The organism is Pseudomonas yamanorum (assembly GCF_900105735.1).
GTDB classification, from domain to species: Bacteria; Pseudomonadota; Gammaproteobacteria; order Pseudomonadales; family Pseudomonadaceae; genus Aquipseudomonas; species Aquipseudomonas yamanorum.
The window spans coordinates 4,603,847-4,834,532 of the sequence record NZ_LT629793.1 but is presented as its reverse complement, the minus strand read 5'-3'; the positions used below and the strand labels follow the sequence as shown (position 1 = coordinate 4,834,532).

The 230,686-nt window shown below is 60.7% G+C and carries 202 protein-coding genes and 4 pseudogenes (1 of these 206 only partly in view); 87 read left to right on the top strand and 119 right to left on the bottom strand.

All coding sequences use genetic code 11. The features are described from left to right. Positions 1 to 49: 49 nt before the first annotated feature. The 38 genes from recX to BLU46_RS22550 all read right to left on the bottom strand — a co-directional run bounded on the left by recX (position 50) and on the right by BLU46_RS22550 (position 26,495). Positions 50 to 517: a recombination regulator RecX gene (gene recX / locus BLU46_RS22725; RefSeq protein WP_063027502.1), complete on the bottom strand. Its 468-nt coding sequence runs from the start codon at positions 515 to 517 to the stop codon at positions 50 to 52. 8 nt (positions 518 to 525) lie between these two features. Next, on the bottom strand, positions 526 to 1,584 hold the full coding sequence (recA, locus tag BLU46_RS22720; RefSeq protein ID WP_003208645.1) for a recombinase RecA: 1,059 nt from the start codon (positions 1,582 to 1,584) through the stop codon (positions 526 to 528). An 83-nt stretch (positions 1,585 to 1,667) separates the two neighbouring features. After that, positions 1,668 to 2,168 (bottom strand): CinA family protein, encoded by a 501-nt coding sequence (locus BLU46_RS22715; protein ID WP_093210182.1) that lies wholly within the window; start codon positions 2,166 to 2,168, stop codon positions 1,668 to 1,670. Between the two features lie 71 nt (positions 2,169 to 2,239). Continuing rightward, positions 2,240 to 2,752, bottom strand: coding sequence for a lysis system i-spanin subunit Rz (locus tag BLU46_RS22710; protein ID WP_093205572.1), 513 nt, complete (start codon positions 2,750 to 2,752; stop codon positions 2,240 to 2,242). Further along, positions 2,740 to 3,297, bottom strand: a complete 558-nt coding sequence (locus BLU46_RS22705; RefSeq protein ID WP_093205568.1) for a glycoside hydrolase family 19 protein — start codon at positions 3,295 to 3,297, stop codon at positions 2,740 to 2,742. Before BLU46_RS22705 ends, BLU46_RS22710 begins: the two co-directional genes overlap by 13 nt. A 28-nt stretch (positions 3,298 to 3,325) precedes the next feature. Beyond that, a complete protein-coding gene (locus BLU46_RS32920) occupies positions 3,326 to 3,763 on the bottom strand; it encodes a phage tail assembly chaperone (RefSeq protein WP_157721310.1) in 438 nt (145 codons plus the stop codon). Beyond that, entirely contained in the window at positions 3,763 to 4,860 is a 1,098-nt protein-coding gene (locus BLU46_RS33255) for a hypothetical protein (RefSeq protein ID WP_231988829.1), read from the bottom strand. The genes BLU46_RS32920 and BLU46_RS33255 overlap by 1 nt, the downstream gene beginning before the upstream one ends. 11 nt (positions 4,861 to 4,871) lie before the next feature. Further along, a complete protein-coding gene (locus tag BLU46_RS22690; protein WP_017480161.1) occupies positions 4,872 to 5,471 on the bottom strand; it encodes a YmfQ family protein in 600 nt (199 codons plus the stop codon). Then, on the bottom strand, positions 5,459 to 6,499 hold the full coding sequence (locus tag BLU46_RS22685) for a baseplate J/gp47 family protein (RefSeq protein ID WP_093205564.1): 1,041 nt from the start codon (positions 6,497 to 6,499) through the stop codon (positions 5,459 to 5,461). The genes BLU46_RS22690 and BLU46_RS22685 overlap by 13 nt, the downstream gene beginning before the upstream one ends. Then, a complete protein-coding gene (locus tag BLU46_RS22680) occupies positions 6,489 to 6,887 on the bottom strand; it encodes a phage GP46 family protein (RefSeq protein WP_093205561.1) in 399 nt (132 codons plus the stop codon). The genes BLU46_RS22685 and BLU46_RS22680 overlap by 11 nt, the downstream gene beginning before the upstream one ends. Continuing rightward, a complete protein-coding gene (locus tag BLU46_RS22675) occupies positions 6,887 to 7,396 on the bottom strand; it encodes a phage baseplate assembly protein V (RefSeq protein WP_093205560.1) in 510 nt (169 codons plus the stop codon). The genes BLU46_RS22680 and BLU46_RS22675 overlap by 1 nt, the downstream gene beginning before the upstream one ends. Before the next feature lie 16 nt (positions 7,397 to 7,412). Beyond that, a complete protein-coding gene (locus tag BLU46_RS22670) occupies positions 7,413 to 8,450 on the bottom strand; it encodes a phage baseplate assembly protein (protein WP_093205559.1) in 1,038 nt (345 codons plus the stop codon). A gap of 3 nt (positions 8,451 to 8,453) precedes the next feature. Continuing rightward, a complete protein-coding gene (locus BLU46_RS22665) occupies positions 8,454 to 9,692 on the bottom strand; it encodes a DNA circularization protein (protein ID WP_093205558.1) in 1,239 nt (412 codons plus the stop codon). Next, positions 9,679 to 11,295 carry a phage tail tape measure protein gene (locus BLU46_RS22660; RefSeq protein WP_093205556.1) on the bottom strand — a complete coding sequence of 539 codons (1,617 nt, stop codon included), beginning with the start codon at positions 11,293 to 11,295 and terminating at the stop codon, positions 9,679 to 9,681. The genes BLU46_RS22665 and BLU46_RS22660 overlap by 14 nt, the downstream gene beginning before the upstream one ends. Next, positions 11,295 to 11,420, bottom strand: coding sequence for a hypothetical protein (locus tag BLU46_RS33375; protein ID WP_010170085.1), 126 nt, complete (start codon positions 11,418 to 11,420; stop codon positions 11,295 to 11,297). Before BLU46_RS33375 ends, BLU46_RS22660 begins: the two co-directional genes overlap by 1 nt. Before the next feature lie 5 nt (positions 11,421 to 11,425). Then, the gene (locus BLU46_RS22655) at positions 11,426 to 11,722 is read right to left on the bottom strand and encodes a phage tail assembly protein (RefSeq protein ID WP_017480155.1); all 297 of its coding nucleotides are present in this window, start codon (positions 11,720 to 11,722) and stop codon (positions 11,426 to 11,428) included. Then, a complete protein-coding gene (locus BLU46_RS22650; protein WP_010170089.1) occupies positions 11,719 to 12,066 on the bottom strand; it encodes a phage tail tube protein in 348 nt (115 codons plus the stop codon). The genes BLU46_RS22655 and BLU46_RS22650 overlap by 4 nt, the downstream gene beginning before the upstream one ends. Positions 12,067 to 12,130: 64 nt before the next feature. Continuing rightward, the gene (locus BLU46_RS22645) at positions 12,131 to 13,627 is read right to left on the bottom strand and encodes a phage tail sheath subtilisin-like domain-containing protein (RefSeq protein ID WP_093205553.1); all 1,497 of its coding nucleotides are present in this window, start codon (positions 13,625 to 13,627) and stop codon (positions 12,131 to 12,133) included. Continuing rightward, positions 13,627 to 13,809 (bottom strand): DUF2635 domain-containing protein, encoded by a 183-nt coding sequence (locus BLU46_RS22640; protein ID WP_017480153.1) that lies wholly within the window; start codon positions 13,807 to 13,809, stop codon positions 13,627 to 13,629. The genes BLU46_RS22645 and BLU46_RS22640 overlap by 1 nt, the downstream gene beginning before the upstream one ends. Next, positions 13,806 to 14,390: a phage tail terminator protein gene (locus BLU46_RS22635; RefSeq protein ID WP_093205551.1), complete on the bottom strand. Its 585-nt coding sequence runs from the start codon at positions 14,388 to 14,390 to the stop codon at positions 13,806 to 13,808. Before BLU46_RS22635 ends, BLU46_RS22640 begins: the two co-directional genes overlap by 4 nt. Before the next feature lie 59 nt (positions 14,391 to 14,449). Continuing rightward, a complete protein-coding gene (locus BLU46_RS22630) occupies positions 14,450 to 15,460 on the bottom strand; it encodes a contractile injection system protein, VgrG/Pvc8 family (RefSeq protein ID WP_093205549.1) in 1,011 nt (336 codons plus the stop codon). Between the two features lie 9 nt (positions 15,461 to 15,469). Further along, positions 15,470 to 15,682, bottom strand: a complete 213-nt coding sequence (locus BLU46_RS22625) for a tail protein X (RefSeq protein ID WP_093205547.1) — start codon at positions 15,680 to 15,682, stop codon at positions 15,470 to 15,472. Beyond that, on the bottom strand, positions 15,675 to 16,058 hold the full coding sequence (locus tag BLU46_RS22620; RefSeq protein WP_093205545.1) for a phage tail protein: 384 nt from the start codon (positions 16,056 to 16,058) through the stop codon (positions 15,675 to 15,677). The genes BLU46_RS22625 and BLU46_RS22620 overlap by 8 nt, the downstream gene beginning before the upstream one ends. Beyond that, on the bottom strand, positions 16,058 to 17,473 hold the full coding sequence (locus BLU46_RS22615) for a tail tape measure protein (protein WP_093205543.1): 1,416 nt from the start codon (positions 17,471 to 17,473) through the stop codon (positions 16,058 to 16,060). Before BLU46_RS22615 ends, BLU46_RS22620 begins: the two co-directional genes overlap by 1 nt. A gap of 128 nt (positions 17,474 to 17,601) precedes the next feature. Further along, positions 17,602 to 18,183 carry a phage tail assembly protein gene (locus tag BLU46_RS22610; RefSeq protein WP_093205541.1) on the bottom strand — a complete coding sequence of 194 codons (582 nt, stop codon included), beginning with the start codon at positions 18,181 to 18,183 and terminating at the stop codon, positions 17,602 to 17,604. Positions 18,184 to 18,234: 51 nt separating this feature from the next. Beyond that, complete coding sequence (locus BLU46_RS22605; protein ID WP_093205539.1) at positions 18,235 to 18,741, bottom strand: phage major tail tube protein; 507 nt, start codon at positions 18,739 to 18,741, stop codon at positions 18,235 to 18,237. Beyond that, positions 18,741 to 19,907 carry a phage tail sheath protein gene (locus tag BLU46_RS22600; protein WP_063027466.1) on the bottom strand — a complete coding sequence of 389 codons (1,167 nt, stop codon included), beginning with the start codon at positions 19,905 to 19,907 and terminating at the stop codon, positions 18,741 to 18,743. The genes BLU46_RS22605 and BLU46_RS22600 overlap by 1 nt, the downstream gene beginning before the upstream one ends. Positions 19,908 to 19,909: 2 nt before the next feature. Beyond that, positions 19,910 to 20,083 (bottom strand): hypothetical protein, encoded by a 174-nt coding sequence (locus tag BLU46_RS33070; RefSeq protein WP_172834548.1) that lies wholly within the window; start codon positions 20,081 to 20,083, stop codon positions 19,910 to 19,912. An 84-nt stretch (positions 20,084 to 20,167) separates the two neighbouring features. Continuing rightward, positions 20,168 to 20,425 carry a tail fiber assembly protein gene (locus BLU46_RS22595; RefSeq protein ID WP_093205536.1) on the bottom strand — a complete coding sequence of 86 codons (258 nt, stop codon included), beginning with the start codon at positions 20,423 to 20,425 and terminating at the stop codon, positions 20,168 to 20,170. A gap of 11 nt (positions 20,426 to 20,436) precedes the next feature. Beyond that, positions 20,437 to 21,057 carry a hypothetical protein gene (locus BLU46_RS22590; protein ID WP_093205533.1) on the bottom strand — a complete coding sequence of 207 codons (621 nt, stop codon included), beginning with the start codon at positions 21,055 to 21,057 and terminating at the stop codon, positions 20,437 to 20,439. Positions 21,058 to 21,084: 27 nt separating this feature from the next. Then, positions 21,085 to 21,618, bottom strand: a complete 534-nt coding sequence (locus BLU46_RS22585) for a hypothetical protein (RefSeq protein WP_093205530.1) — start codon at positions 21,616 to 21,618, stop codon at positions 21,085 to 21,087. Then, the gene (locus tag BLU46_RS22580; protein WP_063027460.1) at positions 21,615 to 22,343 is read right to left on the bottom strand and encodes a phage tail protein I; all 729 of its coding nucleotides are present in this window, start codon (positions 22,341 to 22,343) and stop codon (positions 21,615 to 21,617) included. Before BLU46_RS22580 ends, BLU46_RS22585 begins: the two co-directional genes overlap by 4 nt. Beyond that, positions 22,340 to 23,335: a baseplate J/gp47 family protein gene (locus BLU46_RS22575; RefSeq protein WP_093205527.1), complete on the bottom strand. Its 996-nt coding sequence runs from the start codon at positions 23,333 to 23,335 to the stop codon at positions 22,340 to 22,342. The genes BLU46_RS22580 and BLU46_RS22575 overlap by 4 nt, the downstream gene beginning before the upstream one ends. Further along, positions 23,332 to 23,664 carry a phage baseplate protein gene (locus BLU46_RS22570; RefSeq protein WP_010170122.1) on the bottom strand — a complete coding sequence of 111 codons (333 nt, stop codon included), beginning with the start codon at positions 23,662 to 23,664 and terminating at the stop codon, positions 23,332 to 23,334. The genes BLU46_RS22575 and BLU46_RS22570 overlap by 4 nt, the downstream gene beginning before the upstream one ends. 12 nt (positions 23,665 to 23,676) lie before the next feature. Then, positions 23,677 to 24,285, bottom strand: a complete 609-nt coding sequence (locus BLU46_RS22565; RefSeq protein ID WP_093205524.1) for a phage baseplate assembly protein V — start codon at positions 24,283 to 24,285, stop codon at positions 23,677 to 23,679. 3 nt (positions 24,286 to 24,288) lie between these two features. Beyond that, the gene (locus BLU46_RS22560; RefSeq protein ID WP_093205521.1) at positions 24,289 to 24,804 is read right to left on the bottom strand and encodes an ATP-binding protein; all 516 of its coding nucleotides are present in this window, start codon (positions 24,802 to 24,804) and stop codon (positions 24,289 to 24,291) included. Between the two features lie 22 nt (positions 24,805 to 24,826). Further along, positions 24,827 to 25,165, bottom strand: coding sequence for a phage holin family protein (locus BLU46_RS22555; protein ID WP_093205518.1), 339 nt, complete (start codon positions 25,163 to 25,165; stop codon positions 24,827 to 24,829). 595 nt (positions 25,166 to 25,760) lie between these two features. Further along, positions 25,761 to 26,495 (bottom strand): LexA family transcriptional regulator, encoded by a 735-nt coding sequence (locus tag BLU46_RS22550; protein WP_081253083.1) that lies wholly within the window; start codon positions 26,493 to 26,495, stop codon positions 25,761 to 25,763. A gap of 198 nt (positions 26,496 to 26,693) precedes the next feature. Between BLU46_RS22550 and mutS the strand changes: the two genes are divergently transcribed. After that, positions 26,694 to 29,285, top strand: coding sequence for a DNA mismatch repair protein MutS (mutS, locus tag BLU46_RS22545; protein ID WP_093205515.1), 2,592 nt, complete (start codon positions 26,694 to 26,696; stop codon positions 29,283 to 29,285). Positions 29,286 to 29,427: 142 nt separating this feature from the next. Further along, positions 29,428 to 29,751, top strand: coding sequence for a ferredoxin FdxA (gene fdxA / locus BLU46_RS22540; protein ID WP_003208688.1), 324 nt, complete (start codon positions 29,428 to 29,430; stop codon positions 29,749 to 29,751). Between the two features lie 496 nt (positions 29,752 to 30,247). Here fdxA and apbC read toward each other — a convergent pair whose 3' ends face one another. Continuing rightward, entirely contained in the window at positions 30,248 to 31,342 is a 1,095-nt protein-coding gene (apbC, locus tag BLU46_RS22535; protein ID WP_093205512.1) for an iron-sulfur cluster carrier protein ApbC, read from the bottom strand. A 172-nt stretch (positions 31,343 to 31,514) separates the two neighbouring features. Here apbC and metG point away from each other — a divergent pair, with 172 nt between their 5' ends. The 4 genes and pseudogenes from metG to BLU46_RS22515 all read left to right on the top strand — a co-directional run bounded on the left by metG (position 31,515) and on the right by BLU46_RS22515 (position 35,591). Beyond that, positions 31,515 to 33,566 (top strand): methionine--tRNA ligase, encoded by a 2,052-nt coding sequence (gene metG / locus BLU46_RS22530; RefSeq protein ID WP_017480131.1) that lies wholly within the window; start codon positions 31,515 to 31,517, stop codon positions 33,564 to 33,566. A gap of 121 nt (positions 33,567 to 33,687) precedes the next feature. Then, positions 33,688 to 34,509 (top strand): annotated as a pseudogene (rsxB, locus tag BLU46_RS22525) (electron transport complex subunit RsxB); the annotation flags it as partial. A gap of 150 nt (positions 34,510 to 34,659) precedes the next feature. Further along, a complete protein-coding gene (gene nth, locus BLU46_RS22520; protein ID WP_010170146.1) occupies positions 34,660 to 35,298 on the top strand; it encodes an endonuclease III in 639 nt (212 codons plus the stop codon). A gap of 107 nt (positions 35,299 to 35,405) precedes the next feature. Next, positions 35,406 to 35,591: a PA3496 family putative envelope integrity protein gene (locus BLU46_RS22515; protein WP_017480127.1), complete on the top strand. Its 186-nt coding sequence runs from the start codon at positions 35,406 to 35,408 to the stop codon at positions 35,589 to 35,591. 71 nt (positions 35,592 to 35,662) lie between these two features. On the opposite strand, the gene BLU46_RS22510 is transcribed toward BLU46_RS22515, so the two are convergent. The 3 genes from BLU46_RS22510 to BLU46_RS22500 all read right to left on the bottom strand — a co-directional run bounded on the left by BLU46_RS22510 (position 35,663) and on the right by BLU46_RS22500 (position 39,208). Then, positions 35,663 to 36,295, bottom strand: coding sequence for a response regulator transcription factor (locus BLU46_RS22510; protein ID WP_003208698.1), 633 nt, complete (start codon positions 36,293 to 36,295; stop codon positions 35,663 to 35,665). A 657-nt stretch (positions 36,296 to 36,952) separates the two neighbouring features. Continuing rightward, the gene (locus BLU46_RS22505) at positions 36,953 to 38,170 is read right to left on the bottom strand and encodes an argininosuccinate synthase (RefSeq protein WP_003208700.1); all 1,218 of its coding nucleotides are present in this window, start codon (positions 38,168 to 38,170) and stop codon (positions 36,953 to 36,955) included. Positions 38,171 to 38,299: 129 nt separating this feature from the next. Then, the gene (locus BLU46_RS22500; RefSeq protein ID WP_063027440.1) at positions 38,300 to 39,208 is read right to left on the bottom strand and encodes a flagellar protein MotY; all 909 of its coding nucleotides are present in this window, start codon (positions 39,206 to 39,208) and stop codon (positions 38,300 to 38,302) included. A 156-nt stretch (positions 39,209 to 39,364) separates the two neighbouring features. Here BLU46_RS22500 and pyrC point away from each other — a divergent pair, with 156 nt between their 5' ends. Both pyrC and rnt read left to right on the top strand, forming a co-directional pair. Continuing rightward, complete coding sequence (pyrC, locus tag BLU46_RS22495) at positions 39,365 to 40,411, top strand: dihydroorotase (protein ID WP_093205506.1); 1,047 nt, start codon at positions 39,365 to 39,367, stop codon at positions 40,409 to 40,411. After that, positions 40,408 to 41,085 (top strand): ribonuclease T, encoded by a 678-nt coding sequence (rnt, locus tag BLU46_RS22490; RefSeq protein WP_003208704.1) that lies wholly within the window; start codon positions 40,408 to 40,410, stop codon positions 41,083 to 41,085. The genes pyrC and rnt overlap by 4 nt, the downstream gene beginning before the upstream one ends. Positions 41,086 to 41,150: 65 nt before the next feature. On the opposite strand, the gene BLU46_RS22485 is transcribed toward rnt, so the two are convergent. After that, positions 41,151 to 41,753, bottom strand: a complete 603-nt coding sequence (locus BLU46_RS22485; RefSeq protein WP_093205502.1) for a peroxiredoxin — start codon at positions 41,751 to 41,753, stop codon at positions 41,151 to 41,153. A 244-nt stretch (positions 41,754 to 41,997) separates the two neighbouring features. On the opposite strand from BLU46_RS22485, the gene BLU46_RS22480 reads away from it, so the two are divergent. Continuing rightward, a complete protein-coding gene (locus BLU46_RS22480) occupies positions 41,998 to 42,216 on the top strand; it encodes a bacterioferritin-associated ferredoxin (RefSeq protein WP_003208706.1) in 219 nt (72 codons plus the stop codon). A gap of 200 nt (positions 42,217 to 42,416) precedes the next feature. Beyond that, positions 42,417 to 42,887, top strand: coding sequence for a bacterioferritin (gene bfr, locus BLU46_RS22475; RefSeq protein ID WP_017480123.1), 471 nt, complete (start codon positions 42,417 to 42,419; stop codon positions 42,885 to 42,887). Between the two features lie 77 nt (positions 42,888 to 42,964). On the opposite strand, the gene grxD is transcribed toward bfr, so the two are convergent. After that, positions 42,965 to 43,303: a Grx4 family monothiol glutaredoxin gene (grxD, locus tag BLU46_RS22470; protein ID WP_034118308.1), complete on the bottom strand. Its 339-nt coding sequence runs from the start codon at positions 43,301 to 43,303 to the stop codon at positions 42,965 to 42,967. A gap of 99 nt (positions 43,304 to 43,402) precedes the next feature. Beyond that, complete coding sequence (locus BLU46_RS22465; protein ID WP_093205499.1) at positions 43,403 to 45,499, bottom strand: molybdopterin oxidoreductase family protein; 2,097 nt, start codon at positions 45,497 to 45,499, stop codon at positions 43,403 to 43,405. A 444-nt stretch (positions 45,500 to 45,943) separates the two neighbouring features. Here BLU46_RS22465 and argF point away from each other — a divergent pair, with 444 nt between their 5' ends. Continuing rightward, positions 45,944 to 46,864, top strand: coding sequence for an ornithine carbamoyltransferase (gene argF / locus BLU46_RS22460; RefSeq protein WP_063027432.1), 921 nt, complete (start codon positions 45,944 to 45,946; stop codon positions 46,862 to 46,864). Then, positions 46,861 to 47,970 (top strand): ABC transporter ATP-binding protein, encoded by a 1,110-nt coding sequence (locus tag BLU46_RS22455; RefSeq protein ID WP_063027430.1) that lies wholly within the window; start codon positions 46,861 to 46,863, stop codon positions 47,968 to 47,970. Before argF ends, BLU46_RS22455 begins: the two co-directional genes overlap by 4 nt. Positions 47,971 to 47,980: 10 nt before the next feature. On the opposite strand, the gene ybaK is transcribed toward BLU46_RS22455, so the two are convergent. Continuing rightward, the gene (gene ybaK, locus BLU46_RS22450; RefSeq protein WP_063027428.1) at positions 47,981 to 48,451 is read right to left on the bottom strand and encodes a Cys-tRNA(Pro) deacylase; all 471 of its coding nucleotides are present in this window, start codon (positions 48,449 to 48,451) and stop codon (positions 47,981 to 47,983) included. A 360-nt stretch (positions 48,452 to 48,811) separates the two neighbouring features. On the opposite strand from ybaK, the gene BLU46_RS22445 reads away from it, so the two are divergent. The 4 genes from BLU46_RS22445 to glpD all read left to right on the top strand — a co-directional run bounded on the left by BLU46_RS22445 (position 48,812) and on the right by glpD (position 53,814). Beyond that, entirely contained in the window at positions 48,812 to 49,666 is an 855-nt protein-coding gene (locus BLU46_RS22445) for an MIP/aquaporin family protein (protein ID WP_063027426.1), read from the top strand. An 80-nt stretch (positions 49,667 to 49,746) separates the two neighbouring features. Then, positions 49,747 to 51,252 carry a glycerol kinase GlpK gene (glpK, locus tag BLU46_RS22440; RefSeq protein ID WP_063027424.1) on the top strand — a complete coding sequence of 502 codons (1,506 nt, stop codon included), beginning with the start codon at positions 49,747 to 49,749 and terminating at the stop codon, positions 51,250 to 51,252. A 94-nt stretch (positions 51,253 to 51,346) separates the two neighbouring features. Then, on the top strand, positions 51,347 to 52,102 hold the full coding sequence (locus BLU46_RS22435; protein WP_003208723.1) for a DeoR/GlpR family transcriptional regulator: 756 nt from the start codon (positions 51,347 to 51,349) through the stop codon (positions 52,100 to 52,102). Between the two features lie 173 nt (positions 52,103 to 52,275). Further along, on the top strand, positions 52,276 to 53,814 hold the full coding sequence (gene glpD / locus BLU46_RS22430) for a glycerol-3-phosphate dehydrogenase (protein WP_093205496.1): 1,539 nt from the start codon (positions 52,276 to 52,278) through the stop codon (positions 53,812 to 53,814). A 48-nt stretch (positions 53,815 to 53,862) separates the two neighbouring features. Here glpD and BLU46_RS22425 read toward each other — a convergent pair whose 3' ends face one another. Next, positions 53,863 to 54,585 (bottom strand): tetratricopeptide repeat protein, encoded by a 723-nt coding sequence (locus BLU46_RS22425; protein ID WP_093205493.1) that lies wholly within the window; start codon positions 54,583 to 54,585, stop codon positions 53,863 to 53,865. A gap of 125 nt (positions 54,586 to 54,710) precedes the next feature. Between BLU46_RS22425 and BLU46_RS22420 the strand changes: the two genes are divergently transcribed. The 8 genes from BLU46_RS22420 (at position 54,711) to BLU46_RS22385 (ending at position 64,295) form a co-directional block, all read left to right on the top strand. Continuing rightward, a complete protein-coding gene (locus BLU46_RS22420; protein ID WP_093205490.1) occupies positions 54,711 to 57,035 on the top strand; it encodes a TonB-dependent receptor in 2,325 nt (774 codons plus the stop codon). Positions 57,036 to 57,371: 336 nt separating this feature from the next. Then, positions 57,372 to 58,298: a glutamate/aspartate ABC transporter substrate-binding protein gene (locus tag BLU46_RS22415; protein ID WP_063027416.1), complete on the top strand. Its 927-nt coding sequence runs from the start codon at positions 57,372 to 57,374 to the stop codon at positions 58,296 to 58,298. A gap of 194 nt (positions 58,299 to 58,492) precedes the next feature. Next, complete coding sequence (locus BLU46_RS22410) at positions 58,493 to 59,239, top strand: amino acid ABC transporter permease (RefSeq protein ID WP_017480112.1); 747 nt, start codon at positions 58,493 to 58,495, stop codon at positions 59,237 to 59,239. Then, entirely contained in the window at positions 59,239 to 59,910 is a 672-nt protein-coding gene (locus BLU46_RS22405) for an ABC transporter permease subunit (RefSeq protein WP_043048812.1), read from the top strand. The genes BLU46_RS22410 and BLU46_RS22405 overlap by 1 nt, the downstream gene beginning before the upstream one ends. After that, positions 59,907 to 60,641, top strand: coding sequence for an amino acid ABC transporter ATP-binding protein (locus BLU46_RS22400; RefSeq protein WP_003208734.1), 735 nt, complete (start codon positions 59,907 to 59,909; stop codon positions 60,639 to 60,641). Before BLU46_RS22405 ends, BLU46_RS22400 begins: the two co-directional genes overlap by 4 nt. Positions 60,642 to 60,708: 67 nt before the next feature. Further along, on the top strand, positions 60,709 to 62,610 hold the full coding sequence (aauS, locus tag BLU46_RS22395) for a two-component sensor histidine kinase AauS (RefSeq protein WP_063027412.1): 1,902 nt from the start codon (positions 60,709 to 60,711) through the stop codon (positions 62,608 to 62,610). Next, a complete protein-coding gene (aauR, locus tag BLU46_RS22390) occupies positions 62,607 to 63,947 on the top strand; it encodes a two-component response regulator AauR (RefSeq protein WP_063027410.1) in 1,341 nt (446 codons plus the stop codon). Before aauS ends, aauR begins: the two co-directional genes overlap by 4 nt. Positions 63,948 to 63,965: 18 nt before the next feature. Beyond that, a complete protein-coding gene (locus BLU46_RS22385) occupies positions 63,966 to 64,295 on the top strand; it encodes a GlpM family protein (RefSeq protein WP_172834602.1) in 330 nt (109 codons plus the stop codon). An 880-nt stretch (positions 64,296 to 65,175) separates the two neighbouring features. Here BLU46_RS22385 and BLU46_RS22370 read toward each other — a convergent pair. Genes BLU46_RS22370 through BLU46_RS22345 form a run of 6 tightly spaced genes read right to left on the bottom strand, consistent with a single transcriptional unit; the run spans position 65,176 to position 72,436 of the window. Next, positions 65,176 to 66,573, bottom strand: coding sequence for a sigma-54-dependent transcriptional regulator (locus BLU46_RS22370; RefSeq protein WP_093205484.1), 1,398 nt, complete (start codon positions 66,571 to 66,573; stop codon positions 65,176 to 65,178). Beyond that, positions 66,563 to 68,341, bottom strand: a complete 1,779-nt coding sequence (locus BLU46_RS22365; protein ID WP_063027404.1) for a sensor histidine kinase — start codon at positions 68,339 to 68,341, stop codon at positions 66,563 to 66,565. The genes BLU46_RS22370 and BLU46_RS22365 overlap by 11 nt, the downstream gene beginning before the upstream one ends. Further along, positions 68,341 to 69,465 (bottom strand): GNAT family N-acetyltransferase, encoded by a 1,125-nt coding sequence (locus tag BLU46_RS22360; RefSeq protein ID WP_017480104.1) that lies wholly within the window; start codon positions 69,463 to 69,465, stop codon positions 68,341 to 68,343. The genes BLU46_RS22365 and BLU46_RS22360 overlap by 1 nt, the downstream gene beginning before the upstream one ends. Before the next feature lie 16 nt (positions 69,466 to 69,481). Further along, the gene (locus BLU46_RS22355) at positions 69,482 to 70,348 is read right to left on the bottom strand and encodes an alpha/beta hydrolase (RefSeq protein WP_063027402.1); all 867 of its coding nucleotides are present in this window, start codon (positions 70,346 to 70,348) and stop codon (positions 69,482 to 69,484) included. Next, on the bottom strand, positions 70,345 to 71,739 hold the full coding sequence (locus tag BLU46_RS22350; protein ID WP_003216473.1) for an aspartate aminotransferase family protein: 1,395 nt from the start codon (positions 71,737 to 71,739) through the stop codon (positions 70,345 to 70,347). Before BLU46_RS22350 ends, BLU46_RS22355 begins: the two co-directional genes overlap by 4 nt. Continuing rightward, a complete protein-coding gene (locus tag BLU46_RS22345) occupies positions 71,732 to 72,436 on the bottom strand; it encodes an MtnX-like HAD-IB family phosphatase (protein WP_026078301.1) in 705 nt (234 codons plus the stop codon). Before BLU46_RS22345 ends, BLU46_RS22350 begins: the two co-directional genes overlap by 8 nt. A 229-nt stretch (positions 72,437 to 72,665) precedes the next feature. Between BLU46_RS22345 and BLU46_RS22340 the strand changes: the two genes are divergently transcribed. Then, positions 72,666 to 73,436: a MipA/OmpV family protein gene (locus tag BLU46_RS22340; protein ID WP_063027400.1), complete on the top strand. Its 771-nt coding sequence runs from the start codon at positions 72,666 to 72,668 to the stop codon at positions 73,434 to 73,436. An 830-nt stretch (positions 73,437 to 74,266) separates the two neighbouring features. On the opposite strand, the gene BLU46_RS22325 is transcribed toward BLU46_RS22340, so the two are convergent. Both BLU46_RS22325 and BLU46_RS22320 read right to left on the bottom strand, forming a co-directional pair. Continuing rightward, the gene (locus tag BLU46_RS22325) at positions 74,267 to 74,923 is read right to left on the bottom strand and encodes a DsbA family oxidoreductase (protein ID WP_063027398.1); all 657 of its coding nucleotides are present in this window, start codon (positions 74,921 to 74,923) and stop codon (positions 74,267 to 74,269) included. A 62-nt stretch (positions 74,924 to 74,985) separates the two neighbouring features. Beyond that, the gene (locus tag BLU46_RS22320; RefSeq protein WP_063027396.1) at positions 74,986 to 76,005 is read right to left on the bottom strand and encodes an alpha/beta fold hydrolase; all 1,020 of its coding nucleotides are present in this window, start codon (positions 76,003 to 76,005) and stop codon (positions 74,986 to 74,988) included. A 203-nt stretch (positions 76,006 to 76,208) separates the two neighbouring features. Here BLU46_RS22320 and BLU46_RS22315 point away from each other — a divergent pair, with 203 nt between their 5' ends. After that, the gene (locus BLU46_RS22315; protein WP_093205481.1) at positions 76,209 to 81,785 is read left to right on the top strand and encodes a dermonecrotic toxin domain-containing protein; all 5,577 of its coding nucleotides are present in this window, start codon (positions 76,209 to 76,211) and stop codon (positions 81,783 to 81,785) included. Between the two features lie 97 nt (positions 81,786 to 81,882). Continuing rightward, entirely contained in the window at positions 81,883 to 82,800 is a 918-nt protein-coding gene (gene metR, locus BLU46_RS22310; protein WP_017480097.1) for a transcriptional regulator MetR, read from the top strand. 48 nt (positions 82,801 to 82,848) lie between these two features. Here metR and BLU46_RS22305 read toward each other — a convergent pair whose 3' ends face one another. Both BLU46_RS22305 and BLU46_RS22300 read right to left on the bottom strand, forming a co-directional pair. Continuing rightward, positions 82,849 to 83,259, bottom strand: a complete 411-nt coding sequence (locus tag BLU46_RS22305; protein WP_063027392.1) for an NUDIX hydrolase — start codon at positions 83,257 to 83,259, stop codon at positions 82,849 to 82,851. 48 nt (positions 83,260 to 83,307) lie between these two features. Further along, positions 83,308 to 84,654, bottom strand: a complete 1,347-nt coding sequence (locus BLU46_RS22300; RefSeq protein WP_063027390.1) for an HD domain-containing phosphohydrolase — start codon at positions 84,652 to 84,654, stop codon at positions 83,308 to 83,310. A 257-nt stretch (positions 84,655 to 84,911) separates the two neighbouring features. On the opposite strand from BLU46_RS22300, the gene BLU46_RS22295 reads away from it, so the two are divergent. The 4 genes from BLU46_RS22295 (at position 84,912) to BLU46_RS22280 (ending at position 91,008) form a co-directional block, all read left to right on the top strand. After that, the gene (locus BLU46_RS22295) at positions 84,912 to 86,786 is read left to right on the top strand and encodes a putative bifunctional diguanylate cyclase/phosphodiesterase (protein WP_063027388.1); all 1,875 of its coding nucleotides are present in this window, start codon (positions 84,912 to 84,914) and stop codon (positions 86,784 to 86,786) included. A gap of 66 nt (positions 86,787 to 86,852) precedes the next feature. Beyond that, positions 86,853 to 87,800 (top strand): cytochrome-c peroxidase, encoded by a 948-nt coding sequence (locus BLU46_RS22290; RefSeq protein WP_231988904.1) that lies wholly within the window; start codon positions 86,853 to 86,855, stop codon positions 87,798 to 87,800. After that, positions 87,797 to 89,599: a DAHL domain-containing protein gene (locus tag BLU46_RS22285; protein ID WP_093205475.1), complete on the top strand. Its 1,803-nt coding sequence runs from the start codon at positions 87,797 to 87,799 to the stop codon at positions 89,597 to 89,599. The genes BLU46_RS22290 and BLU46_RS22285 overlap by 4 nt, the downstream gene beginning before the upstream one ends. Positions 89,600 to 89,601: 2 nt before the next feature. After that, positions 89,602 to 91,008: an ATP-binding protein gene (locus BLU46_RS22280; RefSeq protein WP_093205472.1), complete on the top strand. Its 1,407-nt coding sequence runs from the start codon at positions 89,602 to 89,604 to the stop codon at positions 91,006 to 91,008. A 25-nt stretch (positions 91,009 to 91,033) separates the two neighbouring features. Here the strand turns inward: BLU46_RS22280 and BLU46_RS22275 are convergent, their stop codons facing one another. From BLU46_RS22275 to BLU46_RS22265, 3 genes are all read right to left on the bottom strand, one after another. Continuing rightward, positions 91,034 to 91,306, bottom strand: coding sequence for a type B 50S ribosomal protein L31 (locus BLU46_RS22275; protein ID WP_017480090.1), 273 nt, complete (start codon positions 91,304 to 91,306; stop codon positions 91,034 to 91,036). Between the two features lie 100 nt (positions 91,307 to 91,406). Beyond that, positions 91,407 to 92,732, bottom strand: a complete 1,326-nt coding sequence (locus BLU46_RS22270; protein ID WP_063027382.1) for an APC family permease — start codon at positions 92,730 to 92,732, stop codon at positions 91,407 to 91,409. Between the two features lie 248 nt (positions 92,733 to 92,980). Continuing rightward, a complete protein-coding gene (locus BLU46_RS22265) occupies positions 92,981 to 93,802 on the bottom strand; it encodes a carbon-nitrogen hydrolase family protein (RefSeq protein ID WP_093205470.1) in 822 nt (273 codons plus the stop codon). Between the two features lie 93 nt (positions 93,803 to 93,895). On the opposite strand from BLU46_RS22265, the gene BLU46_RS22260 reads away from it, so the two are divergent. The 5 genes from BLU46_RS22260 (at position 93,896) to BLU46_RS22240 (ending at position 98,253) form a co-directional block, all read left to right on the top strand. Further along, positions 93,896 to 94,660, top strand: coding sequence for a helix-turn-helix transcriptional regulator (locus BLU46_RS22260; RefSeq protein WP_093205468.1), 765 nt, complete (start codon positions 93,896 to 93,898; stop codon positions 94,658 to 94,660). Between the two features lie 39 nt (positions 94,661 to 94,699). Then, positions 94,700 to 96,319 (top strand): FMN-binding glutamate synthase family protein, encoded by a 1,620-nt coding sequence (locus BLU46_RS22255; RefSeq protein ID WP_063027376.1) that lies wholly within the window; start codon positions 94,700 to 94,702, stop codon positions 96,317 to 96,319. Positions 96,320 to 96,340: 21 nt separating this feature from the next. Beyond that, entirely contained in the window at positions 96,341 to 96,625 is a 285-nt protein-coding gene (locus BLU46_RS22250) for a putative quinol monooxygenase (RefSeq protein ID WP_063027374.1), read from the top strand. Between the two features lie 62 nt (positions 96,626 to 96,687). After that, entirely contained in the window at positions 96,688 to 96,984 is a 297-nt protein-coding gene (locus BLU46_RS22245; RefSeq protein ID WP_093205466.1) for a cupin domain-containing protein, read from the top strand. A 144-nt stretch (positions 96,985 to 97,128) separates the two neighbouring features. After that, positions 97,129 to 98,253: an OpgC family protein gene (locus tag BLU46_RS22240; RefSeq protein WP_093205463.1), complete on the top strand. Its 1,125-nt coding sequence runs from the start codon at positions 97,129 to 97,131 to the stop codon at positions 98,251 to 98,253. 45 nt (positions 98,254 to 98,298) lie between these two features. Here BLU46_RS22240 and BLU46_RS22235 read toward each other — a convergent pair whose 3' ends face one another. Then, positions 98,299 to 99,711 carry an amino acid permease gene (locus BLU46_RS22235; protein ID WP_063027368.1) on the bottom strand — a complete coding sequence of 471 codons (1,413 nt, stop codon included), beginning with the start codon at positions 99,709 to 99,711 and terminating at the stop codon, positions 98,299 to 98,301. A gap of 608 nt (positions 99,712 to 100,319) precedes the next feature. Between BLU46_RS22235 and BLU46_RS22225 the strand changes: the two genes are divergently transcribed. Together BLU46_RS22225 and BLU46_RS22220 are read left to right on the top strand one after the other, a co-directional pair. Beyond that, positions 100,320 to 103,412, top strand: coding sequence for a transglycosylase domain-containing protein (locus tag BLU46_RS22225; protein ID WP_093205459.1), 3,093 nt, complete (start codon positions 100,320 to 100,322; stop codon positions 103,410 to 103,412). 135 nt (positions 103,413 to 103,547) lie between these two features. After that, positions 103,548 to 108,653 (top strand): NEL-type E3 ubiquitin ligase domain-containing protein, encoded by a 5,106-nt coding sequence (locus BLU46_RS22220; RefSeq protein WP_093205457.1) that lies wholly within the window; start codon positions 103,548 to 103,550, stop codon positions 108,651 to 108,653. 13 nt (positions 108,654 to 108,666) lie between these two features. Here the strand turns inward: BLU46_RS22220 and BLU46_RS22215 are convergent, their stop codons facing one another. From BLU46_RS22215 to BLU46_RS22175, 9 genes are read right to left on the bottom strand one after another with little or no spacing between them, the layout of a single operon-like run. After that, positions 108,667 to 109,638, bottom strand: a complete 972-nt coding sequence (locus BLU46_RS22215; RefSeq protein ID WP_093210180.1) for a fimbrial protein — start codon at positions 109,636 to 109,638, stop codon at positions 108,667 to 108,669. A gap of 36 nt (positions 109,639 to 109,674) precedes the next feature. Beyond that, positions 109,675 to 110,208 (bottom strand): fimbrial protein, encoded by a 534-nt coding sequence (locus BLU46_RS22210; protein WP_093205455.1) that lies wholly within the window; start codon positions 110,206 to 110,208, stop codon positions 109,675 to 109,677. An 11-nt stretch (positions 110,209 to 110,219) separates the two neighbouring features. Further along, positions 110,220 to 110,699 carry a fimbrial protein gene (locus BLU46_RS22205; RefSeq protein ID WP_093205453.1) on the bottom strand — a complete coding sequence of 160 codons (480 nt, stop codon included), beginning with the start codon at positions 110,697 to 110,699 and terminating at the stop codon, positions 110,220 to 110,222. Between the two features lie 26 nt (positions 110,700 to 110,725). Continuing rightward, positions 110,726 to 111,223 (bottom strand): fimbrial protein, encoded by a 498-nt coding sequence (locus tag BLU46_RS22200; protein WP_063027358.1) that lies wholly within the window; start codon positions 111,221 to 111,223, stop codon positions 110,726 to 110,728. Positions 111,224 to 111,233: 10 nt separating this feature from the next. Further along, on the bottom strand, positions 111,234 to 111,815 hold the full coding sequence (locus tag BLU46_RS22195; RefSeq protein WP_093205451.1) for a fimbrial protein: 582 nt from the start codon (positions 111,813 to 111,815) through the stop codon (positions 111,234 to 111,236). Between the two features lie 21 nt (positions 111,816 to 111,836). Next, complete coding sequence (locus tag BLU46_RS22190; RefSeq protein WP_063027354.1) at positions 111,837 to 112,589, bottom strand: fimbria/pilus periplasmic chaperone; 753 nt, start codon at positions 112,587 to 112,589, stop codon at positions 111,837 to 111,839. After that, entirely contained in the window at positions 112,586 to 115,198 is a 2,613-nt protein-coding gene (locus BLU46_RS22185) for an outer membrane usher protein (protein ID WP_148666945.1), read from the bottom strand. Before BLU46_RS22185 ends, BLU46_RS22190 begins: the two co-directional genes overlap by 4 nt. A gap of 16 nt (positions 115,199 to 115,214) precedes the next feature. Beyond that, a complete protein-coding gene (locus BLU46_RS22180; protein WP_063027350.1) occupies positions 115,215 to 115,775 on the bottom strand; it encodes a fimbrial protein in 561 nt (186 codons plus the stop codon). Positions 115,776 to 115,826: 51 nt separating this feature from the next. Next, complete coding sequence (locus BLU46_RS22175; RefSeq protein ID WP_063027347.1) at positions 115,827 to 116,348, bottom strand: fimbrial protein; 522 nt, start codon at positions 116,346 to 116,348, stop codon at positions 115,827 to 115,829. A gap of 540 nt (positions 116,349 to 116,888) precedes the next feature. Between BLU46_RS22175 and BLU46_RS22170 the strand changes: the two genes are divergently transcribed. Then, positions 116,889 to 117,437, top strand: coding sequence for a PadR family transcriptional regulator (locus BLU46_RS22170; RefSeq protein WP_063027345.1), 549 nt, complete (start codon positions 116,889 to 116,891; stop codon positions 117,435 to 117,437). Next, a complete protein-coding gene (locus BLU46_RS22165; protein ID WP_063027343.1) occupies positions 117,434 to 118,201 on the top strand; it encodes a siderophore-interacting protein in 768 nt (255 codons plus the stop codon). The genes BLU46_RS22170 and BLU46_RS22165 overlap by 4 nt, the downstream gene beginning before the upstream one ends. Here BLU46_RS22165 and BLU46_RS22160 read toward each other — a convergent pair whose 3' ends face one another. Together BLU46_RS22160 and BLU46_RS22155 are read right to left on the bottom strand one after the other, a co-directional pair. After that, a complete protein-coding gene (locus BLU46_RS22160) occupies positions 118,202 to 118,828 on the bottom strand; it encodes a Pr6Pr family membrane protein (RefSeq protein WP_063027342.1) in 627 nt (208 codons plus the stop codon). 1 nt (position 118,829) lies between these two features. Next, positions 118,830 to 119,066, bottom strand: a complete 237-nt coding sequence (locus tag BLU46_RS22155) for a VF530 family protein (protein ID WP_003216406.1) — start codon at positions 119,064 to 119,066, stop codon at positions 118,830 to 118,832. Positions 119,067 to 119,443: 377 nt separating this feature from the next. Between BLU46_RS22155 and BLU46_RS22150 the strand changes: the two genes are divergently transcribed. After that, positions 119,444 to 121,462, top strand: a complete 2,019-nt coding sequence (locus BLU46_RS22150) for a TonB-dependent receptor (RefSeq protein ID WP_093205449.1) — start codon at positions 119,444 to 119,446, stop codon at positions 121,460 to 121,462. Positions 121,463 to 121,604: 142 nt separating this feature from the next. Here the strand turns inward: BLU46_RS22150 and BLU46_RS22145 are convergent, their stop codons facing one another. Continuing rightward, positions 121,605 to 123,629: a c-type cytochrome gene (locus BLU46_RS22145; RefSeq protein ID WP_093205447.1), complete on the bottom strand. Its 2,025-nt coding sequence runs from the start codon at positions 123,627 to 123,629 to the stop codon at positions 121,605 to 121,607. A gap of 223 nt (positions 123,630 to 123,852) precedes the next feature. Between BLU46_RS22145 and BLU46_RS22140 the strand changes: the two genes are divergently transcribed. The 4 genes from BLU46_RS22140 to BLU46_RS22125 all read left to right on the top strand — a co-directional run bounded on the left by BLU46_RS22140 (position 123,853) and on the right by BLU46_RS22125 (position 126,919). Beyond that, on the top strand, positions 123,853 to 125,055 hold the full coding sequence (locus BLU46_RS22140; protein ID WP_093205445.1) for a pyridoxal phosphate-dependent aminotransferase: 1,203 nt from the start codon (positions 123,853 to 123,855) through the stop codon (positions 125,053 to 125,055). Between the two features lie 39 nt (positions 125,056 to 125,094). Beyond that, positions 125,095 to 125,580 carry a GNAT family N-acetyltransferase gene (locus tag BLU46_RS22135; protein ID WP_093205443.1) on the top strand — a complete coding sequence of 162 codons (486 nt, stop codon included), beginning with the start codon at positions 125,095 to 125,097 and terminating at the stop codon, positions 125,578 to 125,580. Positions 125,581 to 125,649: 69 nt separating this feature from the next. After that, entirely contained in the window at positions 125,650 to 126,147 is a 498-nt protein-coding gene (locus BLU46_RS22130) for a hypothetical protein (protein WP_093205441.1), read from the top strand. A gap of 73 nt (positions 126,148 to 126,220) precedes the next feature. After that, on the top strand, positions 126,221 to 126,919 hold the full coding sequence (locus tag BLU46_RS22125) for a hypothetical protein (RefSeq protein ID WP_093205439.1): 699 nt from the start codon (positions 126,221 to 126,223) through the stop codon (positions 126,917 to 126,919). Between the two features lie 173 nt (positions 126,920 to 127,092). Here the strand turns inward: BLU46_RS22125 and BLU46_RS22120 are convergent, their stop codons facing one another. Genes BLU46_RS22120 through BLU46_RS22110 form a run of 3 tightly spaced genes read right to left on the bottom strand, consistent with a single transcriptional unit; the run spans position 127,093 to position 130,679 of the window. Beyond that, positions 127,093 to 128,535, bottom strand: coding sequence for a c-type cytochrome (locus BLU46_RS22120; protein ID WP_093205424.1), 1,443 nt, complete (start codon positions 128,533 to 128,535; stop codon positions 127,093 to 127,095). 3 nt (positions 128,536 to 128,538) lie between these two features. Continuing rightward, positions 128,539 to 130,128 (bottom strand): GMC family oxidoreductase, encoded by a 1,590-nt coding sequence (locus BLU46_RS22115; RefSeq protein WP_093205421.1) that lies wholly within the window; start codon positions 130,126 to 130,128, stop codon positions 128,539 to 128,541. A 14-nt stretch (positions 130,129 to 130,142) separates the two neighbouring features. Beyond that, on the bottom strand, positions 130,143 to 130,679 hold the full coding sequence (locus BLU46_RS22110; protein WP_172834547.1) for a sugar dehydrogenase complex small subunit: 537 nt from the start codon (positions 130,677 to 130,679) through the stop codon (positions 130,143 to 130,145). A 322-nt stretch (positions 130,680 to 131,001) separates the two neighbouring features. On the opposite strand from BLU46_RS22110, the pseudogene BLU46_RS22105 reads away from it, so the two are divergent. Further along, positions 131,002 to 131,307: pseudogene (locus tag BLU46_RS22105) on the top strand (VUT family protein); the annotation flags it as partial. 112 nt (positions 131,308 to 131,419) lie between these two features. Here the strand turns inward: BLU46_RS22105 and queC are convergent. The 8 genes from queC to hmpA all read right to left on the bottom strand — a co-directional run bounded on the left by queC (position 131,420) and on the right by hmpA (position 139,775). Then, a complete protein-coding gene (gene queC, locus BLU46_RS22100) occupies positions 131,420 to 132,112 on the bottom strand; it encodes a 7-cyano-7-deazaguanine synthase QueC (RefSeq protein WP_063027319.1) in 693 nt (230 codons plus the stop codon). Positions 132,113 to 132,214: 102 nt separating this feature from the next. Continuing rightward, positions 132,215 to 133,102 (bottom strand): heme o synthase, encoded by an 888-nt coding sequence (gene cyoE / locus BLU46_RS22095; RefSeq protein ID WP_017480052.1) that lies wholly within the window; start codon positions 133,100 to 133,102, stop codon positions 132,215 to 132,217. Between the two features lie 11 nt (positions 133,103 to 133,113). Further along, entirely contained in the window at positions 133,114 to 133,449 is a 336-nt protein-coding gene (gene cyoD, locus BLU46_RS22090) for a cytochrome o ubiquinol oxidase subunit IV (RefSeq protein ID WP_003216374.1), read from the bottom strand. Next, the gene (locus BLU46_RS22085) at positions 133,449 to 134,075 is read right to left on the bottom strand and encodes a cytochrome o ubiquinol oxidase subunit III (protein ID WP_008435616.1); all 627 of its coding nucleotides are present in this window, start codon (positions 134,073 to 134,075) and stop codon (positions 133,449 to 133,451) included. The genes cyoD and BLU46_RS22085 overlap by 1 nt, the downstream gene beginning before the upstream one ends. A 3-nt stretch (positions 134,076 to 134,078) precedes the next feature. Continuing rightward, entirely contained in the window at positions 134,079 to 136,097 is a 2,019-nt protein-coding gene (cyoB, locus tag BLU46_RS22080; protein WP_093205414.1) for a cytochrome o ubiquinol oxidase subunit I, read from the bottom strand. Between the two features lie 3 nt (positions 136,098 to 136,100). Then, positions 136,101 to 137,042 carry a ubiquinol oxidase subunit II gene (cyoA, locus tag BLU46_RS22075; protein ID WP_008435619.1) on the bottom strand — a complete coding sequence of 314 codons (942 nt, stop codon included), beginning with the start codon at positions 137,040 to 137,042 and terminating at the stop codon, positions 136,101 to 136,103. Positions 137,043 to 137,841: 799 nt separating this feature from the next. After that, the gene (locus BLU46_RS22065) at positions 137,842 to 138,348 is read right to left on the bottom strand and encodes a disulfide bond formation protein B (RefSeq protein ID WP_093205410.1); all 507 of its coding nucleotides are present in this window, start codon (positions 138,346 to 138,348) and stop codon (positions 137,842 to 137,844) included. A 245-nt stretch (positions 138,349 to 138,593) separates the two neighbouring features. Further along, the gene (hmpA, locus tag BLU46_RS22060; RefSeq protein ID WP_093205405.1) at positions 138,594 to 139,775 is read right to left on the bottom strand and encodes an NO-inducible flavohemoprotein; all 1,182 of its coding nucleotides are present in this window, start codon (positions 139,773 to 139,775) and stop codon (positions 138,594 to 138,596) included. A gap of 147 nt (positions 139,776 to 139,922) precedes the next feature. Here hmpA and norR point away from each other — a divergent pair, with 147 nt between their 5' ends. Further along, the gene (gene norR / locus BLU46_RS22055; RefSeq protein ID WP_093205400.1) at positions 139,923 to 141,467 is read left to right on the top strand and encodes a nitric oxide reductase transcriptional regulator NorR; all 1,545 of its coding nucleotides are present in this window, start codon (positions 139,923 to 139,925) and stop codon (positions 141,465 to 141,467) included. 138 nt (positions 141,468 to 141,605) lie between these two features. On the opposite strand, the gene BLU46_RS22050 is transcribed toward norR, so the two are convergent. Further along, positions 141,606 to 142,517: a DMT family transporter gene (locus tag BLU46_RS22050; protein ID WP_008435625.1), complete on the bottom strand. Its 912-nt coding sequence runs from the start codon at positions 142,515 to 142,517 to the stop codon at positions 141,606 to 141,608. 137 nt (positions 142,518 to 142,654) lie between these two features. Between BLU46_RS22050 and BLU46_RS22045 the strand changes: the two genes are divergently transcribed. Further along, positions 142,655 to 143,530, top strand: a complete 876-nt coding sequence (locus BLU46_RS22045) for a helix-turn-helix domain-containing protein (protein WP_063027310.1) — start codon at positions 142,655 to 142,657, stop codon at positions 143,528 to 143,530. Positions 143,531 to 143,665: 135 nt separating this feature from the next. Here the strand turns inward: BLU46_RS22045 and dacB are convergent, their stop codons facing one another. From dacB to BLU46_RS22005, 8 genes are all read right to left on the bottom strand, one after another. Beyond that, positions 143,666 to 145,126 (bottom strand): D-alanyl-D-alanine carboxypeptidase/D-alanyl-D-alanine endopeptidase, encoded by a 1,461-nt coding sequence (dacB, locus tag BLU46_RS22040; protein ID WP_093205395.1) that lies wholly within the window; start codon positions 145,124 to 145,126, stop codon positions 143,666 to 143,668. Positions 145,127 to 145,184: 58 nt separating this feature from the next. Next, entirely contained in the window at positions 145,185 to 146,219 is a 1,035-nt protein-coding gene (locus BLU46_RS22035) for a YncE family protein (protein ID WP_063027306.1), read from the bottom strand. Further along, positions 146,219 to 148,645: a TonB-dependent siderophore receptor gene (locus BLU46_RS22030; protein WP_093205391.1), complete on the bottom strand. Its 2,427-nt coding sequence runs from the start codon at positions 148,643 to 148,645 to the stop codon at positions 146,219 to 146,221. Before BLU46_RS22030 ends, BLU46_RS22035 begins: the two co-directional genes overlap by 1 nt. 109 nt (positions 148,646 to 148,754) lie before the next feature. Further along, on the bottom strand, positions 148,755 to 149,690 hold the full coding sequence (locus BLU46_RS22025; protein WP_063027302.1) for a glutathione S-transferase N-terminal domain-containing protein: 936 nt from the start codon (positions 149,688 to 149,690) through the stop codon (positions 148,755 to 148,757). A 75-nt stretch (positions 149,691 to 149,765) separates the two neighbouring features. Beyond that, the gene (locus BLU46_RS22020; protein ID WP_063027301.1) at positions 149,766 to 150,041 is read right to left on the bottom strand and encodes a GIY-YIG nuclease family protein; all 276 of its coding nucleotides are present in this window, start codon (positions 150,039 to 150,041) and stop codon (positions 149,766 to 149,768) included. A gap of 36 nt (positions 150,042 to 150,077) precedes the next feature. Then, entirely contained in the window at positions 150,078 to 150,548 is a 471-nt protein-coding gene (locus BLU46_RS22015; protein WP_010170354.1) for a nuclear transport factor 2 family protein, read from the bottom strand. 100 nt (positions 150,549 to 150,648) lie between these two features. After that, positions 150,649 to 151,284 carry a response regulator transcription factor gene (locus BLU46_RS22010; protein ID WP_093205387.1) on the bottom strand — a complete coding sequence of 212 codons (636 nt, stop codon included), beginning with the start codon at positions 151,282 to 151,284 and terminating at the stop codon, positions 150,649 to 150,651. 201 nt (positions 151,285 to 151,485) lie between these two features. After that, positions 151,486 to 152,307, bottom strand: coding sequence for a response regulator (locus tag BLU46_RS22005; RefSeq protein WP_093205383.1), 822 nt, complete (start codon positions 152,305 to 152,307; stop codon positions 151,486 to 151,488). Positions 152,308 to 152,724: 417 nt separating this feature from the next. Here BLU46_RS22005 and BLU46_RS22000 point away from each other — a divergent pair, with 417 nt between their 5' ends. The 8 genes from BLU46_RS22000 to BLU46_RS21965 all read left to right on the top strand — a co-directional run bounded on the left by BLU46_RS22000 (position 152,725) and on the right by BLU46_RS21965 (position 160,409). After that, a complete protein-coding gene (locus BLU46_RS22000; protein ID WP_093205379.1) occupies positions 152,725 to 153,342 on the top strand; it encodes a DUF1120 domain-containing protein in 618 nt (205 codons plus the stop codon). 42 nt (positions 153,343 to 153,384) lie between these two features. Continuing rightward, positions 153,385 to 154,002, top strand: coding sequence for a DUF1120 domain-containing protein (locus BLU46_RS21995; protein WP_063027297.1), 618 nt, complete (start codon positions 153,385 to 153,387; stop codon positions 154,000 to 154,002). A gap of 43 nt (positions 154,003 to 154,045) precedes the next feature. Then, entirely contained in the window at positions 154,046 to 154,675 is a 630-nt protein-coding gene (locus BLU46_RS21990; protein WP_093205375.1) for a DUF1120 domain-containing protein, read from the top strand. Between the two features lie 64 nt (positions 154,676 to 154,739). Next, entirely contained in the window at positions 154,740 to 155,366 is a 627-nt protein-coding gene (locus tag BLU46_RS21985) for a DUF1120 domain-containing protein (protein WP_231988828.1), read from the top strand. A gap of 28 nt (positions 155,367 to 155,394) precedes the next feature. Beyond that, a complete protein-coding gene (locus BLU46_RS21980; RefSeq protein ID WP_063027292.1) occupies positions 155,395 to 156,093 on the top strand; it encodes a fimbria/pilus chaperone family protein in 699 nt (232 codons plus the stop codon). A gap of 141 nt (positions 156,094 to 156,234) precedes the next feature. Beyond that, positions 156,235 to 158,604 (top strand): fimbria/pilus outer membrane usher protein, encoded by a 2,370-nt coding sequence (locus BLU46_RS21975; RefSeq protein ID WP_063027290.1) that lies wholly within the window; start codon positions 156,235 to 156,237, stop codon positions 158,602 to 158,604. An 11-nt stretch (positions 158,605 to 158,615) separates the two neighbouring features. After that, positions 158,616 to 159,743 carry a DUF1120 domain-containing protein gene (locus tag BLU46_RS21970; protein WP_063027288.1) on the top strand — a complete coding sequence of 376 codons (1,128 nt, stop codon included), beginning with the start codon at positions 158,616 to 158,618 and terminating at the stop codon, positions 159,741 to 159,743. Positions 159,744 to 159,758: 15 nt separating this feature from the next. Next, a complete protein-coding gene (locus BLU46_RS21965; protein WP_093205371.1) occupies positions 159,759 to 160,409 on the top strand; it encodes a DUF1120 domain-containing protein in 651 nt (216 codons plus the stop codon). Here BLU46_RS21965 and BLU46_RS21960 read toward each other — a convergent pair. Then, the gene (locus BLU46_RS21960; RefSeq protein WP_063027285.1) at positions 160,406 to 161,686 is read right to left on the bottom strand and encodes a CynX/NimT family MFS transporter; all 1,281 of its coding nucleotides are present in this window, start codon (positions 161,684 to 161,686) and stop codon (positions 160,406 to 160,408) included. The genes BLU46_RS21965 and BLU46_RS21960 overlap by 4 nt on opposite strands. After that, positions 161,676 to 162,335: a FadR/GntR family transcriptional regulator gene (locus BLU46_RS21955; RefSeq protein WP_063027283.1), complete on the bottom strand. Its 660-nt coding sequence runs from the start codon at positions 162,333 to 162,335 to the stop codon at positions 161,676 to 161,678. Before BLU46_RS21955 ends, BLU46_RS21960 begins: the two co-directional genes overlap by 11 nt. Before the next feature lie 159 nt (positions 162,336 to 162,494). Between BLU46_RS21955 and BLU46_RS21950 the strand changes: the two genes are divergently transcribed. Beyond that, a complete protein-coding gene (locus tag BLU46_RS21950) occupies positions 162,495 to 162,806 on the top strand; it encodes a type II toxin-antitoxin system MqsR family toxin (RefSeq protein ID WP_093205366.1) in 312 nt (103 codons plus the stop codon). Next, the gene (locus tag BLU46_RS21945; protein ID WP_093205360.1) at positions 162,803 to 163,285 is read left to right on the top strand and encodes a type II toxin-antitoxin system MqsA family antitoxin; all 483 of its coding nucleotides are present in this window, start codon (positions 162,803 to 162,805) and stop codon (positions 163,283 to 163,285) included. Before BLU46_RS21950 ends, BLU46_RS21945 begins: the two co-directional genes overlap by 4 nt. 54 nt (positions 163,286 to 163,339) lie before the next feature. Here BLU46_RS21945 and BLU46_RS21940 read toward each other — a convergent pair whose 3' ends face one another. The 4 genes from BLU46_RS21940 to BLU46_RS21925 all read right to left on the bottom strand — a co-directional run bounded on the left by BLU46_RS21940 (position 163,340) and on the right by BLU46_RS21925 (position 167,508). Continuing rightward, on the bottom strand, positions 163,340 to 164,104 hold the full coding sequence (locus BLU46_RS21940) for an amino acid ABC transporter ATP-binding protein (protein ID WP_003171943.1): 765 nt from the start codon (positions 164,102 to 164,104) through the stop codon (positions 163,340 to 163,342). A gap of 10 nt (positions 164,105 to 164,114) precedes the next feature. Beyond that, positions 164,115 to 165,212, bottom strand: coding sequence for an amino acid ABC transporter permease (locus tag BLU46_RS21935; protein WP_003216325.1), 1,098 nt, complete (start codon positions 165,210 to 165,212; stop codon positions 164,115 to 164,117). Positions 165,213 to 165,222: 10 nt separating this feature from the next. Next, complete coding sequence (locus BLU46_RS21930) at positions 165,223 to 166,404, bottom strand: amino acid ABC transporter permease (protein WP_063027279.1); 1,182 nt, start codon at positions 166,402 to 166,404, stop codon at positions 165,223 to 165,225. A 72-nt stretch (positions 166,405 to 166,476) separates the two neighbouring features. Next, the gene (locus tag BLU46_RS21925) at positions 166,477 to 167,508 is read right to left on the bottom strand and encodes an amino acid ABC transporter substrate-binding protein (protein WP_010170392.1); all 1,032 of its coding nucleotides are present in this window, start codon (positions 167,506 to 167,508) and stop codon (positions 166,477 to 166,479) included. Positions 167,509 to 167,855: 347 nt separating this feature from the next. Between BLU46_RS21925 and BLU46_RS21920 the strand changes: the two genes are divergently transcribed. The 3 genes from BLU46_RS21920 to BLU46_RS21910 all read left to right on the top strand — a co-directional run bounded on the left by BLU46_RS21920 (position 167,856) and on the right by BLU46_RS21910 (position 171,408). After that, positions 167,856 to 168,512 carry an alpha/beta hydrolase gene (locus BLU46_RS21920; RefSeq protein WP_063027277.1) on the top strand — a complete coding sequence of 219 codons (657 nt, stop codon included), beginning with the start codon at positions 167,856 to 167,858 and terminating at the stop codon, positions 168,510 to 168,512. Positions 168,513 to 168,608: 96 nt separating this feature from the next. Next, entirely contained in the window at positions 168,609 to 170,096 is a 1,488-nt protein-coding gene (rhlB, locus tag BLU46_RS21915; protein ID WP_032899430.1) for an ATP-dependent RNA helicase RhlB, read from the top strand. A 175-nt stretch (positions 170,097 to 170,271) separates the two neighbouring features. Continuing rightward, on the top strand, positions 170,272 to 171,408 hold the full coding sequence (locus tag BLU46_RS21910; RefSeq protein WP_093205355.1) for an NAD(P)/FAD-dependent oxidoreductase: 1,137 nt from the start codon (positions 170,272 to 170,274) through the stop codon (positions 171,406 to 171,408). Positions 171,409 to 171,467: 59 nt separating this feature from the next. On the opposite strand, the gene moaE is transcribed toward BLU46_RS21910, so the two are convergent. The 6 genes from moaE to BLU46_RS21880 form a co-directional block, all read right to left on the bottom strand. After that, positions 171,468 to 171,917: a molybdopterin synthase catalytic subunit MoaE gene (gene moaE, locus BLU46_RS21905; RefSeq protein WP_093205351.1), complete on the bottom strand. Its 450-nt coding sequence runs from the start codon at positions 171,915 to 171,917 to the stop codon at positions 171,468 to 171,470. Between the two features lie 2 nt (positions 171,918 to 171,919). Continuing rightward, a complete protein-coding gene (gene moaD, locus BLU46_RS21900; RefSeq protein WP_093205346.1) occupies positions 171,920 to 172,162 on the bottom strand; it encodes a molybdopterin converting factor subunit 1 in 243 nt (80 codons plus the stop codon). Beyond that, positions 172,159 to 172,632, bottom strand: a complete 474-nt coding sequence (gene moaC, locus BLU46_RS21895) for a cyclic pyranopterin monophosphate synthase MoaC (RefSeq protein ID WP_017480021.1) — start codon at positions 172,630 to 172,632, stop codon at positions 172,159 to 172,161. Before moaC ends, moaD begins: the two co-directional genes overlap by 4 nt. A gap of 127 nt (positions 172,633 to 172,759) precedes the next feature. Then, positions 172,760 to 176,494, bottom strand: a complete 3,735-nt coding sequence (locus BLU46_RS21890) for an autotransporter domain-containing protein (RefSeq protein WP_093205341.1) — start codon at positions 176,492 to 176,494, stop codon at positions 172,760 to 172,762. A gap of 316 nt (positions 176,495 to 176,810) precedes the next feature. Next, on the bottom strand, positions 176,811 to 178,205 hold the full coding sequence (locus BLU46_RS21885) for a PhoH family protein (protein ID WP_010170407.1): 1,395 nt from the start codon (positions 178,203 to 178,205) through the stop codon (positions 176,811 to 176,813). Positions 178,206 to 178,554: 349 nt separating this feature from the next. Continuing rightward, a complete protein-coding gene (locus BLU46_RS21880; protein ID WP_063027267.1) occupies positions 178,555 to 179,679 on the bottom strand; it encodes a polysaccharide deacetylase family protein in 1,125 nt (374 codons plus the stop codon). A gap of 954 nt (positions 179,680 to 180,633) precedes the next feature. On the opposite strand from BLU46_RS21880, the gene BLU46_RS21865 reads away from it, so the two are divergent. The 14 genes from BLU46_RS21865 (at position 180,634) to BLU46_RS21795 (ending at position 200,289) form a co-directional block, all read left to right on the top strand. Further along, on the top strand, positions 180,634 to 181,941 hold the full coding sequence (locus tag BLU46_RS21865) for an IS4 family transposase (protein ID WP_081253266.1): 1,308 nt from the start codon (positions 180,634 to 180,636) through the stop codon (positions 181,939 to 181,941). A gap of 185 nt (positions 181,942 to 182,126) precedes the next feature. Next, complete coding sequence (gene yaaA, locus BLU46_RS21860; RefSeq protein ID WP_017477648.1) at positions 182,127 to 182,906, top strand: peroxide stress protein YaaA; 780 nt, start codon at positions 182,127 to 182,129, stop codon at positions 182,904 to 182,906. An 868-nt stretch (positions 182,907 to 183,774) separates the two neighbouring features. Then, positions 183,775 to 185,091 (top strand): nucleotide sugar dehydrogenase, encoded by a 1,317-nt coding sequence (locus BLU46_RS21855; protein WP_063027265.1) that lies wholly within the window; start codon positions 183,775 to 183,777, stop codon positions 185,089 to 185,091. Positions 185,092 to 185,174: 83 nt separating this feature from the next. Continuing rightward, complete coding sequence (alg8, locus tag BLU46_RS21850) at positions 185,175 to 186,656, top strand: mannuronan synthase (protein ID WP_017477650.1); 1,482 nt, start codon at positions 185,175 to 185,177, stop codon at positions 186,654 to 186,656. A gap of 36 nt (positions 186,657 to 186,692) precedes the next feature. Then, the gene (locus BLU46_RS21840) at positions 186,693 to 187,862 is read left to right on the top strand and encodes an alginate biosynthesis protein Alg44 (protein ID WP_063027263.1); all 1,170 of its coding nucleotides are present in this window, start codon (positions 186,693 to 186,695) and stop codon (positions 187,860 to 187,862) included. Positions 187,863 to 187,957: 95 nt separating this feature from the next. Then, entirely contained in the window at positions 187,958 to 189,379 is a 1,422-nt protein-coding gene (algK, locus tag BLU46_RS21835) for an alginate biosynthesis TPR repeat lipoprotein AlgK (RefSeq protein WP_093210179.1), read from the top strand. Further along, positions 189,376 to 190,863, top strand: coding sequence for an alginate export family protein (locus BLU46_RS21830; RefSeq protein WP_003216288.1), 1,488 nt, complete (start codon positions 189,376 to 189,378; stop codon positions 190,861 to 190,863). Before algK ends, BLU46_RS21830 begins: the two co-directional genes overlap by 4 nt. Further along, positions 190,863 to 192,455 (top strand): mannuronan 5-epimerase AlgG, encoded by a 1,593-nt coding sequence (gene algG, locus BLU46_RS21825; protein WP_063027261.1) that lies wholly within the window; start codon positions 190,863 to 190,865, stop codon positions 192,453 to 192,455. The genes BLU46_RS21830 and algG overlap by 1 nt, the downstream gene beginning before the upstream one ends. A gap of 11 nt (positions 192,456 to 192,466) precedes the next feature. Continuing rightward, positions 192,467 to 193,915: an alginate O-acetyltransferase gene (locus BLU46_RS21820; protein ID WP_063033899.1), complete on the top strand. Its 1,449-nt coding sequence runs from the start codon at positions 192,467 to 192,469 to the stop codon at positions 193,913 to 193,915. A gap of 8 nt (positions 193,916 to 193,923) precedes the next feature. Continuing rightward, the gene (locus BLU46_RS21815; protein ID WP_017477656.1) at positions 193,924 to 195,033 is read left to right on the top strand and encodes a mannuronate-specific alginate lyase; all 1,110 of its coding nucleotides are present in this window, start codon (positions 193,924 to 193,926) and stop codon (positions 195,031 to 195,033) included. 217 nt (positions 195,034 to 195,250) lie between these two features. Further along, on the top strand, positions 195,251 to 196,816 hold the full coding sequence (locus tag BLU46_RS21810; RefSeq protein ID WP_063027259.1) for an MBOAT family O-acyltransferase: 1,566 nt from the start codon (positions 195,251 to 195,253) through the stop codon (positions 196,814 to 196,816). An 11-nt stretch (positions 196,817 to 196,827) separates the two neighbouring features. Further along, positions 196,828 to 198,015, top strand: a complete 1,188-nt coding sequence (locus BLU46_RS21805; protein WP_063027258.1) for an alginate O-acetyltransferase — start codon at positions 196,828 to 196,830, stop codon at positions 198,013 to 198,015. 16 nt (positions 198,016 to 198,031) lie between these two features. Further along, positions 198,032 to 198,688: an alginate O-acetyltransferase AlgF gene (locus BLU46_RS21800; protein WP_026077992.1), complete on the top strand. Its 657-nt coding sequence runs from the start codon at positions 198,032 to 198,034 to the stop codon at positions 198,686 to 198,688. A 149-nt stretch (positions 198,689 to 198,837) separates the two neighbouring features. Further along, positions 198,838 to 200,289, top strand: a complete 1,452-nt coding sequence (locus BLU46_RS21795; RefSeq protein ID WP_063027256.1) for a mannose-1-phosphate guanylyltransferase/mannose-6-phosphate isomerase — start codon at positions 198,838 to 198,840, stop codon at positions 200,287 to 200,289. 104 nt (positions 200,290 to 200,393) lie between these two features. Here the strand turns inward: BLU46_RS21795 and BLU46_RS21790 are convergent, their stop codons facing one another. After that, positions 200,394 to 203,777 carry a dermonecrotic toxin domain-containing protein gene (locus BLU46_RS21790; protein WP_157721309.1) on the bottom strand — a complete coding sequence of 1,128 codons (3,384 nt, stop codon included), beginning with the start codon at positions 203,775 to 203,777 and terminating at the stop codon, positions 200,394 to 200,396. Between the two features lie 197 nt (positions 203,778 to 203,974). Between BLU46_RS21790 and BLU46_RS21785 the strand changes: the two genes are divergently transcribed. Then, on the top strand, positions 203,975 to 204,439 hold the full coding sequence (locus tag BLU46_RS21785; RefSeq protein WP_063033898.1) for a hypothetical protein: 465 nt from the start codon (positions 203,975 to 203,977) through the stop codon (positions 204,437 to 204,439). A gap of 20 nt (positions 204,440 to 204,459) precedes the next feature. Further along, a complete protein-coding gene (locus BLU46_RS21780; RefSeq protein WP_093205332.1) occupies positions 204,460 to 205,272 on the top strand; it encodes an SDR family oxidoreductase in 813 nt (270 codons plus the stop codon). Between the two features lie 30 nt (positions 205,273 to 205,302). Here BLU46_RS21780 and BLU46_RS21775 read toward each other — a convergent pair whose 3' ends face one another. Continuing rightward, complete coding sequence (locus BLU46_RS21775) at positions 205,303 to 206,166, bottom strand: LysR family transcriptional regulator (protein WP_063027250.1); 864 nt, start codon at positions 206,164 to 206,166, stop codon at positions 205,303 to 205,305. Positions 206,167 to 206,277: 111 nt separating this feature from the next. Here BLU46_RS21775 and BLU46_RS21770 point away from each other — a divergent pair, with 111 nt between their 5' ends. Next, positions 206,278 to 207,468, top strand: coding sequence for an MFS transporter (locus BLU46_RS21770; RefSeq protein ID WP_093205327.1), 1,191 nt, complete (start codon positions 206,278 to 206,280; stop codon positions 207,466 to 207,468). Next, the gene (locus BLU46_RS21765; protein WP_093205323.1) at positions 207,465 to 207,863 is read left to right on the top strand and encodes a DUF4440 domain-containing protein; all 399 of its coding nucleotides are present in this window, start codon (positions 207,465 to 207,467) and stop codon (positions 207,861 to 207,863) included. Before BLU46_RS21770 ends, BLU46_RS21765 begins: the two co-directional genes overlap by 4 nt. 102 nt (positions 207,864 to 207,965) lie before the next feature. Here BLU46_RS21765 and BLU46_RS21760 read toward each other — a convergent pair whose 3' ends face one another. Genes BLU46_RS21760 through BLU46_RS21745 form a run of 4 tightly spaced genes read right to left on the bottom strand, consistent with a single transcriptional unit; the run spans position 207,966 to position 212,732 of the window. Further along, a complete protein-coding gene (locus BLU46_RS21760) occupies positions 207,966 to 208,826 on the bottom strand; it encodes an efflux RND transporter periplasmic adaptor subunit (protein WP_063027244.1) in 861 nt (286 codons plus the stop codon). 10 nt (positions 208,827 to 208,836) lie between these two features. Continuing rightward, positions 208,837 to 209,037 (bottom strand): DUF1656 domain-containing protein, encoded by a 201-nt coding sequence (locus tag BLU46_RS21755; protein WP_063027242.1) that lies wholly within the window; start codon positions 209,035 to 209,037, stop codon positions 208,837 to 208,839. After that, complete coding sequence (locus tag BLU46_RS21750) at positions 209,027 to 211,210, bottom strand: FUSC family protein (protein ID WP_093205318.1); 2,184 nt, start codon at positions 211,208 to 211,210, stop codon at positions 209,027 to 209,029. The genes BLU46_RS21755 and BLU46_RS21750 overlap by 11 nt, the downstream gene beginning before the upstream one ends. Before the next feature lie 10 nt (positions 211,211 to 211,220). Then, positions 211,221 to 212,732 carry an efflux transporter outer membrane subunit gene (locus tag BLU46_RS21745; protein WP_093205313.1) on the bottom strand — a complete coding sequence of 504 codons (1,512 nt, stop codon included), beginning with the start codon at positions 212,730 to 212,732 and terminating at the stop codon, positions 211,221 to 211,223. A 182-nt stretch (positions 212,733 to 212,914) separates the two neighbouring features. On the opposite strand from BLU46_RS21745, the gene BLU46_RS21740 reads away from it, so the two are divergent. Then, positions 212,915 to 213,883, top strand: a complete 969-nt coding sequence (locus tag BLU46_RS21740; RefSeq protein ID WP_003216257.1) for a LysR family transcriptional regulator — start codon at positions 212,915 to 212,917, stop codon at positions 213,881 to 213,883. 17 nt (positions 213,884 to 213,900) lie between these two features. Here BLU46_RS21740 and BLU46_RS21735 read toward each other — a convergent pair whose 3' ends face one another. Genes BLU46_RS21735 through BLU46_RS21720 form a run of 4 tightly spaced genes read right to left on the bottom strand, consistent with a single transcriptional unit; the run spans position 213,901 to position 220,222 of the window. Then, the gene (locus BLU46_RS21735; protein ID WP_093205308.1) at positions 213,901 to 215,265 is read right to left on the bottom strand and encodes a heavy metal sensor histidine kinase; all 1,365 of its coding nucleotides are present in this window, start codon (positions 215,263 to 215,265) and stop codon (positions 213,901 to 213,903) included. Next, positions 215,255 to 215,932, bottom strand: coding sequence for a heavy metal response regulator transcription factor (locus tag BLU46_RS21730; protein WP_063027234.1), 678 nt, complete (start codon positions 215,930 to 215,932; stop codon positions 215,255 to 215,257). Before BLU46_RS21730 ends, BLU46_RS21735 begins: the two co-directional genes overlap by 11 nt. A 31-nt stretch (positions 215,933 to 215,963) precedes the next feature. Next, positions 215,964 to 219,059, bottom strand: coding sequence for a multidrug efflux RND transporter permease subunit (locus tag BLU46_RS21725; RefSeq protein WP_093205304.1), 3,096 nt, complete (start codon positions 219,057 to 219,059; stop codon positions 215,964 to 215,966). Further along, on the bottom strand, positions 219,056 to 220,222 hold the full coding sequence (locus BLU46_RS21720) for an efflux RND transporter periplasmic adaptor subunit (RefSeq protein ID WP_093205299.1): 1,167 nt from the start codon (positions 220,220 to 220,222) through the stop codon (positions 219,056 to 219,058). The genes BLU46_RS21725 and BLU46_RS21720 overlap by 4 nt, the downstream gene beginning before the upstream one ends. A gap of 215 nt (positions 220,223 to 220,437) precedes the next feature. On the opposite strand from BLU46_RS21720, the gene BLU46_RS21715 reads away from it, so the two are divergent. The 4 genes and pseudogenes from BLU46_RS21715 to BLU46_RS33580 form a co-directional block, all read left to right on the top strand. Beyond that, positions 220,438 to 220,680, top strand: coding sequence for a hypothetical protein (locus BLU46_RS21715; RefSeq protein ID WP_003216247.1), 243 nt, complete (start codon positions 220,438 to 220,440; stop codon positions 220,678 to 220,680). A gap of 168 nt (positions 220,681 to 220,848) precedes the next feature. Then, positions 220,849 to 221,637, top strand: coding sequence for a transporter substrate-binding domain-containing protein (locus tag BLU46_RS21710; protein ID WP_172834546.1), 789 nt, complete (start codon positions 220,849 to 220,851; stop codon positions 221,635 to 221,637). A 107-nt stretch (positions 221,638 to 221,744) separates the two neighbouring features. Continuing rightward, a pseudogene (locus BLU46_RS33585) lies at positions 221,745 to 222,026 on the top strand (PAS domain-containing protein); the annotation flags it as partial. A 303-nt stretch (positions 222,027 to 222,329) separates the two neighbouring features. Further along, a pseudogene (locus BLU46_RS33580) lies at positions 222,330 to 223,322 on the top strand (methyl-accepting chemotaxis protein); the annotation flags it as partial. Positions 223,323 to 223,381: 59 nt separating this feature from the next. Here BLU46_RS33580 and BLU46_RS21700 read toward each other — a convergent pair. The 4 genes from BLU46_RS21700 to BLU46_RS21685 all read right to left on the bottom strand — a co-directional run bounded on the left by BLU46_RS21700 (position 223,382) and on the right by BLU46_RS21685 (position 226,771). Next, the gene (locus BLU46_RS21700; RefSeq protein ID WP_093205294.1) at positions 223,382 to 224,125 is read right to left on the bottom strand and encodes a YkgJ family cysteine cluster protein; all 744 of its coding nucleotides are present in this window, start codon (positions 224,123 to 224,125) and stop codon (positions 223,382 to 223,384) included. 108 nt (positions 224,126 to 224,233) lie between these two features. Beyond that, positions 224,234 to 224,716 carry a GNAT family N-acetyltransferase gene (locus BLU46_RS21695; RefSeq protein WP_063027222.1) on the bottom strand — a complete coding sequence of 161 codons (483 nt, stop codon included), beginning with the start codon at positions 224,714 to 224,716 and terminating at the stop codon, positions 224,234 to 224,236. Positions 224,717 to 224,719: 3 nt separating this feature from the next. Continuing rightward, positions 224,720 to 225,622, bottom strand: a complete 903-nt coding sequence (locus tag BLU46_RS21690; protein ID WP_063027220.1) for a chemotaxis protein CheV — start codon at positions 225,620 to 225,622, stop codon at positions 224,720 to 224,722. Between the two features lie 174 nt (positions 225,623 to 225,796). Beyond that, positions 225,797 to 226,771, bottom strand: coding sequence for a 2-hydroxyacid dehydrogenase (locus BLU46_RS21685; RefSeq protein ID WP_017477680.1), 975 nt, complete (start codon positions 226,769 to 226,771; stop codon positions 225,797 to 225,799). Between the two features lie 350 nt (positions 226,772 to 227,121). Here BLU46_RS21685 and BLU46_RS21680 point away from each other — a divergent pair, with 350 nt between their 5' ends. The 3 genes from BLU46_RS21680 to BLU46_RS21670 all read left to right on the top strand — a co-directional run. Further along, a complete protein-coding gene (locus tag BLU46_RS21680) occupies positions 227,122 to 228,444 on the top strand; it encodes an OprD family porin (RefSeq protein ID WP_093205288.1) in 1,323 nt (440 codons plus the stop codon). An 86-nt stretch (positions 228,445 to 228,530) separates the two neighbouring features. Next, positions 228,531 to 230,024: a sensor domain-containing diguanylate cyclase gene (locus BLU46_RS21675; RefSeq protein ID WP_093205283.1), complete on the top strand. Its 1,494-nt coding sequence runs from the start codon at positions 228,531 to 228,533 to the stop codon at positions 230,022 to 230,024. Between the two features lie 51 nt (positions 230,025 to 230,075). Then, on the top strand, positions 230,076 to 230,686 hold the start of the coding sequence (locus BLU46_RS21670; RefSeq protein WP_063027214.1) for a diguanylate cyclase. Its footprint extends 895 nt past the window's final position; 611 of the gene's 1,506 nt are visible here — the first part of the coding sequence; the start codon lies at positions 230,076 to 230,078; its stop codon lies off the right edge, out of view.

The following is a 230,686-nucleotide window of genomic DNA, read 5'->3' as shown; positions in this document are numbered from 1 at the left end:
GCCACCAAGCCCCGCAATAATCAGAGCAACCATTTACCAGACGCAGCCTTCAGTCATCCATATCCCGACCGCTCAACAAGCGGCTGATCATCTCCATCGAAAACCCGCGATAGCTCAAAAAGCGACCTTGCTTCGCCCGTTCCCGCGCATCAATAGGCAGATGACCGGCAAACTTGCGACGCCAGGTATCTTCCAATTGTGCCTGCCAGTTGATACCGCACTCACGTAAGGCGAGCTCGATATCAGCACGTTGCAGGCCACGCTGGCTTAGCTCTTCACGAATTCGCGCAGGGCCATAGCCGGATCGGGCTCGGTAAGAGACAAAACTTTCGAGGTAACGGGATTCCGACAGCAGCCCTTCTTCCGTCAAGCGGTCAAGGGCTGCGTCGATCATCTCAGGATCTGCGCCGCGCTGACGCAGTTTACGCGTCAGCTCGACTCGACCATGCTCGCGTCGTGCGAGCAGGTCCATTGCAGTGCGCCTTACGGCGACGGGTGTATCGAGGACAACGCTCATCGTTTGCTTCAGATGTCAGTGTCGACTTCTTCTACTTCTTCAACCGGCTCGCGGTTGGCGGCCGCCTTGACGTCAGGTGCCGGGGTCAACAGCTTGTCGCGGATCTGCTTCTCGAGCGTAGCGGCAACATCCGGGTTATCCGCAAGGAACTTGGCCGAGTTGGCCTTGCCCTGGCCGATCTTGCTGCCGTTGTAGGCATACCAGGCACCGGACTTCTCGACGAAACCGTGCAGCACGCCCAGGTCGATCATCTCGCCGTTCAGGTAGATACCCTTACCGTAGAGAATCTGGAACTCGGCCTGACGGAACGGCGGGGCCACCTTGTTCTTCACGACTTTAACGCGGGTTTCGCTACCGACAACCTCGTCACCTTCCTTCACCGCGCCAGTACGGCGGATGTCCAGACGGACCGAAGCGTAGAACTTCAGCGCGTTACCACCGGTGGTGGTTTCCGGGCTGCCGAACATCACGCCGATCTTCATCCGGATCTGGTTGATGAAGATCACCAGGCAGTTGGCGTTCTTGATGTTACCGGTGATTTTACGCAGGGCCTGGGACATCAGGCGGGCTTGCAGGCCCACGTGCATGTCGCCCATTTCGCCTTCGATCTCAGCCTTCGGTACCAGGGCTGCCACGGAGTCGACCACGATCACGTCGATGGCGTTGGAGCGCACCAGCATGTCGGTGATTTCCAGCGCTTGCTCACCGGTGTCCGGTTGCGAAACCAGCAGGTCGTCAACGTTGACGCCCAGTTTGCCGGCGTATTCTGGATCCAGGGCGTGCTCGGCATCGACGAACGCACAAGTGGCGCCCATCTTTTGTGCCTGGGCAATCACCGACAGGGTCAGGGTGGTTTTACCGGAAGATTCAGGACCGTAGATTTCAACGATACGGCCTTTTGGCAGGCCGCCAATGCCGAGCGCGATATCCAGACCCAGAGAGCCAGTAGAGATAGCCGGGATCGCCTGACGGTCGTGATCGCCCATACGCATTACGGCACCCTTGCCGAATTGACGTTCGATCTGACCCAGGGCCGCAGCCAAGGCTTTCTTCTTGTTGTCGTCCATTAAAGTCCTCACGTAATCAATAAGGCCTGGCGGCCAACACCTGTATAAGTAGACAGTATTGTTCCACAAAGATCCGTGATCGCCTACCCCTGTTTTTCTATTTCTGCTGCAGCTCGTCGCAACAAGCCCTCTAGCGCGGCCTTTACCGTTTGTCGGCGGACCTCGTCACGGTTCCCAGGGAAGTGTTCAAGCTCGGTGGTGACCTCATCGCCCACGCCCCAGGCCAGCCATACGGTGCCCACCGGTTTGTCCGGCGAACCGCCATCGGGGCCGGCCACACCGCTGACCGCTACGGCAAAACGCGCCAGGCTTTTCTCCTGGGCACCTCGCACCATCGCCTCCACCACTTCGCGACTGACAGCGCCGACTTTGGGGAACAGCACTTCCGACACATTCAGCTGTCGGGTCTTCTGGCGATTGGAATAAGTGACGTAGCCCGCCTCGAACCAGGCCGAACTCCCGGGAATCCGCGTGATCGCCTCGGCGATACCGCCGCCGGTGCACGACTCGGCCGTTGTGACGTGGGCATTGAGAACCTGCAAGCGTCGACCAAGTTCAGCGGCGAGTTGAGTAATTTCCTTCACGGTCATCTCCTGGAGTGGACGGGCGTTTGCCTACCCTACAGGAGCCCATGGGCCATGCAAGTTACAAGAGACTAACGCGCGACGGCCCGGACATACGCCTGGCAGGCGCGCAAGGCGATCATGGCGTTATCGCCGTCGTCGGTGATGCCGATAATTCGTTGAGCATGCGCCGGGTCAAGTCGGGCTCGCGGGGCGCCATGAACCACGCTGCCGGGGGTGGCGGTGGCTGGCATTGGGCAGCCGCTGGCTGAGTCGCTGGCGTCGAGAAGGACTGACAACCGCACATCAGCAGTGGCCAGACGATCCCGCAGGTGAGCCTGATCACGCTGTGCATCGGAAAGCTCCCGGGTGTGTTGTTGGTCGCTGGCGCTGAGTTGTTGCTCCAGTGCCAGCCGTTTGTCCTGTTCCAACCGTTGTTGACGCTGAGCCGACAGGCTTTGTTGGCTCAGCGCTTCGGCGTGCAGCACCTCCAGGCGCTCAAGTTGGATGCCATACCGCCAAGCCTGTACCTGCCAGGCAATACCCGCCGAGACCGCCGCCAACAGGAAAAAGCCAAGCAGGCGATATGACGTCAGGAAGCCCATAGAACCGCCTTCGCCCGAGCCCACAACTGCATACGGTTTTCCAAGCCATTGAGGCCGCCATTGATACGCCGGGTGATGGTGGTGAACTGGTCCTTGTCAGCCAGTTCGTTCAAGCCATTGCTCTGCCAGAACCACGCGGCGGATTCGCAGGCCCATTGCGGTTGCTCCAGCAACTCCGGTTGCTGCAACAAACGCTCATCGCCGAACAACGCCTGGCTGCATGCCAGGTAGTTGCGCCGGCCGGTGATCTGGATCAGGCCACGGCCACGGTATTTCTGGCCATCGCCATCGGCTTCGGGGGTGTTGCCGAGGCGGGCGGCCAGGGTGCCGGTGTCGTATTTGCTCAGGTATTGATCACTGCCCAGTTCACGTACGTAGCGCAGTTCGCCGGATTCGTGGCCGATTTGGGCGAGGAAGGCGGCGATGCGTTTGGGGGTGGTGATTTGGTGAGCTGCGGTAGCCGCATTTAAAGAAGCTAAAAAAAGGCCCGCTCTAAGGCGGGCTCCAGGCATTACTTGGATAAGTTGGGGAAGGGTTATCTCCATTGATTTCTACTCTCTCACACCGACACGTTTACTGAGTAACAGCATCCAACCAAGGCAATACAACGGGCCGTTTGGCAATCAAGGGGAAGCTCTCAGCCTGGGGCCAGTCACGCAATGCTTGAGTGTATTTGAGCAACTCTTTGAACTGCTCAGTGGAAAGCGTCGTTTTCAATCCCATGTCCAACTGATCACGATGACGATCACTTACCCAACTGATGCGCTGTATTTCTGAATCACGCCACATGCGCTCATTTGCCTGGGCTTCAGCATCGGAAATGACGGGATCGATGTACTCCTGGCACTGCTCACCCGAATCAATCAGTAAACGCACTGCACGATAAACGTCCGGAGTTTCTGCTTCAGTCACATGGTAGGGATAGCCATCCAAGGTGACTAAGTAGCTACCGTCCTTTTTAAGATAAATGTCCTCTATGTTGTACTGCTCAGGACGTTGTTCGTTATCCATTACTGAATCCTCCATGCAAAACCGACACAGTTTCCATTACCTACCGCAGTGCCACCAGCTGCCACTCCGGCGTTGCCACCAAGCGCAGCCCCGTTACCGTTGTAATTGGCACAGAAAAAGGCCCACGTTCCGCCTGCTGGAAGCACACCGCTCCCCCCTATCAAGATCCATTGCCCAGCTACAGGTTTGAGAAAGCTGGAAGCTGAGAGCGCATCGGTAATCCCGTAACCCGCCAGCGTAGTAGCCACGTTCGCTTTACGCGCGGGGTCAAAATTCCCGGAAGTCCAAGCTGTCTGTGATCCCCACATGAGTTCGCCTGCAGAGTTCATCGCCAAAGACCTGGCAATTATCCCCCCCCAGTGAAAGAGCACTCTGGGTGCATATTCAAATCCGCTTTGGGTATTAGTAACTTCTTGGGCTTCTCGAATTTCAATGGCGCCACCCAGCCCATTACTCCAATCCCCCGGTGTTTCTGCAGATAAACTAACCCGCTGACGGCTGGTGCGGCCCACTACAAGGCCATCGGTAATCCCATATCCCGCCAGCGTGGTTGCCTTATCCGCCTTGTTTGTCAGATCCAAATTGGAAGCAGTCCAAACTTTCTGCCCCCCCCATACCATCTCTCCGTTAGCATCCATCGCCAACGCTTTCGCCCAGCGGTCCTTCCAATGAAACATGATTTTCGGGGCGTACTCGAACGTCAGCTTTTTGCTTTCTACCTGTTGAGCCTCACGAATTTCCAGCGCACCACCAAGACCATTACCGGTATCAGTCAAATCACTGGCGGACAAGCTAGGCCGTTGGTCTGTTGTACGTCCAACCAGCAGTGCATCGGTAATCCCATACCCCGCCAACGTCGTCGGTTTATTCCTCAACCTCAACCAATCACTCAAAACGCTCAACGCCTGCGCCAGCTGATCGGTCTTCGTCTCATCCGGCGCAATCCCTGCCGCCGCCAGCACATTCAAAATCTCCTGCGTAACCCCATTTCCCCAAGCCGCCGGAATCAAACTCCCCGGCGTCCCAGTCACCGGGTTCTCATCCACAAACTTGCCATTCACCAGCCCAACGCTGGGCACACTCTTTGGATAATCCACGCTTCTACCCTCTAGTCATAATTGATGTGCACCTGCGTATGAGCAGGTGCGCTGCGATGAATCAGGCACTCCAGGGCGTTCCCCGGATTGACGCCAAACCGCTCTCCCCAATAACTCGCCCCAAACCGCCGCCCCAGGTGCTGGCGGCCGCCGGTGTTGAGCGTCCACATGAAGTGCGCCTGCCAGGTGCCAAAATGCGCAGCGCCGAACCGTGAGCGGCCCATGCGCGGGGCGCGGTGCTCAGTGACACTGGCGTCGGGGTAGCCCTGGCTGCGGGCGATTTCGATGTAGTACGCGGCGCGCTGGCTGCCCACCGCCAACAGGCGTCTACGCACCGCCAGGCGACGGTCGTCGTACAGCGGGCTCAAGCCCAGGCAGGGATCGGGCAGTTGCATCACCCTTTCCCACTCCGGCACCAGTTCGCTGACGGTCGCGGGGTCCATTTCGTTTTGCAGGTCGCAGGCCCGGGCGTCGATGCGTGTGAGTTCTTCGGCGATGCCTTTGAGCACCGTCTCCAACTGCGGCACGGTTTCCAGATCCCAGGCCGGCCCGCTGGGCAACAAGGCGATCAGTTGTTCTTGATACTGGCCAGCGGTTCTTACTCCAGCCATGTGATACCTCCGAACACCAGCAACTGATTGGTCGCGGCTGTAACGTCCGCCAACGGGTTTGTTAGCGTGTGATCGGTCTCGCCGGTCGCGGTACTGATGGCTTCGGCGATATGGGTCAGCAACAAGGTGTCGCCCAAGCCGGCCTCGCGGTTGTGCAGGTCACGCAGTTGGGCCTCGACAGCCGCGCGCACGGCGCTGGTGTCGGGGGTCAGGCGCAGTTGGTAAGCCACCGGTTTCATCACTGGCGCCAACACATACACATCAGCGGTGACGGGCCGCAGCGGCTCGATATGGGCTTGAACCTGCGCCAACTGCGCGGCATTGGGGATCGGCTGCGGGTCGTCGTCACGCATCACGAACACCCCCACCGTCCCTGGCCCCAGGTAATTGCCGCGACACCATGCGCGGGTAATGCCGGGCACTTCGAGGGACCAGGTCTCGTAATCCTGTGCCGAACCGCCCTGGGGGATAACGCGATAGGAACGAATCACCCGCGCTCGCAGCGACTCCAGGGTTTCTCGCGCCACACCGCCGGTCAGCCCCGGCGCGAGCACGGTAAAGGTCGAACCAATACCTTGCAGCGGCTGTACCGCAATCAGGCTCAGCCCGGCATCAGCGTTGCCCAGGGTGCCGGCGTCAATCGCTTGCACGGTGGCAGTGTTGAGGCCCGCATGGGTCGTGGCGGCAGCGGTGACTTTGAAGCTCCGCCCATCACTGCTTTGCAGCACCGTATCCACATCCAGTACCGCGCCCGCCGCCGCGGTAAAACTCACGCTGCCACTGGCGGCCACCGCCGCCTTACGCGCCTGGTTCAACCGCAGCGCGGCGATGCGCTCCAGGGTGGATTCATCCGCGGTATCCGGCAGGATCTGCTCAGCGATCCAATCGAGATAACCGTACAGGCCGAACGCCGCACCACTGAGTGTGCGCGCCAGGACCTGGGCATCGGACTGGCGCAGCGAATCGCTGGCCAGGTCGCTTTGGGTGCGTTTGATCAGCACCGGCAGCGAAGGGGTTTCAAACGGCATAGATCACCTGCCAACTGTTATCAGGGTTGATGTCCAGGCGCTCGCCATCGGCCAGAGTCAGCTGCGTGCGCAGATTGAGCCGCTGGGCGTCGAGGCGTTCACTGAGGACTTCGATGGCGCTGCAATGCCCGTCGTCGATCAGCCATTGCAGGGCCTCGCGGGCATAGAATTCGGCGTCCAGTTGCGTCTGGCGGGTCAGCTTGACCCGGCGCAGCAGCCACAGCCGTGAGCCGATACGGTCGTCGGCCACGCTGGGGAAACTGTCGCCCCACCAGCCAAAGCGCTCGCCATCGTCTACTGCGTCGTCCGGCGCGGCACGGCGCCAGGTGAACAGGCTGATCAGCACCGAGCGGGTCAGGGCATTTTTCAGGTTGTCGGAGACAAACATCACTGGCCTCCCGCCGGCGCGCCGGTCTGGCCGCTGCCGGGCTGTACGCCCACATGCACGTGCCGGATCTGGCTGATGCCGCCGGCAATCTGATCGCCCTGGGAGATGATCTTGCCGCTCTGGGTCAGGGTCGGCGTATGAATGTTCACCGCCTGGCTGGCGCGGATATTCAGGGTGCCGGTTTCAATGTCGATCACCCGCCCGCGCTTGAAGTGAACCTTGTCGCCTTCGTCGGTGTAGATCGCTACTTCGCCCGGCGCCAGGGACTGCAACCGATAGCGACGGTCAGCCACCACCAGCACGATGGCATGAGAGCGGTCCCCGCCCAGGAACGTGGCGATGCCTTCAGCACCGGCCAGCGGGTTGCTGGTAAAACCGTAGGGTTCGAAGTGCTCCATGTCGTCGTTCACTTCGCCTGCGGTCAGGCGCATTTGCAGCGATTGCAGCTTGGTGGCCGAGTGGGCGAGCACGACAGTGCCGCGCGCCAGCAGGCGAGTCAGTAGGCTCATGGAAATTCCTTGATGGTTAAGCGGATGGCAACGGATTGGCATCAAAGGTGGACGGAGGCGCCACCTGCAGGGTGGTGATCGAACCTTGGTCAGAGAGCGACCAGGTGACCTTGGAGATCAGCATGTCCTGGTCAAATCCCAGCACCGGATCGATCACCCGCACCAACAGGTTGTGGTGCCACAAGTCGCCGTTGGACTGCCGCCAGCCTTGCACGGTGTAAGTAGTCGTCAGGGCTTTTCCGGTACGGGTAGCGCGTTCCCAGTCGGCACGTTGCTGGGCCAGTTCGGGCGTCAACTGCGTCGGTTCGCTGATCACCGTGACGCGTTTTCGCGCGGCTTTTTCATCCCGGGAAATCCCTGAAACCTCACTGACCGCCGCTGCACTTTTCTGATCATCGCCCTTGTGCTGGCCGATGACGCGGTACTCGGAAAACACCGAGCCAAAGTCCATCGGTGCATTGGCAGAAAGGATGTTCTTGCCCAGCTCCAGGCTGTCATTCGCACGCCCTGCACTACCGGGCAATGCCAGCACCAGGCGTCCGTCCGCATCGTCGGTGGAGAACACCCGATACAGCGTCAGCAAGCGGTCGATGGATTGGAATACCGTCTCCCCGGGCACGATGCTGTGGGTATGCAAACGTGTGGTCTCGGCAATCTCGCTGTGCACCTCGACGCCATAGGTGGCCGTCAGCGCACGGACGATGCTCAGCACACTTTGCCCGCGCCACTGGCCGGGCTGGTTTATCGCTGCGCAGTCCACCAGGTCCTGCGTCACTGAACCGCCCTGAATACTCAGGCTGATCTGCTGGCCGTCGTAAGTGACGGGCGCCTTGAACACAAAGCCGGTGAGCACCAGATCGCAACCAATGCGCACCTGGCAACGGGCGCCGGGCTTGATCGGCGCTGTCAGGGTTTGCCCGGGCCATTGCCAGGTGATGTTGAGGGTGAAGGTGCGAAATTGACGCTCCAGGTCGGCGCTGATTTCCACGCTTTTCCAGCCGCCATAATCCAAGCCATCTACGGTCAGGGTGACGGCATTGTCCAACTCGTTCATGGGTTACTCCCTGACCACTTGCAGATCCGCCGGCGGCAGGAAGCCCGGATGGGCCACCCGATTGCGCTGCACCACCTCGCCCACTCGCGTCGCGTCACCGAAACGCTGATACGCCAACAGCAAGGCGGGCATGCTGCGCATTGGCGTCAGGTTGACCAGCCGTACACCGGACGATGCCACCGCCGTCAGATGCGTGAACATCTGTTGGCGCAAGTCGTTCAGCGCAACGTAGTGCCCGGCGTCGGCCTTCAATGCGGCTTGCCACATGGCTTCGTTCAGAAGGTCACGCAGCACCAGCACATCGTCAGCCACCGGCACTTCGCGGCGCTGCACCGGCTGTGCCGCCTGTTGCGCCAGGGACGGCGTGGTGCTTAGGGTCACCGCCTTGGTCGCCACCGGTACGTCCGCCAGCCAATGGGCGATCTTCACCCACAACGCGTCCTGTACCAGGTTGGCAGTGGCCTGCACGGCGGCCACGCTGTCCTTGCCGGTGGTCAGCTTTGGCACGTCGATATTCCGAGCCGCTTCCACCTGCTGCGAGAGGTTGGCCAGCATGCCGCGATAGCCGCTGCGGGCAAATGCCTTCAACTCCTTCACATCACCGAGCAAGCCCTTGAACTCGGCGCTCAGCTCCTTGGGCACTTCCTTGATGGCTTTGACCAAGGCATTCAGGTCGCCATACAACTGAATCAGGGGGGCAAACTGCTGCTCAATCACCTGGTAAACCTCTGCCAGTCCATTGCGCAACGCCTGGATGCCCACCCGCGCCTGCTTCACCAGTGCGACGGCCTGCTCAAAACGCAGCACCGCCGACCCCAGCAAACTGTCGGCCGACACCAGCAACAGCTGGCGGGTATTGACCGCCGTAGTGGGAAACTTCAAAGGTTCGTCGGGATAGAACTTCAGGGCAAAGGTCACCAGCCCGCCGTCCTGGCGGGTTTGGGTCATCTCGCATTCGCCGACTTTGACCTGCAACCGTCCAAGCCACGGGTGCACCAGCTCGCCGGCGCCCTCCTCCAGGGCCTTGAGCAACTTGTCACGTTGCTCAAGGCAGTCCTCGCCCACTACAAATGCCGTCAGCTCATGCACCCTGGACTGTTGGCCCAGCCCTTCAAAAAACGGCAGGTCGCGCTGAGGGTATTCGTGCAACTGGCCCTTCTTGCCGACCGGGACTTTTGCCTGGTCGACCCAAAACCCGACGCCACGAAACGACGCCGGCAACAAACGATCACGCCAGCTCATTGGAGCCTCCAAGGGACAGGGAACGGTAGCCGACACGTGGGGTGACGCTCAGGCCGGGCTGGTTGGTTCTGGGCTGGTCGACCCGCAGGCCGGCTGGTGCATTGTCGAAGCTCACCCGCAAGTCGCCATTGAGCTGCGTGCGGTTGTTGGCAGCGGTTTGTTGCAGCAGCGAACTGGAGCTGGACGCCAGGGGTGATACCAAGCCAGGCCCCTTGCGGAACCAGGATGGATTACGCGCGCTTTCGGCATTGCGTTCCTGTTGCTCGGTGGTCAACTCCACCACACTGCCGGTCGCCTGGTTGATCACTTCACCCAGCCCACCGTTGAACAACTTGCGAATCGGCGCGGTGATCACCGCAAGCTTCTCCGACAGCGCGGTGAACCAACTCAGCACCGGGGCCCACATGACTTCAAGTTGCTCCATCGGATGCCAATCGTCGAACAGACCACTCAGCACCACAAAGGCGTCCTGGGCCTGCAACTTGAGATCGCTCCAGATCGAGGCAAATGCGCCGCTGACGCTACCCCAGACGGCAGAGATCTTGTCCAGAGGCGACCAATCGAAGTAACTGCTGACGATGGTAAAAGCCGCGAGCGCGGTGAGTTTGAAGTCACTCCAGATCGCCGCAAACATCTCACTGATCACACCCCAGTTGGCAATGATTTGCCCTTCGGGTGACCAACTGAACAGGCTTTTCATGAACTCGACTACTGGCACGCTCAGTGCTTTGAGCAAGTCCCAGAGGGCCGCAAAAAAGCCGCTCAACGGCGTCCAGTTGTTGACGATCAAACCTATTGGCGACCAGGAAAACAGTGTGGTGAAAAAGCCGACCAGGGGCTGCGCCATCACCTTCAGCGACGTCCACAACCCTGCAAAAAAGCCTGTGATCGGCCCCCACAAGCGCATCACCTGTTCCAGCGGACGAAACGCAAAGACCGTCTGAAAAAACTCGCCCATCGTTCCAATCGCCGACATCACCCGTTCGCCGAGCCCGACAAAAAACGCCGAAATCGGCTTCCAGTTGGCAACGATCAATCCCGCCGCCACGGCAATGCCCACAGCCACCAACACTATCGGGTTGGCGCTGAGCACCAGTTGCATCAGCCCCAGCGCCTGGGACACGCCGGTGACAGCCGTTTGAATGGCGGTAAACGCCACCGCACCCGCTGCGAGGCCCTGCACCAGTTGCGGATTCTCGGTAAGCACTTGGGCCACCGAGGTCAGCAACGGCTCCAGCCCGACCACCACCGCCGTGACGGCTGGCAACAGCGCGGTACCGAAAGCCACTGATACCTTGTCCAGCGAGGCGTTGAAATCCTTCAGGCCCTGCGCCGCCGTTTCGGTAACGCCCTGCCCCACGGCGGTATTCACTTCGCCGACCTCAGCCTTGAACGCCAACGCCGATTTGATGCCGCTGACAAACGGTGCCGCCAGCCCGCCGCCCTTCACCAAACCGGCGATATCCAGCTTGCCGAGACCGGTCTGTTCCAGGTTCTGCCTGAAGCGCCCGACCGTGGCCTGCAGCGCAGCGAGCTTGGGCGACAGCTGGTCGATCCCGGTCAGGCGCACGGCGGTACTTTCTACTTTCTGAGCTTCTGCCATCACTGCACCTGCTGCATCGCATTGATCCGTTGCGCATGCTCCAGGGACTCCCGGAGCGTATCCAAAGGCCTGGCCAGCATCTGTTCGGGGTCAACCTTCCAGAACCAGGCCAGGTCGTAGGCCACCGCAATCAGCTCGGCGACGGAGCCTGCGCCGCACTCATGAAAAAACCGGCGACGGCCCAGCTCAGCGCGTTGAAGTCCACCAGGTCGAGTTGGTTGACCGACGACGGCGGAATACCCGCGCACACCGCGATGTACTTGGCGGCGACGTCGAGGTCCAGACTCACGTCTTCACCCTTGTCGATCTTGTACGGCAGCGCCTTGATCGCCCGTACCTCCTGCACCGTCGGGCGGCGCAGGGTGAGTTCGGTCAGTGGCTCGCCGTGGGCCTCGATGGCCACTTGCAGCTTCACCGTGTCGGTCATTGCCAGGTCCCCTTGATGCCTTCGAATTTCAGCTCGATCACGGCGTCGTCGCCCTTGGCCACCGGCTCTTCCACCAGGTAGGCACCGGCCAGCACATAGACCTTGCCGTTGTTGAATTCGCAGGTGACGGTCATGTCCGTGCCGGCGATCAGTTGCTTCAATGGAAAGTCCGGCGTGTGCAGCGCGGTGACTTTGAAGGACGGGGTGATGTCGGTTTCCTTGTAGAAACCCGGCACCACGGTTTCCCGCTTGACGGCCATCAACGGTGCTTCGCAGCCGCCGTTGATGGTCAGTTGAGCGCCGTCCACTTTGACGTAGCAGGTGCCCGCAATCAGTTGACCCATGATGTTTCTCCCAAAAATAAGCCCGCACTCGGCGGGCTGGAATCAGTTGCGAAAAGCGCGGGGCTTACACCGCCGCGTCGTACTGCAAACGGAACTGGTTGAGCAGCGCAAACACCCGCAGCCCGTTGACGTAATCCGGCGGGAACAGCACGTTGATCCGGCTCGGGTCCTGGCTGTCGCGCTCGACGATCAGGTGCTCGGCGAACAGCTCGGCGTTCTCCACATGACCTTCCAATTCCAGCTTGGCGTACTGGGCGATCAGCTCACCGCGGATAGTGCTCGGGGTGACGATCGGCTGGCCGGCGCCAAAACGCGTGCCGTCTGCGGCGAGTTTGTGGCGCCCGTACTTGCTGGTGATCACGCTTTGCAGACGGCGCACGATAAAGGCCGACTGGTGCAGGGTTTCGCTGTCCAGGTAGGAGTTGTCCGCCTGGCCGAAAGCGTTCTTCTGGTAGGTGGTGATCGCCCGCTGGATGCGCACGTAACCGCCTTCGTAGTAGGCGGTGGCGATGCCGTAGTTGAGCAGCGATTGGCGCTCGGTCAGGGTGAAGCGCTCGCTGGCGTCCGCCGGGTCGAGGCCTGGCAGGCTGCCGCTTTGGGTCGGACGGCTGGCATCGGCGGAGATAAATACCGCCGTGCGTGCGGCCAAGGCGGCTGCCTGGACCCAGAACGGTTGCGGCACGCCCGGCTCCATGGCCTGGATGGTCACGTGCTGGTCGTTACGCCCTTGCCCGGCCGCCACCAGGGTGCCGATGGTGCCGCGCTTGGCGGTGTACACGTGACCGAACAGTTGCTTGGCCCAGGACCAGCGTCCGCTGTTGTCATCCATCACCGCTTGCCAGGCGTTAAGGCTGGAGGTGTCGGCCCACGGCATGCAGATGAATTCAAACGGCTCATCGCCCAGCGCAGCCAGCGCCGCGAGTTGGTCCGGTACACCGGCGCCCGCGGCCATTTTGCCGAGGACAGCGGTCAGGCCGTCAGGGAGTTGTTCACCGTTGCTCTGACCCAGGCGGTTGAGTTGCAGGCTGATGTCGTTGCCACTGTCACCGGTCCATTTGGCGGTCAGGGTGACGGTGCCATCGACGGCTACCGCACTGACCGGCAGGTCGGCACTGGCGTTGATTTTCAACGCCAGGGCGGTGGCGGCAACGGCAGCAGTCGCGCCATTGATCACGGTGGCTTGAACACGGGTGCCACCGACGTACAGGCTGAGGATGCCACCTTGGGTCGCGGCGCCGGTCAGTTTGAGATCGGCCTTGGCCGCGCTGCCTTCAGTACTGTGCAGCGGCAGGCACCAGATCTCGCCCACCGGGTCACTCTTGCGGAACGTCTCGTACATCGACGCCAGCATCGAACCCTGGCCACCGATACGCTTGGCCATGGCCACGCTAGATACCAGCACCAGACTGCCGATTTCCGGGCTGGTGACGTTGTCGTTGACCTGGGCCACGATCAGCCGGCGCAAGGCCGACGACGCACTATTGGCCGCCGAATTGTCCATCTCGGCGTAGAACAGCGGCACACGAATGTCCGCCGGAATATGACTGAATCCAATCGCCATTATTTGGCTCCCTGTGGTTTTGCCGCCTTGACGGCTTTGGTTGTGATGTCGCCATCGGCCAGACGTCGACGCCACCAGGCGTTGTCCGGGACTTCGCGGCCTTCGGCGGGCAACAGATCGCCCGCCTCCGGGTCAGGTACGGCACGGCCGGCAACCGGCAGTACGGTGATGCGTTTGCTCATGGTTTTACCTCGGCAGAAAACGTCATTTCCAGGCGCCCGTCGGGGCCTGGGCGTTGCAGATTGGGGTCGGCCGGGTCGATGGCATCGACCCGCACCGTCACCCCGTTGAAGGACGGCAGAGCGTCCAGCTCAAGCTCGAGCCAGGTTTCGGCTGGCTGTGTGCTGAGGTTGCGTCCCAGTTGGAACTCGGCGAAAAAGCGCAGCCGGTAGAGCCCGCGGGTCTTCGTCAACAGCAGCCAGTCGCCGCCTTCGTATTGGATGGGCTCGTAGAAGCGCTCGGGCTTGAATCCCACCAGGGCGCGCCAGACTTCGGCGCGCAGAGCGTGGAGTTGGTCCATGGCCAGGGCTTGTTGGCCGTCCACCAGGTCGAGTACCAGCACCACGCCAAAATGCTCGCGGATAGTTTGCCGGGTGGTGTTTTGCGAACTGTTCGCGGTGGCTGCGTCAGTGATCGGCGTAACGACCGCAGTGGGTGCACCGGGCAGGGTTTGCAGGGCATCGAGATCGAGGCCAGCGTGCACCTGTTGGTTGAAACCGGGGCAGTGATCACGCAGGTGAGTCAGTAACGGGGTGATCTTCATGGGGGTCACCGGGCAATAAAAAACCCGCTCGGGAGCGGGCTTGGTTAAAGGGGGAGCGGCTAGACCGTCAAACCACTGGCGACAATCGAACTGCGATAGCCCGTCTTCGGCACCCCGGTATGCGTCACCGTTTTGATCGACCACCGTCCTTGCATGTACGTCGGCCAAGTCTCGTCCAGCAGCAAAAGACCTTCGGCCGCCAGCAATGGGTTACCTGGGCAATCAATGGTCAGCGTTCGTCCTTTAAGGCTGGCCCGGCCCAACTCGCGCTCCGCCACCACCCGGGCTTCATTTTCGCTCTGATAGCGCTGGCGCAGGACCGTGAACGGGGCAACTCCGACCTGGACTACTCGCAGCTTGCCTGCCGCCGCATCCCACCAACTGGTTTGGCAGCCGGCGTATTTAGCGCGGGCTTTCTCCTCAAACTTGGCGCTGATAAATGCCTGGTCGCCGGGGCGGTTGTTCAGGGTCACGGAGAGTTTTACCTCCGGCAGCATCTGCCCAGAAAGCGTTTTGACCTGCCCGCTGTCAGCCAGTACATACAGCTCGTTGAAGGGCTTGCTGACCCCACCGTACTTCCCGGCAAGACGGGTGATAAAGGCCATGTCGCTTTCATTGGACTGATCGATATGGGGAATGAAAATACCCTCCAGACTCGGCGCAACACGGGGTGAAAAGCCGTGGCGGGTCACCAGTTGGCGGAACAGCGCCCCCAGGGTCGTCGGCCCGTAACTGGCGGAACGACGCTGCCGATAGCCGGTTTGATCCTGCACACTGAACGGAGCTGCGGTGGCTCCCACCACCAGGCGCATGGGAAACAGGAACGGCGTTAGATGGGTAACCACAAACTCGCCCTTTTCCACCAGCCCCGTCTCCAGGTAGCCCGCCCGAAAACCGATCTTCCCGCTCAGGCTCGGCAAGCCTTCCAGGCCTTCGATGTTGAGGGTGAGTTCCAACTGGTCAGATTCAATACCGGTGGTATCCGTATGGCTCCACTGCATGATTCGCTCGTTGAGCAGGGCCGCGTTGGCGCCGTAGAACTCGACGATCGGGGTAAATCCCATTGCCATGAAACCTCCTTAATCCCAGGCCGACACCGGGCGCACCGCAACCGGGCGCGACTCCACTTCGGGCACGATTACCCAAACACCCGCCGGCAAGACCGGGCCCTGCTCGGCAAGGTCGGGATTCAAGCGCCAGAGGTTTTCTTCAGCCATGTCATCGCAGCGGCCAAGCTCGCGGTAGAGCAGCAGGTTGACCGAGTCACCGGCAATACTTCGCACTCTACGCATTGACGAACTCCTCCAGCACCAGTGTCCAGCCGATCACCAGAGCGGTGCCGTCATCGATTACACAGGACTGTTCTTCCGTGACCGAGGTGATGCGCCACAGTCCCCAGTTACGACCGATACCGTCCACCAATGGCAGCGGCGCCCGACCATTCTGCAGGGCGCGCAGCTCGTCCAGGCGTTGCATGCCCACGGCGTACGCGGCTTTACCTGTGAACGTGAGCTTTTCCAGGTTTTGCCCTTTCTGCCGCGACTGCGGCTTGCTGGCAATAATCTCCAGATTCGCCCAGCCACCGTCCGTGAGGCGGTTGAGACCGGAATAGGCAAACCCGCGCGACAACCCGAAAATAAAATCCCCCAGTACCATTTGCTGTCGCATCAGGCATATCCCCTTAAATCAGTCAGCGATGCGTTACGCCGCACGCTCAAGGCGTCGGTCAGTATCGGTAAGGTTTGGTATTGCAGCGCCTGAATCACGCCATCGATGATGGGTTGGGCATCGGCAAGACTTACACCGCTGATCTGAATGCTTGGCGCGATGGTGATCTGCAGGTTGTCGGTGCTGGCGCTACTGAGTTCCTTGCTTACCGTGTTGGGTGATGGCAGACGATCACTTGGGCCGAACAACTTGTCACCGAGCCAGGTGCCCGCCTCGCTGCCCAACAAACCACCGATGGCGCCGCCGACAGCAGTGCCGACACCGGGAAAAATCAGGGTGCCGATAGCGGCGCCGGCGGAGGCTCCCGCCCAGGCGCCGCCCGCGGTGCTGAGGCCGGAGGCGACCGCTTTTGCGTCGCCATTGCGCACGCCCTGCACCATATCCATGGCGGTGTCGACGTACTTCAACGGGCCGAGGCGGCGGGTGCCTACCGATTCCAGTCTGGCAAACACTCCCGATAAACTCGCGGCCAGGCCTTTGCCTGCACCGCGCGCCACACGGCGGTTTGCCGACGGCGCTGCGTAATTACCAGGGAGGTTGGTCGACGCCTGGGCGGCCTGTTTGGCAGAGAACGGAACAAGCGGCTGGCCCATCGCATTGAGCTGGGGCGCGGCATTTGCCGAGGCGGGAAGATGAAGAGGTTTGAGATCCGCGGCTTTGCCATCGACGGTTGCCTTCGATTCACGCGGAACCGTTTGGCCAGGCTTGGGAAGCTTGACGCGCCGCTTCTTCAAATTCCCGGGGGTGCGCGCTTTGTCTTTCTTGCGGATCGTCTCTCCAACGCTTTCGGGTAACTGTGCGGCCGCCGTTTCAAGTGGGCCGGTGGTGCCAGGGCAACATTGCTTGTCGCCACCCTTGTCCTTGTCTTTATCAAGCCCCCCGTCCTTGAACAGTTTCCCTACTCCGGGAATCCTGCCGAACGTCACATCGACCAGATTGCCGATCACTCGGGTCTTGACCGTATCCAACAGGCTCGAACCCAAATCCTTCCCGATATCGGCCCCGGCCTTGAGGCCCTTGTCCACCCAGGAATCGGAGGCCGTTGCTGGGTCCTTTTGCTCGCCCTTCGGTGCGCCAGCGGCGACATCGACCGTCTTGGTCTCCAGCGAGTGGCCGTTAATGAACAACGTGCTGTTGAGCGTTTCGAGGGTCTCGCGCAGCCGCACCTGCTCCAGGGTCAGGCCGTTGATTTCGAGGCTGGCACTGGCCAGCGCCAGGCTAAGATCCGTCAGTGCGGCAGGCACCGCATCCAGGGAGGCAGGCCCGGTCAAATCCTCGGCCGCCGGTGACAAGTCCCTCGAAAGCCCTCGGTCATACGTTTGCCCGGCAAATGCCAGCGCATAGTTAATCTGCATCCCGCTCTACTCCTGTTTGACGCCAAGGCGAGTGATCGCGATGTCGTAGCGGCGCAATGCTTTTCCGACTTCCCAGTCCAGGATTTCCGCTTCGTTCACCGAGTAAACCAGCGGCACGACGTCGAGGATTACTTCGATGTCGCGCTCCGAAAGAAGGCCGCCGGTTGATTTAAAAAATCGTCGATGCGCTCCTGCAGTTCGGTCCAGTCGGGCACGGTCAGGTCCGCCAGGTCGGGGATCATCAGGCCGGAACAATGGGCAGTGATGAACTCGGCGCGTTCCTTGGCCGTGGTGAGTTTTTTCATCACTTTGGTGGCGCGCAGGGCAGGCATTTCCAGGGTCACATCGGTCAGGGTTCGGCCCGCTGCGTTCAGCGGCAGCAGCAGCTTCACCTGTTCGGTGATGCTGGAGTCGCCAGGCTCACGGGACTCGTCCAGGAAGAACGAGGCCGGGCGGGTCGACATGTCATGCACGTATTGCGCGATGGTCACGTAGTCCGGACGCTTGAGTTGGTCGAGTTCCTTTTCCGACAGGCCGGTGGCGAGTTTCGCCAGTTCGAAAAACTGGTCGTCCTCATCATCACCGGCACGGGCCAGCGCGTCTTTTTGCGCGGCGTAGAACAACGGCTTGAGTTGAATCTGCTCGATCGTCGCGCCAGTGTCGGCGGTGATCGACGACAGCAGGATGTGCAGCGGAGGCATCCAGGCCATGAGTCAATTCCTTGATGAAGTATGGGAGCGGGCAAACCCGCTCCCGGGGGCTTACGGCATCAGTACCGCGCGGCGGGCATCGCCGAGAATGTCGACGCCGTTGAGCACGAACTTCTGGGTACGCACGTCGATGTCGATTACCGGGATGCCGTTTTCCAGGCGGTTGTAGGTGCGGCAGGACAGCTCCAGGGTGGTGGTCGCCTTCTCACCCATCTTCAGCTTCGCTTCCTCCAGGGATTTGAGCTTGCCGCCGACGGTGTGATAGGTGAAATAGGTGCGGCCATCCTGGTCCTGGCCGGCTTCACGCACGTTCAGCAGGATGTCGTCACCCAGGCGCACGCCCAAGGCCAGCATGATTTCCGGGCCGGCGCCTTGCAGGATCAGCTTGGCATTCAGCACCTTGGCGCTCTTGGCCATTTCCTCGGCGATAAAGCGTCCGCCGGCCATGGCTTCCATCTCGAACTCAATCTTCGGCGGAGTGAATTCTTCCACGGTTGCGGACAACGGCAGGCCTTGAAGGGTGGCCGCAATGGCCTGTCTTACACGGTTGGTAAACATTAGAGAACGTCCTCCAGGAACTGCTCGATGATTTCATCGCGGGCGTTGAGTTGATAAATCATGTGTTCGTTCGGCGCGTAGCGGCCGTAGTCGATGACGATGAACCAGGTGCCGTTCTTGTACTTCTCGACACTGTTCAGTTCCGGGTGCAGGTACACGCTGCCGCCGGGGATGGTTTCGTCGGCGACCAGGGTTTGCAGCCAGTCGTTGATGCGCTTGACCTCCTGGTCCATGAACGACTTGGTGAGGTTCTTGGCCATGGCTTTCTGGCCGGCCTTGACCAGCTTGCGGCTGATGGCGTCTTCCAGGCCCACGTAGCTGATGAACTTGCCGGTAATGGAGCGGTTACCCAGCAGCGAGAAACCGCCGAGGATGGTGCGGGCGTAGTAGCTCACGCCGTAGCGGTTGAGCAGGTCGCCTTCGGTGGAGGTGTCGAGGATGTTGTACTCAACCACGCGGGAAACGTCTTCGGCGAAGGTCACCTGATTGCCCGGGCTTTCCCACTGCTTAACCTTGGCCAGTGCAGCGATGGCCAGGGACGACGGGGCCAGAAACACATTTTTCTTCGCGGCCTTGGAGTACACCGACGGCATGTTGTGCACCAGCAGGCAACGGTCGAAACCGAGGTCGGCACCGCCCAGTTCGCCGCTGTAGATCACCTGATCGGCGACGGTTGCGTCCTTGCCATCCAGCACCACACGGGCCTTGATGCGCTTGCCGAAGGAGGCAAATTCGCCGGCCACGGCTTTGGTGCCGGTGAATCCCGGGGCGCCGATGATGGTCAGGTCTTCGGGGACGCTGGCCAGGGAGGCCAGGCCCAGTTTGCGGCCGGTGACCGGCTCTTCACCGCCGATTACGTTATTGAGGGTGTCGGCCGGGGTGGTGCCCTCGTCGACGATCACTACGTAGACCGGCACCTTGACCACTTTGAGGATCTGATACACGGCGTGGAACAGCGTGCCGGTTTCAGCGCCGGTAGGGTCCAGCAGCGCCTGGGTGGTGAAGCTGTTGATGCGGAACGGGGCGTTTTTCGGGATCGACGCGTGGGCGTTGGGGGCAGTGCCCACCAGGCCGATGACGTTATCGCCCAGGCCACCCATGGCCTCGGGGGATTCGGTGGCATTCACGGTGATGCCGTTGTGCTCGAAGTTCAAAACCTCAGCCATGGTTATTCAGCCTTCTTGGGAGTGGAGTTGAGGACGCTGGTGAGTTCCAGACGGCCAGCGGTGCGCAGGGCGGATGCTTCGACGTCCAGCAGTTCCAGTTCCTGGCCGGCGGTAGACCAGTGGCCGTTGCCGGTGGGGAATGGAATGAGGACGGTGTAGGTTTGGCGGTTGAGCATGAGTGGAATTCTCCGGGTGAAAAACGCCAAAGCCCCTGCGAGAGGGGCTTTGGGCGGGCGAAAAAAAACCGCTTTCGCGGTGGGTTATTTCAGGAAGGTGGGTAGTACGGGCCATACAAGCTTCGAAGGCTCTGCCACCTGCTCAGGAATATCACGCAACGCCTTTCGGTATGACGCTACGGTTGTTCGCTGCGCGTCGGTCGCTGGATAGTCCGGCAATTGAGTGAAGTCAGTTGCGCGCAATAGTTGATCGCGACGAGAACGAACGGCTGCCCATTCAATTTCAGGTGTCGGTACCGCAATACCAGCCGCTGGATTCTCGGCGTTAAATGTCTCAGACATGTTCTCTCTCCTTAACTAAAAACCACTGTATCAGCCAGCGAAACCTTGGTTTTGATATCACCCAAATTAAACAGACGGCCATTACCCACTCGCATAGTGTCAATACGGACCGTGGTGTAATATATATTGGGTATCAAAATCCGCATCACAATATTGCCATTAGCATCAACGTAAACAGCAGGTGTCATATTGCCGAAGGTTGAGGCATTGTGCAGTGTTCGGTTCGGTTGATAGCAATACCCAACTAACGTCTCATCGATAATTTTCGCCGTTCCGTAGCTGTAACCTTTGATATTGAACCAGAACATTTCTGAGTTGATGTTGAGGTTCAATGGAATTTTGAAATGCATATAGACATTGACGCTCGAGCCCAAGTCTGTAGACACGAAATCACCTATCGACTGCGCCTCGTAGACACCACCTGTGCCGTAAACATGGCCCTGAAGAATGGTGCTGCGAATGGTCCCAGGATAGTTCGGATCCCCCTCCACATCCTTTAGGCTACGCCACTCATTAAACTGCGCCAACGCGCCGCCCATCGTCGCATTGATACTACCGATTTTTCCATTGACGGCAGTGGTCAAATTGTTCGCCGCCGTCACCAGCGATGTAATAGTCGTTTCTAGACTCACGTTTAATACTCCTTAACTATTTATGCCTTACCGGCCTGATTCCAGTGACATCACACGAAACAGCAATTCAGTATGACGAGCCATGTTGTCAATATTCGCTGTAGCAAGTACTGCAATATCCTCCCCCAACAAAATATTTAGGTTGTCACTCCCCACAACTATAGTCACGCTTTCCGCCGGCAACGGCGAAATATCCAACGTGAACTTCTGCAGCACCCGAGCCGCAGCCGCTTTATACGTCAGCAACTTCCCCGCCACGGAATACACCGCCAACAAGGTCCCACTGGCGAGGTAAAACCCAAACTCACCAATCTCATACTCAGCCTCGCCATCAAACAGCGCGGCCATCCTGAGTTGTCGGTCGCCCAAGTCCTCGTAGTCCACAATGGCGACCCGTTGGCGCTCGTCACGCAGGGCAACTTCGGTGCCGTCGGGGTTGTAGCGGCCAGTACCGGCGCCAATGTGGGTGATTTCGCCTTTCAAGCCCTGGTTCTTTGCCTGCAGCACTTCATCCAATCCCTTGGAGGTGAAGCGCACCAGGCGTGTAATTTCATCTGTCATGGCTGCGCCCTGAGGTCGTAGTCGTTAATGGTGTAGTGCCGGGCTACCCCAGCACTGTTAAGCCGGGCCGCCAGCCCGAATTCAGGCAGTACGCCGCACAGCTGCAACTCGCCATCGCTGAGCGGTGTGTGCGCCACGCTGCTACAAGCAAGTACCCCGTGCAGCTTCACCTCGGGTAACGCCCCGGGCTGGCTCTCATCGCCGATGCTCAACCCTGGATCAGCGGCTGCAGCGACACGTAAACCCTGGGAGGTCTCGTGCACGATGGTGATGGTGGCCAGATCCCGCTCGCTCTTGGCCGCGTTGATGCGGCGGATCAAACGGTTGTGATCACCACTGGACCAACTGCGACCGATGATTGCCTGCACATCAAAGGTGTAGGGCAGACCGGTTGGCCGCTGTTGGTACCAGGCGCTGATATTGGGGGTGAACCCCAGCGATTCGACCGCATAGCTCAGCGCCTTGGGCGTACCGGCCTGACGTTGGATCTGCCAGGACAAGGCCACGGTGAGGCGCTTCTCAGACTCGCTGGCAGCGGCGTCCCATTCACTGACGCCGCGATCAGCGGCCAGGTAGGGAAGGAACTCAACCGGCGTTTGCAGCGGGTTCATCAAGGCGGGAAAGGGTGGCGTCACCCGGTCAAGCAACTGCCCGAAACCCAAGTCCAGTGCCTTCTCCAACGGCGAACTGTTGGCGGGCAGCAAGCTGCCTTTTGTCTCGTTCATAGCGTGCGCACCTCCACCTCGACGCCCGTGCAATACGGGGCCTGGAATGCCGTGGTGACGATCGGCTCCAGCGGCTCAAGAATTTGCAGTTGCGCAGCGCCCGCCGAGTGGATGGCGTAGTCGATCCAGCTCGGGTCCACCCGCCCTTCCAGGCGATGACAAGATTCTGCATAGTCTTGCAGCAGTTTCTGGGCGGCGACTTGAGTGAGCCCGGAGTCCGGGCCGGCGTTGATCTTCGCCACCACGCGGATTTTGTAACGCAGGATCTGAGCCGCCTGCACCGTGACGAGATCCGTTTCCGGGCGCACATCAGGCCGGGCAAAGTGCCGGCGTACACCGTCGAGCAGATCAGCAGAAGGTGTGCCATCCCCGTCTCGGGACAGGACCGTGACCATCACTTCACCGGGCGCGGTGCGACGGCCGTTGCCATCCTTGACCCGCGTCGCGTAACCGTCGGGGTCGAAGGTATAAGTGACCGTCACCACCCCCGGCGTAGCACTTTGCACTTTCACCGATGGACGCTCACCGAGGGTGAAAACCTCCCGGCGATACTGCATGCGCGAGCCTGCTGCGGGAGCGTGTGGCGCCAGGTAGTAACGCAGGCGGGCATCGTCGTCGCTTTCCAGCGTCGGCGGCACCGGCGGGAAAGCCGCCGGGTCACCAGGGTCGAGCACCTGACGCTCCAGGCCCATGTCGGCAAGGCGTGCGTCGAGGTTGCTGCCGGTGGCCCACCACGCCAGCATCTGCTTGATGCGGGCGTTGTATTTACGCTCGTGGGTTTGCAGGCGTACGCAGAAAGCTTCCAATGCCAGCGTCAGCAGTTCGCTTTCGTTCTCCAGGCTGACCTTCAGCTTGGCCGCATTTTCCGGCGCACGAGTCGCGACGTAATCAACGACAAACGCCTTGAACTCCGCCAACAGCGGCTCGAATTCATCGACGGCAATGATCGCTGGCTCAGCCAACTGGTTCTGGCCAGGTATCAGCATGCTCATGTCACCACCTCGAAGGTTTGTTTGCGGTTTTTCCAGGTGCCGGCGAAGCGCAGCAACAGGCCGGCGCCCTGGCGGTTGGCGACGATGACTTGCGGTTCGAAGTCGGCGATGCCGTTCTGCGGGTTGTAGAACGCCTGGGCGGCATGGCTCTGGGCGAGAATCAGCAGGTCATCGCCGAGGTTTTGCCCGAGCAGTTGCGGGATCATCGAGCCGTACAGCGGACGCTTCTGGCGAGTGCCCAAGGGAGTGGTCAGCGCTCGGGTGGCGCGCTGGACGAATTGCAGCCAGTCATCGACCGCCGCCCCGGTGTTTCTATCGATTCCGATCATGGGATGTCCTTATCAGGGGCTGATGACTCGACCTTGGTGGTCCACCACCGGGCCGCTGAAGTGCGCACCGCCGGCGTCCAGCAACAGGCTTGTACCGCCAACTTGCAGCGTGATGGCCTCGGCGCTCATCGTCAGGCTGGCGGCGCCGACCTTGACGTCTACCTGCTCACGGGAACCGGTGAACGTAGTCGGGCCGTTGACCCAGTTGAAAGTGTGGCTGGCGTCGTCGTAGTCGCTTTGTGTGCCGTCTTGATGGCGGCGCCGGGTCAGTGTCGGAACGCTTGAGACCGGCGGAAAACGGTCGCTGTTCAAGCCGAACAACGCCACCGATTGTGCCCCGCCCTCCCCGCCGCCGTAGTTGAGCAGCAAGCATTGCTCGCCCACTGACGGGATGCGGGTTTCCGTCTGCGCACCGGCGCTGGGGTTGAAAAAGCGGATCGCCGGCGTGAGCAGTTCACCGTGGCTGACCTTGCAGGTATTGCTGGCCGCGTCGACCTCCTGGCACACGCCGATGCGGCAAAAACTTTCGGCGCGTCGATACAGGTCTTCGAGCTGGCTCTCCATTTCTGCCAGTCGTTCGACGATCGGTCCCAGTTGCATGCGTAACAGCGCGTCGAACATGGGCTACTCCGCCAGCGGCTTGTATTGGTCGGGGTCGTCGATGTTCGAGACTTCCCAAGTGCAGGCGAACAGCGGTTGGCCTGTGGGATCGTTGAGCAGCGGCGGTCCGATATAGAGGGTTTGGGTGAAACTGACGGTCCAGGTGTCGTAGTCCGTTTCTGCGGTGGTACGTATTGAGGGCGCAGCGACAATATTGGTCGGCAGGTCGCACTGCTCCTGCGGCAGGTTCCAGCGGTTATCCAACACCAGGTCCATCAGTTGGCTGGCCAGGTCGCAGGCATCAAAGGGCAAGGCACCCGGAGCAACCATGGCCTTGAGTAAAATCCCCAGGGCGTGGGCCTTGCGCCCTTCGCGGGAGCGAATGCCCGGGCCATTGCCTTCGACCGTGATCAACACGCCGGTGTTATCCGCGGTGCCCTGGAAGTCCTGATGATTGCCGACCTTCAGATTCGGAAAGGCAACGCGCAACGCCTCGTTGATGGCCTGGGGCAGTTGGGAAGGTTTTTCGATGAGTGTCATTTAAGTTGCGTCCTTGCAACGGTTAATGCGGGTCCCGGCCTGGGCCTTCGTTGACGCCGATGCGCTTGGCCGCCCAGCGTTCATAAAGGCCGATGGCCACGTCGGCACCGGCCATGGCGGTCAGGCAACCAATGGCGCCGGCCGTCCAGATCGACATGCCGGCGGCGTAGCACAGCATCAGGGCTGACACCCCGCACACCATGCAGGCCCCGGAACGCAGGGCCAGGCGCCGCACCAGCGACCAACCGCGGGCGCCCTCCTTGTCGGCGCGCCACATTTCTCCGGATACACCGCCGATCAGGGCCAGTGCGATCACCAACCAGATAGGCATTTCCGCTAACGCTTGCTGCTCGTTTGTCATGTCACGCCTCCTGGCTGAGCATTACCGGCGCAGTGCCGGGTTTTGGGTAATTCCATTTATAGGTAGGCATTCCAAAAAGCCCGGTTGCCCGGGCTTTTCAGTAATGATTTCCTCGAACTTTCGGCGCTACTGGCGCGGTACGGTTCTTTCCTCAATGTTTTTCCGACCACGATCCCTGTCTGCCGGATAACTGCTTCTGGTGCTTTACGCTGCACACCCGGGCCAGTTGCCAACCCTCTGAACCGTTAAGGCCGGTTCATCGCTGCCTGTTCTTGAAGCGGTTTGAAACTAAAGAGCGTCGGCATCCTTGCCGGTGTTGCCTGGCATCCGTGCCATCGCTTCGATGGCGTCCTTGCCGGTGTTGCGTAACGTCCTTGTCTTCCTTGGCAGCATCCTTGCCGCCTCCACCAGGCCTTCTTGGCTGGCTTGAGACGAAGAATATGCATGTATGCATATACAGTCAATGCACAAATGCATTTATTTTTGCGACACATATGCATGAATGCATTCGCAGCCTTATGGGCAAAGGGTTTGGTGGTTTTGCACGGACGAAAAAAAGCCCGCTCATTGGCGGGCTTTGTCTTACGAAGAAGGGTTAGCGGGCGTACATGCCCCACCAGAAGACGTGACCGAGGATGCTGATCTGCTCATCCTGGATGTCCTGGAAGCTGTAATCTTCATCCGGGTGTTCATCGCGGTTGAAGCTGCGCAGGCGAATCCCCGAAGGCAGGCGGTAGAGCTGTTTCACCCGCAGTTGGCCATTGTGATTGATGGCATACAGATCGCCGTCGACGATGTCACCAATCCCGCACTTGCCGGCGTTGACGCCGACGGTCGCGCCGTCACGCAGCACCGGCAACATACTGTTGCCACGCACCGTGACGCACTTGGCCTGGTCGAACTGCACCCCGTTATGCCGCAGGCTGCGCTTGCCGAATCGCAGGCTGGCCTTCTCGCTTTCCTCGATGACGAATCTTCCTGATCCAGCAGCCAATTCAACCTCGCGCAGAAAGGGGATCGACACCTCGTCATCATTAACGGGCGTGTCGTCGTCCCACAGGCTTATGTCCTTGAGTTCCGAATGCATCGGGTCACGCTCGTCCGCCCGCGCCGACACCAGCCCTGCGCGCCCGCGCAGCTGATCGGTGCTGACCTGAAAGTAATCGGCGATGCGTGAGATGTGCTTGTCCGACGGATCAACGATCTTGCCGCTGAGGATCCGGGACAACGTGGATTGAGGCACGCCGGTACGCCGGTGAAGCTCCGTGGGGGAGATCCGGTCGCGGTCCAGCAGCTCTCTTAAGACGATAGAAACGTTGCGTTTTTGCATAACGCGGATATTGCAGGCAGTTTTGATGCTTGGCAAATGCTAATTTGCATATTTAATGCATTGATTGCCGAGATTTACCTGACCGTTTGTGAACTGCGAAGCCCCGACCTCGCGTGTTAACCTTGCGCCCATTGCAAAAAATGCTGGGCCAAGCGCCCCCTTTGCCCCATCACTTTCAACGAATTTGCTAACTATCCAATGAGTAAAAACACTTCCGATCTGTCCTCCCACACCCCGATGATGCAGCAGTACTGGCGCCTGAAAAACCAGCACCCTGATCAGTTGATGTTCTACCGCATGGGCGACTTCTACGAGATCTTCTATGAAGACGCAAAGAAGGCCGCCAAGTTGCTGGACATCACCCTGACCGCGCGCGGGCAGTCGGCCGGGCAGGCGATTCCGATGTGCGGGATTCCTTATCATTCGTTGGAAGGTTACCTGGTCAAGCTGGTGAAGCTGGGCGAGTCGGTGGTGATCTGTGAGCAGATCGGCGACCCGGCCACCAGCAAGGGCCCGGTGGAACGCCAGGTGGTGCGCATCATTACGCCGGGGACGGTGAGTGATGAGGCGCTGCTGGATGAGCGTCGCGACAACCTGATCGCGGCGGTGCTGGGGGATGAGCGGCTGTTCGGCCTGGCCGTGCTGGATATCACCAGCGGCAACTTTACGGTGCTGGAGATCAAGGGCTGGGAAAACCTGCTGGCGGAGCTGGAGCGCGTCAACCCGGTGGAGCTGATGATTCCGGATGACTGGCCAAAGGATCTGCCGGCGGAACGTCGCCGCGGGACCAAGCGTCGCGCGCCGTGGGATTTCGAGCGTGATTCGGCGCTGAAAAGCCTGTGCCAGCAATTCTCCGTGCAAGACCTCAAGGGTTTTGGCTGCGAAACCCTGACCCTCGCTATCGGCGCCGCCGGTTGCCTGCTCAGCTATGCCAAGGAAACCCAGCGCACCGCCCTGCCGCATTTGCGCAGCCTGCGTCATGAACGTCTGGACGACACCGTGGTGCTCGATGGCGCCAGCCGTCGCAACCTGGAACTGGACACCAACTTGGCCGGCGGGCGCGACAACACCTTGCAATCGGTGGTCGACCGTTGCCAGACCGCCATGGGCAGCCGCTTGCTGACGCGCTGGTTGAACCGTCCGCTGCGGGATTTGACCGTGCTGCAAGCCCGTCAAACCTCTATTACGTGCCTGCTGGATCAATACCGCTTTGAAAAGCTGCAACCGCAGCTCAAGGAAATCGGGGATATCGAGCGGATCCTGGCGCGGATCGGCCTGCGCAACGCACGGCCCCGCGACCTGGCACGCCTGCGGGATGCCCTCGGCGCCCTGCCGCAACTGCAAGCAGCGATGACCGAACTGGAAGCTCCGCACCTGCAGCAGCTTGCCGTCACCACCAGCACCTACCCGGAACTGGCGGCGCTGCTGGAAAAAGCCATCATCGACAACCCGCCCGCGATCATCCGTGACGGCGGCGTCTTGAAGACCGGTTACGACGCCGAGCTGGACGAACTGCAATCCCTGAGCGAGAACGCCGGGCAGTTCCTGATCGACCTTGAAGCCCGCGAAAAAGCCCGCACCGGCCTGGCCAACCTGAAAGTCGGCTACAACCGCGTGCACGGCTACTTTATCGAGTTGCCGAGCAAGCAGGCCGAGCAGGCGCCGATCGATTACCAGCGTCGCCAGACCCTCAAGGGCGCCGAGCGCTTTATCACCCCGGAACTTAAAGAGTTCGAAGACAAGGCGCTGTCGGCCAAAAGCCGCGCCCTGGCTCGGGAGAAGATGCTCTACGAAGCCTTGCTCGAAAGCTTGATCGACAAGCTGGCGCCGTTGCAGGATACAGCCGCCGCCCTGGCCGAACTGGATGTACTGAGCAACTTGGCCGAGCGTGCCCTGAACCTTGACCTGAACTGCCCGCGATTTGTCAGCGAGCCGTGCATGCGCATCGTGCAAGGTCGCCACCCGGTGGTGGAGCAGGTTCTGACCACGCCGTTCGTCGCCAACGATCTGTCGCTGGACGACGACACCCGCATGCTGGTGATCACCGGTCCGAACATGGGCGGTAAATCCACCTACATGCGTCAGACCGCATTGATCGTACTGCTGGCGCATATCGGCAGCTTCGTGCCGGCGGCCAGTTGCGAACTGTCCCTGGTGGACCGCATCTTTACCCGAATCGGCTCCAGCGATGACCTGGCCGGTGGCCGTTCGACCTTTATGGTGGAAATGAGCGAAACCGCCAATATCCTGCACAACGCCACCGAACGCAGCTTGGTACTGATGGACGAAGTGGGCCGCGGCACCAGCACCTTTGACGGCCTGTCCCTGGCCTGGGCGGCGGCCGAGCGATTGGCGCATCTGCGGGCGTATACGCTGTTTGCAACGCACTATTTCGAGCTGACGGTGTTGCCGGAAAACGAGCCGCTGGTGGCCAACGTGCACCTCAATGCCACCGAGCACAACGAGCGCATCGTGTTCCTGCACCACGTGTTGCCCGGGCCGGCGAGCCAGAGTTACGGCCTGGCCGTGGCGCAGCTGGCGGGCGTGCCAAGTGAGGTGATCACTCGCGCCCGCGAACACCTGAGCCGCCTGGAAGAAACCGCCCTGCCCCACGAGATTCCCGTGGCCAGCCCGGCCAAAGCCAGCAACAAACCCAGCGCGCCACACCAGAGCGACATGTTCGCCAGCCTGCCTCATCCGGTGCTGGATGAGTTGGCTAAGCTTGACGTGGACGACTTGACCCCGCGAAAAGCGCTCGAAATGTTATATGCACTGAAGACTCGGATATAACGCAGACGCGTGCAAGCTGGTAGACTCTCGCGCGGTTTGGGATGCTGCGGGCTTTTAGCCTGGCCTGCAGACTATCGCTCCCGAACCTCGCGAGCCCTGCCACAAGGGGTTTCGCTGCCGCCGCCTGAGGAGAAAATTAGAAATGACCTTCGTCGTCACCGACAACTGCATCAAGTGCAAGTACACCGACTGCGTAGAAGTGTGTCCGGTGGACTGCTTCTACGAAGGCCCGAACTTCCTGGTCATCCACCCGGACGAGTGCATTGACTGCGCCCTGTGTGAGCCAGAATGCCCGGCCGTCGCAATTTTCTCCGAGGACGAAGTCCCGGCAGAAATGCAGGAATTTATTCAGTTGAACGTTGAGCTGGCGGAAATCTGGCCGAACATCACTGAGCGCAAAGACCCGATGCCGGATGCGGCGGAGTGGGATGGCAAGAAAGGCAAGATTGCAGACCTCGAGCGCTGATAGCGTCGATGCCCTCAAAAAGGCCCCTTGCGGGCCTTTTTGCATTTCTGCGGGACAGGTTTCACTTTTCTACAGGCAAAAAAAAGGGGCGGTATGACCCGCCCACATTTTTTCCCTAGTCCCTGTGTTCCTTTTCATCATCCTGATGAATCGCATCCTGCGAGGTTCCCTGAGTCATCGTTCCGTGATGACCGTGTCAATCCGTGGACACAGGGCTGATCTTAGAGAGTTCCCGGGGAAGTTCAACGGGATCCAAATCGCAGAGCTACAAGTTTGCGCGCTCGCTCAATAACAAATAATTGTTATATTTCAAATAGATAGAAATATAGGCAGTCAATTCAAGACGTCTGCACCGACGAAAAAACCCAAACACTTACGAAAAAGTAAGTGAATGCTTACACCAGCAATTACGTAAAAGGGTAACAGGCGGACCCTGGGTATTCGCCAGGCAAGAAAAAGCCCCGACACCGTCGAGGCTTCTTTCCCGTCAGGTGGATCAGTCGTCGCTGACAGTGATGGTCGGCATCGCCTGGGCCTCAGCTTCCTGAAGTACGATCCGCGCACCTACGTGGCGGGCCAGCTCCTGGTAAACCATGGCAATCTGACCATCGGGCTCGGCAACCACCGTCGGCTTGCCACCGTCAGCCTGCTCTCGAATCCCCATCGACAGCGGCAACGACGCCAGCAGTTCAACCCCGTACTGGGTCGCCAGCTTCTCGCCGCCGCCTTCACCGAACAGATGCTCGGCGTGGCCGCAGTTGGAGCAGATGTGCACCGCCATATTTTCCACAACGCCCAGTACCGGAATGTTGACCTTGCGGAACATCTCCACGCCCTTGCGGGCATCCAGCAGCGCCAGGTCCTGCGGCGTGGTGACGATCACCGCGCCGGCCACCGGCACTTTCTGCGCCAGGGTCAGCTGGATATCGCCGGTGCCTGGTGGCATGTCGATCACCAGGTAGTCCAGGTTGCCCCAATCGGTCTGGGTGACCAGTTGCAGCAATGCACCGGAAACCATCGGGCCGCGCCAGACCATCGGCGTGTTGTCGTCGGTCAGGAAGGCCATGGACATCACTTCCACGCCATGGGACTCGATCGGCACGAACCACTTCTGGTCCTTGATCTTCGGCCGGGTGCCTTCAGCGATACCGAACATCACGCCCTGGCTCGGGCCGTAGATGTCAGCGTCGAGAATCCCGACGCGCGCGCCGTCGCGGGCCAGGGCCAGGGCCAGGTTGGCGGCGGTGGTGGATTTGCCCACGCCGCCCTTGCCGGAGGCCACGGCCACCACGTTCTTGACGTTGGCCAGGCCCGGGATCTGCGCCTGGGCCTTGTGCGCGGCGATCACGCACTGGATGTCGACCTTGGCCGAGCTGACGCCGTCCAGGCCTTCGATGGCCATTTGCAGCATCTGCGCCCAGCCGCTCTTGAACAGCCCGGCGGCATAGCCCAGCTCAAGCTGGACCGAAACCTTGTCACCTTGCACGTCGATGGCGCGTACGCACCCGGCGCTGACCGGGTCCTGGTTCAGGTAGGGGTCGGTGTATTGGCGAAGAACGGCTTCCACCGCTGCGCGATTGACGGCGCTCATGGGCTACTCCCGAAAAAAGACTGACTAAAACAGGCGGCTATCCTAACCGTTCCAGCGTCTTAGCGGCACGCTTTCGGCCGTCGGGAAAATCCTGAAACAGCCGCACGGGGTGAAATAAATTTCCCGGCGCTTTATAGTGGCCGACCTCCGTTTCATCAAGTAGCCGAGCCCCATGTCCGAGCCACGCAAGATCCTCGTCACCAGCGCCCTGCCCTATGCCAATGGTTCTATCCACCTTGGCCATATGCTTGAGTACATCCAGACCGATATGTGGGTGCGCTTCCAGAAGCATCGCGGCAATCAATGCATTTATGTCTGCGCGGACGACGCCCACGGTTCGGCCATCATGTTGCGCGCCGAGAAGGAAGGCATCACCCCGGAACAACTGATCGCCAACGTCCAGGCTGAACACAGCGCCGACTTTGCCGAGTTCCTGGTGGATTTCGATAACTTCCACTCGACCCACTCCGAAGAAAACCGCGAGCTGTCGAGCCAGATCTACCTGCGCCTCAAAGACGCCGGGCACATTGCCACGCGTTCGATCACCCAGTATTTCGACCCGGAAAAGAAAATGTTCCTGGCCGACCGCTTCATCAAGGGCACCTGCCCGAAATGCGGCACTGAGGACCAGTACGGCGACAACTGCGAGAAATGCGGCGCCACCTACGCGCCTACCGACCTGAAGGATCCGAAGTCGGCGATCTCTGGCGCCACCCCGGTGCTCAAGGATTCCCAGCACTTCTTCTTCAAGCTCCCGGATTTCCAGCAGATGCTGCAAACCTGGACCCGCAGCGGCACCCTGCAGGACGCCGTGGCAAACAAGATCGCCGAATGGCTGGACGCCGGCCTGCAGCAGTGGGACATCTCCCGCGATGCGCCGTACTTCGGTTTTGAAATCCCGGGTGAGCCAGGCAAGTACTTCTACGTATGGCTGGACGCGCCGATTGGCTACATGGCCAGCTTCAAAAACCTGTGCGACCGCACGCCGGAGCTGGACTTCGACGCGTTCTGGGCCAAGGACTCCACTGCCGAGCTGTATCACTTCATCGGCAAGGACATCGTCAACTTCCACGCGCTGTTCTGGCCGGCGATGCTCGAAGGTTCGGGCTACCGCAAGCCGACCGGCATCGCGGTACACGGCTACCTGACGGTCAATGGCCAGAAGATGTCCAAGTCCCGTGGCACCTTTATCAAGGCGCGCACCTACCTGGACCACCTGTCGCCGGAATACCTGCGCTACTACTACGCCTCCAAACTGGGCCGTGGCGTCGACGACCTGGACCTGAACCTGGAAGACTTCGTACAGAAGGTCAACTCGGACCTGGTGGGCAAAGTCGTCAACATCGCCAGCCGTTGCGCCGGGTTTATCCACAAGGGCAACGCCGGTGTGCTGGTGGCGGAAAACGCCGCGCCGGAGCTGACCGACGCGTTCCTGGCCGCTGCCCCGAGCATCGCCGACGCCTATGAAGCCCGCGACTTTGCCCGCGCCATGCGCGAGATCATGGGCCTGGCCGACCGTGCCAACGCCTGGATCGCCGACAAGGCGCCGTGGTCGCTGAACAAGCAGGAAGGCAAGCAAGCTGAAGTCCAGGCAATCTGCGCCACAGGCGTCAACCTGTTCCGCCAGTTGGTGATCTTCCTCAAGCCGGTACTGCCACTGCTGGCAGCCGACGCCGAGGCGTTCCTCAACGTGCCGCCGCTGACCTGGAACGACCACGCGACCTTGCTCAGCAACCATCAGTTGAATGAGTTCAAGCCGCTGATGACCCGTATCGATCCGGTAAAAGTCCAGGCCATGACCGATGCTTCGAAAGAAGACCTCGAGGCCAGCAAGACTGACACCGGCGATGCAGCACCTGCGGGCAATGGCGAGCTGGCGAAAGATCCGCTGTCGCCAGAAATCGACTTCGACGCCTTCGCTGCGGTGGACCTGCGGGTGGCCCTGATCATCAAGGCCGAAGCCGTGGAAGGCGCTGACAAGCTGCTGCGCTTGACTCTGGACATCGGTGACGAGCAACGCAACGTGTTCTCCGGGATCAAGAGTGCCTATCCGGATCCGTCCAAGCTCGATGGTCGCCTGACCATGATGATCGCCAACCTCAAGCCACGGAAAATGAAGTTCGGTATCTCCGAGGGCATGGTGATGGCGGCCGGCCCTGGCGGTGAAGAGATCTACCTGTTGAGCCCGGACAGCGGCGCCAAGCCGGGTCAGCGCATCAAGTAACAACGGCTAACTGCCCCATGGTCTCGGCTATGGGGCGGTTTCAGCTAGTACCCCCTCCTCGCTTGCCGGATAATCGGATTCTGTTTGCTGTCGGCCCGTTGTTGGCTGTGGCTTTTCCGGGTTCCAACGCAATGATCAAACCATGAGCCTGATTCAACGTATCGACGCCCTGCTGCCACAAACCCAATGTGGCAAATGTGGGCATCCTGGCTGCAAGCCCTACGCAGAAGGCATTGCCCAAGGCGAGGCGATCAACAAGTGCCCTCCGGGCGGCCAGGAAACCATCGCAGGCCTGGCACACCTGTTGAAGCTCCCGGTGCTGGAACTGGACACGTCCCGAGGCGAGGCGCCCGCGCAGATCGCGTTTATCCGTGAAGCGGAGTGCATCGGCTGTACCAAATGCATCCAGGCCTGCCCAGTGGACGCTATTGTTGGTGCTGCCAAATTGATGCACACGGTGATTATCGACGAGTGCACAGGCTGCGACCTGTGTGTGGCACCCTGCCCGGTTGATTGCATCGAAATGCGTCCGTTGACCACGGTGGTGCCGATTGTCGGCGGACTGGCATCCAGTGATCATGAGCGCCAGGCACGCAACCTCAAACGCGATCGGGCCCGGCGGCGGTTTGAACAGCGCAACACGCGGCTGCAACGCGAAGAGGAACAGAAACTCGCCGAACGCCTGGCACGCACCAAGCGCGCCGCCCCGGTGGCTGCAGCCTCGGAGAACCCGGTCCAGGCCGCCATTGAGCGGGTTCGTGCACAAAAAGCCGCCGCGATGGACGCTGCCTTGAAGAAGGCCAAGATCCATCTGGCCATGAGCCGTGCCCAATTGCACAAATCCCTGAAAGCTTTCGGCCACCCGCCGACCTTTGAACAGCAGTCGCAGTTGATTGTCCTGCAACAGCATTTCGAAACAGCAGAGCAGGCGCTTGCGGCGCTGGTGGGGTCCGATGCCCGCACTTGAACCCCTTGAGCACCGGCCGCACGTGATGAAGCGTGTACTGCTGGTGCCCGCCGCGTTTATCCTGCTCGGGTTATTGGGCCCGTTTTTCGTAACCACACTGACTGTCTGCAAGGAACCGCTCGCCCCATGAACGCCGCAAAACGCCTGGAAATTTTCCGTCGGCTTCACGAAGACAACCCGGAACCGAAAACCGAGCTGGCCTATTCCTCGCCGTTCGAGCTGCTGATCGCCGTGATTCTTTCGGCCCAGTCCACAGACGTTGGCGTCAACAAGGCCACTGCCAAGTTGTACCCCGTGGCCAATACTCCCGAGGCAATCTACGCGCTTGGCGTTGAAGGGTTGTCCGAATACATCAAGACCATCGGCCTGTACAACAGCAAGGCGAAGAATGTCATCGAGACCTGTCGGCTGCTGGTGGAGTTGCACGGCAGCGAAGTGCCGCAGACTCGGGAAGCCTTGGAAGCCCTCCCGGGCGTAGGCCGTAAAACTGCCAATGTGGTGCTCAATACGGCATTTCGCCAACTGACCATGGCGGTGGACACGCACATCTTTCGGGTCAGCAACCGCACCGGGATTGCCCGCGGAAAGAATGTGGTGGAGGTGGAAAAACAACTGATGAAGTTTGTGCCCAAGCCCTATCTGCTGGATTCACATCACTGGCTGATCCTTCACGGCCGCTATGTCTGCCAGGCTCGCAAGCCGCGCTGTGGCAGTTGCCGCATAGAAGACCTGTGTGAATACAAGGAAAAGACTTCCGACGATTGAGCCATCATTGCTTTTATTGATGAGTCGATTGAAAAAATCTTTTTTACCAGGCTCAAGATTATCGTTATAAGGAGCGCCAACGGCAGTCTTAGCCTGGAGTTAACCTTATGAGCACTGGCAAAGAACAACTGGATGTAGAAGACGACGTTGTTGGCGCTGAATCCGACGATGAGGCAGCAGAAACACCGGTAGAGGTGGCCAAGACCAATTTGAGCAAACGCCGCACCATCGACAACCTTCTGGAAGAGCGGCGCCTGCAAAAACAGTTGGCCGATTACGACTTCGATCTCTAATCGACCCAACGAAAAACAGAAGCCTCCCTTACGGAGGCTTTTTTCTGACTGCATGTAAGTGTGCGGCCGGCCTATACCAACCCGTTACGCTGGGCCAGCTCGATCAAGTCCACCAGGGAGCGTGCGTTGAGCTTGAGCAGCAAGCGCGTCTTGTAGGTGCTCACGGTTTTGTTGCTCAGGAACATGCCATCGGCGATCTCCTTGTTGGTTTTACCGCGGGCCAGTTGCTGCAGCACCATCATCTCCCGGCCGGACAAGCGCTCGACCATGTCCGCTTCGCTGGCGTTTCCCATTGTGGAGCGCACCGAGTTCAGCGCCTGGTTGGGGAAGTAGCTGTATCCACACAGCACCGCCTTGACCGCGCTCAATAGCTCGGTGAGGTCCTGCTGCTTGCACACGTAGCCAGCGGCGCCCGCCTGCATGCACCGCATGGAGAAATGACCGGGCGCCTGGGACGTCAGCACCAGCACTTTGAAGGGATGGGCCTGCTTGGTAGATGACAGCCGGCATATAACTTCCAGGCCATCGAGTTTGGGAATTCCAATATCCAGTATGACTATGTCCGGCATATGCTCCCGTGCAAGTTGCAAGGCATCGACACCGTTATCGGTCTCGGCAACGACCTCATAACTATGACGTTCCATTAGCATACGCACAGCAAGACGAATGACGGGATGATCATCCACGATCAGCACTTTATTCATGGGCAAGTCCAATTTCGCTGTTCGAATTATTAAGAGCAAGCACAATAGCCTAGTCGTTTCCCGCTTGGCATAGCGCTCCCCCCCAAGCAACAGCAAGCAGAGACCCAACCCACAAAGACATAGGATTTAGCCTACAAAAAAACGCCAGTGTGGAGGTGTCCAGTTTTGTTGAGGCTTTCAGAACTTTCCGAGTACAAACATATTTTGAGTGAAAATTCCCAGGATTACGGGGGGCGGGGTAAACGTGCCGCACACAAGTTTCAGGAAATGCCCCTTGTGCCTTATCAGAAGACCTGTGAACACGGGCTGAAAGGCACTTTTTAAAAGTTCCATTCGACATAATTAATAACGCTCCATAAATCCTACAGGCATGTCAGCATCTGACATGTTCGCGGTACATTTCTGAGTGAAATTTCTGTAGTACATAGTTCCTGAACACAAGAAAAAAACCCACTTTCAACAATGCACCACTTATCGAGCGAAATTAATAAACATTGCCCCCGTAAAAACATAAACACTCCACACCACCGCCTTAGACACAGGGCTGTTGTTGAACTGAACAATAAACACCGCATCGCCCCTAAGGATTCCAGGTGTATTTTCAGCCAAAAAAAAATGGCCCCTAACGGGGCCATTTTTCATTGCAACTTAAAACACTCAGAACAACTTGCGACCTTTGTTGGCCGCAATGCGCATGCGCAATGCGTTGAGCTTGATGAAGCCTGCCGCGTCTGCCTGGTTGTACGCGCCGCCATCTTCTTCGAAGGTGGCGATATTGGCGTCGAACAGCGACTCGTCGGACTTGCGACCGGTCACGATCACGTTGCCCTTGTACAGTTTCAGGCGCACAACACCGTTCACGTGGACCTGGGAAGCGTCGATCATCTGTTGCAGCATCAGACGCTCCGGGCTCCACCAGTAGCCGGTGTAGATCAGGCTGGCGTACTTGGGCATCAGCTCGTCTTTGAGGTGAGCCACTTCACGGTCCAGGGTGATGGACTCGATGGCGCGGTGAGCGCGCAGCATGATGGTGCCGCCAGGGGTCTCGTAGCAACCACGGGACTTCATGCCCACGTAACGGTTCTCGACGATGTCGAGGCGGCCGATACCGTGTTCGCCACCGATACGGTTCAGGGTCGCCAAGACGGTGGCCGGGGTCATTTCGACGCCGTCCAGCGCGACGATGTCGCCGTTGCGGTAGGTCAGTTCCAGGTACTGGGCCTTGTCAGGAGCGTTCTCCGGGGAGACGGTCCACTTCCACATGTCTTCTTCGTGCTCGGTCCAGGTGTCTTCCAGCACGCCGCCTTCATAGGAGATGTGCAGCAAGTTGGCATCCATCGAGTACGGGGACTTCTTCTTGCCGTGACGCTCGATCGGGATAGCGTGCTTTTCAGCGTAGTCCATCAGCTTTTCACGGGACAGCAGGTCCCATTCACGCCACGGAGCAATGACTTTTACGCCTGGCTTCAAGGCATAGGCGCCCAGCTCGAAACGCACTTGGTCGTTGCCCTTGCCGGTGGCGCCATGGGAAATGGCGTCAGCGCCGGTTTCGTTGGCGATTTCGATCAAGCGCTTGGCGATCAGCGGACGTGCGATGGAAGTACCCAGCAGGTACTCACCTTCGTAGACGGTGTTGGCGCGAAACATCGGGAAAACGAAATCGCGGACGAACTCTTCGCGCAGGTCGTCAATGTAGATCTCTTTCACGCCCATGGCTTGCGCCTTGGCACGTGCAGGTTCGACCTCTTCGCCCTGACCCAGGTCAGCGGTGAAGGTCACCACTTCACAGTTATAAGTATCCTGCAGCCACTTGAGGATCACCGAAGTGTCCAGGCCGCCGGAATACGCGAGAACGACCTTGTTTACGTCGGCCATGCCATCACTCCACGGGGTTGTACGGAAAGGCGTCGATTCTACCGACCAAAACCGTGAAATTACAGAGGCGCGACAGCAAATGAAGATAAAGCGACAGATTATGTCGAGCGAGCGACGAAACGCCGCACCTTATGAGGTGGCGGCAGCGTTACCTGGCGCTTTGGCTTGGGGCGCCGGTTTCTCGGGGGCTGCCACCCGTTCAAGTTGAATATTCACCCGACGGTTTTTCGCCCGGTTGGCCGGGCTGGTGTTCGGCGCCAACGGGTAGCTTTCACCATGAAACCGCAGGGTGATCTGCGATTCATCGATGCCATTGGCCTTGAAGTAGTCCATCACCGCCAAGGCACGGCGCCGGGAGACATCACGATTGGTCAGGCGATTGCCGCTGTTGTCAGAGTGGCCGTTCAACTCGATGTGGTTAACCGTCGGGTCGGCTTTCATGAACTCGAGAATCACCGAGAGCTTTTTCTTGGCCGCCGCGTCCAGTTCGATTCCGCCCCCCGGGAAGCCCACCTCGGTCTGTTTGACCTGCTCGAAATTCATCGGCAGCAGTTTGGTGGTGCACAGCTGATAGTCGTTGTAGGCCTTGTTGAATTTCACCGGCAACAGGCGAATCTCGGAATACCCGCCATCACGCCCATAGTGCCGCACCGTCGGGCTACGACCTTCGAGCAAGCCGGTGAACAAGCGCCCGGCCTGAGCCTGGGAGCTGTTAAACAGCACATCACCATTGCCGACGCGCACCGCGCCGAGATTGATATCACCACGCCCCGGCTGCCACGGCGCAGCGGCCGCCAGCAGGGTTGCGGAACCGGCACCTAACGAACCGTTAAAGGCTTTCAGGCGAAACGTCGCCTGCTCGCCCGCACGGCGCACGAACTCGCCCGAGCCGAAATCGGTGATCGGTTGGCTCAAGCGGCACTCGAACTTATCGCCCTCCACTTTCCACTCAATATTCTCCAGACGTGTCTGGAACGTGAGGGCCATCGCGGGCAGGCTGGCGAACACACTGAGCAGGGCTAGATAATGCTGGCGCACGGGAGGCTCCACTGGTTTCTACAACACATCAAGGCGTCATACATCGTTAAGGCATACCCAGGGATATCGGTCGTATCCTGCAAAACTTGATAGCGAGTGCCTGCAAGAGTCTTTTCCGGTAGCATTCCCACCAGATTGACCCGCCTGGAATCCCCAATGTCCGACCGCCTGACCCTGCTGCGTCCCGACGACTGGCATATTCATCTTCGCGATGGTGCTGCGTTGCCCCAAACCGTGGCCGATGTAGCGCGCACGTTTGGCCGCGCCATCATCATGCCTAACCTGGTACCTCCGGTGCGTAACGCCGCGGAAGCCGATGCCTATCGCCAGCGCATTCTTGCTGCACGGCCGGCCGGTAGCCGCTTCGAGCCGTTGATGGTGCTGTACCTGACCGACCGCACCCAGCCCGAAGAAATTCGCCAGGCTAAAGCCAGTGGTTTCGTGTACGCCGCCAAGCTGTACCCGGCCGGGGCGACCACCAACTCCGATTCCGGCGTCACCAGTATCGACAAGATCCTGCCGGCCATCGAAGCCATGGCGGAAGTGGGCATGCCGTTGCTGATCCACGGTGAAGTCACCCGTGGCGATGTCGATGTATTCGATCGTGAAAAGATCTTCATCGACGAGCACATGCGTCGTGTGGTCGAGCTGTTCCCGACCCTGAAGGTCGTGTTCGAACACATCACCACCGCCGATGCCGTGCAGTTCGTCACCGAGGCTTCAGCCAACGTCGGCGCGACCATCACCGCGCATCACCTGTTGTACAACCGCAACCACATGCTGGTGGGCGGGATTCGGCCGCACTTCTATTGCCTGCCGATTCTCAAGCGCAACACTCACCAGGTGGCGCTGCTCGATGCCGCCACCAGTGGCAACGAGAAGTTTTTCCTCGGCACAGACTCTGCACCGCACGCCCAACACGCCAAGGAAGCCGCGTGTGGTTGTGCCGGTTGCTACACCGCGTATGCGGCGATCGAGTTGTATGCCGAAGCGTTCGAACAACGTAACGCCCTGGACAAGCTTGAAGGGTTCGCCAGCCTCAACGGCCCGCGTTTCTATGGCCTGCCGGCGAATACCGACCGCATTACCCTGGTCCGTGAAGACTGGACCGCCCCCACCAGCCTGCCGTTTGGCGAGCTGACCGTTATCCCGCTGCGCGCCGGTGAAACACTGCGCTGGCGCCTGCTGGAGGAACACCCGTGAGTGAAGACCATTACGACGACGACCAGGAACACGGCGGCGGTGGTGGCGGTTCCCGTCACCCGATGGCCGAGCGTTTCCGTGGCTACCTGCCGGTTGTCATCGACGTAGAAACCGGCGGTTTCAATTGCGCCACTGACGCATTGCTGGAAATCGCCGCTACGACTATCGGCATGGACGAACAGGGTTTCGTGTTCCCGGAACACACCCACTTCTTCCGCGTCGAGCCGTTCGAAGGCGCCAACATCGAAGCGGCCGCCCTGGAGTTCACCGGGATCAAGCTCGATCACCCGTTGCGCATGGCAGTCAGTGAAGAAGCAGCGCTGACTGACATCTTCCGTGGTGTGCGCAAGGCCTTGAAGGCCAATGGCTGCAAACGCGCAATCCTGGTGGGTCACAACAGCAGCTTCGACCTGGGCTTCCTCAACGCCGCTGTGGCGCGCCTGGACATGAAGCGCAACCCGTTTCACCCGTTCTCCAGCTTCGACACCGCGACCCTTGCTGGCTTGGCCTATGGCCAGACCGTGCTGGCAAAAGCCTGCCAGGCGGCCGGTATCGACTTCGACGGTCGTGAGGCCCACTCGGCCCGCTACGACACCGAGAAGACCGCCGAGCTGTTCTGCGGCATCGTCAACCGCTGGAAACAAATGGGCGGCTGGGAAGACTTCGGCGACTGAAGCCAAATCCCGCGCATAAAAAAACCGGCCTTCTCAGGCCGGTTTTTTTGTGCCGCGAATCTGGCTTACAGCTTGCCAGCGTTCTCGGTCAGGTACGCCGCAACGCCTTCTGGCGAAGCGTTCATGCCTTTGTCGCCTTTTTTCCAGTTGGCAGGGCACACTTCGCCGTGTTCTTCGTGGAATTGCAGAGCGTCGATCAGACGGATCAGCTCTTCCATGTTACGGCCCAGCGGCAGGTCGTTGATGATCTGCGAGCGCACAACGCCCTTGTCGTCGATCAGGAACGCGCCACGGAAAGCCACGCCGCCTTCGGACTCAACGTCGTAGGCCTTGGCGATGTCGTGCTTCATGTCGGCAGCCATGGTGTATTTGACTTTGCCGATGCCGCCATCATTGATGGCGGTGTTGCGCCAGGCGTTGTGGGTGAAATGGGAGTCGATGGAAACGGCTACCACTTCAACGTTACGCGCCTTGAAATCGTCCATGCGGTGATCCAGAGCGATCAGCTCCGATGGGCAGACGAAGGTGAAGTCCAGCGGGTAGAAGAACACCAGGCCGTATTTGCCTTTGATGGCTTCAGACAGTTTGAAGCTGTCTACGATTTCGCCATTGCCGAGGACGGCTGGGACGTCGAAATCCGGGGCTTGTTTGCCGACGAGTACGCTCATTGGGTATCTCCTGATGGTGGTGACTTGAAGTAAAAGGATCCCTTCCAGTGTGCCGTGGGTAAACGACAGCCCTGTGACGGGATCACGCTTCGTGAAGACCGGCCATCATACACGGCTCAGGAAAAAACCGTTCGTCAGAGGGCGATCAATCTGTTTCAAACGAGCAAGAAACTACTTTGACAATCATTCTCGTTAACATTAAGATCCGTCGCACTTAAGCCTTAAACCGCGATGGTTCTCCCTTATGTATGTCTGCCTCTGCACTGGCGTCACCGACGGACAAATCCGCGAAGCAATCTATGAAGGTTGCTGCAGCTACAAGGAAGTACGTGAAACCACCGGCGTTGCCAGCCAATGCGGCAAATGCGCCTGCCTCGCCAAGCAGGTGGTACGGGAAACCCTGACGCAGCTGCAAACTGCACAGGCGGCGATCCCCTACTCAGCAGAATTTACACACGCCTGAAGGGTGTGTTTTTAAGAACCGGACTTAGTGTCCGGTTTTTTTATGCCCGGAATTCAAACAGTTAGCGCCAAGACGCGGAACACAAACATTCTTATTCCGATTAATTTTCATTTATTATTCAATAACTTAGGTTTGACAGTAGTAAATGCGCAGCTCAAACTCCGCCTTATATACAGCTAATACAGGGCAGGACCCCAATCATGAAAGGCGACATTACAGTCATCCAGCAACTCAACAAAATCCTTGCCAATGAACTGGTCGCGATCAATCAGTACTTCCTGCATGCACGCATGTATGACGATTGGGGCCTGGAAAAGCTGGGCAAGCGTGAATACAAAGAATCCATCAAGGCCATGAAGGACGCCGATGCGCTGATCAAGCGCATCCTGTTCCTGGAAGGCCTGCCGAACGTGCAGGACCTGGGCAAGCTGAACATCGGCGAGCACACCCAGGAAATGATCAACTGCGACCTGAACTTCGAACGCAAGAGCCACACCGACCTCAAGGCCGCCATTGCTCATTGCGAAATCAAGAGTGATTTCGGTAGCCGCGAGTTGCTGGAAGATATCCTTGAAGACCAGGAAGAACACATCGACTGGCTGGAAACCCAGATCGGCCTGATCGACAAAGTGACTATCGAGAATTACCTGCAATCGCAGATGGGTGAATAACCCTTAATTCCCGGCCACTAAAAAGCCCCGCTCTCTCTCGAGAAGCGGGGCTTTTTATTGCCGCAGCCTAAAACCAATCAGGCTTCGGTCTTGGCAGCGGCTTTTTCTGCTGCGTCTTTGATCAGTGCCTGCAACGAACCATCAGCCGCCATCTCGGTGATGATGTCGCTACCGCCGACCAGCTCACCGGCCACCCACAGCTGCGGGAAAGTTGGCCAGTTGGCGTACTTCGGCAGGTTGGCGCGGATTTCCGGGTTCTGCAGGATATCCACGTAGGCGAACTTCTCGCCACATTGCATGATGGCCTGGGAAGCCTTTGCGGAGAAGCCACACTGAGGCGCGTTAGGTGCGCCCTTCATGTAAAGCAGAATAGTGTTGTTGGCAATCTGCTCTTTGATCGTTTCGATGATATCCATGGAACACCTCGGCTGGAACTTTCCGACTCATGGGTCGGCACGGTGGCGCATTGTAACGCAAACCCTAGCATGACGCTCGGACTCCCCGACAGACAATCCTTACGCCGCCTCGACCTGCACCGGCACGCCGTTCAACGCCGCATTGCCCGACAGCTCATCCAATTGCCGCTCATCCGTCAGGTCATTCGCACTCGCTCCCGGCTGCCCACTGGCGATGGTCATCTGCACGCCCGGACGGCCATGGCCCCAGCCGTGGGGCAGGCTGACCACGCCGGGCATCATGTCGAGGCTGGCCAATACCTCGACTTCGATCATGCCGATCCGAGAACTGACCCGCACACGTTGCCCGTCGCTCAACTTGCGATGGGCCAGGTCATCGGGATGCATCAGCAACTGGTGACGGGGCTTGCCCTTCACCAACCGATGGTAGTTATGCATCCACGAGTTGTTGCTGCGCACATGGCGACGGCCGATCAGCAACAATTCATTCAGCCCAGGCACTGGTTGTGCGGCAAAGCGCGCCAAGTCTGCGAGGATCACCGGCGGCGCAGCCTGCAAATGGCCGTTGGCGGTTTTCATGCGCCCTGCCAGGTTGGGCTTCAGCGGCCCAAGGTCTAGACCGTGGGGATAATCAGCCAGCGCGGCAATAGACAAGGTATCGCCATAAGGTCCGGCGCGCAGCCCGAAATCGATCATCTGCGCCGGTGGCATGGTCGGTTTGAGCGTATTACCCGTCTTCGCGGCAAACGCCTGGGCCAGGCCGACGAAGATTTCCCAGTCATGCAATGCGCCGTCAGGCTTTGGCAGGATGGCGCGATTGAAGCGGGTGACGTTGCGCACCGCGAACATATTGAAGGTGGTGTCGTAGTGATCGTTTTCCAGTGCCGAGGTAGACGGCAGGATCAGGTCGGCATAGCGCGTGGTTTCGTTGATATACAGGTCGATGCTGACCATGAACTCCAGGCCATCCAGCGCCTGTTCCAACTGCCGGCCGTTAGGCGTGGAGAGCACCGGATTGCCTGCCACCGTCACCAGCGCACGGATTTGTCCTTCGCCCTCGGTGAGCATTTCTTCGGCCAGTGCCGACACCGGCAGCTCGCCACCGTACTCCGGTCGCCCGGAAACCCGGCTTTGCCAACGATTGAAGTGCCCGCCGGAGGTGGAAGCCACCAGGTCGACTGCCGGCGTGGTGCACAAGGCGCCGCCCACTCGGTCCAGATTGCCCGTCACCAGGTTGATCAACTGCACCAGCCAATGGCACAGCGTGCCGAACGCCTGGGTCGACACGCCCATGCGGCCATAACACACCGCTGTGTCGGCCGCCGAGAAGTCCCGCGCCAACTGGCGGATCTGCTCGGCGGGCACCGCGCATTGACGACTCATCGCTTCGGCGGTGAATCCGGCCACGGCCTGGCGCACTTCATCCAGGCCATCGACCGGCAGATGACTGTCACGGATCAGGTTCTCGGCAAACAGCGTATTAAGCAAACCGAACAATAACGCCGCATCGCCGCCCGGGCGCACAAACAGATGTTGGTCGGCAATCGCCGCCGTCTCGCTGCGCCGCGGATCAACCACCACGACTTTGCCGCCCCTGGCCTGGATGGCCTTCAGGCGCTTTTCCACATCCGGCACGGTCATGATGCTGCCGTTGGACGCCAGCGGGTTGCCGCCGAGGATCAGCATGAAGTCGGTATGGTCGATGTCCGGGATCGGCAGCAACAGGCCGTGGCCGTACATCAGGTGACTGGTCAGGTGGTGGGGCAACTGATCCACCGACGTGGCGGAAAAGCGGTTGCGGGTCTTGAGCTGGCCCAGGAAGTAATTGCTGTGGGTCATCAGGCCATAATTGTGCACGCTCGGATTGCCCTGATACACCGCCACCGCATTCTGCCCGTGGCGTGCCTGGATGCCCGCAAGGCGCTCGGCTACAAGCGCAAAGGCGTCGTCCCACGGGATAGGCTGCCATTCGCTGCCCACCCGCAACATGGGCTGGTGCAGACGGTCCGGGTCGTTCTGGATGTCCTGCAGGGCCACGGCCTTGGGGCAGATATGGCCACGGCTGAACGTGTCCAGGGGGTCACCCTTGATTGAGGTGATCGCCAGGCTCCCGTCTTCACCCTGGGTAGTTTCCAGTGTCAGGCCGCAGATGGCTTCGCACAGATGGCAGGCACGGTGGTGGAGAGTCTTGGTCATGGCCAGTCTCTTTATTGTGGGCTGAGCGCTTCGGACGAAAACTATGGCCCGCCGCCGGCAGCAGCGCCAGCAACGTTCGTCGCGTGAATCCAACGGCATCAGGCCGGGCCATGAGGAAACATCATGAAATGTTTCAGCGCCCTCCGACAGCCCTCTGAAACCGACGCGCCCCGGCCTGCGCACGCCTTCTCGCATTGCAATGTGGCGCAGCGCCAGTGTACAAATGACCCGCTGCTGTCAGGAAACAGGCTTCAAAAGCGCCCTCCCCGCGTCCTTGAACTCCCCTAAAAACTGTAGCCCTATTGGTAAGACGCGACATTTAATTATAAGATCGCGCCTTCCCCTATTTCGTCGCCCCGTGCGGCTTTCGCCGCAGGTCTCGCCCGTTTTCAAAATAAACAAGGCTTTGAGTATCTGCGGTCTGTTGCAAAAAGGTAGTTAATGATGAGCGCAAGGCACTTTCTCTCCCTGATGGATTGCACGCCCGAAGAGCTGGTCAGCGTGCTCCGTCGAGGCATTGAGCTTAAAGACCTGCGTAACCGCGGCGTACTGTTCGAGCCTTTGAAAAACCGCGTGCTCGGGATGATTTTCGAGAAGTCGTCTACCCGCACCCGTGTGTCTTTCGAAGCCGGCATGATTCAGCTCGGCGGCCAGGCTATCTTCCTGTCACCTCGTGATACCCAACTGGGCCGTGGCGAACCGATCAGCGACTGCGCGATCGTGATGTCGAGCATGCTGGATGCAGTGATGATCCGTACCTTCGCCCACAGCACCCTGACCGAATTTGCCGCCAACTCCCGTGTGCCCGTGATCAACGGCCTGTCCGATGACCTGCACCCGTGCCAGTTGCTGGCCGACATGCAAACCTTCCTCGAACAGCGCGGTTCGATCCAGGGCAAGACCGTGGCCTGGATCGGCGACGGCAACAATATGTGCAATAGCTATATAGAAGCGGCGATCCAGTTCGACTTCCAATTGCGCGTTGCCTGCCCTGAAGGCTATGAGCCGGACGCAAAATTCCTGGCCCAGGCCGGCGACCGCGTGACCATCGTTCGCGACCCGCGTGAGGCTGTTATCGGCGCGCACCTGGTAAGCACTGACGTGTGGACCTCCATGGGCCAGGAAGAGGAAACCGCCAAGCGCCTCAAGCTGTTCGCACCGTTCCAGGTCAACCGCGCCCTGCTCGACCTGGCCGCACCGGACGTGCTGTTCATGCACTGCCTACCAGCCCACCGTGGCGAGGAAATCAGCCTCGACCTGCTGGACGACCAACGTTCGGTGGCCTGGGCCCAGGCAGAAAACCGCCTGCACGCACAAAAAGCGCTGCTGGAGTTTTTGGTTGCGCCGGCGTACCGCCCTGCATGAGCCAGCCTTTACTGCTGAACCTACGCAATCTGGCATGCGGTTATCAGGACCAACGGGTGGTGCAGAACCTTAACCTGCACCTCAACGCCGGTGACATCGGTTGCTTGCTGGGCTCCTCGGGTTGCGGCAAGACCACCACCCTGCGAGCGATTGCCGGCTTTGAGCCGGTACACGAAGGTGAGATCAGCCTGGCGGGCGAAGTCATCTCCAGCGCCGGTTTCACACTGGCCCCGGAGAAACGTCGGATCGGCATGGTGTTCCAGGACTACGCGCTGTTTCCACACCTCAGCGTGGCCGACAACATCGCCTTCGGCATTCGCAAGCACCCGCAAAAAGAGCGTGTGGTCGCTGAATTGCTGGAACTGGTGAACCTGAAGAACCTCGGCAAGCGCTTCCCCCATGAGCTTTCCGGTGGCCAGCAACAGCGCGTCGCCCTGGCCCGCGCCTTGGCGCCGGAACCGCAACTGCTGCTGTTGGACGAACCCTTCTCCAACCTCGATGGCGAACTGCGGCGCAAGCTCAGCCATGAAGTGCGCGACATCCTCAAGGCCCGGGGCACCAGTGCAATTCTCGTGACCCACGACCAGGAAGAAGCCTTCGCGGTGAGTGACCATGTCGGCGTGTTCAAGGAAGGTCGCCTGGAGCAGTGGGATACGCCCTACAACCTGTACCACGAACCGCTGACACCCTTTGTCGCCAGCTTTATTGGCCAGGGTTACTTCATTCGCGGGCAGTTGAACACGCCGGAATCGGTCACCACCGAACTGGGCGAGTTGCGCGGCAATCGTGCCTACACCTGGCCCACCGGCGGCGCGGTGGATGTGTTGTTGCGCCCGGACGACATTGTTTATGCTCCGGACAGCGCCTTGAAAGCGCGGATTGTCGGCAAGACGTTCCTCGGGGCATCGACCCTGTATCGCTTGCAGCTGCCTACCGGTGCGCAGCTGGAATCGATCTTCCCCAGCCACGCCGATCACTTGGTCGGTGCCGATGTGGGCATTCGCGTGGCAGCCGAACACCTGGTGTTGTTCCAGGCCTCAGGCAGCACAGCGGCGCACATTCCCCACGTAGAGTCAGGCGTTCGCCGCTACAGCACCGCCACCTGACCTCAGCGCATCACACCCGGCCAATTTCCGCGAACTTGGCCTGGGTGTGCTCGGCCAGCACCGCTGCTGCCAACTCCACCTCAAGCCCCCTTCTTCCCGCACTGATAAAAATTGTCGGAAACGACTGCGCCGTCACATCGACAAAGGTGCGCAGGCGTTTCTTCTGCCCTAGCGGGCTGATGCCACCCAGCAAGTAACCGGTGGCCCGTTGCGCCGCAGCCGGGTCCGCCATCTCGACCTTTTTCACCCCCGCCGCCTGCGCCAACGCTTTTAAATCCAAACTTCCGACGACCGGCACAACGGCCACCAGCAGTTCAGATTTTTCACTGCTGGCCAGCAAGGTCTTGAACACCTGCGCGGGATCAAGCCCCAACTTTTCCGCGGCCTCCAGACCATAAGAGGCTGCCTTGGGGTCATGTTCGTAACTGTGGATTCGATGTTCGGCACGAACTTTTTTCAACAGGTCCAATGCGGGCGTCATGAGGGCTCCAGGCTTGGCTAAACGGTGAAAAAACAGACGGCCAATTCTAGGCCAACAGAAGGTAAAAGGCTCTAGTCCGAAGCCCTCTGCCACGAGCCCGCGCGCTCCTTTGCTGCAACTCCCCGCGCCCACGGCGCGATCATTCACCACACCAATAATTACAAAATGACCGATCGTTCACTTTCGACCTTTGACAGCCGTCATTCTTGTCTATATTTTTTCGTTTACGAATACTGTAGGAATACACCTACGGATTCACAGCAGTAAGCCGCGAAGAGGATGGGGATCCTCGCCACGGTGAAAATCGCAGCTTGCCCGTTGCGGCAAAACGCCAGACAACAACAAAAACAGAGGTTTTCCATGACAACTGCTCTTCAACAGCCTTCACTCTCAAGTCAATGCATGGCCGAATTCCTGGGCACTGCGTTGCTGATCTTCTTCGGTACCGGATGTGTTGCTGCGCTCAAGGTCGCGGGCGCCAGCTTTGGCTTGTGGGAAATCAGTATCATCTGGGGGATCGGCGTCAGCATGGCGATCTACCTGAGCGCCGGTATTTCCGGGGCGCACCTCAATCCCGCCGTCAGTATCGCCCTGTGCATTTTTGCCGATTTCGAAAAGCGCAAACTGCCGTTCTACATCATCGCTCAGGTCGCCGGCGCCTTCTGCTCGGCAGCGTTGGTTTACACGCTCTACAGCAACCTGTTTTTCGATTACGAACAAACCCACCACATGATTCGCGGCACCCAGGCCAGCCTGGAATTGGCCTCAGTGTTCTCCACCTATCCGCATCCGCTGCTGGGCACGGCCCAGGCGTTCCTGGTGGAAATGGTCATTACCGCGATCCTGATGGGCGTGATCATGGCCCTGACCGACGACAACAACGGCCTGCCCCGTGGCCCGTTGGCACCGCTGCTGATTGGTTTGCTGATCGCCGTGATCGGCAGTGCCATGGGCCCGCTGACCGGCTTTGCGATGAACCCGGCCCGTGACTTCGGGCCCAAGCTGATGACCTTTTTCGCCGGTTGGGGTGAAATGGCCTTCACCGGTGGGCGCGACATTCCTTATTTCCTGATTCCGATCTTTGCACCGATTGTCGGTGCCTGCCTCGGTGCTGCCGCGTATCGCGGGCTGATTGCCCGTCACCTGCCCAGCGGCGCACCTGCTACAACTGATGCAACCGAAGCGGCCGCCAGCGGCAAAACCCGTACTTCCTGATGCGATAGCCTGGGCAGTACTGCCCCTTTGCGGCCCAGGCTGTTTACTGACTCCCCTATTCTCCGTCCAAGGCAATCGACATGACCGACATTCAGAATAAGAACTACATCATTGCCCTCGATCAGGGCACCACCAGTTCCCGGGCGATCATCTTTGATCGTGACGCCAACGTGGTCTGCACCGCCCAGCGTGAATTCACCCAGCATTACCCGCAAGCCGGCTGGGTCGAACATGACCCGATGGAAATTTTCGCCACCCAGAGTGCGGTGATGGTCGAGGCCCTGGCACAAGCCGGCCTGCACCATGACCAGGTCGCGGCCATCGGTATCACCAACCAGCGTGAAACTACCGTGGTCTGGGACAAAATCACCGGCCGCCCGATCTACAACGCGATCGTCTGGCAATGCCGCCGCAGCACCGAGATCTGCCAGCAGCTCAAGCGCGACGGCCATGAGCAATACATCAATGACACCACTGGCCTGGTCACCGACCCGTACTTCTCCGGCACCAAGCTCAAGTGGATCCTCGACAACGTCGAAGGCAGCCGCGAACGTGCGCGTAACGGCGAGCTGCTGTTCGGCACCATCGACAGCTGGCTGATCTGGAAATTTACCGGCGGCAAAACCCACGTCACCGACTACACCAACGCCTCGCGCACCATGCTCTTCAACATCCACACCCTCGAGTGGGATTCGAAGATGCTGGAGATTCTCGACGTGCCGCGCGAAATGCTGCCGGAAGTGAAGTCCTCCTCGGAAATCTACGGCCGCACCAAAAGCGGCATCGCCATCGGCGGTATCGCCGGTGACCAGCAGGCGGCGCTGTTCGGCCAAATGTGCGTAGAACCGGGCCAGGCGAAAAACACCTACGGCACCGGCTGCTTCCTGCTGATGAACACTGGCGACAAGGCCGTGAAATCCAAGCACGGCATGCTCACCACCATCGCTTGCGGCCCCCGTGGCGAAGTGGCCTACGCCCTGGAGGGCGCCGTATTCAACGGCGGTTCCACCGTGCAGTGGCTGCGTGACGAGCTGAAAATCATCGCCGATGCCACCGATACCGAATACTTCGCCGGCAAGGTCAAGGACAGCAACGGCGTGTACCTGGTACCGGCCTTCACCGGCCTGGGCGCGCCCTACTGGGACCCGTATGCCCGTGGCGCGCTGTTCGGCCTGACCCGTGGCGTACGTGTGGATCACATCATCCGTGCCGCTCTGGAGTCGATTGCCTATCAAACCCGCGACGTACTCGACGCGATGCAGCAGGATTCCGGCGAACGCCTCAAATCCCTGCGGGTAGACGGTGGCGCAGTCGCCAACAACTTCCTGATGCAGTTCCAGGCCGACATCCTCGGCACCCAGGTTGAGCGCCCGCAAATGCGCGAAACCACCGCATTGGGCGCCGCCTACCTGGCTGGCCTGGCGTGCGGCTTCTGGGGCAGCCTGGACGAATTGCGTGGCAAGGCCGTGATCGAGCGCCAATTCGAACCGCAACTGGAAGAAGCGGCGAAGGAAAAACTCTACGCCGGCTGGCAGAAAGCGGTCAGCCGCACCCGCGACTGGGAACCCCACGAAGGCGCTGAATAAGCCAAGCGCTGGACCCACATAGGGTTGTAACTGGCAGGGAGCAGATTCCTGCGTCATCATGGGCCACTTTTTACGGCAGCCCAAAGGACGCACCATGAATCTGCCTCCCCGCCAGCAACAAATCCTCGAACTGGTTCGCGAACGCGGCTATGTGAGTATCGAGGAAATGGCGCAGCTCTTTGTTGTCACCCCGCAAACCATCCGCCGCGATATCAATCAACTGGCGGAAGCCAATCTGTTGCGCCGCTACCACGGCGGCGCAGCCTATGACTCCAGCGTTGAAAACACCGCATACGCCATGCGGGCCGACCAGATGCGCGACGAGAAACAGCGCATCGGCGAAGCCATCGCCGCGCAAATCCCCGATCACGCCTCGCTGTTCATCAACATCGGTACCACCACCGAATCGATTGCCCGGGCGCTGCTTAACCACAGCCACCTGAAAATCATCACCAATAACCTCAACGTCGCCATGATGCTGAGTGCCAAAGACGACTTCGACGTACTCCTGACCGGCGGCAACGTGCGCCGTGACGGCGGCGTGGTAGGCCAGGCCAGCGTCGACTTTATCAACCAGTTCAAGGTCGATTTTGCCTTGGTGGGTATCAGCGGTATCGATGAAGACGGCAGCCTGTTGGACTTCGATTACCAGGAAGTACGGGTTTCCCAGGCGATCATTGCCAATGCGCGCAAGGTGATCCTGGCGGCGGACTCCAGCAAATTCGGGCGCAACGCCATGATTCGCCTGGGACCGATCAGTTTGATTGATTGTTTAGTCACCGATCAGCAACCGGTCCCGGCACTGGTGCAGTTGCTGAATCAGCACAAGATTCGGCTGGAAGTGGTGTAAGCCTATACAGGGGGTGTCCTGCCCCCTGATGTACACAAATTTTCCTTTCTTCGCCCTTCGATCAGTATTTTCAATCGAAGCAGGCTGGCTGTGCCTGCGTTTATAAGCTACCATTTTCGCAAATGAACATTTATGTTCGAATTCCAATACGAAAAAGATTGCGAGGCCAGCCGATGAACCCTTCTACCTTGCCTGCCACACCGCTTGCCGAAGTCTATGACGTCGCCGTTATCGGTGGCGGGATCAATGGCGTCGGCATTGCAGCAGACGCAGCCGGTCGCGGTTTGTCGGTATTCCTTTGCGAAAAGGACGACCTGGCCAGCCACACCTCCTCCGCCAGCAGCAAGCTGATCCACGGTGGCCTGCGTTATTTGGAGCATTACGAATTCCGCCTGGTGCGCGAAGCCCTGGCTGAACGTGAGGTGCTGTTGGCCAAGGCCCCGCACATCGTCAAGCAGATGCGCTTTGTATTGCCACACCGCCCGCACCTGCGCCCAGCGTGGATGATTCGCGCCGGCCTCTTCCTGTATGACCACCTGGGCAAGCGGGAAAAACTCGAAGGTTCCAAGAGCCTCAAGTTCGGTCCCGACAGCCCGCTGAAAAGCGAAATCACCAAAGGCTTCGAATACTCCGATTGCTGGGTCGACGACGCCCGCCTCGTAGTACTCAACGCCATGGCCGCGCGGGAAAAGGGTGCGCATATCCACACCCAGACCCGTTGCGTCAGCGCGCACCGCAGCAAAGGCCTGTGGGAAATGAACATGGAACGCGCCGACGGCAGCCTGTTCTCGATCCGCGCCCGGGCACTGGTGAACGCAGCCGGCCCATGGGTCGCCAAGTTCATCAAGGATGACTTGAAGCTGGATTCGCCTTACGGCATCCGCCTGATCCAGGGCAGCCACCTGATCGTGCCGAAGCTGTATGAAGGCGCCCACGCGCACATCCTGCAGAACGAAGACCAGCGCATCGTCTTCACCATTCCATACCTGAATCACCTGACCATCATCGGCACCACCGACCGCGAATACACCGGCGACCCGGCGAAAGTGGCGATTACTGAAGGTGAGACCGACTACATGCTCAATGTGGTCAATGCGCATTTCAAGAAGCAGCTGAGCCGCGATGACATCGTGCACACCTATTCCGGCGTGCGCCCGCTGTGCAACGACGAATCCGACAACCCGTCGGCCGTGACCCGCGACTACACCCTGGCGCTGTCGGGCACCTCGGGCGAGGCGCCGTTGCTGTCGGTGTTTGGCGGCAAGCTGACCACCTACCGCAAGCTGGCTGAGTCGGCGATGGCGCAGTTGGCACCGTACTTCACGCAGATGCGCCCAGGCTGGACGGCTGCGGCCACCCTGCCCGGCGGCGAAAATATGAGCACGCCAGAAGCTCTGGCCGATGCGATTCGCAGCAAGTACGACTGGGTGCCAAGCGAGATTGCCCGCCGTTGGTCCACCACTTACGGCAGCCGCACCTGGCGTCTGCTGGAAGGCGTGCAGTCGCTGGCAGACATGGGCGACCACCTCGGTGGCGGCCTGTACACCCGCGAAGTCGACTACCTGTGCGCTGAAGAATGGGCCACGCAGCCCCAGGACATCCTGTGGCGCCGCAGCAAGCTGGGCCTGTTCACCACGCCGGAAGAACAGGAAAACGTACAACGCTACCTGTCCAAGGTTGAGCACAATCGCGGCAAAATCGAAGCCGCTTGATCGACCCGCTGTAAAATAGCCCCTGCACCGAAAGGTCCAGGGGCTTTTTCATGCCTGGAGATGGCGCTGATAACGCAGGCCCATTTCACGAATACCGGAGAAGGCGGAGCTCACCAGCACCGGATAAGCCGCCTGCAGAAAGCCCGGTGTAGCCGTCGCAAGTGCCCGCTCCAGCCATAGGCAGGCCTGCTTCTCGTCGCCATCTTCCGCCAGCTCCGCGGCGTGGTTGTATTGCCCACGAAAATCCCCGGCCTCGGCGGAACGCTGATACCACTGCCGCGCCAGTTGAATATCCTTGGGCACCACGACGCCTTCATGGTGGAACCGCCCCACCAGGTTCATCGACTTGGCATGCCCCTTGGCCGCCGCCTGGCGAAACAGCTCATACGCCGCGACAAGGTCCTGCTCTACACCCCGACCGCGGGTCAGCAACTGGCCGTAGTTATACAAGCCCCAATCCAGCCCCAGATCGGCAGCCTTGCGGTAATGCTGCGCGGCATCGACCCAGTCAATTTCGCACCCCCAGCCATTCTCCAGGCAGCGCCCGATCATGTTGATCGCCATGGGGTGGCGCTGCCGTGCGGCAATGCGAAACCAGCTTAGCGCCAGCGCCTCATCCTTCTGCACGCCCCGGCCGTCAAGCAGCAGCTGGGCCAGGGTCGCCTGTGCATCCGCATCACCCAGTTGCGCGGCATGCATCACCCACCGCACATAGGCGCGCGGATTTTCACCGATGTCGGACGGCTCGCTGCCTGGCTGCGCAATCTGCATTACTGCCCCGAGTAGCGATCAAGGACCGCAAAAAGTTTCATGATTTATTTGGTTACAAAGTATTACATTTGAGATCGCTTATCAATTACGATCGCATCTCACTAACACCAACAAGAGATAACTCAATGACTACCGGGATCAGTTCTGCCCCCCTTTCATCGCGGCATTTGCTCGCGTCGGCAGTGGGTTTGGCAGTGGCTGCGCAAGGAGGATTCAGTTATGCGGCGGAGACCGCACCAGATGACAACACAGGCGTCATCCAGCTCGGCGCGACCAGCATCGAAGGTCAGGCCCCAAGCCAGAGCGTCTACAACCCTGTGGCTCCTTCATCCCCCAAGTACACCGAGGCCCTGCGCGACACGCCGCAGACCATCACGGTTGTGCCCAAGGAAGTCATTCATGACCAGAACCTGCTGACCCTGCGCGACGTGCTCAGCACCGTGCCGGGCATCACGTTCGGGGCCGGCGAAGGTGGCAGCGGGTATGGCGACAGCATCAACCTGCGCGGCTTTTCCGCCAGCGGCGACATCTACGTGGACGGCGTACGTGACAGCGCGCAATACAGCCGCACCGACCCGTTCAACCTGGAACAGGTCGAAGTCGTCAGCGGGGCGAGCTCGGTGTACTCCGGTTCCGGTGCGGTCGGTGGCACCATCAACCTGGTGAGCAAGCAGCCAGAATTGCGCGACAAGACCACCATCAGCGCAGGCATTGGCACCGATAATTACAAACGCACCACTCTGGACACCAACCAGACGCTCAACGACACCACGGCGTTCCGCTTGAACCTGATGGCCCACGGTAACGATGTACCGGGGCGCGACTATGAAGATTACGAACGCTGGGGCATCGCGCCGTCTATCGCCTTTGGCATGGGCACGCCAACTCGCGTCACCGTCAGTTTCGAGCACCAGAAAGACAACAACACGCCGCAATACGGAATCCCCATCTACAACGGCAAGCCCATGCCGGGGGTGGGTTGGAGCGACTACTACGGCTACCACAACATCAATGACCAACAAATCACCTCGGATTCGTTCAGCCTGAAGCTCGAACACGACTTCAACGATGCAGTGTCCGTGCGCAACTTCACCCGCGTCGAGCGGGTACGCCAGGACCTGCGTGCCTCGGGTCCCGAAGGTGCATTGACCGGTTGTCTGGCCAGCGGCACCCAGATCACCGGCGCCCCTTGCGCCGCGGGCCTGCAGCCGGGCTACTTCCAGCCAAGCGGCGGCTCACTGGGTAACGAGCGCAACACCCAGAACAAGATGTTCACCAACCAGACCGACGTCACCAGCCACTTCAGCACCGGTTTCATCGACCACACGCTGGTGACCGGTATCGCTATCAGCCGCGAAGAATACGAGGCGGATACCGGTAAATGGCTGACCAACGCCAACGGCAGCACCATCGTCCCACCACCGGTCAGCTACAGCGACCCGAACTCCGAATGGTCCGGCCCCGTCAACTTCACCCGGGCCGCCCACATTGACGGCGCGCTGAACAATCGCGCCGCCTATGCCTTCGACACGCTCAAGCTCAACCCGCAGTGGGAAATCAACGGCGGCCTGCGTTACGAGCACAACGCCGGCAGCTCGGTGACCAATGCCTATTCCAGCACTGGCGTGGAAACACCCGGCACTCGCTACGGCCAGGCCGATGACCTGACGTCCTACCGCCTGGCGCTGGTCTACAAACCGGTGGAAAACGGCAGCTTCTATATTGCCTACGGCAACAGCAAGACCCCGTCCCAAGCCAGCGTCAACGGTGGTTGCTATACCCCGGCCAAAAGCTCAAGCATCGCCACCAACAACTGCGACGTCGACCCGGAAACCGCCGTCAGCTATGAGATCGGCACCAAATGGGACCTGCTCGACAACGCCCTGTCGCTGACCGGCGCAATCTTCCGCAATGACCGCACCAACTACAAAGTCGCCGATAACGACCCGAGCAACCTCAGTGGCACGCAAACCCTCGACGGCAAGGCACGTGCCGATGGTGTGGCGCTGGGCCTGAGCGGCCAGCTTACTGACCGCTGGAAGGTCTTCGCCAACTACACTTACCTGAACACCCGCGTGCTGCGCAGCGCCAGCGATTATACCCTGGCGACCACCGGCCTCGACGTGCAGAAAGGTGAGCCGCTGACCTTCACCCCCAAACATGCGGCCAGCCTCTGGACGGTGTACGACCTGCCTTACGACTTCCAGGTGGGCTACGGCATCACGGCGCAAACCAAGCAGTACCTGGTCAGCGCCGCCGGGGCACCGACTTCGCCCGGCTATGCGGTGCAACGTGCGATGCTCGGCTACAAGGTCAACAAGCAGCTGAACCTGCAGTTGAACGTCAACAACCTGTTCGACAAGGAGTATCTGACCCGCATCCGTAACAACGGTTGGGCGGTGCCCGGCGATGGCCGCGCCGCGGTTGTCTCGGCGGACTATACGTTCTGACAGAGCCACACCAAAAAGCCCCGGGAGCCACACGCCCGGGGCTTTTTCATGGGCGATACAGGCTCAGCCTGCCATTCGGTTTTCCGAACACCGCCCCCCGACTGATTCGGTTTGCCGGACCAGATCGGGGTAAAAATCCCGTCACACAAAGTTAATCTCCATATAAATCATACCCTTAACCTTTTATTACTGGTCTGGCACGACTCATGCTCTACACTCGTAGGCGATTGCCTGAGGCGCCTCAGGAGCCGTCATGGGCATTCGCAGAACTGTTTATATAAAAACGTGGCCGTACCAACCGGTCTCATAAAAAAAACAAATGTCGAGGAAGTATTGATGCGCATCGTTCCCCATATCTTGGGCGCAGCTATCGCTGCTGCTCTGATCAGCACTCCAGTTTTCGCCGCCGAACTCACCGGCACACTGAAGAAAATCAACGACTCCGGCACGATCACTCTCGCTCACCGCGACAGCTCCATTCCGTTTTCCTATATCGCGGATGGTTCGGGCAAACCCGTGGGCTACTCCCACGACATTCAGCTGGCTATCGTTGAAGCCCTGAAAAAAGACCTGAACAAACCCGACCTGAAGACCAAGTACAACCTGGTCACCTCGCAAACCCGTATCCCGCTGATCCAGAACGGCACCGCGGATATCGAGTGCGGCTCCACCACCAACAACGCCGAACGCGCCCAGCAGGTCGACTTCACCGTCAATATCTTCGAAATCGGCACCCGTCTGCTGGTCAAGAAAGACAAGGATGGCAAGCCGTCCTACAGCGATTTCGCTGACCTCAAAGGCAAGAACGTCGTGACCACCGCCGGCACCACGTCCGAGCGCATCATCAAGGCGATGAACGCCGACAAGCAGATGGGCATGAACGTCATCTCCGCCAAGGACCACGGTGAATCCTTCCAGATGCTGGAAAGCGGCCGCGCCGTCGCCTTCATGATGGACGACGCCCTGCTGGCCGGTGAAGAAGCCAAGGCCAAGAAGCCGGACGACTGGGTCATCACCGGTACTCCACAGTCCTTCGAAGCCTACGCGTGCATGGTTCGCAAAGACGACCCAGCCTTCAAGAAGGCCGTGGATGACGCCATCGTCGGCCTGTACAAATCCGGCGAGATCAACAAGATCTACAGCAAGTGGTTCGAGAGCCCGATTCCACCAAAAGGCCTGAACCTCAACTTCCCGATGAGCGACAAGGTGAAGGATCTGATCGCCAACCCAAGCGACAAGCCAGCGCCTGACGTAAAAATCTGATACCTGACTAAGCTTATGTCCTGAGGGAGCCAACCTCCCTCAGGCGTCTGTTACTACCTGCTGGCTTTAATTTTGGAACACTCGACCTGGCGGTTTTCGAGCCGATCGCGTGTGCCTGGCGTTCACCGTCGGGCGGGAAAGGATCTTCCCCAAGCGGGTGCTTGTACATCGATCGATCTCGAGGGGAGACCCTAATGAATTACAACTGGGACTGGGGCGTATTCTTCAAGTCCACCGGCGTTGGCAGCGAGACTTATCTCGACTGGTACATCTCCGGATTGGGCTGGACCATCGCCATCGCCGTCGTGGCATGGATTATCGCCTTGCTGCTGGGCTCCGTACTCGGCGTCATGCGCACCGTGCCAAACCGCATCGTATCGGGCATCGCGACCTGCTACGTGGAACTGTTTCGTAACGTGCCGCTGCTGGTTCAGCTGTTCATCTGGTATTTCCTGATACCCGACATGCTGCCGCAGAACCTGCAAGACTGGTACAAACAAGACCTCAACCCGACCACCTCGGCCTACCTGAGCGTTGTGGTGTGCCTGGGCCTGTTCACCGCCGCCCGTGTGTGCGAGCAAGTGCGCACTGGCATCCAGGCGTTACCACGTGGCCAGGAATCCGCCGCGCGCGCCATGGGCTTCAAGCTGCCGCAGATCTACTGGAACGTGCTGCTGCCCCAGGCCTACCGGATCATCATTCCGCCGCTTACCTCGGAATTCCTCAACGTCTTCAAGAACTCCTCCGTGGCGTCCTTGATCGGCCTGATGGAGTTGCTGGCGCAAACCAAACAGACCGCCGAGTTCTCGGCCAACCTGTTTGAGGCCTTCACCCTGGCCACGCTGATCTACTTCACCCTGAACATGAGCCTGATGCTGCTGATGCGCGTGGTCGAGAAGAAAGTCGCCGTGCCCGGCCTGATCTCCGTGGGGGGTAAATAATGGAATTCGATTTCAGTGGCATCATCCCCGCCATCCCGGGCCTGTGGAACGGCATGGTCATGACCTTGCAGTTGATGGTCATGGGCGTCGTCGGCGGCATCATCCTGGGCACGATCCTCGCGCTGATGCGCCTGTCGTCCAGCAAACTGCTGTCGCGCCTGGCCGGCGCCTACGTGAACTACTTCCGCTCGATCCCGCTGCTGTTGGTGATCACCTGGTTCTACCTGGCGGTACCGTTCGTGCTGCGCTGGATCACCGGCGAAGACACCCCGATCGGTGCGTTCACCTCCTGCGTCGTGGCCTTCATGATGTTCGAGGCGGCGTACTTCTGCGAGATCGTGCGGGCCGGCGTGCAGTCGATCCCCAAGGGCCAGATGGCCGCCGCGCAGGCCATGGGCATGACCTACGGCCAGACCATGCGCCTGATCATCCTGCCCCAGGCGTTCCGCAAGATGACCCCGTTGCTGCTGCAACAGTCGATCATCCTGTTCCAGGACACCTCGCTGGTCTACACCGTGGGCCTGGTGGATTTCCTCAACTCCGCCCGCTCCAACGGCGACATCATCGGCCGCTCCAATGAGTTCCTGATCTTCGCCGGTGTCGTCTACTTCATCATCAGCTTTTCCGCCTCGCTGCTGGTCAAGCGTCTGCAAAAAAGGTTTGCCGTATGATCTCTATCAAGAATATCAACAAGTGGTATGGCGACTTCCAGGTGCTGACCGATTGCAGCACCGAGGTTAAAAAAGGCGAAGTGATCGTGGTGTGCGGGCCGTCCGGCTCGGGCAAATCCACCCTGATCAAGTGCGTCAACGCCCTGGAGCCGTTCCAGAAAGGCGATGTGGTGGTTGATGGCACCTCCATCGCCGACCCGAAGACCAACCTGCCGAAACTGCGCTCGCGCGTCGGCATGGTGTTCCAGCACTTCGAGCTGTTTCCGCACCTGACCATCACCGAAAACCTGACCATCGCGCAGATCAAGGTGCTGGGCCGCAGCAAGGAAGAAGCCACCAAGAAGGGCCTGCAACTGCTGGAGCGCGTCGGCCTGTCGGCTCACGCCCACAAGCACCCGGGCCAGCTTTCCGGCGGCCAGCAACAGCGTGTGGCGATTGCCCGTGCGCTGGCGATGGACCCGATCGTCATGCTGTTCGACGAACCGACCTCGGCCCTCGACCCGGAAATGGTCAACGAAGTACTCGACGTGATGGTGCAGCTGGCCCAGGAAGGCATGACCATGATGTGCGTGACCCACGAAATGGGTTTCGCCCGCAAGGTCGCCGACCGGGTGATCTTCATGGACGCCGGCAAGATCATCGAAGACTGCCCGAAAGAGGAATTCTTCGGCGACATCAGCGCCCGCTCCGAGCGTGCGCAGCACTTCCTTGAGAAAATCCTGCAGCACTAAGCACTGCCCTGTTGTGGTGGGTCGGGCAACCCCACTCACCACAACTGGTTGACCCAAGGCATCTGTGATGAAATGCGACCCCAACCTCTTTCGCGCCGCGCCGCCATCACTTGCCGTGAAGCCTCGTCTGATTCGCCAGTTGTTCCTGCCGCCGCTGATTATCGCCCTGATGATCGGACTGGGTTACGTCGGCTTCTGGATCAGTGAGTTCTATGGGATCCGCACCCTCAGCGACACCGGCGAACGCCAGCTGGAATTGCACGCCCGCACCGTCGAGAGCGAACTCAGCAAATACACCTACCTGCCCAGTCTCCTGGAGCTGGAATCCAGCGTCTCCAAGCTGTTGGCGGACCCGAATCAAGAAACCCGCAAAACCGTCAACGACTACCTCGAAGGCCTGAACCGGCGCAGTCGCAGCCGGGCGATTTACGTGATGGATACCACCGGCCGCGTGCTGGCGACCAGTAACTGGCGCGACGCCGACAGTTACCAGGGTGAAGACCTGTCCTTCCGTGCCTATTTCCAGAATGCCGTGCGCGGCCAACCCGGCCGGTTCTACGGTATCGGCAGCACCAACGGCGAACCCGGCTATTACCTGGCCCATGGCCTGGAAGAACACGGCAAGATCATCGGCGTTGCCGTGGTCAAGGTACGCCTGGAAGCGCTGGAAGAGCGCTGGCAGCGGGCGCGCCTGGAGGCCTTCGTCAGTGACGAGAACGGCATCATCATTCTCTCCAGCGATCCGGCCCGTCGACTCAAGTCCGTGCGACCACTGAGCGATGACACCAAGGACCGCCTCGCCCACAGCCTGCAATATTACTGGGCGACGCTCAACGAGCTGGAGCCACTGGCCCGCGAGCGTCTCAATGAGGGCACTGAGAAATTAACCTTCCCGGCCAACAGCGAAGTGGTGGCCGACGAGCATGAGGTCAGCTACCTGGCACAGACCCGCCCGCTGAACGACACCCCCTGGAATTTCACCCTGCTCACCCCGCTGAACGACCTGCGCCGGGCCGCCATCAACCAGGGAATCCTGGTGGCAGTGGCCTTTGCGCTGGTGGCGTTCCTGCTGATTGCCTGGAACGAGCGCCGCAAGGTGATCGCCACCCGCCTCGCCGCCCGGGAAGCCCTGCAGGAAGCCAATAACCAGCTGGAACGACGGATTGCCGAACGCACCACCGACCTGCGGGCCAGCAACGAGCGGCTCAAGAGCCAGATTCGCGAGCGGCGCCAGGCCGAGGAAACCTTGCGCCGCGCCCAGGACGAACTGGTGCAGGCCGGCAAACTCGCGGCCATCGGCCAGATGTCCACCAGCATCGCCCATGAATTGAACCAGCCACTGGCCGCCTTGCGCACCCTGTCGGGTAACACCGTGCGTTTCCTTGAGCGAGGGGCGCTGGACACCGCCAGTGCCAACCTCAAGACCATCAACGAACTGATCGACCGCATGGGCCGCATCACCGCCAGCCTGCGCTCCTTTGCCCGGCGCGGTGATGACCAGGGCGAAGCCAACCTGGGCAAGGCGGTGGACGCTACGTTCCAGATCCTCGGCAGTCGCCTGGAAACCTTGCCACTGACGGTGCACCGCCACTTCACCAGTGCGCAATTGCAGATCGACCAGACGCGTCTGGAGCAGATCCTGGTCAACCTGATCGGCAACGCCCTGGACGCCATGCAGGCGCAACCGGCTCCCGAGCTGTGGCTGGAAGGCGACATCGTCGACGGCAAATACCGCCTGCAGGTGCGCGATAACGGCCACGGTATTGATCCCGAAGCCCGCAAGCATTTGTTCGAACCGTTCTTTACCACCAAACCCGGCGAACAGGGCCTGGGCCTGGGGCTGACGCTGTCGGCCAGCCTCGCGGCCGCCACCGGCGGCAACCTTGCCGTCGAGCATCCGGCCAGCGGTGGTACTGCCTTTGTCCTGAGTTTGCCGCTGGCGAGCCCTCAACAAGTCGAGTCGAAATGAACACAGAAAAAAATACCGACCTGACCGTCCTGATCGTCGAAGACGACCCTCATGTACTGCTCGGCTGCCAGCAAGCCCTGGCCCTGGAAGACATTCCCAGCGTGGGCGTGGCCAGTGCCGAAGAAGCCCTGACCCGTGTTGGCGAAAACTTCGCCGGCATCGTCATCAGCGATATTCGCCTGCCGGGCATTGACGGCCTGGAGCTGCTGACTCGCCTCAAAGCCTTGGATAAAAGCCTGCCGGTGGTGCTGATCACTGGCCACGGCGACATCTCCATGGCCGTGGGCGCGATGCGCAACGGCGCCTATGACTTCATGGAAAAACCCTTCTCGCCCGAGCGTCTGGTGGACGTTGCCCGTCGCGCCCTGGAGCAACGCGGGCTGGCCCGGGAAGTCTGGTCGCTGCGCCGGCAACTGGCCGAGCGCGACTCCCTGGAAGGCCGAATCATCGGCCGCTCCCCGGCCATGCAAAACTTGCGGGAGTTGATCGCCAACGTCGCCGACACCTCGGCCAACGTGCTGATCGAAGGCGAGACCGGCACCGGCAAGGAACTGGTCGCCCGTTGCCTGCATGATTTCAGCCGGCGTCATTCCCACCAGTTCGTTGCCTTGAACTGCGGTGGCCTGCCGGAGAACCTATTCGAAAGCGAAATCTTCGGCCACGAAGCCAACGCATTTACCGGCGCCGGCAAGCGCCGCATCGGCAAGATCGAACATGCCCACGAAGGCACGCTGTTCCTCGACGAAGTGGAAAGCATGCCGATGAACCTGCAGATCAAACTGCTGCGGGTGTTGCAGGAGCGCACCCTGGAACGCCTGGGTTCGAACCAGAGCGTGGCCGTGGATTGCCGGGTGATCGCCGCCACCAAGTCCGACCTCGACGACCTGAGCCGCGCCAACCAATTCCGCAGCGACCTGTACTACCGCCTCAACGTGGTAACCCTGGAACTGCCGCCCCTGCGCGAGCGCCGGGAAGACATCCTGCAATTGTTCGAACACTTCCTGCAGCAGTCGTCCCTGCGTTTCGACCGCACCGCGCCGGACCTCGATAATCAGACCCTGTCCAACCTCATGAGCCACGACTGGCCGGGCAACGTGCGGGAACTGCGCAACGTGGCCGAGCGGTTTGCCCTGGGTTTGCCGGCGTTTAAAAAGAGCGGTGCCAGCAGCGGTAACCACGGTTTGGCCTTTACCGAAGCGGTGGAGGCGTTCGAGCGCAACCTGCTCAATGACGCGTTGCAGCGCAGCGGCGGCAACCTGACCCAGGCCAGCCAGGAACTGGGGATGGCCAAGACCACGTTGTTCGACAAGGTCAAGAAATACGGGCTGAGCCACTAGGAGCGTATTGTGGATTTATTGCTGAAGGCGGCGTTGGGCGCGGGGGTGGTGTTGATTCTGGCTGCGCTGGCCAAGACCAAGAACTACTACATCGCCGGGTTGGTGCCGCTGTTTCCGACGTTCGCGTTGATTGCGCATTACATTGTTGGCAAGGGTCGGTCGGTGGAGGATTTGAAGACCACCATCGTGTTCGGGATGTGGTCGATTATTCCGTACTTTGTGTACCTGGCGACGTTGTATGTGATGGTTGACCGGATGCGCCTGGAGGCTTCGCTGGCGGTGGCGGCGGTGGCGTGGTTGATGGCGGCTACGATTTTGGTAAGCGTGTGGGTCCGGGTACACGCCTGACATACACCTATCAAAGATGTGGAGCCGGGTGGGTGTGTATATCCGTTATTTAGGTAACGGCCGCCTAGGGTTCCGCTCTTACAGCGGCTCACTTTTGAACAGCGCAAAAGTAAGCAAAACGCTCTTGCCCCACCACTCGGCACCTCGCCTAGGCTCGGTGTGCCCTCACTCCGGCTTTGGACCGTGGGCCGCCGTCATGGGCCATCCCTGGCCCAGGACGGCTAACCTGGCGTCCTGCCAGGTTACCCACGCTCCAAAGCCTGCGTTCGGCCAGCGTGGTTTAACGGGGCGCCTAAGATCAAGATCAAAAGCAAGATCAACAGCAAGAGCACAGCGGCCTACCGGCCGGCTTGAGTGTTGAAGAGCAAAATCAAAATCTAAAGCGGGCACGGTCAAATGTGGGAGCTGGCTTGCCTGCGATGGCATCGCCTCGGTGCATCTGAAAAACCGAGTTGTCTGCATCGCAGGCAAGCCAGCTCCCACAGAAAAGCAGAGCTGCATCAGCTTCAGATTTGGCTTTCGCTCTGGCTTTTGATCTGGCTTTTAACACTCAAGCCGGCCGGGAGGCCGCTGTGCTCTTGCTTTTGATCTTGATCTGACTGCCCCAATAAGCCCGAGGCCGAACGCAGGTATTGCGGAGCGGGTAAACCGGCAGGACGCCGGTTTAGCCGCGCCGGGCCATGGATGGCCCGTCGCGGCGGCCCGCGGAGCAATGCCGGAGTGAGGGGACACCGAGCCTAGGCGAGGTGCCGACAGGCGGGGCAGAGCCCTTTGCTTACTTTGGGGCTTTTCCAAAGTGAGCCGCTGTAAGAGCGGAACCATAAGTCGCCGTTACCTAAATAACGGATATGTACTCCCCCCCAAAAACGCTCAGCGCCCCCTAGCGAACAATCTTGTCCACCTGAATCCCCAGCTTCTTCAACCGATACCAAAAACTGCGCTCAGAAATCCCGATCTTCTGCGCCGCCGCAGCCTGCACCCCATTGCTCTCCTGCAACGCGGCCATGATGTATGCCTTCTCCACCTCGGCCAGCGCCGCATCCAGGTCGTGCGGCACACCCGGCCCGTTGCTGAGGATCGCACCCACCCCGTCTTCAGCCGGCTTCGAAGCAAACAGATACGCCGGCAAATCAATGTCCTCGATCACCGGCGTCGCCGCAACGATGGTCGCCCGCTCCACACAGTTCTGCAGCTCGCGAATATTGCCCGGCCAGGAATACGCCGCCATGGCCTGCAATGCCTCAGGGCTGAAACCGGTGATGCGTTTACCCGCCGTAGCACTCAAGGTCTGGGCAAAGTGCCGAGCCAGCGGCGCAATGTCTTCCACTCGCTCACGCAGGGCCGGCAGCGGAATCGGGAATACATTGAGACGGTAGTAAAGGTCTTCACGAAACTCTTTGTTCGCCACCGCATCCAGCAAATTCTTGTTGGTGGCGGCGATCACCCGCACGTCCACCTTGCGCTCCCGCGGGTCGCCCACCGGCTCGATCACCCGCTCCTGCAAGGCCCGCAGGATTTTCGCCTGCAGCGCCAACGGCATGTCACCCACTTCATCCAGAAACAGTGTGCCCTTGTCCGCCTGCTGGAAGCGCCCGACCCGGTCCGCCACGGCGCCGGTGAAGGCGCCCTTGCGGTGGCCGAACATCTCGCTTTCCAGCAAGCCTTCTGGAATCGCCGCGCAGTTGACCGCCACAAACGGCTTGTCGGCACGGTTGCCGTGTTTGTGGATGGCACGGGCGACCATCTCTTTGCCGGTGCCGCTTTCGCCCGTCAGCAGCACCGTCGCGTTGCTGTCGCGCACCGAGTCCACGGCGTGCAGCACGCGGCGAAACGCCGGGCTGTCGCCCACCAGGCTGTCGAACTGCGCCTGCTCATCCAGTTCGGCACGCATGCGTGCGTTGTCGCGCATGATGTCGCGAAACTGCAGGGCCTTGGCCACGGTGATGTCCAGCTCGTCGATGTCGAACGGCTTGGCGATGTAGTCGTAGGCGCCGTTGCGCATCGACTGCACCGCGTTTTTCACGGTGCTGTAGGCGGTCATCACGATCACCGGCAGGTGGGGGTAACGCACCTTGATTTCCGCCAGCAGCGCCGGCCCGTCCATGCCGGGCATGCGCCAGTCGCTGATCACCAGGTCGATGTCTTCCTGCTCCAGCACCTTGAGCGCGTGCAGGCCGTTGCCGGCGGTAAACACCTGGATCCCGCTCTGGCTCAAGGCCGACGAGAGCAAGTCACAGAGCTTGGGTTCGTCATCGACTACCAATACGTTATGCGTCATCACCATCCTCATCATCGCCGTCGTCTGCACCCTGAGCCGGAATGTACAGGCTGAAGGTGGCGCCGGCATCTTTCTCGCTGACACATTCGATGCTGCCGTCATGACTTTCCATGATCGAGAAGACTTTGGCCAGACCCAAGCCGGTACCCGAGGCCTTGGTGGTGACGAATGGCGTGAAGATCCGCTCGATCATGTCCGACGGAATGCCCTCGCCGGTATCGGCGATGCTGATCACCGTGTTGCCATTCACACTGCGGATGCCCAGGGTCAGGCGGCCGCCTTCGGGCATGGCATCGATGGCGTTGAGAATCAGGTTGAGGCACGCCTGCTTGAGCTGCTTGGCATCGGCGTAGATCGTCGCGCCGGGGGCCTGGTCATCGATATGGGCGTCGATGTTATGGGTCGACAACTCTGGCCCGCAGAAGCCGAGGATTTCCTCCACCACCGGCCGTGCCGCTTGCACCGTGCGCAACGGCGCGCTGGGTTTGGCGAAGTCGAGGAATTCGGTGATCAAGTCGTTGATCCGGCTGACCTCACTGATCACGTATTCAAGGTGGCGCTTGTCGGTTTCCGGCAAATCGGCGCGGCGGTGCAGCAACTGGGTGGCGGTCTTGATAATGCCCAGCGGGTTGCGAATTTCGTGGGCCAGGCCCATGGCCACTTCGCCCAGGGCATGAAGGCGGTCACGGCGGCGCAGCTGCGCTTCCAGGTGATGCAACTCACCGAGGCGCTCGGTCATGTGGTTGAAGGTGCTGCTCAGTTGCGCCAGCTCGTCGCCGCCGCTGACCGCCACACGGTGCTGATAGTTGCCCGAGATCACTGCACTGACGCCTTCGGACAGATCCCGCAACGGCCGGGTCAGGCGCTGGGACACCAACATGCCGGCACCGAGCGACAGCGCCGAGCTGAGCAGGAAGATCAACACGAACAGATTGCTCTGGTTCACCAGGCCCACCAGGCTGGTGTGCCGCAGCAAGCCACTGAAGATCACCCCTTGCAGCTCGCCGGCATCATTGAAGATCGGCCAGTACAAACCGCTGTAGTTACTGGTGAACTGTTCGCTGGGCTGCTTGGTACTGCGCAGCGCGGCTTCGATACTCGAAGGAATCCGGTTGGGGTGATCGACGAAGCGCTGGGTGGAGAAAATCTCCGAGAAACCGCTGGGGTTGGCCAGGTACAAACGCAGGTCCAGGGAGTGCACATCGGCCACACTGGTCAGGAAACTGCTGTCCAGGTACGTGGCCACCAGCAGTTGATAGTCGACACCGTCCTCGCTGGTCTCAAAAGTGGACACCACCACGCCCGTGGTCACGCCCGCCACCTGGACTGTCTGCAACACCGCATTACTCGCCAGGTTGATTTGCTTGACGATGTCGTCGGCGGCGGTGGTGAACACGATCTTGTGGTCACTGCTGCGGATCAACGCGACCACGTCGATGTCGGTGGCGGCGGCAATGTCGGCGGTCAGCTTGTCGTGCTTGGCGGCCTGGCGCGAAGAAGGCGGTTTGGTGTAGCGCAGGAACAGCTGGGCGACCCGGGCATTGTCGTGGAGGATGTCGCCGATCTCGTCCTTGACGATCTTGGTCGACTCCTGCAGCCAGATACGCACGTTGCTGTCGAAAATCTGCGACAACGTCGTCGCGGCAAGCTCCGCCGCGATCATCGTCGGAATCACGGTGACCAGCCAGAACGCCAACACCAGCTTGCGCTGGACGCTCCAACGCGAAATGGCAAAGGGGCGGGCTTTTGGGCGGGTCTTGTTGATCATCAGGTTTCGCTTATCGCAGCAGCCATGGCAGGGTCGGATCGATCCGGTCGGAGAAACACTTTTGCTACAAACAGCGCACGGTTGACCAGCCAGTTACGGTGGCGGAAAAACATGCTGTTGCCCTGAAACTCGCAGCCCAGCAGCAGCTTGCTGGCATAGCCGGCCTGACCGCATTCATATAACGCAATATTGTTGCGAATGCAGTACTCGACATTGGTTAGCCAACTGCGCACGGCCAGGTTGTATTCGCGGCTGTAATCACTGTCTTCGCCGAAAAACTTGTCAATCAGGCGATCCTGGTTGAGCAGGATCAGGTTGAACGCCACCAGTTGCTCGTCCACCCAATAAAGCACACAGACCGCACGTTCTTGCAGCTGTTCAAGGATACCGGTGAAATAGCCTGCCGGCAGTCGCTCGAACTGCAGGTCGGAGCGTTCCAGGGTGGCCTCATACAACGCCATGATGCGCGGCAATACATCGTCGATATTACGTCGCCACTCAACGCGAGGGCTTGGCGCACGCAGTTTGCGGCGCAAGTCCTTGCGGGTGGCTTTGTCCAGGGAACCCAGGTAGGCGTCCACTGAACCAAAAGGGATTGGCAACAAAGCCGTTGGCAGGCTGGGCATGCTCTGGAAGCCCGCGCCAAGGCAGCTGTTTGACCAGGCTTCATCCTTGGTCGGTGCGTCCTTGACCGCCACCAGCCCAACACCCAATGTATCGGCATCCTGGCGCGCGGCAGCGAGCAATTGCGCAAGCAACGCCTCGCGCCCTGATTCGGGAACGTGGCTGGCGATACCCGCATTGCACTGTTCTGCCACCGGCGAACCGATGGCATACAGGCCCAACTTCAAAACACCCGGCCACAGTCGCTCCAGGCGCTCGGTAAAGCGCTTACCTACGCCCGACACTGTCGTGTCGAGGCGATAACGCGTGATGAACGCCGGCGCGACCGCTACCAGCGTTGCATCGTCAAACACCGCAAGATAGCGCCACTGAAAATCATCGATAGCGGCATTTTCCACGGCCACGTAATAGTCCCAATCCTCCAGGGCATCGGGAAAACAGTCGTTCCAGGCACTGCGTTCGATGGCCCGAATGGTCGAAAAGGCTTGGGCGGTAATCACGTCTGATCCTTAGGGTTCAAGCCAACTGTCGATAATCTTCAGGAGCCTCTGTGGCATGTGCGTGTTGCTCGACAAACTCGGCACTCAACTCGATCACCCGGCGGTATTGCAGGTCGACGGTGATCATGTGGTAGCAGTTGTCCAGCAGGATCTTGGTCACGGGGCCGCCGAGGTGGCGTTCCACGTAATCGGCGTTCCAGCGGCTGGTGATGTCATCCTCGATGGAGTGCAGCACCAGGGCCGGGGTCTTGATCGACGGCATGAGTTTCTTCACCACGGCGTTCATCCAGTGCAACTCACGCACCGTGACGCCCTCCATGGTCAACAGCCCCGCCTCACTGCTCTCCCCTTCCTTCATTTGCCGCTCGACGATAGCCCGAAGGCGCTCGTTCTTGATGCCATAGGGCGGCTTTTCAGTGAAGCGGAACAGGCGCACACCAAAGGGAATGCGGATCAGCAAGGGCGTGATGAATGCCATCTTGTTGATGCTCCAGCCGTCGTACTTCAACGTGGTGGAGTACATCAACAAGCCTGCGACCTGGCCCGGAAACTGCGACGCCACGTACATCGACATCACCGCGCCCATCGACAGACCGCCGACAAACACCTGCTCGTGGCGCTGTTTCACGCCGACGAATGTCTTGCGCACGCCTTCGTACCAGTCCTGCCAGCCAGTGGCTTGCAGGTCGCTGTTGTCCCCGCAGTGCCCGGCCAGGGTCGGCACGTACACCGTGCAGTTCCCGGCCTTGGCCAAACCCTGGGCCACCCGACGGAGTTCCGTCGGGGTGCCCGTCAGGCCGTGGATCAACAGGATCCCGACCGGACCGCTACCGAGAACGAAGCCGGCATCACCTTCACCGAGGTCGATCTCGTGGCTGATCACCGTTTGGTCGCTCGCACAAGCAGTTGCTCGAGCAGCTTCAGGCCCAGGTCGATTTCCGGGTAGCTGATTTCCAGCGATGGAGCCAGGGTGATCACGTTTTTGTAGTAGCCGCCCACGTCGAGGATCAGGCCGAGTTTCTGACCGTCAACCACCATGTCGCCCTTCATGCCTTCCTCGACCATGTAGTCCAGGGTCGCCTTGTCCGGAGTGAAGCCGTCCGGGCCGCAGATTTCGCAGCGCAGGGCCAGGCCCAGGCCATCGACGTCGCCGATGATCGGGAAGCGCTTCTGCAGCTCTTGCAGGCCGGCCAGGAAGTATTTGCCCTTGGCCATGACCATCGCGCCGTAGTCGACTTCGCTGGTCATCTTGAACATTTCCAGGCCTACCGCGGTGCCCAACGGGTTCGACGCGAAGGTGGAGTGAGTGGAGCCTGGCGGGAAAATCTTAGGGTTGATCAACTCTTCCTTGGCCCAGATGCCGCCCAGCGGGTTCAGGCCGTTGGTCAGTGCCTTGCCGAAGACGATCACGTCAGGTTTGACGTCGAAGTGTTCGATCGACCACAGCTTGCCGGTACGCCAGAAGCCCATCTGGATTTCGTCGACGACCATCAGGATGCCGTGCTGGTCGAGGACCTGCTTGAGCTCGCTGTAGAAGTTCATCGGCGGGATTACGTAGCCGCCCGTGCCTTGGATCGGCTCGACGTAGAAGGCCGCGTATTCGCTCTGGCCGACTTTCGGGTCCCACACGCCATTGTATTCAGTTTCGAACAGACGGGCGAACTGCTGCACGCAGTGGCTGCCGTATTCTTCCTTGGTCATGCCTTTCGGGCCACGGAAGTGGTACGGGAACGGGATGAAGTTGGCGCGCTCGCCGAAGTGGCCGTAGCGGCGACGGTAGCGGTAGCTCGAGGTGATCGACGAAGCGCCGAGGGTACGACCGTGGTAGCCGCCTTCAAAGGCAAACATCAGGCTCTTGCCGTTGGTGGCGTTACGCACAACCTTCAGGGAGTCCTCGATGGACTGCGAACCGCCCACGTTGAAGTGCACGCGACCGTCGAGGCCGAATTTTTTCTTGGCGTCGACTGCGATCATTTCCGACAGCTCGATCTTGCCTTTGTGCAGGTACTGGCTGGCGATTTGCGGCAGGGTGTCGATCTGCTGTTTCAGCGCGTTGTTCAGGCGCGGGTTGGCGTAACCGAAGTTAACGGCCGAGTACCACATTTGCAGGTCGAGGTAAGCCTGGTCTTCGGTGTCCCACACGTAGGAGCCTTCGCAACGGCTGAAAATACGCGGAGGGTCGATGTAGTGAACGGTATCGCCGTAGGAGCAGTACTTGGCTTCTTTATCCAGAAGAACCTGGTCTTCTGCGGTAGCGATGCGGATATCAGACATGGTGGAAGAGTTCCTGATTGTCGGAAGAGGTGCTGAAAGCGTTGGCGTTGGCGGCGATGCCCTGAGGCAGCTTGGCCAGCAATGCCGGCAGTTCGGCGAAGGTGTCGAACCGCGCGTAAGGAATGTTGTTGGTTTCGCAGTAATCGGCCAGGCTGGCCTTGGCGAAGACGAAGTCGGCGGTGGAGGCCACGCACATGTCGGACTTGCCGTCGCCGATCACCAGCACGCGCTTGTTGCGCGGCGTGGACTTGCACTTGCAGTTGCCGGAAGCAGCACGGCAGGCGTCGCTGGAATACGGGAAGTCGATGCGCCAGCTGTTCTGGTCGACCTGGCGGAGGCGGTTGGCGAGGATTGGCAGCAAGGTCACATAGTTGCGCGACAGAATCCGCGCGATGCCTTGTTCGATGCCATCGCTGACCACTTCAATGGAAGCGCCCAGGCCCATGACATGGTCGACGAAGTCCGGGAAGTCCGGGTCGATCTCCACACTGTCGAAATACGCCAGCAACTCGGCCGGGGTTGCCTTGATCAGCGCCAGTTGACGGCTCAGGCATTCGCGCGAACCGATGTGCCCATCCAGCCATTCCTGCTCGATGGTTTCCCACTCTGGGCCGGCGAAGCGTTGGAGGACGTTGTCGATGACGTCGGTGGGAGTGATGGTCCCGTCGAAGTCACACACGATATGCCATTGGATCATCTGCATTTACCTATGAAGTAGGAACGCGCTGTTGCGCTTGCAGGGGATAGAGCATGGAGCGTGCCAAGTGCCACCATCCCCCGTTTTCAAAGGGTTTGGCGGGTATCGACGTGTAGTTGTGTCGAAACCGGCTACAATTTTTGTAGCTTGCTACAACCTAGATGAGTGCTTGCCTAAGGCAGGGCGTTTGCGCGTTCATGCGCGCATGTTCACAAAAGGATATGGCTTCATGTTCAGGGTTACTTTTGCTGTATTTGCCGGTTTATTTGGACTGTGGAGTGTTTCGAGCGCGGCGCTGGCGGACGGGATTACCGGTGAAGCGGGCGTGGGCGTCAGCTATCAACCCCATGATCCGACGGGCAGCCGCTACGAAACACAGCCGATTCCTTATTTCGACCTGGATTGGGGGAGTGTCAGCCTGGGTAGCGACGATGGGCTGACCTGGAGCGCCCTCAATACCCATGGCTTTACTGCTGGGCCTTATATCAACTACTTGCCGGGGCGGACGGCGAACGGTTCGTTGCGGGGCTTGCGGGACGTTCCGGATATGGCGGAGGTCGGGGGGTTCATTCAGTACGCTCCGGCTGAGTTCTGGCGGGTGTATGCACAGGTGGGTCAGGCCGTGGGCGGTGGGCATGATCAAAGTGGGGTGGTGGGTAAGCTCGGCGGGGAGTTGGGGTATCCGATGGGCCGCGGGATTATCGGCAGCACCGGTTTGATGGCGCATTTCGCCGATGCTCGGCAGGCGCAGACGTTTTTTGGGGTAGATGCCAATGAGGCTGCGGCTTCGGGGTTTCGGCCGTATAACGCCAGTGCCGGGTTTCAGAACCTGACGTTGACGCAGAGTTTTGAGTTTCCCCTGGATGCGAAGTGGTCGCTGTTGACCAGTGCCAGCTGGATTCACTTGGTGGGGTCGGCGGCCAATAGCAGTATTGTCAAGGAGACCGGGGATGTGAATCAGGGGCAGGTGCAGGGGGCTATCAGCTACAAGTTTGATTGAGCTGGGGGGGGCATATCCGTTGCTGCGGTAACGGCCTCTTATGGTTCCGCTCTTACAGCGGCTCACTTTTGAACAGCGCAAAAGTAAGCAAAACGCTCTTGCCCCACCACTCGGCACCTCGCCTAGGCTCGGTGTGCCCTCACTCCGGCTTTGGACCGTGGGCCGCCGCGATGGGCCATCCATGGCCCAGCGCGGCTAACCCGGCGTCCTGCCGGGTTACCCACGCTCCAAAGCCTGCGTTCGGCCAGCGTGGTTTAACGGGGCGCCTAAGATCAAGATCAAAAGCAGATCAAGAGCACAGCGGCCTCCCGGCCGGCTTGAGTGTTTTAGAGCAACAGCAAAATCAAAAGCTAAAGCGGGCACGGTCAAATGTGGGAGCTGGCTTGCCTGCGATGGCATCACCTCGGTGTACCTGATGCACCGAGGTGCCTGGATCGCAGGCAAGCCAGCTCCCACAGAAAAGCAGAGCTGCATCAGCTTCAGATTTGGCTTTCGCTCTGGATTTTGTCTTTGCTTTTAACACTCAAGCCGGCCGGTAGGCCGCTGTGCTTTTGCTTTTGATTTTGATCTGACTGCCCCAATAAGCCCGAGGCCGAACGCAGGTATTGCGGAGCGGGTAAACCGGCAGGACGCCGGTTTAGCCGCGCCGGGCCATGGATGGCCCGTCGCGGCGGCCCGCGGAGCAATGCCGGAGTGAGGGAACACCGAGCCTAAGCGAGGTGCCGACAGGCGGGGCAGAGCGTTTTGGTTACTTTTGCGCTTTTCAAAAGTGACCCGCTGTAAGAGCGGAACCATAGGAGGCCGTTACCGCAGCAACGGATATGCCCCCATCACCCCCTGCCAGCCTCACTGATAATCTGCCGAATCGCCCCAACAAAAGCCTCAGCCGGCTGCCCACCACTCACCGCATACTGATCGTTGAACACGATCGTAGGCACAGAAGTCACCCCACGAGAAACCCACAACTGCTCCTGCTCCCGCACCTCGGCGGCATATTCATCCGAAGCCAGAATCGCTTCAGCCCGTACCCGGTCCAACCCGACACCCTCGGCAATCCCCGCCAACGTCCCGTGATCCGACGGATCCTGCTGATCCGTAAAGTACGCCTTGAACAGCGCTTCCTTAAGGTTGTACTGCAACCCCTCAAGCCCCGCCCAATGCAACAGACGATGCGCATCAAACGTGTTGTAGATACGACTCTGCCCGTCGGTACGAAACGCAAACCCCAACTCCGCACCCATATCACGAATCCGCGCCCGGTTAGCCTGGGACTGCTCAGCCGTGGAACCGTACTTTTCGGTGATGTGCTCGGTAATGTTCTGGCCTTCAGCAGCCATGTTCGGGTTCAGCTCAAAAGGCTGGAAATGAATCTCGGCCTGCACCTCCGGACCCAGTTGGTCCAGGGCCTCGGTCAAGCCACGCAGGCCAATGATGCACCAGGGACACGACACGTCGCTGACGAAATCGATTTTCAGGGGAGTACTCATGACTAGGCAACCTCGCTGGCATTAAACGCCGGAAAGGTCCCACGATACACCCCGTCAAGCCCTTACAAAACCTTCGCAGGTACCACCGTGTCGATCTGCGCCCAATGCGCCGCATCCTGCCGATGCTCTTGCAAATAGGGCAAGACCGCCGCCAGCAACGGCGCCTTGAACGCCTCCTGGAAACGATGGGCCAGCCCAGGGATCAGCCGCAACTGGCTGCCCTGGATATGCGCCGCCAAGTGCACCCCATGCATCACCGGCAGCAGCGGGTCGGCCGTGCCATGCACCACCAGCGTCGGTACCCGCAGTTGATTGAGCAACGGCACCCGGCTCGGTTCGGCAAGGATCGCCATGATCTGGCGTTTCACACCGTCAGGATTGAACGCCCGGTCGTAAGACTGCGCCGCCTGCTGCAACAGCACCTTGCGATCATCCTTCACATAAGGACTGCCCAGCGCCGCCAGCAGGTCGGCCTGTTGTTCCAGGGCCACCTCACGATTGGGCGCGCTGCGCCGCGACAACAGTTGTACCAGCGCCGCACTCGGTGCCGGCAGGCCTTCGGCGCCGGAGGTGGTCATGATCAGGGTCAGGCTTTCCACCCGTTGCGGCGCCATGGCCGCCAGGTGCTGGGCGATCATGCCGCCCATGCTTGCGCCCAATACGTGGAATTGCTGGATATGCAAGCCGTCCATCAGGCCGAGTGCGTCGTCCGCCATGTCGGTCAGGGTGTAGGGCGCCGCCACTGGAAGGCCAAGTTTGTAGCGCAGCACTTCGAACGTCAGGTTGGCGCTGGCCGGTGCCTGGCGCCAGGTCGACAGGCCCACATCACGGTTGTCATAGCGAATCACCCGAAAGCCCTGCTCACACAGGGCCACCACCACTTCGTCCGGCCAGTGAATCAACTGCCCGCCCAGGCCCATTACCAGCAGCAAGGCTGGGTCGGAGGCGCGACCAATGCTCTGGTAGGCCAGGCTCACCTGTTCCAGATCGACCCGTTCAGTCGGAACATTCACATCACATCGAGAAGCCGCAAAGGACGGCAGGCCGAATAACAGAGCGGCCATGAAAAAAAACACGCGCATGAAAAACACCGAAACGCAGAACCCCAGTAGAGCGCGAGTCTGATGAAGTTTGTACAAGCGCGCTGCCACAGTTCAGTGACAGTTTGATGAAGGGCGCCCAACGGTCATCCGCGTATCTATCTATCACCTCACGCCCTGGCCCCGCCTCTTTAATGGTGCATTCACCGGCAAGCCCGGTCTCACCAGAGCATGAACACACCATCATGAGTGACCTCACCCTACTTCCCCCGTCTGCCACCCTGAGCGACTTCGCCTCACCGTCGCTTCCAGGCCAGGCCCGTCTCCAGGACCAGAGCCTGTCCTTGCAAGCCTCCGCGCGCTGGCGCGAAAGCCAACAGGAGCTGCATCAACTGGTCGCCCAGGCGCCCGGCGTACGCGACTCCATCGAACAACTGCTCACAGAGCATTGGCAACTGGGCGCCGCACCGGTCGGCCTGGGTTTTCTCAAGACCGAAGATCACGACGAGCACTTCGTCAGCCTGGTGGATGCCTGGGGATTTATCTGCCAGTTTCCAGACATCTCGCCCACTCTGGATGCCCGCAGCACCGTAGTCGGCCTGGCGTCCCACCGCCTGTCAGCCCTCACGCCCGTGCAATTGCTCAAACGGCTCCAGGCACTGGGCCTGGGGAAATTGCTCAGCGCCCGCTGGGAGAACTATTGGAGTACCCGGGCGCCGGGTACGCCGTTGTCCCGTCGCGAGCGGGCGGCACAACTGTACTGCCAGCATTTCGAAGCCTGCGGGCAATCGGCCTATGCCCAGGGAAGGCTGAGTGCCCAACAACTGATCTCGTTGCAGACAGTGCTCAACCCGGTCACCCCCACCAATGGCGTACGCCCCGTCGAGACCTGCCAGCTGGCGTTGCTGCTGCCCAACCAGAGCAAGGTCAAATTGGCTGGTGCCTGGGTCATCTCCGTGGGCCAGGAGCCGCTGTCGACACAAACCCTGTACCTGCCCTGCCGGCAACCCGGCGTGATGGTCTTCAGCCAACGCAGCGACATGGAGCAGTGGCTGGTCGCAGCGCATCAGCAACTGATCCCGCCGGACGTTGCGGCTGACGCTGTCACCTTCGAATACAGCTCGCGCACCGCCCCCCTGGAGCACGGCATTCTGGACCTGCTGTCGCACCTGCACGCGGCTCAGCTGGAAAGCCTGCGCAACCGTCATCGCAATGGCAGTGACCTGGCCCGTTACGCTAGCCACGCCCTCGATGATGCCGACCGCCTGGACAGCCAGCGCCGGGAAATACCGATGCTTATCGCACCGCATCAACTGGCAGATACGCCCAGCCCGGACGCTGACGACCTGCCTCCTGCCCTGCCCTTCGGCCACCTCAGCGCCGACATTGCCCTGGGCCAACGCTGGGCCGCGATCAGGCAACAACGCAGTGCACTGGAACGCTTCCTGGGCGATGGCCCTGAGCAAACCGCCCGGCTGGCGCAGTTGAAGGGTTTGATGCAAGCGCTGAAAGACGCAGAGCAGGCCGGCAATGATGCCGCCAGCGGCCTGCTGGCCAAAAAAGCCGCCTTCGATCAACTTGAGCTGCGGCAAAAACCCAATCCGGACTATGACGCGCTCTATCAGGCGCGGCTCGCCGCCCTGCGCGCCGAAGGCGCCATCCAGCATGCGCTCCTGCAGATCAGCGATGAGGAACACCGCCTGCTCCTGGCCGTCACGGAACACCCCGCGGCCCCGGAACGCCGCCCGGCTGTCGCGGTGACCCGCCTGATACTCTCCAGCCGTGACCCAAGGGAAGGTCCCGAGGAGCTGACAGGCCTGTTGCTCATCACCCAGACCAGCGCCCTGAGCTCTTCGGCGCCCCACAGCCTGTTGCTGTACTGGCCCGGCAATGCAGGGGGCCTGCAGCGTTTCGAATCCCGCCAAGCCCTGGAACACTCGCTGTTCAAGCTGTCGAGCGAAGCGCAAGGCGTCACCCTGCAACTGTCGCTGCTGACCGGCGACCCGATTGAATACTCGTTGCAACAGCAGCTGTACGCCAGCGAACAACAGGCGTATGCGCTGATCTCCCTCTTCCCGGTGCCTCCGTTCGCCCAGGAGCGGGCCGAAGGCCTGGACAAACTTAAAGAGCAAACCCTGTTTACCCTGCAAACCCCGGTGTGCCCGGCGCGCGAACTGGCGTACGGACAACTGCTCGAACAACAACGCAGCACCACCCTGGCCGCGTCATTGCCTGGGGAGTTGAGCCAGTTGCCGGCAGATGAACGCCTGGCGCTCAAGCACCTGATACACGCGCAGATCAGCGCCCTGCATCGCTCGCAGCAATTGCTCGAGCGCGAGCTGGAACCCTTCGACGACTTCGGCCAGCGCCGCCTGGACCAGCGCCTGCGCGAAGACTTCCAGCTTGAACACGCCTGGTCGGTGCAACTGGACCTGCCCGACGCGGTCAGCCAGGAGCGCGAATACCTGTCCGAATACGCGGGCCCGGGTACACCGTTCAAGTATGTGACGGTGCCCAGTACCCGCCGCAGCACCCTGTCGTTGTTGCAACTGGCCCAGCAAAACATCGACCCGACGCTGGCCCAGCGCCTGACCTACATGAAGCTCGATGTCACCGGCCCCAATGCCCTTGAAACCACCCGGCTGACCACCGGCCTGTCCCTGGAGTACCTGAAGACCCTGGTCAAGGAACTCGACCTCGCCGGGGCCTACGAAAGCTTGATCACCCGCACCTTCCTCGGTGATCCCGCGGCGGCGCCTTTCACCACCCAGCACCGTCGCGAATGCCTGACCGAGCCGCTGCGCCTGATGCTCATGCTGCAAGGTAAACGCGCCCGGGCGCTGGGGCGATTCGACGACAACGATCTGCGGCTGCTGAACATCGCCATCGACGCCGACAACGCGGGTGCCTGGCAGGCGCAGGGCAAGAAAATCGTGCTGCTGCCCGCCACGCTGAGTGCGGGCGGTGAAGATACCGACTTCGGTCCGACCACCCTGTCGGGGGCCACCTTCATCCAGGAACAAATCTCCGGCACAACCCTGCTGTACCTGCCAAACAGCCCGGACAACCAGGACCTGCGGCGTTACCCGAGCCTGGAACTGGCCCGCAAGGCGCTCTACGACCTCAGCCTGGTCAGCGGCATGAGCGCCTACCTGGCCGGCCTGGCCATCAAGGGCAACACCGCCGCCCACCTCGCCCGGATCGCCCAGGCCCAGCAACGGAATTTTGATCCGATCTTTGCCGTCGGAACCCCGTGGCCGGCCACCACGTCGCTGGCCGCCCATTTGCTGAACGCCCATATGGGCCGCGTCATAGAAGCGCATCGCGCGACCTCGCGCTCCAACGCGGCCTTGTTGCTGGAGCAGAATGCGCTGCGCGCCGGGCTGATTTTCAACTACCTGAAAATCGCCCTGGGGCTGGTGCCCTTCGTGGGCTCGGTCGTCGCGTTGTATGACGCCTGGTCCAGTGCCAACCTGGCCACTGCCGCGTTCCTGCGCGGGAATGTCGGCCATGGCCTGGCCGAGGTCGAGGCGGTGCTGTTGTCGCTGATCGACTGCGCCATGGACATTCTGCCAGGCAGCCTCGCCTTGCCGGTCAACGCCCGCGCCGCCACGCGCCAGCGCCAATTGCGCCATCTGGCCAGCAGCGCCGCCAGCCTGCACCTGCCCTCGGTCACCCAGGCTCGACGGGCGGCACAGCGTTTCGCCGGTTATGAATACGAAGGGGTGATCTCGCTGGCCGGGCTGCAACCTCAACCCCACGGTTTTTATCGCAACGTGTACCGGCATACCGAAGGCGACTTCATCGTGCGGCGCGGGCGCATCTACCAGGTTGAGCTGGCCGGCGATCCGCTGGACTGGCGCCTGAGCCCGACCCGCAGCAAAACCTACAAGCAGCCGATTGCCCTGGATGAAAACGGCGAATGGGACACGCACTACGGCGTCTACGGCAGCGCATTCAAGGGTGGCCTGGCGGGTGGCGGCAGCGTGCTCGGGCATATGGCCGAAGTGCTTGATCCGATCTGGCCCCAGTCGATCCGTGATTACTTGCCGCGCTGGTGGACCGACCGCGCCCTGCGCCGCCAACAGGCGCTGGCCAACAGTATCAACAGCCGCGAAGACCTGATCGCGCTCTCCATTAACCGAACCGAAGAACTGATGGCCCGCACCGACAGCGCAGGCCCGGCGATCCGCAGATCCTTCGAGCAGGACATCGAGCTCTACAGCCGCCAGTATCAGGAACTGACGGAGTTCGTGCCCTTTACCAGCGGCAACCGCCAGCGCGCGATCAGAGAGGACATCAGCCGCAATGCGGCGCGCCTGACCCTGACCACCCTGAACCGGGCGCGCTATCACTTCAAGCAGATCGAGGCACGGGTCCTGGAGCTTGGAACCCATAACATGACCGCCATCTCCCCCGAGGTTTTCGACACCCTGGCAATCATTCCCGCCATGCTGGAGATCCTGCGGCAGCGTAAAAGGATCAGCAGCGAGATTCTGCGTGACCTGGACCGGATCGATGCCGACTTTTCCCAGTTCAACCGCTGGTTCGATCAGGTAACCGATGCCGCCCACCGTACCCGGCTAAGCCCGATGCTGGAGCAATTCCGACGTACGCTCAATGACAGCTACCGCACGCACCTGAAATTGTTACACCGCTTCGATACCCTTGAGACTTACCCCGAAGTTGCCGAGCTGTCTTGGTTCTACTTGCGGGCCCAGGCCCGGGACAGCTACGCCAAAGTCAACCGGGCATGGGCTTCGCATTTTGAACTGCCCAACGCCAGCGCCAACATCACACAGCGGCGCAAGGTGCTGGAAGACTGCATACAGGCCTATGAACAATTCCGGCTGACCATCCGCACCTGGAACCTCGGTTACCCGCAGCATTTCGACCAGGCCCAACTCAGCGCGTTTTTCGGCGACATCGACCAGATGATCGAACTGGCTCGCCGCGCCATCAAGGAGTCGCCGGCAAGCCGCCCACCGGCCGGGCAACCTGTGCGGCGGGTATTCGACACCGAGGACAATATTTCCCTGGTGGGCACCGAGAGCATCGACCCGCAAACCCAAGCCACCACTTACCGGGTTGAGAGCGCCAGAGGGCGCGCCGAGACCTGGGTGAAGGGCCCCGGCGGCAAATCCCGACTCAAGGACAGTGCTGCCTCGGAACCTGCGCCTCCGGAGTCCAACGTCAAGCCGTTCGTGCTAAGCGAAGCCAGGACTCGCCTCGACAACGTCGCGCAGTACGAAAGCCGCGCCATCGCCTACACCGAGCAAAAAATGCTGCCGGTGGACCTCGAACACCTGCTGGTCAGCGAAGCGGCCGAGTTGAACCTGCGGGCCAATCGCCTGGAACGCCTGGACCCCACCGAAGACCTCGTGCGCCAGCTGCGGGCCAAGGCCGCGGAGCTGACCATCAAAGGCCGCAACCTGCGAATCCGCCAGACCCTCGCCAGCAAAACCCCCACCGAAGGCTATCTGGACTATCTTCGCGAACAGCGGGTGGTGGAGATCCGCAAGGGCGAGCCGGCCCGCAACCTCAATGAAGGCAAGAAAGGGCGGGCGGATTTTCTTCAGGAATACGTGGTTCAGGACCTGACACAAACGCCGCCCGCCACCCTGTGGTATGCGCACTTTCATTACGACAAGGTCGGGGCGCAGTTCGACGAGTTCACCAAGGCCCACTTGAAGATTCCCGAGCAGCGCAACCTGGGTTTGCAATGGCAAGTCGCCCAAGCGCAAGCCGGGGCCACGGTGGACCCTATCTGGCGCGGCAATATCGGGCGAGCGCTGGCCACCCGGCACTTTGCCGGGGTGTGAAGGCGGCGCGACTTGAGCACGACGGTCGACAGGCATAACAACATGAGACAAACTCAACCGATCCGAATTTGTCACAAGTTATATTCATGGAGACCCCGTGCTCGAAATCCGCCATCTCAAGACCCTGCACGCCTTGCGCGAAGCCGACAGCCTGGTGGAGGCCGCTGAGCGCCTGCACCTGACGCAATCAGCGCTCTCCCACCAGTTCAAGGAGCTTGAAGAACGCCTGGGCATGCAGCTGTTCGTGCGCAAGACCAAGCCACTGCGCTTCACCAGCGCTGGCCTGCGCCTGCTGCAACTGGCGGATGCCACCCTGCCCTTGCTGCGCGGCGCCGAACGCGACATCGCACGCTTGGCCGGCGGCACGGCCGGGCGTTTGCACATGGCCATCGAATGCCACAGCTGTTTCCAGTGGCTGATGCCGACCATCGACCAGTTCCGCGACGCCTGGCCCGAAGTGGAACTGGACCTGGCCTCCGGCTTCGCCTTCGCGCCGTTGCCGGCCCTGGCCCGTGGCGACCTGGACCTGGTGGTGACCTCAGATCCGCTGGAACTGCCGGGCATCACCTATGTGCCGCTGTTTACCTACGAAGCCATGCTCGCGGTGGCCAACCAGCACCCGCTGGCGAACAAGCCTTACATCGTGCCCGAAGACCTGATCAGCGAAACCTTGATCACCTACCCGGTGGAACGTGATCGCCTGGACATCTTCACCCGCTTCCTGGAACCGGCCGACGTGGAGCCGGCCCAGGTGCGTACGTCGGAACTGACGGTGATGATGATGCAGTTGGTGGCCAGCGGTCGCGGCGTGTGCGGCATGCCCCACTGGGCGCTGCATGAATACAGCTCCCGGGGCTATGTGAAGGCCAAGCGGCTGGGAGAGAAAGGTTTGTTTGCCACGCTGTACGCCGGGATTCGCGCCGACATGCTGGACGCGCCGTACATGCGTGATTTTCTGCTGACGGCCAAGGACACTTCGTTTTCGACCCTGGACGGCGTCAGCGCCGTACGCTGATAAATAGCGGATACCTGTGGCGAGGGAGCTTGCTCCCTCGCCACAGTTTCAGGCACCCGTTAGAGAGGAACGGTAGAACGGTAGAATCAAGTCCCGAGTCAGCGGCGCAAGCTGCAAACCGCCGTCGCCGGCCGGGTCGATCCAGCGCACCTCTTCAATCTCGGCAGCCGGTGTCACCGCCACGTCGATGTGCACCTGGAACAACTCGGCCTGCACCACAAACCCCGGCTCATTCGCCGCCGGCGCCGAGAACTGGCCGAGGTACACCGCTGCCGCCGGGTCAATACGCAGGCCCAGTTCTTCGTGCAGCTCACGGGCCAGAGCCTCGGCAGGTTGCTCGCCGGCATCGATTTTGCCGCCTGGCTGCATGAAGGCCTGGGTGCCGCGCTTGCGTACCAGCAGGGTCTGGCCGTCGCTGCCGATCAGCAGGGCGGCGGCGATGCGAATGGTGGAGGTCATGGGAAGGTCGCCTTGAATACAAAGGCGCAAGGATCCCATGAACCGACATCAACCCGAAAGCAGCGCCTCATCCGGCTCCTTGATAAACACGCTGTACTTCGCCCCTTCCATGGCTTCGAACGCAATCAGCTTGTCTACCAGCGGCAGGTTCAACACCTTGCCGGCGTTGAGCAGCAGCATGCCGTTGTCGGCGTTGAGGTTGCGCGCCAGCACCATGCCTTCGGCGAGTTCGCGGGTGGTCAGGACCTTGACCGACGGATCGCCCAGGGTCACGTCACTGAGAAACGCCGCGCAGGCCTGGATGAAGTCTTCCACCATCTCCGGGTCGTAAAGGCGCCCGGCATATTTACGGATGTAAAGCAGCGCTTCGTCGCTGTTCATCTGCCGCTCAAGGATCAAGCCGCGTTGCAGTTCGATGAAATCCACCGCCAGTTTCAACAGGCGCGAGCCCAGTGGAATTGCGTCGCCCTTGAGGTGGTCGGGAAAGCCAGTGCCATCCCAGCGTTCCTGGTGATGGCGGATCAAGCGCGCCGCGTCTTTCATCGGTTCCAGGGTCATCAGCAACGATTCGCTCTGGGTCGGATACGCCCGGTAGCGCTCACGGTCGGTGCTGTGCAGCAGGTCGCTGGGAGAGACCATCATGCTATCGCTCCAGCTTAACTTGCCGATGTTGTAGAGCGCGGCAGCCATGGTCAGGTCGCGCGCGCTGGCTTCGTCCATGGGCTGGAACTTGCAGTACACGCGGATCAGTTCGATCAGTTGGCGGTTGGTCTGTTTTTCCTTGGGCAGCCGCAGGTTGGCCAGCAGCGAAAACACCTCGGTACCGGTCACGTAGCTGCGCTTGAGTTCATCGTAGGCCAGGTCGAGCATGTCGGCGGTCTGCTGCAGCTCGGAAGTGCGCGCCACCACGCGTTTTTCCAGGGTGGCATTAAGCGCTTTCAACTGGTCGTTCTGCTCGCGGATCAACTGCTCAAGGCGCAGCCGCTCGCGCTCGGAATGCTGGTGCTCCAGGGACTGGCGCAAGATCAGGAGCATTTCCTCGTCATTCCAGGGTTTGCTGATGTAGCGGTGGATCTGCCCTTCGTTGATCGCCTTGATCATCATGCTCATGTCGGCGTAGCCGGTCAGCAGGATGCGCGTGGTAGCCGGGTACAGCCGATGGGTCTCGGCCAGCAGCATCGCACCGTCCATGGCCGGCATGCGGGCGTCGGTCATGACCAGGTCGATGGGCCGCGCGGCCATGATTTCCAGGGCCTGGGCGCCACTGCCGGCCAGCAGCACGTCATAGGGTTGGCCGCGCAGCAAACGGCGAAGGCTGTTGAGAATCGACTCTTCGTCGTCGACCAGCAAAATCGTGGGGGTGTAGGGGGCAGTCGTTGCAAGTTGCTCGTCCATGGCGACACCTCCTCTCAATGACACAAAATTGCACCATTGCGGCCCGTCGTCATCAATCGCTGTACTTGCAGATGCATTGGGCGCTAGATGAATGCGGGGGTAACTGGCGTTGATTTGACGCCAACCGGCCGACTTATTCAAGGGAGCCGACTATGCTTGTGGCAAGAAGCCCATGACCGCCCCTGTTTACCGATGCACTCAAGGTAAGGAAGCCACATGCGCCAGAATATGCAGTTGAGCGCCTCCCGGAACCGCTCGTGAACCCGCGCTCCGCGAGGGCCAATCGGCGGATCCTGATCGTCGACGACACCGCGTCGATCCACGAAGACTTCCGCAAGATCCTCGAAGCCGACACCAACGGCGGCCAATCCCTGGACAGCATCGAAGAGACTCTGTTCGGCACCGCCCCGGCCGTGCGCCAGACGTTCCTGCTGGACTCGGCCTATCAAGGCGAGGAAGCGCTGGCCCTGGTGACCAAGGCCGTGGCAGCCAACACCCCCTACGCCCTGGTCTTTATCGACATGCGCATGCCGCCGGGCTGGGACGGACTGGAGACCATCGAGCAACTGTGGGCGATCGACCCCCACCTGCAAATCGCCTTGTGCACGGCCTACTCCGACTATTCCTTTGAAGCTATCGAAGCGCGCCTCAAATACGACGACCAACTGCTGATCCTGAAAAAACCCTTCGACAACCTCGAAATCCGCCAGATGGCCAGTGCCCTGACCTGGAAATGGCAGCTCACACAGGATGCCGCCCTCAAGCTGATGGGCCTGGAACGTACGGTGGAGGAGCGGGTGCAGGAGCTGCTCAAGGTTTCGCACCTGTTGCAATACGACGCCCTCACCGACCTGCCCAACAGCACGCTGCTGGGGGACCGGCTGACCCAGGCCATCGCCGCTTGCCGGCGCCATGACACCCAGCTGGCGGTAATGTTTATCGGCCTGGACCGCTTCAAGCGCATCAATAACGCGCTGGGCCACCCAGTGGGCGATGAAGTGCTCAAGCAAGTCAGCCAAAGCCTGGTGGCGACAGTGCGCGAGTCGGACTCGGTGTTTCGCTACGGCTCCGACGAGTTCGTGCTGATCCTCAACGACGTTCATCATCCCCAGCAAACCCAGCACATCGCCGAGAAAGTCCTCAAGGTGGTCAGCCACATCCGCTACGTGGCCGGCCACGACCTGAGCGTCACCGCCAGCCTGGGCATCAGCATTTACCCCAATGACAGTTTCAGCGCCGTGGAATTGATCAAGAAAGCCGAAACCGCCATGCACGCCGCCAAGGATCACGGCCCGAATGACTTCAGCTTTTTCATCGATGACATGAACCGCCACGCCCAGGAACAACAAAGCCTGGAGACCGCGATTCGGCTGGCCCTGCAACGCAACGAGTTTGTCGTGCACTACCAACCGAAACTGGACTTGAACAGCGGGCGAATTGTCGGCGCGGAGGCCTTGATTCGCTGGTACCAGCCCGATCACGGCTGGGTCTACCCGTCTGCCTTTATCCCAGTGGCCGAGGACAGCGGCTTGATCGTGCTCCTGAGCCAATGGGTGCTGGGCCAGGCCTGCGAGCAAGCGCAAGCCTGGCAGGCAGCCGGCATGGCCCCGATTTGTATTTCAGTGAACATCTCGGCCATCGATTTTCGCCAGCGGGATTTTGTCGCCAACCTGGCGGCCATCCTCGAGCGCACCCACCTAAAGCCCGGGTTGCTGGAGCTGGAGATTACCGAAAGTGTGCTGATGCAAAACGTCGAGGAGACCCTGGTTACCTTACGCGCGATCAAGACCATGGGGGTGCGCCTGGCGGTGGATGATTTCGGTACCGGCTATTCCAGCCTCAGCTACCTGCGGCGCTTTCCCATTGATGTGCTGAAAATCGATCAATCGTTCGTTCGTGGCTTGAGTAAAAACACTCAGGACGCACAACTGATCAGCGCGATTATCAGCCTGGGTAAAAGCCTGGACCTGAACATCATTGCCGAAGGCGTGGAGACGGTTGAGCAACTGGACTTCCTCAGGGCTCACCAGTGTGAAGAAGGCCAGGGTTTCCTGTTCAGCAAAGCCGTGGCCGCCGATGAATTCGCCCAGTTCATGCAAGCCGGACAACGCACCCTGATGCCCAGCCAATAACCTTCTTCCCCAAGGAATCATCGCTTGAGCGACGCCACGCCACGCAATGTTCACCGGTCTTCATGGGTGCCCGGGCTCACCATCCTGTTTTGGCTGGCGACCTGCCTGCCCGTGATGGCCGCGCCCCTGGACGAACCGCTCAAGCCGCTGCCACCGATACCGCAACTGGATCCGGCAACGGTGGAGCTGGGGCGCCAGTTGTTCAACGAAACACAACTGTCGGTCAACAACACCAAGTCCTGCGCCAGCTGCCATGACCTGCAAACCGGCGGCGTCGACAATCAGCCGTTTTCCCTGGGGTTCGACGGCAAGCCCGTGGCGCTCAACACCCCGACCGTGTTCAACGCGAGCCTGAACTTCAAACAATTCTGGAACGCACGGGTCGACACTCTTGAGGCGCAGGTAGAACAAGTGGTCACCAGCCCCTTGGAAATGGGCAACGACTGGAAAACCGTGATCCAGACCTTGTCGGCGCTGCCCCACTATCAGACCACCTTCCAACAGATCTACCCCGACGGCATTACGCCCGCCACGGTGCAAAATGCCCTGGCGACCTATGAACGTACCCTGCTCACTCCCAATTCGCGCTTCGACCAATACCTGCTGGGCAACACCGATATCCTCACCATTGAAGAAAAATACGGCTACCAGCGTTTCAAGGAATACGGCTGCATCGCTTGCCATCAGGGCGCCAATATCGGCGGCAACATGTACCAGAAATTCGGCGTGATGGACGATTACTTCAAAGCCCGTGGCAACCCCACCGAAGCCGACCTGGGACGCTACCTGCTGACCAAGGACGAGGAAGACCGCAACGTGTTCAAGGTGCCCAGCCTGAGGAATGTGGCGGTCACCGCCCCGTACTTTCACGACGCCTCGGCCAAGACCCTCGAAGAAGCCGTCGACGTGATGTTCAAGTACCAGTTGGGGCGCATTCCCTCCGCTGAAGACAAGACCCTGATCGTGCTGTTTCTGAAAACCCTGACCGGCGAATGGGCAGGCAAGCCCCTATGAAGCTCTCCCGCCGCGCCACCCAGCTCATGCTCAGCGCCATGACCCTGATACTGGCCTCGACCCTGGTATTCCTGTACCTCAAGTCATCGAGCGAACAGACCACCTACACCGAATCCCGCGACCTGATCCGCGAAATCAAGCAACTGAACTCACAATGGGACAGCGAAGTGCTCAAGGCCAGGATTGCCCTGACCCACAACTACGACCCCTTGGTCGCCCCCCTCAAAGAGATAAACGACCTGTGGGCCCAGCTTGAGCGCCGCGAGTCGCAGAACACTCACGAAGACCCGGCCCACTGGCAATCCAGCCAGGATGCCTATCGCCAGGCAATCCAGGAAAAGGCCCGGCTGGTGGAGCAATTCAAGTCCCACAATGCGGTACTGCGCAACTCTCTGGCCTTCCTGCCCACGGCCGAAGACGATATTCAGGCGCAGTTCCTGGCACTCACCGACGGGGACAAGCTGCTTCAGCAAAGCATCGCCACCGACACCTACGACGTACTCCTGAGCAGCCTCGAATTCGCCCAGGTGACCAGCGACGACAAGGCCGCCGACATTCTGGTGGGCCTGAACAAACTGGCGATCAATAAACTGAGCCTGCCCGAGTCGTTCCAGGTGCCGGTGGAGATTCTCAGCAAGCATATTTCGCTGATCCTGCGGGAACAGCCCGTGGTCAACGACCTGCTCGAACGCATCGCCGCCGTGCCGCTGGCCGATCATCTGGACGACCTGACCAACCAGCTCAACCAGGACCAGGCGGCCGCCGACCTGCTCGACCAGAAATACCATCGCTACCTGCTGGTGTTTTCGACCTTGTTGGTGGCGCTGCTGCTGTACCTGGCGATTCGCCTGTTGCGCAGTTTCGCCGAGATCAACCGGGTCAACCGGGCTTTGCATGTGGTCAACGAAAACCTTGAGCAACGCGTCGAGGAGCGTACCCGGGAACTCAAGGATGCCCAGGGTGAACTCCTGGACAGCGCCCGCCAGGCCGGCATGGCGGAAATTGCCACCAACGTGCTGCACAACGTCGGCAACGTACTCAACAGCGTGAATATCTCCGCCGAGCTGGTGACGCGCAAGCTGCGCACCAGCAAGGCGCTGGGGCTGGGCAAGGCCATGCAGTTGATCAACGAGCACCGCCGCGACCTGGGGACCTTTCTCACCGAGAATGAAAAAGGCAAGTTGTTGCCCGATTACCTGAACCAGTTGGTCGACGCCATCGCCACTGAACAGCAGGGCCTCACCGAGGAACTGGCGCAACTGAGCAAAAGCGTCGACCACATCAAGGACATTGTTTCCACCCAGCAGTCCTACGCCGGCGCATCCACACTGCTGGAGCCGGTGCATATCAGCGCCTTGATGGAGGATGCGTTGCGCATGAATTCCGGGGCCCTGAGCCGCCACCATGTGACCGTGGTCAAGAACTACCACGACGTCCCCGAGATCATGGTCGACAAGCATCGGTTGCTGCTGATCCTGGTCAACCTGATCAGCAACGCCAAGTACGCCATGTCCAACCTCACCGACCGCACCCGGCAAATGACCCTGACGGTGCTGCCGCTGGACGACGGCACCTTGCAGATCAGCGTCAGGGACGAGGGCGAAGGCATACCCGCAGAAAACATGACGCGAATCTTCACCCACGGTTTTACCACCCGCAAGGAAGGCCACGGCTTTGGCCTGCACAGCTGCGCCCTGGCGGCCCTGGAAATGAAGGGCCGCCTGACTGCCCACAGCGATGGCCCGGGCAAAGGCGCGTTGTTCACCTTGCTCATCCCCCTTGATCCCGCACGGACTTGAGCATGAATAAACCACCAAACCGGCGAATCTTATTGATCGATGACACCCCGTCGATTCACGAGGACTTTCGCAAGATTTTGATGCCGCCCGTCGACGCGAACCACGAACTGGATGAGATGGAAACTGCGCTCTTCGGCGACAGCGCCAAACCCCAGGCCCTGGCCTTTGAGCTGGATTCGGCCTACGGCGGCCAGGAAGGATTGCAGTTGCTGTGCCAAGCCATGCAACAAGAGCGTCCCTACGCCCTGGCCTTTGTCGACATGCGCATGCCTCAGGGCTGGGACGGCGCGCAAACCATCGAAGAATTATGGAAAGTCGACCCGCAACTGCAAGTGGTGGTGTGCACCGCCTACTCCGATTATTCCTGGGAAGAACTGCTGTTTCGGCTGCAGGGCCATGACCGCCTGCTGATCCTGAAAAAGCCTTTCGACAACATCGAAGTCCAACAGATGGCTAACACCCTGGCCGCCAAATGGGACATGGCCCGACGTGCGTCCCTGCAAACCAGTCACCTGGAGCATCTGGTGGAGCAACGTACCCATGCATTGACCTTGACCAGCCAGGCGCTGCAGCTGGAAATCGATGAGCGCAAGCAACTGGAAAGCCAGTTGGTGCAGTCGGAAAAACTCGCGTCCCTGGGCCAGCTCGCGGCGGGCATGGCCCATGAAATCAACAACCCGGTGGGGTTCATCTCCTCCAACCTGAGCACCCTGGACGGCTACTTCAAACAGTTGCAACAGATGCTCGACGCCTATCAGCAGGCCGAAGAAGCCCTCGCGCCCGGTGAATGCCTGGCGCAATTGCAACGCCTGCGCAAGGCCATGGACCTGGAGTTTCTCAAGGAAGACATTCCGATTCTGATCCACGAATCCAAGGACGGCATTGGCCGCGTGGCCCGGATCGTCAAGGACCTGAAGGATTTCTCGCGGGTCGACAACGACGAGAAATGGCAGTGGGCAAACCTGCAACAGGGTATCGACTCAACCCTGAACATCGTCGCCAGCGAACTCAAGTACAAGGCCGATGTGGTCAAGCGTTTCCAGAAGCTGCCGGACATTGAATGCCTGGCCTCGCAGCTCAATCAGGTGGTGATGAACCTGGTGATCAACGCCGCCCAGGCCATGGGCCCGGAACGCGGCACCATCACCCTCAGCAATGGCGTGGAGGGCGACCAGGTCTGGCTGGAAGTGGCGGACACCGGCTGCGGGATCGCGCCGGAGACCGTGCAGAAGATCTTCGACCCGTTCTTCACCACCAAGCCGGTGGGCGAAGGTACAGGCCTGGGGCTGTCCCTGTCGTATGGCATTGTGAAGAAGCATCACGGGACCATTTCAGTGAACAGCGAAGTGGGCAAAGGCACGACGTTTCGGGTGGTGTTGCCGATTCGCCAGACGACAGATCCCCTGTAAAGGCAATCCTCTACAGGGGACAGGCTCAGGCTTCGGCGTTCTTCGGGCTCGAACCAAACGACGCAAACCGTTTGTTGAAGCCGGCGATGCGGCCTTCGGATTGGGTCTTGCGCTGCTGGCCGGTGTATACCGGGTGCGAGGCGCTGGATACGTCGAGGAGCACGTAAGGGTAGGTGTTGCCGTCGCTGTGCTTCTGCGTACGGTCGGTTTCCACCGTGGAACCGATCAGGAAGAAAACGTCGGCGGCGGTGTCATGGAACAACACGGTGCGGTAGTCGGGGTGGATACCAGGTTTCATAAGGCCTCCGGGGCGTCTGGGTGAACATCAAGTGTTATACAGTAACACAAATGATGCACCCAAACGAGAACCGATTGCAATAAGAATAGACCCCGAGCTTCTATGCGGCTTCCTGAAAGTCCATTTCCGGCGGCTGTTGCGAGAAGCCCCGCGTCAGGAAACCCAGGTACACCAGGCCAATCGCCAACCAGCTCAGGCCCAGGTAGATCGCCAGGTGATCGAGGCTGACCATCAGCCACAAATCCGCCACCAGGCCTATGGTGGGGAACACCACGAACAACACCAGCTCCCGCAACCCGCGCTGCTTCGCGCCGATCCAGTAGTGAAAGATCACCGACAGGTTCACCAGGCTGAAAGCCAGGAACGCGCCGAAGTTGATGAACGAGGTCGAGGTGGTCACGTCCAGTCTCAACGCCAGTAACGCAACCACCGCGCACAGCAGGATGCTGTTGACCGGCGTGCCGAAGCGCGCATGCAAGGTGCCGAAGAACGACTTGGGCAACACCCCGTCGCGCCCCATCGCAAACAGCAACCGCGAACCACTGGCCTGGGCCGACAAACCTGAAGCGAACTGGCCGACGATCAGGCCGATCAGGAAGATCGACACGAACAGGTCGCCGCCAATGTTGCGGGCAATCTCGTAGGCTGCGGAGTCCACGTCGGTAAATTCGAACGATGGGTGAGCGATCTGCACGAAGTACGACACCCCAACAAAGATCAGCCCGCCGATCAGGGTGATCAGCATGATCGCCCGGGGAATGGTGCGGCGCGGGTCACGGGTTTCTTCGGTCAGGGTGCTGACCGCGTCAAAGCCCAGGAACGAATAGCAGGCGATCGCTGCGCCGCTCATGATCAACGGCATTTGCATCTGGCCATTGAAGAACGGGGTGATGGTCCACAGCGGCTTGCTCGCATCACCGCCGATGTAGTGGATGCACAGCGCGACGAAGGCGATCAGCACCAGGAACTGCACCAGCATCAGCAAGGCGTTGATGCCGTTGGCGAGTTTCAGGCCGATGATGTTGATCACGCTGGTGACACCGATAAACGCCAGTACCCAGACCCATTGGGGCACTGCCGGAAAGGCCGAATGCAGGTAGGCCGCGCCGATCAGCCAGATGGCCATGGGCAGGAACAGGTAGTCGAGCAACACCGCCCAACCGGCGATAAACCCGAGCTTGGGGCTGATGGCCTTGCGCACATAGCTGTAGGCGGAACCGGCCACCGGGAACGCCGAGGCCATGCGGCCGTAGCTCATGGCGGTGAAGAACATCGCCACCAGCGCGGCCAGGTAAGCGGCCGGGACCATCCCGGCGGTGGATTGCGCCAGGATGCCGAAGGTACCCAAGACAATGATCGGTGTCATATAGGCGATGCCAAACAGCACCACCGACCCTAGCGACAGGGTGCGTTGCAAACGAGCCATGAGCGATTCTCCGCGCAATTATTAGAGTTATGGCAGGACTGAAGTCGGTGCAGCGAAAGCTATTTTTATGGGTGGGAACAGTATTTCTGGTTGTAATGAAGCGAGTTCCCTGTGGGAGCTGTCGAGCTTCAGCGAGGCTGCGATGACGTCAGCACAGTCACTATTGATAGCGTTTGACCCACCGCTATCGCAGCCTCGCTGGGGCTCGACAGCTCCCACATTGGATCTCCTGTGGTAGGGAATCGGGGTCAGGGTTTCGGGATCAATAACTCCCGCGTTCCGCCCGTGCGCTCAATCACCTCCCCCGGCAATTTCAAGCGCTGGTCATCCAGGTAGCGATAATCCTGTCGTGCCGCCGCCAGTTGCCCCAGGTCCAGTTCAACCCTGAATTGCCCTTCCTCGCGCCCGGCTTCGAACAGCAAGCTGCCAAACGGGTCCACCAGCGCACTGCCACCGGCAAACATCAGGCCGTCGTCGCCCTCTTCCACCCGGTTGACCATCAGTGCAAACGCCTGATTTTCCTGGGCGCGGGCCATGATCGCGGTGCGGTGGGTGGGGCCGTACGGGTCCATGTTGCCGTTGGTGACGATCAACACTTCAGCCCCCAACTGCGCCAGGGCGCGGGCGGTTTCCGGGAATTCGATGTCGTAGCAGATCAGCAGGCCCACGCGCACGCCGTTCCACTCGCAGGTGGCGTAGCGGTCGCCGGGAGTGAACACGCCGCGGTCCGAGGCCCACAGGTGGGTCTTGCGATAGCGCAGGGCGATACCGTCCGGGGTGATCATCAAGGTGGTGTTGTAGAACTGGCCTGCGTCGTTCTCGGCCATGCCGATGACAACGGCAATATTGCGCGTGCGCGCCGCCTGGATAATCGCCTGGACGGTCGGGCCCTCCACCGGCTCGGCCACCTCGGCCACAGTGCCGGCGGTCGGGAAGCCCATCAGGTGGGTTTCCGGGAATACGACCAATTGGGTATCCGCCGCACACGCAGCAATCGCCGCCAAAGCGCGCTCAAGGTTGTAAGCTGTGCCGTTATCGCGGCCTGCCAGTTGGGCAAATTCGACCTTCATGGTTATTCCTTGTTCTTTATCTGTGGCGCAGTATGCGCAGCCGCGAACACTCGGGAAATCACGCAGCCGGGTTAACCCTATGGGGGTAGATGCATGACATTGTCGCTGGAAGACATCGCCTGGCACCGTTCGGTGGGGCAGATGATAGACGCCCTGGACCAGCCGAATTTCTGGACGCAGCTGGTCCGGTTGCTGGACCAATATGTGCCGTTCGACAGTTGGGTGGTGTTGCTGTTCAGCAGCGAGCACAAGCCCCTGGTGTTCGCCGAATGCCCGGGCCAGGACGGTGAGCCGGACCATCTGTTCCAGGATTACCTCAACGGCTTGTACCTGCTCGACCCCTTCTACATCGCCAGCCGTGAACACTCGCGCACCGGGCTGTTTCGCCTGGCCGAAGTGGCCCCGGAGCATTTCGAGCTGACCGAGTACTACCAGCGCTACTTCCGGCTGAACGTGGTGGCCGATGAAATCCAGTTCAACTGCCAGCAACCGGACGGGCGAACCTTATGCCTGTCCCTGGGCTCCAAACAGCGCTTTGACCCGCAGCAGATTGCCCTGCTGTCGCTGATTCAGCCGTGGGTGCTGGGCTTGCTGCGCCAACGCCTGCCCCATGAACTCAACCAGGTGAGCGCCCCGGAGCCGCCGATCCACAACGATGGCTGGGGCGCGCAACTCACCGCGCGGGAGCTGGATGTGGGCCGTTTGATGCTCAGTGGTTGCTCCAGCAAGGAAATCGCTCGTAAGCTGGAAATCTCTGTTGAAACCGTGAAAGTCCATAAGAAACACATGTACAGCAAGCTGGGGATCAAATCCCAGTCGGAGCTGTTCTCGATTTTTCTGCAGGCGCAAAACGCCTGAAAATCGTATTACTGATGAGTGGAACCTAAGGAAAACCGTATGAGCCTGTCGTTACTAAGCCGTTACGCGTTCTTTGCCGCCTGCGTCATTTTCACCCTCGCCAGCATGCCGTTTATCGAACACGAATGGGTGTGGCCGATCGCGACGGTCACCGGCATCCTCAGCCTGATCGGCATTTTCGACCTGCTGCAAAGCCCCCACGCGGTGCGCCGCAACTACCCGATCCTGGGCAATATCCGTTACCTGGTGGAAGGCATCCGTCCGGAAATCCGCCAATACCTGCTGGAATCCGACAGCGACGCCCTGCCCTTTTCCCGGGCCCAGCGCTCGCTGGTCTATTCCCGCGCCAAGAACGAAAGCGCCGACAAACCCTTCGGTACGCTGATCGACGTGTATCAGTCCGGCTTTGAATTTATCGGCCACTCCATGCGCCCCGCGCCGTTGAGCGACCCCAGCGCGTTTCGCGTGATGGTCGGTGGCCCGCAGTGCAAGCAGCCGTACTCGGCCTCGGTGTTCAACATCTCGGCCATGAGTTTCGGCTCGTTGAGCGCCAACGCGATTCGCGCCCTCAACCAGGGTGCCAAGCTCGGCAACTTCGCCCACGACACCGGTGAAGGCAGTATCAGCCCCTATCACCGGGAAAACGGCGGCGACCTGACCTGGGAACTGGGCAGCGGCTACTTCGGTTGCCGCACCAGCGCCGGCCTTTTCGACCCGGAACGTTTCGCCGTGCAGGCGCAGAACCCGCAAGTGCGGATGATCGAAATCAAGATGAGCCAAGGCGCCAAACCGGGCCACGGCGGGATCCTGCCCAAGCACAAGGTGACCAAGGAAATCGCCGAGACCCGCGGCATCATGATGGGTGAAGACTGCATCTCGCCGTCGCGCCACAGTGCGTTTTCCACCCCCATCGAAATGATGCATTTCATCGCCCAGTTGCGTGAACTGTCGGGCGGTAAACCGGTGGGCTTCAAGTTCTGCCTGGGCCACCCGTGGGAATTCATGGGCATCGCCAAGGCCATGCTGGAAACCGGCATCCTCCCGGACTTCATCGTGGTGGACGGCAAGGAGGGCGGCACCGGCGCCGCGCCGGTGGAGTTCACCGACCACATTGGCGTGCCGCTGCGTGAAGGCTTGTTGTTCGTGCACAACACCCTGGTGGGCTTGAACCTGCGGGACAAAATCAAGCTCGGCGCCAGCGGCAAGATCGTCAGCGCGTTCGACATCGCCAGCGTCCTGGCCATCGGCGCCGACTGGGCCAACTCGGCGCGGGGTTTCATGTTCGCCATTGGTTGCATCCAGTCGCAAAGCTGCCACACCAACAAATGCCCTACCGGCGTGGCCACTCAGGACCCATTGCGCCAACGGGCACTGGTGGTGCCGGACAAGGCCCAGCGCGTGTTCAACTTCCACCGCAACACCCTGAAGGCCCTGGCCGAAATGCTCGCCGCCGCCGGTCTCGATCACCCATCGCAGCTATCGGCCAAGCATTTGGTGCGACGTATGTCGGCCACCGAGATCAAGTTGTTCTCACAGTTGCATGTGTTCCTCAAGCCAGGTGAATTGCTCACCGGCGAAGTGAACGGCGAGTTTTACTCGCGCATGTGGCAGATGGCGCGGGCCGATAGTTTTGAGCCGAATGAAATCGCCGCAGCCTGATCTGTTTAACGGAGCGATACGATGCTGAAAGTGATTGCCGAAGACTTCATCAAACCCGAACACCTCGACACCGTGCGCCCGTGGTACGCCGAACTGGTAGAGAAAACCCGCCAGGAACCGCTGTGCATCGCCTACGATCTGTTCGTCGACCAGAAAGACCCCGGGCACTTTATCTTTGTCGAGCAATGGCCCGACCAGGCCGCGCTGGATGCGCACTGCCAGACGGAGCACTTCACCCGCCTGGTGCCGCAGATCAACCAATACGAAGCCAAACCCTGCCGGGTTTTGCTGATGGACGCGTTCTAAGCCATCCCTTTTGCGCCTGAACCGGACCACCGAACGGCATCGTTGAAACAAGGAGCTTCACCATGCCGTTACTGGACTTCACCGCCATCGCCGCACAACTTCCGGACACCTGGAAATCCACCCGCCTGGGCCACGTCGGCCCGGCGCGGATCAAGGTGCTGCGCATGGACGCACAGGCCTATGAAGAAGAAACCCACGACTACAACGAAGGGCTGTTGGTGATCGACGGCCTTTTGCGCCTGTCCATCGGCGAGCAGGCCATCGACGTCGTCGCCGGTCAGATGTACCTGGTGGAAGCCGGCATCGCCCATGCGGTACTTGCCGGTAGCCACGGCACGCTGGTGATCATCGACGTTTAAACGAAGCGATGAGACATTCAGCAAAAAACTCAGCTTTGCAATTGCTTACAAATACCGCCAACCTGCGCCCCGCCCGACGTACGGCTCGACAAAAGCCGTCGTCCGCTTGTCACTACTAAACCCTTTGTTCAAGAGCACGCTGCCATGCTGAACGGACGCGACCCGCGCATCGATTTTTTTCGGGGCCTGGCGTTGATTTTCATTTTCTGGGATCACGTGCCCCACAACCCTCTGGGCCAGATCACCCTGCGCAACGTCGGTTTCAGCGACGCGGCGGAAGTCTTCGTGTTTTTGGCCGGTTATGCGGCGGTGCTGGCCTACGGCAAGATCCTGCAGCGCGACGGTTACTTGATCACCTGCGTAAAGATTTGGCGACGCACCTGGGTGCTGTACGTGGTGCATATCTTCTTGCTGGCGATGCTGATGGGCATCGTGTTCTTCGCCAACAGCCATGTGGAAACCCGTGACCTCGTTGAGGAGATGGGCCTGACGCACTTCGTCACCCATCCCCAGCAAGCGTTGGTGGATGAGTTGCTATTGCGCTTCAAGCCCAACCTGATGGACCCGCTGCCGCTGTACATCGTGCTGCTGGGTTGCTTGCCGCTGGTGCTGCCGTTGCTGTTGCGCAAGACCTGGGCGGTGGTGGCTGTTTCGCTGGCGGTGTACCTGCTGGCACCGCACCTGGGCTGGAACCTGTCGGCGATTGCCGACGGCGTGTGGTACTTCAATCCGGTGACCTGGCAGTTGCTGTTTGTGCTGGGCGGTGCGGCGGCGATTCATGCGCAGCAGCCACGCCCCGCAGAAACCCGTGGGCTGTTGCGTCAGCCGCTGTTCGTGGCTGCGGCGGTGTACGCGCTGGTCGCGGGGGTTCTCACGCTCTCGTGGCGCTGGCCTGAAATCCACGATGCGCTGATGCCATCGGCACTCAGCGACCTGCTGTACCCCATCAGCAAGACCGACCTGTCGCCGGTGCGTCTGCTGCACTTCCTGGCCCTGGCCTATGTCACCGCCAAACTGTTGCCCGGCCGCGCCTGGACGCAAAACTGGCTGGCACAACAAACCTGCCGCATGGGGCGTTACTCCCTGGAAGTGTTCTGCCTGGGGGTGTTGCTGGCGCCCCTGGCGGACATGATCAATGCGATCACCGGCGATGCCTTCGCCATGCAAATCTTCACCGCACTGGTAGGCGCAGGGCTGATGGCGTTGCTGGGGGCCTGGCTGGATTTGAACAAGCGGCTCACCCAACCGGCACGCATCGCCACCGCCTGAAAAACAAAAAGCCCCGAAAGGGGCTTTTTGTTGAGCGCGGAACAATCAGCTTGCGGCGCGCGCCGCAGCTTGGGTGGGCTGCAACTTGAACACGTAGAACAACACCGTCAGCACCACCAGGAACGCTGGGCCAACATACAGCGCCACGCGGGTATCCGGGAAGTACGCCATCAACCCCACCACCAACACCAGGAACGCCAGCGCCAGATAGGAGCTGACCGGGTACAGCCACATACGGTATTTGAGGCCGTCACGTTCGGCCTGGGTCAGGCTCTTGCGGAACTTGAGCTGGGCCAGGAGGATCATCAGCCAGGTCCAGATCGCACCAAAGGTGGCGATGGAGGTGACCCACACGAAGACTTTTTCCGGGACCATGTAGTTGAGCAACACGCCCAGCAACAAGACGAAGATCGACAGCAGCAGCGCCTTGCGCGGCACGCCGTTGCTTGACGTAGTACCGAACGTGGCCGGGGCCTGGCCATTCTGCGCCAGGCTGTAGAGCATGCGCCCGGTGCTGAAGATACCGCCGTTGCACGACGACAGCGCCGCAGTGATCACCACGAAGTTGATGATGCCGGCGGCAGTCTTGATACCGAGGCGCTCAAAGGTCATCACGAACGGGCTGCCCTGGGTGCCGATTTCGTTCCACGGGTAGATCGACAGGATCACGAACAACGCACCGACGTAGAACAGCAGGATGCGCCAGAACACCGAGCCGATGGCACTCGGTATGGTCTTCTGCGGGTTCTTCGCTTCACCGGCGGTGAGGCCGATCATCTCCACGCCCAGGTAGGCGAACATCACCATTTGCAGGGACATCAACACGCCCTGTACGCCGTTGGGCATAAAGCCGCCGTGGGTCCACAGGTTGGAAATCCCCAGGGCCACGCCATCGTTGCCGAAACCGAATGCGATGATGCCAACGCCGCCGATCACCATGGCAATGATGGTGACGATCTTGATCAGCGCGAACCAGAACTCGAACTCACCGAACGCCTTGACCGCGATCAGGTTGATGGTGCCCATGCTGACCAGCGCGCCGAGGGCCCAGATCCAGCGTGGCACATCGGGGAACCACACGCCCATGTAGACGGCGACGGCGGTGATTTCCGCGACACAGGTCACCAGCCACAGGAACCAGTAGTTCCAGCCCGTGAGAAAGCCCGCCAGCGGGCCGAGGTAATCCTGGGCGTAGCGGCTGAAGGAGCCGGCCACCGGGTTGTGCACGGCCATCTCACCGAGGGCGCGCATGATCACCAGGATCGCCAGACCGCCGATGATGTACGACAGCATGATTGCCGGGCCGGCCATTTCAATGGCCTTGGCCGAACCGAGGAACAGGCCGACACCGATACAGGCGCCGAGGGCCATCAGGCGAATATGCCGTTCGCCAAGTTCGCGTTTCAGCGGACCGCCCTGAGCGGTCTCGCCTTGGGGCAGGTGATTGCCAGCGGGCATAGGGATACAACCTCGTCTTGTTATTGGATATGAGCCACCGAGTCCGGAGCGTCGTGGCGGGTGCGCCATGGCGTACCGTTTCCGGTTCACCTTTTGGGTAAAACGGTCTGGCCAAGCCAGATCAGCGGGGGTGCAGTATAAAAAGCTAAACCCAGGGGTTTTCACTCTATAAACGGCAAGATTCAGCGGGAACTCTCGGTAAACACGCCTTTTGCGGAGGAGCATTACCTAGCCAGCGTAGGAACCTTCGCCAACAAACGGCCGCGAGTATTGCACGGTAATGGTGCAGCGTCATGCCCCGACCTTTGGCGGATTTACCGGTGGGGGAGGCTCTAGAACGGCACTTCCTGACGACCAAGCGCCATTGTGGCGAGGGAGCTTGCTCCCGCTGGTCTGCGCAGCAGACCCAAAACCTGGGCATGCGTTTTTTCAGTTAGACCGGGGCCGGTTCTTTGGGAGTGCTTCGCACTCCAGCGGGAGCAAGCTCCCTCACCACAGCAAGCCCCTTCACCACAAACAACATCCCTCTCACAAATTCCGCCCACTCGCCCACCACCGTCTAAGCTTCAACCAAGTCCGATCAATCTGCGTAAATGGATCAATCGACTATGGGCGCTTTATGGCAAAACGCTTCGACCAAGGCTGCGGTCTCCACCGATAGCCCGGATGAACAGCCATTGCCACAAAGCCCTCCCCCTCGCCGACGGTTGTGGTGGCGGCTGTTCTGGCTGGTGCTGTTGATTGCGTTGATCGCCCTGGCTTTTGCCGCTCTGCGGGAAATGCGCACTTCAAGGTTGCAGGCCAAAACCTTCACCGACCTCGCCTCAACCCTCACCTACCAAATGCATTCGGGCCCCAGCGATGCACGGGTTTACCCTGGCGCCGGGCCCTTCGACAAGCGCCTGGGCTACAGCACCCTCGGCGAGTTCCTGCCGCGCTTGATCAAGCGTGACTACCTGATCCAGGCTCAAGCGCGCTTCTCCCCCGACCTGATGGCCTACGCCCAGCGCGGCCTGTTCGTGCCCTACCCGGAAAAGATGCAGGCCGGCCTGACTATCACCGATTGCCGGGCCGCCCCCCTGTATCAGTTCACGTATCCACAGCAGTTGTACCCAAGCTTTGCGGCGATCCCGCCGGTGGTGGTCAGCAGCCTGCTGTTTATCGAAGACCGCGACCTGCTCGACCCGAAAAATCCTCAACTCAACCCGGCCGTGGATTGGCCGCGTTTCGCCAAGGCCGCCTGGTCCCAGGTGGCCAAGCTCTTGCACCTGCCCGGCCAGACAGCAGGCGGCAGTACCCTGGCGACGCAACTGGAAAAATACCGCCACTCGCCCGACGGCCTGACCCTGTCCGGCGGCGAGAAAATTCGCCAGATGATTTCCGCCAGCGTGCGTGCGTACCAGGACGGCCCGCAAACCCTCCCTGCCCGCCAGGGCATCGTGCGCGACTACCTCAACAGCGTGCCCCTGTCGGCGGTGCCCGGCCACGGCGAAGTGCACGGCATGGCCGAAGGCTTGCGCGTGTGGTACGGCGCTGACTTCAACCAGACCAACGCCCTGCTCAACAGCCGCGACCCCAAACAACTGCCGCAAAAAGGCTTGGCGTTGCGCGAGGTGCTGTCACTGATGATCGCCCAGCGCCGCCCGTCTCACTATTTGTCCAAGGGTCACAAGGAGCTGGCGGACCTCACCGACAGCCACATCCGCCTGCTCGCACAGAACAACGTGATCGACCCGGCCCTGGCCAACGCCGCCCTCGCCAGCAAAGTCACCTACCGTGACTGGCAACAGCAACCGACGATCCAGCCGATCGAAACCAACAAGGGTATTACCGTCGCCCGCACTCGCCTGGCCGCCCTGCTCAACCAGCCGCTGTATGACCTCGACCGCCTCGACCTGTCTGCCACCAGCACCTTGCAGTCGGACCTGCAAGCCCAGGCCAGCGCCTACCTCAAGCACCTCGCCGACCCTACCTTCGCCGCGCAGATCGGCCTGCTCGGCCCGACGTTGCTGACGCCCGCCAGCACCGCCCAGGTGCGCTACAGTTTCAACCTCTACGAGATGACCCCCGACGGCGCGCGGGTGCGGGTGCAGACCGACAGCACCGACCAACCGTTCGACATCAACGAAGGCAGCAAGCTGGAACTGGGCTCCACCGCCAAGCTGCGGGTGATGACCACCTACCTGCAAATCGTCAGCGAGTTGCACGACAAATACGGCGCGATGCCCGCTGCCCAGTTGCGCAAGATTCCGGTGGACGACCAGGACCGCATCACCCGCTGGGCCCTCGATTACCTGATCCAGAACAGCGATCGCAACCTGCCGGCCATGCTCGACGCCGCCCTCAATCGCCAATACTCGGCCAACACCAGCGAAGGCTTTTTCACCGGCGGCGGCATGCACCACTTCCACAACTTCCGCAGTCAGGACAACGGCCGCACCCCCACATTGATCGAAGCCCTGCGCGAGTCCATCAACCTGCCGTTCATTCGCCTGATGCGTGACCTGGTGCGCTACACCACCTACCAGGGCCCGAACAACAGCGCCGAGTTGCTCAAGGACGACAACGACCCGCGCCGCCAGGAATACCTGGCCCAGTTTGCTGATCGCGAGGGCACTACGTTCCTGCTCAAGTTCTGGAAAAAGTACCGCAACAAAGATACCCAGGCGCGCCTCGATACCTTTCTCGATGGCATGCATCCCACCGCCATTCGCCTGGCCGCCGTGCACCGCTACCTGCTGCCCAATGCCAGCCAGGCGAGCTTCAACAGTTTTGTCCGTTCCCATTTGAGCAGCGTGAAAAGCCCTGAGAAACTCACCGACGAGCGCCTCGACAAGCTCTACCAGAACTATGGCCCCGGCGCCTATGACCTGCCCGACCAAGGCTATATCGCCAAGGTTCACCCCCTGGACCTGTGGTTGATGGGCTACCTGTTGCAACACCCCGACGCCACCTTCACCCAGGCCACCGCCGCCAGTGAACATGAACGCCAGGAGGTTTACAGCTGGCTGTTCAAGAGCCGCCACAAGAGTGCCCGCGACAGCCGCATCCGCACCATGCTGGAGATCGAGGCGTTCCTGGATATTCACCAGCGCTGGCAAAAAGTCGGCTACCCCTTCGACCACCTGGTGCCGTCGCTCGCCACGGCCATCGGCAGCTCCGGCGACCGCCCGGCAGCGCTGGCAGAGCTGGTGGGGATCATCCTCAACGACGGGGTGCGCCAGCCCACCCTGCGTATCGACAGCCTGCGCTTTGCCGCCGACACCCCGTACGAAACCCGGCTGGTCAATGACCCCGATCGCGGCAAGCGCGTACTGCCTTCCGAGGTGGCCACGGCGCTCAAGGGCGCGCTGTCCCAGGTGGTGGACGCGGGCACCGCACGGCGCGTGTCCGGCAGTTTCAAACTGGCGGACGGTACGCCGCTGGCCATGGGCGGCAAGACCGGTACCGGGGACAACCGGATCGAAGCCATCGGCGCCGGTGGGCGGATTCTCAGCTCCAAGGCGATCAACCGCACGGCGACCTTCGTGTTCTACATCGGCGAGCATCATTTCGGCACGCTGACCGCCTTCGTCCCCGGTGCTTCGGCCCAGGGTTTCAAGTTCACTTCGGCGTTGCCGGTACAAGTACTCAAGGGCATGGCGCCGATTCTTACGCCCTATTTGCAACCGGGCGACAACAGCTTATGCAGCGCGCGCTGAAGGGCCTATCCCTGCGCTTTTCACTTGCGAATTACTGAGGGATCCGCCGCAGTTTCCACCCACTATTCAAACTTATCCGCAGCCGTGCCGGTGCATAGACTCAAGCCTTCTTTTTGAGCTCTACAGGTTGCCCCCATGGCCGACATACCCGACCAGTCCCTGCACCACGCGTTTATCGAAAACGCCCTGCCGCACTGGCTGAAAACCACCTCGCCACATCGCCTGCGCGCACTCAACGACGTCGCTCGCCAAGGCATCCGCCACTATCCCCATGCCAGCGCCAGACAGCACCAGGCGCTCAAGCCCGCCATTGCCGAACACTGGCAGCAACAGACGGCGATGGACCAACGATTCCAGGCACTAACCGACGTGTACGCCTTCGCCGAACCGTTGCTGAAAAATGCCTTGAAGGCCTATGGCGATATCGACGTCAAAACCACCTACCTGCGGCTGTACGCCAGCGCCACGGTTGCCTGGTGGGTGCATGACTTCAAGCGCGGGGAGCAAAGCAAAACCCTGTCGCTGCTGGACGCCGCGCTGGCCAACTTTGCCGCCTCGGACACCTTCGTCGATTACGCCTTCATGTCCGCCGAAGACCCACGCGGGCAGCGCGATGTACTGACGTTGCGCCACACCACCACCGGCGCGGTATTGACCGCTGAACAATTCAAGCAAATCTGCCGCACCCTGGACCTGGGCGCCCGCTATCAGAAAAGCCTGCGCCAAGCCCTGGGGTTCTATGACGCGGCGGTGACCCGGGCTGTGCGCCTGCAGATGATTGCCACCCAGAAGACGGCCCTGGGTACGGCCGCGCACCTGGCCCTGATCAACCGGGACATCGACGCCGATGCCCATGGCGCCGTGCTCGACCTGATCGCCGGCCGCGTCGCACTGCTGGAGGGCCTGCCCCTTGAATGCCATACCCTGAGCCTGATGAACACGGCATTGACCGGCATCCTGCTGCTGTTTGTGCCGCAGCCCACCCGGCCGGTAGGCAAGGTGCTGGTGTATATCCCCGCAGACCCCGAACCCCCCTTGAAGCAATACCCTTCGCCCGCGGCCTTCCTCAGTCATCTCACGGAAAAACTGCGGGACAAGCAGCGCTACCAGACCTTCTTCAGCCAGTTCATCGACCATGCCCGGCGCGGTGAATTCTTTGCCGGGCTCAATACGCGTCTGAGCCGTGTGCGTTGGCATCAAACCCCACACACCGACCCGCGCCCCAGCTGGCGCGACACGCCGATCACCCAGCCGAATCTGCAATTCAGCGTGCAGGCCATCGGTGACGATCACGTCAATCGCTCAACGCTCGCCGCCGAAAATGACCTATGGAATTACCAGTACCGCCTCAAGTTGAACAAGATCGTCAACGATGCCCTGGACATCGCCGTGCCCACCGCCACCGCTGACCGCCACGCGCGCTGGGCCTGGTGGGACAACTTGGAAAAAATCCTCGGGGATATCTTCAACGCAGCGCTGCTGGTGCTGACGCCTTTCGTGCCGCTGCTGGGCGAAGCGATGCTCGCCTACAGCCTGTACCAGATCACCGACGAGGTGTTCGAGGGGATTGTCGATTGGGCCCAGGGGCGTGGAGCCGAGGCGGCAGAGCAAGTGGTCGCGGTGGCCGACAGCGTGATCCAGTTTGCCCTGTTCGGCGCCGCCAGCCAGTTGGGCCATGTCGCACGGCTCAAGCTCAGCCCCTTCGTCGAAGGCTTGCGCCCGGTGGTGCGGCCCGACGGCAGCGCGCGCCTGTGGCACCCGGATATTGCGCCCTATGCTGTGAAAAACCTCGACCAGCCGTCCAGTGTCGACGGCCTGCACACCCATCAGGGCAAGCAGATCCTCGCGCTGCAAGGCGCTCACTTCGAAGTGCAGGCAGACACTGAAACCGGCGACGCGCGTATCGCCCATCCGCAGCGCGCCAACGCCTATCAACCCCAGGTGCGGTTCAACGGCAGTGGCGCCTTCGTGCATGAAGCCGAGCAACCGCGCACCTGGGACAGCACCACACTGATGCGCCGCCTGGGGCCACGAGCCGCATCATTCAGCGACCAGCAACTGCAGCAGATGCAACGCATCAGCGGTGCCGACGACGGTGTATTGCGCAACCTTTACGTGCAAAACCGGCCGACCCCGCCGCTGCTGGAAGCCACCCTCAATCGCTACGAAGCCCGGCACGCGGCCACGCAGACCGTGCACACCCTGCGTACCGGCGCACCTCTGCCGCTGGATGCAACGTCCGCCTGGTTCGAGCAGACCATCACCGAGCTGCCGGGCTGGCCCCAAACCAAGGCATTGGAAGTGTTCGTGCGCTCGGACAAGACCGGCGACTCCCACAAGTACGCCAACCCGGATGCATCGCCGGCCGACACGCTGCAACTGAGCCTGGCCGAGGTGATGTCCGGCGAGTTGCCGGCGCGGGTGCTGGGGTTTCTCGATGAGCCGTCGATCAAGCAACTGCTGGGCGGCGACGTACCGCAAGACCTGCGCGTGCAAACCTTGCGCGATCAACTGGCGGACTCGGTGGCGCGCCAGACAGGTGACATCGCCGACTACATCCACAACGCCCGCCAGCTCAGCGCCGATCCCCATGTGCGTCGGTTGCGCGAGCAGGTCAGCCCGCTGGACCGGCCCCTGGCCGAAACCCTGCTGGCCAGCGCCACCCCGGCCGAACGGCAAACCCTGGACCAACACGTACCGCTGCGTTTGCTCAACCAGGCCAGCGAACTGAGCTTCGCCCAGCACAGTGCCCAGGCCTACGCCGGGTTCTTCTCGCCCTGGCCGATCACCGAAGGCACCGAGCGCCTGGTGCTCAACACCCTCAAGCGCCACAGCGATGGCTTTGGCGACCTGCACCTGCAAATCCGTGATCGCCAGGTCAACGGTGCGTTGCGCTGTGAAGCCGGGGCAGCCGATGCCAGCCGGCGCCGGGTGCTGGTGCGCCAGGCCCACGTGGGCTACGAACTGTTCGATGAACAGGGCCAACGCCTGCACGGCCCGGATACCCTTTATGAATGCCTGTTGCGTGCATTGTCCGAATCCCAGCAAAGCGAGTTGGGCTACCGGCCCGGCCAGGGCGCCGGGCTCAAGCATTGGCTGATGGCAATTCTCGAACCCCTGGCCGAACGGCGCCGAGTGCTGGCCGAGCCACCGCTGCGCAGTACGGCAGACGCGCAGACCACCACCCTGCTCGGCGGCGCGGCCCTCGGCGGGTTGCGCCGCGCCCAGGAGCATCTGAGCCAGGCCCGCGCCCGGGAGGTGCTGGCCAGTCTGTTCCCGACCCTGGAGGAGGTGCGCCTGCAGCGGTTCCTCAATGAGATCGGCCCAGGGCTGAACAATCAGGTCCTCAATCGCCTGGTCCTTCAGCGGCACAACCTGCACCGGGAGCTGGAGCAATGGAAGCGCCTGCCCGGCCCTCATCCCAAAAACAGCCGCATGGCCCGGGAGGAAAAACTGCGTAAAAATATCATTGCGCACAAACTCTATCGCTGCTGGGAAGACCGCCTCGCCGAGCACCGCGACGATTGGGGCCAGGTGCAGAGCGGCGCGAGCCTGGACCTCAGCGCCCTGGACCTGCCCGGCAGCCTGCCGCTGCTGGGCAATGGTTTCGAGCACGTCACCCAACTGAAGCTCGCCAACTGCATGTTCAACGACAGCCAGTGGCCCTTTCTGCAGGCGTTCCCGTCCCTGCGGGAGCTGGACGTCAGTGCGAATGAACTGACGCGGCTGCCCGAGCCCATCGCCAACATGCGCTACCTGCGTGACCTCAACCTGGGAGAAAACCAGATCACGCTGCTCAACGGCGACGTTGCGCGCCTTAAAAACCTCAAGCACCTGCGCAACCTGAACCTGTACCGAAACCCGCTGACGCAGCCCCCGAACATCTCGAAAATGCCGCACCTGCGCCGCCTGTTCCTGAGCCGCACCCCCATCACCCAATGGCCCACCGGGCTGTTTGCCCATCCACGGGAGGAGGGTTTCCTACTGGACCTGAGCCAAACCCGGATTGATCATGTGCCAGCGCTCATGGCCAACAGCGCCGAGGCCCGGACCGTCGCCCACACCCGCCTGGACCGCAACGCCCTGCTCAACGACCAGCGCCTGCTGTACGAGCAGTACCGCGAAGCCGCCGGACTGGACCCCAACCGCCACTATGAACCCCGTGGAGAGAGCGGCCCGTGGCTGGAACGGGTCAGGCAGCCGTTACTGGGCAGGCGCCAGGCACTGTGGCAAGCGGTGGAACGCGAGCACGGCTCCCAGGGTTTGTTCGAGGTGATCAAGGCTCTTGAAGCGCCCGACTTCTTCCAGCGGCCCCAGGACATGGACACCTATTGGGACAATCTTGAAACGTTGCGCGAGCGCGTCTGGCGTTTGCTGGAGGCGGCCCACAACGACACGGCGCTACGTGAAAAGCTGTTCAGGATGGCCAGTTTTCCCGGCCTGTGCGCCGACGGCAGTGCACAGATTTTCAATGACCTGGGCATCGAGGTGCTGGTCAGCGAAGCCCAGCGTTACTCCGCCTCGGCCAGCGAGCGCGAGGCCAAACTGGTGACGCTGGCCAAGGGCAATGCACGGCTCAAGCAATTGAACCGCATCGCCAGCGAGGACATTGCCCATCGGCTCAAACCGGAAGCCGAAGGCGGCCTCGGCCAATGGCTGCGTTCGCAACGACGGGAAGGCGTGATGGGCAAGGTGGACGACGTGGAGGTCTACCTGAGCTACCAGACCGCCCTGGCCAAGCGCCTCGACCTGCCCTGGCTGTCAGAACATATGCTGTACCGCGACACCGGTGACGTGAAAGCGGCGCAAATCGAACAGGCCTACAGCACCGTGCTGGAACTGGGCGAAGGTGACGGCCTGGTCAACCAGATGCTGCTGGAGCCCTATTGGGAACAGTGCCTGCACGACCACCACCCGAACACCCTTGAGGCCAATGCCCGGCATTTCGACGAGCAATGCGCGCGCCTGGATGAACTGCAGGAAGCCCAGGCCAGGCTGGCCCAGGCCAATGGTTTGCCCGACGAGCAGAAGGAAGCATTGAGGCTCACGCTGAAGGGCCTCGCCGACGCCCTGGGTGTGCCACATCCGCAAGTGCTGACCGGGCAACCCATGACGGACGATAGCTATAACCTGCTGCTCAACGAACTGGGCTACCGCGAAAAACAATGGATGCGCGAGTTGACCCACCAGGCCCTGGAGCGCCACAGCAAACAACGTAACCGCGTCACGCGCCAGGTCTGACCCTATGGGTGTGTCATGGCACACCCATTACCAGTACGCCGCTGCCGTTTAACGGCCCCTCGACAGGCAAGGACCCGGTTCGCTTGACCAGGGCGAACGTTACAACGTCGCTCCCGGAACTGTTGGTGATACGGGTCAGGAACGAGCCATTGACTCTAACCGCCGCCCCTCCACGGACAAGGGCCGTACCCACGTTCGCATTGCTCATCACCAGCGCATTGGCGTTGAACGAAGACGGCGTGCCTTTGTAGGTAATGGTGATCGGCGTAGTAATCCCCGGGTCCGGGCACCGGTAGGTGAGCGTGTGATCTTTACGAACGGTGGTGGACAGGGGGTCCGTGCCTATCGCCCTCTGATGGACATTGCCGAAGTCGATATTGATCGGCTGGTTATTGTTGATCGTGCACGACGATGGGGAAATGATGAAGTCGTTGTTGGCGATGTACGTGAGCTGCAGGCTCGTGGAGCCGCTATCGTAATTGTTGGTCTGGTCGAGACGTAACACGCCGAGGGTGTCACCTATTCGAATGTCGATAGGGTTGGTCGGGTTGTTGCGGATCAAGATATAAGGAATGACATCGATCGGGATCGGAGTCGTATTGTTAGGCATGGTCGCAATCCGGATACCCGCCGGGATAGGCGTGTCGCGGTACGTGCCATTTATGCGCAAACCGGTCGTCTGGTTGACGAACTTCGGACCAGGCGACCAGGCCGGGCCGATCCTCGTCCCGGTGGCCCAGTAATCCTGCCGTCCATCCGGGGTATAACTGTCGGGTTCGAAGCGACATTCGATCCTCACCCCGGACAGGAGGATACGCGGCTCATTCACCTCCAGTCGCACATTCACCGGGACCTGCAGGTTCAACGTCCCGCCAATGTTCACCCGTTGCCAATTGCCGCCATTGACTCGGCAATCAGCCGCTTTCACGGTCGTCGTAATGCCAGCCAGGGCAAGCAGCACAACGGCTCCAAATAGTCGTTTCATGTTGTTCTCTTTCATCCCATGCATAACGGTTTACCGTTACGGATAATCCAGCGTAAACGTCGAAGTCACACGGTAGCTGCCGTGCCCGATGGTCTTGTCCCGCAGGGCATCCGGCTCACCCTGCACATAGGCCTTGAGCAGAATGACGTTGTTGCCGGGGCTCAATTTCTGCTCGTCGCCGACCTTGTTCACCGGCACCGGTTTGTCGCTCAGCGTCTCCAAACCCAGCCCGATACCAGAGGCACCACTGCCACCATCCAGGGCGAACAACCCGGGCAGCGCACGGTTTTCCGCACCGTTGAACAGAATGGTCACCGAGTCGCTGATGGTGGTATTGCAGTCATCCAGGTGCAGGGTGAAACGTTTGCCCACTGAGCGTGTGTTGATGTAGAGGTGCTTACTGGTCAGGTCCCACATTTCCAGGGTGATGGCTTCATCGCCCGGGCGGATGGAGCAGGCCTGTTCCACCAGGTTGCCCTTGAACCTCAGGTTGTCCACCGCCTGCGCCGTGGCCGCCAGGCCGAAGGTCAGCAGCAGGGCCAGCCCCTTATGAATCATTGCGTGTCGCATACACTCGACTCCTACTGGTATTCAGCCAACAGCGTGGCCACCGCCGTGAACCCTTGGGCCTTCAGGACCGAACCCGGCCGTTTGACCGGCACCACTTCCAATGTCGGCGGTGCCGCCAGGCTGATGTCCAGCGGCGTGTTGAGGCGAAACGGCGCGTTGTTCTGATACAGCCGAATCCCCAGGTCAGGCGCAGTGGTCTGCAGGGCGGCGTTATCAAAAGTCGTCTCTGTGCCCTTGACGCTCAGCTTCAACAACCACGGCAGCGTGGAGGCGCCGCAGCGGATGGTGTAGCCGACGGCCTTGCGGTATTTCACGCCATCGATACGCTTGGTGCCGACATCCCCGAAATCGACTTCAATCGTGCTGCCCGAATCAATCGTGCAGGGCGGCGGCTCGTTCAGCGTTCCGTTGAACGTCAGGTTGGCCGACGCACCACTGCAAAAGCCGATGGAACACAAGGCGAGCAACGCTCGCTGCGGCCAACTTGTCATTGATCGTTCCTCTTTATTAGGGCTCGTCATTGGTACTCGATCACCAGGGTGGCGGCGGTCGCAAAGGCCCCTCCGGTCAACGTGCTGCCCGCGCGCTTCACCGGCACTGCCTGCACGGCTGGAAAGGTCGGATGGGTAAACCTGAGCGGCGTGTTCAGCGGCCAGTCCACCCCATTGGCGAATAGCTTGATACCCAGGTCGGTCTTGGGGGTCGAGAGCACTTTGTTATCAAACCCGGCCGCCGCGCCCTTGAGTTCCAGGGTCATCGCGTTGCTGTAAACGGGGGGACTGCAGGTGACGGTATACGGCACGTCCCGTCGATAATTCACGCCATCAATCCGCGACGTCAGCAGGTCATTGCCGAACGGCACATTCAGCGTGCCACCGCTGTTAATCACGCATGGCGGCGGCGCGATGATCACCGCGCGGATCGTCAGGTTGGTATCGGCCTGCACGCCCTGGCTGACCGCCCACAGCAGTCCCGCACCGATAAAAATGGCCCGCGGGCCGGTTAACCTGGTCATTGTTCTGCCCTTACTCATAATTGAGCCTGAAATCCACCACGGCCCGGAATGCACCGCTGGTCAGGGGTGCCGGCGTGCGCGTGGGCTGGACGTTCCAGGTCTGCGTGTTGCGGCCCAAGGGCAAGAACAACGGCTCGCCCCTTGAACCCAGCTGTACATCGCGCCCCTGGGAATCGGTCAGGCGCAGGCCCATCCCGGTGATGCCTTGCACCTTGACCAGCCGTGGATCATCGGCATCGGCCGGCGCAATGAACGCGACCGACAGCACCGGTTGATAGGCGCTCCATGTCAGGTTTCCCGTGCGCTCACTGGCGATGCGGCCGGCAGTGCGCCGACAATCCTCGAACAGCAGTTGAAAGGCCACGGAGGTCGCCTGGTCACCCGGCCGTTGCAACTGGCTGGCCGATACCGGGCCCAGGTCAATCGTCTGGTGCAGGGATGCCATCTCCAGGCTGCAGGGGGTTTCGTGCATGGACCCGAGAATGTTGAGCATCCCGACCATGCCCTCCACATCCTCGTCATCCGCGGCGTGCGCCGGCCCCATCAGGGCCAGCAACAGACCGACCAAGACCTTCACTGTGTGCAACTTCATGACGTTCTCCGGCAGCAGGCACTACTGATTGGCCACAGACAGTTGCGTGTTCACCTTGCACGTCTCGCCACTGCAGGTGAACGCCAGCAGCGGACGGCCACCGTAATCATTCACGTAGGACAAATAGGGGGTGGTACCGAGCTCTTTGGCAGTCGGCCCCAGGGCTTGCGTGCCTTTGGGCGCGACCATCACCGGCTCGAAGCCCGGTATGGTCTTGCCGTCCTTGCTGCTGCGCGCATCCACCAGGGTCACGTAGTAAGGCGTGGGGTTATTCACCCGGTAGTGATCGCCTTGCCGGGTAAGGGTCAGTTTTTCCTGCCACGGGTTGGCCAGGTCCTGCTGGGTGGGGGTAATTGCCTGCGGCCGGTAAAACAATTTGATCCGGGTTTGCAGCGCGATTTGCAGGGTGTTGGGCTTGTCGCTGCGCGGCGGAATTTCCCGCAGGTTGAAGTAGTAGACCGTCTCCCGATCCTGGGGCAGCGACTTGGCGGCCGGCAGCGCCTGGACTTTCACCTGGCTTTGCTTGCCGGGCTCCAGGCGTTGGACCGGTGGCAGCACGATCAAGGGTGAGGTGATTTTCTTGCCCTCTTCATCCTCGATCCAGCCCTGGGCCAGGTACGGTAACTGGGGGTTGTTGTTGGTGATGTTGACGCTGGTTGCATCTTTGCCACCATCGAAAATCACGCGGGTACGGTCCAGGCCGACAGCGGCGTTGGCGCTCTGGCTCAAGACCACCAGCAGCAGTGCGTAGGTAAAACGTATGTTGTGTTTCATGAGGATGGATTCTCCATAGTGTTTCGCTGGCCGGTCAGGGTGGCTGGCTCGGGTGAGGCTTGATCGACGGCTACCGTCTGGCAGCGCAATTGCAGGGCATCGGTGAATGCATCCGCTGGCAACTCGACAGGCAGCGTCAGGACGCAGCGCTCGGTGCCGCCCCAACTGACGATCATCTGCTCGCCGGCCTGAATGCCGCTCAGGTAGACATCCCCGCCGTCATTCACCACCCCGGTGTCCTGCTGCTTGCGGTTTTTCACCGTGGCGCCGAAGGGCGGTGCGCTGCCATCCGGCAGGCGAAGAATCGCCATGGCCTTCTGGCCGGAAATCACTTCCAGGGATCGGTAGCCAATGGCCCCTTCGGTGAGGGTCAATTGCGTCACGGATTGAGTGGCCTCGACATCGCTGGGCAATTTCTCCAGGTCAACACTGGCCGCCGTACGCTGGTAGCTGGTGATGTCGGAGATGACCGCCTTGCCGAACGCGTTGCTGCGGGTCGGCGTGCCGTAACCCCGCACGGGCACATCGGGCACACCGGCGGTATCGACCAGCAGGCGGGTTCCGCCGGTACTGGTGGTTCGATGCAGCGCCCCACCGTAAGGCGTGAGCGTGCCGCCGCCACGCACGGATGCGCTGAGGGTGCGGTTATTGCCTTGTTGCGTCGTGGCGCTGAGGTCGATGTCGGCCTGGTCACCGATATGGCTCAGGTAGCCGCTGGCCGAGGTATCGCTGGCACTGAGCTGGTAGCTGTTACGTTCATCCAGACGATCGGCGTAGCGCGTGGTAAAGCTGTTTTTGCCGCCGGCCCTGTTGGCATCCATCGACAAGGTGCCGGTGGGCCCCAACGGCAGGCTGACCGTCAGCGCTGCTCCGTTATCCTTATATTGGTATTCATGGGTGCGATATAAATTCAGCGACAGGCTCATGTTCCTGACAGAACCCACGTTGAAGTAACGAGACGCCGACAGGTTCCAGCGCTGGGTGTCCGGCCGGTTCCAATACGTTTGTTTGTTATAGCTGGCATACACCGTGGTGTTCAGATCGCGAAACTGCTTGTTCACCGTCACCGTATAAAGCGCCTTGTTACCGCCAATGGGTTTCCAGTGTTCAATGAAGTTACCGTTTTCATCGAACACGCCGCGTCCGCCCAGCTCACCGTTCAACCCGTAGTGCCGAGCATCCAGGTATTGGCTCATGCTCAAGTAGTTCTTCTCGGAAAACCGGTAACCGGCAAAGGTGACCTGGCTGTCGTACTCTTCAAAGTTCTTGGAATATTGAAGGCGGTAGGATTTACCCGAGAGTGTCTGGTTCCACAGGCTGGCGCGAGACTGGGTGACGTCCAGAGAAACGGCGCCGAACGCCAGCAAATCCCGGCCCGCGCCCACCGACAACGCACGGTAGTTGTTATCCGTTATCGCACCACCCAGCAGCGACCAACCATTGCTGATCCCCCAGGAGAACTCGCCGGTGCCAAAAAAATCACCGCGGGATTCGTACTGCAGGTTGGACGGTCGCCCGGCAGACAGCTTGTAACGAACCTGCCCGGGACGCGTCAGGTAGGGAACGCCTGCCGTATCGAGCTGGAACTTCTGCACCGAACCGTCCTGCTCTTCGACCCGCACATCCAGGGTGCCGGACACGGCGTCATTAAGGTCCTGGATACGAAAAGGGCCTGCCGCCACCAGCGTTTCATAGAGCACACGCCCCTGCTGGCTGATGACAACCTTTGCATTGGTCCTGGCCACCCCGACCACTTCCGGTGCATAGCCCCGCAGGTTGGGCGGCAGCTGGCTTTCGTCTGACTTGAGCCCGGCACCGGTAAAGCGGAAGCTGTCGAACAGGTCCGAATACAGGTAGTCCTCGCCCACCACCAGGCGTGCCTTCAGCGCAGGAACGGCGCGATACGCGTAATAGCGGCTCCATTCCAGTTTTTGCCGACTGGCCTGGGCCTCGCGGTCTTTCTCGACACGCCCTTGCCAATCCGCCCTCAGGCGCCAGGCCCCGGCATTGGCGCCGAGTGTGCCGTTACCGCTGAGGTCATTGCGCGTACCGTTACTTTTCCGGTAGCTGGACTGCGCCGTCATGTTGTAGTCGACCAGCAACCCCGGCACCCCCTCATCCCAACGTGACGGCGGGTCCCAGTTGATGGCGCTGTATTCCAGGTAGGCCTGGGGAAGGTTGATGTCCAGGGTGGAGGTGCCCAAGTCGGCACTGACTTGCATGCCGGGCAAGCCCGTGACATCCAGGCACTGCCCGCCTTTCCACCACTTGAGCTGGTCAGCGCCGGACGCCTTGAGGCCCAGTTGCTCGACAAGCTCACGCGATAAACAGGGCGCACTGCCTTTGGGGTCATCATCGGGGTGAAAGAACGCCACCGATTGTTCAGATATAGGCTGGGTATTGAGCTGGACCACCATCGAGTAGGTGCCAGGCAAGATAAACCCACTGCGTGCAAACTGAGACAGGTCAATATTGGAGCGATCAATCAGATCAAGAACGTCGGTATTAAACTCAATATCCCCGGCGCCCATTGCAGTTCCAGCCAGTGATATCAACCCGCCAAAGAGGCTGGGGCGCAGCGTATTCATGACTTTCGACGTATTCAACATACACGCAACTCAATCTTCAGAAGTATTCCAACTTGAACCGCACTGCCGCGCGGTGAGCCCCTGCCAACAGCGGCACTCCGTTGCCCACCAGGCGGAGCCTGTAATGAAGCGTCATGTCGCCATCAACCACCGGCAGCAACGCCATCGGCACTCCCGGCACACTCACCTGGCCAGCTGCGTCCTCAATATGGAAAGCAACCCCCTGCGAGGCACCAAAGGCTGCAAAGGAGCGCCCGCCCATATCGCTGGGCCCGTCGAACGTCACGCGAAGATGCTCCCAGTCCGGCAGCGTTTCGCCGGGGCGCAACGGGTCGGGACGGGTCACCGTGCAATTGACCAGCCGTAGCTGGAACGGCTGCATTTGCCCCGCGCCCTCTCGCAACAGGCGGCCGATGGGTTCGGGAGGCATGTCGATGGTCTGATCGGCAGTGACCGCTTCCAGCCCGCAGGCCGAGTCGATGATCTCGCCTCCCAGCGTGACGAGCCCATCGCCTTGCACACGCGTCTGCGCGGCATCACAAGGACTGATGAACAGCGTCAATGAAGAGGCAATAGCGAGACTTATGAATGTTTTCACCTTGATCTCCCGCCAGTTTTCCCCCGCCACCAGTGGTGGCGGGGGAAACACTTACTGATAAGCCAAGGTGAAGTTGGTGACCGCGCTGAAATCACCAGGAACGATGTCGCCTGTCGCCTGGCCTTGTACGTAGGCGCCGAACTGCAGGGTGTTATTACCGGCAACAATGGCCTGCGGAGTGGTTGGCACGCCCAGCTCAATCGCTTTGCCGCCGTGGGTCATCATGATGCCGATGCCGCCCGCGCTACCGACCGTGCCGATGCCGCCAGGCACAACGCTGGACGGCGCACCGGTGAAGGTAGTGGTCACGGTGTTATCGGTGAGGCCAGACAGGTCGCAACCTTCAAGTTCGATAGTCACGGGGCGGGCGGTGGACTTGCCGCCGGATTGCAACTGATGCTTTGCAATAGCGCCAAGTGCAACTGACTGATCCACAGACTCAGGCTTGATAGAGCAAGCACCCGAATGGACCGAACCGGTAAATGTAATCGTCCCGTCCGCCGCATTAGCAACAGAGATCGAACCCGCCAACAGGCCGACAGTCAACAGCGCAGCTTTTACTTTAGTCTTCATTTGCAGATGCTCATATGTATTAAAAATCAAAACGAAATCCCGGCTTAGTTGCGCACAGGACTTATTAACCAAGCGCCAGAACAGTTTCCTGAAACAGTGGAAATCGGAGGCTTTCCAATTACTTGTATTGCAATTCAGGAGTTCGTTCGAGGCCGGGCAATTATCCATTCCGATTTTGAATATGAAAGCCGGTCGATTCGCTTATTCACGTAGCCTTGTCATACCAAGACACATAGGAAAATTATGGCACTTTGCCAAAACTTTAGAATCAGCCGTAAGAAACGGACTACATTAACTTAACAAGAATGATTTAGTGCAGAACACGTCCGTAAGAATAGGATTACATATTATAAAAAACAACAGTAATTACTGGGGAACGCCAACTAACAAGTTGGCGAATATGTCGTGAGAGTCAGTGCGCTGATCAGCCTGTTTTCGAGTCCCGTCTCACACGGCGCGAGATGACCGTTCGTCTGTCGGGGTTGCAGCGGTATTAAGATATATCTTACGTTGTATCTAAACCAAACGAGAGCACCCGAAATGAGAGACCATCATTCACACCGCGACCCCGGTGACAGCCGCGACGGCTTCGACAAACGTCCAGGCCGAGAGCGCGGCGGCCGTGGCCCACGGGTCTTCGCCCCCGGCGACCTGAAACTGCTGCTGCCGGCACTGATCGCCGAACAGCCGTGCCATGGCTACGACCTGATTCGCCGGATCGAGACCCTGTTCGACGGCGCCTACAGCCCCAGCCCCGGCGTGATCTACCCCACGCTGACCTTTCTCGAAGAAAGCGAATTGATTACCGGCGACGCCGATGACGGAAAAAAACGCTACACAATCACCGACGCCGGTCGTCTCTTCTTAAGCGAACAGGCGGTTGCCCTCGAAGGTATTCGCATGCGCATGGATGTGAGCAAACGTTCGCTGCGCGGCCAGGACCGTCCGCCGGAAATCCACGAGGCGGTGCATAACCTGCGTCACGCCTTGCATTCGCACCACGGGCGCTGGAGCCCGGAAGAAATCGTTCGTGTCGCGGCGCTGCTCAACAGCACCGCCCAAGCCATTGCCGACGGGAAAGCCCAATGAATACCCAAGCCATCCACCGCGTGACCCACGAAATCAAACGCCGCCGCCTCGAAGTCCTGCGAGTGGTCGACATCACCCCGCGCATGCGCCGCATCACCCTGGGCGGGCCGGAACTGGCGGGCTTTATCAGCCTGGGCAGTGACGATCACATCAAGCTGCTGTTCCCGCAGAACGCCGCCGAACAAGCGGCGCTGGACAGCCCCGACTTCAACCTGCGCGGCGATGGCCCACAACCGGCCATGCGCGACTACACCCCACGCCGGTACGACCTGGACATCGGCGAGCTGGACATCGACTTCGTGCTGCACGGCGATGGCCCTGCCTCCACCTGGGCCGAGCAGGCCAAGGTCGGCCAGCACCTGCACATCGGCGGGCCCCGTGGCTCAATGATCGTGCCGGATATCTTCGACAGCTACCTGTTGATCGGCGATGAAACCGCGATCCCGGCCATCGCCCGGCGCCTGGACGAATTGCCGGCGGGGCGCAAGGTATTGGCGGTGATCGAGATCGCCAATGCGGCGGAACAGCAGCCGCTGCACAGCGCCGCCGAGGTGGAAGTGATCTGGGTGGTGCGCGGCCAGGATGACCTGCTCGAGACGGTGCAGAACCTGACGCTGCCGGACGGTTCGCTGTACAGCTTCGTCGCCACCGAAAGCAAACTGTCACGCCAGGTGCGGCGGGTGCTGCTGGACACGCACAATGTCAATGAGGCGTTCCTCAAGGCGGTTGGTTACTGGCGCGCGGAAGGCAGCGAAGAAGAGTGATCAGGTGCGGGGCTTGATGATTTTATCCAGCCCCACCACCACCAAAGCAATCAGCACAAACCCCGCCAGAATTCCCCCGGCATTGATGAACACCTGTGGATAACCCAGCCTGTCCACGTCAATGAACGGGTACTGATACAGACCCCACACATACCCTCGCAACAACGCGTACGCGAAGTACACCACCGGGTAAATCACCCACAGCCCGATGTGCTTGAGGCGCAAGCTGCCCTTGGGCACGCACCACCACCAATAGGCGACAAACACCAACGGCATCACGTCGTGCAGCAGTTCGTCCGCCACAAACTGCACCCCCGCGGGCTGCCACATGTGCCGCAGCAACAGGCTGTACGCGAGGCTGACCACCACAATACTCACGGCAATCCCGCTGCTGACCACAGGCCCGAGGAAAAACCGGCTCGCCGCGGTTGGCCGTTGCACCCAGGCGTGGGTCAACACTACCGCTACCAGGGTGTTGGTGAGCACGGTGAAGAAGCTGAAGAAATTCACCAGGCCCGGCAACAGGCTGGCGCCCTCGATCCAGCGGAAGTAGAAAATAATGTACTGCTGCAGCGCCAGGCCGGCCCAACCGCCGAGGGCTGCGAGGCCGATAAGGTGACGTTTCACCTCAGTCCTCGACCGGTCGCTTGGTGCGCATCAACTTCACGTACAAACCTTCGACCTTCTCCCGCGCCCACGGTGTCTTGCGCAGGAACGACAGGCTCGACTTGATGCTTGGGTCACTGGAAAAACAGCGGATATTGATGCGCTCGGCCAGGCCTTCCCATTGGTAATGCGCCACCAGCGCGGTGAGGACCTGTTCCAGGGTGACGCCGTGCAGTGGGTCTTTGTTTGTCGCGGTCATGCCGGGCCTTTTGCGAAAAGAAGAAAACGAAGCCGCGCACCTTAGCGGACGGGCCGTGCCGGTGGAAGCGCTGCCTTCACTATAGGCCACTGTTCGATCGTTCCCACGCTCTGCGTGGGAATGCCGAATTGGACGCTCTGCGTCCCGCGGTCGACGCAAATTTCAGCCCCGCGCAATGGTGACGCAGAGCGTCACAGGATGCATTTCCACGCAGAGCGTGGGAACGATCAGTGTGGGAGCGATCGAGCGGGTTCTGGGAAAGTTCCCCTTGGCAGAGAAAAAAGTGATGTTATATTGTAACGATAACTATCAAAGGGTATCGAATCCCTTACCGTTTTCAGCCTTCTCTTTTTTTGCCGTTTGCCAAGGAACGACCGATGTCCCTCTCTTCTCTCTGGCGCCTCACCCCGCTGGCCACCGCCCTGTTGATCACCTCCCAGGCCAACGCCCTGGAGCTGCAACCCCAAGTCATCACCGGCAACCCGTTGGGCAGCGAAACCCTCGCCTCGCCCACCACCGTGCTCGAAGGCGATGACCTGACCCTGCAACAAAAAGGCAGCCTGGGTGAAACCCTGAACAAGCAGCCCGGCGTGTCGTCGTCGTACTTCGGCCCGGGGGCCAGCCGGCCGATCATCCGTGGCCAGGATGGCGACCGCATTCGCGTCCTGCGCAATGGTGTGGGCGCGCTGGATGCCTCGTCGCTGTCCTATGACCACGCCGTGCCGCTGGACCCGGTCAACGTCGACCGCATCGAAATCGTACGCGGCCCGGCCGCCCTGCTCTACGGCGGCAGTGCCATCGGCGGCGTGGTGAATACCTTCGACAACCGCATCCCCACCGAAGCCATCGAAGGCATCCATGGTGCCGGTGAGTTGCGCTACGGCGGCGCCGACACCACCCGCAGCAGCGCCGGCAAACTGGAAGCCGGCAACGGCACCTTCGCCTTGCACCTGGACGCCAGTGCCCGGGAATTCAACGACCTGAAAATCCCCGGCTTCGCCCGCAGCCGCCACGCGCCGGAAAGCGAAGACGGTGAAGGCAAGAACGGCCGCCTGGGCAACAGCAGCGGGCGCCAGGATGGCGGCTCGGTCGGCGGTTCCTACACCTGGGACGATGGTTACGCCGGGCTGTCCTACAGCAACTACGACAGCAACTACGGCTCCCCGGCCGAGCAGGACGTGCGCATCCGCATGAAGCAGGATCACTACGCCTTTGCGTCCGAGATCCGCAACCTGCAAGGCCCGTTCACCTCGGTGAAACTCGACGCCGGCTACACCGACTACAAGCACATGGAAATCGAAGGCGGCGAGACCGGCACCACCTTCAAGAACAAGGGCTATGAAGCGCGGGTTGAAGCGCGGCACCTGCCGATCGGGCCATTCAACGGCGTGGTGGGCGCGCAAGTCAGCCGCAACGAATTCTCGGCGCTGGGTGAAGAAGCGTTCGTACCGCAGACCGACACCAACGCCGGCGCGCTGTTTATCCTCGAAGAAATGCAGGCCACCGAGCGCCTCAAGCTGAGCCTCGGCGGGCGCCTGGAACACACCAACGTCGACCCCGACGGCAAAGGCAACGCGCGCTTTGCCAATGCCAACAAGTCCGCCGACTTCACCGCCGGCAGCCTGTCGTCTGGCGCGGTGTACACCCTCACGCCAATCTGGTCCCTGGCCGCCACCCTCGGCTACACCGAACGCGCCCCGACGTTCTACGAGCTGTATGCCAACGGCGCTCACGTCGCCACCGGCACCTATGAACTGGGCGACGCCAACCTGTCGAAAGAAAAAGCGGTGTCCAGCGACCTGGCGCTGCGCTTTGACAACGGCACCCACAAGGGCAGCTTCGGCGTGTTCTACAGCCACTTCTCCAACTACATCGGCCTGCTGGGCAGCGGTCGCACCCTGAATGACGAAGGCGAGGAAGATGCCGGCGGCATTCCTGAGTACAAATACTCCGGCGTGCGTGCGCGTTTCGCAGGGTTTGAAGCCCAGGATCACATCAAGCTGGGGGAAGGTGCCTACGGCAAGTTCGCGTTGGAACTGTCCGGCGACTACACCCGCGCGACCAACCTGGACACGGGTGAAGCCTTGCCACGGATTGCGCCGTTGCGTTTGAACAGCGGCTTGCTGTGGGAACTGGATCGCTGGCAGGCGCGGATTGACGTTGAACACGCGGCGGGCCAGGGCCGGGTGCCGGATAACGAAAGCGGCACCGATGGCTACACCACCCTGGGCGCCAGCGCCGGCTACCGCTTCAATGTCGGCGGCAGCCAGTGGCTGGCGTTCGTCAACGGCGAGAACCTGACGAACCAGACCGTGCGCTACGCCAGTTCGATCCTGCGGGACATCGCCCCGGCGCCGGGGCGGAGTGTGCAGGTTGGCTTGCGCACCACCTTCTAACTGGCTGCACTCGGTTAAAACTGTGGGAGCGGGCTTGCTCGCGAAAGCGGAGTGTCAGTCAATACATGGGTGACTGACCCACCGTCTTCGCGAGCAAGCCCGCTCCCACCTTGACTGTGCCCACTTCGAACAGGTTGTGGGGTTAGTACCGCGCATCCACGGGTTTACCCCCCTTCGGCCAATCCTTCACTTTGTCCGGGAAATCCGGACGAGGTTGTTGGGAGAAGTAAGCCGCCACATCCACCGCCTCCTGATCCGACAAGCCACCCTGCCCCAACGGGAATTTCTCGTGGAAGCCAATCGGCATGTTGCGTTTCACGAACGCCGCCGCCGTGTACAGCCGGGCCATCCCCGCCCCGATATTGAACGATTGCTCGCCCCACAACGGCGGGTACACCAACTCGCCATCCGCCCGCGCCAACCCTTGGCCATTGTCGCCATGGCACACCGCGCACTGCCTGGCATAGACCTGCTTGCCATTCTCCATGTCCGGTTTGATCGCAGGATCGACCTTGCCCACCCCGCGCCCGGCGACTTTATCTTCGGGCTGGGTGTTGTTTTTCATCCAGTCGAAGTACGCCACCATCGCCTGCATATCCGCCGATTCCGCCGGCAGTGGCTTGCCATTCATCGAACGCCGGAAGCAGCCGTTAATCCGCTCTTCCAGGCTCACCACCTTGCCTGCCCGCGGCGCATAGCTCGGGAAGAACGCCGAGACACCCACAAACGGCGAACCGTCCGCCACGGTACCGGCGTTGAGATGGCAGCTGGTGCAGTTCAAGGCATTGCCCACGTTGTTCGGCAGCAGTTCCTTGGTTTGCAGGTGCAGGCGCATGCCGCGCACCACTTGATCGGCATTCGGTGCCGTCAGCAACTCAGCCAGGCGCGGGGTTTCGAACGCTGACGAATCGGTGGTGACCGGGTTGAGCTGACCACGCATTTTCTTCACTTGGGCAGCGCTGATGGGCGTGCCTTCGTTGCCCCAACTGCTGCGTACGAAACTGAGGATTTCAGCGATTTCCTGATCCGCCAACCGGGCAAACCCGGGCATGGTGTAGACCCGTGGATGGGTTGCGGTCTCAGCCGTTTCCCACCCCGTCAGCGTGATATGCAGCAATGAAGTCGGGTTGTTCGAAGCAACGCCCGGGTTGCCGGCCAACTGCGGAAACAGTCCTTTCACCCCGCCGCCGTCGCTGCGGTGGCAATCACTGCAAAACTGCATGTAACCCAGGCCGCCCCGGCTGGTGAACAGATCCTTAGGCGGTGCGGCGGGCTCGTGTGCCACGGCGGGCATCGGCAGATCATCCTTGCCCGGTGGCAAGGATTTCAAATAGGTCGCGATGGCCGTCAAGTCAGCGTCAGTGAAATGCTGGGTACTGTGATGAATCACATCAGCCATGTTCCCCGAGACCGTGGCAAAGCGGTTCTGCCCGGTCTTGAGCAATTGCACGGTGTCGTCCACCGTCCACAGGTTGCGCAGGCTCAAGGCGCGCCAATGTTCGACGGTCTCCCCGGCCAGGTAATGCCGGCCGCTGCGGCCGGCATCACTCATGGCTTTCTCCTGGAAGGCGATACCCCGCGGGGTGTGGCAAGATCCGCAGTGGCCCAGGCCCTGGACCAGGTAGGCGCCACGGTTAAGTACTTCATCCTTCGCCGGGTCAGGCACGAACGGCTGCTTGTCGAGGAACGCAAAATTCCACAACGCCAGGCCCCAGCGCTGGTTGAACGGGAAGCCCATCTCAGCGTCCAGGTTCGGCTTGTTCACCGCTTTCACGCCCTGCATCAGATAGGCGAACAACGCGCGCATGTCGCCCTCGCTCATCTTCGCGTAGGACGGGTACGGCATCGCCGGGTACAGGTTCTGCCCCGCGGGCGTCACACCTTCTCGCATCACCCGGTCGAACTGCTCAAAGGTGTACTGACCGATGCCGGTGTCGCGGTCCGGGGTGATGTTGCTCGAATAGATCGTGCCCATTGGCGTGCTCAACTCAAGCCCGCCGGCCATTTGCGCGCCTTGCTTGCCGGTGTGGCAGGCGATGCAGTCGCCCAGTTGGGCAACGTATTTGCCCTGTTCGATCAGCGTGGGGTCGGCTTCGTTGGCGTGCAGGGGAAGGGACAGGCACAGCACCACCCCCACAAGGCCCAGACGTGACAGGGGAAAAATCATCGCACTATTCCTTTAATAACCCGGCCTGGGGCGGTCCCCTCGGCGCAGGTCTGCAATCGTTTTTATTGGGTCATCAGGCAGATAACCGGGGCATGGTCAGCCCCAGCTTCGTTGTAGCGGATTTTTTGCGCGCGGCCCTTGATGTGGATCAGGCGCCATGTTCTACAGTGGAACTGAAATTGACTAATTGACGCGGGCATCGATGTCGGCGAGGAGAGCAAGGATGCGTTATTCACCCTTTGTGGGGCGCATTGGCGGCGAATCCGTCAGTGCCTGGGATATTCACTACGCCGCCGCCGAAGCTCAACTGCGTGGCGAAGACGTGATTGTGCTCAGTGTCGGCGATCCGGATTTCGCCACACACAGCGCGATCTGTGAAACCGCCGTGGACGCCCTGCGCGCTGGCGACACCCACTACACCCATGTGCTCGGCCGCCCGAAACTGCGGGAGGCCATCGCCGCACGGCAGAGCCTGCTGCAAGGGATTGCGGTGCACGCCGACAATATAGCCCTGGTCGCCGGCGCGCAGAATGGCCTGTTCGCGGCCTGCTTGTGCCTGTTCAGCCACGGCGATGAAGTGCTGGTGCCGGAGCCGATGTACCTGACCTACGAGGCCTGTGTCCAAGCCTCGGGGGCACGCATTAAAACCGTCGAACAACCGGCCGCCAACGGCTTTCGCCTGACCCGTACCGCGCTGAAGGCCGCGATTACCGACAAGACCCGGGGCATCGCCCTCGCTACACCGTGCAACCCCACCGGCAACGTCTACTGCCGCGAAGAGCTGGAAGCTGTCGCCGAAATGGCACGCGCCCACGACCTGTGGGTAATTTGCGATGAAGTGTATGGGCAGCTCATCTATGACGATCAACACCTGAGCATCAGCGCGTTACCCGGCATGGCCGAGCGTACGGTGGTGCTCAACAGCCTGTCGAAAAGCCACGCCATGACTGGCTGGCGGGTAGGCTGGGTGGCCGGCCCGCCCACGTTGATCAGCCATCTGGAGAACTTGCTGCTGTGCATGATTTACGGCCTGCCAGGGTTTATCCAGGCGGCGGCGCTCAAGGCACTGGAATTGGATGAGGTCGTGGTCAGCGATGCCCGTGCGCTGTATCGGCGCCGGCGTGACCTGGTGGTGAATGAGCTGAGTGCGATCAGCGACCTGGAATGTCGAGTCCCCCAGGCGGGCATGTTCATGCTGGTGGACGTACGCCGCACCGGGCTCACGGGCCGGGAATTCGCCTGGCAACTGTATCGCCAGACCGGCGTATCGGTGCTTGATGCCCAAGCCTTTGGCCCCAGCGCCGAAGGGTTTGTGCGGGTTTCGTTTACCGTTGCCGATGACACCCTCAGGGAGGCTTGCCGACGCATTGCCGGCTTCGTCGAAGGGCTTGGGGCCAACGCCGCGCCTTTACGTGATCGCCGATAACGGGCATAAAACGCCCTTTGCCCCGTTCGAAGGACTGCCATGTCTCAAGGATTGACCTATCGCCAGGCGCACCTGGATGACCTGCACACCCTGTGCGTACTGGGCCAGCCGCTGAACCGCCTGCACCACCAGGAACGGCCCGATATCTATCGTGATGCCACCGACCAGGTGGAGCGCGACCAGTCCCATTGGCGGCCCTGCCTCACCAGTCGGGTTCAGGCGGTGTTTCTTGCCGAGCAGCACGGCGTTGGTATTGGATTTATCACCGCGCAAATCATCGAGACCGCCAGCCCGTTGTTGCAGCCGCTGCGTGTTGCCAGGATCGGCTCGATCTGCGTGCTGGAGGCACATCGCGGCCAGGGCATTGGCCGTGAGCTGATGGCGCTCGCGGAGCGTTGGGCCATCCACCAGGGCGCCGGTGATCTGCGCCTGACCGTCTGGGCCTTCAACGAACCGGCGCAGCGGCTGTACGAGGAATTGGGCTACGAAAAACGCGCCTTCGAAATGGGCAAGCGCCTCGATTAAATCGATGGACAGACCCCGCGCAGCCCGGCGAATATCGACGCCCAACTTCATCAGGCACGGACGCTGACCATGCTCGACATTCTTCAGGGCACGCCCCTTTGGGTGTACGCCGTTTATCTGTGGATCTGCTGGTACGGGATCAAAGCCACCCGCGGCAGCCGCGAAAACCACCGGTCACTGATGATCCTGCCGGTGGTGCTGGTGATCTGGTCGCTGATGTCCATTGAACACTCAACGCTGTCGATCGGCTGCTGGCTGGGCGGTGCCGCCGTGGGCTGCCTGTTGGCGATGGTGATGTTCACCGCCAAGGGTGCAAGCCTCGATGGCCACACGCTGGTGCTGCCCGGCACCTGGAAAATCCTGCTGATCTCCCAACTGTTCTTCGCCGTGAAGTATTACCTCGGTTACCAGCACGCCGTGCATCCGTTGCTGTCGAGCACCGCGCCAATGCTGGCCCTGGCGGGCGGGGCTTCGGGTTTTACCGTTGGGCTGTTTTGCGGACGGGCGATCAAGCTGCAGCGGGCGTTGGCGTCATTCAACCGCGATGAGGGCATTGTGCTGCCTTGACCTGATCCCCCTCCCCGCTGAAAATGCGCGACGCTTTTCCCGTCTCCCCGTTTACTGAAGTAGTGAAATTTCAATGTCTGATTCCCGCACCGAAGAATCCGTAGTCGCCTTGCAATCCAAAGCTGAATACGAAAACGCCATCAATCTTTCACAGCACGTGCCGGCGGCCAAGACCATCAGTGAAATGGTGCTGGACGCGTTCCACACCTCCAAGGAAAGCGACCAGATCCGCGAGCTGCGCGTGGCCATCCGCCAGGCCCACGACGCTTTCGACGACGACAAGGCCTACGACCTGATGGGCGAGCTCAAGCAGCTCAAGGACGCCGAAGCCGCCGACAACGCCGCCCTGGAAGACCTGAATACCAAGTTCTCCATCAGCCGCATCCTGTCCAGCTTCAAGGACGATCCGGAGTTTCAGGAACTGGTCTACGGCCTGGCCCTCAAGGTGCTGAACCAGACCCACCAGGCGATCAGCAATCCGAGCGCCGGCAAAGGCAAGGCTTCCCGCCCGAAGAAGGAAATGGAAGTGTTCGCCATCAGCAAGGACGGCATCAGCGTCACCCTGCCGATGCGTTCGCCCCGCTCCAAGCCGAACGTGGACCGTGAGGCGTTTGAATTCCTCGGCTTTACCTTTGTCGGTGAAGGTGATGAGGCGGAACTTGAGGTTGAAACCTTTGTGGATAACTCGGGCGCCGAGCAGCCACTGACGCGTAAAAGCATCATCACCGCATTGCAGCAGCAAACCGCATTTGATGGCTACAGCATCGCGTAGGAGCTGTCGAGCGCCAGCGAGGCTGCGATGGCAGCAACATAGCAATCGCGCCAGACACAGGCATCGCGTCGCGCCTGACGCAGCCTCGCTTAAGCTCGACAGCTGCTACGCCAGCGTCGAGGCATTAAAAAGCCCCGCACTTTATACCGAAGGCGGGGCTTTTGCGTTTCTGGCTAGTTGGAATGAAAACGGCGGTTCAACGCAATCCGCTTGGCCTCCACTGCCCGCAGGTGTTGGTGGTGACGCCGCCACAACACCAGCACGATGATCAGCACCAGCAACGCCAGGCCACCGCCCCACAGCAGATACGGCATCGCCGTGATCAACAACGGCGCATCTCCACCGCGACGCAGGCTCGTCACTTCTTCGGAACTGACGCTCAGCGCCGGGTTGCCGAAGGTTTGCAGGCTGTAGTTAGCGATGGCGGCGATTTGCGCATCGTTCAGGTCGCCGCCCAGGGCTGGCATGTTCACTGCGCCGTCGGCCCCTTTACGGTCGATGCCCGCGATGATCGCCATCACCAGGTTGTTGGCCTGGTTGCCGTTGAGCGCGGTGTTGAGGCTCAGGGACGGGTAGAACTTGTCCGCCGAGCCCTGGCCATCGCGGCCGTGGCAGCTGGAGCAGGCCGAGTTGTAGAGGCGAGCGCCATCCAGGCCGGTCGCGTCAGCCAATGACGCTTGATCGCCTTGGCCGGTTTCCAGGGTGCTCATGTCCACCGGCTTGACGTCGCGCACCACCCGCTCGGTCTGCCCGGGATCGCGGATCGGCGGCACGCTGTGCAGGTAGGCGGCCATGGCGTGCAGGTCGCTGTCGCTGAGGAAGCGGAAGCTGTTTTCCACCGCTTCGGCCATACCGCCCGCCGCTTGGGCCTTGTCGGCGAGGTGACCGTTTTTCAGGAAGTTGACCAGGTCGTCCTCGCTCCAGTCGCCGAGGCCACTGACCTTGTCGGAGGTGATGTTGGGCGCGACCCAGCCACCCAGTTTGGCGCCAGCCAGGTACTGGCTGTTGTCCTCGGCCATCAGGGCATTACGCGGAGTGTGGCAGGCGCCGCAGTGGGCGAGGTTGTCCACCAGGTACTGGCCACGGCTGGTCTGTTCGGTGGCGCCGGGCTTCGGCACAAAACCCTGGCTGTCGAGAAACACCAGGTTCCAGCCGAACATCAGTTGGCGGATGTTGAACGGAAACGCCAGGTGCGTTTCCGGCACCGGCTGGTCCACGGCTTTGACGCCCTGTTGCAGGTACACATACAAGGCGTGGATGTCGTCATCGCTCATGCCCTGGTAAGAGGTGTAGGGCATCGCCGGGTACAGGTGCTGGCCCTTGGCGTTGATGCCTTTGCGCAAGGCGTCCGCCAGTTGTTGCTCGGTGTAGTCGCCGATGCCGTAGGCCTTGGACGGGGTGATGTTGCTGGAGATGATCTTGCCCATGGGCGAGTCGATCACATACCCGCCGGCCAACGGTGCGCCACCGTTTTCGGCGGTGCGGTGACAGGCTTCGCAATCGCCGGCACGGGCGACATAGGCGCCCTTCTCGATCAGCGCATCGGTGTCTTCAGCGGCAAACACCGGCAACGCGGTGAGCAGCAAGGCCAGCAACGGAAATTTAAGCAATCCCATGACCTAGACCTCCCGCGCAATGATGTCGGCCATACGGATACTCAGCGCCACGCCGGCCAGGGTCGGGTTGATGGTGCCGGAGGCCGGTATCACCCCGGTGGTGGCGAGAAACAGGTTGGCGTGGTCGTGGGTGCGGCACTCGTGGTTGACCACCGAATCCTTGGGGTTGGCGCCCATGATCACGGTGCCCATCAGGTGGTCGCGGTTCTGGTAGCCGGTGTTGTCTTCCACCACCGTGCCACCCATCAGCTGCACAAAGTGCGCATAGTCTTCGGTAACACCGGACTTGGCCGCCTTCACGTAATCGCCCACCTCGTAGTTGACCACCAGCATCGGGATGCCCAGGGCGTCCTTGCGGGTGCGGCTCGGGCGCACGGTGTTGGTCGAAAGCGGCAGGGTTTCATACACGGTAGAGACGTCGACCCAACGCGCCGCGTCGTGACGGATGCGCTCGTCCAGCTCCTTGCCGTACACGCCCTGGGCGATCAGCCGCTTGGCCACGGCAATGTTCGGCACGTTGTTGGAGATCGAGTGTTTGACCGAAGCCCGCTCCTTGCGGAACTCGCCGTCGCGGCGGTTGAAAATCCCGCCCTGCTGCACCGCGCCGCGTCCCGGCCACAACGGCTCGTCGGCGATAAATTGCAGGCCTTGGCCAGTGTGGTCCATCAGGTTGCGACCGACCTGGTCGGAGGAGTTGGCCACCTCGGAAATCAGCAGCAGCTTGGGGGTTTCCAGGCCGTGGGCAGCAACGATGAAGTACTTGGCGGTGAGCCGCACATCGGCGCCACTAGAGCTGCGGTAATGGATGGCGACGATCTTGTCGCCCGCGCCTTTTTCCAGCTTGTAGGCGGTGGCGTCGGTGATCAGCTTGGCGCCGGCCTGTTCGGCATGGCGGGCGTGCACATCGCCGCTGTACATCGCACCAATGGGGCAGACCGGCATGCAGTTGTTGTTGCCGCTGCACGCCGGGCGCCCGTCGTAGGGTTCGGTGGCACGGCCATTGGGCTCATGGATAAAGTGATAACCGGCCGGGGCCATGCGTTCACGCAGGCGCTGGAACAGGTAGGTATCGCCCTCCGGCGCCATCGGATAGGGGCTGGAGCGCGGTGGGAAAGCGCCGCCGCCCTGCCCGCTCTGGTCCTGGGTGTCACTGCCGCACACGCCCAGGGCAATTTCCGCACGTACGTAATAGGGTTCCAGTTCGCTGTATTCCAGCGGCCAGTCGCGACCTACGCCGTAGAGCGTGTTGAGCTTCATATCGTTGGGCAAGTAACGCCAGCACGCCGCCGCCCAGTGCCAGGTGGTACCGCCCACCAGTTTCAACATGCCGGGGCGGAACTCGAAAGAACCGGTGTTCTCGATGTACTGCTCATCATAAGAATGATGGGCCCACGGCTCATTGGGATAGGGTGAGTTGTAATTGCCCTTGTTCGACGAATTACGGAAGTTCTCGACTATCTTCCAGCGGGGAATATGTTCACCCGCTTCCAGAATAATCACTGACTTGCCGAGTTTGGCCAATTCAAAGGCTGCGTTACTGCCTAATGCGCCGGAGCCAACCACGATGACATCGGCGTCAAAATCCTGATTCATAAAAGTGCCTTGTCTTAGTCGTTGGCCAGCGTGGCCGGAGGATGGACCCAGTAATTGGTTTTTCCCCGGGAGTACGTCGGTATCACCGTGGCGTCCGCGGTCGGCTGGTAGGCCAGCGCGCCGGTGAAGGTCACCAGCCGCGTACCGTCGGTAGCGCGCAGGGACACCGGCGTGCCGGTGTAGCCCAGGTACCAGGCGGAGACGATTTTCTGCGTCGTGTCCTTGATCACCGGGTCGGCGTAGAACGGGCTGCCGGACAACTGGCCGACGCTACGCAAGTGATGCTGGCCAACCTTGCTCCACAAGGCTTTCATCTTCTGCGGGAACTCGGGGTCGTTCTGGGTGCACTGGGCCAGGATGCGCAAGGACAAGGTGGCATCCAGGCTCGGGCGTTCGAGGAGGAACATCGACAATTGGCGGAAGGATTCGATGTCGTCGCTGGCGGCGCTGCTGACTTCCTGCGCCAACGCAACACCGGCCCACAGCGGGGCAAACAGGCCGGCACCGGTCAAGGCTGCGCCTGAGTACAGGAGTTTTCTTCGGGTTATCACGGGATATCTCCTCATGAGTCGAACCACTATCGGCGCACGGGCCAAGTTCGACTTCACTGCAAAAGGCTGAGTACTTCGTTCACGGAGGTTGAACGGACTTTAAGAGCCCTTTTTATAACTGCCAGGAGAACGCCAAGCTGTCATGCAGCTTGTTAATTATGGATATGAGCAATAACGCGACCGTCTATAACAGCCGCTTAAACACCGTACAGCAATTCATCCCGCACTAATATGAAACATCCATTTGGATATTTGCTCAGTTGTGCAGGTAATCCGCGAGGGGATACCTCGCGCACCAGGTTTGGGCCTGTAAATGCAGGGATTCCTGGTGTCGGAGAACATCAACTCGTACCTGCTGTGCAAGATCAAAGAGCTGACCAACTCCAGGTATTTATTCCTGCGGATTTTCCTGAGTACGTTCTTCGCGGTGATCATCGACAGTTTCCTGTTCTGCTTCATCGCGTTCTACGGCGCCATGCAGACCAGCGACATCCTGAACATGATCTACGTGCAGATTGCGATCAAGGTCTGCTTTGCCTTCTTCAATATCCTGCCGGCCTATGGCGCCCGCTCGCTGTTCAAGCGCTACATCACGGGCGATAACCAGGCCCAACCACACGCCAACTGATGCTCGTTCCCACGCTCTGCGTGGGAATGCCGCTTTGGACGCTCCGCGTCCGCCTTTGTGACGCGGAGCGTCACGGGATGCATTCCCACGCGGAGCGTGGGAACGATCGACATCACGCCAGCTTGCTTTTCAGGCTCTGCATGACGGCGGCCTTGTTTTCCAGGTAGTCGTTCAGGCCCCGCGCGCGAAGGTTGCACGCATCACAGTTGCCGCAGCCCGTGCCGATAATGCCGTTGTAGCAGGTCAGGGTCTGGTTGCGGATCAAGTCCAGCTGGTGGTGATAGTCCGCCAGGGCCCAGGTCTCGGCCTTGTTCAGCCACATCAACGGCGTTTCCAGGCGCACGTCGTATTCCATGCCCAACTGAAGCGCTTTATTCAGCGCCTTGACGAACTCATCCCGGCAATCGGGATAGCCGGAGAAGTCGGTTTCACACACGCCGGTGATCACGGTTTGCGCCTTGACCTGATAGGCGTAGATCGCCGCCAGGGTCAAAAACAAAATGTTCCTGCCCGGCACAAAGGTGCTCGGCAAACTCTCGCCTGAGCTGTTCACCGTGGGTACCGGAATGTTGTCGCGGGTCAGGCTGCTGATGGCCAGTTCGTTCAACAGGGACACGTCCATCACCTTGTGAACGGTGGCACCCAGTTGCTTGGAGAGTTTTTGCGCGACTTCGATTTCCGCCACATGACGCTGGCCATAATCAAACGTTATGCAGTGCACTTCGTCATACAGCGGCAGTGCCTGGATCAGACAGGTTGTCGAGTCCTGCCCACCACTGAATACGATAACGGCTTTTTTACTCATCACGCTGCTTCCTGCATTTGTAAGATTTGGCATAGTTTAAAGGCCCCTCAATAAAAAACCCCGCGCTTCTTTCGAAGGCGGGGTTTTTTACTGCTTGATCACTCAGTGAGCGTACGTCAGCAGCAACTCTTTCGGCACCTGGAAATCCAGGGACATCATCACGCTCAAGGCGGTGATGGTGAAGATCGAGAAGACGAACAGCTTGCGTGCCCAGACGGTGTCATCCACCGCCTTGTAGCCGGTCCAGGCCATGTACAACCAGTACATGCCCATGGCGGCGGCAACGGCGAGGTAGCTCATGCCGGCGTAGCCACTGAAGGTCAACATCAAGGTCGCCACGAGGAAGGCCAGGATGTAGAGCAGGATGTGTTTCTTGGCTACCTTGATGCCACGCTTGACCGGCAGAACCGGAATCGAGGCAGCCAGGTAGTCGTTGAAGCGGAAGATCGCGATGGCATAGGAGTGCGGCATCTGCCACAGGCTGAACATCACCAGTAGCACCAGCGCGGCCATGTCGAAGCTATTGGTCACAGCCACATAACCAATCACCGGCGGCATCGCCCCCGACAGACTGCCCACCAGCGTGCCGTGAACCGACTTGCGCTTGAGGTACAGGCTGTAGAAGCCGACGTAGATGACAAAGCCGATCACGGCAAACAGCGCCGCCAGCGGGTTGGCCACCTTGTACAACAACACCACGCCGGCGATACCCAAAACGGTCGCGAAGATCAGTGCCAGTTTCAGGGAGATAAGGCCCTGGACCAGCACACGATTCTTGGTGCGTTCCATCTTGATGTCGATATCGCGGTCGATGCAGTTGTTGAATACACAACCGGAAGCTACCACCAGGGACGTGCCGATCATCGCTGCCAGGAAAATGGCCAGATCGACATGCCCCTTGGAGGCCAGGAAGAAACCGCCTGCCACAGAAAGCACGTTACCGAAAATGATCCCCGGTTTGGTGATTTGGATAAAGTGCTTAAGCGACATCGGGTCTTACCTCACTTCGCCATCATGAACGTATGGATGCTGAACATGATCCATACCGACAGGCCAACCAGCAGGAGGATCACCAAACCTGCGAACACGAACGCAATCACGTTATCGCGCTGAGCCTTCGAGCGGTCCAGGTGCAGGAAGTACACCAGGTGAACCAGAACCTGAATCACCGCGAACGCCAGGACGATCATCAAGGTGATCGACTTCGGCAAGGTCGGGTACATCACCAGGCCGAACGGGATCAGCGTCAGGATGACCGACAGGATGAAGCCGATGGCGTACGACTTGACGCTGCCGTGGCTGTCATCGTGGCTGTCATGGGAATGTGCATTAGCCATTACAGAGTCCCCATCAGGTAGACAACGGTGAAGACGCAGATCCAGACCACGTCCAGGAAGTGCCAGAACAGGCTCAGGCAGCTCAGGCGAGTCTTGTTGGTGTTGGTCAGGCCATGCTTGTTGACCTGATACATCATGGTCGCCATCCAGATCAGACCGGCAGTCACGTGCAGACCGTGGGTGCCTACCAGCGTGAAGAACGCCGACAGGAAGCCGCTACGGTGCGGGCCGTAACCTTCGGAGATCAGCAGGTGGAACTCGTTGACCTCCATGCCGATGAAGCCCAGGCCGAACAGGAAGGTCAGTGCCAACCAGCTCAGGACGCCTTTCTTGCTGCCCTTGTAGAAGGCCAGCATGGCGAAGCCGTAGGTGATCGAGCTGAACAACAGCAAGGCGGTTTCGCCAAGCACGTAAGGCAGTTCGAAGATGTCGTGGCCCGACGGGCCACCCGCTACGTTGTTTACCAGTACCGCGTACACCGCGAAGATCGACGCAAACAAGATGCAGTCGGTCATCAGGTAGAGCCAGAAACCGAAGACGGTCATTGGCCCCGAGTCGTGGTGATGGTCATCGTGCCCATGGTCATCGACATGGGCGTGTCCAGCATTGGTCACTAAGTTCGACATGGTTTAAGCCTGTTCCAACGAGGTTTCAACACGGTTGGCCGGGATCTTCTTCTCGGCAACCAGGCGAGCGTGTTGCTCGGCTTCGATGCGTTCGATCACGTCGACCGCCACCATGTAGCCTTGGTCATCACGGGCAGCGTGAACGATGAAGTAGCCGATGGTGCCCACCAGGCTGACGATGGCCAGCCACCAGATGTGCCAGATCATCGCGAAACCGAAGACGGTCAACAGCGCACCCATCACAACGCCGGTAGCGGTGTTGTTAGGCATGTGGATCGGTTCGTAACGTGCTGGCTTCTGGTACGCCGTACCGTCTTCCTTGGCTTCGGTGAACGGATCGATGCTGTCAGCCTTCGGCAGTACGGCAAAGTTGTAGAACGGAGGTGGCGACGAAGTCGACCATTCCAGGGTGTGTGCATTCCATGGGTCGCCGGATTCGCACATGTTCTGCTTGCGATCACGCACGCTGACATACAACTGGATCAGCTGGCAGGCGATACCGACAGCAATCATCAGCGCACCCACCATGGCAACGTACAGGTACGGTACCCACTCAGGGTTGGTGGTGGCGTTCAGACGACGGGTCATGCCCATGAAGCCCAGTGCATAGAGCGGCATGAACGCGACGAAGAAGCCCGAGATCCAGAACCAGAATGCAGCCTTGCCCCAGCCTTCGTGCAGCTTGAAGCCGAACGCTTTCGGGAAGTAGAAGCTGAAACCTGCGATGTAGCCGAATACTGCGCCGCCGATGATCACGTTATGGAAGTGAGCAATCACGAACAGGCTGTTGTGCAGTACGAAGTCAGCACCCGGGATGGCCAGCAGTACGCCGGTCATGCCGCCGATTGCGAAGGTCACCATGAAGCCCAGGGTCCACAGAACCTGGCTGGTGATACGCAGACGACCGTGATAGATGGTGAATAGCCAGTTAAATAGCTTCACCCCCGTCGGGATGGAAATCAGCATCGTCGCCAGTCCGAAGAACGCGTTGACGCTGGCCCCCGAACCCATGGTGAAGAAGTGGTGCAGCCAAACCATGAAGCCCAGTACCGAGATCGCGCCCGAGGCGTAGATCATCGAGTGGTGACCGAACAGGCGCTTGCCCGAGAAGGTCGAGATCACTTCAGAGAAGATACCGAACGCTGGCAGGATCAGGATGTACACCTCAGGGTGACCCCATGCCCAGAACAGGTTCACGTACATCATTGGATTGCCACCAAGTTCATTGGTGAAAATGTGGAAATCCAGGTAACGGTCAAGCGACAGCAACGCCATGGTTGCAGCCAGGATCGGGAACGATGCAACGATCAGAACGTTGGCCCAGGTGCAGGTCCAGGTGAAGATCGGCATGTCCATCAGCTTCATGCCCGGGGCGCGCATTTTCAAGACGGTGGCCAGGAAGTTGACCCCCGTCAGTGTCGTCCCGAGTCCTGATAACTGTAGCGCCCAGATGTAGTAATCCACACCCACGCCCGGACTGTAGGCCAGGCCCGACAATGGCGGATACGCAACCCAACCGGTCTTGGCGAATTCGCCGACGCCCAGGGACAGGTTGATCAGTACCACGCCGGACACCAGCAGCCAGAAGCTCAGGGAGTTCAGGAACGGGAACGCAACGTCACGCGCACCGATCTGCAGCGGCAAGGCAAGGTTCATCAGGCCGGTGAAGAAAGGCATCGCCATGAAGATGATCATGATCACACCGTGGGCGGTGAAGATCTGGTCATAGTGTTCAGGAGGCAGGTAGCCAGGCGAACCCTCGGTGGCCATGGCCAACTGGGTACGCATCATGATGGCGTCGGCAAAACCACGCAGCAGCATGACCATGGCAACGATGACGTACATGACGCCGATTTTCTTGTGGTCGACCGAAGTCAGCCACTCGGTCCACAGGTAGGTCCACTTCTTGAAGTAAGTGATACCTGCAAACAGTGCCAGACCACCCAGCGCGATCATGGCGATGGTCACCATCACGATCGGCTCGTGGAACGGGACCGCATCCCAACTTAATTTACCAAACATCGTTTACTCCTCTGCCCCAGCAGTTGAATGCGAGCCCGTGTCAGAACCTTCAACCGCGGCCACTTCTTTCTTCTCGTGCTCGATCGGCTTGCCTGGCTTCATACCTTCGTACTTGTCGACGATTTTCTGAAACAGGTCCGGCTCGTACGTGGAGTACAGGGCGACTGGGTTGTTCTGGCTTGGTTTGGCAAGGGCATCGTATTCAGCTTGATCAAGCTGTTTAGGTGCGGCCTTGACTTCGGCTACCCAGGCGTTGAAATCTTCCTGGCTCGTCGAGATCGCTTTGAATTTCATGCCGGTGAAGCCAGCACCGCTGTAGTTGGCGGAGATGCCTTCCATTTCAGCTTTCTCGTTCGCGATCAGGTGCAGACGGGTCTGCATGCCTGCCATCGCGTAGATCTGGCCACCCAGTGCAGGGATGAAGAACGAGTTCATCACGGCGTCGGAGGTGATCCGGAAATTAAGCGGGGTGTTCTCCGGGAACCGGATCTGGTTCACCGTGGCGATACCCAGGTCCGGGTAGATGAACAGCCACTTCCAGTCCAGCGCGACCACTTCGATGTTGATCGGCTTGACGTCGGAGTCCAGCGGACGATACGGGTCCAGCTCATGGGTCGACTTATAGGTGATGTAACCCAGGGCGATGATGATGAGGATCGGCACCAGCCACACCGCGATTTCAATCTTGGTGGAGTGCGACCACTTCGGCGCGTAGGTGGCGCTGGTGTTCGACGCGCGGTATTTCCAGGCGAACGCGAACGTCATGATGATCACGGGCACCACGACCAACAGCATCAGCAGGGTGGCGGTGATGATCAGGTTGCGTTGATCCAGACCGACCTGACCTTTAGGGTCGAGCAAGGTCCACTTGCAGCCTCCCAGCATTAACATCATGCCAAGCAGCGGCAAAAAGCCTAGTAATCGGGGGTACCTGTTTTTACTCATCTCACGACCTCTAAAGCAGCTTGCGCAATGCAGTTGGGTTTTGATCGCCAACACTTCACCCTGCCAAGGGTTGGCATTTCTCTTCGATTGAATAAGGGCCTGCCCGTCGCGCCTTGCGCGAATCGACACGTCCCGGGCTAGCGGTGAGTTCTTATTCGAATTCGTTGGTCAAAGGCCTTGTTACAGACCAATTCCATTTGGTGCGGATAGTTGAAAGGCTGCCGGCACCTGGGATCGCACGAAACGTTACATCCGCTTCTCGACCGCCCTAGTTTGCTCAGGGGTGAGCAGCACCGGACATTCAATGCGGGCGATTGTAGTTAGCTAGCGATGTATAAACCATGTCTTATCCAGAAATAATTTTTATCGTTTCCAGCAATAATCCTTCACCATTATTGCAAAGGTCCGCGATCGTATCGCGTTTGATTCTCGACAAAAACCACAAAAAATGCCGTGTTATTGGGCATTTCGCCACATCCCCCACAAGCTGTAGGGGCATCGAAAACGCATCCAAGTGCCCTAAAAACAAGGCATTCGGACATCAGGCAATGTCACGGAGCTCAAGCCGCTCGCGGCACCGGCCAGACGACGAACTGACAGCCACAAAACGCCGTTCCATGCAAATTTATGCCGCGTTTACGGGCGTGAGAAACGTCCTGCGACAGCTTCCGTGTGACAACATGTCGCATGCTGCGCGCACCCAAACTTGCCCCGCGTTACGGTCCCTTCACAAAATGCCTACAAACAAAAACGCCCCGGCCTTCTTATAGGAAGGCCGGGGCGTTTGATCATCTACGGATCAGGCTTTGCTCTGGCGATTACGGTAAATGCCCAGTGGCACCAGGATCACCGTCAGCACAAAGGCCACCAGCGCCCATTGGGCCAGGGACAGGCCGAGAACGGGCGGGTAAGGCGTCTCGCAGAAACCGTCGACCTGGAAGCCGAGGGGAAACACTGATGCCAGCGGCAAGCCATCGACAATCGGTTGCAGCACATCGATGCCGCAGCTGACCTTCGGAAAGAACTGGATGTACACGTGATAGCCGGCGGCAGCGACACCCCCGAGGGCGCTGAGTGTCACCAGTGCTTCAAACACCGTGACGCTGCGGGGGGTGCGCATGGCGGCACCGATGAAGGCGAAGATCGCGATCAGCAGCAAGGCATAACGTTGCAGGATGCACAGCGGGCACGGCGCCTCGCCCAGCACCACCTGCATGTACAGCGCCCCGCCGATCAGCGCCAGGCAAATAATGCCCAGCAGTACCAGAAAGCGTCGCTCCCTGCCCAAACGCAATTCGTCGATCATCCCCGTTTCCCTTTAGCCAATGTTGGTTGTGCCAATGGCCGCAAGTTTACACGTGGACGGTGAAAGTTGAGCTGTTGGCGTGAGGAGGTTTAAACAGGAGGCATTAACAGGAGATTAATCAGGGAAAATGGAGATCAAAATGTGGGAGCGGGCTTGCTCGCGAAGGTGGAGTGTCAGTCACTGAATGTGCTTCTGATACACCGCCTTCGCGAGCAAGCCCGCTCCCACATTTTTGACCGAGTAAGTTATTCCAAGGCCGACGCCGGCCCAAAGAACTCATACCGGCTCTGCTTCTCCGGCACGCCCAAGGCCTTCAAGTGACGCTTGACCGCCGCCATGAAGCCTTTAGGCCCCAGGAAGTACGCATCCACATCACGCTCTTGCGGCAACCACGCCGCCAGTTGCTCCTGGCTCAGCATGCCAACCTTGTCCGCCGCCGGGCTCACGCCATCGTCTTCGGCGTAGCAATAAAAACGCTTGAGCTGCGGATGCTGCGCGGCGAGGCCATCCACCCACTCGCGGAACGCATGCACGCCGCCATTACGCGCGCAGTGGATAAAGTGGATCGGGCGCTCGGTGGCCAGGGCCGCTTCCAGCATCGGCAGGGTTGGCGTGATGCCGACACCGCCACTGATCAGCACCAGGGGCTTGTCGCTGGCCGCCAACGTGAACTCCCCCGATGGCGGAAACAGATCGATGGTTGCGCCCACCTGGAACTGGTCATGCAGGTAGTTCGACACCCGGCCACCGGCTTCGCGCTTGACGCTGATGCGGTACTGGCCCGAGTCGCCACGCGCCGACAGGGAATAGTTGCGGCGCACTTCCTCACCCTCCAGCACCAGCTTCATGCCAATGTATTGCCCGGGCTCAGCCGCCAGGATCGGGCCTTTATCCACAGGCGCGAAGTAGAACGAGATGATTTCAGCGCTCTCCTCCACCCGCTTGACCAAGGTGAAAGGCCGCGCACCACGCCAGCCGCCCGGCGCTTCTTCCTTCTCTTTATAGATAGCCGCTTCGGCACCGATCAGGATGTCGGCCAGTTGGCCATAGGCAGCGCCCCAGGCGCTCATCACTTCAGGGGTGGCGATTTCACTGCCCAGCACTTCGGAAATCGCTCGCAGCAGGCAGGTACCGACAATTGGGTAATGCTCCGGCAGGATCTGCAGGGCCACGTGCTTGTTGATGATCTTCGCCACCAGGTCGCCCAACTGGTCCAACTGGTCGATGTGGCGAGCGTACATCAGCACGCCGTTGGCCAACGCCCGGGGCTGGTCGCCGCTGGCCTGGTGGGCCTGGTTGAACAGCGGGCGCACTTCGGGGTACTCGGACAGCATCATCCGGTAGAAATGGGTGATCAGGACTTCGCCGCCACTTTCCAGCAGGGGCACGGTGGATTTGACGATGGCACGGTCTTGGGCACTAAGCATGGCAGACTCCTGGGTCTTCTTACTGATTACCCTTTGTTACTCAGTATTCATGCCAACTAATAAAACCTTATAAATCAGTAGCTTGAATTAAATGTAGTCAGTATGACCTCCTACACTTTATAGTCACTATGACTACAAGGAGTCATTATGACTGCGAAGCCGCTGCTCACCACCCTGCTGCCCCTGGTCGCCGACCTGTCCCGCGAACTGCCCGAAGGCGAGCGCTATCGGCGCCTGCTCCAGGCCATGCGCGCCCTGCTGCCCTGCGACGCCGCCGCCCTGCTGCGCCTCGACGGCGAATGGCTGGTGCCTCTGGCGGTGGATGGTTTGAGCACCGACACCCTCGGCCGGCGCTTCAAGGTCAGCGAGCATCCGCGCTTTGGTGTGCTGCTCAGCAGCCCCGGCCCCACCCGCTTTGACAGCGACAGCGAACTGCCCGACCCCTATGACGGTTTGGTGGATGGCCTGCATGGACACCTTGAAGTTCATGACTGCATGGGCTGCCCGCTGTTCGTAGACGACCAGCCCTGGGGCCTGCTGACCCTCGACGCCCTGGACACCGAGCGCTTCGAACGGGTGGAGCTGGACGCCCTGCAAGCCTTCGCCAGCCTTGCTGCCGCAACGGTGAATGTTGCCGAACGCATCGAACGCCTGGCCCTGCGGGCCGAAGACGAACACCAGCGGGCCGAAATCTACCGCCAGGCCAGCGGCCAGCAGCACAAGGAGATGATCGGCCAGAGCAAGACCCACAAACGCCTGGTGGAAGAAATCAACCTGGTGGGCGGCAGCGATTTGACCGTGCTGATCACCGGCGAGACCGGCGTCGGCAAGGAGCTGGTGGCCCAGGCGATCCACGCCGCCTCATCCCGCGCCGAGAAACCGCTGATCAGCCTCAACTGCGCCGCCCTGCCGGAAACCCTGGTGGAAAGCGAGCTGTTCGGCCATGTGCGCGGGGCGTTTACCGGCGCGCTGAACGAACGCAGGGGCAAGTTCGAGCTGGCGAATGGCGGCACGCTGTTCCTGGATGAAGTGGGCGAATTATCCCTCACCGTGCAGGCCAAGCTGCTGCGGGTGCTGCAAAGTGGTCAGTTGCAGCGCCTGGGGTCTGACAAGGAGCATCAGGTGGATGTGCGCCTGATCGCTGCCACTAACCGGGATCTGGCCGAAGAAGTGCGCAGCGGCCGCTATCGTGCCGACTTTTATCACCGCTTGAGTGTGTACCCGTTGCAAGTCCCGGCGCTGCGGGAGCGTGGCCGCGATGTGCTGTTGCTGGCGGGTTTTTTCCTTGAACAGAACCGCTCGCGCATGGGCCTGGGCAGCCTGCGCCTGACCAGCGATGCCCAGGCGGCACTGCTGGCTTATACGTGGCCGGGGAATGTGCGCGAACTGGAACACTTGATCGGCCGCAGCGCCCTGAAAGCCCTGGGTAACTGCCGGGAACGGCCGCAGATTCTCAGCCTCAGCGCGGCGGACCTGGACTTGCCGAACGCCGCCGCGCAACCGCTCGAAGAGCAGCCCGAGCCAGCGCCGAACGTCACCGGCGACCTGCGCCTGGCCACCGAGAACTACCAGCGCCAGGTCATCAGTGCCTGCCTGGAACGCCACCAGCACAACTGGGCCAGCGCCGCACGTGAGCTGGGCCTGGACCGGGCCAACCTGGGACGGATGGCCAAGCGCCTGGGCCTGAAGTAGCGAACGGTGATTCTCAGGTAAAGGATATTAAATGTGGGAACTGTCGAGCTTTAGCGAGGCTGCGATGGCATCACCGCAGTGCACCTGCAAAACCGCAGCGCCTGCATCGCAGCCTTGCCTGGGCTCGCAGCTCCCACACTAGACCTGCTTCGCCTTGTAGATTGGATTGATCGGCGCGCCAGCCTTGGGCTTACGAAACACCAACACATTCCCCAGCATCACCAGTACCAGCCCCGCCAACGCGGGCGCTGTCCACTGATAGCCTTCGGCAAACGCCGAGACGTTCAACGCCACCACCGGGAACAGCACGGTGCAATACGCCGCCCGCTCCGGCCCCATGCGCCCGACCAGGGTCAGGTAGGCAGTAAAACCGATCACCGAACCCGGGATCACCAGGTACAACAACGAACCGATGTAGCGGCTGTTCCATTCCATGTCGAACGGAATACCCTGCACCGCGCAGTACATCGCCAGCATCGACGCACCATAGGCCATGCCCCAGGCATTGGTGGTCAGCGGCTTGAGGCCGGCCTTCTGTTGCAGGCTCGACAGCATGTTGCCCGCCGAGAAACACATCGTGCCGAGCAGCGCCAAACCCAGGCCGAGCAAGGTTTGCGGGCTGGCGGTGTGCCCCACCAGTTCCGGCCAGAACAACAGCCCCAGGCCCAGCAACCCGAGGCCGCCGCCCATCAACACATTGCGTGCGACTTTCTGGCCAAAGAACACCCGAGCGTTCAGCGCGTTCCACAAGGTCGCGGTGGAGAACACCACCGCCACCAGCCCGCTGGGAATCCACTGGCTGGCGGTGAGAAAGCACATGAAGTTGACGCAAAACAGGCACAGCCCCTGGGCCAGGCAGATCAAATGCCCACGGCGGTTCATCACCTGCAGCTTGCGGCTGAGCAGCAGCATCACGAACAGCACCAGCGCCGCGAGGCCAAAGCGATAGACGATGGACACCGGAATCGCCACCACGCCCAGTTGCCACTTGAGGGCAATCCAGGTGGTGCCCCAGATCAGTACGGTGAGTAAATACAGGAAAAGGTTCATGGCGGGCTCCGAGGGTTGAGCCACAGTTTCGCCCCGGGCGGCACCCAGCCTCTTGCACATTCTTGCGCTTTTGTCGGCTGCCGGGATCACAGGAATCGCCGCTGGGAGTAGGATGCAAGCTGTCAGAGAGTACGAATATGCCGCCACTGGAAACCCTGCAAGTCTTTCAATCCCTCAACCGCTCGCCCAACGCTCGCCTCGAGCTGTGCGCCGAGCTCGGTGACGGCTTGTCTGCAGCCTTGTGGAGCAACCATCACGACGCCCAGGATTACGAAGCCCCCGACCATCACACCCTGTCCTGCTACATCGGCGGCGGCACCGGCACCTTTCGCCGCGACCAGCCCGGCACCAAGGGCGGCCCGGACAAGCTGTGCATCCTGCCGGCGGAGCATCAGTCGGCCTGGGTGATCAACGGCGAAATCCGCCTGGCCCACGTGTATTTCAGCCCGGAGCAATTCGCCTTGGGCTGCGTGACCTTGCTGGACCGTGAGCCCCGCGAGTTGCAGTTGCGTGAGAGCACCTTCCTCGACGACGCGCAGCAGGCCCGGCGCTTTCACCAGTTGATCAGCCTGAACTGGAAAGAGCCCGGCGAGCGCCTGCTGACCAGCAGCCTGGCGCATGAAATGCTCAGCCATACCTTGCTCAGCCAAGTGGGGATGCGTGAAGGTTTGCGCTTGAAAGGCGGGCTGGCTGCCCACCAGCGTCGGCAACTGGTGGAGCACATCGACCAGCAACTGGCCGAGCCGATCAGCCTGGGGCAGTTGGCAGGCTTGTGCGCCTTGTCGGAGTACCACTTCGCGCGGATGTTTCGCGAGAGCTTTGGCCTGCCGCCCCACCAGTACCTGCTGGCGCGGCGCCTGGCCCGCGCCCGGGAGTTGTTGCGTGGCGGGTCATTGCCCTTGGGCGAGATTGCGCTGGCATGCGGGTTTTCCAGTGCCAGCCACTTTACCAACCGGTTCCGCCAGGCGATGGGCGCGACGCCTGGGGAATACCGGCAGGCATTCCTGCCTTGAAATGCAATCTGCCTGACGGCACAGGACCAATGTGGGAGCGGGCTTGCTCGCGAAGGCGGTGTGGCAGTCAACACATGTACTGACTGATCCACCGCATTCGCGAGCAAGCCCGCTCCCACATTTGATCTTCGGTGCTCAATAGTCCGTGCTGTTGGCCAGCGCCGTGGCCAGACGGTTTTCCAGCGCCTTGACCCGCGCGCCTGCGACCACGTAATTGTTGGTCACCATCGAAAACACCAGCTTGCGCCCCTTGGCATCGGTGACATACCCGGTCAACGACGACACGCCGCTCATCGAGCCGGTCTTGCCGTGCAGGTTGTTTTCCGCCGCCGTGCCCCGCAGGCGATAGCGCAAGCTCCCGCCCACCAGGCGGTCCGGGTTACCGGCAACCGGCAAGGCGTTGTACCAGGCGTTGAACCAAGGCTGTTTGCTGGCGGCCAGCAGCACGTCCGTCAGGTTCTGCGACGACACCAGGTTACGTCGGGACAACCCCGAACCGTCCACCTGATTCAACGTTGCCGTATCAATCCCTTGACGCTTCAGGAACCCAGCCACCGTCGCTACACCGGCAGGCGCCGTACCGGCATTCACGGTCTTGCGCCCCATGCTCTTGAGCAATGCCTCGGACATGTTGTTGTTGGAAAGCTTGAGCAACGGCGTGATCAAGTCCTGCAGCGGCGCCGACTCATGCATCGCGAGCACTGTCGCCGTGGTCGGCGTCACACCCCCGATCATCCGACGCCCCTGCACGACAATCCCCTGCTGCGCCAACGCCTGCCCAAACAGATTGGCCACCAGTTGCGTCGGCTCCCAGACACTGACCAATTGCCGACTCTGCTTGCCCGGGGCCAATGCGCCACTGAGGCGCAGCAGGTTGGTGCCGTGCTGGCGATTGATCCCATAGCTGTTGCCCGGGCCGCTGACGGCACGGTTGCCGATCTGCACGTAGTCGGTCGCCGGGCTGACATCCACCGTCACCGGGCGCCCCGCCACGACCGGCGCCTTGGCTGTGACCAGCAGGGAGCCCGCATCGAAGTCGTCATTGGGCGACACCGTCAGCGCCGAAATCTGCGCGCCGTAGTAGGTGCTTTCATCGTCCTGGGACCAATCGGTGCCCAGACGCTCGGCGTCGAAGAACGTGTCATCGAACACCAGGTCACCCTGCACTTGCCGGATGCCCTGCTGCGCCAGGCTGGCGGCCAGTGCCTGGTAATCCGCCCACTGGATCGTCGGGTCGCCCAGGCCGCGCAGGTAGAGGTTGCCGTTAAGCACCGCGCCCTGGCGGATGCCGTCGCTCAACAGTTGCGTGGAAAACCGATACTGCGGCCCCAGCACATCCATCGCCGCTGCGGTGGTCAGCAACTTGAGACTGGAGGCCGGCGTCAGCCGTGTGCGTGGGTTGTGTTGGTAGAGCGTGCTGCCGCTGCGGGCGTCGCGCACCATCAGCGACACACTGGCACCGTGCAACGCCGGGTCGGCCAGCAACTGGTCGAGGGTGGCGCTGGTGGAAGTTTTCGGTGCCGTGGCGCAACCGCCCAGCAACAAGCTCAAGCCCAGCAGCAGCCCGCCGGCGTGTGTCCATCGTCCCAACCGCATAAACCTGGTAGTCCTTGAATTTCGAGAGTGCGCAGCTTGTGGAATTCCTCCCGGTCAATCAAGGCCCGTAGGTCGTTACGGAAAACGTATTGGCATGAAACAGCGGGTCCGGCTTGGGCTCGGCCTTGCTCGGCGCCGGCTGGGTAAAGTCCATGGCCGGCAGGAATACCCGCTGGCTCGCCGGGTCGAACGCCATGTTGTAGGCCATCGGCAAGGTGCTGACGCTGGCGCGTACGGCGTAGTGGTCGGCATCCGTTTGATCCACCAGCGTCAGGTTGGCATCGACGCCACTGGGGATCAGCAAGCGCCGGTGCTGCTCGTCGTAGGCCAGGGCGTTGACGTCGCGGGTGATCGGCAGCTTCGCCTTTACTTCACCGGTTTTCCGGTCGGCAACGATCAACACCGGCACTTCACCGCGACACGCCACAAACAGTCGCTGGCGCGCCACGTCCTGGGCCAATGCGCTGGGCTTGGGGCAATCGGCAAACTGCCAGGTGTCGAGCAACGCAAAGGTGCTCGCCGAATAACGGGCGACCTTGCCTTCATCGCGCATCGGCAGGAAGAAGCTGCCGTCGCCCTTGATCAGCAGCGGGTCGATTTTCTTCACCGCCAGTTCATGGGCGCCGGTGATTCGTTCCTGTTTCGGGTCGAATTCAAACAGCGTCGAACGATCCGCCCGACGCCCACTGACGATAATCACCTTGCCCGTCGATGGCTCGTACACCGCACTGTTGAGGTTGCTTTGCGCCACCGGGATGCGCTTCAGGAATGTGAGTGTGGATAACTGCACCACACTCAGACTGCCGTCGGTGTTGAGCACGAATACCCGGTCTACCTCAGGCACGAACACCACGCCGTTGGCGCCTTCGGACTGCGCCACCGTCTCGACCAGGCGCTGCTGTTTCACATCAAACACGCTCAGGCCGTTTTCCCGGCGAGCCAGGAACAGATACGGCCGGGTCGGGTCCAGCCCGACAAAACCCCAACTGTGGCCGGAGCCGGGCAATGTCACCCGGTGTTCGCGATGGTAGGTCGAGTCATCAGCCGATGCCGCGCCGCTGATCAGCAGTGCTGCCAGTAACCAGTGTTTCATCAGAACTCCAGGGTGCTGGAGACGGACACCTGACGGGCGTCGCCGATGGAGACAAACTGGGTGTTCACGGCCGAGGTGTAATAGGTACGGTCAAACAGGTTCTTCACGTTGAGCTGGAACTTGACCTTCTGACCGTCGACCTTGGTGTCGTAGGTGGCGAAGGCGTCGGCCACTGTGTAACCCGGCAAGTCGAAACTGTTGGCCGCATCGCCCGAACGCTCGCCGACATACCGTGCACCGGCACCGACCCGCAGTTGGTCGCCGCCCAAGAGGCTGCCGAAGTCATACACCGCCGACAGCGAGCCGGTGTTCTTCGCAACGTTTTGCAGGCGATTACCTTTGTATTCGGGGTCCTCAGTAACCTCGGCATCGGTGTAGGCATAGCTGCCGATCACGCTCCACTTGTCGGTCAGTTGGCCGCTGGCATCCAGTTCCAGACCACGGGAGCGCACCTTGCCGGCGACGCTGTACACCGAAGTCAGGCCATCGCCCACCTGCACCAGCACGTTGCGTTTTTCGATGTTGAACAGGGCGGCGCTGGCGGTGATGCGGCCCGGTATATCCAGTTTGGCCCCCAATTCCCAGGACTTCGATTGCTCCGGCTCAAGGCTGCCATCCAGTCTCGTTTTATTGGCCAGCGGCGCGATCGTGGAGTTGGGTTTGAACGACTCGGTGTAGCTGCCATAGAACGACAGCTCGTCGGTGTAGCGGTACACCAGGCCGACGCGTGGCACCCATTTCTGGCCATTGCCGTCGGTGTTGGCGGTGAACGGGACGCCCTTGCCGGCGTATTGGTCGTACATCTGATAACGCGCGCCGCCTACCAGAATCCACTGGTCGGTGAGGTGGATCGCATCCTGCAGGAACAACGAGTCGCTGCGCAGCAGGTCCATCTGGTTGCTGTCCGGTGCACTGACGGTGGTGCCCGCTACTTCATTGCCATAGACCGGATCGTTGTAGTTGAACGTGCCACGGGGCGACTGGCGGATCAGGTCGGCCCGGTAGATCTTGCGGTACTCGTCATCCAGGCCGAAGGTCAGGTCGTGCTGCATGCCGGCGACGTTGACCTTGCCTTCAAGGCTGGCGGTGGCGAAGCGATCCGTGGTCAATGCGCCCTGGGTGCCGTCCATGCTGCGGGTCAGGGTGCCGTTGGTGTTGACCTTCACCACACGTACCTGGCTGGCATCGTAGGTCTCGCGGTTCCAGCTGTAGCCGAAGTGGGCTTTCCAGTCGTCATTCAGGTCATGGTCAGCCTCGAAGCGGTACAGATCGGAGCGGCCTTCCATGTTGTTGAAGGGCTCGTCCAGGCGGCGAGTGGACGGAATATCCAGTGGGTGGTTGGTCTTGGGATCAATCGCAGTCCCCCGATCAAACGGCGAGAGAAACTCCCGGTGCTCATAGGCAAACAACAGCTTGGTGTTTTCGCCGTACCAGGCCAGCGACGGTGCGATCAGGCTCTCGCGGTGTGTGCCGTAGTTGCGCCAGTAATCTTCGTCTTCATGATCGACGATCAAGCGATACGCCAACCCGCTGTCACCGATCGGCCCCGTGGTATCCAGGTTGCCGCCGCTACCGTTCTTGCCGTCACCAAAAGTCGAGCCACGCACCGTCAGCGAAGTGGATTGAGTCAGCTCGGGTTTCTTGCTGACGATGTTGACCACGCCACCCGGATCCTGGATGCCATACAGCAACGACGACGGGCCCTTGAGCACTTCGACGCGCTCGGCGGTGGAGTTCATCGCGCGGCCCTGCACCAGCGGCATGCCGTCCTGCATGATCGAACCGTTTCGGTTGTCACCAAAACCACGCAACATCACCGCGTCCTGGGTGCTGCCCAACGTGTTGGCCTGGGTAATACCGCTGACGTTAGCCAGGGCGTCGTCGAGGTTGCGCGGCTGTTGATCGCGAATCACCTGGGCCGGCACGACGTTGACGGTTTGTGGGGTTTCCAGCAGCAGGCCGTGGGAACGCATCACCGAACTGGTAGGCGGCGGCTGATAGCTGGTGGTATCCGAGGCCAGGGCGGCACCGCTGATGGTAGTAGCGCCGAGGTTCAGCGCGCCGTCGGTCGGCAGTGGCTCAAGGGCCAGAGTGCGGGCGTCGATCTGGCGGAAAGTGAAGCCGGAGTTGCCCAGCAGCCGTTGCATGGCCTGGGCCGCGCTCATCTGCCCGGTGATGGCCGGGGCCTTGATGGCATAGGGCGCTTCGTCGGTGTAGACCACGCTGATGCCGGTCACCCGGGTGAAGTCGCTCAAGGCCTGGGGCAGCGGCTTGGCGGCCAAGGCAAAGTTGAACAGCGTGCTCTGCTGCTGCGCCTCAGCCGCCTGCGCTACGCCCAGGGGCAGCAGCGCCAGCCCCGAAACCGCCAATACCGAGGCTCCCAGCCAATGTTTAACCGAACCCGCCGACGTTGCCCTGGACTTCATGCTTGAGAACCCGTGTGTAAAAACGCTGTTAATGCGAATTAATCGCAGTTTCAAGCACTACACGGATGGCCGACAGGTTTACCTCACACTGATTTGAAAATAATTTCAGTCACGCCGGTTGGATCCGAAATCCGAAGCGCGGAACGTGCACATGCACAGTGCCGGCGCGTTCATCGGTGCGCCGCAGAATCAGCGCTTCGCGGCCGGCAAACAGCAACTCGCCAGCCACCGGATCGGTGCCGTAATCGGTGGCGCTGACGGTCACCTGCTGGCCAGGCTTGAAGCCATTCGGGTCTTCGAAGATTTCTTCCGGCAGGTTGGCGGGCGTGGCATTGCGCGCGACTTCCAGGGCTTGCTCGGCGCTCATCTGGCTCGACGTGCCATGACCGAAACCCAACACCCGGGCCAGCCAGGCGGCCACGGCAGGATAGGTTTCCACCAGCGGCGAGGTCACCGGCGATCCCATGAGGAACCACAACGGGTGCGCCAGGGCGAAGTCGGCAATCGACGGCTCGCCAAACAGGAAGTCGCCCTGCTGGTGCTGCAACTGCTGATTGATACGACCGATGATCACCGGCCATTGATGCTTGGCCTGATCCAGCTGCACACGGGTGGCCGTGCCGCCGCTGAACAGTTTGCTGCGGTCGGCCACCAGCACCTGGAGCATTTCCGGCGGTACTTTGGCGAACTTGACCGCCAGGGACTCCGGTTGGAACACCAGGCTCACGGCATGGGAAAACACCGTCGAATCAGCCCAGGCGGCGAAGCTTTGGCTGACCAGTTCCAGGCCTTGGGGAAACAGTGCCGGCGCGGACTTTTCCTGCTCCAGGCGGCGCGCGATCAGCGCGGTGTCGCAGTAGATATCGGCACCCACCTGCAACACCGGGGTCTTGCGATAGCCACCGGTGAGGGCGGTCAAGTCTGGCTTGGGCATCACCGGCGAGATGTGCACCGAACGCCAGGACAGCCCTTTGAAGCCCAGCAACAGGCGGGCTTTTTCGGCAAACGGGGATTGCGGGTAGTGGTGCAGGATCAACTCAGTCATGCCAGGCTCCGCTCTATGAGTGAGCGTCCAGCTTAGCCTGCAAACCCGGCAAAGGCGCGCATGGGAACCTATCAGTCAAATTGATGGGCCGATCGCCGCCAGGCACTCCTTGGCGCTTTTCTTGAGTTTCTTGATCAGCCGTTCCTGGCGCAACGCCTCGGCCTTGCTGATGCATGCCTCGGTGTACACCAGCGCCACGGCGGGGCTTGAGAGAAAGAACCGCGCGCCCTTGCCGCTCTGGTGCATGGCAAAACGGCGCACCGGGTCATTGCTGATGCCGCAGTAGAGCGAGCCATTGGCGGCGCGCACCAGGTAGACAAACCACGGCTTGGCTTCAGAAGGAGTCGTCACGGATCAATTCGGTAAACCAAAGGAGCGCCAATCTTATCAACGACTGGCCTGGAACGCCTTCAACCCTTTCAGGGCCTGGGCCCGCACGGCGTTTTTCACCAGCGGCGTCCAGCCCAGCAACAGCCCTTTGGTGCCCAATGCCTGGCGCGACCAGCGCCACAGGTCGAAGTGGTCGTGGTGCTCGCAGATCTTGCCGTCGCGAAACACAAAGCGCGCCCGGATGTCGTTGACCACAGTGTTGCCCGTGGCGCTGAACAGGTAGGTCGCCACCCAATGGGCGCTGCCGGTGATTTCATCGCTGCGCACACTGTCGAAGGTCAGGGAAAAATCCTTGGCCCGGGTGGTCAGCATGCGCCACATGTCGCCGGCATCACGGCCACGCAGTTCACCGAATGCCGGGTCGCTGAACACCACGTCGTCGGTGTAGCAGGCGCTCATGGCCTCGGCATCCAGGCGCTGGAAGGCGCTGTAGAACTCGGTGATCAGGGCGTTATGGGCGTCGCTCATGGGCAGTTTCCGCAAAAGGGGTTTGGATGGTCGGTACGATAATCCCCAAGGCCCGGGAACACTACTGGCATCAACGCCAGGAATACCTCATCCCATCCCTTCAGGGCACCATTCCGCTGCTGCGAGCATAGGCGAACAAATCCACATCGGTGGAGATACACAGCCGGTTCATGGCGGTGCTTTTCTGTTTGCTGATGGTGGAGATGCTGCGATTGACCCGCGCGGCAATCTGGCTGACGGTCATGCCGCTGGCCAGCATGCGCACCACTTCGCGCTCCTTGCCGGACAGTTGCGGCGGTTGTGATTGATCGCCCGTGCCCGCCTGCACCAACTGCGTCCGCAGGGACTCGCTGACGAAGGTCTTGCCCTCGCAGACCGCCTTGATCGCCGAGGGCAACTCCTTGGCCGATGCACTCTTGGCGACAATGCCTCGGGCGCCCTCGGCGAACGAGGCACGCAGGGTGGCGATATTGGCGAACATCGTCACCAGGATCACCGGCACCCCGGGGTATTGGCGTTGCAACAAGCCCAACAACACATAGCCGTCAGCCTGCTGCCCGCCCGGCATGGCGAAGTCCGTCACCAGCACATCACACGGGGTGCTGCCCAGCACCCGCAGCAGCTCATCCGGGCCATTGGCCTCACCGACCACCTTGCACCTGCCATTGGCCTCGATCACCACCTTCTGCCCGATCCGAACAATGGGATGATCGTCAGCAATAATTACGCGAAGCATAGAAATCCATGAATGATGGCAAATTGATTTGCGCAAAATAACCCTGTCCGACCCCAGCAACAACCGCCCACTCAGGCACGGTTTCCAATGGCGTCCCGTGTTCTTAAGTGGGTGATTTTTTACCTACAACAAAAAAGGAAACGCCCTACAAACCATGCCCACATACAGAGGTAATACCCCCTACAAAAATCGCTGAAAGTGTCATAAATCGGTCAAATAGCGCAGATACATCACCAAGTCCTGGTCAAACTGCTGCAATGCCCGCGAGTTGTACCGAATGCCGTGCTCGCGCACCTGCTCGATCAACTCCCCCGCGCAGCGATCCAGGTCGGTCTCACCAAAAAACGCGAGACTTCCCGCCAGGCGATGCAGGCAGTCGACCAACCCGTGCCGGTCGACGATGCGGCAGGCCTCTACCAGTCCCGCGTAATCAGCCTCGGCCTCCAGCACCAGGGTGCGCAACATCTGGTTCACCACCTGCTCATCACCAAAGGTCTTGACCAGCTCGGCGCGGGTTGGCCAGTTCGCCCTGGGCAAAGCTGTAGCAGGCGGGTACGCATTCGCGCCCGGCGGCTGTGGCAACCACTGCTCAAGCACCGTACGCAATTGTTCCAGGGTCAGCGGCTTGAGCAGCCAGGCATCCATGCCGGCCTCAAGGCAGCGGCGGGCATCATCCGGGGAAAGTTTGGCGGTCAAGGCAATGATCGGCACACGCGGGCGGCTGTGTACGGCCTCTCGCCGCCTGATCTCACGAGCCATGCTGTAGCCATCCAGCACCGGCATGCGGCAATCGCTGATCACCAGGTCGAAATGCCGCAGGGCGATGGCCGTCAACGCGGCCTGCCCGTTGCACACCAACTCGTGATCGATTTCGAATTTTTGCAGGAACCAGCCCATCAAGGCGCGATAGGCCTGATGGTCTTCGACGATCAGTACGCTCAGGTGCTTCCAGTGAGCAGGAGGACTGCGCCATGGCACCGTTTGCTGCTTGGGACCGTCGTCAGCAAACACGCTTGGCGTCATGGCCACCTCGATATCGGTGCCGACCTGCCAGGGCCGTCGGGCGGCCCTGGCCTATCGTCAGGTGAGGGTGCGCTCGACGGTGATCCTTAACCCATCCTTCTGGCACCCATTACCGAATCAAGCTATCCACATGAATACCACTCTTGCGATACAAGAACTACGAAAAGACAGTTTTTCCTACAGCTCCGCCCACCTATTCCGACTTGACGCAGGCGAGCTAGAGCGATAGCGGATTGTCGTAATTCTTGTATTTCCCCCTCCACCCCCCGGCGCTAAATTGCGCCCCACCCCAAGAGGGCAGCCCGCCACTTCACCTGGCGGCCAACTATCCGAACTGACCCGACGCCCAACCGCGCCTCTTTCTGCGCTGCGGTGACGTGTACCCGTCCGTTGACCCAACACTGAGACAACACAACCATGAACAAGCACCTGATCGCCGTCGCCAGCGCCCTGCTGATCACCGGCACCGCCCCCGCCTTCGCCGCCAGCACCGTGGACCTGACCGTCAAGGGCATCATCACCCCGAATGCCTGCACGCCGAGCCTGTCCAGTGGCGGGGTCATCGACCACGGCAAGATGTCGGCCAAGGACTTGAACGCCACCCAGATCACCCCGCTGCCAAAGGTCAATTTGCAAATGACCGTGACCTGCGATGCGCCCGTGGTCTTCGCCCTGAAGGCGACCGATAACCGTGCGGGCTCGGGAAATGCCAGCGGTTTCGGGCTGGGGCGGATCAACGGGACCCAAAAGCTGGGCTCGTACAGCTTGACCATGAGCGCCCCCCTGGCCGACGGCGAAGTCGTGCAAAGCATCGCCTCCTTCGACAACGGCACCACCTGGGAGAAATACAGCTCCTTTGAAAACGGCCTGATGCTCTCCGTGGCCACCCTGGCAGACGTCAGCACGCCTCGCCCGACCCAGGAACTGGTGACGGATATCAGCTACAGCGGCTACATCAACCGCACCGACGGCCTGGACCTGAGCAACGAAGTCAATCTCGACGGCTCGGCCACCATTGAAGTGACGTACCTCTAACCCCTACGCCATCGACCCTGCAACCAAAGGTGCCGCTCGCCCATGAATTCCTCACCCGCTGTCTTTCTCGCCACTTTGCTGCTGGCCCCCACTGTGCTCGCCGCCAGCAGTACCGACTTCGCCGTCACGGGCACCATCACGCCGAATGCCTGTGAACCCATGCTCTCCGGCGGAGGCGTGGTGGATTACGGAAAAATGCCGGCCAAGGAACTCAACACCGACAGCCCGACCTCACTGCTGCCAGAGACCATGCAAATGGAAGTCCTGTGTGAAGCGCCAACGTTTCTCGCGCTGAGCACGATCGATAACCGCGCAGGTACTTCGGCCATTAACGACTACTGGCATGGCCTGGGCCTGACGGACAGTGGCGAAAAACTTGGCGCCACCGCGTTCGCCCTGTTCAACCCGGTCGCGGACGGCGTCACCGTCAAGACCATCAACTCGATCGATGGCGGCGCAACCTGGCATCCGTCGATTTACCTGGGCCACTACACCCAGACCTCTGTTGCCACCAACGGCGGTGCAAATACCCCGATTGCGATACGGCAATTCAGCGCCGACCTGCGCGTGTACACCATGGTCGACGGCACCGACCGCTTGACCGTGCGCGATGAAGTGCCGCTGGACGGCCACGCCACCGTACAACTGAAGTACCTGTAACCCTTTATTCAACTGGCCCCACTCGAAAGGAAACGTGTGCCCCATGAAACTTACGCTCAATGCCCTGGCCACCGCGCTGCTGATCACCACCAGCGCTTCTGCCCTGGCGGCGTCCACCGTCGACCTGACCGTCAAAGGGGTGATTACCCCCAATGCCTGCACCCCTGGCCTGTCCGGCGGAGGGGTGGTGGACTACGGCAAGATCTCCGCCAAAGACCTGAACCTCACGGCCCCCAAACAACTGCCACGCACCACCCTGCAACTGACCATCACCTGCGATGGCGGCACCCTGTTCGCCGTCAAGGGCACCGATAACCGCGCCGGCTCCAACTCCAGCGGCGGCAACTATGGCCTGGGGTTGATCAACGGTACGCAGAAGCTGGGCGCCTACGACCTGATGCTGAATAACGCGGTCGCCGACAGCGCAGCCGTCACCGTACTGGAATCGATGGATAACGGCACGACCTGGACCGACTCGGCGGACGCAATCCTGCCACCCAGCGCGTTGGCGGCTTTCGGCAATAAAACCTCGGGAGCCTGGTTGCCGGTGCCGATCCAGCAAGTCATCTCCGATGTGGTGATCTACGGGCAAATCGCCCGGGCCGACAGCCTGGACCTGAGCGATGAGCACCCGATCGACGGCTCGGCCACGCTGGAAGTGAAGTACCTGTAAACCCGCGGCCTCGCCGTTCGCGGCGAGGCGCCTTACTTGCACCGAACACATTGAAGACCGAATGATGAACAGAACCCTACGCCTGTGCGCGGCGCTGTTATTGCTCAACACCGGCTCTAGCGTGTTTGCCAGCACCGCCACCGAGATGACCCTCTCAGGCCTGGTCACTCCCAGTTCCTGCACCATCGCGCTCTCCGGCAGCGGCATCATCGACCACGGCACCATCCCTGCCTATACCCTGAACCAGGACGAACCCACCCCCTTGGACAGCCAATGGCTGGAGGTCGAGATCCACTGCAACGGCCCCTTGTTGTTTGGCCTGATTGGCCTGGACAGCCGCGAAGATTCGTCCGCCGCACCGGACACTACCTACGGCCTGGGGAGAAACCCCAACGCGCCCGCGGAGCAATTGGGTTATGTCGACCTGGCGTTCGAAGCGGCGCAAGGGGACGGCCAGGTCATGCAGTCACTTGTGTCAAATCCCCAGGGCGGTCTCTGGTCCCCCCAACCCGAGATCCACCCCAAGTCCCTGATGGGGTTTGCCCGTCCCGGCCGACCGTTTCCGGAACCCATCGTCACCCTGACCACCCGGATCCGCGCACAGACCACCATCCACCCGGCGAACCGTCTGACCCTCAGGCAAGACGTTCCCCTCGATGGCTCATTGGTTCTGGATCTGCGTTACCTCTAAGCCCTGTGATCATTTTAGGAAGTGCGTCATGAAGACCTATCCAACCTTGCTGGCCCTCGGCTGGCTGCTGAGCACCCCGGTGTTCGCCGACGGCATGGTGCCCGACACCTCGGTGGTGATCGTCAATGAAGCCGACGGCGAAGCCTCGGTGTCGGTGACCAATACCGACGGCAAACTGGCCCTGCTGCACGTCACCCTCGAAGACATTCCGGAAGACACCGAATCGTTGCTGTTCGTCACCCCGCCCCTGTCCCGTGTCGAGGCCGACAAAAGCCAGCTGGTGCGCTTTATCCTGCGCAACCCCACGCCCCTGACAACCCAACGCCTGAAACGGGTGATCTTCGAAGGCATGCCCAAGGACCGTGATGCCGCCCAGGCAGGCCATGCGCGGGTGGGCGTGACCGTGCGCCAGAACCTGCCGGTGATCATTCATCCCAAAGGCCTGGCGCCGAATCGCACACCCTGGACCGGACTGACCTGGTCGCTGAACGCTGGCCACCTGAACGTCGCCAACCCCACGCCTTACGTGGTGCGCCTGGCCCAGGAGCTGCAACTGCTGCCCGGCAAGCAGAGCCTGGTGCTGCCGCGCACTTATGTGTTGCCCGGCGAAACCCTGCGGCTCAGCACGCCCCACACCGCCACGGGGGTACGCCTGCAACCGGCCACCGTCTACGGCTTCGCCGTCGCCGCCTATGAAGCACCGATAACCGCCGCAAACGCTGAATAACGAAGTGACAGCCCTGTGACTGTCACCGGGGAGCCCGCCAACCGTTGCCGGCTTCCATAACCTGAGTGCCTTTACGTGAACACAGTAACCACTGACCCGGCTGGCGAAGCCGTGCCCGACTGTCCTTTACGCACCGCCCGGATGCGGGCCGCGCTGCCACTGACCATGGCGTTGCTGTCGGCCGATGCCTGGGCCGATGCCTTCGACGCGCAAACCCTGCACCAGCGCGGTATCGACCCGGAACTGGCCTACCTGTTGTTGGACGCACCGCGCTATACCAGCGGCCGCCACGCCGTGAGCCTGACGGTGAACGGCCAGCGCCGTGGCCGCCTTGATGTGCGGTTCGACAGCCAGGGCGCGCTGTGCTTTGACCGCCCGTTGCTGGATGCCGCCGACCTGGTGATACCGGCGCCGCTGGGCGACAGCACCTGCCATGACTTCCTTGGCGAATACCCGCAAACCGTGGTGGAGCAAGACCCCGCCAGCCTGAGCGTGAGCCTGATGGTGCCCACCGATGCCCTGCGCCCACGCCAACGTGAGCTGTCCGGTTATGAAACCGGAGGATTCGCCGGCTTGCTCAACTACGACCTCACCGGTTTGTACAACCGCTATGGCGACGACGCCAGTCGCTTCGGCTCGGCCAATACCGAAGTGGGGTTCAACGCGGGCGACTGGATCGTGCGCAGCCGCCAGGTACAGACCTGGCAAGACGCCCGGTCCCGCAGTACCCACCTGGAAGCCTATGCCCAGCGCACCTTCGCCGAGCAGCAGGCGGTGTTGCAGGCCGGGCAGATCAACCTCTACAACCCGGTGCTGTCATCCGCACAGATCACCGGCATGCAGCTGTTTACCGAACAAGCCCTGCAGGACCAGGAACAGGGCTCGACCATCAGCGGCATCGCCAACAGCCCGGCCCAGGTGGAGGTGCGCCAGAACGGCGCGCTGATTCACTCCACGGTGGTGCCGGCCGGGCCGTTTTCCCTCACGGATGTACGGCGCCTGAACACGCGCTCAGACGTTGAAGTGACGGTCAAGGAAAGCACCGGCGAAGAACGGCGCTTCACCGTACCGGCGGCGATGCTCGGCATCGGCCTGCCAGCGCCGGGTTACTCGTTGGGGACAGGCCGGGTGCGCAATATCGGCGATACACGGGGCGACGACCCATGGGTGATCAGCGGCGGCTGGAGCGGCGCCTTGAACCCGCGCCTGAGCCTGGGGGCCGGCGTGCTTGCCGCCGAAGACTACCGTGCCACGGGTGCCAGCCTCGGCCTGTTGCCATGGACAGACGGCCAGGTACAACTGTCGACTCAGATAGCCGATGCCCAACGCTTGGGCGAACGTGGCGTACAGACCGACCTGAGCCTGTCCCAGCGCCTGGGCCTGCAATGGTCGATCACCGCCGGCGCCTCCCACCGCACCATGGGCTACCGGGAGCTGGAAGACGCCGCCTACTACGATTCACGGGACGACGAAGGCCGACGCACCCGCTATCGCGACCAGCAGAGCCTGGCCCTGGGCTGGGCCCATCCGTGGCTGGGCGCCTTCAATGCCGGCCTGTCGCGCACCACCACGTTCAACGGCGAAAACAGCAGCCGCGCCCTGGCCTCTTGGGGCACCAGCGTGCGCGGTGTGTCGCTGTCGGCCAGTGCCGAATGGCAGGTCAGCGGCCGGCAGAATAACGAGAACGCGGTGTACCTGAACCTGAGCGTGCCACTGGGCGAGAACCGCCGCGGTCGCTCCTGGGTGCGCAACTCCGGTGGCGAGCACCGCATCGGCCTGGGGGTGAACGAGCAGGTCAACGATCAACTCAGTTATCGAGTCAGCGCCGAGCACGACAGCCGCGACCAACAAGTGGAATCCACCCTCGGCGTGTCCTATCTGCCGCGCTATGCACAACTGGACATGAACTACAGCCGCTCGGACGCCGAACGCTCCAGCTACCAGGGCGGTCTGCGCGGTGCGGTGGTGGCCCACAGCGGTGGCGTGACCTTCTCGCCTTACCCGGTGCGCGACACCTTTGCGCTGGTGTCTGTCGGCGAGATGGCCGGGGTCAAGCTCACCACGCCCAGCGGCCCGGTGTGGACCGACTTCCAGGGCCAGGCGGTGGTACCGCAAGTGTCCGCCTACGGGCGCAGCCCCGTGGAAGTACAAACCCAGTCGCTGCCGCGCAATGCCGATATCAGCAACGGCCTGGCCGTCATCAGCGCCGGACGCGGTGCGGTGGATCGCGTGGAGTTCGGCGTGGCCCTGACCCGTCGCGCCTTGCTCACGGTGACCACCGACCACGGTACGCCACTGCCCCGTGGCGCCACCGTGAGTACCGCCGATGGCGAGTTCGTGACCCTGGTGCAGGAAGGCAGCCAGGTGTTCTTGCCGAACGTGCTGGATCCCCGTCGCCTGTGGGTCAAGGCACCCGGCATGAGCCGCTGTGAACTGCACGTTGAACTCGCGGAAAAAGCCGACCCGCAGGTGTATTTCGAAACCGCCCCGGCGCGTTGTGTGACGCCATGAGGAAGAGTGTGATGAAGCGAATGTTACTGCTGGGATTGGCCCTGGGCGCCATCGTCCAGGCCCGGGCGCACGCCGATGAATGCCAACTGACCCTAAGCCAGTCGCGCCTGGATTTCGGCGTGATGAATCGTGCCGTGCAGCGCAACCCCGGCGCAGAAATTGTGCTGGGGGAGCGCCGCCTGAGCCTCAACCTGAACTGCCCGACACCCACCGATATGCACGTGTTCTACCGGGCCCTGGCCGCGACCGCCGAGCGCTACCGCTTTACCGAGCGTGGCAGCTACCGCGTGCACATCAGCGATGCGGTACTCGACGGCCAGGCGGTTGAACTGGGGTTGACCGGTGGGCAAGGCCAGGCGCCCAGCGCCAGGGGCAGGACGCTCGACTGGCGACCCGACCAGGCCATCGTGCCGTTGCGCGACGGCGCGCCGACCACCGGCAGCAGCTTTTCGGCGCAACTGCAGGTCAATGCCTGGGCGCAGGCCGACGCCACGCAAGTACGCGACGCGGTGACCTGGGAAGCCACCGGGTTGATCGACGCCGTCGCCACCGGCCGCGCCCGGGAGCTGTCGGTGCAAGCCGGTTTCGCCCCGGCGGCCTGTGAAACCACTCTGTCCAACGGCGGCATCATCGACTTTGGCCGTATGTGGGCCAAGAGCCTGAACGCCGACAAGGAAACCGGCCTGGCCTCCCGCAGCCTGCTGCTGAGTATCGGCTGCGACGGTCCGACTCACTTTGCCTTGCGCATGCACGACAACCGTAAAGGCTCGGCCACCGGCGGCACCGATGAAACTGCCTACGGCCTGGGCGTCGATGACAGCCGCAATAAGATCGGCCGCTACTTTCTCTACTTCGACCCCTTCGACCTGCGCGCCGACGCCCTGCCCCAGGTGTACCGCACCGACTCCACCACCGGTGGCGCGGCCTGGAGCAGCTCCAGCGCCTACCCCATTCCCATCGGCAGCAGCAGTTTGCTCGGCTTTACCGCTATACCCGGCAGCAATGCCGGCCCCACCGCGATCCAGAACCTGAGCGGGCAGGTCAGCGTTCGCGCCGTTCTGTCGCCCATGAACAGCCTGGACCTGCGGACGGAAGTACTGCTCGACGGTTCGGGCACGATTGAAATCATCTACCTCTGATCAAGGAGTATGGTCATGAACCTACGCCAGCTTTCTCTCGCAACACTTGCCCTGCTGACCCTCAGCGCCGGCGCCAAGGCGGCCTCCAGTGTCGAACTCGGCATCACCGGCCTGCTCACCCCCAGCGCCTGCACACCAGCGCTGTCGAGCAAAGGGCTGATCGACTACGGCAAGATTTCCCAACAGGAGTTGAACACTGATCGCGGCAAACGCCTGCCGGTGCGCTACCTGAGCGTGACCATCAACTGTGAGGCAGCGACCCGTTACGCCCTGCGCATGAGCGACAACCGCGACGGCACCGCCAACGTCAACAGCGAAATCTACTACGGGCTGGGCCTGGACCCGAGTGGCAACAAGATCGGCTTGTACTCACTGACCTTCGACCCCAAGCAGACCGTGATCGACAGCCTGCCGGAGGTTTACGGCACCGAGTCCACCAGCGGCGGGATCGCCTGGCGCACCGCCAACAGCAACCCGATCGACATCGGTTCGCGCAGCTTTCTCGGCTTTACCGACACCGTCGGCAGCACCAGCGGACCGACGGCCTTCCAGACCCTGAGCAGCCTGGTCAGGGTCGATACGGTGATCGCTGCCAAGATCAATCTCGACCTCAGCAGCGACGTGCATATCGATGGTTCCAGCACTATGGAAGTGCTGTACCTCTAGACCTTCTCGCTGGTCACGGCGACATACCGCGCACGCCCGGCGCCCAACCCCGCGATGATCGCGCCCAGGCCGATCACCGCGAAAATCCAGCCGGTGGCGTTCCAGCCGCCGGTCCAGTCATGCACCAACCCGACCGCGAACGGCCCCATGGACGCCAGGGTGTAGCCGATCCCCTGGGCCATGCTCGACAGGTTGGCGGCTACATGGGCGTCCCGTGAACGCAGCACGATCAAGGTCAGCGCCAGGCTGAAGGTGCCGCCCTGGCCCAGTCCCAGCAGAATCGCCCAGCCCCACAAGCCGTCCAACGGTGCATACAGGCAACCGAACAGGCCGCCCAGGGTCAGCACCATCACCACCACGATGGCCAGACGCTGGTCCTTGCCGCGGGTGGCCAACCAGGGCGCGGCCAAGGAACTGGCCAACTGCACAATCACCGAACCGGAAAGCACCAGGCCCGCCTGGGTGGCGGTCAGACCACGGCCGATCAGGATCGACGGCAACCAGCCAAACACAATGTAGGCCAGAGAGGATTGCAGGCCCATGTACAGGGTCACCTGCCAGGCCAGCGGATCACGCAACAAGCCCTTCACGCGATAGGCCACCTGGTGCGCGCCGTGTTTCTGGCCAACTTGTGGCAACCAGAACAACGCCGCGACCAACGCCGGAAGAATCCAGAACCCCAGGCCAATGTTCCAACTGTCACCAAAGTAATGACTCAGCGGCACGGTAGAACCCGCCGCCAGCGCTGCACCCAGGCACAGGGCCATGGTGTACACGCCGGTCATGGTGCCGGCCTGTTTGGCGAAATCGCGTTTGACGATACCGGGCAACAGCACCCCGATGATGCCGATACTCGCGCCCGCCAGCAGGCTCCCGGCGAACAGCCCGACCTCACCCAATGAGCTGCGCAGGATGATGCCGCCGGCCAGGGTCAGCAGAATGCCCAGCACCACCCGCTCGGCGCCAAAACGCCGGGCCAGGATCGGAGCCAACGGTGCGAACAGACCCAGGCACAACACCGGTAGCGTCGTCAGCAACCCGGCCTTGGCAGCCGAAAGCCCCAGGCTATGGGAGACCTCAGCGAGCAGCGGCGCCATGCTCGACAACGCGGGGCGCAGGTTCAGCGCCACCAGGATCAGGCCCAGCAGCAACAGCCACGGACGGCTCACCACCGGCGGGCTGTGCTGGACCTCATCGTCATCGGCTTCGGCGTCGATCAGCAATTCTTCAAGGGCATTTTCTGAACGGGGCATGGTGGTCTCGGGTTCAAGGTTCATTGATCAACTGCCGGGACAGGGCCTTGGCGCGTTCCGGGTCCTGTTGTTCCACGGCATCGAGCAAGGCGCCGTGCAGGTCGAACACCGCTTGCCGGCGCGGCTGGATGTTCAGGGTCTGGCGCAGTTGCGCGCCGACGATGCTGGAGAAGTACTGGTACAGCTCGCTCAAGGCCGGGTTGTGGGCCGCGTCCACCAGGCGTTTGTGGAACACCAGGTCGCAGCTGATGTAGTGCTCAAGATCACCTTGGTAATGGTCGCCGCTGGCTTTGAGCGCCGCACGCAAAGCGACCAGGTCTTCATCAGTGCGGCGCAACGCGGCCAAGCCGACTGCCTCGACTTCAAGAATCTGCCGCGTCTCCTGGGCCTGGGCCAAAGTGCAGTGGGACATGGCTTTCATCGCGCCCAGAGGGTCGGTCATGGAGCGCAGGTAGCTGCCGTCACCCTGGCGGATCTCGATCAATCCGGAAAACGCCAATACGCGCATGGCTTCGCGCACGGTGTTGCGGCTGATCCCCAGCTCGGCAGACAACTCGGGCTCGGTGGGCAGGCGCTCGCCGATGGCCCATACGCCTTGGGTAATGCGCTGGCGCAACTGGTCCAGGGCTTGATCGACGAGGGAGCGTTTGATCAGGGGGGCGATGTCTGTCATGGGTTTCGTCCTTTCATCCAATCATAGGATGAATTTTCCCACAGCCTATTCGGAGTTGCCTACAAAGGCAACGCACTAGGGTTCTTGAGGAGGCAAAGGAGCAGTATTTTCGATTGGTAAAATTACCCTCAGAGGGTAATTATTGGACTCAGGTGTCTTATGGAAAAGTACACACCTCATTACGATCTGGCGGTGATAAAGGCGGATGTCAGGCGGCTTGGAAAGAAAGCATTTACTCAAAGCGCACGCCGTTGCGGCGAGGATCTTGATTTAAGCATCGAACAAATGCAGGCGGTCATTTTGGAGTTGAAAAACACGATGTTGTACAAGTCGATGACCACTCATGACGACCATCGAGTTTGGCAAGATGTGTATCACATCCACTCACATGATCTGGAGATCTACATCAAGGTGACCTACCGCACGGATGGTAAACCTCCGGTGATCTCCTTCAAGGAGAAAAATCCATGAAAACAGAGCAATGCTTCAGCTGCGGCAGGCATGACGGAATGCATCACTTTTCAGGACGTAGCGAAACATCGGAAGTCAAAGGTTTGCATCGCCGTATAGACGATCTGTCTGGATGGGAGTGCCAGGCATGTGGAGAGGTGATCCTGGACCCCGAAGACGCGGAACGCTATTCAGACCACTGCGATGAAATCGTTCACAGTTTCAGGCAGATGGTCGGCACCGAGATAAAGCGCATACGCCGCAAACTGCACCTTTCACAAAAAGAAACGGTACAACTGCTATCGGGTGGCGGCCACAACGCCTTATCTCGTTACGAGCGCGGTGAGGTATTGCCCCCCAAATCCCTGGTAGTCCTGATGCGTTTGCTTGAGCGTCACCCCCACTTGCTGGTCGAAGCAAAAATCCTGAGTGAAGGCGCAGATCTTCGCAATTCCGTGCATACGGTACATAAAGAGCACGAGATCCTGACGACAACTTGATTGATGGCAAAAATAAACCCGGCACCAGGCCGGGTTTATTTATTCAAACACCCATCAATGCAGAATCTGGCTCAAGAACAACTTGGTCCGATCATTCTGCGGGTTGTCGAAGAAGTCATTCGGCGCCGCCTGTTCAACGATCTCGCCCTTGTCCATGAAGATCACGCGGTTGGCCACGGTGCGTGCAAAGCCCATTTCGTGGGTGACGCAGAGCATGGTCATGCCGTCTTCCGCCAGGCCGATCATGGTGTCCAGCACCTCTTTCACCATCTCTGGATCGAGCGCCGACGTCGGTTCATCGAACAGCATGATTTTTGGCTTCATGCACAGCGCACGGGCAATCGCCACGCGCTGTTGCTGGCCGCCGGACAACTGCCCCGGAAACTTGTGGGCCTGTTCCGGAATACGCACGCGCTCAAGGTAGTGCATGGCAATTTCTTCAGCCTTGCGCTTGGGCATCTTGCGCACCCACATCGGTGCCAACGTGCAGTTCTGCAGGATGGTCAGGTGCGGGAACAAGTTGAAGTGCTGGAACACCATGCCGACTTCACGACGGATCGCTTCGATCTGCTTGAGGTCGTTGGTCAGTTCCACGCCATCGACCACGATGCGGCCCTGCTGGTGCTCTTCCAGACGGTTGAGGCAGCGGATGGTGGTGGACTTGCCGGAACCCGACGGGCCGCACAGTACGATACGCTCGCCCTGCTTGACGTTCAGGTTGATGTCTTTCAACACGTGGAACTGGCCGTACCACTTGTTGACGCCCTGCATCTGAATAATGCCTTCAGGGCTCACAGGCTGTTTGATCGCTTCACTCATCACAACACTCCTAACGCTTGTGGCCTGTGTCCAGCTTGTGTTCCAAATGAATGGAATAGCGGGACATACCAAAACAGAAAATCCAGAACACCAGGGCTGCGAATACGTAGCCTTCAGTGGCCATGCCCAACCATTTCGGGTCGGCGGCGGCTTGCTTGACGCTGTTGAGCAGGTCGAACAGGCCGATGATGATCACAAGGCTGGTGTCCTTGAACAACGCGATAAACGTGTTGACGATGCCCGGGATCACCATCTTCAGCGCCTGGGGCAAAATCACCAGGCCCATGCTGCGCCAGTAACCCAGGCCCATCGCGGCCGCGGCCTCGTATTGGCCCTTGGGAATCGCCTGCAAGCCACCGCGCACCACTTCGGCCACGTAGGCCGACTGGAACAGGATCACGCCGATCAACGCCCGCAGCAATTTGTCGATGCCCATGCCTTCCGGCAGGAACAGCGGCAACATTACCGACGACATGAACAGCACCGTGATCAACGGCACGCCGCGCCAGAACTCGATGAAGGTCACGCAGACCACACGAATCGCCGGCATGTTCGAACGCCGACCCAGCGCCAGCACGATGCCCAGGGGCAAGGCCCCGGCAATACCGACGGTGGCGATCACCAGGGTCAGCATCAAGCCGCCCCATTGGCTGGTGGCCACGTTGGTCATGCCGAAGATCCCGCCGTGCAGCAGGAAGTAGGCAACGATCGGGTACACCACCAAAAAGCTCAGGCCGTAGACCGCCTTGCGCGTGAAGCGCGAGATGAACAACGGCGCCACGCCCACGATGGCCAGCCACACGGTCAGGTCGACGCGCCAGCGCAGGTCGCCGGGATAGTAGCCGTACATGAACTGCCCGAAGCGCTGTTGGATAAACACCCAGCAGGCGCCCTCCTTGGTGCAGTCGGCGCGGGTGGTACCCACCCAGTTTGCATCGAGGATCGCCCAGTGCAGGATCGGCGGCACAACCAGGTAGATCAGGTAGAACGCCAGCAATGTCAGCAGGGTGTTGAGCCAGCTGGAAAACAGGTTGGCGCGCATCCATGCCATCGGCCCGAACACTTTGTTCGGTGGCGGCATATCAGGTTTGAAAGTATGCGTACTCATGCAGGTTTCCTCACCGCTCGATCAGCGCAATGCGCTTGTTGTACCAGTTCATCAGCAGGGAAATGCTGATGCTGATCGCCAGGTACACGCTCATGGTGATGGCAATAACCTCGATGGCCTGGCCGGTCTGGTTGAGCACCGTGCCGGCAAACAGCGAAACCATTTCCGGGTAACCGATACCGGCGGCCAGTGACGAGTTTTTCGCCAGGTTCAGGTATTGGCTGGTCAGCGGCGGGATGATCACGCGCAGGGCTTGCGGGATGATCACTTTGCGCAGGGTCGGACCGTTGCGCAGCCCGAGGGAACGCGCCGCTTCGGTCTGGCCATGGCTGACGGACTTGATGCCTGAACGCACGATCTCGGCGATAAACGCCGCGGTATACACGGTCAGGGCCAGGGTCAGCGCCAGCAACTCGGGAATCAGCACCCAGCCGCCGACGAAGTTGAAGCCTTGCAGCTTGGGCATTTCCCAGTGCAGCGGCGCGCCGAAAACCAGTGCGCACAGTGTAGGGATCACCACCAACAGGGCCAGGCCGGCCCAGAACTTGTGGAACGGAACCCCGGTGGCTTCAAAGCGTTTGTTGGCCCAACGGGCCATCAACACAATGGCGATGATCGCCACCACCACGCTGATCACAAACGGCCAGAAACCGTCCGCCACCAACGCGGCGGGCATGTTCAGGCCACGGCTGCTGACAAAGAAGGTGTCGCCAAAGTTGTGGCTGTTACGCGGCCCCGGCATCGTCAGGAATACCGCGAAGTACCAGAACAGGATTTGCAGCAGCGGCGGAATGTTGCGGAATACCTCCACATACACGGTCGCCAGCTTGTTGATCATCCAGTTGGGCGACAAGCGCGCCACACCGATGATGAACCCGAGGATGGTCGCCAGGACCACACCGATCACGGTCACCAGCAGAGTGTTGAGCAGACCGATCACAAAGACCCGGGCATAGCTGTCCGATTCGGTGTAGTCGATCAGGTGCTGAGCGATGCCGAAGCCGGCACTGCGCTCAAGAAAGTCGAAACCCGAGGTAATGCCCCGGTGTTGAAGGTTGGTTTGCGTGTTGTTGAACAGGTACCAGCCCAACGAGACCACCGCCACAATCGTGATGATCTGGAATAGCCACGCACGCACTTTTGGATCACTGAAGCTGAGCTTCTGTTTTGGTGCGCCGATTTGATTTTGCATTAAGTGCCCCAGAAATAATGGAACAGAACATCACCCGGCGGTTGGCCCACCGGGTGATAGAACCATCAGCGATCAGCGCACAGGTGGTGCGTATTGAATGCCACCGTTGGTCCACAGTGCGTTCAGGCCACGATCGATTTCCAGAGGAGTGCTCTTGCCGAGGTTTTTCTCGAACACTTCGCCGTAGTTACCGACCTGCTTGACGATCTGTACGACCCAGTCTTTCTTCACTTTCAGGTCTTTGCCGTATTCGCCGTCAGCACCCAGCAGACGGGCAACGTCCGGGTTCTTGGTGGACTTGGCTTCAGCTTCGACGTTTTTGGAGGTGATACCGGCTTCTTCAGCGTTGAGCATGGCGTAGCCAACCCAGCGCACGATGGCCAGCCACTCGTCGTCGCCGTTACGCACGACAGGGCCCAGTGGTTCTTTGGAAATGGTTTCCGGCAGAACCACGTAGTCTTTCGGCGAAGCCAGCTTGCTGCGCTGTGCGTAGAGCTGGGACTTATCGGAGGTCAGTACGTCGCAACGACCGGATTCCAGCGACTTGGCGCTTTCATCGGAGGTGTCGAACGTGATCGGGGTGTACTTCAGGTTGTTGGCGCGGAAGTAGTCGGAAACGTTCAGCTCAGTGGTGGTACCGGCCTGGATGCAGATGGTTGCACCGTCCAGTTCCTTGGCACTTTTAACGCCCAGCTTGTTGTTCACCAGGAAGCCAACACCGTCGTAGTAGGTGATGAAACCCGGGAATTTCAGACCCATGCCGGCATCGCGGGAGCTGGTCATGGTGGTGTTACGCGACAGGATGTCGACTTCGCCAGACTGAAGCGCGGTGAAACGCTCCTTGGCATTCAACTGGCTGAATTTGACCTTGGTTGCGTCGCCGAATACGGCAGCGGCAACAGCACGGCATACGTCAGCGTCGATCCCGAGGATCTTGCCGCTGGCGTCCGGCACCGAGAAGCCTGGCAGACCGTCGCTCACGCCACACTGCACAAAGCCTTTCTTCTGCACGGCATCCAGCGTGGCGCCAGCCTGGGCGAAACCACTGACACCCAATACGGCAGCCGCGGTCACGATGGCCAGGGTGGATTTCAATACCTTCATTCAAACCTCCAGTTTTGCTCTTGTTGTGTCGGAGCTAGAACCCCACCGCACCCTTATGAGGCGACATCGACCCGTGTTGGCTTTTTTTGGGGTCAAACAGCATGAGGTTTTTGCTTTAAGTCCAGTTGCTATCCCCCGGGCGTCAGTCACTGATAGTGTTACCGCCTGGGGTGAGCCTTGACATCGGGTTTCACATAGCAAGCCCCGTACCAGACTGGTGGCTGAGTGGTTTCGGCCCATGGTCAAGAGCAAAAGATTCAACCTTGCGACATTCTCTTAACAGATCAACCCGTCGCGCACCGTTCCGACGCACTCAATCGGAGCGCACGCACACATATGGAGCAGACATGACCGAACCCTTGATTCTTCAGCCCGCCAAGCCCGCAGACGCCTGCGTAATCTGGTTGCATGGCCTGGGTGCCGATCGCTACGACTTCCTGCCGGTGGCTGAAGCCCTGCAGGAAAAACTCCTGTCGACGCGCTTTGTCCTGCCCCAGGCGCCGACACGCCCGGTGACCATCAATGGCGGCTACGAGATGCCGAGCTGGTACGACATCAAGGCCATGAGCCCGGCACGCTCGATCAGCGTTGAGGAACTGGAAGCCTCGGCAAAAATGGTCACTGACCTGATCAAGGAACAAAAAAGCAGCGGGATAGACGCCTCGCGGATTTTCCTCGCCGGTTTTTCCCAGGGTGGCGCCGTGGTGTTCCACACCGCTTTCCTGAAATGGCAGGGCGCATTGGGTGGCGTAATTGCCCTCTCCACCTACGCTCCCACCTTTGGCGACGAACTTGAATTGTCGGCCAGCCAGCAACGGATTCCGGTGCTGTGCCTGCACGGCCAATACGATGACGTGGTGCAGAACGCCATGGGTCGCAGCGCCTATGAGCATTTGAAGTCGCGCGGTGTCACCGCCACATGGCAGGAATACCCAATGGGCCACGAAGTGTTACCCCAGGAGATACAGGATATCGGTGATTGGTTGGCCGCCCGTCTGGGCTGAAAACTACCCATTGTGTAGCCGCATGACCAACGCACTACGCCGCGCCCGATTCTTGCATTACACTGGCCGGCGTACATTCCTTAACCAATTGATGAGATGACCGTGCTCAAAGCACTCAAGAAGATGTTCGGTAAAAGCGAGGCTGAGCAGCTCGCGCCAGGTTCCAGTGCCCCCGCCCATGTTCAAGGCAGCCGCAATGACGGCCAGCAGCCTGGCCGGACCGCACCTGTAGCCTCGCCAAAAAAAGAGCCGGTGACCACACCCGCCACGGTTAACGTCGCTGAAGAACCAGCCGCCGACCAACCACGCCAGGAGCCACGCCAGGAAAAGCCGCGCCGTGAACGCGCGCCCAAACCTGTGGTTATTCCCTGGAAACTGGAAGACTTCGCTGTCGAACCCCAGGAAGGCAAAACCCGCTTTCATGATTTCAAGCTCGCCCCGGAACTGATGCACGCCATCCAGGACCTGGGTTTCCCGTATTGCACGCCGATCCAGGCGCAAGTGCTGGGCTTCACCCTCGCCGGCAAAGACGCCATCGGTCGCGCCCAGACCGGTACCGGCAAGACCGCCGCCTTCCTGATCTCGATCATCACCCAGTTGCTGCAAACCCCGCCGCCGAAAGAGCGCTATATGGGTGAGCCGCGCGCACTGATCATCGCCCCGACCCGGGAGCTGGTGGTACAGATCGCCAAGGACGCCGCCGACCTGACCAAATACACCGGCCTCAACGTGATGACGTTTGTCGGTGGCATGGACTTCGACAAGCAGCTCAAGCACCTGGAAGCGCGCCACTGCGACATCCTGGTGGCCACACCGGGCCGCTTGCTGGACTTCAACCAGCGGGGCGACGTGCACCTGGACATGGTCGAAGTGATGGTGCTGGACGAAGCCGACCGCATGCTCGACATGGGTTTCATCCCACAAGTGCGTCAGATCATTCGCCAGACCCCGCCGAAAAACGAACGCCAGACCCTGCTGTTCTCCGCGACCTTCACCGAAGACGTGATGAACCTCGCCAAGCAGTGGACCACCGACCCGTCCATCGTCGAGATCGAGGCACTCAACGTTGCCAGCGAGAACGTCGAACAGCACATCTATGCCGTGGCCGGTGCCGACAAATACAAGCTGCTCTACAACCTGGTCAACGACAACGGTTGGGAGCGGGTCATGGTGTTTGCCAACCGCAAGGACGAAGTGCGCCGCATCGAAGAACGCCTGGTACGTGATGGGGTGAATGCCGCGCAACTGTCCGGCGACGTGCCGCAGCACAAGCGCATCAAGACCCTGGAAGGTTTCCGCGAAGGCAAGATTCGCGTGCTGGTGGCCACCGACGTGGCCGGGCGCGGGATTCACATCGACGGCATCAGCCACGTGATCAACTTCACCCTGCCGGAAGTGCCGGATGACTACGTGCACCGGATTGGCCGTACCGGCCGTGCCGGTGCTGCGGGGGTGTCCATCAGCTTTGCCGGTGAAGACGATTCGTATCAGTTGCCGTCGATCGAAACCTTGCTGGGCCGCAAGATCAGCTGCGAAACGCCGCCGACGCATTTGTTGCGCCCTGTAGAGCGCAAACGCCCTTAAGCCGGAATGCGCTAAAAAATGTGGGAGCGAGCCTGTTTGGGAGCTGGCTTGCCTGCGATAGCATCACCTCGGTGTAACTGACATACCGAGGTGCCTGCATCGCGGGCAAGCCCGGCTCCCACGCAAGCCCGCTCCCACATTTGGTTTCTGCGCTTTCAAATTCCAGGAGGAACACATGAACCAGGCCGACTACCTCATCATCGGCGGTGGCATCGCTGGCGCATCCGCCGGCTACTGGCTGTCACACCATGCCCGCGTCATCGTGCTGGAGCGCGAGTCGATGCCGGGTTACCACTCCACCGGCCGCTCCGCCGCCCTGTACATCGCCGCCTATGGCACGCCCCAGGTTCGCGCACTGACGCTGGGCAGCCGCGCCTTCTTCGATAACCCGCCAGCAGGCTTTGCCGAACACCCGCTGCTCACCCCTCGCGGTGAATTGCTGGTGGACTTGATCGGCGATCCCGATGAGTTGCAGCGCCACTACCTGAGCGCCAAAGCCCTGGTGCCGGAAACGCGACTGCTCGACGTCGAGGAGTCGATGGCCATGATGCCGATCCTGCGCCGGGAAAAAGTCCATGGCGGGATCTACGACCCGACCGTCTGCGACATCGATACCGATGCGCTCTATCAGGGCTACTTACGTGGAATTCGGCGCAATGGCGGTGAGATCCACACCGACAGCGACGTGCAGAAACTGACCCGTGACGCTCAAGGACTGTGGCAGGTGCGCACCGCACAACAGCACTTCAGCGCCCCGGTGCTCATCAACGCTGCCGGTGCCTGGGCCGATCACATCGGCGAGTTAGCCGGCGCTCAGAAAATCGGCCTGCAACCCAAACGCCGCAGCGCGTTCGTCTTCGCCCCGCCTGCCGAGCTGAACATCCATGCATGGCCGGAGCTGGCCGCCCTCGACGGCTCGTTCTATATGAAACCCGACGCCGGCATGTTCCTCGGCTCACCGGCCAATGCCGACCCGGTAGAGCCCCACGATGTGCAACCGGAAGAGCTGGACATTGCCACGGGCATCTATCACATCGAAGAAGCCACCACCCTGAGCATCCGCCGGCCTGCGCGGACCTGGGCCGGGTTGCGCAGTTTCGTCAGCGATGGTGATCTGGTCTGCGGGTTCGATCCACAAGTGGAGGGCCTGTTCTGGATTGCGGCTCAGGGCGGCTACGGGATCCAGACGTCTCCGGCGATGGGCCAAGCCAGTGCGGCGCTGGTGCGCGGGAAGCCGTTGCCGGATGCATTGGCGGCGTTCGGGTTGAGCGAAGCGATGCTGTCGCCCCACCGGCTGCAAGCCTCGACCTAACCCCTGTGGCGAGGGAGCTTGCTCCCTCGCCACAGCAAGCTCCCTCACCACACGTGTCGTTATTTCCAGCGATCAGCGGCAGTGTGATCGCTGTCGCGCCCTTCCACCCAGCGCGGCCCTTCACTGGTGTTCTCCTTCTTCCAGAACGGCGCCCGCGTCTTCAGGTAGTCCATCACAAAGGCACAGGCATCGAACGCCGCCTGGCGATGGGCACTGGCCACCGCCACGAACACGATCGGTTCACCCGGCTCCAGGGCGCCGATGCGATGCAGCACTTCCAGCTTGAGCAGCGGCCAGCGTTGCTCCGCCTCTACGGCAATTTTGCCGAGGGCTTTTTCAGTCATGCCCGGGTAGTGTTCGAGGAACATCCCCGCCACATCCAGGCCATCATTGAAGTCACGCACATAGCCGACAAAACTCACCACCGCCCCCACGCCCGCATTGGCCGCATGCATCGCATTGACCTCGGCACCGGGATCAAACGCCTCGGCCTGCACCCGAATCGCCATGGTCAGCCTCCGGTCACTGGAGGGAAGAATGCCACTTCGTCGCCATCAACGAGCGGCTCATCCAGCGAACACAGCTCTTCGTTACGGGCGCACATCAAGCCGGTTTCGTTGAGCACTTCAAAGCCGGGGTCGCCGGCCAAGGCCTGGCGCACGGAGTCGATCGTGGCGAATTCGCCTTCAACCTCCAGCGAGTCCAGGTCCACGGCTTCACGGTAGCGCGCAAAAAACAGTACGTTGATGCTCATGCCTGGTCCGCCTTGAAATGCCCGCTCTTGCCGCCGAGTTTTTCCAGCAGACGAATGGTTTCGATGGTCATGCCACGGTCCACGGCCTTGCACATGTCGTAGATCGTCAGGGCGGCGACGCTGGCCGCAGTCAACGCTTCCATCTCCACGCCGGTCTGGCCGGAGAGTTTGCAGCGGGCGATGATGTGCACCGCGTCCAGGCCATCGGCGCTGAGTTCAACCTTGACCCCGGTGAGCATCAGCGGGTGGCACAAGGGAATCAGGTCACTGGTTTTTTTCGCGGCCTGGATCCCGGCGATGCGGGCCACGGCGAACACGTCGCCCTTGGGGTGGGCGCCGTCGACAATCATTTTCAGGGTCTCGGGCAACATGCGCACCCGCGCTTCAGCCACGGCTTCACGGAACGTCACGGCTTTTTCAGTGACGTCGACCATGTGGGCGCGACCTTGGGAATCGAGATGAGTCAGCACAGGGATACTCCTGATCAGGAGCGGCAATTGTAAACCTGTGAGTCAATTTTGCGCAGGGCTGTTTATCCCATGAATAAAGGGGCGCACTGATCCCTCAGTACGCCCCCTCACAGGCAACGACGCGGAGTTAGAAGCGGAAGGTAAATCCGGCATTGATCCCGTTGTTATTGCCCCGGTTGGACAGCAGACCGCTGTAGCTCAAGGACACCAGCGTGTCCTTGGTCAAGGCCATCTCCGCACTGGCCTTGATGACGGCCCCATCACGGGCCACCGGCACGCTGTTGACGGCAAACGCAGTGTCGCTGCCGGCAAACTTCAGCGAGGCCTCACGGTCGGTATCGCCCAACTGATGCTCCCAGCCCAGTTCACCGCGCAACGTCACGGCCGAGGTCGAGCTGACCGGCAATTGGGTATGCGCACGCAGACCCAACGTCGAGAGCGTGGCGTCCTGGCTTTGCTTGCTGGCATGCAAGGCCGCGGCGCCGCCTTTCTCTTTGAACGAATTGCTTTGGTAGTTCAGGTAAGTCAGGTTGGCAAAGGGCTCGACAAACGCCCATTGGGTGTAGCCGATTTCGCCGAACACCTGATCGGTGCGAGCACTGTAGTCGGCCTTGTCGTAGTCCGACTGGTTGGCGTAAGCCACTCGCCGCGAGCTGTCTATACGGTGCCAGGTGGTGGCGCCGCCCAAGCGCAGAGCGACGGCCTCGAAGCGTTTACCGCCGTAGACCGACAGGTGATAGTTGTCGCTGTCTGCCGACGCCGAGGCGTCGCCATTGAGGTGACTCTGGGTGTAGCCGGTCGCTGCGCCCAAACGCCAGCCGTCGCCGACCTCGGTGTCCAGGCCGAGCAGCACACCGCTGGTGGACGAGGAGTAGCCACTGGCGTTGTTGTCACCGCTGACGTTATCGCGACCGCCCAGCAGTTGCACCCAGCCGCCGTTGTCGCTGGCCTGGATCTGTGCACTGGAATCCAGTGCCTGAGCCTGTTGCAGACGGCCGTTGACGGCTTCGCGAATGTAACGACTGTCGGCCATTTGCGCCGCCGCCACATCCGAGTGCAGTTGCCCCGAGAGTTGCTTGAACGCGTCCCGCGCCTGGGCCGCCGAATCTGACGCCAGCAGGCTTTCATACACGGGGCTGCCGTTGCCCAAGGTCTCTACTGCCGTGGCCACGGCGCGTTCGTTGCGGGTTTGCGCGACGCTGGCAAAGGTTGTCTGGTTGCGCTCCACCGCAAGGCTCAGCAGGTTCGGCTGATAATTCAGCTGGGTGCCAATAAACAGGTAATTGGGCGAGATCGCCGCAAATTGGCCATTGATGCCTTGGCTGGCGCTGAGGATGCTGTACTGCTGGCCCAGCAGGCTGCGGGCTTCGGTGGCGGACAGCAGATTGGCGCTGTTCTCCAGAGAAACGGTGACCACACCGCCATTGAGGGTGGCGGCGCCGCTGCTCTGAATCTGATCGCTTCGCCCGTTCGGGCCCACTTCTACGGCGTACACCGAGCCCGAGTTGAAGGTCACGTCGCCCGTGTGCAGCGTGCCGATGGAATGCCCCGGCGCCACGCGGCCACCGCTGTTGACGGTCAAGGCGCCCACCGTGCCGTTGCCGGCCAGTGTGCCGCCCTGCGTGGTGGTCACACCGTTATCTGCGTTCACCGTGCCCATCGCGCTGCCATCCACCGTCACGGCCGAGGTCAACGCGCCGTCCACCGACAGCTTGCCGCCACGGACCCAGGTGCTGCCCGAATAGGTGTTCTGGCCTTCCAGCACCAGTTCACCGTCTCCGGACTTGGCCAGGCTGCCGACGTAGGTGCTGCCGGTGAGCAGGTCCTTGCCGCGTGCCAACGTCGCCTGCTCCCGCGCGCTGCCGATTTCGTATTGAAACTGATCGTCCGCCGACGCATTAGCGGGCAAGCCGTTGAGCCAGCCTTTTTGCTGTCTGGTGGCGGTCCAGGTCGCCTGTTCGGTGGCATCTTCCAAGCGACGGGCGCGGATTGCCTCGTCGGAAATCGGGTTAGCCCAGATATCCCGAGTACCGGTGGGCAATGCCACCGCCACCGAGCCGAGGAACTGCCCCGGCCCCTGCATGGCTTTTTGCAGGTTGGGCAAACCCCAGCCGCTGACCACGCCGGGCACTTGCGGCGTACCCGGCGCAGCATCGTGCACCGGTTGCAGGTTGTCGTAGGTGCGGCCACCGGTCTGGTCCCCCACTGGCGTGTCCGGACCGTCCGGCGCCTGCAAGCTGGAGGTGGTGAGCAACACATCGCGGGCCTGGCTGGCGGTCATGTAGGGGAAGCGTTGGATCACCAGAGCCAGGGCACCGGAAACGCTCGGCGCGGCGGCGGATGTGCCGTTGGCATTGGGGATAATTTCACCTTCGGGCCCAGTGGATGGAATCCCCGAAACGCCCATCACGCACCACCACTTCGAGGTGCCGCAGCGGTTGTACACCTGGGCGCTGGTCTCGTCGTAACCGGTGATCGAAAGGAATTTGGCTTCGATGTCGGGCTTGAAAAACGGCAGGTTGGCGTTGGTGTCCGGGTTGGCCCCGTGGCTGTCGTTACCTGCCGAGATGATCTGAATAAACGTGTTTTGCCGCGCTGCGTCGGCCATCGCGTCCATCCAGGTTTTCTGCCCGGCGTGGGCCTTGTCCCAAAACGGGCGATAAGCGGCGGTCATGTCGCGCAAGTTGTCCGCCGCACTGTCGCCGACATTGCCGAAGTGGTTCTCTACGTCGTTGCGAGAGTTTTGTCCCCAGCTCTGGTTGACGATCGACACATTCTTTGCAGCCAGGGCGTTGTAGCTGGCCATGAAGGCGTTGTAGTCGAGGTCATTGGAACCCTGGAAACGGTTGTCATCGGTGCCGCCGGTATTGGCCACAAAGATGTTCGCGTCAAAGGCAATGCCATGCATGCCCGTGCCGTTGCGACTGGCGCCCAATACTCCGGACATTTCCGTGCCGTGACCGTCGTTGATGGTCGGGTCGTACTCGCCGGAAATACTGAAGTGCTCGCCCTTTTGAAACTCGCCATCCGGGGTGTCGTGGAGATAGCGTGGATGGGTGGCGTAGTACTCACCGGTGGACGTCACCGCCTGCACCCGATCCTGGCCCTGGGCGTTCTTGCCCTGGAACTCGAAATGCTCGGTGAGGATGCCCGAGTCCAGCACACCGACATTCACGCCCTTGCCGGTCATGCCCAAGGCATAGGAGTAATACGCATTGGTGCGGTCCAGGCCGGAGTTGACCTGGGCTTCCGGGGTCTTCCAGGTTTGCGCGTTGGCGCTCCAGTCACGTGTAGCGCCCGCCCAGGATTGACCGGCATTCAGTTGCCCGTTGAGGTTGCTGCTGACGCCCGGTTCTACATAGACATAGGGCTTGGCGGCGGGCAGATGGGCGATGATGGCCTTGGAAAAATCCAGGATATCGGTGGTGTAACGGCCGCTGTTGCTGAACAACCGGCTGCGGTAATAGTCCAGGCGCGAGGCATAGTCCAGCGGCCGTTTGGTGTCGCCGAGCATCGCACCAATCGTCAGGTTTTCCGGCTGCAGTTCGTAGTATTGCTTGAGGGCCGAATCGAACTTGTCGGACTGCGCGGCAAAGTCCTTGGCCGCGAGGTCAACGATGTCCGCGTAGGCAAACCGCAGGTTCTTGTAGACATCGGTGTTGGGGCCAAACGAAGCAACCGCGTTCCTGAAGGCCGACTCCAGCACCTGAGCCGTGTAAGGGTTGCTGTCATCCGCCCGGGCCATGGGACCCTGGCCCAGCCATAGCGCCAATCCGAGTGCGATGGGTGTGAGGGGTATCGATTTGAAACCTGCAGTGCCTTTGCGCTGAGGCAAAGTAGAGCCATTACCTGCTACGTCCATGTTCCTTTCCCTTTAGATAAGTGCGTCGTCAATGAGCGATGTATCGGGCTTTTTGTAATAGGCAGGGTCACGCTGAAACCAGTAAGAGGGTCTCCAATGCGTCGTCGAATTGATGAGACGGTTGTCCGACGGAGCCGAGCGTCGTTTTTATTCTGTTTTTTGTGCCGGCCAAAAAATGTAACAAAATAATTACAATCGCCACAAGCACCTAAAGGCAGGTCAAGGAAAACAAATTTCATGCACAGCAAAAACCCCGGACTTCGTGAGAAATCCGGGGTGGTTCGTGGCATTTAGCCACCAGTTAAGACATTTGTGTTTACAGATGCGACTCTGCGTATTCAGCCAGAATCGAGCGAGGGACACCTTGCAGGGCGATATGCACGCCGTTCGGGAAGTCCTTGAAGCGTTCCGTCAAGTAGGTCAGCCCGGAGCTGGTCGCGGATAGGTAAGGGGTGTCGATCTGTGCCAGGTTACCCAGGCACACCACTTTGGAACCGGCGCCGGCACGGGTGATGATGGTTTTCATCTGGTGCGGCGTAAGGTTCTGGCATTCATCGATCAAAATCAGGCTTTGCTGGAAGCTGCGACCTCGAATGTAGTTGAGGGATTTGAACTGCAACGGCACTTTGCTGAGGATGTAGTCGACGCTGCCATGGGTGTTTTCGTCATCCATGTGCAAGGCTTCGAGGTTGTCGGTGATCGCCCCCAGCCACGGCTCCATTTTTTCCGCTTCGGTGCCGGGCAGGAAACCGATTTCCTGGTCCAGGCCTTGCACGCTGCGGGTGGCAATGATGCGGCGATAACGCTTGGTCACCATGGTCTGTTCGATGGCGGCAGCCAGGGCGAGGATGGTTTTCCCCGAACCTGCGGCGCCGGTCAGGTTGACCAGGTGGATGTCCGGATCAAGCAAGGCATACAGCGCCAGGCTCTGGTAGATATCACGCGGTTTCAGGCCCCAGGCTTCCTGGTGCAACAGGGGTTCCTGATGCAGGTCGAGGATCAGCAGCTTGTCGACCTGAATCTCTTTGATCCAGCCCACAAAGCCCTGTTCGTCGATGATGAATTCGTTGATGTGCACAGCCGGCAGGTTGTCGATCAGCTGTACCTGGTGCCAGGTGCGGCCATGGTCCTGACGGGTTTCGACCTTGCTGACGCGGTCCCAGAACGAGCCGGTCATGGTGTGATAACCACGGGACAGCATCGACACGTCATCGACCAGTTGGTCGGTACTGTAGTCCTCGGCAGCGATCCCACACGCTCGTGCCTTGAGGCGCATATTGATGTCTTTGGTCACCAGCACCAGGCGCAGGTCCTTGTCGCGTGCGTGCAGGTCGATCAATTGGTTGATGATTTTGTTGTCGTTCAGATTTTCCGGCAGCAGGCTGTTGGGCTCGCTGCGCTTGCTCATCAGAATCGACAGCAAGCCCTTGGGCCCGCTTTTGCCACGCTGGATCGGTACGCCCACCTCGACATCGTCGGGGGAGGCTTCGCCGAGGGTCTTGTCGATCAGGCGGATGGCCTGGCGGCATTCGGCGGCAACGCTGTGGTGCCCGCTTTTGAGTTTGTCGAGCTCCTCAAGCACGATCATCGGGATGGCGACGTGGTGTTCTTCGAAGTTAAGCAGTGCGTTTGGATCGTGAATCAGTACGTTGGTATCAAGCACATAAAGGATTGGCTGGTCGGAAGAAGGGTTACGTCCATGATCATCCATACTCGGTCACCTTTGTGGGAGCCAGTCGACGCAATACCACGACAGTGCTGCGCCTCGATTCGACCGTCGAACGCACTTGAGGGGCGTCAAGTGCGGTGCACACAAGAGGTGTCTTGGAAGACGCCACCTGTGTTGCAGGTTTCGGCTGTCTGTCTTCGTAATACCGCAAAACACATGACAGGAAAAAGCACTTTGACGCTTTTTTGAAGTTTATTTTTCAGGATGACGAATAGCACTAGGCGAGCCGGCATTGCACCGTTAAAGTCGGAAGTCCGCCTGTATCGAAATATCTCCCAAATTCCCCCCTAAAAAACCTCAGCCCCAACAGGGCCGGGCTCTTTGTGCTTTTTCAGCGAAACGCTTCCCGGCAATCCTGCCAGCCGAGTCCACTTTCTGCCGTGGCGTGTAAAAGCCAGGGTAATGCGATGCGCGCCTTGTCCTGGGTGTCGTGGAATACGATCACTCCGCGCCGCCACAACAGCATCAGCGTGAGCACCCGGTTGGCCGATTCATCGGCCTTGAGCTTGCCGGGTTCGTCTTCCGAGTCGATGTCCCACAAGGCCACTTGCAGCCCCTGTGACTGGAAGAAGCCCTGGCTGTCGGACCGGCGCTGACCGTAGGGTGGCCGGAACAGCGGCAGGTAGTTTTCCGGCATCAGGTTCTGGGCCAAAGAGGCGCTGCGGGTGATGGACGACTGCCAGTCGACCCAGTGGCTATGGGAGCGGTATTGCCAGCCCTGGGTACCAACGCACTGGCCTTGGTACAGCGCCTGCACGTCGGCGGCCGAGCTTTTCTCGACGCGAGTTTGCAGGCTGTTGCCCAGCACGAAGAAGAGGCTGTGCATTTTCTGTTTGCGCAGGTAGTCGGTGAGCCAGTCGGTATTGCCGCTGACCGGGGACGGGCCGCTGTCAAAGGTCAGCAGGAACATCCGGTCGTTGAGCTCGTCGCCATTGCGTTCGTGGTCGCCGAAGCGGGCGATTTCGCTGCTGATCTGGGGGAACAGGGCGGCCTTGCGCAACTGTTCATCCAGGTAGCGTTCGTGGAATGCACGGCTGGGGCCGGCCCAGCCTATATAGAAGGAGTTGTCGCTCACTTCGAATTTGGCGGCTTGTTCGCGCAGGTCGTCCATGTTTTCCACCAGGTAGCAGAAGGAAGCGTCCTGTTCGCAGCTTTGTTGGGCGAAGGTGTAGTTTTCCAATAGCCGTTGCCACAGTTGGCGGCGCAGGTCGTCGATGGAGGCCAGGTTGATGATCTTCAGGCCCAGGCGCTGCTTGAGGGCGGGCTCGTCGAGGGCTTCGCTGGCCAGCAGGGTGTGGGCGAACATCAGGATTTCTGCGCGTGAGGCGACGTCGAACAGGGCGGGATTGCTGAGGCGTTCGGGCCAGGTGCCGCGGTCCAGGGTCGCGACGTCCACAGGGGCGGCTTGGGCGCCCAGGCAGATGAGCCAGGCTGACAGTAAAAGCGCAATTCGCACGAAGGGTCTCCCTTTCCAGAGTCGTCGGGCACTATAGCCGATCACATTGGATTGGTTGGTGTGCATATCCGTTGCTGCGGTAACGGCCGCTTATGGTTCCGCTCTTACAGCGGCTCACTTTTGAAAAGCGCAAAAGTAAGCAAAACGCTCTTGCCCCACCACTCGGCACCTCGCCTAGGCTCGGTGTGCTCACTCCGGCTTTGGACCGTGGGCCGCCGCGATGGGCCATCCTTGGCCCAGCGCGGCTAACCCGGCGTCCTGCCGGGTTACCCACGCTCCAAAGCCTGCGTTCGGCCAGCGTGGTTTAACGGGGCGCCTAAGATCAAGATCTAGATCAACAGCAAGAGCACAGCGGCCTACCGGCCGGCTTGAGTGTTGAAGAGCAAAATCAAAATCTAAAGCGGGAACGGTCCAAATGTGGGAGCTGGCTTGCCTGCGATGGCATCAACTGGGTGTACCTGATGTACCGAGTTGTCTGCATCGCAGGCAAGCCAGCTCCCACAGAAAAGCAAAGCTGCATCAGCTTCAGATTTGGCTTTCGCTCTGGATCTTGCCTTTGCTTTTAACACTCAAGCCGGCCGGTAGGCCGCTGTGCTCTGCTTTTGATCTGCTTTTGATTTTGATCTGACTGCCCCAATAAGCCCGAGGCCGAACGCAGGTATTGCGGAGCGGGTAAACCGGCAGGACGCCGGTTTAGCCGCGCCGGGCCATGGATGGCCCGTCGCGGCGGCCCGCGGAGCAATGCCGGAGTGAGGGAACGCCGAGCCACAGCGAGGCGCCGACAGGCGGGGCAGAGCCCTTTGCTTACTTTGGGGCTTTTCCAAAGTGAGCCGCTGTAAGAGCCATCCCTTTCAAGGTCTTGGTTTAAAATCCCCTAACCAATCCAGTCAGGACGACGAAACTATGTGGGAAAAGGTTTTAGAACGGTTTGAAAAACAGGCTCCGGCCAGCGTCATGACCAAGTTGATATTAGAGCAGGCAGTAGATGCCGCTTGGGTTGACAAGGTGTTCGATGATCACCGCCAACGGCAGTACTCACGTGAGCTTTTGTTTTCAACCGTTGTTGAGCTGATGTCCCTTGTTTCATTGGGCTTGAGGCCGTCGTTGCACGCGGCGGCGCGCAAGATGGAGGGCCTTTCGGTCAGTGTTTCGGCACTCTATGACAAGATCAAGCGAACCGAACCCGAGCTGCTTCGCGCCCTCATTTCGGGCAGTGCCGAGCGTTTGATACCAACCGTCGAAACGCTCGGCCATTCATCGATCCTGCCCGGCTGGCAGTTGCGTATTGTGGATGGCAACCACTTGCCGGCCACTGAAAAACGTCTAGGCGCTCTGCGCAATGAGCGCGGCGCAGCGCGCCCAGGATTTTCAGTAGTTGCCTACGATCCGGATCTGGATTTAGTCGTTGATCTTCAGCCGTGGGAAGATGCCTACGCCAGTGAGCGAGTCAGTGTTTTACCGCTGCTGGCCCGCGCATGCGCGGGCCAGTTGTGGATGGCTGACCGGCTCTATTGCACGCTGCCCATCCTGCAAGCCTGCGAGGACACGGGGGCTTCGTTCATCGTTCGCCAACCCAGTAAGCATCCACGCCTGGTCCAGGAAAGTGAGTGGCAAGACTCAGGGACGGTCGATAGCGGAACCGTTCGCGAACAAATCATCGAAGTGAAGGGTGGCCGCCGCTGGCGACGTGTTGAGTTGAGCCTGCAAACGGCGAATGACTCAGGTGATTTGGTGATGTGGTTCTGGAGCAATTTGCCCGACACCATCGGTGCCCGGCAGATAGCCGATTTATACCGTCATCGCTGGAGTATCGAGGGAATGTTTCAGCGCCTTGAGTCGGTACTGGACAGTGAAATTACAGGCCTTGGCAGCCCGAAAGCCGCGCTATTGGGCTTTGCCTCGGCGGTCCTGGCTTACAACGTTTTGTCGGTTCTCAAGCGTAGCGTTGAGCAGGCGCACCGCGAAACGCAGCCAGAGGGTTGGCAGGTTTCGATTTTCCATTTGGCGGTGCATGTTCGCAGTGATTATCAAGGCTTGCAGATCGCATTGCCTGCGGAAAATTTCCCTCTTGAAAAGACTCCGCAAGGGCTGGCAGAGCGATTGCTGGCCCTGGCAAGGATGATCAAACCTAAGTCCGTAGCAAAAAGCCCTCGTGGCCCCAAAGTAGCCAAGCCCAAGGAGTGGCTGGAAGGTAAGGCAGCACGGGCGCATGTCTCAACAGCTAGGGTGCTTAAGGCGGCCAAGTCGGATAAACGTACTTAAACATGGCCTTAAACGGACTTTTAAACGCAGACCTTGAAAGGGATGGCTGTAAGAGCGGAACCATAAGTGGCCGTTACCGAAGAAACGGATATGTACACAAAACCCAAAGACACCTATCACCTTCATAGGTGGAGTCAAACCGCCCTACCCCCTAGAATCCCCCCACGATTAAAGGAGACGACTTCATGCTGACGGTGATTTCCCCCGCCAAAACCCTCGATTTCGAGTCAAAGCCGGTCACCCCGCGCTTCACCCAACCGCAATACCTCGACCACTCTCAGGAGCTGATCGAACAACTGCGCGAACTGAGCCCGGCGCAAATCAGCGAGTTGATGCACGTCTCCGACAAAATCGGCGGCCTCAACGCCGCACGCTTCGGCAGCTGGACCCCAGCCTTCACCCCCGCCAACGCCAAGCAAGCCCTGCTGGCCTTCAAGGGCGACGTCTACACCGGCCTCAACGCCGAAACCTTCAAGGACGCCGACTTCACCTACGCCCAGGATCACCTGCGCATGCTCTCCGGCCTGTACGGCTTGCTGCGCCCCCTGGACCTGATGATGCCGTACCGCCTCGAAATGGGCACCAAGCTGCCCAACGCCCGTGGCAAGGACCTGTACGCTTTCTGGGGCACCCGCATCAGCGAGTGGCTCAACGAAGCCCTGGCCGAACAAGGCGATGACGTGCTGCTCAACCTGGCCTCCAACGAGTATTTTTCGGCAGTCAAACGCCCGGCACTGAACGCGCGGATCATCAACACCGAGTTCAAGGACCTGAAAAACGGCCAGTACAAGATCATCAGCTTCTACGCCAAAAAGGCCCGGGGCATGATGAGCCGCTTTGTGATTGAAGAACGCATCAACGACCCGGCCAGGCTCAAGGAGTTTGACGTGCAGGGTTATCGCTTCAATGCGGAGCAGTCGAAGCCGGATAACCTGGTGTTCCTGCGGGATCACGCACCGGAATAACCTGACAACGAAGACTCAAATGTGTGAGCGGGCTTGCTCGCGAAAGCGGTGGTTCAGTCGATGCCTTTGTTGCCTGACACGCCGCTTTCGCGAACAAGCCTGCTCCCACATTTTGTTTGCATTCCAACCTCGGATTCGCCATTTATTTGGCGTCAAAAATATTTCTTCAGATTTACTAACATTTATTTCACTCGACATTCGTCAATTTTTTTCGTAGTGGCACGACTCTTTTCAAAGAGTAGTGGCACAAAACTATTTAACCCTCGTAACTCCCCGCAACTACTGGCCCAAATAGCAAGTGCTATCACAATAGTACTAGTGCCATCTTTCCTAATATTTCAAGAAATTTCCGAAAACAGGATGAGTGGACAGGAACTATGTCCTAAAGCACCGCTCATACCACCGGTAACGATTATCTCTGCAGATGTAAGAGATGACTTACGCGGCGACCAACGGAAGTAGCAAAGTTGTCATACAGCTTTGACTCAATGGTCAAATCATCAACTGATTAGTTGAAGGCGGACGAAAAAGTTTCACTACTTTCTCCGACAAGGCCAAGGCTGAGCTCACCTGTATGGGTCAGTGAGACAACCCAAGCCGTTGATATATAAGGGCTCAAAGTCCCTGTCAACGCCTTGCGGCACTGGCGCCAGCCCCTTCCCCAGGAAGGCTGGCTGCATTTCAGGGCAAGCCCCAACAATAAGGCCAAGTTGCGCACAACTTGAGTGCATTAGTTAGTCACTCGACTTTTAGTATGCCTGCACTGGATATACCGACGTTTATTCGTCGCACTTTCCAGCGCCTGAGTGACGCTTTAAAACATGAACTCCGGCCATCTAGTGGCACGATTAACAATGAGGTAAATGCGATGCGCATCAGCATATTTGGTTTGGGTTACGTCGGCGCGGTATGTGCCGGTTGCCTGTCTGCACGGGGCCATGAGGTCGTTGGCGTAGACATCTCCAAGGAAAAGATCGACCTGATCAACGCGGGTAAATCCCCCATCGTTGAACCGGGTCTGGGCGAACTGTTGAGCCAAGGCATTCAAACCGGCCGACTGCGCGGCACCACCGATTTCGCCGAGGCAATCCGCGATACCGACCTGTCGATGATTTGCGTCGGCACGCCGAGCAAGAAAAACGGCGACCTGGAACTCAACTACATCGAATCGGTGTGCCGCGAGATCGGTTTTGTCCTGCGTGACAAAACCACCCGCCACACCATCGTGGTCCGCAGCACCGTGCTGCCAGGCACCGTGGCCAATGTGGTGATCCCGATTCTCGAAGACTGCTCGGGCAAGAAAGCCGGCGTCGACTTCGGCGTCGCGGTCAACCCTGAGTTCCTGCGTGAAAGCACAGCCATCGCCGACTACGATCTGCCGCCGATGACTGTCATCGGCGAATTCGACACCGCTTCCGGCGATGTCCTGCAGTCGCTCTACGAAGAACTCGACGCCCCGATCATCCGCAAGGACATCGCCGTCGCCGAGATGATCAAGTACACCTGCAACGTCTGGCATGCGACCAAAGTGACCTTCGCCAACGAGATCGGCAACATCGCCAAGGCAGTAGGTGTCGACGGTCGCGAAGTAATGGAAGTGGTCTGCCAGGACAAGACCCTAAACCTGTCCCAGTACTACATGCGCCCGGGCTTTGCCTTCGGCGGTTCCTGCCTGCCCAAGGACGTGCGCGCCCTGACGTACCGCGCCGGCTCCCTCGACGTGGATGCGCCGCTGCTCAACTCGCTGATGCGCAGCAACGAGTCCCAGGTGCAGAACGCTTTCGACATCGTCTCCAGCCATGACAAACGCAAAGTCGCCCTGCTGGGCCTGAGCTTCAAGGCCGGCACCGATGACCTGCGCGAAAGCCCGCTGGTGGAACTGGCAGAGATGCTGATCGGCAAGGGTTTCGACCTGAGCATCTACGACAGCAACGTCGAATACGCTCGCGTGCACGGCGCCAACAAGGACTACATCGAAGGCAAGATCCCTCACGTGTCGTCCTTGCTCAACTCGGACTTCGACGAAGTGATCAACAACTCCGACGTGATCATCCTGGGCAACCGCGATGAGAAGTTCCGCGCCCTGGCGCATAACGCACCCCACGGCAAGCAAGTGGTCGACCTGGTGGGCTTCATGTCCAAGGCCACCAGCGTGAGCGGTCGTACCGAAGGCATTTGCTGGTAACAGCAACGGCAAGTTTCAAGCGACAAGCGTCCTGATCCCCGGCGCTTGTCGCTTGAAGCCTCCTTCACTTGCGGATGACGCCTATGTCCAAGTTAAAACACGTACTCCTCCAATCCGCCGGCTGGCTGTTTTTCCTGAGCCTGCTGATGGGTCTCGCCCTGCTGTTGCCGGCGAGTACGTTCGACTCAGAGTCGAAGAATTTTATTTTCCTGATTGGCGCCGTCGGTATCTGGCGCTACTCGATGGGTGCTACGCATTTCTTTCGCGGCATGCTGTTCCTGTACGTGGTCTACCCGCACCTGCGGCGCAAAGTGCGCAAGCTGGGCAAAGCGGCAGACCCATCCCACGTATTCCTGATGGTCACCAGCTTCAGGATCGACGCGCTGACCACTGCCCAGGTCTACAGCTCGGTGATCCGCGAGGCCATCGAATGTGGCTTCCCCACCACCGTGGTCTGCTCCCTGGTGGAAATGTCCGATGAGCTGCTGGTCAAGAGCCTGTGGGCCAGAATGAATCCGCCCGACCACGTCAAGCTGGACTTCGTGCGTATCGCCGGTACCGGCAAGCGTGACGGCCTGGCCTTCGGTTTTCGCGCCATCTCCCGCCACCTGCCGGACGACCGCGCCGTAGTGGCCGTGATCGATGGCGATACCGTGCTCGCCGAGGGCGTCGTGCGCAAGACCGTGCCGTGGTTCCAGCTGTTCGGCAATGTCGGCGGCCTGACCACCAACGAGTTCTGCGAAGTACGCGGCGGCTACATCATGAGCGAGTGGCACAAGCTGCGCTTCGCCCAGCGCCACATCAACATGTGCTCCATGGCCCTGTCCAAACGCGTGCTGACCATGACCGGTCGCATGTCGGTGTTCCGCGCCAACGTGGTCACCGACCCCGGCTTTATCGCCGACGTGGAAAGCGACTCGCTGCAACACTGGCGCCTGGGCCGCTTCAAGTTTTTGACCGGTGACGACAAGTCCAGCTGGTTCAGCCTGATGCGCCTGGGCTACGACACCTTCTACGTGCCGGATGCCGCGATCCACACCGTGGAACACCCCCCGGAAAAGAGCTTTATCAAGGCCAGCCGCAAACTGATGTTCCGCTGGTACGGCAACAACCTGCGCCAGAACTCACGTGCCTTGGGCCTGGGGATGCGTCGCCTCGGCCTGTTCACCAGCATTGTGCTGTTCGACCAGCGCGTGTCGATGTGGACCTCCCTGCTGGGGTTGACCGTGGCAATCATCGCCACCTTCAAATACGGCGGCGCGTTCATCCTCGCCTATCTGCTGTGGATCGGCATCACCCGCCTGATTCTGACCCTGCTGCTGTCGTGCTCCGGCCACAAGATCGGCCCGGCTTACCCGGTGATTCTCTATTACAACCAGATCATGGGCGCGCTGGTGAAGATCTACGTGTTCTTCCGCCTTGATCAACAGTCCTGGACCCGCCAGGACACCAAACTGACCCGCGATTTGGCCAGCTTTCAACGTTGGTTCAACACCTGGTCGTCTCGGACCATGACCTTCTCCGCCGGCAGCATTTTCGTCGCCGTGTTGCTGATGATGGTTTGACCCTGCCAAGCCTGAATTAACTAGGAACTAAACACCATGAATAGCCAAGTAAACGCCAACGTTGTCCACGAATCCGAAGCCCAGCGCCAACACGCCCGGGTCAAAATCCCGGCCAAGCTGCGCTTCTTCGGCGCCGACCAAACACCGATGGAAGTGCGGGTCATCGACCTGTCCGCCGGCGGCCTGGCGTTCAACGCCCCGCAGCAGCCACTGAAAGTCGGCGATGTGCACAAGGGTCGCCTGCAGTTCGTGATCGATAACCTGGGCCTGGCGATGGACGTCGAGCTGCAGATTCGCTCTTACGACCGCCAGACCGGCCGCACCGGTTGCCAGTTCCAGAACCTCGACGCACAGGACATCTCCACCCTGCGCCACCTGATCACCTCGCACCTGGCCGGCGACATCGTGACCATGGGCGACGTGCTGGCGACCCTGCAACGGGACAACTTCACCAAAGCGCGCAAGGTCAAGGACGGCGGCAGCAACATGACTGCGGCGGGCCGCCTGCGTGCGGTGACCTTCAGCCTCGGGATCTTTGTGGTGGGGTTGGTTGCCTTCGGGTTTGTCGTCAAATCGGTATACGGCATGTACTTCGTCAGCCACGCCACTTCCGGCCTGGTGAGCGTCCCGGGCATGAACGTGACCATGCCTCGCGACGGCACCGTGCAGAGCCTGATCAAAGGCGATGCGGTCGCCGCCAAAGGCGCGCCATTGGCAACCTTCAGCACCAGCATGCTCGATGTGCTCAAGGGCCATCTGGACGAAGACCAACTGCAACCGGCCAAGGTGGAAGAGCTGTTCGGCAAGCAAATGACCGGCACCCTCACCTCCCCGTGCGACTGCGTCGTGGCCCAGCAACTGGTCGCCGACGGTCAGTACGCCAGCAAGGGCGATGTGATCTTCCAACTGGTGCCGCGTGGCAGCCAGGCCAACGTTGATGCACGCTTCTCCTATCGTCAGTTCGCCGACGTTCGCCCGGGTACCCGCGTGAACTTCCAGGTGGCGGATGAAGAGCAGGTGCGTACCGGCACCATCGTCAGCAGCACCAGCCTCAACAGCACCGAAATGTCTTCCGACATCCGCGTGCAGATCAAACCCGATGCCCCGCTGGACAGCACCTACGCCGGCCGCCCGGTTGAAGTCACCAGCGACCGCGGCCCATCCCTGAACTGGCTGATCGACAAAGCCATGGCTCACGGTCTGTAAGCGAGGACATGCCTGTGAACCCTATTCTAAAAACAGCGCTGGCCAATGTGGGAGCCGGGCTTGCCCGCGATGACGGTGGTGAATCCAACATCGGCATCGCAGGCAAGCCAGCTCCCACCCAAAGCAGGTCCCACTCTGCCTTGGCGTATTGTGCCCTGGCCTTGGCCGTGAGCCTCGCCGGCTGCGCCGGCCTGCCCGACCAACGCCTGGCCAATGAAGCCCTCAAGCGTGGCGACACGGTCACCGCGCAGCAGAACTACCAGCAACTGGCAGACCTGGGCTACAGCGAGGCCCAGGTGGGCCTGGCGGATATCCAGGTCGGCACCCGCGACCCCGAGCAAATCAAGCAGGCCGAAGCGACCTATCGCGCGGCCGCCGATACCTCGCCCCGTGCCCAGGCACGCCTGGGTCGCCTGCTGGTGGCCAAGCCGGGCGCTACTGAAGCCGAGCACCATGAAGCCGAAGGCCTGTTGAAAAAAGCCTTTGCCAACGGCGAAGGCAACACCCTGATCCCGCTGGCGATGTTGTACCTGCAATACCCGCACAGTTTCCCGAACATCAACGCCCAGCAGCAGATCAGCAAATGGCGCGCCTCGGGCTACCCGGAAGCCGGCCTGGCCCAGGTGCTGCTGTATCGCACCCAGGACACCTACGACCAACATCTGGATGAAGTGGAAAGCATCTGCAAGGCCGCGCTGAACACCACCGATATCTGCTACGTCGAGTTGGCCACGGTCTACCAGAAAAAAGCCGAGCCGGAAAAACAGGCCGAACTGCTCAAGCAAATGGAAGCCGGCTACAGCCGTGGCACCGTCACCGCCCAGCGGGTCGACAGCGTCGCTCGCGTACTGGGTGATGCAAGCCTGGGCAAGACCGACGAAAAAACCGCCCAGGCGCTGCTGGAAAAAATCGCCCCGGGCTACCCGGCCTCCTGGGTCAGCCTGGCGCAACTGCTCTACGACTTCCCGGAGCTGGGCGACGTCGACCAAATGATGAAGTACCTCGACAACGGCCGCGCCGCCGACCAGCCCCGCGCCGAACTGCTGCTGGGCAAGCTCTACTACGAAGGCAAGTGGGTCCCGGCAGATGCCAAGGCCGCCGAAGAGCACTTCCAGAAAGCCGTCGGCCGCGAAGTGGCTGCCGACTACTACCTCGGCCAGATCTACCGCCGTGGCTACCTGGGCAAGGTCTATTCGCAAAAGGCCCTGGACCACTTGCTGACGGCTGCGCGCAACGGCCAGAACAGCGCCGACTTCGCGATCGCCCAACTGTTTTCCCAAGGCAAGGGCACCAAGCCCGACCCGCTTAACGCCTATGTCTTCAGCCAGTTGGCCAAGGCCCAGGACACGCCGGAAGCCAACGACCTGGCGACCCAGCTCGAAGCTGCGCTGCCCCCGGAACAACGCGCCGAAGGCCAACGCCTGGTGCAACAGGAGCTGGCCGTGCGCGGCACCCTGGCCCAAAGCACGCTGCAATTGTACGCCCTGCAAGAAGAAGACGGCGAGGAATCCCTATGAAGCTCAACCCATTCGTCAAGGCCGGCATCGGCCTGACCTTCGCCCTGCTGTGGTCGTGCCCGACCCTGGCGGCGCTGACTGAAGCCAAGAACTTCGGCCTGGAAGTCAAAGTCACCGGCCAGTCCGAAGATGACCGCGACCTGGGCACTCAGAAAGGCGGCGACGTCAACGGCATCGGCCTTGACCTGCGCCCATGGATCTACGGTGAAAGCGGCAACTGGAGCGCCTACGCCATGGGCCAGGCCGTGACCTCCAGCGACATCATCGAGACCGACACCCTGCAACAGTCCTCGGATGACGCCACCCAACAGACCAGCAATGACGACCGCAAGAGCAAGAAGAACTACCTGGCGATGCGCGAGTTCTGGGTCGCCTACGGCGGCTTCACGCCCTACCCCGGCGAGATCCTCAAGCTCGGTCGCCAACGCCTGCGCAATGACGACGGCCAATGGCGCGACACCAATATCGAAGCGCTGAACTGGACCTTCGACACCACCTTGCTCAAGGCCAATGTCGGCGTCGCCGAGCGTTTCAGCGAATACCGCACCGACCTCAAGGAACTGTCGCCCAAGGACAAGGACCGTCAGCACCTGTACGCCGACGCCGCCTATCAATGGACGCCAGGCCAGTGGATCGGGCTGCGCGCTCACCACACCCATGACGACGGCAAGCTGGACTACCCGGAACCGGGCGTGGCCACCGACTCACTGGACAAGCGCGAGAACGGCGACCTGACCTGGCTCGGCATCGAAGCCAACAGCGACGCCTACAACTGGCGCAACACCAACACCGTCAACTATTGGGCGAGCGTCACCGGCATGCAGGGCGACCGCGACACGGTCAACGCCTTGAACGCCGACGGCACCCGCCCGGCCAATGCCAAGCGCAGCGATGACGTGAATGGCTGGGCCACCGATTTGGGTGTGCGCCTGCGCCTCGACCCGCAGTGGCAAGTAGGCGCCGCCTACTCCCGCGCCAGTGCCGAATACGAGCAGAACGGCCTGCAAAGCAACCGTTCGAACTGGACCGGTACCCAGTCCCGCGTCCACCGTTTCGGCGAAGCGTTTCGTGGCGAGATGAACAACATGCAGTCCATGAGCCTGTTCGGTTCGTGGCAGTTGCGTGAGGACTATGACGCCAGCCTGGTGTACCACAAGTTCTGGCGCGTCGACGGCAACAAGCCGGTGGGCAGCAACGGCATCGATGCCGTGCAGAACAACACCGATGACGTGACCGGCGCGATCCTGTCCAGCACGTCCCTGCCGCTTGAAGACGGCAAGAAAGACCTGGGCCAGGAGATGGACCTGGTGGTCACCAAGTACTTCAAGAAAGGCCTGCTGCCGGCCGGGCTCAGCCAGTCGATCGACGAACCGTCGGCCTTGGTGCGCTTCCGTGCAGGTGTGTTCAAACCGGGCGACGCCTACGGCAGCCAAGTCGACTCGTACATGCATCGCGCCTTTGTCGACGTGATCTGGAAGTTCTGATGGGAGCCTGCGCAATGAACCCTCAAGCCCTCAAAGGCTCGGTCAGCCTGCTGGTCGCAGCCATGCTGCTGGCCAGCACTTCGGCCTTCGCCGATGTCGCGCAGCAGGTCAAGGCGCCGACCATCGCCAAAGAGCTGCAACAGGCCAAGACCTACACCATCTCCAGCCCGCCGACCGAGCCGCTGGAGTTGGCCAAGCCTGCGCTGCCGGACGTGTCCGGCTACACCGCGGCGAATATCGCGAAGAAAATCGTGCGCAGCAAACCCGGCAAAATCAGCATCCGCCGGATGATGCAGGAAGACGCCCTGAAGGACTTCATCGGCGGTGACAACAAGATGGCCGAATGGGTGGTGCGCCAGCACGGCATTCCCCAGGCGATCTTCGTCGACGACGGCTACATGAACCTCAAGGACCTGCTGAACAAAGTGCCCAAGCAGTACTTCAGCGAAACCTCGCCGGGGGTGTTCCTGGCCAAGTTGCCGATCGTGGTAGGCCGTAAGGGTATCCTCGAAATCGACAAGCAGACCCAGGAGCTGCGCCTCTCCCAGGAAGCCGGTTCGTTCCTGATCAACGATGGCCAACTGTTTGTGCGTGACACCAAAATCACCGGTTGGAAGGAAAAGACCAACGGCCCGGCGACCTTCCAGTCGCCCAAGGAATTCCGTCCGTTCCTGCTGGCCTGGGGCGGCACTGAGACCTACATCGCCAACAGCAAGATGGCCAGCTTCGGCTACGCCAACAGTAAGTCGTATGGCGTAAGTATTTCCCAGTACACGCCGAACATGGCCAAGGTGCTCAAGCGCCCTGAGCCGACGGGCTGGATCGTCGACTCCGAGTTCTCGGACATGTGGTACGGCTTCTACTGCTACGAAACCACCGGCTTTGTGCTCAAGGGCAATACCTACAAAGACAACATCGTGTACGGCATTGACCCCCACGACCGTTCACACGGTTTGATCATCACCGACAACACCGTCTACGGCACGAAGAAGAAGCACGGGATCATCATTTCCCGGGAAGTGAACGACAGCTTCATCTTCAACAACCGCAGCTTCGACAACAAGCTCTCGGGCCTGGTGATCGACCGTAACAGCGTCAACAACCTGATCGCCGACAACGAGATCTACCGCAACCACACCGACGGCATCACCCTCTATGAGAGCGGCGACAACCTGCTGTGGGGCAACAAGGTGATCAGCAACCGTCGCCACGGCATCCGCATCCGTAACAGCGTGAACATTCGCCTGTACGAGAACGTGGCCATGGCCAACGGGCTGACCGGCGTGTACGGCCACATCAAGGATCTGACCGATACCGACCGCGACATCGCCCTCGACCCGTTCGACACCAAGGTCTCGCTGATTGTGGTCGGCGGTGAACTGGCCGCCAACGGCAGCGGGCCGCTGTCCATCGACTCGCCGTTGAGCGTCGAGCTGTACCGCGTGTCGATGCTTGCGCCGACCAAATCCAGTGGCATCAGCTTCTCGGGCGTTCTCGGCGATCGCCAGGAAGAGATTCTCGACTTGCTGGTACGCCAGAAGAAAGCCGTGCTGATCGACCCTGTCGAACGCCAGACCGAAATGCAGGACTGAGGATGACCTTTATGCACCCACACATGATCAAACTGCTCAGCCTTTCGGGTTTGACCCTCGGCCTGCTCGCGGCCAGCCAGGGCGTGCGCGCCGACGAAGTAAAGGCCCCGACATTCAGCGCCGAACCGTGCTGCAGCCTGTGCCCGGCCGCCCACGATGCGAAGAACTACACCACGCGCTACCAGCAGAACTTCACCACCCTGGTGCAAGCCCAAGGCGACTGGTTGTTCCGTACTCAGGAAGACCTGCGCACCGAATTCGACACCAGCCCCGCCGGCTACAAACGCATGCAGCAGCTGCACGATGCGTTCAAGAGCAAGGGCGTGGAACTGGTGGTGGTCTACCAGCCAACCCGTGGCCTGGTGAACCGCAACAAGCTCAACCCTGAAGAGAAAGCTAAGTTCGATTTCGACAAGGCCCTGGGCAACTACAAGACCATGCTCGGCCGTTTCGCCAAGATGGGCTACGTCGTGCCGGACCTGTCGCCGTTGACCAATGAGCAGCTGCCGGACGAGTTGCCGGCCCACGATTTCTACTTCCGCGGTGACCAACACTGGACGCCATACGGCGCCCAGCGCACCGCCAAAATCGTCGGTGCCAAAGTGCGGGCGATGCCTGAATTTGCCGGCATCCCGCAACGTGAATTCGAGACCAAGCGCTCCGGGCGCATGGGCAAGACCGGCACCCTGCACAACATGGCCGGGCAACTGTGTGGCACCAGCTACGCGATCCAGTACATGGACCAGTTCACCACCGAGCCCAAGGGCGAAGCGGCGGACGGCGACCTGTTCGGTGATTCCGGCAACCCGCAGATCACCCTCGTGGGCACCAGCCACAGCGGCAAGAACTACAACTTCGCCGGCTTCCTGGAACAGGAAATCGGTGCCGACATCCTCAACGTCGCCTTCCCCGGTGGTGGCCTGGAAGGCTCGATGATCCAGTACCTGGGCAGCGAAGAATTCCAGAAGACCCCGCCGAAGATTCTGATCTGGGAATTCTCGCCGCTGTATCGCCTGGACCAGGAGACCATCTACCGCCAGATGATGTCGCTGCTGGACAACGGCTGTGAAGGCAAGACCGCACAGATGAGCGCCAGCACCACGCTGAAACCCGGCAAGAACGAATTGCTGGTTAACAGTTCGAACAAAGACCTGCGCAATGCCAGCCATCAGGTCGACATCCGCTTCGCCGACCCGTCGGTGAAAACCCTGCAAGCCACCCTCTGGTACATGAACGGGCGCCACGAGGACATCAAGATCGAAAAACCCGAAACATCCGATACAGACGGGCGTTTCGCCTTTGAACTGCGCACCGATGAAGACTGGGCCACGCAAAACCTGCTGGCCGTGGAAGTGCAGGGCCCTGAAGCGGGCCAGGCCGCGCAGAAAGTCGAAGCGAAAATTTGCACACGCAACGTATTCCCCGCCAGTGGTCAACAGACCGCTTCGGCCGGGCAATGAGGTTACCTATGCAGAAGTTATTGATTCCATCGTTGTTGGGGCTGGCGATCTTCGCCGGCTCCGTCAATGCCGCCGCGCCACTGCGTCCGCCGCAAGGCTATTTTGCGCCGATCGAGGCGTTCAAGACCGGCGACTTCAAGAATGACTGCGACGCCATGCCGGCGCCGTACACCGGCTCGCTGCAATTTCGCAGCAAGTACGAAGGTTCGGACAAGGCTCGTTCGACCCTGAATGTGCAGTCCGAAAAAGCCTTTCGCGACAGCACCGCCGACATCACCAAGCTGGAAAAAGACACCAGTAAACGCGTGATGCAATTCATGCGTGACGGTCGTCCGGAGCAGCTGGAATGCACGCTGAACTGGCTCACGAGCTGGGCCAAGGCCGATGCATTGATGTCCAAGGACTTCAACCACACCGGCAAGTCCATGCGCAAATGGGCACTGGGCAGCATGGCGTCGGCCTATGTGCGCCTGAAGTTCTCCGACTCCCACCCGCTGGCCAACCACCAGCAGGAGTCGCAGTTGATCGAAGCCTGGTTTAGCAAAATGGCCGATCAGGTGGTGAGCGACTGGGACAACCTGCCGCTGGATAAAACCAACAACCACTCCTACTGGGCTGCCTGGTCGGTGATGGCGACCTCCATCGCCACCAACCGTCGCGACCTGTTTGACTGGGCCGTGAAGGAATACAAGGTCGGCGCCAATCAGGTGGATGCCCAAGGCTTCCTGCCCAACGAATTGAAGCGTCAGCAACGGGCTTTGTCGTACCACAACTACGCCCTGCCGCCGCTGGCGATGATTGCCAGTTTTGCCCTGGTCAACGGCGTGGACCTGCGCCAGGAAAACAACGGCGCCTTGAAACGCCTGGGCGACAACGTGCTGGCCGGGGTGAAAGACCCGGAGATCTTCGAGAAGAAGAACGGCAAGGAACAAGACATGAAGGACCTCAAGGAAGACATGAAATTTGCCTGGCTTGAGCCCTTCTGCACCCTCTACACCTGCGCGCCGGATGTGATCGAGCGCAAGCACGGGATGCAGCCGTTCAAGACATTCCGCCTCGGAGGTGACCTGACCAAGGTCTACGACCCGGCGCATGAGAAAGGCAACAAAGGCAGCTGACGAAACGCACTTCAAATGTGGGAGCGGGCTTGCTCGCGAGGCGGTGTATCAGTCGCCCTCTGTGTTGAATGACACACCGCATTCGCGAGCAAGCCCGCTCCCACATTTTGAGCCGGTTTCGTCAGTGGGAATGTAATACCGCCCCTCTCCGTTTTCGGTTGGGGGGTTTGGGGGGGCCGTTGGCCCTTGACTGTTGGTTAAACATGGAGAGATCGGGATGGTTTTCTCGTCCAATGTGTTCCTGTTTCTGTTCTTGCCGATCTTCCTCGGCTTGTACTATTTGAGCGGGCAACGCTATCGCAATCTGCTGCTGCTGGTTGCCAGTTATGTGTTCTACGCCTGGTGGCGAGTGGACTTCCTGGCGCTGTTCGCCGCCGTGACGCTGTGGAACTACTGGATCGGCCTCAAGGTCGGTGCGGCAGGCGTGCGCACCAAGCCGGCCCAGCGCTGGCTGCTGTTGGGCGTGGCTGTCGACCTGTGCATCCTCGGCTACTTCAAGTACGCCAACTTCGGCGTCGACAGCATCAACCTGATGATGAAGTCGGCCGGCCTGGAACCCTTCATCCTGACCCACGTGCTGTTGCCGATCGGTATCTCGTTCTACATCTTCGAGTCCATCAGCTACATCATCGACGTGTACCGCGGCGATACCCCGGCCACTCGCAACCTGATCGACTTTGCGGCGTTCGTGGCGATTTTCCCGCACCTGATTGCCGGCCCCGTGTTGCGCTTTCGCGACCTGGCCGACCAGTTCAACAACCGCACCCACACCCTCGATAAATTCTCCGAGGGCTGCACGCGGTTCATGCAGGGTTTCATCAAGAAGGTGTTCATCGCCGACACCCTGGCGGTGGTCGCCGACCATTGCTTCGCCCTGCAAAACCCTACGACGGGTGACGCCTGGCTCGGCGCGCTGGCGTACACCGCGCAGCTGTACTTCGACTTCTCCGGCTACAGCGACATGGCCATCGGCCTGGGCTTGATGATGGGTTTCCGCTTCATGGAAAACTTCAAGCAGCCGTACATCAGCCAGTCGATCACCGAGTTCTGGCGGCGCTGGCACATCAGCCTGTCCACCTGGCTGCGTGACTACCTCTACATCACCCTGGGCGGCAACCGTAAAGGCACGCTGACCACCTACCGCAACCTGTTCCTGACCATGCTGCTCGGTGGCCTGTGGCACGGTGCGAACATCACCTACATCGTGTGGGGTGCCTGGCACGGCATGTGGCTGGCGATTGAAAAAGCCATCGGCCTCAACACTGCACCGCGCAGTTTCAACGTCGTGCGCTGGGCCTTCACCTTCCTGCTGGTGGTGATGGGCTGGGTGATCTTCCGCTCGGAAAACCTGCACGTCGCCGGCCGCATGTACGGCGCGATGTTCAGCTTCGGCGAGTGGTCACTCTCGGAACTCAACCGCGCCAGCCTCACCGGCCTGCAAGTGGCAACCCTGGTGGTGGCATACGCAACCCTGGCGTTCTTCGGCCTGCGGGACTTCTACACCAACCGCCCACCGGAAAAAACCAAGCCTGTGGTCAACACCCAGGCCGATGGCCCGGCCACTGCCCAACCCGGCTTGATCAAGGCCGTGCCGGGCGATAACCCAGGCAGCATCCACGAGCCCGGCTACACCGTGGGCACCGAGGCCACCGTGCAACCGGCCTACTGGAGCGCCACCTGGCCACGCTACGCCATGCGCGCCGCCGTGCTGCTGCTGTTCGTGGCGTCGATTCTCAAACTTTCGGCGCAGAGCTTCTCGCCGTTCCTTTACTTCCAGTTCTGAGGGAGCCGACCATGACCCGTTCATTACGCGTCCTCTACATCGCCTTGTTCCTCGCCGTGCTGCTGGCGTTGGGCGCCTGGTCGATGCGCAGTTTCTTCGGCTTCAGCACCAACGCCGACGCCACCGTGCTCAACGGTCGCTGGACCAAGGCCGTCGAGACCCATTACGACGACCAGTTCCCGATCAAGCGCCTGGGCACCAACCTCTGGGCCGCCCTGGACTACAAGCTGTTCAATGAAGGCCGCCCTGGCGTGGTGATCGGCCGCGATCACTGGCTCTACAGCGACGAGGAATTCAACCCCATCGTCAACGAAGACCAGAACCTGCAAGGCAACTACGCCCTGGTGGAAGGCGTGCGCCAGAAACTCAAGGCCCAGGGCATCCAGCTGGTGATGGCGATCGTGCCGGCCAAGGTGCGCCTGTACCCGGAACACCTGGGTGAAGTGCAGCCGGCGAGCATCCACGCAGGTCTGTACCAGGACTTCCATGCCCGCATGGCCGCCGACAAGATCGTCGCTCCCGACCTGATGGGCCCGCTGCAACAGGCCAAGCTGCACGGCCAGCAAGTGTTCCTGCGCACCGACACCCATTGGACCCCGGACGGCGCTGAAGTGGCGGCCAAAGAATTGGCCAAGACAATTGCCAACAAAACGCCCCTGAGCGGCGAGCCTCAACGCTTTGTCACCGAAGCCGAGAAGACCGAGCCACACAAGGGCGACCTGCGCCTGTTCCTGCCCCTGGACCCGCTGTTCGAAAACCTGATGCCACCCAAGGAGCCGCTGCAAAAACGCGTGACTCACCTGGCTGAAACCAAAGGCGACGACGCCCTGTTCGCCGACAGCGAAACCCCGGTGGCCCTGGTGGGCACCAGCTACAGCGCCAACCCGAACTGGAACTTTGTCGGCGCGCTGAAGCAAGCCCTGGGCAGCGACGTCATCAACTACTCCGAAGACGGCCACGGCCCGATCCTCCCGATGCTCAGCTACCTGAAAAGCGATGACTTCAAGAACAGCCCGCCACAGGTGCTGATCTGGGAGTTTCCCGAACGTTATCTGCCTGTGAACAACGAAATCGGCGATGCCGACCCGCAGTGGGTTGCGCAGCTCAAACAAGCCGGTATGCGCCAACAGAACATGGCTATCAACACTCCCGCCGTTAAAAACATGAACTCCGAGACGCCCAACCGGGCGCAAAACTGAAAGAGAGGTAACTCACATGACTTTCACTACTACTCCGCGTCGTCTCGCAAAAACCTTTGCCCTCGTTGCAGGCATGAGCGTGATTTCGATGTCCGCCTTCGCCGGTGGCGACGCCGCCCTCTACGGCCCCGTCGCGCCAAAAGGCTCGAGCTTTGTGCGGGTGTACAACGCCAGCAACCAGGAGGTCAGCGCCACCGTCGGCAGCACCAACCTCAACGAGGTTGCCCCGTTGGCCAGCAGTGACTTCAGCTTCATGCCGGGCGGTGACTACAGCGCCAAGGTCGGCAGCCAGACCCTGCCGGTCAAGCTCGCCGCCGACCACTACTACACCCTGGTCAGCAGCGGCAGCGGCCAGCCGCAACTGATCGAAGAACCGCCGTTCAAGAACAAGCAGAAATCCCTGGTGCGCGTGCAGAACCTCAGTGACAAGTCGCTGACCCTGAAAACCGCCGACGGCAAGACCGACGTGGTCCAGGCCGTGGCCGCCAAGGGCCGTGGCGAGCGCGAGATCAACCCGGTGAAGGTCAGCCTGGCGCTGTATGAGGGCGACAAGAAAGTCGGCGACGTGAAGCCGGTCGCCCTGGAACGTGGTGAAGCCGCAGTGCTGTACGTCACCGGCACCGGCGCCAACCTGTCGCCAGTGTGGGTCAAGCGCCCTGTGTCGACCCGCTGATCAGATTTTCAGATTGACGCTGCCCCCTGTGGGAGCTGGCTTGCCTGCGATGCGGACAACCCGGTGTATCAGGTACACCGAGGTGATGCCATCGCGGGCAAGCCCGGCTCCCACAGGCTCTAACCAAATTTGATTCAAGGAGAAACACCATGATTCCAGTAATCCTTTCCGGTGGTAGCGGCTCACGTCTTTGGCCGCTTTCGCGTAAACAGTTTCCCAAGCAGTTCCTGGCCCTGACCGGCGAGCACACCCTGTTCCAGCAAACCCTGGAGCGCCTGGTGTTCGACGGCATGGACGCACCCATCGTGGTCTGCAACAAGGACCACCGCTTTATCGTCAACGAGCAACTGGCTGCCCGCAAACTGGAAACCCAGCGCATCCTGATGGAACCGTTCGGCCGCAACACCGCGCCGGCTGTGGCCCTGACGGCGATGATGCTGGTCAACGAAGGCCGTGACGAGTTGATGCTGGTGCTGCCGGCCGACCACGTGCTGGACGACCAGAAAGCCCTGCAACGTGCCCTGGCCCTGGCCACTGTGGCAGCCGAGCGTGGCGAAATGGTGCTGTTCGGCGTGCCGGCCACCCGTCCGGAAACCGGCTACGGCTACATCAAGTCGACCAACGATTCGCTGCTGCCCGAAGGCGTCAGCCGCGTGCAACAGTTCGTTGAAAAACCTGATGAAAAACGCGCCACCGAATTCGTCAAAAGCGGTGGTTATTTCTGGAACAGCGGCATGTTCCTGTTCCGCGCCAGCCGCTTCCTCGAAGAGCTGAAAAAGCACGACCCGGACATCTACGACACCTGCGTGCTGACCCTGGAGCGCAGCAACCACACCGCCGACACTATCGACATCGACGAATCCACCTTCGCCTGCTGCCCGGACAATTCCATCGACTACGCCGTGATGGAAAAAACCCAGTTGGCCTGCGTGGTGCCATTGACCGCCGGCTGGAGCGACGTGGGTTGCTGGGCATCGCTGTGGGACGTGAATGAAAAAGACGCCAACGGCAACGTCAGCAAGGGCGATGTGGTGATCCAGGACAGCAAGAACTGCATGATCCACGGCAACGGCAAGCTGGTGTCGGTGATCGGCCTGGAAAACATTGTGGTGGTGGAAACCAAGGACGCGATGATGATTGCCCACAAGGACAAGGTCCAGGGCGTCAAGCAGATGGTCAACACCCTCAATGAGCAGGGCCGCAGCGAAACCCAGAACCACTGCGAGGTGTACCGTCCGTGGGGCTCGTACGACTCGGTGGACATGGGCGGCCGCTTCCAGGTCAAGCACATCTCGGTCAAGCCGGGCGCCTGCCTGTCGTTGCAGATGCACCACCACCGCGCCGAACACTGGATCGTGGTCAGTGGCACCGCCGAAGTCACCTGTGACGAGAACGTGTTCCTGCTCACCGAAAACCAGTCCACCTACATCCCGATTGCTTCGGTGCACCGCTTGCGCAACCCGGGCAAGATCCCATTGGAGATCATTGAGGTGCAGTCCGGCAGCTACCTGGGTGAAGACGATATCGAGCGTTTTGAAGATATCTACGGTCGGTCTACGCCAATCGAGCGTGGCGTGTCGGTGAAAACCATCGCGCAGTAAACAAAGCGGCACAAGAAGCCCCCGTCACACCGACTGCGTCCCCTATCCGCAGCCGGTGGGTCGGGGGCTTTTTTAGATCATTACCCCAGCGCTTTCAAACGCGCTCAACTGAAATAGTCGGGAAACTGATTCGGCCCCAAATACAGAAAGTTCGACTCAGTCAGCTTGATTTCCTTGTTCATCTTCAACTCAACGAACTGGCTACCCGACGTGATGGAACCTAGGTCCTGCGGAACCTGGTCGCTGCTGAATACCACCATATAATCGCCCCTGCCCACATAACGTTCGTTACCTAGAAACAACAGGTTTTCCACGTTTTCGCCATTAAGTTGCTGGCCGGGGGGATTAACGTACACACCGCCCTTTGAACCCGCCCGCGTTTCCCCACGCATCAGATCATTAATGCTGTGCCCCCGAGCGATCGCTTCGGCGCCTTCCTTGCTGGTGTAGTGGATATAAACGGGTTGCCCGTTGTGCAGGCCCGAATCCACTATCGACCGCCAATCCGGATGATTGACCAATGGCTTGTTCGTTGCAGCGAGTGGGGCAGAGCTGCCTGGCCGACCAAGCGCCTTTTGTGCCTGGGGCTGGCTAGCCTTCTTTGAGCCTGGGGTTCCTGACTTGATCCCGCCCGGCAAACGATTCAATCGCCATTCGCCCTCGCCCGCCGGCTGCAGGAATGCCACGGTTTTTTTGGTTTGCGCGTCAATGACCCGCACAGGTCCCCCCTCGACCTTGTACACCGGGCTGATTTCATAGGGTTGACTGACGCCGGTACCATCGGTGTAACGCACATAGAACTGCTCGCCGACTTGATAGGTGCCGTCGCCCCTCATCGTGCGGCCACTGAGCAGGCTGTCAGCCACGGAATGGGCACTGATGTCTGGCAATGCGCGGGCTGAGGCCTCCTCCGCCGATGCCTGGCGTATCGCCATTGGATTCAACAACGGCGCGACGACTCTACTGATCGGCGGTGGCTGCAGGACCGGGCGCATAATTGGGCTGGCCTTGCTACCTGCCGCCATGCCGCTGCCGTCGCCATACCGGGCGTAGATCATGGCAAGGCGGTTGGGTTTGTTGAGCAGGTTGACGATGGATTGTCCCGGTGCCCGGATGACACGCAGCCCCGCCTTGGTCAGCCGGGCCGCGGTCGAAACGCCCTTTCCGACAATGGGCAGCAAGTCCATGAACATCGTGGCGACCTCGATGCCGAACAGGCTCTTGTTGTATCTCGATTCTTTGGCTACTTCATCTGAGCTGACAGAACCGACGTCCGCCTTATCGATCAATATTTCCGTCAGTTGTTTGTACAGCGTGTCCTGGAAATTGCCTTGGATAGGTGTGAGGTAGGCGTTGCTGCCCAACTCATTTATCCGTCCCAGCCGCTCTACGTTTTCAACCATGCTCCCCTCGATGATTGCCCCTACACCGTCCGGATCGAGCGGCGACGTTTTGCTAATTGCGTAGGTTCGCCATCCCGGTTCTTTGAAAAGCGCACTGAGGGCCGCCTGATTGGCGACTTCCCGAAAGGAGATCCCGTCAGGCGCATCAGGGCTATACAGCACAAGCGGCCCGTCCTGCCCGTTGCCGATAGCGATCACACCCTGAAGCGCCTGACCGTAGTGGCTGACGGTGTTGGCGACAACGGTCTTTCCATCCACTTGGGGCCGCGTGGAGGCGTCCGGAAAATCGAGCACGGCCCGGACCCATTCAGGTCCCGAGGAGCCTTGTGGATAAGCCTGCGGGTTCAACTGCCCCAGAAACGCCTGTTTCTGCATGACATCCGACAGGTTGGCTTTCCACGCTGCGCGCAGTTTTCCCGGCTTTCCCGTCTGGGCGTCCGGTGCCATCCGTTCCTTGAGTAGCGCGATGTAGTTGCCGCCCACATCGAGCTCATTCACCAGCGCCTTGAGGTCCTCGGTTCCCAACACCAGGGGTTTTCCATCTGCCCCGATTACCGGTTTGCCTGAAGTATCGGTCAGCTTCGCGGCGAACTTCACCTCAGTATCCTGGTGGCTTTCTGCTGCGGGCCATGCCGTAGGGTTTCTCAGGGCCAGGTCAATCAATGAGCTGTGCTGCCTGCCGACATCGCGCGGGACGTAAGCACCTGACCGACCGGTATGAATTCTGGATTGCGTGGTGGTGGTCACCACGATCTTGTCCGGGTCGAAATTCACCGTTGGGTATTTTTTCCTGAGTGCAGCCTTTAATTGCTGACTGGCAAAGTCCTGCAGTGAAGGGATCTCTTCCAGCAACGGCACCAGCGTCTGGAGGGATTGCTGCTCGCGTGCATCCAGGTCTTTGTATTGCCCCTCGCTCATGCGCGACAGGTTTTTCAGCCACGGTGGCTGCTGTTTTTCTTCAAGCCTTTCTCCCCGGGCGAGCATTGCATTGCTGCCGTCCAGTTGAGAAGACCAATTGGCGGCGTTGTTCATGGCCTGGGAGATTTGTGGGCCGTTCATGTCGCTGGTGTCTGAGTGCGTCAGGGCATTCAGTTCGGCTTTTTGTCGCTCCAGAAGCCGAGGAATCGCTTCAGCAATCACGTCCCCTGAAGTCGGGACGAAACTCAGCGTCAGGTCCTCCCCGCGTAACGGTTTGCGCAGGTTTTCCGCCGACAAGGGCAAGCTCTGCGACAGCAGTTCTGCGGGAACGCCTCCTTTGTCAATTCGTTGCATCAGTGCCGCCTGCAATTGTGCAGGGGTCGCGAACTCTTCAAAGCCCTCACCTGGGGTGTAGAGCACCACAGGTCCATGGTCCTGGTTGGCAGGCAAGTTTTTGTTGCCGTTGGGCCAGTGCGGTTGCGTTTGCCCGGAGCCATCGGTGGTGGTGATCATGAAGGCCCCGGCCAAGCACGCGCCGTTCGGCGTATTGTCATCCACCGTGATCGGATACACACCGGGCCGCGCACCGTTGGGGAAGGCGTTTTCCCGGGCCGCCAGGGTCGGATAGCGGAACGCCTTGTCGATCAGGGCTTTGCTCGCCAGGCTCAGGGTGCCGTCCTCCACCCGTAGCGCCGCCTGGGTGGAGAGCATTTGCCGGTGCAGGTTGATCAGTTGGTCTTGAGGCGGGCTCGGGTCTGTTTCGGTGGGGCGGGCAGACGTCCAGAACCGAGTGACAGCGTTGGCAAACAGATCCCCGACTTCCCCCACGGCGCCAGGCGTCGTGGCAACGTACTCCTGATATTCCTGCACAAACTGTTCGTAGGTGGGCTGCTGGCTGATCAACCGGTTGATTTTAATGTTGAGTGCATCGTGCTGAGTGAGAAACCCTTGTTGGGCAGAAGCGGGTCTGCCAAAAACATACTCGGCGACAACGGCCGGACGAATACCCCGAACGACCGGTAGAACGGGGGTACCGGTGACGGCGTGGCCAGAAAGTGGTGCCTGATCCCCGAGTGGAGGCGCTGGCCTTTCTGAAGGTTGAGGGCGGGTTGAGTCTGAGGAAGGGGGAAGATCAGGCTGATAGTGGGTATGAGGTTTAACAATCATTAAATGGACCCTGTGATTAAGGGGGCCAGTCCATTGTTACCCTTGTAAAAGAGATATCACTCCAGTGATAAATCAGTCAGTGGTGTAAGAGGCTCAGCGGGTTCCGATGGGAAAATAGCAGTGCATTTCGGCAAGTGAATAGGCTTAGCCTCCGGGCTCAGCTACGATGAAAGCTCATGGCAAGCGAGGGCTTTATCGTGTTCATCGGTGTTCTGCTGATCATTACTTGGCTGGTCCTCCTGCTGCGCTACCCCGCCAAGGCGTTGCCGGTTTCCCTCGCGGCCGCCGTCGGCCTGGGCCTGGTGGCGGTATGGGTGGTGTGGCTGGACAACCGCGAGGCCCAGCAATTGGCGCGTCTGGAACTGCGTACCGTCTACGCCCCGAAAGAATGCCCGGCGGACCGCCCGCTCAAGCTCACCTTGAACAACGGCAACAACGTACCGCTGACCGAACTGCGTTGGCGCATCGCCGCTTATGCGCCGGGCGATACGGTCAACCTGGCGGACAACGTGTACGCTGCCCCGCGCTATCGCGGCCCCGGTGAGTTGCAGGCTGGCGCTACTTGGGAAGACTGCCTGCCAGTGCCGCCGCTGCGCCCCGGCTACCGCCCGCAAACCCTGGAATTTCGTGCCGAGCATTTGCAAGGCAGCTTCTCTGACTAATAACGACAAAGGACTGATCCATGCCCAATGTGCTCATCACCGGCTGTTCCAGTGGTATCGGCCGTGCCCTGGCGGACGCCTTCAAGCAAGCCGGTTTTGAAGTGTGGGCCAGCGCCCGGCGCAGCGAGGATGTGGCGGCACTCGGCAGCGCCGGCTTTAACGCGGTGCAACTCGACGTCAACGACAGCGCCGCGCTGGCGCAACTGGCGGGGCAGATCGGCGAGCTGGACGTACTGATCAACAACGCTGGCTACGGCGCCATGGGCCCGTTGCTCGACGGCGGCACCCAGGCGATGCAGCAGCAATTCGAGACCAACGTATTTTCCGTGGTTGGGGTGACCCAGGCGCTGTTCCCTGCCCTGCGTCGCCGTAAAGGGTTGGTGGTGAATATCGGCAGCGTGTCCGGCGTGTTGGTTACACCGTTTGCCGGTGCGTACTGCGCCTCGAAAGCGGCGGTGCATGCTTTGAGTGATGCGTTGCGCATGGAGCTCGCGCCCTTCGGCGTGCGGGTGATGGAAGTGCAGCCGGGGGCCATCGATACAAGTTTTGCAAAAAACGCCGGCACCCAGGCCGAGCTGTTGATCAATGAAAAGTCGCCCTGGTGGCCACTGCGCGAAAACATCCGCGCCCGGGCCAAGGCCTCCCAGGATCGGCCTACGCCCGCTCGCGTTTTTGCCGCGGATGTATTGAAGGCCGTGCAACAGACAACACCGCCGCGTCTGTTGCGTTCAGGCAATGGTTGCAGGGCGCTGCCGTGGATGGCGGCGCTGTTGCCCAAGGGTTTGCTGGAGACTGTCTTGAAAAAACGATTTGGCCTGAGCGGCCAGCTGTAAGAGCCCCCCGCCACACGGTTTCTCGACTGATCAGCCTTTCATGAAATCAATGAAGGCCCGCACTTTCAGCGGCAAATGCCGAGTATCCGGGTACAGCGCATACACCCCCTGTGGCGCAAATCGATGACCCGGCAGCAGACGCACCAAACGCCCGGCATCCAGATCTTCCTGCACCAGCCACTGGGGCAGGATCGCCACGCCATGCCCGCGCACGGCAAAGGCCTGGAGAATGGCGGCGCTGTCCGCAACCAATGAAGCCTTGCCGGGCCCCGGGCGATACAGGTGCTCGACGCCAGCCGGATCAACCACCGCCAACTCCGTCAGCCGCCCGTGACCCAGCTTGGGCAATTGCTCCAGCTCATCCAGCGTGGCGACCCCGGCAAACGCCGGCGCGGCCACGGCAAAAATCTCGTAGCTCGACAGCTGCACCGCCCGATGATTGGAGTCGAGCATCCGCCCCAATCGAATAGCCACATCAAACCGTTCCGAGATCAGGTCAGCGTGGCTGGAGGATGTGGATAACTGGATGTTCAATTCCGGGTGCAGGCCGCGAAAAGTTTCCAGCGCCGGCACCACCACAGCTAATCCGTATTCGACGGTGGTGGTGATGCGCAACGTGCCTTTGAGCTGGCTGTGTTCCGAACGGGCTTCCTCAACCGCCAGGCGCGCCTCCTCCAGCATCCGCGTGCAGCGCAGGTAAAAGCGCTCACCCGCATCGGTCAGTGCCAGTTGCCGAGTACTGCGGGTCAGCAGGGTGACACCCAGTTCGGCCTCCAGGCGCTTGAGGTTGAAGCTCACCACTGCTCGCGTCTGCCCGAGAAAATCAGCGGCCGCGGTCAACGAACCGGCCTCGACCACGGCTTTGAAGGTGTCGAATCGATCCAGGCTGACCATTAAGCGCGCACTCCTTTGTCAAAATATTTTTGACAAACTAACAGTCAAACCGCTGTTTCCCAAGTGCCCGCACCCGCCTACCCTGCCGCCATCCACTGCAGGAAGCGCGCAATGACCTACCGCTCGAAAGTCACCTGGATCTTTCTACTGGGCTTCGCCCTCGACCTGGTGAACATGTTTGTCGCCACCATCGCCTACCCGGATATAGCCCGGGAGTTGCACGCTTCGGTCACGCAACTGGCGTGGATCGGCAACGCCTATATGCTCGGCCTGACCGTGGTGATTCCCCTGAGCGTGTGGCTTGCGGCGCTGTTGGGCGAACGTCGGTTGATTGCCCTCAGCCTGTTGCTATTCGGCGTGGCCTCGGTGTTGGTGGGCCAGGCCGCATCGATTGAAGCGCTGATCGGCTGGCGGCTGCTGCAAGGCCTGGGCGGTGGTTTGTTGATCCCGGTGGGCCAAGCCTTGGCCTATCGGCATTTTGCGCCGGCAGAACGCAGCCAACTGACGGCCAAAGTCATGCTGGTGGCGCTGCTGATACCGGCGCTGTCGCCGGCGTTGGGTGGCTTGGTGGTGGACAGTGTGTCGTGGCGCTGGATCTTTTTCGCCAACCTGCCCCTGGCGCTGATCACCCTGGCGTTGACCTTGTGCTGGCTGGAGGCGGACACGCTCGCGTCGTCGCGCCCGGCGCTGGAACTCGGCAAAATAGTGCGTCAGGTTCGGCGCCCGATGCTGCGGGTCGCGATGCTGGTCTACCTGTTCATTCCGGGCGTGTTTATCGGCACCAGCCTGGTGGCGATTCTTTATCTGCACGGCCTCGGGTTTACTGCCAGCCACATCGGCGCGTTTATGCTGCCGTGGGCGCTGGCCTCAGGGTTGGCGATTGTCTTGAGCAAAAAACTGTTCAATCGCTGCGGGCCTCGGCCGTTGCTGTTGGCGGGCATGCTGCTGCAATCCATCGGCATCCTGTTGCTGATCGAGCCACACCCGACAGTCATCGTGCTCGCCTACCTCCTGATGGGCCTGGGCGGCAGCCTGTGCAGCAGCACTGCGCAAACCCTGGCCTTTCTCGACATTCCGGCCGAGCGCATGGGGCATGCCAGCGCCTTATGGAACATCAATCGGCAACTGAGTTTTTGCCTCGGCGCCGCAGTGCTCAGTGCGGTGCTGGCTGCGCTGGGCTCCTTCACCGCGACCTTCGCGATTGCCGCAGCGTTGACCCTGTTTCCATTATTTGCCGTACTGTGCCTGGATGCGTCCAAGGTACGGACACTGCTTCACCCTGCCAACGAGCCCACACGATGATTGATTACCGCGATTTTTTTGATGAAGTGATCCAGGCCCATGTCGAGATCGAGCAATGGTTTGCCGGGACTGCCCCCGAGGGAACACTGGAGATTTTGCTCGGCCGTTTCTCGCCGGACTTTTCCATGATCACCCCGGCAGGCAAGCAACTGGATTTTGCGCTGCTCAACCAGCTGTTCAGCCAGGCCGGCGGCAAGCGCCCCGGGTTCAGGATCAGCCTCAGTGAGTTTGCCGGGATTGATCGACATGCCCGTGGCGCGACGGTGAGTTATCGCGAGCAGCAGGTGGACGACAGCGGCGCCCAAACCGATCGGCGATCGACCGTGGTGTTTGAAAAGCAGGCCAGCGGCGGCCTGCTGTGGCGCCACTTGCATGAGACTTTTCTACAGGCCTGACACAGTCAAAATGTGGGAGCGGGCTTGCTCGCGAATACGGAGTGTCAGCCACTGAATAGAGTGCCTGATCCACCGCTTTCGCGAGCAAGCCCGCTCCCACATTCAGTTCTGTGTTTGGTTGACGATCACGGTGCAGGTGATCCCCGCCGCCAACAGCACACCCTCCGGCACTTCATCGATGTGAATCCGCACCGGCACCCGCTGGGCCAGGCGCACCCAGTTGAAGGTCGGGTTCACATCGGCGATCAGCTCGCGGCTCTCCGGATTGTCCCGGTCATAGATCCCGCGCGAGATGCTTTCCACGTGGCCCTTGAGGGTTTCGCCGCTCATCAACTGCATGTCGGCTTTATCCCCGACTTTGACGTGGGGCAGCTTGGTTTCTTCGAAGAAGCCGTACACCCAGAACGAGTTCATATCCACCACCGCCATCTTCGCCTCGCCAATACGCGCGTAGTCGCCACGGTGCACGTTGAGGTTGGTGACGTAGCCATCCACCGCCGCCACAACCTGGGTGCGCTTGAGGTTCAGCTCGGCCGCTTCCAGTTGCGCCAATGCGTGCTGGTAATCCGCCAGGGCCGAGTCGGCGATGTTGCTGGCGTCGTCGCGGTTCTCCTTGGAGATCACCAGGGCATCGAGGTCGGCGCGGCGGTGGGCGTTGACCTTGCGCATCTCCCAGGTGGCCTTGCGTGAAGCCACCAGGGATTGCGCCTGCTTGACGGCGATCTGGTAGTGCTCGGGGTCGATCTGCATCAGCAGGTCGCCCTTTTTCACCAGTTGGTTGTCACGCACCGGGACATTGACCACCTCGCCGGTAACGTCGGCAGCAACGTTGATAATGTCGGCGCGCACACGGCCATCGCGGGTCCAGGGGGTTTCCATGTATTGCACCCAAAGCGTACGACCCATCCAGATCGCCAGGGCCAGTACCAGCAAGGTCGCGAGCAGGCTGAAAAACTTTTTCATCGGGGCATTCTCAACGGTAGACGGTCAGCGCCAGGGCGCTGAACAAGCAAGCGAACAGGCTCAGGCGCAGCAGCGCCGGGTGCCAGAAAAAACGGTACAGGTCAAAGCCGGCCAGGAATCGGTCGAGGGCCCAGGCCAGGCCCGCCGCGATCAAAAACATCAGGGTCATGGTGGGCATGTAGACGCCGTGGAAGGCGATTTCACGAGGCATGGGCGGGTCCTTCGGACTTGAGGGCAGCCAGGGGTGATTGCGGGTCCAGCAATGAGGTGCGGATAAAGTGCAGGTAGCTTTTCACTCGGCGTAGGGCCGAGGTGTCGAAGTGCGGGGCGAAGGGTTCGTCGGTGGCCTGCACCCGGCTGATGGCATGGTCCACGGCGATCAGGCTGCGCTCCAGGTTGCTGGCGCTGGGTTGCAGGAACAGCCGCACCAACGAGCGGCCCATCACCCGGATCGCCTGGCGCCACGGCTGGGATTCGGCATACGCCGGGTGCACCGGCAAGATCGCCTGTTCCTTGCGCAACTCGATAATCGCGTGGCCGACTTCCAGCACCACGAACATCCAGCGCAGCAGGTTGCGTTGCACCTGGGGTTGCCCGGCGGCGAAACCATAGGCCTGGTGCAGCAGGTCGCGGGTGCGGCTTTCGAAACCTGACGCCAGGCCCTTGAGCTTGCCGCTGATGGCGAACACCACTTGCTCGCGCAAGTCCTGCTCCAGCCGGCGCCACAACCAGCGGCTGTTGGGCGGCAGGATGATCGCGCCTGCCGCCGCACACACCAGCATGCCGATGACCATCGCGATGTAGTCGTTGATGAAGGTGTAGGGGTTATAGACCGTGAGGTTGTCCGGCACCGAGCCGGTGCTGAAGAAAATCAGCAACCCCACGCCAACGCCGGCGTACTGCGGGCGCGAAGCCAGGAACGAACCGAAGATGATCACCGGGGCGAGCATCACACACAGCAGCGGGAAACCGTCGATCCAGGGGAACACGAAGAACATTTCGACAAAGCCCACCAGCGCCCCGATCAAGGTGCCGCAGGCCATTTGAAACGCCATGCGCTTGGGGTTGGGCGTGGCGGCGGACAGGCCCACCGTTGCGGCGGCAATCAGGGTCATGGTGGCGCCGCTGGGCCAGGCCGTGGCCACCCAGTAACTGCCGAGGACGATCAGGATAAACGAGGCGCGAATCCCGGAAGCAGCGCAGGCCAGCCAGTTGGTTTTCGGGGTGTAGGGCTCGTCCCAGTGTTCGCGCTCGTGGCTGTGGTCCGCCAGGGACGCGTGGGTCTGGGCGTAGTTGTGCAGATCGTCGACGAAGCGGTACAGCAGTTCGTAGGCGGTGTGAAAATCCAGCTGCTCGGCGTCGCTGGGCTGACTTTCCTGGAAGCTCGTGCGCAGGCTGCGTACCTTGGCGGGCAGGCCTTCCTTATAGGTATTCAACTGATTGGCCAGGCGCGCCGCGTCGGGGCTGGTGAGGGCACGGCCGGAAAAACCGTCGAGCAATTCCGCGAGGTCTTGCAGGCCGGGTTTGATGGCGGCCACCACGTGATCGGCCTCTTGGCTGCGCAGGCGTTCGAGCAATTGGTGCAAGGCATTGAAGCGAGTAGTGATGCTCATGAACTCGCTGTTCAAGCGCGTCAGCCGACCATTGCGCCGACGCATGTGCGGGTCTTCGAACACCGTGATGCTGCGCAGCCCTTCCAGGCCCACGGCTTCGGCGATAAAGCGTACGTTGCTGCGTTCAAACCCTTCACGCTCACTGCGACCGCGCAGGCCGTCGGTGACGAACAGCGCAAACACCCCGAAGCGCTGGTACAAAGCGTTGCGCATCGCAGCGCTGGCGGTTTGCGGCAGGATCGCGGCGCTGACCAACGTGGAGCAGACAATCCCCAACGAGATCTCCAGGACCCGCCACACGGCCGCCATGAAGGCGCCATCGGGATGGGCCAGGGCCGGCAAGCCAACCATCGCCGCGGTGTAGCCCGCCAGCACAAAACCGTAGGCGCGAAAGTTGCGATTGCGGGTCGCGCCAGCAGTGCAGATGCCGACCCAGATCGCCAGCGAACCGAGGAACAGTTCAGTGTTCTGCGCAAACAACGCGATCAGGAACACCATCACCGCCGAGCCCGCCAGGGTGCCAAGGAAGCGGTAGAAACTCTTGGCGAACACCTGGCCGCTCTGCGGCTGCATCACGATAAATACCGTGATCATTGCGGTGCGCGGCTGCGGCAGTTCCAGGCGCATGGCCAGCCACAAGGTCAGGAACGCCGCGATCAGCACCTTGAAGATATAGACCCAGGTCACGCCGTCACTGCGTGCCCAATCGAAGAAACCACGGCGCCATTCAAGGGAGTGCAACCAGCGCAGCGGTGCAGGCAAGGGAGTCATCGCATCCTACTCAGTGATCAAACACGGCGAGGGCCGCCGGGGTCTTGCTCGGAAGCGTCTTGCTGTCTTGCGGCACGTCGCTGCCAGCGCCGAGGCCGCCGCCCAATGCGGTCACCAGTTCGGCGTGGGCACTCAGGCGTGCGGCCTGAACCTGCTGCTGCACCTGCTGCTGGCGGAACAACAGGCTTTGGGCATTCAGCACATTGAGGTAGTCGGTGAGGCCGCGCTGGTAGGCGATCATCGCGATGTCATAGGTTTTCTGCGCCGAGGCCACGGATTCGGCGGCGAAGGCTTGCTGCTTGTCCATCGACTCGCGGCGGATCAACTGGTCGCTGATGCCCTTGAGCGCATTGACCAGGGTCTGGTTGTAATGCGCGACGGCGATGTCATAGCCGGCGCTGGCTTCACCCAACTGCGAGCGCAGGCGGCCGCCATCAAAGATCGGCAGGCTGATGGCCGGGCCGGCGGTGTAGTTGAGCTTTTTACCCGTGAGGAAACTGAGCATCCCACCGCCGGTGGCGACGTAGCCGAGGCTGCCCACCAAGTCGACGTTGGGGTAGAAACCGGCGTGGGCCACGTCAATGCCACGGGCCTGGGCCGCCACTTGCCAGCGACTGGCGACCACGTCCGGGCGCTGGCCGAGCAGTTCGGCGGGCAAGGTCGACGGTAGCTTCAACGGTGCACCGAGGGACAAGGTGGGCCGCTGCAACTGCGCGCCCTCCCCCGGCCCTTTGCCCGCCAGCGCAGCCAGCTGGTTGCGGCTCAGGGCGATGGCTTCATCCAAAGCGTCCAGTTGCCGGTGGGTTTCCGGCAGCGGCGTCTCGGCCTGGCTGACTTCGAAGTGGGTGCCGATCCCGCCATTCAAGCGCTTTTGCGCCAGGTCGAGGATCTGTTGTTGCTGGGCCAGGGTGGCGGCCACGATATCGCGCTGGGCGAAATGCAACGACAGTTGGATATAGGCGCGCACCACGTTGTTCTGCAATTCGAGCTGGGCCTGGCGCGCTTCGGCGGCGCTCATGTGAGCCATGTCCACGGCACGCTCGGTGGCATTGCTTTCGCGGCCCCAGAGGTCGAGGGCATAGCTCAAGCCCAAGGACGCGTTGTTGTCCCAGGTGGTGGAATTGTCCAGCGCGCCCGGGCCGTAGAACTGGTCGCTCGGCCAATTGTGGCGCTTGAGCGTGGCGTCGCCATTGACCTGCAACGACTCAGCCGACTCGGCGATCCCGGCCATGGCCCGGGCTTCACGCACACGAGCAGCGGCCATGGCCATGCTCGGGCTGCCTTGCACGGCGAGGTCGATCCAGTGGTTGAGTTGCGGGTCGCCGTATGCTTGCCACCATTGCGCGGTGGGCCAGTGGGCGTCCTGGGCGGCGGTTTTGATCGCTTCGTCGGTGGCCAATGTATTGGCGACGAGTGACTGGCCTTGAGGGGCAATTCCTCCGGTTCCGATGCAGCCGCTGATTGCTAACGATAAGGCCCAAACACTGAGAGTCTTCAGCTCTCTGCTGATGCGACGCGGCACTGCTGCGAATTCCTGAGAGGGTGTTGCGGGGAAGGTGGCGCAATTCTAAGGGGCGGGCCGGATGGCGATAAGGTGGGATTCTTGTGAATCTTTGTTACCGTTCAGGCGATAATCCGTTCGTAGGGATCACTGGATCCTGCAACTTCGTGTCACAATTTGCCATCTCCCCTGAGAGCACCTTAATGGACACCTTGCAAAACATGCGCGCCTTCAGTTGTGTGGCCGAAGCCGGCAGCTTCACCGCCGCCGCCGTGCAACTGGATACCACCACGGCCAACGTCTCGCGCGCGGTCTCCAACCTTGAGGCCCATCTGCAAACCCGTTTGCTCAACCGCACCACCCGCCGCATCGCCTTGACCGAGGCCGGCAAGCGCTATTTGCTGCGTTGCGAGCAGATCCTGGCGTACGTCGAGGAAGCCGAGGCCGAAGCCAGCGACGCTCACGCACGCCCCGCCGGGCAGTTGAAAGTGCACACCATGACCGGCATCGGCCAGCACTTCGTGATCGATGCGATTGCCCGCTACCGCCGCACCCACCCGGACGTGACCTTTGACCTGACCATGGCCAACCGCGTGCCCGACCTGCTGGACGAGGGCTATGACGTGTCCATCGTGCTCGCCAGCGAACTGCCGGATTCGGGATTTGTCTCGCAGCGCCTGGGGATAACTTACAGCATCGCCTGTGCGTCACCGGCTTACGTCAAGGCCAATGGCTGCGCGCAACGCCCGAGTGACCTGCTCAACCACGCGTGCCTGCGCCTGGTCAGCCCGGTGATTCAGCTGGATAAATGGTCGTTCAACGGCCCGGAAGGCCAGGAAAGTGTGGCGATCAACAGCTCGCCCTTCCTGGTGAACTCGGCAGATGCGATGAAGACCGCAATCACCAGCGGCATGGGCGTTGGCCTGTTGCCGGTGTATGCGGCGATTGAAGGCCTGCGCAACGGCACCCTGGTGCGGGTAATGCCAAACTACCGTTCCCAGGAACTCAACCTGTACGCCATCTACCCGTCGCGCCAGTACCTGGATGCGAAGATCAAGACGTGGGTGGAATACCTGCGCAGCTCCCTGCCGGAAATCATGGCCGCGCATCAGGCGGAACTGGCGGCCTATGAGCTGAGTGGCAGTTTGGGCGGGGTACGACTGAGTAACTGAGGGGGGGGGGGCAGCCGCTACACCGGCAGCGTAATGCCAAAGGTGTTGCCGCCGCCCTCGCTGCGCACAAACACATCCCCGCCGTGCATCAGCGCGATCGCCTTGACGATCGCCAACCCCAAGCCGTGATTCGCCCCGCTATTGCTGCGGGACGCGTCCACCCGATAGAACCGCTCGAACAACCGGGGCAGATGCTCGCTGGCAATCTCATCGCCGGGGTTGGTCACTCCGATCGCCACGTGATCTTCCAATACTTCGATCTTTACCTCGATCACCCGGCCAGGCGCCGTATGCTGCACCGCATTGCTCAACAGATTGATCAACGCCCGGCGCAAGTGCGCCTTCTCGATCTGCACCTGGGCATCACCGCTCACGCGCACCTGCACCTGAGCGTCCTCGAGGATGAAGTCCAGATAGTCCAGGGTGGTCGCCACTTCATCCGCCAGCGAACTGCTGATCAGCTTGGTGGCCTTGCTGCCCTGGTCGGCGCTGGCCAGGAACAGCATGTCATTGATGATCGAGCGCAGCCGTTCCAGCTCTTCGAGGTTCGATTGCAGCACCTCGAAATAATGCTCGGCCGAACGCCCACGGGTCAGCGCCACCTGGGTCTGGCCAATCAGGTTGGTCAGCGGTGAGCGCAGTTCATGGGCCACATCGGCGTTGAACGACTCCAGGCGCGAATAGGCTTGCTCCACCCGGTCGAGGGTCGAGTTGAAGGAATTGACGAACTGCTTCAGCTCCGGCGGCAACGGCGACAATTGCAGGCGCCCGGAGAGTTTCGGCGGCGCGAGTTTCTGCGCCTCATCCGACAGTTTGATCAGCGGCTTGAGGCCGATACGTGCGACCCAGAACCCCAGCAGCGACGCCAACACCACGCCAACAAACGCCAGGCCGATCAGCGCCATCAGCAGTTGATGCTGGGTGGCGCGGAAGTTCTCGGTGTCGACCGCAATCATGAAGCGCAACGGCGGACGCTGGTCCTTGGCCGGGAACTGGCTGACCAGCACTTTGAACGGATGATGATGGCCCGGCAGGTGCAAATCGCGCTTGCCGGTCGGGCCTTCGGCGAAGGCGCGAATCTGCGCGTCCGGGTTGCCGTATTCGTAGGTCGGATCGCTGCTCACCACCCAGAAGCGGATGCGCTTGTCTTCCTCACCCAACAGCTTGAGCTTGGCGGTGATCTTCGCCCAGTGATCCGGCGTACCAAAGCGGTTCACCGAAGACTCCAGCACGCTGTAACGCGCATCCAGCTCGGCCCCGGGCAACAAACCCAGGCCTTTGTCCACCTGCTGATACAGCGCGCCGCCGATCAACAGAAAGATCAGCAGCGCCACCAACGTGAACATGCCACTCAGGCGCAGGGCGATGGAGTTAGCCGACACTGCGGCTCTCCAGCACATAACCCATGCCGCGGATGGTGTGCAGCAGTTTCTGTTCGAACGGCCCGTCGAGCTTGGCCCGCAGGCGCTTGATCGCCACTTCCACCACGTTGGCGTCGCTGTCGAAATTGATGTCCCAGACCATTTCCGCAATCGAGGTCTTGGACAGGATTTCACCCTGGCGCCGCGCCAATACGCTGAGCAGCGAGAACTCCTTGGCGGTCAGGTCCAGGCGAACGCCATTGCGACTGGCCTTGCGGCTGATCAGGTCAATCCACAGGTCGGCGATGGTCACCTGCACCGGCTCATGCCCGCCGCTGCGACGGGTCAGGGCTTGCAGGCGCGCCACCAGCTCCAGGAAGGAGAATGGCTTGCCGAGGTAATCGTCCGCCCCTTCACGCAGGCCGCGAATGCGGTCTTCCACGCGCTCGCGGGCGGTGAGCATGATCACCGGCGTCTGCTTGCGCGCCCGCAGCGCGCGCAACACGCCAAAGCCATCCAGGCCGGGCAGCATCACGTCGAGCACGATCACCGCGTAATCGTTCTCCAGGGCCAGGTGCAGACCTTCGACACCTTCACGGGCGACGTCAACGGTATAGCCTTGCTCCGTCAGGCCGCGGTGCAGGTAGTCGGCGGTTTTTTCTTCGTCTTCAACAATCAGTACACGCATGAGCCTTTTGTTCCAGGACGGGGCCTCAGCCTCAGTGTGTGGTTGCCAGCTGGGGAGCCGGTTTGGGTCTGTGAAAAAACTTCTCGAGGTACAAGTATATGACCGGTGTGGTGAACAGCGTCAGCGCCTGGCTCACCAGCAACCCGCCCACCACCGCGATACCCAGCGGCTGGCGCATTTCCGCGCCGGGGCCGGAGCCGAGCATCAGCGGCACCGCACCCAGCAGCGCGGCCAGGGTGGTCATGATGATCGGCCGGAACCGCGTGACACAGGCTTCATAAATCGCTTCTTCAGGCGGCAAGCCGCGTACGCGTTGGGCGTCCAGAGCGAAGTCGATCATCAGGATACCGTTCTTCTTCACAATACCGATCAGCAGCACCAGCCCGATCAGGGCCATGATCGAAAAGTCCTGGCCCATCAGTGACAGCATGATCAGCGCCCCCAACCCCGCCGACGGCAAGGTGGAGATGATCGTCAGCGGGTGCACGAAGCTCTCGTACAGCACACCCAGGATAATGTAGACCGCCACCAGTGCCGCGAGGATCAGCCAGGGCTGGCTGGCCAACGAACTCTGGAACGCCTGGGCCGCACCCTGGAAGTTGCCGATGATGGTAGTCGGCATGCCGATTTCGTTCTTGGCCTGGTTGAGCATGATCACCGCATCCCCCAACGCGACGCCCGGCGCCAGGTTGAACGACAGGTTTGCCGCCGGGAACATGCCGTCATGGCTGATGGACAAGGGCCCTATGGTAGGCGGGTCGACCTTGGCCACCGCCGACAGCGGCACCATCTCGTTGGTCAGCGGCGAGCGCAGGTAGAAGTAGTTCAGGCTTTCGGCCTTGCCACGTTGCTGGGTGTCCAGCTCCAGCACCACTTGGTACTGGTTGATCTCGGTCTGGAATTCGTTGATCTGGCGCTGGCCGAAGGCGTCGTACAGCGCCTGGTCCACATCGGTGGCGGTGAGGCCAAAACGCGCGGCGGCCTGACGGTCGATGCTGATATGGGTAATGCTGCCACCCAACTGCAGGTCGTTGGACAGGTCGCGGAACGCCGGGTTGGCCCGCAGTTTTTCGGTGAGGCGCTGGGTCCAGGTATTCAGGGTCGGGCCGTCATTGCTCTTGAGCACGTACTGGTACTGGGCGCGGCTGGGGCCGGAGCTTAAGTTGATGTCCTGGCCGGCACGCAGGTACAGGACGATGCCCGGCACTTTCGCCAGTTTCGGCCGGATCCGGTCGATAAACTGGCTGGCCGACACGTCACGGTCCCCGCGATCTTTCAAGGCGATCCAGAACCGTCCGTTGGCGATGGTCTGGTTGCTGCCGGTCACGCCCACCGAATGGGAAAACGCTTCCACCGCCGGGTCATCCTTGACGATCTCGGCGATCGCCTTGTGCTTGGCGACCATGTCCGGGAAGGATACGTCGGCCGCCGCTTCGCTGGTGCCGAGGACGAAGCCGGTGTCTTGTACCGGGAAGAAACCCTTGGGGATAAACACATAGCCGACCACCGCCAGGGCCAGGGTCACGATAAAGATCGCGGCCATGGTGCGTTGGTGGGCCAGGGCGCGGCGCAGATTGCGCGCATAGCCGGCGAGGAGGCGTTCGCTGAAGCCGGGTTTGTCGTGGGCGTGATGGGTCGGGGCGCGCATGAACAGCGCAGCCAGGGTGGGCGCCAGTGTCAGTGAAACCACCACCGAAATCAGGATGGTCGAGGTGGCTGTCAGCGCAAACTCTTTGAACAACCGCCCGACCACACCGCCCATGAACAGCAGCGGAATAAACGCTGCCACCAGCGAGAAGCTGATGGACACCACGGTAAAGCCGATTTCACCCGCGCCCTTGATCGCGGCCTCGCGCTTGTCGAGGCCGGCTTCCAAGTGGCGGTGAATGTTCTCCACCACCACGATGGCATCGTCCACCACAAACCCCACGGCGATCACGATCGCCACCAGGGTCAGGTTGTTCAGGCTGAAGCCCATCAGGTACATCAGCGCAAAACTGGCGACCAGCGACACCCCGAGCACGCTGGACACGATCAAGGTGGCGGACAACTGGCGCAGGAACAGCGCCATCACCGCCACCACCAACAGGATCGCGATCAGCAGGGTCACTTCCACTTCATGCAGGGACGCGCGGATGGTCTTGGTGCGGTCGGTCAATACGCTGACCTGCACCGAGGCCGGCAACATGGCTTGCAGGCGTGGCAGCTCGGATTGAATGCGGTCCACGGTCTCGACGATATTCGCGCCGGGCTGGCGGGAGATCACCAGGTTGACCCCTGGCGTGTCGCCCGACCAGGCCTGCACGTAGGCGTTTTCCGAACCGTTGACGACTTTGGCGATATCCCGCAGTTGTACCGGTGCACCATCCTTGTAGGACACGATCAGTTGGGCGTAATCCTCGGGGTGGAACAACTGGTCGTTGGTCGACAGGGTCGACACGCTGTTCTCGCCGTAGATCGCGCCCTTGGCCAGGTTCAGGCTGGATTGCTGGATCGCCAGGCGCACGTCTGCCAGGGTCAGGCCGATGGCCGCGAGTTTATCGGCCGACGCCTGCACCCGGATGGCCGGGCGTTGCTGGCCGGTGATGTTGATCTGGCCGACGCCGTCGATCTGACTGATCTGACGGGCCAGCAGGGTTTCCACGTAGTCGCTCAGCTCGGTGCTGGGCATGCTGTCGGAGCTGACGCTGAGGATCAGCACCGGGCTGTCCGCCGGGTTGACCTTTTTCCAGGTCGGCAGGCTCGGCATGTCGCTGGGCAGTTTGCCGGACGCGGTGTTGATCGCCGCCTGCACTTCTTGCGCGGCGGTATCGATGCTCTTGGTGAGGGTGAACTGCAGGGTCAGGAGGCTGGAGCCCAAGGCACTGCTGGAGGTCATCTGGGTCATGCCGGGGATGGCGCTGAATTGCACCTCCAGCGGTGTGGCCACGGAGGACGCCATGGTGTCCGGGCTGGCGCCGGGCAGCGTGGCGCTGACCTGAATCGTCGGAAACTCGGCTTCCGGCAGCGGGGCGATGGCCAGCCGTGGGAAGGCAATCATCCCGAGCAGTACCAGGGCGAAGGTCAGCAGCAAGGTGGCGACCGGATGGTCGACACACCAGGCCGACGGCGAACGACTGCCGCTCATGGCTGCACCTTGGCATCAACGGTCTGGATCACCTGCGGCGGCTCCTTGAGCACGTCGACCTGAGCGCCTGCCTTGAGCCGTGACTGGCCGTCGCTGACCAGCACGTCGCCGGCCTGCACACCCTGGAGGATGTTCATGTCGCTGTTCTGGTACAGCACCTGCACCGGCACGATGTCGACCTTGTCACCGTTGACCCGGTACACGAAGTGCGAATCCAGGCCGCGCTGTACCACAGTGGGTGGCACAACCAGGGCGTTCTTGTGCAGGGCGGTCTGGATGCGGATTGTCACCAGTTGCCCCGGCCAGAGTTTTTGCGCGCTGTTGCTGAACTCGGCCTTGGCGCGGATGGTGCCGGTGGTGCCGCTGATCTGGTTGTCGATCAGGCTCAGGCGACCTTCGCCCAGCAGGTCGCCGGTCTGGCCGTCGGTGTCGGCGCCCATGTAGGCGTTGACGTCAGCGGGCAGTTGCGCGGCGATCAGGCGTTGCAGGGTCGGCAGCATTTGTTGCGGCAGGGAGAACTCGACGGCAATCGGGTCGATCTGGGTCACGGAGAACAAGCCCTGGGTGTCGCTCATGCGCAGGAAGTTGCCTTCATCCACCGTACGAATCCCGACGCGCCCGGTGACCGGAGAGCGAATCTGGGTGTATGAAAGCTGCACCTGGGCCGAATCGATGGCAGCCTGGTTGCCTTGGGCCGTGGCCTTGAGCTGGTTGACCAGGGCTTGTTGCTGGTCATAGGTCTGCTTGGACACGCCGTCGTCGATGCTCAGTTCCTTGTAGCGCTTGAGGTTGACCAGCGCGACTTGCAGTTGCGCCTGGCTTTCCCCGAGTTGCGCCTTGGCCTGGTCCAGGGTGGCGCGGATCGAACGGTCATCAATGGTCGCCAGCAGGTCACCGGCCTTCACCAGTTGACCTTCCTTGACCAGCAATTTGGTGAGGATGCCGTCGATCTGCGGGCGAATCACCACGCTGTGCAACGACAGCACCGAACCGATGCCGCTGACAAAACCCGGGATGTCCTGCTGTTTGACGCTGATCACACGCACCGGAATCGCTGCCGACGCAGTCAGTTTGGTCTTGGCCGGGCGGGTCACCACCCAGGCAACCACAGCCAGTACCACAAGGACGCCCACGATCAAGGCAGGTTTTCGTTGAATGTGCATGGGGTGAGGCGCCAGGGCAAAGGATCGGAAGAATGAAGGTTCTTTATAGCCCGCCAACCCGGTCAGCAAAGTGACTGCTAACTGACAGCGCCGTCAGTAAAGTCCGACCATTCGTACGAGCAGTGGTTAAAGATCCGAGGCGCGCAGGTATACTGCGCGACGGTGTGGCCTGCAAGTCGGGCCCGCGTCATTTTCAGTACTCCCCCGGAGCTTCCATGAATTCCCCGACACAACCCGCTGTTGAAGCGGTCGACATCGACCAACAGGCCAATCCTGACAGCGTCGAAGGCGAAACCAAGGCCGAGATCCCGGCATTCAAGTTTCCGTTCAAGCCGGGCGAACTGGCCGGTGCGAAAAACGCCAGCCAGCCGTGGTACAAAAATGGCGCGAAGAACGGCCATACCAAGAGTCCGGGCATGGCACCACCCGGCACCCGTCGCTCGATGGGCAAGCGCTGACCGGTAATAAATCCTTCGCAATGACGATTTATGCCTACAACAGTTACTGACGTTTCGCCTTGTAGGCCTGCGGCCAATTCTTGAAAGCTTGCACGACACCCACCTGCCCCGACGCTTTCGCTCGGGGCCAGGCGTGGTAAAGCTGGTTTTCCGGAAAAGGACGTCCCCGTGGTTCCTATACGCACCTGTGTCGTGCTGTTGTCGCTGATGGTCAGCGTTTTCTCCTCGACTGCGGCCAGTGATCAACCACGGCGCGAAATTCGTTTCGCCGTCGCTGCACAATTCCCTCCTTTCCAAAGCCGCAATCAACAAGGCCAACTGGTGGGGCTGAACATCGAATTGGGCAACGCCCTGTGCATACAGCTCAATGTGCGATGTACCTGGGTAGACCAGATCCTGGTGGAAAATTACCCTGCCCTTGAAGCCAGGCAATTCGACGCAATCATGGGTATGGCCCCGACGTCGAGGCGGCACCAGCGGGTAAGTTTCACCGATGACCTTTATCCGATCACCACGCGTCTGGTGGCCCGCAGGAAGTCAGGTTTGAAACCAACGCCACAGTCGTTGAAGGGCAAGCGCGTCGGGGTGCTGGTGGGCAGTAACCGCGAAGCCTTTGCCCTGTCGAAGTGGGCGCCAAAAGGCGTCATCATCAAGGGTTTCTGGCGCAACGACGAACTGATCCGCAGCCTGTTGGCGGGGGACATCGATGCCACCTTGCAAGGCATGGTGGAAATCCGTGAGGCGCTGCTCGACACCCCCGAGGGCCAGAATTTCGACTTCCTCGGCCCCGCCCTCTCTACCGAACTGTTGGGTAACGGCGTAGGGATTGCATTGCGCAAGCCAGATACGGCATTGCGCAGCACCCTCAATTGCGCCCTTGAGCAACTGAAGCAAAGCGGCGAGTACCAGCGCATCATCGCGCCCTACCGGCTTGATGCACCGCCCGCCAGGCCGTAATGGCCAATTAATTGCACCGAACATGAGCTGGATCAGTATTTGGCCAACCCGTGCGCTTAGAGTCGAGGCCCTGCCGACTCCTCCAACAATCACGAGCGCGCGTTTCCATGAAGATCAATTTGCCGGTCACCGGTCGAAATGTGGACTTTGCCCCCGACGCCAATATCCTCTCGACCACCGACCTGACTAGCACAATTACCTACGCCAACCAGGACTTCATCGATATCAGCGGCTACACCCGCGAGGAGTTGTTGGGTACGCCGCACAACCTGCTGCGCCACCCGGACATGCCACCCGCTGCCTTTGCGCACATGTGGCAGGTGTTGAAGAGCGGCCGCTCGTGGATGGGCATGGTGAAAAACCGCTGCAAGAACGGCGATCACTACTGGGTCAGTGCCTACGCCACGCCGGTCACCCGGGACGGTGTGACGGTGGAGTATCAGTCGGTGCGCACCAAGCCCGATGCGCGGCGGGTGCAACTGGCCGAGCGGGCCTATGCCCGGCTGCGTGCCGGTACTCGGCGAGCACGGCCCGTGGTGGGCATGACCCTCAAGCTGTCGGCCTGGGTCTTGGGGGCCTGCGCCGCAACTTGGGCCTTGGGCCTTGGACTGGCCACTTATCCACTGACCTGGCAACTGCTGGCGGTCACCGCGACCTGTGCCATAGGGGTGATGGGCGTGCATGGTTTGTTGCGGCCCCTCGCACAGTTGAACCAGCGAGCCCGGTTGATTGCCGACAACCCGCTGAGCCAGGCGATCTACACCGGACGCGGGGATGAGTTCGGGCGCATCGAGTTCGCCATGCAGATGCTGGAAGCCCAAGTGGGCGCGGTGGTGGGCCGGATTGGCGATGCCTCGCAACGCCTGTCCGGGCACGCCGCCGCGCTGGTGCAACAACTGGACAGCAGCCACACCAGCAGTCTCGGCCAACAGTCCCAGACAGATCAGGTCGCCGCCGCGATCAATCAAATGGCCGCCAGCGTGGCGCAAGTTGCCGAGCATGCGCTGCAAGCCTCCAAGGCCGCTGACCAGGCCGGCAGCGAGACCCGGGAAGGTCATCAACGGGTGGATGAAAGCCGCGACGCGGTGCTGCGGTTGTCCCAGGAGCTGGCGCGCGCCACCGACGTGATCCATCAACTTGAAAGCCACAGCGGCGATATTTCCGGGGTGCTGGAAGTGATTCGGGCGATTGCCGAGCAGACCAACCTCCTGGCGCTCAATGCCGCCATTGAAGCCGCACGCGCCGGAGAACAGGGACGCGGGTTTGCTGTGGTAGCTGATGAAGTGCGCGGGCTGGCCCAGCGTACGCAGCAGTCGACCAATGAAATCCAGCGCATGATCAGCACCCTGCAAGGCGGCGCCCGGGATGCGGTGCAGGCCATGGCGCAAAGCAGCCAGCATGTCGAGGCCAGCGTCGACCAGGCCCAACGCGCTGCCGCCGCGTTGGACGGGATCAGCCAGCGGGTGACCCAGATTACCGCCATGAGCCAGCAGATTGCGGCGGCGGTGGAAGAGCAAAGCGCGGTCAGCGAGGACATCAACCGCAACATCATCGGCATTCGCAATGCCGGGGAAGTGACGGTCAACGCGGGTCAGCAGAGCCAGCTCAGCTCAGGGGATGTGGCGGGGCTGGCGGATGACTTGCGGCGGCTGGCGGAGGAGTTCTGGAGTAAGCGGCGGCAGTAGCGGCATGAGCTGTTTTGGGGCGAGGGGGCTTGTCCCCCTCGCCACAGGTTTACATTCACTCAAGCCGCCCGTAACGAAATGAACGCATAGTTGGCCGGCACCTCGGTGGCAATCCGGGCGCCGGCATCCAGCAACTGCTCGGCAATGTCCATCCCGGACACATGAAACACCCACTCATTGGCCGGCACCGCCTCTTGGGTCGCCAATTCGATCGCCTGGGCAAACAGGCCCATGTCCGGCAAGTACGCGGTAAATCCATCGCCCTTGAGCGCCGTGGTATGGATGCCCAGCAACCCACACACCGCTTCCTTGGCCTGGATATCGTCGCGATCAGCCTGACGTGACCGGCTGATCAGCTCGGCCAGTTCCTTGTCCATCAACTCGCCCCCCACGATCAGCGCCGGCCCCTGCTCCCAGGATTCCGGCGGGCAGTCCTTGGCGCCCGGGTTCAGCGGGATGTGCGGGTTGATCTCCATCGGGTAGATGCGGCACACCAACGGCCGCCGCTCGTAAATGCGGCAACGGTTGTCCTCGTCAAGATTCCGGCAGCGCCCGGCGTTATAGGCGGCAAAGGTGATTGCCACATACGCTTCGGTATTGCCGCTGGGCACGATGGCGGAACGGCGTTGTGCGTGCTCACGCTGCAACTCGGGCAGGCCAAGGCCCGTGCCCAGGAAACCCTCCACCAGCACGATGACATTGCCGCCGTCAGCCGCCCAACTGCGGGCTTCTTCGAGGGTCAGGGGCACATGGTGGTCAGTGCAGCATTTGCCGCAACCGACGCAGGAAAAGTGGGTATTCATGGAGGATCTGTCACCAGGCAAGGTCAGAAGGCACTCGTGAACGGTGGCGGGTTTTTGCCTCTGTTCACCGTTCTGTCTCTGTGCAAAGCAAGTTATGCGCCAGCGTCCTCAGTCTTCGGGGGCAAGGTCCCGAAGCACAAACACCATGCCGGCATTTTCATACAGGCGGCGGGCCCGCAGGTTGGACTCCAGCACCTTGAGGTCGACAAACGCCTCGCCGCGTTGCTTGAACACCTGGAAGGTGTGCAGCAATAACGCCCGGCCCAACCCCATGCCCTGGGCACAGGGGTGAATGGCCAGGTTCTTGATGTAGGCGCTGGTCCAGCATTGGGACACACCCAGGATGCCGCTGGCGTTACTCGCCACCAGGCACAGTTTTGGATCGAACTCGGCATCGGCAACGAACTGCTGACGCCAATGTTCAAGGGAACCGACACGTCCGCCGCCTTGTTCCTGGGCCAGGCTCAATACCGCGTGAATCGCCGGAGCCATGGCTTCGTGGTAATGATCCAGCTGGATGTCCGCCGGCCATTGCGGAGCGGGCAGGCTACCGGTGAGGTCGCGACGCAGCAGCTGGAAATACTCTCCCACCGGTCAGAGGCCCTGCTGTGCAACGGTCTGGGCGGCGACCACCAGGCACTTGGTCAGTTCGGGGGAGGAGAACTTGGTGAGCACCGCATTGGCGCCGGCCAGGCGGGCCTTTTCGCTGTTCATCGCACTGTCCAGGGAGGTGTGCAGCAGCACATAGAGGTCCTGGAAGTCCGGGGTTTCCCGCAGGGTGCGGGTGAAGGCGTAGCCGTCCATTTCGGACATTTCGATGTCCGACACCACCACGTTGATTTGCTCGACGGTGCCTTGCAGCTCCAGCAAACGGTCGATCGCTTCCTTGGCGCTGCGGGCGGTGTGGCAGGTCAGGCCGAGATTGCGCAGGGTGTGCACCGATTGCTGCAGGGCCACCTGGCTGTCGTCCACCACCAGGATCCGGGCGTTGCCCAGTACTTCGGCTTCTTCCATGGTCAGGTCAGTGGGCGCCGCTTCGATCTGCGCCGGGGCGATGCCGTGGATGACTTTTTCGATGTCCAGCACCTGCACCAGGGCGCCTTCGACCTGGGTCACACCGGTGATAAACGAACGCGTGCCGCCCGAGCCAAACGGCGGCGGGCGAATGTCGGTGGTCAGGCAGTGCACGATCTTACTTACCGCCTGCACATGCAGGCCCTGCTTGGAACGGCTCACATCGGTGACGATCAGGCAGCCGCCGTCCGGGTCTTGCAGGGGCATTTCCCCCAGCGCCCGGCTCAGGTCGATCACCGACAAGGCGGCGCCGCGCAAGGTGGCGATGCCTTTGACGTGGGGGTGCGACTCCGGCAGCTTGGTCAGCGGCGGGCAGGGAATGATTTCACTGACTTTCAACAGGTTGATCGCCATCAGCTTGCCGCTGCGCAAGGTAAAGAGCAGAAGCGAGAGTGAGTCTGCGCGGGCTTTGGTGGTGGACATAAAAACCTTCTGTGGATCAGGGATGACGATCTATAGACCGTTATCGACTTGCACGCGAAAAACTGTAGGAGCGGGCTTGCTCGCGAAGAACCTGAGGGCGCTGTGTTTATCCAGGCTGCCCGCTTTCTCGTTGACGCTTTTCGCGAGCAAGCTCGCTCCTACAACAAGCAGTCATCAGCCCTTCCACACCTGCGGGTTCACCAAATCCTGCGGACGCTGGCCCAACAGCGCACTGCGCAGGTTTTCCAGGGCACGGTTGGCCATGGCTTCGCGGGTCTCGTTGGTGGCCGAGCCGATGTGCGGCAGGGTCACGGCATTGCTCAGCTGGAACAGCGGCGACTCGGACAGCGGCTCCTGCTCATACACATCCAGGCCGGCGCCACGGATGGTCTGGTTTTGCAGGGCCTCGATCAGCGCCGGCTCATCCACCACCGGGCCACGGGAAATGTTCACCAGGATCGCACTGGACTTCATCAACCCCAGCTCGCGATGGCTGATCAGGTGGCGGGTTTTCTCACTCAGCGGCACCACCAGACAGACGAAGTCGGCTTCGGCCAGCAACTGATCGAGGCTGCGAAATTGCGCGCCGAGTTCTTGTTCCAGTTCGGTCTTGCGGCTGTTGCCGCTGTACAGAATCGGCATATTGAAACCCAGGCGACCCCGACGGGCGATGGCCGCGCCGATGTTGCCCATGCCGACAATGCCCAGGGTCTTGCCGTGTACATCACAGCCAAACAACGGCGCTCCGACGCTGGCTTTCCACTGCCCGGCCTTGGTCCAGGCGTCCAGTTCGGCGACGCGGCGGGCGCTGCTCATCAGCAGGGCGAAGGCCAGGTCGGCGGTGCTTTCGGTGAGCACGTCCGGAGTGTTGGTAAGCATGATCCCGCGCTCATTGAAGTACGCCAGGTCGTAGTTGTCGTAGCCCACCGACACGCTGGAAACCACTTCCAGTTTGCTCGCGCCTTCCAGTTGCGCACGGCCCAATTTGCGGCCTACGCCGATCAGCCCGTGGGCGTGCGGCAAAGCCTCGTTGAACTGGGCATTGATGTCGCCCAGCTTTGGGTTAGGCGCGATGACATCGAAATCCTGTTGCAGGCGTTCGATCATTTCCGGGGTGACGCGGCTGAAGGCGAGGACAGTCTTTTTCATGGAAGGCGGGCTCATCGACTACGTGGGAATGGCAAGCACGCTAACATTCTTGGGTAGGGGTTGTCAGGACGCCCCACACCCGCAAAGCCAGACTGTTGCGATTTGGGCAACAGTCATTATCTTGTTACACTCTGTATCGCATCGCTCACCTGCGCTAATTTGTCGCATCGATGAGCGCAGCGGTTAAGACCGACCCGCTCTCCCCCGATTTCCCTCGACTTATTTCCAGGGCTCTACACTGGGAATCTGTCTTAAAGCCGCTGAGTTCAGCGGCTTTTTTTTGCGCTGAAAAAAGGCCAGGAACCCCAACAACACTGGCCGGTTTCGATTGACCCAAAGGAGCTCCACCGGTGAAAACCTCGCTGACGTTCACCCCGTTATTCCTCGCGATTGCTGCAACGATCGTTCCCCTTGCCCACGCGGCAGACACCCCGACCACCGACGGATTCGTCGAAGGTTCCAGCTTCAAGATCAACACCCGCAACTACTACATGAACCGCGACCGTCGCGACATTCACACCGATGACAGCAAGGAATGGGGCCAGGGCATCATCGGCATTTTCGAATCCGGCTACACCCCAGGCACCGTCGGCTTTGGCCTGGACGCCAACGCCATGCTCGGTCTCAAGCTCGACGGCGGTGGCGGCACCGACGGTTCCAGCATCCTGCCGGTGAGCTCCGGCAACGGTAAAGCCCCCGGCTCGTTCTCCACCGCCGGCGCCACCCTGAAAATGCGCGCCTTCGACACCGAGCTGAAAGCCGGCGACCTGTTCCTCAACAACCCGGTAATTGCCGGCGGCATGACCCGCATGCTGCCCCAGACCTTCCGCGGCGTGAGCCTGACCAACCACAGCCTGGACGGCTGGATGTTCGAAGGCGGCCAGGCCAGCTTCACCAAGCTCTACAACCAGAGTGGCCACCGGCGCATCGGCACCAGCTACGGCGCCTTGCCCAACGGTGAAGACAGCCAGCACCTGGACTGGGCCGGTGTGTCCTTCAGCGGACTGCCGGGGCTGACCAGCAACCTGTACGCGTCCGAACTCAAGGACATCTGGAACCAGTACTACTACGACCTGGACTACACCTGGCAACTGAACGAACTGGTCAGTTTGAACCCGGGTCTGCACTACTATCACACCCAGGACACTGGCAAAGCCCTGCTGGGTAACATCGACAACAACACCTACAGCCTGCATTTCACCGTCGGCGTAGGCAATCACAGCGTCACCGCCGCCTACCAGCGGGTCAACGGCAACACACCGTTCGACTACATCAGCCAGGGTGACAGCATCTACCTGGATAACTCCCAGCAATACTCGGACTTCAACGGCCCCAACGAACGCTCGTGGAAGCTCAAATACGCCTATGACTTCATCGGGCTGGGCCTGCCTGGCCTGACCTCGGCGGTGTCGTACATCAGCGGCAAGACCGACCTGACCACCGTCGACCCGGACAGCCGTGGCTACTCATCCTGGTACAGCGCCGACGGCAAGAACGCCAAGCACTGGGAACGGGACATCGACCTCAAGTACGTGGTGCAAGGCGGCAAGGCCAAGGACCTGGCCGTACGCCTGCAGTGGGCAACCAATCGCGGCGGCAATGGCTACGCGGCAGTGGACCGGGACGTGGATGAATACCGGGTGATCGTCGACTACCCGATCGACGTTTTTTAACCTTCAGGCATTCTTTTAGCGGCGACGACTTATTTTTCACAACATGGAACTAAACTGCCAGTATCTCGAGTGCCGAAGTCAGTCCCATGAGTCAACGCCGCACCTTCACCCCGCCTGCACGCCCGGAGCTTCTGCTGATTCTGGGCAGCGGCCTTACCGTCATCCTGATCGTGATCATCGTTGCCGTACTGCTGACTCGCGAACACACCAGCGCCCTGCTGACGGCCCAGCGCTCCACCACCAATATCACCCAGTTAATCAACGCCGATGTGTTACGCAACGTCGAACTCTACGACCTGGCCCTGAACGGCCTGATTGTCGCGACCACCCGCCACGACTTACCCCAGGTCTCGGCCGACATCCTGCATATGGTGCAGTTCGACCAGTCCACGGCCGCCCCTTTCAAAGGCGAGGTCCTGCTGCTGGACAAGGTCGGCGCGGTCACCGCCGACTCCTCCACGCTGAAGCCCACGCCACGCAATTTCGCCAATCGCGACTATTTCCAGATCCACCAGCAGAACCCCAACGCGGGCTTGTTCATCAGCCGGCCCTTCAAGATTCGTTGCGAGTGCGATCAGGTCTGGCGTATTGCGTTCAGCCGTCGGGTGCCCGGGCCCAATGGCGAGTTTGCCGGTGTGGCGGTGGCGACCATGCGCCTGGCGTATTTCGACCAGCTGTTCAATAGCCTGACCATCGGCAGCGGCAGCAGCATCAACCTGCTGAACAACGACGGCATTCTGCTGGCCCAGCAGCCTCTGCTCGAAAGCGACATGATCAACAAAGACCTGAGCATGCGGCCAAACTTCAAAAGAATGCTGCGCGAAGGCAGCGGCAGTTTCAGCGGTCTCTCCTCCATCAGTGGCAAGCAACGGCTGTACACCTTCACCAGCGTCGGTGCGCTGCCGCTGATTGTGGTGGTGGCGCTGTCCAACGATGACGTGTTTGCCGCCTGGAGACGTGCCACCGTGCTGATCAGTGGCGCCACCGGTGTGCTGTGTATAGGCCTGCTGTGGCTGACCTGGATGCTGCGCCGGGAACTGCGCCGCCGCTATCGCGCCGAGAAGGTGTTGTCGGAACTGGCGGCCACCGACGCCCTCACCGGCTTGGCCAACCGCCGCACCCTCGACCAGCGCCTGCGCCTGGAATGGGAGCGCGCACAACGCTCGGGCGAGCCGCTGGCCTTGCTGATGATCGACGTCGACCACTTCAAGGCCTTCAACGACCGCCATGGCCACCAAGGCGGTGACGAGGCGCTGCGCAACGTCGCCCGGGTCATCGGCAGCAATATTCGTCGCCCCGCCGACCTGGCGGCCCGTTACGGCGGCGAAGAGTTCGCAGTGATCCTGCCGGATACCGACCGCGACGGAGCGAGCACCATCGCCGAGCATATCCGCAGCGCGGTGGAGCACTTGCCACCAGCGGACGGAGACGCGTTGTCGATCACTGTCAGCATCGGCCTCAGTACCTGGGACAAACGCCGCCGTGGTTCACTGGAAGAGCTGCTGCTGAGTGCCGACCGGGCGCTGTATGACGCCAAGCACTCCGGGCGCAACCGCACGGTTCACAGCCAGACCACATGAGCCGTTATCAGCAACTACGCTAAGGGCATCCTCGAAGCAGAAGTACGCCCGATGAGCCCAAGCACCACCCGCCCGCCCCGCCCGACCCACCGTCCGGAGCTGCTGCTGATCATCGGCAGTTGCGTCACGGTGCTGCTGATCATGTTGGTAGTCGCGGTGTTGCTGACCCGCGAGCACGCCAACACCTTGCAGGCGGCCCAGCGCACGGCCAATAACATCACCCAACTGATCGATGCCGACGTGCTGCGCAACGTCGAGCTGTACGACTTGTCGATCAAAGGCCTGATCGCGGCCACCGAACGCAGTGATTTGGCCGGAGTATCGGCCAGCATCCGCCACCTGGTGCTGTTTGATCGATCGGAAGCGGCGCCGTACAAGGGTGACATCCTGCTGCTGGACAAGAACGGCGAGGTGATTGCCGACTCCTCGCTGCTGACGCCCAAGGCTGCCAACTTCGCCGACCGTGATTACTTTCAGGCCCACCGGCAGAATCCCGACCTGGGCCTGTTCATCAGCCGGCCCTTCATGGCGCGCTGCGTGTGTGACGACCAATGGCGCATCGCATTCAGCCGCAGGGTCTCCGGGCCCGACGGGCGATTCCTCGGGGTGGCCGTGGCCTCCATGCGCCTCTCGTATTTCCAGCAACTGTTCCGCAGCCTGAA

Coding starts and splice junctions, on each gene's coding strand:
- recX (WP_063027502.1), bottom strand. CDS start 517: ATGAGCGTTGTCCTCGATACACCCGTCGCCGTAAGGCGCACTGCAATG.
- recA (WP_003208645.1), bottom strand. CDS start 1,584: ATGGACGACAACAAGAAGAAAGCCTTGGCTGCGGCCCTGGGTCAGATC.
- BLU46_RS22710 (WP_093205572.1), bottom strand. CDS start 2,752: ATGGGCTTCCTGACGTCATATCGCCTGCTTGGCTTTTTCCTGTTGGCG.
- BLU46_RS22705 (WP_093205568.1), bottom strand. CDS start 3,297: ATGGAGATAACCCTTCCCCAACTTATCCAAGTAATGCCTGGAGCCCGC.
- BLU46_RS32920 (WP_157721310.1), bottom strand. CDS start 3,763: ATGGATAACGAACAACGTCCTGAGCAGTACAACATAGAGGACATTTAT.
- BLU46_RS22690 (WP_017480161.1), bottom strand. CDS start 5,471: ATGGCTGGAGTAAGAACCGCTGGCCAGTATCAAGAACAACTGATCGCC.
- BLU46_RS22685 (WP_093205564.1), bottom strand. CDS start 6,499: ATGCCGTTTGAAACCCCTTCGCTGCCGGTGCTGATCAAACGCACCCAA.
- BLU46_RS22680 (WP_093205561.1), bottom strand. CDS start 6,887: ATGTTTGTCTCCGACAACCTGAAAAATGCCCTGACCCGCTCGGTGCTG.
- BLU46_RS22675 (WP_093205560.1), bottom strand. CDS start 7,396: ATGAGCCTACTGACTCGCCTGCTGGCGCGCGGCACTGTCGTGCTCGCC.
- BLU46_RS22670 (WP_093205559.1), bottom strand. CDS start 8,450: ATGAACGAGTTGGACAATGCCGTCACCCTGACCGTAGATGGCTTGGAT.
- BLU46_RS22665 (WP_093205558.1), bottom strand. CDS start 9,692: ATGAGCTGGCGTGATCGTTTGTTGCCGGCGTCGTTTCGTGGCGTCGGG.
- BLU46_RS22660 (WP_093205556.1), bottom strand. CDS start 11,295: ATGGCAGAAGCTCAGAAAGTAGAAAGTACCGCCGTGCGCCTGACCGGG.
- BLU46_RS22655 (WP_017480155.1), bottom strand. CDS start 11,722: ATGACCGACACGGTGAAGCTGCAAGTGGCCATCGAGGCCCACGGCGAG.
- BLU46_RS22650 (WP_010170089.1), bottom strand. CDS start 12,066: ATGGGTCAACTGATTGCGGGCACCTGCTACGTCAAAGTGGACGGCGCT.
- BLU46_RS22645 (WP_093205553.1), bottom strand. CDS start 13,627: ATGGCGATTGGATTCAGTCATATTCCGGCGGACATTCGTGTGCCGCTG.
- BLU46_RS22640 (WP_017480153.1), bottom strand. CDS start 13,809: ATGAGCAAACGCATCACCGTACTGCCGGTTGCCGGCCGTGCCGTACCT.
- BLU46_RS22635 (WP_093205551.1), bottom strand. CDS start 14,390: ATGAAGATCACCCCGTTACTGACTCACCTGCGTGATCACTGCCCCGGT.
- BLU46_RS22630 (WP_093205549.1), bottom strand. CDS start 15,460: ATGGCAATGGGATTTACCCCGATCGTCGAGTTCTACGGCGCCAACGCG.
- BLU46_RS22625 (WP_093205547.1), bottom strand. CDS start 15,682: ATGCGTAGAGTGCGAAGTATTGCCGGTGACTCGGTCAACCTGCTGCTC.
- BLU46_RS22620 (WP_093205545.1), bottom strand. CDS start 16,058: ATGCGACAGCAAATGGTACTGGGGGATTTTATTTTCGGGTTGTCGCGC.
- BLU46_RS22615 (WP_093205543.1), bottom strand. CDS start 17,473: ATGCAGATTAACTATGCGCTGGCATTTGCCGGGCAAACGTATGACCGA.
- BLU46_RS22610 (WP_093205541.1), bottom strand. CDS start 18,183: ATGGCCTGGATGCCTCCGCTGCACATCCTGCTGTCGTCGATCACCGCC.
- BLU46_RS22605 (WP_093205539.1), bottom strand. CDS start 18,741: ATGTTTACCAACCGTGTAAGACAGGCCATTGCGGCCACCCTTCAAGGC.
- BLU46_RS22600 (WP_063027466.1), bottom strand. CDS start 19,907: ATGGCTGAGGTTTTGAACTTCGAGCACAACGGCATCACCGTGAATGCC.
- BLU46_RS33070 (WP_172834548.1), bottom strand. CDS start 20,083: ATGCTCAACCGCCAAACCTACACCGTCCTCATTCCATTCCCCACCGGC.
- BLU46_RS22595 (WP_093205536.1), bottom strand. CDS start 20,425: ATGTCTGAGACATTTAACGCCGAGAATCCAGCGGCTGGTATTGCGGTA.
- BLU46_RS22585 (WP_093205530.1), bottom strand. CDS start 21,618: ATGACAGATGAAATTACACGCCTGGTGCGCTTCACCTCCAAGGGATTG.
- BLU46_RS22580 (WP_063027460.1), bottom strand. CDS start 22,343: ATGAACGAGACAAAAGGCAGCTTGCTGCCCGCCAACAGTTCGCCGTTG.
- BLU46_RS22575 (WP_093205527.1), bottom strand. CDS start 23,335: ATGAGCATGCTGATACCTGGCCAGAACCAGTTGGCTGAGCCAGCGATC.
- BLU46_RS22570 (WP_010170122.1), bottom strand. CDS start 23,664: ATGATCGGAATCGATAGAAACACCGGGGCGGCGGTCGATGACTGGCTG.
- BLU46_RS22565 (WP_093205524.1), bottom strand. CDS start 24,285: ATGTTCGACGCGCTGTTACGCATGCAACTGGGACCGATCGTCGAACGA.
- BLU46_RS22560 (WP_093205521.1), bottom strand. CDS start 24,804: ATGACACTCATCGAAAAACCTTCCCAACTGCCCCAGGCCATCAACGAG.
- BLU46_RS22555 (WP_093205518.1), bottom strand. CDS start 25,165: ATGACAAACGAGCAGCAAGCGTTAGCGGAAATGCCTATCTGGTTGGTG.
- BLU46_RS22550 (WP_081253083.1), bottom strand. CDS start 26,495: ATGCAAAAACGCAACGTTTCTATCGTCTTAAGAGAGCTGCTGGACCGC.
- mutS (WP_093205515.1), top strand. CDS start 26,694: ATGAGTAAAAACACTTCCGATCTGTCCTCCCACACCCCGATGATGCAG.
- fdxA (WP_003208688.1), top strand. CDS start 29,428: ATGACCTTCGTCGTCACCGACAACTGCATCAAGTGCAAGTACACCGAC.
- apbC (WP_093205512.1), bottom strand. CDS start 31,342: ATGAGCGCCGTCAATCGCGCAGCGGTGGAAGCCGTTCTTCGCCAATAC.
- metG (WP_017480131.1), top strand. CDS start 31,515: ATGTCCGAGCCACGCAAGATCCTCGTCACCAGCGCCCTGCCCTATGCC.
- nth (WP_010170146.1), top strand. CDS start 34,660: ATGAACGCCGCAAAACGCCTGGAAATTTTCCGTCGGCTTCACGAAGAC.
- BLU46_RS22515 (WP_017480127.1), top strand. CDS start 35,406: ATGAGCACTGGCAAAGAACAACTGGATGTAGAAGACGACGTTGTTGGC.
- BLU46_RS22510 (WP_003208698.1), bottom strand. CDS start 36,295: ATGAATAAAGTGCTGATCGTGGATGATCATCCCGTCATTCGTCTTGCT.
- BLU46_RS22505 (WP_003208700.1), bottom strand. CDS start 38,170: ATGGCCGACGTAAACAAGGTCGTTCTCGCGTATTCCGGCGGCCTGGAC.
- pyrC (WP_093205506.1), top strand. CDS start 39,365: ATGTCCGACCGCCTGACCCTGCTGCGTCCCGACGACTGGCATATTCAT.
- BLU46_RS22485 (WP_093205502.1), bottom strand. CDS start 41,753: ATGAGCGTACTCGTCGGCAAACAAGCCCCGGATTTCGACGTCCCAGCC.
- BLU46_RS22480 (WP_003208706.1), top strand. CDS start 41,998: ATGTATGTCTGCCTCTGCACTGGCGTCACCGACGGACAAATCCGCGAA.
- bfr (WP_017480123.1), top strand. CDS start 42,417: ATGAAAGGCGACATTACAGTCATCCAGCAACTCAACAAAATCCTTGCC.
- grxD (WP_034118308.1), bottom strand. CDS start 43,303: ATGGATATCATCGAAACGATCAAAGAGCAGATTGCCAACAACACTATT.
- BLU46_RS22465 (WP_093205499.1), bottom strand. CDS start 45,499: ATGACCAAGACTCTCCACCACCGTGCCTGCCATCTGTGCGAAGCCATC.
- argF (WP_063027432.1), top strand. CDS start 45,944: ATGAGCGCAAGGCACTTTCTCTCCCTGATGGATTGCACGCCCGAAGAG.
- BLU46_RS22455 (WP_063027430.1), top strand. CDS start 46,861: ATGAGCCAGCCTTTACTGCTGAACCTACGCAATCTGGCATGCGGTTAT.
- ybaK (WP_063027428.1), bottom strand. CDS start 48,451: ATGACGCCCGCATTGGACCTGTTGAAAAAAGTTCGTGCCGAACATCGA.
- BLU46_RS22445 (WP_063027426.1), top strand. CDS start 48,812: ATGACAACTGCTCTTCAACAGCCTTCACTCTCAAGTCAATGCATGGCC.
- glpK (WP_063027424.1), top strand. CDS start 49,747: ATGACCGACATTCAGAATAAGAACTACATCATTGCCCTCGATCAGGGC.
- BLU46_RS22435 (WP_003208723.1), top strand. CDS start 51,347: ATGAATCTGCCTCCCCGCCAGCAACAAATCCTCGAACTGGTTCGCGAA.
- glpD (WP_093205496.1), top strand. CDS start 52,276: ATGAACCCTTCTACCTTGCCTGCCACACCGCTTGCCGAAGTCTATGAC.
- BLU46_RS22425 (WP_093205493.1), bottom strand. CDS start 54,585: ATGCAGATTGCGCAGCCAGGCAGCGAGCCGTCCGACATCGGTGAAAAT.
- BLU46_RS22420 (WP_093205490.1), top strand. CDS start 54,711: ATGACTACCGGGATCAGTTCTGCCCCCCTTTCATCGCGGCATTTGCTC.
- BLU46_RS22415 (WP_063027416.1), top strand. CDS start 57,372: ATGCGCATCGTTCCCCATATCTTGGGCGCAGCTATCGCTGCTGCTCTG.
- BLU46_RS22410 (WP_017480112.1), top strand. CDS start 58,493: ATGAATTACAACTGGGACTGGGGCGTATTCTTCAAGTCCACCGGCGTT.
- BLU46_RS22405 (WP_043048812.1), top strand. CDS start 59,239: ATGGAATTCGATTTCAGTGGCATCATCCCCGCCATCCCGGGCCTGTGG.
- BLU46_RS22400 (WP_003208734.1), top strand. CDS start 59,907: ATGATCTCTATCAAGAATATCAACAAGTGGTATGGCGACTTCCAGGTG.
- aauS (WP_063027412.1), top strand. CDS start 60,709: ATGAAATGCGACCCCAACCTCTTTCGCGCCGCGCCGCCATCACTTGCC.
- aauR (WP_063027410.1), top strand. CDS start 62,607: ATGAACACAGAAAAAAATACCGACCTGACCGTCCTGATCGTCGAAGAC.
- BLU46_RS22370 (WP_093205484.1), bottom strand. CDS start 66,573: ATGACGCATAACGTATTGGTAGTCGATGACGAACCCAAGCTCTGTGAC.
- BLU46_RS22365 (WP_063027404.1), bottom strand. CDS start 68,341: ATGATCAACAAGACCCGCCCAAAAGCCCGCCCCTTTGCCATTTCGCGT.
- BLU46_RS22350 (WP_003216473.1), bottom strand. CDS start 71,739: ATGTCTGATATCCGCATCGCTACCGCAGAAGACCAGGTTCTTCTGGAT.
- BLU46_RS22345 (WP_026078301.1), bottom strand. CDS start 72,436: ATGATCCAATGGCATATCGTGTGTGACTTCGACGGGACCATCACTCCC.
- BLU46_RS22340 (WP_063027400.1), top strand. CDS start 72,666: ATGTTCAGGGTTACTTTTGCTGTATTTGCCGGTTTATTTGGACTGTGG.
- BLU46_RS22325 (WP_063027398.1), bottom strand. CDS start 74,923: ATGAGTACTCCCCTGAAAATCGATTTCGTCAGCGACGTGTCGTGTCCC.
- BLU46_RS22320 (WP_063027396.1), bottom strand. CDS start 76,005: ATGCGCGTGTTTTTTTTCATGGCCGCTCTGTTATTCGGCCTGCCGTCC.
- BLU46_RS22315 (WP_093205481.1), top strand. CDS start 76,209: ATGAGTGACCTCACCCTACTTCCCCCGTCTGCCACCCTGAGCGACTTC.
- BLU46_RS22305 (WP_063027392.1), bottom strand. CDS start 83,259: ATGACCTCCACCATTCGCATCGCCGCCGCCCTGCTGATCGGCAGCGAC.
- BLU46_RS22300 (WP_063027390.1), bottom strand. CDS start 84,654: ATGGACGAGCAACTTGCAACGACTGCCCCCTACACCCCCACGATTTTG.
- BLU46_RS22285 (WP_093205475.1), top strand. CDS start 87,797: ATGAAGCTCTCCCGCCGCGCCACCCAGCTCATGCTCAGCGCCATGACC.
- BLU46_RS22280 (WP_093205472.1), top strand. CDS start 89,602: ATGAATAAACCACCAAACCGGCGAATCTTATTGATCGATGACACCCCG.
- BLU46_RS22275 (WP_017480090.1), bottom strand. CDS start 91,306: ATGAAACCTGGTATCCACCCCGACTACCGCACCGTGTTGTTCCATGAC.
- BLU46_RS22270 (WP_063027382.1), bottom strand. CDS start 92,732: ATGGCTCGTTTGCAACGCACCCTGTCGCTAGGGTCGGTGGTGCTGTTT.
- BLU46_RS22265 (WP_093205470.1), bottom strand. CDS start 93,802: ATGAAGGTCGAATTTGCCCAACTGGCAGGCCGCGATAACGGCACAGCT.
- BLU46_RS22260 (WP_093205468.1), top strand. CDS start 93,896: ATGACATTGTCGCTGGAAGACATCGCCTGGCACCGTTCGGTGGGGCAG.
- BLU46_RS22255 (WP_063027376.1), top strand. CDS start 94,700: ATGAGCCTGTCGTTACTAAGCCGTTACGCGTTCTTTGCCGCCTGCGTC.
- BLU46_RS22250 (WP_063027374.1), top strand. CDS start 96,341: ATGCTGAAAGTGATTGCCGAAGACTTCATCAAACCCGAACACCTCGAC.
- BLU46_RS22245 (WP_093205466.1), top strand. CDS start 96,688: ATGCCGTTACTGGACTTCACCGCCATCGCCGCACAACTTCCGGACACC.
- BLU46_RS22240 (WP_093205463.1), top strand. CDS start 97,129: ATGCTGAACGGACGCGACCCGCGCATCGATTTTTTTCGGGGCCTGGCG.
- BLU46_RS22235 (WP_063027368.1), bottom strand. CDS start 99,711: ATGCCCGCTGGCAATCACCTGCCCCAAGGCGAGACCGCTCAGGGCGGT.
- BLU46_RS22225 (WP_093205459.1), top strand. CDS start 100,320: ATGGGCGCTTTATGGCAAAACGCTTCGACCAAGGCTGCGGTCTCCACC.
- BLU46_RS22220 (WP_093205457.1), top strand. CDS start 103,548: ATGGCCGACATACCCGACCAGTCCCTGCACCACGCGTTTATCGAAAAC.
- BLU46_RS22215 (WP_093210180.1), bottom strand. CDS start 109,638: ATGAAACGACTATTTGGAGCCGTTGTGCTGCTTGCCCTGGCTGGCATT.
- BLU46_RS22210 (WP_093205455.1), bottom strand. CDS start 110,208: ATGCGACACGCAATGATTCATAAGGGGCTGGCCCTGCTGCTGACCTTC.
- BLU46_RS22205 (WP_093205453.1), bottom strand. CDS start 110,699: ATGACAAGTTGGCCGCAGCGAGCGTTGCTCGCCTTGTGTTCCATCGGC.
- BLU46_RS22200 (WP_063027358.1), bottom strand. CDS start 111,223: ATGACCAGGTTAACCGGCCCGCGGGCCATTTTTATCGGTGCGGGACTG.
- BLU46_RS22195 (WP_093205451.1), bottom strand. CDS start 111,815: ATGAAGTTGCACACAGTGAAGGTCTTGGTCGGTCTGTTGCTGGCCCTG.
- BLU46_RS22190 (WP_063027354.1), bottom strand. CDS start 112,589: ATGAAACACAACATACGTTTTACCTACGCACTGCTGCTGGTGGTCTTG.
- BLU46_RS22185 (WP_148666945.1), bottom strand. CDS start 115,198: ATGTTGAATACGTCGAAAGTCATGAATACGCTGCGCCCCAGCCTCTTT.
- BLU46_RS22175 (WP_063027347.1), bottom strand. CDS start 116,348: ATGAAGACTAAAGTAAAAGCTGCGCTGTTGACTGTCGGCCTGTTGGCG.
- BLU46_RS22170 (WP_063027345.1), top strand. CDS start 116,889: ATGAGAGACCATCATTCACACCGCGACCCCGGTGACAGCCGCGACGGC.
- BLU46_RS22165 (WP_063027343.1), top strand. CDS start 117,434: ATGAATACCCAAGCCATCCACCGCGTGACCCACGAAATCAAACGCCGC.
- BLU46_RS22155 (WP_003216406.1), bottom strand. CDS start 119,066: ATGACCGCGACAAACAAAGACCCACTGCACGGCGTCACCCTGGAACAG.
- BLU46_RS22150 (WP_093205449.1), top strand. CDS start 119,444: ATGTCCCTCTCTTCTCTCTGGCGCCTCACCCCGCTGGCCACCGCCCTG.
- BLU46_RS22145 (WP_093205447.1), bottom strand. CDS start 123,629: ATGATTTTTCCCCTGTCACGTCTGGGCCTTGTGGGGGTGGTGCTGTGC.
- BLU46_RS22140 (WP_093205445.1), top strand. CDS start 123,853: ATGCGTTATTCACCCTTTGTGGGGCGCATTGGCGGCGAATCCGTCAGT.
- BLU46_RS22135 (WP_093205443.1), top strand. CDS start 125,095: ATGTCTCAAGGATTGACCTATCGCCAGGCGCACCTGGATGACCTGCAC.
- BLU46_RS22130 (WP_093205441.1), top strand. CDS start 125,650: ATGCTCGACATTCTTCAGGGCACGCCCCTTTGGGTGTACGCCGTTTAT.
- BLU46_RS22125 (WP_093205439.1), top strand. CDS start 126,221: ATGTCTGATTCCCGCACCGAAGAATCCGTAGTCGCCTTGCAATCCAAA.
- BLU46_RS22120 (WP_093205424.1), bottom strand. CDS start 128,535: ATGGGATTGCTTAAATTTCCGTTGCTGGCCTTGCTGCTCACCGCGTTG.
- BLU46_RS22115 (WP_093205421.1), bottom strand. CDS start 130,128: ATGAATCAGGATTTTGACGCCGATGTCATCGTGGTTGGCTCCGGCGCA.
- queC (WP_063027319.1), bottom strand. CDS start 132,112: ATGAGTAAAAAAGCCGTTATCGTATTCAGTGGTGGGCAGGACTCGACA.
- cyoE (WP_017480052.1), bottom strand. CDS start 133,102: ATGTCGCTTAAGCACTTTATCCAAATCACCAAACCGGGGATCATTTTC.
- cyoD (WP_003216374.1), bottom strand. CDS start 133,449: ATGGCTAATGCACATTCCCATGACAGCCACGATGACAGCCACGGCAGC.
- BLU46_RS22085 (WP_008435616.1), bottom strand. CDS start 134,075: ATGTCGAACTTAGTGACCAATGCTGGACACGCCCATGTCGATGACCAT.
- cyoB (WP_093205414.1), bottom strand. CDS start 136,097: ATGTTTGGTAAATTAAGTTGGGATGCGGTCCCGTTCCACGAGCCGATC.
- cyoA (WP_008435619.1), bottom strand. CDS start 137,042: ATGAGTAAAAACAGGTACCCCCGATTACTAGGCTTTTTGCCGCTGCTT.
- BLU46_RS22065 (WP_093205410.1), bottom strand. CDS start 138,348: ATGATCGACGAATTGCGTTTGGGCAGGGAGCGACGCTTTCTGGTACTG.
- hmpA (WP_093205405.1), bottom strand. CDS start 139,775: ATGCTTAGTGCCCAAGACCGTGCCATCGTCAAATCCACCGTGCCCCTG.
- norR (WP_093205400.1), top strand. CDS start 139,923: ATGACTGCGAAGCCGCTGCTCACCACCCTGCTGCCCCTGGTCGCCGAC.
- BLU46_RS22050 (WP_008435625.1), bottom strand. CDS start 142,517: ATGAACCTTTTCCTGTATTTACTCACCGTACTGATCTGGGGCACCACC.
- BLU46_RS22045 (WP_063027310.1), top strand. CDS start 142,655: ATGCCGCCACTGGAAACCCTGCAAGTCTTTCAATCCCTCAACCGCTCG.
- dacB (WP_093205395.1), bottom strand. CDS start 145,126: ATGCGGTTGGGACGATGGACACACGCCGGCGGGCTGCTGCTGGGCTTG.
- BLU46_RS22035 (WP_063027306.1), bottom strand. CDS start 146,219: ATGAAACACTGGTTACTGGCAGCACTGCTGATCAGCGGCGCGGCATCG.
- BLU46_RS22030 (WP_093205391.1), bottom strand. CDS start 148,645: ATGAAGTCCAGGGCAACGTCGGCGGGTTCGGTTAAACATTGGCTGGGA.
- BLU46_RS22025 (WP_063027302.1), bottom strand. CDS start 149,690: ATGACTGAGTTGATCCTGCACCACTACCCGCAATCCCCGTTTGCCGAA.
- BLU46_RS22015 (WP_010170354.1), bottom strand. CDS start 150,548: ATGAGCGACGCCCATAACGCCCTGATCACCGAGTTCTACAGCGCCTTC.
- BLU46_RS22010 (WP_093205387.1), bottom strand. CDS start 151,284: ATGCTTCGCGTAATTATTGCTGACGATCATCCCATTGTTCGGATCGGG.
- BLU46_RS22005 (WP_093205383.1), bottom strand. CDS start 152,307: ATGACGCCAAGCGTGTTTGCTGACGACGGTCCCAAGCAGCAAACGGTG.
- BLU46_RS22000 (WP_093205379.1), top strand. CDS start 152,725: ATGAACAAGCACCTGATCGCCGTCGCCAGCGCCCTGCTGATCACCGGC.
- BLU46_RS21995 (WP_063027297.1), top strand. CDS start 153,385: ATGAATTCCTCACCCGCTGTCTTTCTCGCCACTTTGCTGCTGGCCCCC.
- BLU46_RS21990 (WP_093205375.1), top strand. CDS start 154,046: ATGAAACTTACGCTCAATGCCCTGGCCACCGCGCTGCTGATCACCACC.
- BLU46_RS21985 (WP_231988828.1), top strand. CDS start 154,740: ATGAACAGAACCCTACGCCTGTGCGCGGCGCTGTTATTGCTCAACACC.
- BLU46_RS21980 (WP_063027292.1), top strand. CDS start 155,395: ATGAAGACCTATCCAACCTTGCTGGCCCTCGGCTGGCTGCTGAGCACC.
- BLU46_RS21975 (WP_063027290.1), top strand. CDS start 156,235: ATGCGGGCCGCGCTGCCACTGACCATGGCGTTGCTGTCGGCCGATGCC.
- BLU46_RS21970 (WP_063027288.1), top strand. CDS start 158,616: ATGAAGCGAATGTTACTGCTGGGATTGGCCCTGGGCGCCATCGTCCAG.
- BLU46_RS21965 (WP_093205371.1), top strand. CDS start 159,759: ATGAACCTACGCCAGCTTTCTCTCGCAACACTTGCCCTGCTGACCCTC.
- BLU46_RS21960 (WP_063027285.1), bottom strand. CDS start 161,686: ATGAACCTTGAACCCGAGACCACCATGCCCCGTTCAGAAAATGCCCTT.
- BLU46_RS21955 (WP_063027283.1), bottom strand. CDS start 162,335: ATGACAGACATCGCCCCCCTGATCAAACGCTCCCTCGTCGATCAAGCC.
- BLU46_RS21950 (WP_093205366.1), top strand. CDS start 162,495: ATGGAAAAGTACACACCTCATTACGATCTGGCGGTGATAAAGGCGGAT.
- BLU46_RS21945 (WP_093205360.1), top strand. CDS start 162,803: ATGAAAACAGAGCAATGCTTCAGCTGCGGCAGGCATGACGGAATGCAT.
- BLU46_RS21940 (WP_003171943.1), bottom strand. CDS start 164,104: ATGAGTGAAGCGATCAAACAGCCTGTGAGCCCTGAAGGCATTATTCAG.
- BLU46_RS21935 (WP_003216325.1), bottom strand. CDS start 165,212: ATGAGTACGCATACTTTCAAACCTGATATGCCGCCACCGAACAAAGTG.
- BLU46_RS21930 (WP_063027279.1), bottom strand. CDS start 166,404: ATGCAAAATCAAATCGGCGCACCAAAACAGAAGCTCAGCTTCAGTGAT.
- BLU46_RS21925 (WP_010170392.1), bottom strand. CDS start 167,508: ATGAAGGTATTGAAATCCACCCTGGCCATCGTGACCGCGGCTGCCGTA.
- BLU46_RS21920 (WP_063027277.1), top strand. CDS start 167,856: ATGACCGAACCCTTGATTCTTCAGCCCGCCAAGCCCGCAGACGCCTGC.
- rhlB (WP_032899430.1), top strand. CDS start 168,609: ATGACCGTGCTCAAAGCACTCAAGAAGATGTTCGGTAAAAGCGAGGCT.
- BLU46_RS21910 (WP_093205355.1), top strand. CDS start 170,272: ATGAACCAGGCCGACTACCTCATCATCGGCGGTGGCATCGCTGGCGCA.
- moaE (WP_093205351.1), bottom strand. CDS start 171,917: ATGGCGATTCGGGTGCAGGCCGAGGCGTTTGATCCCGGTGCCGAGGTC.
- moaD (WP_093205346.1), bottom strand. CDS start 172,162: ATGAGCATCAACGTACTGTTTTTTGCGCGCTACCGTGAAGCCGTGGAC.
- BLU46_RS21890 (WP_093205341.1), bottom strand. CDS start 176,494: ATGGACGTAGCAGGTAATGGCTCTACTTTGCCTCAGCGCAAAGGCACT.
- BLU46_RS21885 (WP_010170407.1), bottom strand. CDS start 178,205: ATGGATGATCATGGACGTAACCCTTCTTCCGACCAGCCAATCCTTTAT.
- BLU46_RS21865 (WP_081253266.1), top strand. CDS start 180,634: ATGACCAAGTTGATATTAGAGCAGGCAGTAGATGCCGCTTGGGTTGAC.
- yaaA (WP_017477648.1), top strand. CDS start 182,127: ATGCTGACGGTGATTTCCCCCGCCAAAACCCTCGATTTCGAGTCAAAG.
- BLU46_RS21855 (WP_063027265.1), top strand. CDS start 183,775: ATGCGCATCAGCATATTTGGTTTGGGTTACGTCGGCGCGGTATGTGCC.
- alg8 (WP_017477650.1), top strand. CDS start 185,175: ATGTCCAAGTTAAAACACGTACTCCTCCAATCCGCCGGCTGGCTGTTT.
- BLU46_RS21840 (WP_063027263.1), top strand. CDS start 186,693: ATGAATAGCCAAGTAAACGCCAACGTTGTCCACGAATCCGAAGCCCAG.
- BLU46_RS21830 (WP_003216288.1), top strand. CDS start 189,376: ATGAAGCTCAACCCATTCGTCAAGGCCGGCATCGGCCTGACCTTCGCC.
- algG (WP_063027261.1), top strand. CDS start 190,863: ATGGGAGCCTGCGCAATGAACCCTCAAGCCCTCAAAGGCTCGGTCAGC.
- BLU46_RS21820 (WP_063033899.1), top strand. CDS start 192,467: ATGCACCCACACATGATCAAACTGCTCAGCCTTTCGGGTTTGACCCTC.
- BLU46_RS21815 (WP_017477656.1), top strand. CDS start 193,924: ATGCAGAAGTTATTGATTCCATCGTTGTTGGGGCTGGCGATCTTCGCC.
- BLU46_RS21810 (WP_063027259.1), top strand. CDS start 195,251: ATGGTTTTCTCGTCCAATGTGTTCCTGTTTCTGTTCTTGCCGATCTTC.
- BLU46_RS21805 (WP_063027258.1), top strand. CDS start 196,828: ATGACCCGTTCATTACGCGTCCTCTACATCGCCTTGTTCCTCGCCGTG.
- BLU46_RS21800 (WP_026077992.1), top strand. CDS start 198,032: ATGACTTTCACTACTACTCCGCGTCGTCTCGCAAAAACCTTTGCCCTC.
- BLU46_RS21795 (WP_063027256.1), top strand. CDS start 198,838: ATGATTCCAGTAATCCTTTCCGGTGGTAGCGGCTCACGTCTTTGGCCG.
- BLU46_RS21790 (WP_157721309.1), bottom strand. CDS start 203,777: ATGATTGTTAAACCTCATACCCACTATCAGCCTGATCTTCCCCCTTCC.
- BLU46_RS21780 (WP_093205332.1), top strand. CDS start 204,460: ATGCCCAATGTGCTCATCACCGGCTGTTCCAGTGGTATCGGCCGTGCC.
- BLU46_RS21775 (WP_063027250.1), bottom strand. CDS start 206,166: ATGGTCAGCCTGGATCGATTCGACACCTTCAAAGCCGTGGTCGAGGCC.
- BLU46_RS21770 (WP_093205327.1), top strand. CDS start 206,278: ATGACCTACCGCTCGAAAGTCACCTGGATCTTTCTACTGGGCTTCGCC.
- BLU46_RS21765 (WP_093205323.1), top strand. CDS start 207,465: ATGATTGATTACCGCGATTTTTTTGATGAAGTGATCCAGGCCCATGTC.
- BLU46_RS21760 (WP_063027244.1), bottom strand. CDS start 208,826: ATGAAAAAGTTTTTCAGCCTGCTCGCGACCTTGCTGGTACTGGCCCTG.
- BLU46_RS21755 (WP_063027242.1), bottom strand. CDS start 209,037: ATGCCTCGTGAAATCGCCTTCCACGGCGTCTACATGCCCACCATGACC.
- BLU46_RS21750 (WP_093205318.1), bottom strand. CDS start 211,210: ATGACTCCCTTGCCTGCACCGCTGCGCTGGTTGCACTCCCTTGAATGG.
- BLU46_RS21740 (WP_003216257.1), top strand. CDS start 212,915: ATGGACACCTTGCAAAACATGCGCGCCTTCAGTTGTGTGGCCGAAGCC.
- BLU46_RS21730 (WP_063027234.1), bottom strand. CDS start 215,932: ATGCGTGTACTGATTGTTGAAGACGAAGAAAAAACCGCCGACTACCTG.
- BLU46_RS21725 (WP_093205304.1), bottom strand. CDS start 219,059: ATGAGCGGCAGTCGTTCGCCGTCGGCCTGGTGTGTCGACCATCCGGTC.
- BLU46_RS21720 (WP_093205299.1), bottom strand. CDS start 220,222: ATGCACATTCAACGAAAACCTGCCTTGATCGTGGGCGTCCTTGTGGTA.
- BLU46_RS21715 (WP_003216247.1), top strand. CDS start 220,438: ATGAATTCCCCGACACAACCCGCTGTTGAAGCGGTCGACATCGACCAA.
- BLU46_RS21700 (WP_093205294.1), bottom strand. CDS start 224,125: ATGAATACCCACTTTTCCTGCGTCGGTTGCGGCAAATGCTGCACTGAC.
- BLU46_RS21690 (WP_063027220.1), bottom strand. CDS start 225,622: ATGTCCACCACCAAAGCCCGCGCAGACTCACTCTCGCTTCTGCTCTTT.
- BLU46_RS21685 (WP_017477680.1), bottom strand. CDS start 226,771: ATGAAAAAGACTGTCCTCGCCTTCAGCCGCGTCACCCCGGAAATGATC.
- BLU46_RS21675 (WP_093205283.1), top strand. CDS start 228,531: ATGAGTCAACGCCGCACCTTCACCCCGCCTGCACGCCCGGAGCTTCTG.